This is a genomic window from Leptothoe sp. LEGE 181152 (assembly GCF_032906605.1).
Taxonomy (GTDB): Bacteria; Cyanobacteriota; Cyanobacteriia; order Phormidesmidales; family Phormidesmidaceae; genus Leptothoe; species Leptothoe turfae.
Genome location: NZ_JASATU010000004.1, coordinates 56,870 through 269,777 on the forward strand (window position 1 = coordinate 56,870; position 212,908 = coordinate 269,777).

General features: G+C 47.8%; 189 protein-coding genes, 3 tRNA genes, 2 pseudogenes and 1 other annotated feature (1 of these 195 only partly in view). Of the genes and pseudogenes, 115 read left to right on the plus strand and 79 right to left on the minus strand.

Features of this window, described 5'->3' with window-relative positions; all coding sequences use genetic code 11:
- From QGP82_RS02195 to cpcD/petH, 5 genes are all read right to left on the minus strand, one after another.
- Positions 1-245: the start of an FtsX-like permease family protein gene (locus QGP82_RS02195; RefSeq protein ID WP_499056887.1), read on the minus strand. 997 nt of this gene lie to the left of the window's left edge; 245 of the gene's 1,242 nt are visible here — the first part of the coding sequence; it begins with the start codon at positions 243-245; its stop codon lies off the left edge, out of view.
- A 244-nt stretch (positions 246-489) separates the two neighbouring features.
- Complete coding sequence (locus tag QGP82_RS02200) at positions 490-996, minus strand: GrpB family protein (RefSeq protein ID WP_499056888.1); 507 nt, start codon at positions 994-996, stop codon at positions 490-492.
- Between the two features lie 19 nt (positions 997-1,015).
- Entirely contained in the window at positions 1,016-2,017 is a 1,002-nt protein-coding gene (prmC, locus tag QGP82_RS02205) for a peptide chain release factor N(5)-glutamine methyltransferase (protein WP_499056889.1), read from the minus strand.
- A complete protein-coding gene (locus tag QGP82_RS02210) occupies positions 1,977-3,278 on the minus strand; it encodes a homoserine dehydrogenase (protein ID WP_163664768.1) in 1,302 nt (433 codons plus the stop codon). The genes prmC and QGP82_RS02210 overlap by 41 nt, the downstream gene beginning before the upstream one ends.
- Before the next feature lie 116 nt (positions 3,279-3,394).
- On the minus strand, positions 3,395-4,591 hold the full coding sequence (gene cpcD/petH / locus QGP82_RS02215; protein ID WP_163664766.1) for a bifunctional rod-capping linker CpcD/ferredoxin--NADP reductase PetH: 1,197 nt from the start codon (positions 4,589-4,591) through the stop codon (positions 3,395-3,397).
- A 560-nt stretch (positions 4,592-5,151) separates the two neighbouring features.
- Between cpcD/petH and psbD (QGP82_RS02220) the strand changes: the two genes are divergently transcribed.
- The 3 genes from psbD (QGP82_RS02220) to QGP82_RS02230 all read left to right on the plus strand — a co-directional run bounded on the left by psbD (QGP82_RS02220) (position 5,152) and on the right by QGP82_RS02230 (position 8,222).
- Positions 5,152-6,210, plus strand: a complete 1,059-nt coding sequence (gene psbD, locus QGP82_RS02220; protein WP_006518024.1) for a photosystem II D2 protein (photosystem q(a) protein) — start codon at positions 5,152-5,154, stop codon at positions 6,208-6,210.
- The gene (psbC, locus tag QGP82_RS02225) at positions 6,194-7,573 is read left to right on the plus strand and encodes a photosystem II reaction center protein CP43 (RefSeq protein WP_163670610.1); all 1,380 of its coding nucleotides are present in this window, start codon (positions 6,194-6,196) and stop codon (positions 7,571-7,573) included. The genes psbD (QGP82_RS02220) and psbC overlap by 17 nt, the downstream gene beginning before the upstream one ends.
- Positions 7,574-7,787: 214 nt before the next feature.
- Positions 7,788-8,222 carry a pentapeptide repeat-containing protein gene (locus tag QGP82_RS02230; RefSeq protein ID WP_225920346.1) on the plus strand — a complete coding sequence of 145 codons (435 nt, stop codon included), beginning with the start codon at positions 7,788-7,790 and terminating at the stop codon, positions 8,220-8,222.
- A gap of 84 nt (positions 8,223-8,306) precedes the next feature.
- Here QGP82_RS02230 and QGP82_RS02235 read toward each other — a convergent pair whose 3' ends face one another.
- On the minus strand, positions 8,307-8,963 hold the full coding sequence (locus tag QGP82_RS02235) for a riboflavin synthase (RefSeq protein ID WP_499056891.1): 657 nt from the start codon (positions 8,961-8,963) through the stop codon (positions 8,307-8,309).
- A 367-nt stretch (positions 8,964-9,330) separates the two neighbouring features.
- Between QGP82_RS02235 and QGP82_RS02240 the strand changes: the two genes are divergently transcribed.
- The 4 genes from QGP82_RS02240 to QGP82_RS02255 all read left to right on the plus strand — a co-directional run bounded on the left by QGP82_RS02240 (position 9,331) and on the right by QGP82_RS02255 (position 12,969).
- The gene (locus QGP82_RS02240) at positions 9,331-9,828 is read left to right on the plus strand and encodes a bifunctional nuclease family protein (protein WP_163670608.1); all 498 of its coding nucleotides are present in this window, start codon (positions 9,331-9,333) and stop codon (positions 9,826-9,828) included.
- Between the two features lie 36 nt (positions 9,829-9,864).
- On the plus strand, positions 9,865-10,968 hold the full coding sequence (locus QGP82_RS02245; RefSeq protein ID WP_499056892.1) for an aldo/keto reductase: 1,104 nt from the start codon (positions 9,865-9,867) through the stop codon (positions 10,966-10,968).
- Between the two features lie 216 nt (positions 10,969-11,184).
- Positions 11,185-12,438 (plus strand): ferrochelatase, encoded by a 1,254-nt coding sequence (locus QGP82_RS02250; protein WP_499056893.1) that lies wholly within the window; start codon positions 11,185-11,187, stop codon positions 12,436-12,438.
- Between the two features lie 90 nt (positions 12,439-12,528).
- Positions 12,529-12,969: an SRPBCC family protein gene (locus tag QGP82_RS02255; RefSeq protein ID WP_163660434.1), complete on the plus strand. Its 441-nt coding sequence runs from the start codon at positions 12,529-12,531 to the stop codon at positions 12,967-12,969.
- Here QGP82_RS02255 and nblD read toward each other — a convergent pair.
- A complete protein-coding gene (gene nblD, locus QGP82_RS02260) occupies positions 12,966-13,193 on the minus strand; it encodes an NblD family protein (RefSeq protein ID WP_163660435.1) in 228 nt (75 codons plus the stop codon). The two genes, QGP82_RS02255 and nblD, sit on opposite strands and share 4 nt — an antisense overlap.
- 464 nt (positions 13,194-13,657) lie before the next feature.
- Between nblD and QGP82_RS02265 the strand changes: the two genes are divergently transcribed.
- The 6 genes from QGP82_RS02265 (at position 13,658) to QGP82_RS02290 (ending at position 19,659) form a co-directional block, all read left to right on the plus strand.
- A complete protein-coding gene (locus QGP82_RS02265) occupies positions 13,658-15,079 on the plus strand; it encodes an HD domain-containing phosphohydrolase (RefSeq protein ID WP_163702267.1) in 1,422 nt (473 codons plus the stop codon).
- Positions 15,076-15,657: a pentapeptide repeat-containing protein gene (locus QGP82_RS02270; RefSeq protein WP_499056897.1), complete on the plus strand. Its 582-nt coding sequence runs from the start codon at positions 15,076-15,078 to the stop codon at positions 15,655-15,657. Before QGP82_RS02265 ends, QGP82_RS02270 begins: the two co-directional genes overlap by 4 nt.
- Positions 15,658-15,678: 21 nt before the next feature.
- A complete protein-coding gene (locus QGP82_RS02275) occupies positions 15,679-15,939 on the plus strand; it encodes a hypothetical protein (protein ID WP_163660441.1) in 261 nt (86 codons plus the stop codon).
- A 503-nt stretch (positions 15,940-16,442) separates the two neighbouring features.
- A complete protein-coding gene (locus tag QGP82_RS02280) occupies positions 16,443-17,396 on the plus strand; it encodes a PstS family phosphate ABC transporter substrate-binding protein (protein WP_163702262.1) in 954 nt (317 codons plus the stop codon).
- 165 nt (positions 17,397-17,561) lie between these two features.
- Entirely contained in the window at positions 17,562-18,509 is a 948-nt protein-coding gene (locus QGP82_RS02285) for a hypothetical protein (protein ID WP_499056899.1), read from the plus strand.
- A 139-nt stretch (positions 18,510-18,648) separates the two neighbouring features.
- Entirely contained in the window at positions 18,649-19,659 is a 1,011-nt protein-coding gene (locus QGP82_RS02290) for an energy transducer TonB (RefSeq protein ID WP_499056901.1), read from the plus strand.
- A gap of 80 nt (positions 19,660-19,739) precedes the next feature.
- Here the strand turns inward: QGP82_RS02290 and map are convergent, their stop codons facing one another.
- Entirely contained in the window at positions 19,740-20,573 is an 834-nt protein-coding gene (gene map, locus QGP82_RS02295) for a type I methionyl aminopeptidase (protein WP_499056902.1), read from the minus strand.
- A gap of 225 nt (positions 20,574-20,798) precedes the next feature.
- Between map and rplS the strand changes: the two genes are divergently transcribed.
- The 9 genes from rplS (at position 20,799) to QGP82_RS02340 (ending at position 26,826) form a co-directional block, all read left to right on the plus strand.
- The gene (gene rplS, locus QGP82_RS02300) at positions 20,799-21,179 is read left to right on the plus strand and encodes a 50S ribosomal protein L19 (protein ID WP_006518040.1); all 381 of its coding nucleotides are present in this window, start codon (positions 20,799-20,801) and stop codon (positions 21,177-21,179) included.
- 60 nt (positions 21,180-21,239) lie between these two features.
- Positions 21,240-21,312, plus strand: a tRNA-Trp gene (locus QGP82_RS02305).
- Positions 21,313-21,483: 171 nt separating this feature from the next.
- Positions 21,484-21,720, plus strand: a complete 237-nt coding sequence (gene secE / locus QGP82_RS02310; RefSeq protein WP_163660451.1) for a preprotein translocase subunit SecE — start codon at positions 21,484-21,486, stop codon at positions 21,718-21,720.
- The gene (gene nusG / locus QGP82_RS02315; protein ID WP_163660453.1) at positions 21,720-22,358 is read left to right on the plus strand and encodes a transcription termination/antitermination protein NusG; all 639 of its coding nucleotides are present in this window, start codon (positions 21,720-21,722) and stop codon (positions 22,356-22,358) included. Before secE ends, nusG begins: the two co-directional genes overlap by 1 nt.
- Before the next feature lie 3 nt (positions 22,359-22,361).
- Positions 22,362-22,787 (plus strand): 50S ribosomal protein L11, encoded by a 426-nt coding sequence (rplK, locus tag QGP82_RS02320; protein WP_006518043.1) that lies wholly within the window; start codon positions 22,362-22,364, stop codon positions 22,785-22,787.
- 86 nt (positions 22,788-22,873) lie between these two features.
- Entirely contained in the window at positions 22,874-23,593 is a 720-nt protein-coding gene (gene rplA / locus QGP82_RS02325; protein ID WP_163660455.1) for a 50S ribosomal protein L1, read from the plus strand.
- A gap of 65 nt (positions 23,594-23,658) precedes the next feature.
- Positions 23,659-23,789: a sequence feature (ribosomal protein L10 leader region), on the plus strand.
- A 65-nt stretch (positions 23,790-23,854) separates the two neighbouring features.
- Positions 23,855-24,394: a 50S ribosomal protein L10 gene (gene rplJ, locus QGP82_RS02330; RefSeq protein ID WP_163660457.1), complete on the plus strand. Its 540-nt coding sequence runs from the start codon at positions 23,855-23,857 to the stop codon at positions 24,392-24,394.
- A gap of 54 nt (positions 24,395-24,448) precedes the next feature.
- Positions 24,449-24,838 (plus strand): 50S ribosomal protein L7/L12, encoded by a 390-nt coding sequence (rplL, locus tag QGP82_RS02335; protein WP_163660459.1) that lies wholly within the window; start codon positions 24,449-24,451, stop codon positions 24,836-24,838.
- A gap of 557 nt (positions 24,839-25,395) precedes the next feature.
- Complete coding sequence (locus QGP82_RS02340) at positions 25,396-26,826, plus strand: ABC transporter substrate-binding protein (protein WP_163702256.1); 1,431 nt, start codon at positions 25,396-25,398, stop codon at positions 26,824-26,826.
- 32 nt (positions 26,827-26,858) lie between these two features.
- On the opposite strand, the gene QGP82_RS02345 is transcribed toward QGP82_RS02340, so the two are convergent.
- On the minus strand, positions 26,859-27,782 hold the full coding sequence (locus QGP82_RS02345) for a ChaN family lipoprotein (RefSeq protein ID WP_163660463.1): 924 nt from the start codon (positions 27,780-27,782) through the stop codon (positions 26,859-26,861).
- Positions 27,783-28,135: 353 nt separating this feature from the next.
- On the opposite strand from QGP82_RS02345, the gene QGP82_RS02350 reads away from it, so the two are divergent.
- Positions 28,136-29,122, plus strand: a complete 987-nt coding sequence (locus tag QGP82_RS02350) for an aldo/keto reductase (protein WP_163702253.1) — start codon at positions 28,136-28,138, stop codon at positions 29,120-29,122.
- A 756-nt stretch (positions 29,123-29,878) separates the two neighbouring features.
- A complete protein-coding gene (locus tag QGP82_RS02355; protein WP_499056905.1) occupies positions 29,879-30,073 on the plus strand; it encodes a hypothetical protein in 195 nt (64 codons plus the stop codon).
- Positions 30,074-30,083: 10 nt separating this feature from the next.
- Here QGP82_RS02355 and QGP82_RS02360 read toward each other — a convergent pair whose 3' ends face one another.
- Positions 30,084-30,941 (minus strand): inositol monophosphatase family protein, encoded by an 858-nt coding sequence (locus tag QGP82_RS02360; RefSeq protein ID WP_163702249.1) that lies wholly within the window; start codon positions 30,939-30,941, stop codon positions 30,084-30,086.
- 47 nt (positions 30,942-30,988) lie between these two features.
- On the minus strand, positions 30,989-31,669 hold the full coding sequence (locus QGP82_RS02365) for a HEAT repeat domain-containing protein (protein ID WP_499056906.1): 681 nt from the start codon (positions 31,667-31,669) through the stop codon (positions 30,989-30,991).
- An 87-nt stretch (positions 31,670-31,756) separates the two neighbouring features.
- Here QGP82_RS02365 and QGP82_RS02370 point away from each other — a divergent pair, with 87 nt between their 5' ends.
- Positions 31,757-32,449 carry a lysophospholipid acyltransferase family protein gene (locus QGP82_RS02370; RefSeq protein WP_163660474.1) on the plus strand — a complete coding sequence of 231 codons (693 nt, stop codon included), beginning with the start codon at positions 31,757-31,759 and terminating at the stop codon, positions 32,447-32,449.
- On the opposite strand, the gene ald is transcribed toward QGP82_RS02370, so the two are convergent.
- The gene (gene ald, locus QGP82_RS02375; protein ID WP_163660476.1) at positions 32,446-33,525 is read right to left on the minus strand and encodes an alanine dehydrogenase; all 1,080 of its coding nucleotides are present in this window, start codon (positions 33,523-33,525) and stop codon (positions 32,446-32,448) included. The genes QGP82_RS02370 and ald overlap by 4 nt on opposite strands.
- 200 nt (positions 33,526-33,725) lie before the next feature.
- Here ald and QGP82_RS02380 point away from each other — a divergent pair, with 200 nt between their 5' ends.
- Positions 33,726-33,896 (plus strand): CAB/ELIP/HLIP family chlorophyll-binding protein, encoded by a 171-nt coding sequence (locus QGP82_RS02380; RefSeq protein WP_250566268.1) that lies wholly within the window; start codon positions 33,726-33,728, stop codon positions 33,894-33,896.
- A gap of 342 nt (positions 33,897-34,238) precedes the next feature.
- Here QGP82_RS02380 and dnaK read toward each other — a convergent pair whose 3' ends face one another.
- Both dnaK and QGP82_RS02390 read right to left on the minus strand, forming a co-directional pair.
- A complete protein-coding gene (dnaK, locus tag QGP82_RS02385; protein WP_163660478.1) occupies positions 34,239-36,149 on the minus strand; it encodes a molecular chaperone DnaK in 1,911 nt (636 codons plus the stop codon).
- 250 nt (positions 36,150-36,399) lie between these two features.
- On the minus strand, positions 36,400-37,317 hold the full coding sequence (locus QGP82_RS02390) for an NAD-dependent epimerase/dehydratase family protein (protein ID WP_163660480.1): 918 nt from the start codon (positions 37,315-37,317) through the stop codon (positions 36,400-36,402).
- 519 nt (positions 37,318-37,836) lie between these two features.
- Here QGP82_RS02390 and QGP82_RS02395 point away from each other — a divergent pair.
- Positions 37,837-41,832, plus strand: a complete 3,996-nt coding sequence (locus tag QGP82_RS02395) for a magnesium chelatase subunit H (protein WP_163660482.1) — start codon at positions 37,837-37,839, stop codon at positions 41,830-41,832.
- Positions 41,833-42,360: 528 nt separating this feature from the next.
- On the opposite strand, the gene QGP82_RS02400 is transcribed toward QGP82_RS02395, so the two are convergent.
- Entirely contained in the window at positions 42,361-43,794 is a 1,434-nt protein-coding gene (locus QGP82_RS02400; protein WP_499056910.1) for a family 10 glycosylhydrolase, read from the minus strand.
- A 243-nt stretch (positions 43,795-44,037) separates the two neighbouring features.
- Positions 44,038-44,358, minus strand: coding sequence for a hypothetical protein (locus QGP82_RS02405; protein ID WP_163702243.1), 321 nt, complete (start codon positions 44,356-44,358; stop codon positions 44,038-44,040).
- A 331-nt stretch (positions 44,359-44,689) separates the two neighbouring features.
- Between QGP82_RS02405 and QGP82_RS02410 the strand changes: the two genes are divergently transcribed.
- The 7 genes from QGP82_RS02410 (at position 44,690) to mdh (ending at position 50,470) form a co-directional block, all read left to right on the plus strand.
- Positions 44,690-45,517 carry a photosystem II manganese-stabilizing polypeptide gene (locus tag QGP82_RS02410; RefSeq protein WP_163660488.1) on the plus strand — a complete coding sequence of 276 codons (828 nt, stop codon included), beginning with the start codon at positions 44,690-44,692 and terminating at the stop codon, positions 45,515-45,517.
- A 428-nt stretch (positions 45,518-45,945) separates the two neighbouring features.
- A complete protein-coding gene (locus QGP82_RS02415; protein ID WP_006518064.1) occupies positions 45,946-46,740 on the plus strand; it encodes an RNA polymerase sigma factor SigF in 795 nt (264 codons plus the stop codon).
- A 65-nt stretch (positions 46,741-46,805) separates the two neighbouring features.
- Positions 46,806-47,639 carry a hypothetical protein gene (locus QGP82_RS02420; RefSeq protein ID WP_163660490.1) on the plus strand — a complete coding sequence of 278 codons (834 nt, stop codon included), beginning with the start codon at positions 46,806-46,808 and terminating at the stop codon, positions 47,637-47,639.
- A 279-nt stretch (positions 47,640-47,918) separates the two neighbouring features.
- The gene (locus QGP82_RS02425; RefSeq protein ID WP_006518066.1) at positions 47,919-48,107 is read left to right on the plus strand and encodes a photosystem I reaction center subunit IV; all 189 of its coding nucleotides are present in this window, start codon (positions 47,919-47,921) and stop codon (positions 48,105-48,107) included.
- A 56-nt stretch (positions 48,108-48,163) separates the two neighbouring features.
- The gene (locus QGP82_RS02430; RefSeq protein WP_163660492.1) at positions 48,164-49,009 is read left to right on the plus strand and encodes a DNA-formamidopyrimidine glycosylase; all 846 of its coding nucleotides are present in this window, start codon (positions 48,164-48,166) and stop codon (positions 49,007-49,009) included.
- Between the two features lie 89 nt (positions 49,010-49,098).
- Positions 49,099-49,314, plus strand: coding sequence for an NAD(P)H-quinone oxidoreductase subunit O (locus tag QGP82_RS02435; RefSeq protein ID WP_006518068.1), 216 nt, complete (start codon positions 49,099-49,101; stop codon positions 49,312-49,314).
- 163 nt (positions 49,315-49,477) lie between these two features.
- Positions 49,478-50,470, plus strand: coding sequence for a malate dehydrogenase (gene mdh / locus QGP82_RS02440; RefSeq protein ID WP_499056914.1), 993 nt, complete (start codon positions 49,478-49,480; stop codon positions 50,468-50,470).
- Here the strand turns inward: mdh and lipA are convergent, their stop codons facing one another.
- Positions 50,471-51,379, minus strand: coding sequence for a lipoyl synthase (gene lipA / locus QGP82_RS02445; RefSeq protein WP_163660495.1), 909 nt, complete (start codon positions 51,377-51,379; stop codon positions 50,471-50,473).
- Between the two features lie 239 nt (positions 51,380-51,618).
- Here lipA and QGP82_RS02450 point away from each other — a divergent pair, with 239 nt between their 5' ends.
- A complete protein-coding gene (locus tag QGP82_RS02450) occupies positions 51,619-52,209 on the plus strand; it encodes a L,D-transpeptidase (RefSeq protein WP_163660497.1) in 591 nt (196 codons plus the stop codon).
- Positions 52,210-52,394: 185 nt separating this feature from the next.
- Positions 52,395-52,730, plus strand: coding sequence for a hypothetical protein (locus QGP82_RS02455; protein WP_163660499.1), 336 nt, complete (start codon positions 52,395-52,397; stop codon positions 52,728-52,730).
- A 14-nt stretch (positions 52,731-52,744) separates the two neighbouring features.
- On the opposite strand, the gene tsaB is transcribed toward QGP82_RS02455, so the two are convergent.
- The 3 genes from tsaB to QGP82_RS02470 form a co-directional block, all read right to left on the minus strand.
- A complete protein-coding gene (tsaB, locus tag QGP82_RS02460; protein WP_163660501.1) occupies positions 52,745-53,401 on the minus strand; it encodes a tRNA (adenosine(37)-N6)-threonylcarbamoyltransferase complex dimerization subunit type 1 TsaB in 657 nt (218 codons plus the stop codon).
- A gap of 75 nt (positions 53,402-53,476) precedes the next feature.
- The gene (locus tag QGP82_RS02465) at positions 53,477-54,187 is read right to left on the minus strand and encodes a hypothetical protein (RefSeq protein WP_163660503.1); all 711 of its coding nucleotides are present in this window, start codon (positions 54,185-54,187) and stop codon (positions 53,477-53,479) included.
- Between the two features lie 88 nt (positions 54,188-54,275).
- Complete coding sequence (locus QGP82_RS02470; protein WP_499056917.1) at positions 54,276-55,262, minus strand: endonuclease/exonuclease/phosphatase family protein; 987 nt, start codon at positions 55,260-55,262, stop codon at positions 54,276-54,278.
- Between the two features lie 276 nt (positions 55,263-55,538).
- Here QGP82_RS02470 and cax point away from each other — a divergent pair, with 276 nt between their 5' ends.
- Positions 55,539-56,633, plus strand: coding sequence for a calcium/proton exchanger (cax, locus tag QGP82_RS02475; RefSeq protein WP_163660507.1), 1,095 nt, complete (start codon positions 55,539-55,541; stop codon positions 56,631-56,633).
- A 65-nt stretch (positions 56,634-56,698) separates the two neighbouring features.
- Here the strand turns inward: cax and QGP82_RS02480 are convergent, their stop codons facing one another.
- The gene (locus QGP82_RS02480; RefSeq protein ID WP_163660509.1) at positions 56,699-57,520 is read right to left on the minus strand and encodes an alpha/beta fold hydrolase; all 822 of its coding nucleotides are present in this window, start codon (positions 57,518-57,520) and stop codon (positions 56,699-56,701) included.
- 108 nt (positions 57,521-57,628) lie between these two features.
- Here QGP82_RS02480 and QGP82_RS02485 point away from each other — a divergent pair, with 108 nt between their 5' ends.
- The 3 genes from QGP82_RS02485 (at position 57,629) to QGP82_RS02495 (ending at position 61,405) form a co-directional block, all read left to right on the plus strand.
- Positions 57,629-58,444 (plus strand): aminotransferase class IV, encoded by an 816-nt coding sequence (locus QGP82_RS02485; protein ID WP_499056919.1) that lies wholly within the window; start codon positions 57,629-57,631, stop codon positions 58,442-58,444.
- A 118-nt stretch (positions 58,445-58,562) separates the two neighbouring features.
- Complete coding sequence (gene ftsH3 / locus QGP82_RS02490; RefSeq protein ID WP_499056921.1) at positions 58,563-60,407, plus strand: ATP-dependent zinc metalloprotease FtsH3; 1,845 nt, start codon at positions 58,563-58,565, stop codon at positions 60,405-60,407.
- A gap of 254 nt (positions 60,408-60,661) precedes the next feature.
- On the plus strand, positions 60,662-61,405 hold the full coding sequence (locus QGP82_RS02495; RefSeq protein ID WP_499056922.1) for a bifunctional 4-hydroxy-2-oxoglutarate aldolase/2-dehydro-3-deoxy-phosphogluconate aldolase: 744 nt from the start codon (positions 60,662-60,664) through the stop codon (positions 61,403-61,405).
- Here QGP82_RS02495 and QGP82_RS02500 read toward each other — a convergent pair.
- Complete coding sequence (locus QGP82_RS02500) at positions 61,346-61,678, minus strand: DUF565 domain-containing protein (protein ID WP_163702229.1); 333 nt, start codon at positions 61,676-61,678, stop codon at positions 61,346-61,348. The two genes, QGP82_RS02495 and QGP82_RS02500, sit on opposite strands and share 60 nt — an antisense overlap.
- Positions 61,679-61,681: 3 nt before the next feature.
- Positions 61,682-63,994, minus strand: a complete 2,313-nt coding sequence (locus tag QGP82_RS02505; protein WP_499056923.1) for a pentapeptide repeat-containing protein — start codon at positions 63,992-63,994, stop codon at positions 61,682-61,684.
- Between the two features lie 274 nt (positions 63,995-64,268).
- On the opposite strand from QGP82_RS02505, the gene QGP82_RS02510 reads away from it, so the two are divergent.
- The gene (locus QGP82_RS02510; protein ID WP_006518083.1) at positions 64,269-64,667 is read left to right on the plus strand and encodes a hypothetical protein; all 399 of its coding nucleotides are present in this window, start codon (positions 64,269-64,271) and stop codon (positions 64,665-64,667) included.
- Between the two features lie 112 nt (positions 64,668-64,779).
- Here the strand turns inward: QGP82_RS02510 and QGP82_RS02515 are convergent, their stop codons facing one another.
- From QGP82_RS02515 to petB, 5 genes are all read right to left on the minus strand, one after another.
- The gene (locus tag QGP82_RS02515; protein ID WP_499056925.1) at positions 64,780-65,217 is read right to left on the minus strand and encodes a hypothetical protein; all 438 of its coding nucleotides are present in this window, start codon (positions 65,215-65,217) and stop codon (positions 64,780-64,782) included.
- Between the two features lie 63 nt (positions 65,218-65,280).
- Entirely contained in the window at positions 65,281-66,468 is a 1,188-nt protein-coding gene (locus QGP82_RS02520) for a glycosyltransferase family 4 protein (protein WP_163660522.1), read from the minus strand.
- Positions 66,469-66,590: 122 nt separating this feature from the next.
- Positions 66,591-67,010, minus strand: a complete 420-nt coding sequence (locus tag QGP82_RS02525; RefSeq protein WP_006518086.1) for an ATP-binding protein — start codon at positions 67,008-67,010, stop codon at positions 66,591-66,593.
- 187 nt (positions 67,011-67,197) lie between these two features.
- Positions 67,198-67,680 carry a cytochrome b6-f complex subunit IV gene (gene petD / locus QGP82_RS02530; RefSeq protein ID WP_163660524.1) on the minus strand — a complete coding sequence of 161 codons (483 nt, stop codon included), beginning with the start codon at positions 67,678-67,680 and terminating at the stop codon, positions 67,198-67,200.
- A gap of 161 nt (positions 67,681-67,841) precedes the next feature.
- Entirely contained in the window at positions 67,842-68,510 is a 669-nt protein-coding gene (gene petB / locus QGP82_RS02535; RefSeq protein ID WP_163660526.1) for a cytochrome b6, read from the minus strand.
- Between the two features lie 391 nt (positions 68,511-68,901).
- On the opposite strand from petB, the gene ctpA reads away from it, so the two are divergent.
- Together ctpA and QGP82_RS02545 are read left to right on the plus strand one after the other, a co-directional pair.
- On the plus strand, positions 68,902-70,149 hold the full coding sequence (ctpA, locus tag QGP82_RS02540) for a carboxyl-terminal processing protease CtpA (protein WP_490793027.1): 1,248 nt from the start codon (positions 68,902-68,904) through the stop codon (positions 70,147-70,149).
- A gap of 4 nt (positions 70,150-70,153) precedes the next feature.
- The gene (locus QGP82_RS02545) at positions 70,154-71,434 is read left to right on the plus strand and encodes an HD domain-containing protein (RefSeq protein WP_499056929.1); all 1,281 of its coding nucleotides are present in this window, start codon (positions 70,154-70,156) and stop codon (positions 71,432-71,434) included.
- Positions 71,435-71,541: 107 nt separating this feature from the next.
- Here QGP82_RS02545 and QGP82_RS02550 read toward each other — a convergent pair whose 3' ends face one another.
- Positions 71,542-72,294 (minus strand): MBL fold metallo-hydrolase, encoded by a 753-nt coding sequence (locus QGP82_RS02550; protein WP_499056930.1) that lies wholly within the window; start codon positions 72,292-72,294, stop codon positions 71,542-71,544.
- A gap of 164 nt (positions 72,295-72,458) precedes the next feature.
- Between QGP82_RS02550 and QGP82_RS02555 the strand changes: the two genes are divergently transcribed.
- Entirely contained in the window at positions 72,459-73,823 is a 1,365-nt protein-coding gene (locus QGP82_RS02555; protein WP_348917888.1) for a site-2 protease family protein, read from the plus strand.
- A gap of 203 nt (positions 73,824-74,026) precedes the next feature.
- Positions 74,027-74,506 carry a hypothetical protein gene (locus QGP82_RS02560; RefSeq protein ID WP_163660536.1) on the plus strand — a complete coding sequence of 160 codons (480 nt, stop codon included), beginning with the start codon at positions 74,027-74,029 and terminating at the stop codon, positions 74,504-74,506.
- Positions 74,507-74,644: 138 nt separating this feature from the next.
- On the opposite strand, the gene QGP82_RS02565 is transcribed toward QGP82_RS02560, so the two are convergent.
- Positions 74,645-75,583 carry a phosphodiester glycosidase family protein gene (locus tag QGP82_RS02565; protein ID WP_499056932.1) on the minus strand — a complete coding sequence of 313 codons (939 nt, stop codon included), beginning with the start codon at positions 75,581-75,583 and terminating at the stop codon, positions 74,645-74,647.
- The gene (locus QGP82_RS02570; RefSeq protein ID WP_163660538.1) at positions 75,570-76,562 is read right to left on the minus strand and encodes a glycosyltransferase; all 993 of its coding nucleotides are present in this window, start codon (positions 76,560-76,562) and stop codon (positions 75,570-75,572) included. The genes QGP82_RS02565 and QGP82_RS02570 overlap by 14 nt, the downstream gene beginning before the upstream one ends.
- Before the next feature lie 355 nt (positions 76,563-76,917).
- Here QGP82_RS02570 and QGP82_RS02575 point away from each other — a divergent pair, with 355 nt between their 5' ends.
- The 3 genes from QGP82_RS02575 (at position 76,918) to QGP82_RS02585 (ending at position 81,542) form a co-directional block, all read left to right on the plus strand.
- Complete coding sequence (locus QGP82_RS02575) at positions 76,918-77,916, plus strand: glycosyltransferase family 2 protein (protein WP_250564707.1); 999 nt, start codon at positions 76,918-76,920, stop codon at positions 77,914-77,916.
- A 153-nt stretch (positions 77,917-78,069) separates the two neighbouring features.
- The gene (locus tag QGP82_RS02580; protein ID WP_163660540.1) at positions 78,070-79,293 is read left to right on the plus strand and encodes a glycosyltransferase family 4 protein; all 1,224 of its coding nucleotides are present in this window, start codon (positions 78,070-78,072) and stop codon (positions 79,291-79,293) included.
- Positions 79,294-79,331: 38 nt separating this feature from the next.
- Positions 79,332-81,542, plus strand: coding sequence for a hypothetical protein (locus QGP82_RS02585; protein ID WP_499056935.1), 2,211 nt, complete (start codon positions 79,332-79,334; stop codon positions 81,540-81,542).
- Here QGP82_RS02585 and QGP82_RS02590 read toward each other — a convergent pair.
- The 4 genes from QGP82_RS02590 to ligA form a co-directional block, all read right to left on the minus strand.
- Positions 81,521-82,735: an EAL domain-containing protein gene (locus QGP82_RS02590; RefSeq protein ID WP_163660544.1), complete on the minus strand. Its 1,215-nt coding sequence runs from the start codon at positions 82,733-82,735 to the stop codon at positions 81,521-81,523. The two genes, QGP82_RS02585 and QGP82_RS02590, sit on opposite strands and share 22 nt — an antisense overlap.
- Before the next feature lie 152 nt (positions 82,736-82,887).
- A complete protein-coding gene (truB, locus tag QGP82_RS02595) occupies positions 82,888-83,787 on the minus strand; it encodes a tRNA pseudouridine(55) synthase TruB (RefSeq protein WP_163660546.1) in 900 nt (299 codons plus the stop codon).
- 48 nt (positions 83,788-83,835) lie between these two features.
- On the minus strand, positions 83,836-85,680 hold the full coding sequence (locus tag QGP82_RS02600) for an alpha/beta hydrolase (protein ID WP_499056939.1): 1,845 nt from the start codon (positions 85,678-85,680) through the stop codon (positions 83,836-83,838).
- 44 nt (positions 85,681-85,724) lie between these two features.
- Positions 85,725-87,776: an NAD-dependent DNA ligase LigA gene (gene ligA, locus QGP82_RS02605; RefSeq protein WP_163660549.1), complete on the minus strand. Its 2,052-nt coding sequence runs from the start codon at positions 87,774-87,776 to the stop codon at positions 85,725-85,727.
- 420 nt (positions 87,777-88,196) lie between these two features.
- Between ligA and QGP82_RS02610 the strand changes: the two genes are divergently transcribed.
- Positions 88,197-89,408, plus strand: coding sequence for an MFS transporter (locus QGP82_RS02610; protein ID WP_499056943.1), 1,212 nt, complete (start codon positions 88,197-88,199; stop codon positions 89,406-89,408).
- A gap of 95 nt (positions 89,409-89,503) precedes the next feature.
- Here the strand turns inward: QGP82_RS02610 and QGP82_RS02615 are convergent, their stop codons facing one another.
- Entirely contained in the window at positions 89,504-90,499 is a 996-nt protein-coding gene (locus QGP82_RS02615; RefSeq protein ID WP_163660553.1) for a hypothetical protein, read from the minus strand.
- 669 nt (positions 90,500-91,168) lie between these two features.
- Between QGP82_RS02615 and chlP the strand changes: the two genes are divergently transcribed.
- On the plus strand, positions 91,169-92,437 hold the full coding sequence (chlP, locus tag QGP82_RS02620) for a geranylgeranyl reductase (RefSeq protein WP_163660555.1): 1,269 nt from the start codon (positions 91,169-91,171) through the stop codon (positions 92,435-92,437).
- 392 nt (positions 92,438-92,829) lie between these two features.
- Here the strand turns inward: chlP and rpaA are convergent, their stop codons facing one another.
- From rpaA to QGP82_RS02645, 5 genes are all read right to left on the minus strand, one after another.
- A complete protein-coding gene (gene rpaA / locus QGP82_RS02625; RefSeq protein WP_006518109.1) occupies positions 92,830-93,564 on the minus strand; it encodes a two component system response regulator RpaA in 735 nt (244 codons plus the stop codon).
- Positions 93,565-93,884: 320 nt separating this feature from the next.
- A tRNA-Asn gene (locus tag QGP82_RS02630) sits at positions 93,885-93,956 on the minus strand.
- A 124-nt stretch (positions 93,957-94,080) separates the two neighbouring features.
- The gene (locus QGP82_RS02635; RefSeq protein ID WP_163660557.1) at positions 94,081-94,632 is read right to left on the minus strand and encodes an NYN domain-containing protein; all 552 of its coding nucleotides are present in this window, start codon (positions 94,630-94,632) and stop codon (positions 94,081-94,083) included.
- A 92-nt stretch (positions 94,633-94,724) separates the two neighbouring features.
- Positions 94,725-95,402 carry an energy-coupling factor ABC transporter ATP-binding protein gene (locus QGP82_RS02640; protein WP_163660559.1) on the minus strand — a complete coding sequence of 226 codons (678 nt, stop codon included), beginning with the start codon at positions 95,400-95,402 and terminating at the stop codon, positions 94,725-94,727.
- Positions 95,403-95,507: 105 nt separating this feature from the next.
- The gene (locus tag QGP82_RS02645) at positions 95,508-95,780 is read right to left on the minus strand and encodes a UPF0367 protein family (RefSeq protein ID WP_163660561.1); all 273 of its coding nucleotides are present in this window, start codon (positions 95,778-95,780) and stop codon (positions 95,508-95,510) included.
- A 335-nt stretch (positions 95,781-96,115) separates the two neighbouring features.
- Between QGP82_RS02645 and psbD (QGP82_RS02650) the strand changes: the two genes are divergently transcribed.
- The 3 genes from psbD (QGP82_RS02650) (at position 96,116) to QGP82_RS02660 (ending at position 99,597) form a co-directional block, all read left to right on the plus strand.
- Complete coding sequence (gene psbD, locus QGP82_RS02650) at positions 96,116-97,174, plus strand: photosystem II D2 protein (photosystem q(a) protein) (RefSeq protein ID WP_006518024.1); 1,059 nt, start codon at positions 96,116-96,118, stop codon at positions 97,172-97,174.
- Between the two features lie 437 nt (positions 97,175-97,611).
- Complete coding sequence (locus QGP82_RS02655; protein WP_499056947.1) at positions 97,612-97,893, plus strand: 4a-hydroxytetrahydrobiopterin dehydratase; 282 nt, start codon at positions 97,612-97,614, stop codon at positions 97,891-97,893.
- Between the two features lie 315 nt (positions 97,894-98,208).
- The gene (locus QGP82_RS02660) at positions 98,209-99,597 is read left to right on the plus strand and encodes an iron uptake porin (protein ID WP_499056950.1); all 1,389 of its coding nucleotides are present in this window, start codon (positions 98,209-98,211) and stop codon (positions 99,595-99,597) included.
- Between the two features lie 108 nt (positions 99,598-99,705).
- Here the strand turns inward: QGP82_RS02660 and QGP82_RS02665 are convergent, their stop codons facing one another.
- The 5 genes from QGP82_RS02665 to QGP82_RS02685 all read right to left on the minus strand — a co-directional run bounded on the left by QGP82_RS02665 (position 99,706) and on the right by QGP82_RS02685 (position 105,661).
- Positions 99,706-99,897: a hypothetical protein gene (locus tag QGP82_RS02665; RefSeq protein WP_163664752.1), complete on the minus strand. Its 192-nt coding sequence runs from the start codon at positions 99,895-99,897 to the stop codon at positions 99,706-99,708.
- A gap of 181 nt (positions 99,898-100,078) precedes the next feature.
- Positions 100,079-101,572: an amidophosphoribosyltransferase gene (gene purF / locus QGP82_RS02670; protein WP_163699313.1), complete on the minus strand. Its 1,494-nt coding sequence runs from the start codon at positions 101,570-101,572 to the stop codon at positions 100,079-100,081.
- A gap of 194 nt (positions 101,573-101,766) precedes the next feature.
- Positions 101,767-104,103 (minus strand): phosphoribosylformylglycinamidine synthase subunit PurL, encoded by a 2,337-nt coding sequence (purL, locus tag QGP82_RS02675; RefSeq protein WP_499056954.1) that lies wholly within the window; start codon positions 104,101-104,103, stop codon positions 101,767-101,769.
- Between the two features lie 311 nt (positions 104,104-104,414).
- Entirely contained in the window at positions 104,415-105,047 is a 633-nt protein-coding gene (locus QGP82_RS02680) for a DUF8166 family protein (protein ID WP_163664745.1), read from the minus strand.
- Positions 105,048-105,172: 125 nt separating this feature from the next.
- Positions 105,173-105,661 (minus strand): allophycocyanin subunit alpha-B, encoded by a 489-nt coding sequence (locus QGP82_RS02685; protein ID WP_163664743.1) that lies wholly within the window; start codon positions 105,659-105,661, stop codon positions 105,173-105,175.
- 268 nt (positions 105,662-105,929) lie between these two features.
- On the opposite strand from QGP82_RS02685, the gene rlmD reads away from it, so the two are divergent.
- The 3 genes from rlmD (at position 105,930) to QGP82_RS02700 (ending at position 110,374) form a co-directional block, all read left to right on the plus strand.
- Positions 105,930-107,318, plus strand: coding sequence for a 23S rRNA (uracil(1939)-C(5))-methyltransferase RlmD (gene rlmD / locus QGP82_RS02690; RefSeq protein ID WP_163699438.1), 1,389 nt, complete (start codon positions 105,930-105,932; stop codon positions 107,316-107,318).
- Positions 107,319-107,358: 40 nt separating this feature from the next.
- Positions 107,359-108,438 carry a UDP-3-O-(3-hydroxymyristoyl)glucosamine N-acyltransferase gene (gene lpxD, locus QGP82_RS02695; protein WP_163664738.1) on the plus strand — a complete coding sequence of 360 codons (1,080 nt, stop codon included), beginning with the start codon at positions 107,359-107,361 and terminating at the stop codon, positions 108,436-108,438.
- A 346-nt stretch (positions 108,439-108,784) separates the two neighbouring features.
- Complete coding sequence (locus QGP82_RS02700) at positions 108,785-110,374, plus strand: glycoside hydrolase family 57 protein (protein WP_163699442.1); 1,590 nt, start codon at positions 108,785-108,787, stop codon at positions 110,372-110,374.
- A 174-nt stretch (positions 110,375-110,548) separates the two neighbouring features.
- Here QGP82_RS02700 and QGP82_RS02705 read toward each other — a convergent pair whose 3' ends face one another.
- Both QGP82_RS02705 and QGP82_RS02710 read right to left on the minus strand, forming a co-directional pair.
- Positions 110,549-111,094, minus strand: coding sequence for a late competence development ComFB family protein (locus QGP82_RS02705; RefSeq protein ID WP_006518123.1), 546 nt, complete (start codon positions 111,092-111,094; stop codon positions 110,549-110,551).
- 581 nt (positions 111,095-111,675) lie between these two features.
- On the minus strand, positions 111,676-111,888 hold the full coding sequence (locus tag QGP82_RS02710; RefSeq protein WP_163664734.1) for an Hfq-related RNA-binding protein: 213 nt from the start codon (positions 111,886-111,888) through the stop codon (positions 111,676-111,678).
- Between the two features lie 128 nt (positions 111,889-112,016).
- Here QGP82_RS02710 and dapF point away from each other — a divergent pair, with 128 nt between their 5' ends.
- From dapF to QGP82_RS02735, 5 genes are all read left to right on the plus strand, one after another.
- Complete coding sequence (gene dapF / locus QGP82_RS02715) at positions 112,017-112,874, plus strand: diaminopimelate epimerase (RefSeq protein WP_499056960.1); 858 nt, start codon at positions 112,017-112,019, stop codon at positions 112,872-112,874.
- Complete coding sequence (gene surE, locus QGP82_RS02720; protein ID WP_163664730.1) at positions 112,874-113,569, plus strand: 5'/3'-nucleotidase SurE; 696 nt, start codon at positions 112,874-112,876, stop codon at positions 113,567-113,569. Before dapF ends, surE begins: the two co-directional genes overlap by 1 nt.
- Before the next feature lie 129 nt (positions 113,570-113,698).
- Positions 113,699-114,697, plus strand: coding sequence for a permease (locus tag QGP82_RS02725; RefSeq protein WP_163664728.1), 999 nt, complete (start codon positions 113,699-113,701; stop codon positions 114,695-114,697).
- Positions 114,687-115,478 carry a TIGR03943 family putative permease subunit gene (locus QGP82_RS02730; protein WP_163664726.1) on the plus strand — a complete coding sequence of 264 codons (792 nt, stop codon included), beginning with the start codon at positions 114,687-114,689 and terminating at the stop codon, positions 115,476-115,478. The genes QGP82_RS02725 and QGP82_RS02730 overlap by 11 nt, the downstream gene beginning before the upstream one ends.
- Positions 115,479-115,491: 13 nt before the next feature.
- Positions 115,492-116,967 carry a TolB-like translocation protein gene (locus QGP82_RS02735; RefSeq protein ID WP_163664724.1) on the plus strand — a complete coding sequence of 492 codons (1,476 nt, stop codon included), beginning with the start codon at positions 115,492-115,494 and terminating at the stop codon, positions 116,965-116,967.
- Between the two features lie 24 nt (positions 116,968-116,991).
- Here QGP82_RS02735 and QGP82_RS02740 read toward each other — a convergent pair whose 3' ends face one another.
- The 3 genes from QGP82_RS02740 to QGP82_RS02750 form a co-directional block, all read right to left on the minus strand.
- Positions 116,992-117,240 carry a helix-turn-helix domain-containing protein gene (locus QGP82_RS02740; RefSeq protein WP_006518130.1) on the minus strand — a complete coding sequence of 83 codons (249 nt, stop codon included), beginning with the start codon at positions 117,238-117,240 and terminating at the stop codon, positions 116,992-116,994.
- A gap of 508 nt (positions 117,241-117,748) precedes the next feature.
- Entirely contained in the window at positions 117,749-120,457 is a 2,709-nt protein-coding gene (locus QGP82_RS02745) for a CapA family protein (RefSeq protein WP_499056966.1), read from the minus strand.
- Between the two features lie 161 nt (positions 120,458-120,618).
- Positions 120,619-121,782 (minus strand): serine hydrolase, encoded by a 1,164-nt coding sequence (locus tag QGP82_RS02750; protein WP_499056968.1) that lies wholly within the window; start codon positions 121,780-121,782, stop codon positions 120,619-120,621.
- Between QGP82_RS02750 and QGP82_RS02755 the strand changes: the two genes are divergently transcribed.
- Positions 121,781-121,915: a hypothetical protein gene (locus QGP82_RS02755; protein ID WP_284681984.1), complete on the plus strand. Its 135-nt coding sequence runs from the start codon at positions 121,781-121,783 to the stop codon at positions 121,913-121,915. The genes QGP82_RS02750 and QGP82_RS02755 overlap by 2 nt on opposite strands.
- 72 nt (positions 121,916-121,987) lie before the next feature.
- Here the strand turns inward: QGP82_RS02755 and QGP82_RS02760 are convergent, their stop codons facing one another.
- The gene (locus tag QGP82_RS02760) at positions 121,988-122,758 is read right to left on the minus strand and encodes an RNA methyltransferase (RefSeq protein WP_499056971.1); all 771 of its coding nucleotides are present in this window, start codon (positions 122,756-122,758) and stop codon (positions 121,988-121,990) included.
- A 92-nt stretch (positions 122,759-122,850) separates the two neighbouring features.
- Between QGP82_RS02760 and QGP82_RS02765 the strand changes: the two genes are divergently transcribed.
- A complete protein-coding gene (locus tag QGP82_RS02765; protein ID WP_163664717.1) occupies positions 122,851-123,018 on the plus strand; it encodes a DUF2256 domain-containing protein in 168 nt (55 codons plus the stop codon).
- 16 nt (positions 123,019-123,034) lie between these two features.
- Here the strand turns inward: QGP82_RS02765 and QGP82_RS02770 are convergent, their stop codons facing one another.
- Both QGP82_RS02770 and QGP82_RS02775 read right to left on the minus strand, forming a co-directional pair.
- Positions 123,035-123,658, minus strand: a complete 624-nt coding sequence (locus QGP82_RS02770; protein WP_431732023.1) for a chorismate lyase — start codon at positions 123,656-123,658, stop codon at positions 123,035-123,037.
- Positions 123,659-123,852: 194 nt separating this feature from the next.
- A tRNA-Leu gene (locus QGP82_RS02775) sits at positions 123,853-123,934 on the minus strand.
- 201 nt (positions 123,935-124,135) lie between these two features.
- On the opposite strand from QGP82_RS02775, the gene accC reads away from it, so the two are divergent.
- The 3 genes from accC to argJ all read left to right on the plus strand — a co-directional run bounded on the left by accC (position 124,136) and on the right by argJ (position 127,496).
- Complete coding sequence (accC, locus tag QGP82_RS02780) at positions 124,136-125,479, plus strand: acetyl-CoA carboxylase biotin carboxylase subunit (RefSeq protein ID WP_163664716.1); 1,344 nt, start codon at positions 124,136-124,138, stop codon at positions 125,477-125,479.
- Positions 125,480-125,511: 32 nt separating this feature from the next.
- Positions 125,512-126,048: a hypothetical protein gene (locus QGP82_RS02785; protein WP_163664714.1), complete on the plus strand. Its 537-nt coding sequence runs from the start codon at positions 125,512-125,514 to the stop codon at positions 126,046-126,048.
- Positions 126,049-126,140: 92 nt separating this feature from the next.
- Positions 126,141-127,496, plus strand: a complete 1,356-nt coding sequence (gene argJ / locus QGP82_RS02790) for a bifunctional ornithine acetyltransferase/N-acetylglutamate synthase (protein ID WP_499056976.1) — start codon at positions 126,141-126,143, stop codon at positions 127,494-127,496.
- A 180-nt stretch (positions 127,497-127,676) separates the two neighbouring features.
- On the opposite strand, the gene QGP82_RS02795 is transcribed toward argJ, so the two are convergent.
- Positions 127,677-128,237, minus strand: a complete 561-nt coding sequence (locus QGP82_RS02795) for a tetratricopeptide repeat protein (RefSeq protein WP_499056978.1) — start codon at positions 128,235-128,237, stop codon at positions 127,677-127,679.
- Positions 128,238-128,527: 290 nt separating this feature from the next.
- Here QGP82_RS02795 and QGP82_RS02800 point away from each other — a divergent pair, with 290 nt between their 5' ends.
- The 3 genes from QGP82_RS02800 (at position 128,528) to QGP82_RS02810 (ending at position 131,535) form a co-directional block, all read left to right on the plus strand.
- On the plus strand, positions 128,528-128,968 hold the full coding sequence (locus QGP82_RS02800) for a nuclear transport factor 2 family protein (protein ID WP_163664709.1): 441 nt from the start codon (positions 128,528-128,530) through the stop codon (positions 128,966-128,968).
- 18 nt (positions 128,969-128,986) lie between these two features.
- Positions 128,987-129,742, plus strand: coding sequence for a hypothetical protein (locus QGP82_RS02805; protein WP_163664707.1), 756 nt, complete (start codon positions 128,987-128,989; stop codon positions 129,740-129,742).
- Between the two features lie 626 nt (positions 129,743-130,368).
- Positions 130,369-131,535 carry an aminotransferase class I/II-fold pyridoxal phosphate-dependent enzyme gene (locus QGP82_RS02810; protein ID WP_163671671.1) on the plus strand — a complete coding sequence of 389 codons (1,167 nt, stop codon included), beginning with the start codon at positions 130,369-130,371 and terminating at the stop codon, positions 131,533-131,535.
- A 732-nt stretch (positions 131,536-132,267) separates the two neighbouring features.
- Here the strand turns inward: QGP82_RS02810 and QGP82_RS02815 are convergent.
- The 3 genes and pseudogenes from QGP82_RS02815 to QGP82_RS02825 all read right to left on the minus strand — a co-directional run.
- Positions 132,268-132,561, minus strand: a pseudogene (locus QGP82_RS02815) (hypothetical protein); the annotation flags it as partial.
- Between the two features lie 14 nt (positions 132,562-132,575).
- On the minus strand, positions 132,576-133,442 hold the full coding sequence (locus QGP82_RS02820) for a universal stress protein (protein ID WP_499056980.1): 867 nt from the start codon (positions 133,440-133,442) through the stop codon (positions 132,576-132,578).
- A gap of 142 nt (positions 133,443-133,584) precedes the next feature.
- On the minus strand, positions 133,585-135,087 hold the full coding sequence (locus tag QGP82_RS02825; RefSeq protein WP_250564950.1) for a SulP family inorganic anion transporter: 1,503 nt from the start codon (positions 135,085-135,087) through the stop codon (positions 133,585-133,587).
- Between the two features lie 397 nt (positions 135,088-135,484).
- Here QGP82_RS02825 and QGP82_RS02830 point away from each other — a divergent pair, with 397 nt between their 5' ends.
- From QGP82_RS02830 to QGP82_RS02845, 4 genes and pseudogenes are all read left to right on the plus strand, one after another.
- The gene (locus tag QGP82_RS02830) at positions 135,485-136,303 is read left to right on the plus strand and encodes a TlyA family RNA methyltransferase (RefSeq protein ID WP_499056981.1); all 819 of its coding nucleotides are present in this window, start codon (positions 135,485-135,487) and stop codon (positions 136,301-136,303) included.
- Positions 136,304-136,414: 111 nt separating this feature from the next.
- Positions 136,415-136,638 (plus strand): annotated as a pseudogene (locus QGP82_RS02835) (Uma2 family endonuclease); the annotation flags it as partial.
- A gap of 189 nt (positions 136,639-136,827) precedes the next feature.
- Positions 136,828-138,264, plus strand: a complete 1,437-nt coding sequence (locus tag QGP82_RS02840) for a sensor histidine kinase (protein WP_499056983.1) — start codon at positions 136,828-136,830, stop codon at positions 138,262-138,264.
- Entirely contained in the window at positions 138,261-138,953 is a 693-nt protein-coding gene (locus QGP82_RS02845) for a response regulator transcription factor (protein WP_163697672.1), read from the plus strand. The genes QGP82_RS02840 and QGP82_RS02845 overlap by 4 nt, the downstream gene beginning before the upstream one ends.
- A gap of 96 nt (positions 138,954-139,049) precedes the next feature.
- Here QGP82_RS02845 and QGP82_RS02850 read toward each other — a convergent pair whose 3' ends face one another.
- The 5 genes from QGP82_RS02850 to pgl all read right to left on the minus strand — a co-directional run bounded on the left by QGP82_RS02850 (position 139,050) and on the right by pgl (position 144,035).
- The gene (locus QGP82_RS02850) at positions 139,050-140,858 is read right to left on the minus strand and encodes an ABC transporter ATP-binding protein (RefSeq protein WP_499056985.1); all 1,809 of its coding nucleotides are present in this window, start codon (positions 140,856-140,858) and stop codon (positions 139,050-139,052) included.
- A 185-nt stretch (positions 140,859-141,043) separates the two neighbouring features.
- Positions 141,044-141,745: a lecithin retinol acyltransferase family protein gene (locus QGP82_RS02855; RefSeq protein WP_163664695.1), complete on the minus strand. Its 702-nt coding sequence runs from the start codon at positions 141,743-141,745 to the stop codon at positions 141,044-141,046.
- A gap of 47 nt (positions 141,746-141,792) precedes the next feature.
- Positions 141,793-142,251, minus strand: a complete 459-nt coding sequence (locus tag QGP82_RS02860) for an FHA domain-containing protein (RefSeq protein WP_163664693.1) — start codon at positions 142,249-142,251, stop codon at positions 141,793-141,795.
- Positions 142,252-142,334: 83 nt separating this feature from the next.
- Complete coding sequence (locus QGP82_RS02865; RefSeq protein WP_163664691.1) at positions 142,335-143,090, minus strand: double zinc ribbon and FHA domain-containing protein; 756 nt, start codon at positions 143,088-143,090, stop codon at positions 142,335-142,337.
- Between the two features lie 183 nt (positions 143,091-143,273).
- On the minus strand, positions 143,274-144,035 hold the full coding sequence (gene pgl / locus QGP82_RS02870; RefSeq protein WP_250564948.1) for a 6-phosphogluconolactonase: 762 nt from the start codon (positions 144,033-144,035) through the stop codon (positions 143,274-143,276).
- A gap of 219 nt (positions 144,036-144,254) precedes the next feature.
- On the opposite strand from pgl, the gene QGP82_RS02875 reads away from it, so the two are divergent.
- From QGP82_RS02875 to QGP82_RS02890, 4 genes are all read left to right on the plus strand, one after another.
- Positions 144,255-144,989 carry a glycosyltransferase gene (locus QGP82_RS02875; protein WP_163664689.1) on the plus strand — a complete coding sequence of 245 codons (735 nt, stop codon included), beginning with the start codon at positions 144,255-144,257 and terminating at the stop codon, positions 144,987-144,989.
- Positions 144,990-145,003: 14 nt separating this feature from the next.
- The gene (recO, locus tag QGP82_RS02880; protein WP_163664687.1) at positions 145,004-145,873 is read left to right on the plus strand and encodes a DNA repair protein RecO; all 870 of its coding nucleotides are present in this window, start codon (positions 145,004-145,006) and stop codon (positions 145,871-145,873) included.
- Positions 145,863-147,359 carry an MFS transporter gene (locus QGP82_RS02885; protein WP_163671668.1) on the plus strand — a complete coding sequence of 499 codons (1,497 nt, stop codon included), beginning with the start codon at positions 145,863-145,865 and terminating at the stop codon, positions 147,357-147,359. Before recO ends, QGP82_RS02885 begins: the two co-directional genes overlap by 11 nt.
- Positions 147,360-147,686: 327 nt before the next feature.
- A complete protein-coding gene (locus QGP82_RS02890) occupies positions 147,687-148,847 on the plus strand; it encodes a glycosyltransferase family 4 protein (protein ID WP_163664685.1) in 1,161 nt (386 codons plus the stop codon).
- Positions 148,848-148,915: 68 nt separating this feature from the next.
- Here QGP82_RS02890 and QGP82_RS02895 read toward each other — a convergent pair whose 3' ends face one another.
- The 8 genes from QGP82_RS02895 to QGP82_RS02930 form a co-directional block, all read right to left on the minus strand.
- Complete coding sequence (locus tag QGP82_RS02895) at positions 148,916-149,512, minus strand: TIGR04282 family arsenosugar biosynthesis glycosyltransferase (RefSeq protein WP_250564947.1); 597 nt, start codon at positions 149,510-149,512, stop codon at positions 148,916-148,918.
- Positions 149,513-149,666: 154 nt separating this feature from the next.
- On the minus strand, positions 149,667-150,512 hold the full coding sequence (locus QGP82_RS02900; protein WP_499056989.1) for a DUF547 domain-containing protein: 846 nt from the start codon (positions 150,510-150,512) through the stop codon (positions 149,667-149,669).
- 78 nt (positions 150,513-150,590) lie between these two features.
- A complete protein-coding gene (locus QGP82_RS02905; protein ID WP_499056990.1) occupies positions 150,591-152,636 on the minus strand; it encodes a glycosyltransferase family 2 protein in 2,046 nt (681 codons plus the stop codon).
- Positions 152,637-152,978: 342 nt separating this feature from the next.
- Positions 152,979-153,281, minus strand: a complete 303-nt coding sequence (locus QGP82_RS02910) for a DUF2973 domain-containing protein (protein WP_163697679.1) — start codon at positions 153,279-153,281, stop codon at positions 152,979-152,981.
- Positions 153,282-153,298: 17 nt separating this feature from the next.
- Positions 153,299-153,646, minus strand: coding sequence for a DUF2605 domain-containing protein (locus QGP82_RS02915; protein ID WP_163664675.1), 348 nt, complete (start codon positions 153,644-153,646; stop codon positions 153,299-153,301).
- Positions 153,647-153,842: 196 nt separating this feature from the next.
- Entirely contained in the window at positions 153,843-154,112 is a 270-nt protein-coding gene (locus QGP82_RS02920; protein WP_006518167.1) for a TIGR02450 family Trp-rich protein, read from the minus strand.
- Between the two features lie 60 nt (positions 154,113-154,172).
- Positions 154,173-154,664, minus strand: coding sequence for a hypothetical protein (locus QGP82_RS02925; protein ID WP_499056992.1), 492 nt, complete (start codon positions 154,662-154,664; stop codon positions 154,173-154,175).
- Between the two features lie 760 nt (positions 154,665-155,424).
- Positions 155,425-155,646, minus strand: a complete 222-nt coding sequence (locus QGP82_RS02930; RefSeq protein WP_499056993.1) for a helix-turn-helix domain-containing protein — start codon at positions 155,644-155,646, stop codon at positions 155,425-155,427.
- 574 nt (positions 155,647-156,220) lie between these two features.
- Between QGP82_RS02930 and QGP82_RS02935 the strand changes: the two genes are divergently transcribed.
- Positions 156,221-157,120, plus strand: coding sequence for a tyrosine-type recombinase/integrase (locus QGP82_RS02935; RefSeq protein WP_499056994.1), 900 nt, complete (start codon positions 156,221-156,223; stop codon positions 157,118-157,120).
- Between the two features lie 37 nt (positions 157,121-157,157).
- On the plus strand, positions 157,158-157,547 hold the full coding sequence (locus QGP82_RS02940) for a hypothetical protein (protein WP_499056996.1): 390 nt from the start codon (positions 157,158-157,160) through the stop codon (positions 157,545-157,547).
- A 498-nt stretch (positions 157,548-158,045) separates the two neighbouring features.
- Here QGP82_RS02940 and QGP82_RS02945 read toward each other — a convergent pair whose 3' ends face one another.
- Positions 158,046-158,207: a hypothetical protein gene (locus tag QGP82_RS02945; protein ID WP_499056998.1), complete on the minus strand. Its 162-nt coding sequence runs from the start codon at positions 158,205-158,207 to the stop codon at positions 158,046-158,048.
- A gap of 73 nt (positions 158,208-158,280) precedes the next feature.
- Here QGP82_RS02945 and QGP82_RS02950 point away from each other — a divergent pair, with 73 nt between their 5' ends.
- From QGP82_RS02950 to QGP82_RS03030, 17 genes are all read left to right on the plus strand, one after another.
- On the plus strand, positions 158,281-159,957 hold the full coding sequence (locus QGP82_RS02950; protein ID WP_499057001.1) for a virulence-associated E family protein: 1,677 nt from the start codon (positions 158,281-158,283) through the stop codon (positions 159,955-159,957).
- 323 nt (positions 159,958-160,280) lie between these two features.
- Positions 160,281-161,441 carry a tyrosine-type recombinase/integrase gene (locus QGP82_RS02955; RefSeq protein WP_499057004.1) on the plus strand — a complete coding sequence of 387 codons (1,161 nt, stop codon included), beginning with the start codon at positions 160,281-160,283 and terminating at the stop codon, positions 161,439-161,441.
- 267 nt (positions 161,442-161,708) lie between these two features.
- Complete coding sequence (locus QGP82_RS02960) at positions 161,709-162,809, plus strand: ABC transporter ATP-binding protein (protein WP_499057007.1); 1,101 nt, start codon at positions 161,709-161,711, stop codon at positions 162,807-162,809.
- A gap of 1 nt (position 162,810) precedes the next feature.
- Positions 162,811-163,611, plus strand: coding sequence for an ABC transporter permease (locus QGP82_RS02965; RefSeq protein WP_036021651.1), 801 nt, complete (start codon positions 162,811-162,813; stop codon positions 163,609-163,611).
- 139 nt (positions 163,612-163,750) lie between these two features.
- On the plus strand, positions 163,751-165,622 hold the full coding sequence (locus tag QGP82_RS02970; protein ID WP_499057008.1) for a GldG family protein: 1,872 nt from the start codon (positions 163,751-163,753) through the stop codon (positions 165,620-165,622).
- A 12-nt stretch (positions 165,623-165,634) separates the two neighbouring features.
- Positions 165,635-166,276 (plus strand): DUF4340 domain-containing protein, encoded by a 642-nt coding sequence (locus tag QGP82_RS02975; protein ID WP_499057011.1) that lies wholly within the window; start codon positions 165,635-165,637, stop codon positions 166,274-166,276.
- 852 nt (positions 166,277-167,128) lie between these two features.
- Positions 167,129-169,354, plus strand: coding sequence for a GumC family protein (locus tag QGP82_RS02980; RefSeq protein WP_163660704.1), 2,226 nt, complete (start codon positions 167,129-167,131; stop codon positions 169,352-169,354).
- Positions 169,355-169,499: 145 nt separating this feature from the next.
- A complete protein-coding gene (locus QGP82_RS02985) occupies positions 169,500-170,528 on the plus strand; it encodes a polysaccharide biosynthesis/export family protein (RefSeq protein WP_250564715.1) in 1,029 nt (342 codons plus the stop codon).
- Positions 170,529-170,684: 156 nt separating this feature from the next.
- Entirely contained in the window at positions 170,685-171,950 is a 1,266-nt protein-coding gene (locus tag QGP82_RS02990; protein ID WP_163660700.1) for a lipopolysaccharide biosynthesis protein, read from the plus strand.
- 46 nt (positions 171,951-171,996) lie between these two features.
- Positions 171,997-172,932 carry a glycosyltransferase family 2 protein gene (locus QGP82_RS02995; RefSeq protein WP_499057014.1) on the plus strand — a complete coding sequence of 312 codons (936 nt, stop codon included), beginning with the start codon at positions 171,997-171,999 and terminating at the stop codon, positions 172,930-172,932.
- 85 nt (positions 172,933-173,017) lie between these two features.
- Positions 173,018-174,379: an O-antigen ligase family protein gene (locus tag QGP82_RS03000; protein ID WP_163660696.1), complete on the plus strand. Its 1,362-nt coding sequence runs from the start codon at positions 173,018-173,020 to the stop codon at positions 174,377-174,379.
- A 343-nt stretch (positions 174,380-174,722) separates the two neighbouring features.
- Positions 174,723-175,808 (plus strand): glycosyltransferase family 4 protein, encoded by a 1,086-nt coding sequence (locus QGP82_RS03005; protein ID WP_163660694.1) that lies wholly within the window; start codon positions 174,723-174,725, stop codon positions 175,806-175,808.
- A gap of 142 nt (positions 175,809-175,950) precedes the next feature.
- Complete coding sequence (locus tag QGP82_RS03010; protein ID WP_163660692.1) at positions 175,951-177,003, plus strand: glycosyltransferase family 2 protein; 1,053 nt, start codon at positions 175,951-175,953, stop codon at positions 177,001-177,003.
- A 154-nt stretch (positions 177,004-177,157) separates the two neighbouring features.
- On the plus strand, positions 177,158-178,144 hold the full coding sequence (locus QGP82_RS03015) for an NAD-dependent epimerase (RefSeq protein ID WP_163660690.1): 987 nt from the start codon (positions 177,158-177,160) through the stop codon (positions 178,142-178,144).
- A 142-nt stretch (positions 178,145-178,286) separates the two neighbouring features.
- A complete protein-coding gene (locus tag QGP82_RS03020) occupies positions 178,287-179,036 on the plus strand; it encodes a sulfotransferase family 2 domain-containing protein (RefSeq protein WP_163660688.1) in 750 nt (249 codons plus the stop codon).
- 80 nt (positions 179,037-179,116) lie between these two features.
- Positions 179,117-180,181 (plus strand): sulfotransferase domain-containing protein, encoded by a 1,065-nt coding sequence (locus QGP82_RS03025; protein ID WP_163660686.1) that lies wholly within the window; start codon positions 179,117-179,119, stop codon positions 180,179-180,181.
- Positions 180,182-180,697: 516 nt separating this feature from the next.
- On the plus strand, positions 180,698-182,131 hold the full coding sequence (locus tag QGP82_RS03030) for a tetratricopeptide repeat protein (protein WP_163660684.1): 1,434 nt from the start codon (positions 180,698-180,700) through the stop codon (positions 182,129-182,131).
- Here the strand turns inward: QGP82_RS03030 and QGP82_RS03035 are convergent, their stop codons facing one another.
- Positions 182,132-182,971 carry a PRC-barrel domain-containing protein gene (locus QGP82_RS03035; RefSeq protein WP_163697694.1) on the minus strand — a complete coding sequence of 280 codons (840 nt, stop codon included), beginning with the start codon at positions 182,969-182,971 and terminating at the stop codon, positions 182,132-182,134.
- A 206-nt stretch (positions 182,972-183,177) separates the two neighbouring features.
- Here QGP82_RS03035 and QGP82_RS03040 point away from each other — a divergent pair, with 206 nt between their 5' ends.
- Both QGP82_RS03040 and QGP82_RS03045 read left to right on the plus strand, forming a co-directional pair.
- The gene (locus tag QGP82_RS03040) at positions 183,178-184,557 is read left to right on the plus strand and encodes a slr1306 family protein (protein ID WP_163697696.1); all 1,380 of its coding nucleotides are present in this window, start codon (positions 183,178-183,180) and stop codon (positions 184,555-184,557) included.
- Between the two features lie 104 nt (positions 184,558-184,661).
- The gene (locus QGP82_RS03045) at positions 184,662-186,167 is read left to right on the plus strand and encodes a DUF697 domain-containing protein (RefSeq protein WP_499057018.1); all 1,506 of its coding nucleotides are present in this window, start codon (positions 184,662-184,664) and stop codon (positions 186,165-186,167) included.
- Positions 186,168-186,313: 146 nt separating this feature from the next.
- Here QGP82_RS03045 and QGP82_RS03050 read toward each other — a convergent pair whose 3' ends face one another.
- A complete protein-coding gene (locus QGP82_RS03050) occupies positions 186,314-186,706 on the minus strand; it encodes a 4a-hydroxytetrahydrobiopterin dehydratase (RefSeq protein WP_163660676.1) in 393 nt (130 codons plus the stop codon).
- Positions 186,707-186,850: 144 nt separating this feature from the next.
- Between QGP82_RS03050 and psbP the strand changes: the two genes are divergently transcribed.
- Together psbP and QGP82_RS03060 are read left to right on the plus strand one after the other, a co-directional pair.
- Positions 186,851-187,399, plus strand: coding sequence for a photosystem II reaction center PsbP (gene psbP, locus QGP82_RS03055; protein WP_499057020.1), 549 nt, complete (start codon positions 186,851-186,853; stop codon positions 187,397-187,399).
- Positions 187,400-187,402: 3 nt separating this feature from the next.
- The gene (locus QGP82_RS03060) at positions 187,403-187,993 is read left to right on the plus strand and encodes a Maf family protein (RefSeq protein WP_499057021.1); all 591 of its coding nucleotides are present in this window, start codon (positions 187,403-187,405) and stop codon (positions 187,991-187,993) included.
- 29 nt (positions 187,994-188,022) lie between these two features.
- Here QGP82_RS03060 and QGP82_RS03065 read toward each other — a convergent pair whose 3' ends face one another.
- The 4 genes from QGP82_RS03065 to QGP82_RS03080 all read right to left on the minus strand — a co-directional run bounded on the left by QGP82_RS03065 (position 188,023) and on the right by QGP82_RS03080 (position 195,104).
- On the minus strand, positions 188,023-190,386 hold the full coding sequence (locus tag QGP82_RS03065; RefSeq protein WP_499057023.1) for a heavy metal translocating P-type ATPase: 2,364 nt from the start codon (positions 190,384-190,386) through the stop codon (positions 188,023-188,025).
- 158 nt (positions 190,387-190,544) lie between these two features.
- A complete protein-coding gene (locus QGP82_RS03070; protein ID WP_163660670.1) occupies positions 190,545-191,672 on the minus strand; it encodes a CO2 hydration protein in 1,128 nt (375 codons plus the stop codon).
- An 8-nt stretch (positions 191,673-191,680) separates the two neighbouring features.
- Positions 191,681-193,258, minus strand: a complete 1,578-nt coding sequence (locus QGP82_RS03075; RefSeq protein ID WP_163702523.1) for an NADH-quinone oxidoreductase subunit M — start codon at positions 193,256-193,258, stop codon at positions 191,681-191,683.
- A 10-nt stretch (positions 193,259-193,268) separates the two neighbouring features.
- Positions 193,269-195,104: an NAD(P)H-quinone oxidoreductase subunit F gene (locus tag QGP82_RS03080; protein ID WP_163661709.1), complete on the minus strand. Its 1,836-nt coding sequence runs from the start codon at positions 195,102-195,104 to the stop codon at positions 193,269-193,271.
- A gap of 683 nt (positions 195,105-195,787) precedes the next feature.
- Between QGP82_RS03080 and QGP82_RS03085 the strand changes: the two genes are divergently transcribed.
- From QGP82_RS03085 to ccmO, 6 genes are all read left to right on the plus strand, one after another.
- The gene (locus QGP82_RS03085) at positions 195,788-196,096 is read left to right on the plus strand and encodes a carbon dioxide-concentrating mechanism protein CcmK (RefSeq protein WP_006518194.1); all 309 of its coding nucleotides are present in this window, start codon (positions 195,788-195,790) and stop codon (positions 196,094-196,096) included.
- Between the two features lie 56 nt (positions 196,097-196,152).
- On the plus strand, positions 196,153-196,491 hold the full coding sequence (locus tag QGP82_RS03090) for a carbon dioxide-concentrating mechanism protein CcmK (RefSeq protein ID WP_006518195.1): 339 nt from the start codon (positions 196,153-196,155) through the stop codon (positions 196,489-196,491).
- Between the two features lie 3 nt (positions 196,492-196,494).
- Positions 196,495-196,797, plus strand: a complete 303-nt coding sequence (gene ccmL / locus QGP82_RS03095) for a beta-carboxysome shell vertex protein CcmL (RefSeq protein WP_006518196.1) — start codon at positions 196,495-196,497, stop codon at positions 196,795-196,797.
- 26 nt (positions 196,798-196,823) lie between these two features.
- A complete protein-coding gene (locus tag QGP82_RS03100; protein ID WP_499057025.1) occupies positions 196,824-198,833 on the plus strand; it encodes a RuBisCO small subunit-like domain-containing protein in 2,010 nt (669 codons plus the stop codon).
- Positions 198,834-198,860: 27 nt separating this feature from the next.
- On the plus strand, positions 198,861-199,574 hold the full coding sequence (gene ccmN / locus QGP82_RS03105) for a beta-carboxysome scaffolding protein CcmN (protein ID WP_499057027.1): 714 nt from the start codon (positions 198,861-198,863) through the stop codon (positions 199,572-199,574).
- Between the two features lie 199 nt (positions 199,575-199,773).
- A complete protein-coding gene (gene ccmO / locus QGP82_RS03110) occupies positions 199,774-200,625 on the plus strand; it encodes a beta-carboxysome assembly protein CcmO (RefSeq protein ID WP_163660662.1) in 852 nt (283 codons plus the stop codon).
- A gap of 204 nt (positions 200,626-200,829) precedes the next feature.
- Here the strand turns inward: ccmO and QGP82_RS03115 are convergent, their stop codons facing one another.
- A complete protein-coding gene (locus QGP82_RS03115) occupies positions 200,830-201,288 on the minus strand; it encodes a DM13 domain-containing protein (protein WP_499057029.1) in 459 nt (152 codons plus the stop codon).
- Between the two features lie 321 nt (positions 201,289-201,609).
- Here QGP82_RS03115 and QGP82_RS03120 point away from each other — a divergent pair, with 321 nt between their 5' ends.
- The 9 genes from QGP82_RS03120 to QGP82_RS03160 all read left to right on the plus strand — a co-directional run bounded on the left by QGP82_RS03120 (position 201,610) and on the right by QGP82_RS03160 (position 212,283).
- Positions 201,610-202,350: a PspA/IM30 family protein gene (locus tag QGP82_RS03120; protein WP_499057030.1), complete on the plus strand. Its 741-nt coding sequence runs from the start codon at positions 201,610-201,612 to the stop codon at positions 202,348-202,350.
- A 247-nt stretch (positions 202,351-202,597) separates the two neighbouring features.
- Positions 202,598-204,139, plus strand: a complete 1,542-nt coding sequence (locus QGP82_RS03125; RefSeq protein WP_499057032.1) for an OmpA family protein — start codon at positions 202,598-202,600, stop codon at positions 204,137-204,139.
- Positions 204,140-204,198: 59 nt separating this feature from the next.
- Complete coding sequence (locus QGP82_RS03130) at positions 204,199-205,980, plus strand: hypothetical protein (RefSeq protein ID WP_499057034.1); 1,782 nt, start codon at positions 204,199-204,201, stop codon at positions 205,978-205,980.
- A gap of 233 nt (positions 205,981-206,213) precedes the next feature.
- A complete protein-coding gene (locus QGP82_RS03135; RefSeq protein ID WP_499057036.1) occupies positions 206,214-206,921 on the plus strand; it encodes a TIGR02466 family protein in 708 nt (235 codons plus the stop codon).
- A gap of 280 nt (positions 206,922-207,201) precedes the next feature.
- Positions 207,202-207,432, plus strand: a complete 231-nt coding sequence (locus tag QGP82_RS03140) for a hypothetical protein (protein ID WP_163660648.1) — start codon at positions 207,202-207,204, stop codon at positions 207,430-207,432.
- A 10-nt stretch (positions 207,433-207,442) separates the two neighbouring features.
- Positions 207,443-207,844: a type II toxin-antitoxin system VapC family toxin gene (locus QGP82_RS03145; RefSeq protein ID WP_499057037.1), complete on the plus strand. Its 402-nt coding sequence runs from the start codon at positions 207,443-207,445 to the stop codon at positions 207,842-207,844.
- A gap of 143 nt (positions 207,845-207,987) precedes the next feature.
- Positions 207,988-210,708, plus strand: a complete 2,721-nt coding sequence (locus tag QGP82_RS03150; RefSeq protein ID WP_499057039.1) for a COR domain-containing protein — start codon at positions 207,988-207,990, stop codon at positions 210,706-210,708.
- Complete coding sequence (locus QGP82_RS03155; RefSeq protein ID WP_499057041.1) at positions 210,701-210,970, plus strand: hypothetical protein; 270 nt, start codon at positions 210,701-210,703, stop codon at positions 210,968-210,970. The genes QGP82_RS03150 and QGP82_RS03155 overlap by 8 nt, the downstream gene beginning before the upstream one ends.
- 110 nt (positions 210,971-211,080) lie before the next feature.
- Entirely contained in the window at positions 211,081-212,283 is a 1,203-nt protein-coding gene (locus QGP82_RS03160; protein ID WP_163660640.1) for an HhoA/HhoB/HtrA family serine endopeptidase, read from the plus strand.
- Positions 212,284-212,908: the final 625 nt, after the last annotated feature.

A 212,908-nucleotide genomic window follows, 5' to 3' on the forward strand; every position in this document is an offset into this window, starting at 1 on the left:
ATTGATTGGGCCCGCTGAACCTGCACATAGGGAAACGGTTCAGTGAGCTCAAAGTTAACGATATTTTCTGACGCAACCCAAATATCGGCAGCCGAATTATCAATCAGCAGCGTTGTCGATCGAGTAAACCCCTTAAGGATACCAGTTTGGATTGTGACCAAACTGACGGCAAACATAATACCGGCTTGGGCCACCAGAAACCGTGGTAGGTCTTTGAGTAGATTTTTACGGGCTAACGAAACCATAGTCCACACAGGCCGTTGCTGATTTACAAGATGAATCGATCTGAAATAAGTGCTATTGATCAGGAACTTCCAGATCAAATCCTCCTCAGGATCAGCAACGCTCACGCTAGTAAAGCAGTCGCCCTCAGTGCAACCATTCTAGCGGGAAACCAATCAGCAAAGGCTTACACGGGATAGAAACCAAACTGTCCTACACCTCATCAAGCCATAGGTTCTGAGCAAGCGGTCGCATCAGACCCTATGATTATTTGGCCATCTCCAAAACTCGTTGAATAAAGGGCCATTTTGCTTGGGTATAGGCCTCGCGATCATAGTGATAACGTTCAGCTAACGCCTGTTTTAAGGCAGCGTAGTCGCTAGCGATCGCACGGTTAGAACGAAGCAAATCCCGAAACCGAATTCGCTCTTGCCACAGCTCACTTTCATAGGGAATTAAGTGGAGGTGGTGTGTCCGCACAGCATCGGATGGTTTACAGAACCAATGCATGACATCCGGTTTATAGGGAAAATATTGATAGCCGTTCCTGGTCAACACATCAATTGCTGGCCTTGAAACCTCCAGCGATTTCACCCCAAACATGATGTCAATCACTGGTTTTGCCAAAAGGCCTGACACGGCAGTGCTGCCCACATGCTCAACACTGCCCCAAAGCCAATGACCAATGACCTCTATCAAGAAGGCTTTTTCAGCTTTAAACTTGGCGGGCCATTCAAGATCATAGGCCGAAAGTTCTACTGGAGCTGATGCCATGATTTATGAGCATGTTGGATTACTTAAAAACTCTAGCTGGTTTCAACATTGCCGGGATCCAAGGACTAAATGTCGCTGAGATAAATCGCTCAATGCCAGCTAAATCTGGGTGAATCTGAATGTCCTTATAGATATCTGTAGCTGCCAGCATAGCGGCAATGGTTTGCGCCTGTCCCTGCATATGTTCTGTCAACCACAGACCACCGGGCTGCAAAAATTTTGGAGCTTTCGCTATGAGCAGACGAATATCCTCTAACCCATCATTTCCACCATCTAAGGCCCGATGGGGTTCATGGTTAGTGACTTCAGGCTCTAAATCCAGCACCATCTGACTTGGAATATAGGGCGGATTAGTAATCACACCAGACAACTTGCCACGCCAATCCCTTAACGGCTCAAGCCAGTTGCCTTGATGAAACTCAAGATTGTTAGCTCCATTGCGCTGGGCATTTTGACGAGCAACCTGCAAAGCCTCTGAACTAATATCAACAGCTAGTACCTGGGCATCGGGGAAGGCTTTGGCGATTGCGATCGCAATCGCCCCACTCCCTGTCCCCAAATCAGCCCAAACCATAGGCTCTGGAAGATTTTTGTTCTGCTTTACCCACGCCTGCATAATCTCCACCATCAGCTCCGTTTCAGGCCGAGGTATTAACACATCTGGTGTCACCGTCAGCATTAAATCCCGCCACGGCGTCTCACCCACCAGATATTGCACCGGTACTCGTTCGGTCAAACGGCGCTGCCACTGCTGAGTTAACCAATCCAGTGAATGCCGCAAAGGCACAACCCGATCTCGATACAGCCCTAAGCTTAGTTCCGACGGGCTCAGGCTGCTAACTCCCTGCAAAAACCAGTCCACCTCGTACAAAGGGACATTGTTTTTTTGGGCATCAGATCGAGCCTGCAATATCCACGTATACAGAACGTCCCCAGGAACAGCTTCAAACGCCTTATCTTCCATCGCACAGACGTTCTGTCTATCCCAAAACTCGCAAAACGCTGGCAATGGAATCCACATCCGCTGAATCTTTGAGAACAGCAATAGCCTTCTGGAACTCGCCTTCCCGCACTTCATGGGTGACGATCACGAGTTCTGCCAAACTGTCCTGCAAACCAATCTGCACGATGGATTCGAGACTCAGATGATGTCTACCAAAAATTTCGCCTAAATGGCCAATGACTCCAGGCCGATCCTTCACCATTAGCCGCAGGTAAAAGCGACTTTCCAATTCCTCCATCGGACTAATGGTCTTATAGTCGCTGTAGGCATGGCTTAACAGCGGATTCGGTAGTTTTTCTTCAGCCGGAGACTCCATGTGGAGAGTGGCGGCAATGGCCATCACATCCGACACGATGGCACTGGCGGTAGGACCTTCTCCTGCACCTGGCCCGTAGAGCATGACTTGGCCAATGGGGTCACCTTCAACGAGTACTGCATTGTTAACATCGTTGACACTGGCTAGGGGATGCTTGAGCGGTACTAGTGTAGGGTGAACACGGAGTTGGATAGTGTCAGCGTTGGGGTTTTGTTTTGCGATCGCAAGCAGCTTGATCACGAATCCTAAGGTTTTCGCATAATCCACATCCGATGCACTGACATTGCGAATACCTTCCGTAAAGACATCCTCGCGGCGGATTTTTCCTCCAAAGGCAATGGACGCCAAAATGGCAATCTTATCAGCTGCATCTAGACCATCTACATCAGCAGTCGGGTCAGCCTCTGCATAGCCCAGGGCCTGAGCATCCGCCAAAATCGGAGCAAAGTCCCCCCCCTCTGACTGCATGCGAGTCAATATATAGTTGGTGGTTCCATTAATAATGCCAGTGACCGCATCGATCCGGTTTACCCCAAGCGCCTGCTGCAACGGTTGAATAACAGGAATTCCGCCACCTACAGCCGCTTCATAGAGCACGTACACACCCGCTTTTTTGGCAGCTTCAGCAATCTCATTCCCATATCGAGAGATGATAGCTTTATTAGCCGTCACCACGTGCTTGCCATCCTCAATCGCCTCCAAAATCAGTGACCGAGCAGGCTCTAATCCCCCAATGACTTCCACCACAATATCGATATCGGGATCAGTCACTATTGCTTCGAGGTCAGTGGTTAAACACATCTCTGGTAAATTAACTGACCGAGGCTTATCCAAAGAACGTACACCCACCTTATGAATTTCTAAGGTTTGTAGCAACGGATGACGCTGGGCCGCGTCTAACAAAATTTTGGCCGTACCAGTGCCTACCGTACCCAGACCCAATAATCCAACCTTGAAAACCAATGTGCTATCCCGCTCGATTTACCACAAATTATTGTAAAAGCCAGGGAACCGTCAGACTCACCTGGCTTTTACATAATATTTATTTGGATGTTGCTACCCGACCAAGTCAGTAAGACTTAGTAAGTCTCAACATGCCAGCGATGGGCTTTCTTCATACCTTTACGGTAATCAGTCCAATCAGTACCGGTCTTAGCCGCTGCTGCTGTTAACGCCTCATCGATACCGCCTTCCATACCGCGCAAACCGCAGATGTAAACATGGGTCTTCTCCTCCTGAATCAGACTCCAAAGTTCATCAGCGTACTCGGCAATACGGTGCTGGATATACATACGACCACCTTCGGAGTTTTGCTGCTCACGACTAATGGCGTAGGTTAAACGGAAGTTGTCAGGATACTGGGCCTGCATCTCTTCCAGCTCTTCCTTATACAGAATATTAGGCGTCTTAGGCACACCAAAGAACAACCAGGCAAATCCATTAAACGTATAGTCAGGATTTGCTTCACGCTCTTTATCTTTAAACATGCGCCACAGATAGGCACGGAAAGGAGCAATACCTGTCCCTGTCCCCATCATGATCACCTTGGCATCAGGATCGTCAGGCAACAACATCTCTTTACCAACAGGGCCAGTAATCTTTACCTTTGTACCAGGCTCTAGATTACAGAGATAGGTAGAGCAAACACCGTTGATCGTTTCACCGCTCTCAGGATGATTATAGGTAAGCTGACGAACGCAAAGGGATACGGTCTTATCGTCTACATCATCCCCATGGCGAGTAGATGCGATGGAGTATAACCGCAGCTTATGGGGCTTACCATTCTCATCAGTACCCTCAGGAATGATACCGATACTTTGGCCTTCCACATAGGCCAAATCACCTTCAGACAGATCAAATTTAATATGCTGAACGAGGCCAATACCACCGTCTGCCACTAGGGCTTCGTTGGATAGGCATTCACCCAGGTAAGGCGTCTTGGGCTTGTAAATATTAATCGGTACATTAGCACCGGGTTTCTTAGCTTTAGCTTTGGTTTCGGCCATGGGTTTCTTTGCTGCAGGTGCTACTTGAGCCACAGGCACGGTTGGCATATCGCCATTTGCTGGACGAATGCTAACAATTTCACCCCCCATACGCATGATGCGCCGCGTTTCTTCGGCCATACGCTGATAAGGGACTGTAACGAAGGTGCTCCCGCTCTGACGCACGGGTGCTATGCTCCCGGCAATTGAGCCTAGGCCTTTGACCTCATATATAAACAGACGGTTACCAGAAATACTGACACTACCGCCGATGACGCTCGAATTATACATGCGCTGAACTTTTAGTATCTCCTAACCCTTCAGACAGTGGCTTAACCACCCATCTGAAACTAATCATCCATCTAGCGTATCATTCTGAGCGAAGTGTTCTGATACATAAGAGCAGTGACTGAGGAGCCCCCTATCGATACATAGGCAAAGTTAACCTTACGCTGTAGCTCACCCTGTACCCTACCGAAGATAATCGGATCGAAACTATAAAATACGATGCATTTATATGATGTCTTTGGCTTTCTGAGAAGCGCAAATGATGACTTTATCAGGTAAACGCCCCTAAACTTGACATAAAAATTTACAAAATATTCTCAGAAAATAGCTCAAGCTCCCTTGGTCTCGTCATTTTGAGATTCTGCCAAATCTGAGAAGTACGTGACAGATTGTAAAAAAACGAAAGTCTATTTATCATAAAGTACAGGCCAAGATCCTACCTGATGGCGATTACGGCCATCCTATGGGTGGGTGCTTGTGACATCCCCATGTCCTCAAAGGGTTGTTTATATATTCCCAACCCTTTATCTATAGGACTTGATGCCATACTAAGAGGATTTGAGATGACCATTGCAATGGGCCGTGCTGGAGCCGATCGAGGCGTCTTCGACGTCGTCGATGACTGGCTCAAGCGCGATAGATTTGTCTTTGTTGGTTGGTCCGGTTTGCTGCTGTTCCCCTGTGCCTTCTTGGCCATTGGCGGCTGGCTCACTGGTACCACCTTTGTTACGTCCTGGTACACCCATGGACTCGCATCTTCCTATTTGGAAGGTGCCAACTTCCTGACAGTTGCGGTTTCGTCTCCTGCGGACAGCATGGGCCACTCCCTGCTCTTGCTGTGGGGACCCGAAGCCCAAGGTGACTTCGTTCGCTGGTGTCAAATCGGCGGCCTCTGGGCCTTCGTTGCTCTCCATGGAGCCTTCGCTCTGATTGGCTTCATGCTCCGGCAGTTTGAAGTCGCTCGACTCGTCGGGCTACGTCCTTACAACGCGATTGCGTTCTCAGCTCCCATCGCTGTCTTCGTCTCCGTGTTCTTGATGTACCCCCTCGGCCAGTCCAGCTGGTTCTTTGCTCCCAGCTTCGGTGTGGCCGCTATCTTCCGCTTCTTGCTCTTCTTGCAAGGCTTCCACAACTGGACCCTCAACCCCTTCCACATGATGGGCGTTGCCGGCGTCCTCGGGGGCGCACTCCTCTGTGCCATCCACGGGGCCACCGTGGAAAACACCCTCTTTGAAGATGGCGAAGGCGCTAACACCTTCCGCGCCTTCGAACCCACTCAGGCGGAAGAAACCTACTCCATGGTGACGGCGAACCGCTTCTGGTCTCAGATTTTCGGCATCGCTTTCTCCAACAAGCGTTGGTTGCACTTCTTCATGCTATTCGTCCCCGTCACCGGTCTCTGGATGAGTGCCGTCGGCATCGTCGGTCTCGCCTTGAACCTCCGCGCCTACGACTTTGTCTCCCAGGAAACCCGCGCCGCGGAAGACCCTGAATTCGAAACGTTCTACACCAAGAACATCTTGCTTAACGAAGGTATTCGTGCGTGGATGGCTCCTCAGGACCAGCCCCACGAGAAGTTTGTATTCCCCGAAGAGGTACTGCCACGTGGTAACGCTCTCTAGTAATTACATTTCGGGTCGTGACCAGCAATCCACAGGTTTTGCCTGGTGGTCTGGTAACGCTCGTCTGATTGATCTTTCCGGTAAGCTCCTGGGTGCCCATGTTGCCCACGCTGGTCTTATCGTCCTTTGGGCCGGTGCGATGACTCTATTTGAGGTATCTCACTTTGTGCCCGAGAAGCCCCTTTATGAGCAGGGCTTCATCCTACTGCCTCACATGGCCACCCTTGGCTGGGGTGTAGGTCCTGGTGGTGAAATTGTTGATACATTTCCCTACTTTGTCATTGGTGTACTTCACCTGATTTCTTCTGCAGTTCTAGGTCTAGGCGGTGTTTATCACGCCGTTCGTGGTCCTGAGACGCTTGAGGAGTACTCCAACTTCTTCCAACAAGACTGGAAGGATAAGAATCAGATGACCAACATCATTGGTTATCACTTGATTCTTCTAGGCTGTGGTGCTCTGTTGCTCGTATTCAAAGCCACTCTGTTTGGCGGTGTCTACGACACGTGGGCTCCTGGTGGTGGTGACGTTCGTGTTATCACTAACCCCACCCTTGACCCTGCTGTTATCTGGGGCTACTTGGTTGGCGCTCCCTTCGGTGGTAACGGCTGGATTGTCGGCGTTAACAGCATGGAAGACATCATCGGTGGCCACATCTGGATTGGTCTAATCTGCATCTCCGGTGGTATCTGGCATATCTTAACCAAGCCTTTCGGCTGGGTACGTCGTGCCTTTATCTGGTCTGGTGAAGCTTACCTTTCCTATAGCTTGGGCGCATTGTCCATGATGGGCTTTATCGCTTCCTGCTATGTGTGGTTCAACAACACCGCTTACCCCAGTGAGTTCTACGGTCCTACTAATGCTGAGTCCTCTCAGGCGCAGGCAATGACCTTCTTGGTTCGTGACCAGCGTATGGGTGCCAACATTGGTTCTGCTCAAGGTCCTACTGGTCTTGGTAAGTACCTGATGCGCTCTCCTACTGGTGAGATCATCTTCGGTGGTGAGACTATGCGTTTCTGGGACTTTGATGGTCCTTGGCTATCTCCCCTTCGTGGTACTAATGGTCTTGACCTAGATAAGCTTAAGAATGATATTCAGCCTTGGCAGGTACGTCGTGCTGCTGAGTACATGACTCACGCACCTAACGCTTCCATCAACTCTGTAGGTGGCGTTATCACTGAGATTAACTCTGTTAACTTTGTGAATCCCCGTCAGTGGCTGTCTACGTCTCACTTCGTTCTGGGCTTTTTCTTCTTGGTTGGTCACCTATGGCATGCGGGCCGCGCTCGTGCTGCTGCTGGTGGTTTCGAGAAGGGTATTGACCGTGAAAACGAAGCAGTACTGGGCATGAACGATCTAGACTAGGCCTTAGTCTAAAAATCGTTTATAAAAAGCCTCTGCTCAAAGGCAGAGGCTTTTTATGTTTGGAGGGCTATCTGTAAAATGGCTAAGCCATAGTCACAGGTGCTTAAACGGCTTTAAAATGCATGGTTAGTAATGTTGCGATCGCTAAGTTATGAGGTACTTGAGCTCTGTTTGTTGGAAACGCTGGCTGCTGAGCTGTCTGTTGGTAGGTGTAATGTGTTTAAGCTGGCCCAATACAGCCCAAGCAAAAAACTATGATCGGCAGAGTCTGCGGCAGCAAAGTTTTGCTGGCCAAGATTTACGCGGTAATAACTACACCAGCACCGATATGGCAGAAGCAGACCTGAGCAATACAGACTTGCGCGGTGTGCGCCTATTTGACACCAACCTAACCAAAGCAAACCTAGAAAGTGCCGATATGAGTGGCGCTACTCTGGATGGAGCCCGGTTTATTAGAGCTAATCTTAAAAACGCAATTTTTGAGGGTGCTTACGCGTTTAGCACTGATTTTCGTAAAGCAAACATAGAAGGTGCAGACTTTACAGATGTCGATCTGGATGTCAAAACCAACGACATGCTCTGTGAAGTTGCTACAGGCGTCAATCCGGTTACTGGACGAGCAACCAAAGATACGCTTTATTGCCCTTAACTTAAGAGAACACCAGTTGCTTTCAGCGAGCTACAACTTATTAGCCAAAAACTCATATCAACCAACTCATATCAACCAGAGTTCTTACCCATAGCCATGTTCAGCTAAGAAATCGAGAGAAATGTCTGACTGGCCAACTGTGCTCGCTGGCTGGGTAAATCGCTCCACATATTTACCGAGGATATCGCCTTCTAAATTGACGGCATCATTAGGCTGTAGATATTGCAAATTCGTTGCATCGTAGGTAACTGGAATGACAGCCACCTTAAACCAATCACCCGATGCGCTACAGTCTGCAACCGTTAGGCTAATGCCGTTAACACCAATGCTGCCTTTGGGGACTATGTAGCGTGCCACTTGACTTCTGGGAACCGTAAAGCTGATTTCCCAAGCACTATCAGTTTTAATAATTTCACCAACATACCCCTGACCATCAACGTGACCAGTTACAAAATGGCCACCAATTTTGGACCCTACCCGTAGGGAAGATTCCAGATTGACAGGTCGCTCCGGGGGAATATGCCCCAAGGTTGATCGTTCTAACGTTTCAGGAGATGCGGTCACCACAAACCCTTTTGGCAAAATAGTCGCAACCGTCAGACAAACACCGTCTACGGCGATACTATCCCCCAGGGAAATATCCGCCATGATAGGGCTAGAAACATCAAGACCACTAATCTGTAAGCGATCATTGTCTAGGGTTTGAAGCTTTCCTAAAGCTTGAATTAGTCCGGTAAACACATTCTTATGATGATGTTAGTGACAGAGTGGGTGTACGAAGCACTATTAGCCAGTTGGCAAAGGTGAAATTATCGCGGCATTATAGCCTTATGGCATATGTGTAGACGTTACAGAATCGATTGCCTAGATAAAGATTTTTAGACTCTAAATAAAGATTTTTATTCATGGGCCAACAAGCTGAAAGGACTCTTTTAGCTTAGAAATGGAATATTACTTACCAACCCATTAGCCAAGACGTTCTCTAACAACACCTTTTAAGCCCCAACCGTCATATGTCCCAGACAGTTTGACACAGTTTAGATAATTTTCAAGTGTTACATTCTAGTTATTGGGTTAGATTCCTGCGGAGCCAAGAGGATTAATATCCATGATCGAAATGAAAGTTGCTGGCATTGCACTGGATGCGGTTTCGCGAAACCCTGTGATTTTGCTGCGTGACGCATCCGAACGACGAGCACTGCCTATTTTTATTTCTAATGAGCAGGCCCGCGCAATTATAGTCGCTTTGGAAAACGAAGAATCTGTGCGTCCTATGACCCATGATTTATTTGCCAATTTGCTAGATGACTGGGAACTGGCGCTAGATCGTGTGGTGATTCATTCATTAAAGGACAATACGTTCTATGCCACGATGACCCTCAAACAAGGGGAGGTCACCAAAGAGCTTGACTCTCGCCCTAGCGATGCTATTTCCATTGCCCTGCGGATGGGAGCGCCTATCTGGGTGATGGAAGAGGTGATTGCTGACGCTTCAATTCCAGTGGACCGTGAAGCTGATGAAGCTGAGAAGGAAGCATTCCGAGATTTTGTTTCAAACCTAAGCCCATCAGATTTTGCTCAGAAGGGGCGCTCGTCTAACCAATAGGTCTGATAATTATTGGGTTAAAGCCTATGCTGCCCCATGCACTATCGACGCTTTGGTAAAACCGAATTAAATCTATCTGTATTTTCCCTAGGCACTATGCGCTGTCTAGACAATGCAGAGTCTTTACACCAGGTTTTGGCGGCTGCAGTCGATCTGGGAATTAATCACATTGAAACTGCCCGGGGATATGGTCAAAGCGAATACTATATTGGTCAGGCCCTTAGCAGCTTGAATCGGTCTGAGCTCATCTTGACTACCAAATTGCTGCCAGGTAGCGAGGTGGAACGGCTCGTGGATGAGTCGCTAGAACGCTTGGCAACCGACTACGTTGACTGCCTGGCTGTACACGGGGTGAATACACTGGAGCATCTACAGCAGGTGGAGTCGATGTTACCAGGGTTAACCCAGGTAATGGCTGACGGTCGAGTACGTCATGTGGGGGCCTCTAGTCATGGCTCATTAGATGTGGTGATGGGTGCGATCGCACTTCCCATCATCAGCTTTATTAACCTGCACTACTACTTCTTTAATCAGCGCAACGCCGCCGCCATTGAGCTAGCCCATCAAAGAGACCTGGGTATTTTCATCATTTCCCCAGCCGACAAAGGTGGCCAGCTCTACACCCCATCAGACAAACTCAAGCAGTTGTGTCAGCCATTTGACCCACTGTTGCTCACCTATCGCTGGCTGCTAAGTGATCCGCGCGTCACCACTCTAAGCGTAGGCCCAGCTGTGCCCACCGAGCTTGACTGGCCCTTGCAAGTCGCTGACAACACAAAACCCCTCACCCATCAAGAATGCACTCGCTTAGAGCACCTGGCCCAAACCCAGGCAAATCTGGGTACTGAGCAATGCAAACAGTGTTATGAATGTTTGCCCTGCCCAGAAGCCATCAACATTCCGGAAGTACTCAGACTTAGAAATCTGGCCATCGCCTACGACATGACGAACTTTGGGAAATACCGCTACGGCATGTTTGAACGAGCGGGCCACTGGTTTCCGGGACGTAAAGGTAATCGCTGCACCGACTGCGGCGACTGCTTACCCCGTTGCCCAGAACAGTTAGATATCCCAACACTGCTACGGGATACCCACCAGCGACTCAAGGGGTCTGAACGTAGACGGCTATGGAGTGATTAACGGTGCGATTGAACCAGGCTAAAGCGAAGTGGTAAACGCGACCATCGCTGACAACCATGGCACACAACAACGTAAGACTTAACAGATAGCAATAGCTACGTATCAATTCATCTCAGGAGTCTTAAATTCTTACAATGGGTGCAGGGTCTGATATTCAGGTGCGTTACCGTAAGGTCGTCCAGTGGACGGCTAACTCACCTTCGAGGCTCACTTTTTATGGTTGCGATTCCACGCACACTTTTATCTACCCCAGACCAAAGCACCACTGACGATCGCGTAGCAGTATTGCTCATGGGATATGGCGAAGTAGAAAGTTACGAAGACTTTGCCAACTACAACGAACAAGCCCTCAACCTATTAACAGCAAAATTTGCCCCCGTCCCCACTTGGATTTATCCCCCACTCGCTAAGCTGTTAGCCTTGTTTGATCGCCACGAATGGGACCATCAGCACGATCACTTTATTTCACCCCACAATTCAATTTTTGAGCGTCAGCGTGAGAGCATTGAACATCACTTACAAGCCAAGTGGGGAAAGCGCGTTAGCGTCTTTAAAGCATTTAACTTTTGCGCTCCATATTTACCCCAACAGGTCTTGGCAGAAATTCAGTCCCAGGGATTTACCAAGCTTTTGATTTATCCCTTGCTAGTGGTGGATTCCATTTTTACCAGCGGCATTGCCGTAGAACAGGTTAACAAGGCCTTAGCACAGACTTTTACAGGTGAGGACAACCATTGGCTGAAAAATACCCGCTACATGCCGTCCTTTTACAACCAACCAGACTATATTGAGTTGCTCGCCCGTCAGGTAACGAACAAAATTCAGCAGCATCTGGCCGTTGCTCACCTACCGTCCCAAACCGGCATCGTGCTGATGAACCATGGCTGCCCCCACAAAGCTAAGGGATTTACCTCTGGCATTACAGAGAGCCAGCTGCTCTACGATGCAGTCAGGGAACGACTGATCTATAACTATCCGCTGATTTCCATCGGTTGGCTCAATCACGATACCCCCATGATTGAGTGGACCCAGCCCAATGTGACCCTAGCAGCCCAAAACCTGATGGATCTGGGTGCTACAGCAGTCGTCTTCATGCCCATTGGCTTTGTCACCGAAAACCATGAAACCCTATTGGATGTAGAGCACATTATCAGCCATCTACGTCGCAAGCGACCTGATGTCACCTATGTCCAAATGCCCTGTGTCAACGACAATGATGACTTTGCCGCTATGGCCGCTGGCTGGGTTGACGGGTTAATTACAGATCTGATAGGCGAGCAAGGCACCGTTGTCCATCCAAGTCAACGAGCCCTGCTTGCGGAGGATTTTTCAGGGCACCACCATGACAGTGCTCATAACGGGCATCATCATCACAATGGTCACCACCACGACGAACATCATCATAATGGTCACCATGGTGGTGACCAGGGCCACAGCCAAGAACACCATCACGCCCATCACCACCATTAGGGTTGCCTGTTCCCCATAAAAAATAAGTAAGAAAAAATAGGTCAGAATGATCGGTAGTGCTTATCCTCTACCGATCATTTTTTGCTTTATATGGGTGTTTTTGAGCAGTCAATTTTTATCCATGCCAACGCTACAACGGTTGAACGCTGTATTTGCGATCGCACCCTCATGCATCAATGGCTTAACCCCGCCCTCCGGTGTGAACCCATGGGTGAAACCTGGAGTACAGAGCTTAACAGCCAGACTCGATTTATCATTCAAGTGCCCCTTTTACAGCCCAGCTTAATCAGCACAGTGGTGGAGCGTCGTCCCGGCTTGGTGGTGTGGGCATTTACAGGGTTCTTCACAGGCAAAGACCGCTGGGAATGTGTACCAGAAGCATCAGGAACTCGCCTGCTCAATAGATTCGAATTTGAAATTCCTAACCCATTAGTGGCATTTGGGTTCAATCAATTTGCCGCTAACTGGACTAAGCAGGATATGGCAGCCCAGTTAAAGCGGCTTAAACAGGTAGCAGAGCGATTGGGTTAGCCGCCAAAATTAATATTGGGGGCTTCCATAAAGCCATCCTCCTGCAGAACTTCACCAATTAGCTCCTTATCTTGATTGATACATTCAGGCTTCTTAGCATACTGGCAGACCCTGGCATAGAGACGGGCACGGGTACCGGTGGAGCCATTGGAAAATTGCACAACGTCATCCACAACCTTCACGCCGCATACGGAACAAGTCTGTTCTTGGGTTATCGTAGTCATAGGCTTTCACTCGATTTTAGTAAGGTCCACTAATCGTAACTAGTTGAACCTTTATACAAGGTAAGTACTTTCACTTATTTCAGCCACCTATTTTGTATCGTTTCATCACAAAAACGATCAATATTGCCCCTTTAAAGCATTATCCAACAATCACCCCAGCCCGTTTTCAAACCAGCGCTTGGGTTAAAATTTTCATAACAAAAAAAGCAATTTTCTAAACGCGTGCAACGGCGCTTACCCCACATCACCACCCCCAGAGCACATCCTTTCCTGCATAACGGGTACAACTTGTATCAGACTTGCCACGCTTTTCATCAAAGTATGAAATCATGGGTAATAGATTTAGATACTTTTTGGATAAGCTCCATCTGATAGGAGTTCGGAGCTAATAGCGCTAGCTCTTTATTCTGGGAGCAGACGCTGACTTGATTCACTAGCTGACTTGATTCACTAAGAGTCTTTCTATGAACTCTGAGGCGACCCTTAATCAACTCAAAACCATTTTGCCTGAAGGGCAAATGCCATCCAGTTATGGGGTTTATTTCAAAAATACGCTGGTGGCCCTTTGTCATGCCCTAGAAGATCATATTCTGGAACATTCAGAAAATGATCAACCACTCGTGCTGGTGACTTTCCAACAGGGGAAATGGTATCTACAGGAAGCCGAGCGCTACAGAGATATTGCTCATTGCTCTCAGCAAGTTGCGATCGCAGCTGTCCCAGATAGTGGTTTTGGTGACCATGCCACCAGTCAACTCGACAATGTGGACATGGTGAACTTACAGAAGGATGACAGCCTGACCAAAGAATGGAACCTGATTATTTTGGCACCGGGGTATGCCTCCATGGTTCTATGTCATGAGCTGTCTGACGACGAGTACCGTAGCGACAGCATACCCACTACAGATGCTGAGCGTAAGTTCTACGGTCTGTGGACCTTTGACCGTGGCCCTGTAGAAGCAGCAGCCAAAATATTGATCGAGCGAATGCAGCCCTACTCGCCTGCCCTCGCTGATCAGCTGATGGACCACTACAACAGACTTAGCAATAATCCATCAGATACCTCCACGGACCTAAGTGGCGTGGTTGCACGCATTGTTAATTATCTACAGAGTAGTCAGCAACAGCTAGTCACCGTCAGTCGCCAAACCCGTGAACTATGGGAATTAGAGGGACAAGCCTCTAAACTTAATCGCAACTTGGCCGCCAATAAGCTCCAGGCTTTTTTGCGAATGGTTCAAAAAATTGACGAGCGGGATGTAGCTAACCCTACCGCATCACTTCAGGTTTCAGCCCTAGCCGAGACTCTAGGCCAGTTGCTCGACTTACCTACGTTGCAACTTCGCCGCTTACGGTTAGCTGGGTTACTATTCCGCATTGGCCTCGCCGAAGCCCCCAAGGAAATTTTTAAACAAACTGCGGCTCAGCTAGATAAAGCCAGTTTGGTGTTCTGGCGCGATCGCGCTGCTCTAGGCGGCCAGCTCCTGTCCTCCATGCCTGAATTGGCCCCCATCAGTCGCATTGTCACTCATCAATTGGAGTATTGGGATGGTAGCGGCACGCCCGATGGTTTAAAAGCTGAAGAAATTCCCATTGAGTCACGAATTTTGGGTCTAGTCTCATATTTTCAAGAGTTAACCGAGGCTAGAGGCGATAGGGCTGCCATGTCATTGGGAGATGCCTTAACGGCCTGCGAAAACCATAGCGATCGACGCTTTGATCCGAAGTTGGTCGAGTCGTTGAGCACCGTCGTCCGCTTAGCAGAAATCGGCATGTTACAGCTGCCGGAACGCCCAAGCCAACAACCCACCGTTTGGCTTGAGGACTTGAAACCCCCAGCCACTGAAAAGAAACACCCAGCAATATCTAAGGAGGTTACTTCATGACCCCATCAGAAATTGAGGCTATTCTGCAAGGACAGAAAAAAAAGCTGATGGGTGCAGATTTGGCAGGAATAGAGCTTAGCGGCGCAAAATTAGCCCAAGCCAATTTGCAAGGAGCTAACCTCAGCGGCACAATGCTCAAAGAATCAGACCTTCGTGCCAATTTACGTGGGGCTGACTTGATGGGTGCCAACCTGGTGGCAGCCGATCTGCGAAATGCCGACCTGCGTGGGGCCGTCTTACTGGAAGCAGAGACAACAAATGCCAGCTTTGCTGGTGCTTTTTTAGCGGGGGCCGTTTTGAGTAATCTCAACCTAACGGCAGTTGATCTACGAGGAGCTGACTTACGAGGCGCAAACTTAGCAAGCTGTATTTTACGCAATGCTGATTTAAGCAATGCAAATCTAGCTGGAGCAGATTTATCAAGCGCTGACTTGGAAGAAGCCAATCTTAGCGGTGCTGTTGCAAGAGGAGCTAATTTCACCCAAGCTAATCTGTTATGTGCCTGTGTGGACAATACCAATTTTGATGGTGCCACCTTATCTGGTGCATGTTTGAGCGGCACTCCTTTAGCCACTTAATATTTTTTAAAGAGATTTTCTATGAGCACCCAAACTAGAGGTAAAACTGTTTTTCTACTCACATCTATGGTGGGTTGGCTCCTTAGCGGGGGTGCTCTGATTTACCTCACTCCATTTTTAGCCAATCGGGTCTCACCCTCTGCCACCACAAATGTATGGATGGAGAATCTTATGCGTGGTGGCTATAACCCTACCCTGGCGTTACTAGGTGGAGGCAGCATTCTGCTCCTCACCGTCATCGGCAATGCTGTTTGGTACAAATATTTTGAAGGAAAAGTTTAGAGACTTTCAAGGGCATAGGTTTGCTTGTCATTAGAGTGACGCCCCTAAGTTAGATTCGGTCACATAGATTCGGTCACAATCGCCAACAGATATAACAGATACAGGACTTTACCACCCATCTAAGGCAACCAGAATTTTACAATCCGGACGTTCATTTGACCGAACATTTTTTAATGTGCTTGGAACATAGGCACTGATTCAAACATCAACAGAACTATCCAGCTTAGTTTATGAGTTTCTCTAATATTTCACCCAAAAGTAATGTTGGATACAGCTTTTTACTCTAGAATTAAGTTCAAATTCAATTGACAAAATATTCGTCAAACATTTCCTCAGAATTCCCTCTAAAAGATAGGCCATTTTCTCCACATTAAGCTTATTTTTAGTGTTTACCTTGTCTTAAACAAATGGAAATTGTGTCTTAATAAACCAATTAGCGAGCCTTAATTTTGTATAGCTACATTTTTTCGTGGCCTGAACAAATAGCCACGGAGTGTGTTGTTATGGTTAAGTTCGCTAAGTTTTTTGGCACTGTAGCTACAGTTGTTGCTGCTAGTGCTGTCACTGCGACATCTGCAGTTGCTCAGAATATTGCTATCGATGGTTCCAGTACTGTTTTTCCCATCACAGAAGCGATGGCTGAAGAGTACGCCCTCGCTGGTAATCCTGCATCTATCACTATTGGTGTTTCCGGTACTGGCGGTGGCTTCAAGAAATTCTGTGCTGGTGAGACTGCTATCTCTAACGCATCTCGGCCTATCAAAGATACAGAGAAAGAGCTTTGCGCTGCTAATGGCATTGAGTACATCGCGGTCCCCGTTGCCTATGATGCTCTGACAGTTGTTATCAACCCGGAAAATGATTGGGCAACTGAGATGACTGTTGCCCAGTTAAACACTATGTGGGACGCCCCTGCTGAAGGCACTATTACTCGTTGGAATCAGATTGATCCTTCCTGGCCTGATGAAGAAATTAGTCTATTCGGTCCTGGTACTGATTCTGGTACTTTTGACTACTTTACCGATGAAGTCAATGGTGATGGTGGTGTTAGCCGTGCTGACTACACTGCTAGTGAAGACGACAACATCCTGGTACGTGGTGTCGCTGGTGACAAATATGCCATTGGTTACTTCGGCTTGGCTTACTTCGCAGAGAATTCAGACATTCTGCAGTCAGTGAGCATCTTAAACGAAGAGCTTGGCGAGTATGTTGAGCCCACTGTAGAGAACGTTGAGGCGGATATCTACCAGCCCCTTGGTCGTCCTATTTTCATCTACGTCAATGCTGCGGCATTGACTGATGCTGATAGTGGTGTTGCTGACTTCGTACAGTTCTATATTGAGCAGGCCGACGCTGGTGAGCTCATCCTAGATGTAGGTTACGTCCCCTTACCCGACGCAGCAACTGACGCCACTCTCGAAGCTTACGACGCTGAAGCAAATACTATCTTCAACTAGTCTCAGTCATTAGTGAGTTTTTGATTCCTGCCATAGGGTGTATTCTCCCCTGTGGCAGGTCCTTTGCAACTTTCACACGCTCAGTGTGCATCAACCATTTTTGCCTTGGGGGAATGTTCGCTCCTCCAAGGTTTCCTGAGTGTTCGCTCCCTAATTTTCCAGAACATGGTTAGTGTTGCTCCCTCCGAATCTCGCAAGAATTTGGTCTCTATGGCCAAAAGTCTTGCCATGCAACCAATGTTATTTATTCGAGCGCTCCCCTATGTCACGATACAACTTTCAACCTACGGAGTCATTTTTCTGAAACGCCCAGTTGTGTGGATAGCATTGGGAGCACACGTTATTTTACTGGTGCTCCCAGCTGTTGATTTATCAGCACCCAAAATAGGAGACGTTGTAGAGACAGAACCTGAAGAGGAAGTCACCATCGAAGCTGTCAGCCTCAGTGATATCTTAGCTCCAGCAGAACCTGCACCACCTCCACCAGAAGAGCCTCAAGCACCGACTCCTGAAGCACCACCGGCCCCCGTTGTAGCTCCCCCCGTACTCACCGAGGTACCTGAGCAACTAGAAGAAATTATTGAAGAGGAAGAGTTTGAGGAAGAATTCGACGAGGAATTTGCAGAGTTTGAAGAAGAGGAGCCATCATTTGGGTTTGATCCTGCTCAACAATCGTCTCTCAATAGCAGTCTAAGTCAGTTTCTGGGGACTGACCCCAACAACGGAACCAACAATTTTGACATCACCAGTGAATGGTTAACCATTGATCCAACGGATCCAATCGACCTCAGATTCCGCAGTAAAGCTGTGGAAAATGTTGTTGAGCCCGCCGCATTCTTCACCACAGAAAGTATCGTAAACGGCACGTATTTACCCCTGCCTCAAGTATCCTTCAAGCAGATTGCTAGAAATATTGATCTTGTCAGCCGAGAAGGATTGGGACAGGCTCTCATCAGTGCAGGCATGAGCCAGGTCGAGGAAGGTCTATACGGTGGTCATCCTTTTTATGGTGTTTATTCAGCTGATGAACAACCCGTTAATTACATCTCTCTCATTGATTTGAAGGGAACAACCTTAGTGTTTGTCTGGCCTAACGATCCACGGCAGAGTTAGACGTTTAGGCTAGACTATTTTTCTAAACTGACTCTATGGGAGCAGTTGAATATTTGGAATAGTTCATTTCAGAAACCCCAGGCCTATTGCTTAACCTATATCTAGGTTGGCTTTCGTTTTAGTTATTCCCTGCATTGCCATGAATTTTTTGAAGTTGCTTTTTAATCCAATTTTTTTGCTGGCTGCGGGTCTACATGCAGGGCTGTTAATGATTCCAATAGCAGGTGGTTCATCTGATTCTGTAGTGCCTGCCCCCGATCCAGAAGGCGAAAGCATTACGGTTACCCGGATTCCCCCAAAGGCAGCTCAAACAGCAGCTACCAGACCCGCCCCTAGTCCTGCGGCTGGTGTAGCCACAGCCATACGTCAACCGGCATCAGCGGGGGGGCACACAACAGCCAGTCAGCAGCCAGCTCAAACCCGTCAAACGCGGAATGGTCAAACGGATGGAACCGGTTCTACAACTGGCCGTAGCAATTCCGATAACCGTCGTCGGGCCAGTACCAACAATGGAAATAATCGAAGAGGCAGCACCTCCCAAAACCAAACAGGCAACCGGAATACTGGCAATGAAATTGCGATTCTATCTCCCCCTAGCAATCCTCCCAACAGCGGGGGCAGTGATGACACAGCCGATAATACTCCCACAGTTCAAGAACCACCCACTCTAGTCGCACTTAAAGATGGTGCACAGGCAGAAGTACCGAATCTGTTACGAGACTTCCTGACACGTTTACGGCATAGCGTGCTGCGCACGACAGATCCTGAAACCGAAGAAACTAAGCAGAAATGGCTAGTTAACCTAACTGAAGAACAAGGCTTAAACGTATCCGAAGCTCAAGGTTTGGAAAAGGCTGTAGAAATTAGTTATCCGTTGATAGCTGATGAGGGTCGACGCTTTCTGAGCTGTCTGACCCCTATACCAGCAAAAGGATTAGTAGGTGTCGTTGTGGATGCCGATGGCGCGATCGCAACCGAGCCCGCTTTACTACGCAGCTCTGGCTATGGGTTTCTTAACGAAATTGCCTTAGAAAAGGCCAAAGACTACACTGATTTTCCCGAGGAATCCTCCCAGCAGGCCTACACCATCGATATCGAAGTGGACTATGACGAGGATGCTTGTGTGGACCTTGCCCAGTTGAAAAAATAGTTCTTAGTGCTTGGTTCTTAGTTAGCGAACTGAGAAATCATTAGGTTGAATGGCTTAGTGGACCATCAACTCAAAACCCGTTAGACCTTAGACCGGTCGGTCAGAATTTCTTGGCCGTCTTCGGTGATGAGCACTGTGTGTTCAAATTGGGCAGAAAGTTTGCGATCGCAGGTCACTACCGTCCATCGATCCCGCAGAGTGCGGGTCACCTTAGAGCCTTCATTCACAATTGGCTCAATTGCCAGGGCCATGCCCGGCTTGAGCGTGACATTGGGTAATTCTTTAGTCCGAAAATTAAATACGGATGGGGGCTCATGCAGGTTTCGGCCTACACCATGGCCGGTAAATTCTTCAACCACGGTATAGCCACTGGCATGAATGCTATCTTCAATTGCCCCAGCAATATCGAGCAGGGTTTTCCCTGGTAACGCCTGGGCAATGCCTGCATACAATGCAGACTCAGCTGCTTGCATCAGATCCTGGGCTTTGCCATTCACTTTGCCGACAGCAATCGTGATACAGGAGTCACCATGAAAACCTTCAAAGTAGGCTCCAGTATCTACTTTAAGTAAATCGCCAGACTTAATGACCTTGCGCTTACGAGGGATGCCATGGACAACTTCATCGTTGATACTGGCACAGATAGATCCTGGGAATCCGTGATACCCCTTAAAACTAGGCGTTGCACCCATTTCACAAATACGGTACTCTGCGAGGTCATCTAGATCTGCTGTGGTCATTCCAGGCTGCACCTGATCGGCAATTTCCCTCAGCACCGTTGCCACAATCCGTCCGGCCTGGCGCATCGTCTCCCTCTCAGGCGCAGACTTTAACTCAATCCCCTGATGCTTACGCGGACCTACCATAACTGGTGCAGCTAAGGCCCGCGACAGTAAATTACCTAAAACATTCATAGTGGGTGATTGAGGTTTGCAATGGGTTAAACGTGCGGCACTTGAGCATTATCTAGCTCACACCATATATAGTATGCAGGATTCTTACCCCATTCCCCATTCCCCATTGACCATTCCCCATTGACCAGACAGACAGCAGTCACCTTCTTAAGATTTCCTCCAAAAACCCTTGGTATTTGTGACCATGTTGGCCTACTATTAAAGACCGTGCGCTTTTCAGGGCTTATGAACGCTGAGGAGATTATCCGCTCAATAGAAGCGGAACATATCAAAGAAGACATCCCCAAAATCTATGTTGGGGATACAGTTCGGGTCGGTGTCCGAATTGTAGAAGGTGGTAAGGAACGTGTGCAGCCCTACGAAGGTACCGTCATTGCTATGCGCAATGGTGGCATCAACGAGACGATCACCGTACGTCGCATCTTTCAAGGTGTAGGTGTGGAGCGTGTTTTCTTACTTCATGCACCTCGTGTAGCCAATATTAAGGTTCTACGCAGAGGTAAAGCGCGTCGTGCTAAGTTGTACTACCTTCGCGATCGCGTTGGTAAGTCAACTCGCTTGAAGCAGCGCTTTGATCGTCCCATTGACAAATCAGGCAAAAAATAGTCTTAGGGCATCTAAAGCCCGCAGATTAAGCCTTACAATGGGGTAAGTTCAAAGAGTCGTGCGTCCTTAGTTCAGTTGGTAGAACGTCGGTCTCCAAAACCGAATGTCGGGGGTTCGAGTCCTCCAGGGCGCGCTGAGCGATTAGCATAAGTTCTGCCTAAAGCATTTAGATTTGTTGCTTAAAGGAAAGAGATTTTTTCTTTTTCTATCAAGCAGTGAGCTTTAGGTAGAATTTTTGCTTGGGTATCTCTGGATTGATTCATGATCAATCTGACTCGATGTAGCAAACAAGGAAGCTAATGACGTGGTCAAAAAGGACGCTAAGAAAGTAGTTGAAAAGCAGCCGAGCGACTCCTCTGACTCATTTGACGCGGCGTCTTTTGTAAAAGGCACTCGCGAAGAATTGAGCAAAGTGGTTTGGCCCTCCAGACAGCAGCTGATTAGTGAATCTGCAGCTGTCATCTTAATGGTGGGTGTGTCTGCCACACTTATTTACTTAGTGGATAAACTATTTGGTTGGGCTTCTAGACAGGTGTTCTAATGACTTACGCTTCTGACGATCCAAACTATACAGCTGACAGTAACGATTCTAGCGTTCCTGAGGAACCGAGAAAGTCACAGTCTCGCTGGTATGCGGTACAAGTAGCCTCCGGGTGCGAAAAGCGCGTTAAGCTCAACCTTGAGCAACGGGCCATTACCCTGGGCGTTAACCAGTACATTTTCCAGATTGAAATACCGCAGACTCCTGCGGTCAAACTGCGTAAAGACGGCAGTCGTCAGAATATTGAGGAAAAAGTTTTTCCTGGGTACGTCCTCATCCGCATGATTTTGGAGGATGACGTATGGCAGGTGGTTAAAAACACCCCCCATGTCATTAACTTTGTCGGTGCTGAGCAGCGCCGAGCCACTGGACGTGGGCGAGGGCATGTTAAACCCATGCCTCTAAGTAGAGCCGAAGTCGAACGTATCTTTAAGCAGACCCAAGAACAGGCACCTGTAGTCAAAGTTGATATGGCTGAGGGTGACAAGATCTTGGTATTGTCTGGTCCGTTTAAGGACTTCAGTGGTGAAGTCATTGAAGTCAGCCCTGAACGGAGCAAGCTTAAGGCATTGTTATCGATTTTCGGTCGCGATACCCCCGTTGAGCTGGAATTTAACCAAGTGCAAAAAGAGAGTTAATCAATGGCGAAGAAGGTAGTTGCCCTTATTAAGCTGGCAATCCCAGCTGGAAAAGCGAACCCTGCACCGCCAATTGGTCCCGCCTTGGGTCAGCACGGGGTCAACATTATGGCGTTCTGCAAAGAATATAACGCTAAGACCTCTGACAAAGCTGGACTAATTGTCCCGGTTGAAATTTCTGTATTTGAAGACAGAAGTTTTACGTTCATTCTCAAAACACCGCCAGCCTCCGTGCTAATCAAAAAGGCGGCCAAGATTGAGAAGGGTTCAGGTGAGCCCAACAAAACAAAAGTTGGCTCTATTACTCGCGCCCAATTGCAAGAAATTGCTGAAATGAAAATGCCTGACCTCAACGCTAATGACGTTGAAGCAGCCATGAACATCATTGAAGGCACAGCTCGCAATATGGGAGTTACTGTTTCTGACTAACGTCAGCATACAGATGCATTTTTTATCTATTTGACCAACGTTTGGGGAAGAAGTTTAACTTCGTTATGACCCCTAGGAGTAAAAACATGACAAAGAAGGTGTCGCGCCGCTTGAGAGAGCTGCAGGCAAAAATACAGGACAAATTTTATGAGCCCTTGGAAGCAATGCAGCTGCTGAAGGAAACAGCCACTGCAAAGTTCACCGAGACTGTTGAGGCTCACATTCGTTTGGGTATTGATCCCAAATATACCGATCAGCAATTACGTACTACTGTGGCCTTGCCTAAAGGCACTGGTCAGAACGTTCGCGTTGCTGTCATTGCCCGTGGCGAGAAGGTGGCTGAAGCAACCGATAACGGCGCAGACATGGCCGGGTCTGAGGAATTAATCGACGAGATCCAAAAGGGCATGATGGACTTTGACATCCTGATTGCCACCCCCGACATGATGCCCAAAGTAGCTAAGCTGGGTCGTATTTTAGGTCCCCGTGGTTTAATGCCATCGCCGAAGGGGGGATCTGTGACCTTTGACTTGGCCCAGGCAATTAATGACTTTAAGGCCGGTAAACTAGAGTTCCGTGCGGACAAATCTGGCATAGTCCACGTGATGTTTGGCAAGGCCGATTTTAGCGCTGAAGACTTACTGGTGAACCTAAAAGCTCTGCAAGAGACGATTGATCGTAATCGTCCTTCAGGTGCTAAGGGTCGTTACTGGCGAACAATGTCAGTAGCTGCTACGATGGGACCTGCCATTAAAATGGATATCAGTGCACTGCGTGACTTGCAACTAGAGGATGCAGCTGCATAGATTAAAAAATTACTGTTGAGAATCAGCAGTGACAAGCTTTGGAGGTATTGCTACTTAAAAACATCCAAAACTAAATAAGCATTCGAAGACAGCAGGTGCATTTTGCTTAATAACCTGCCGAGATGCAGAGAGTGGGTGTAAGTAGCACTTATCTTTGGGCCTCGGCAATTAGCTAAGGCCCTTTTGATTTCGAATTTTAGTTTAGGTTGAGCAGTAGCAATATTTCTACTGTATCCCCGCAATTAAGGAGGTGAGATCCGAATGGGGAGAACCCTAGAAAACAAAAAAGAGATTGTTGCCGAACTCAAGGATCTCTTGAGTGATACTCAATCTATTTTTGTTATTGACTACAAAGGTCTGACGGTAGGCGAGATCAGCGATCTACGTAACCGTATTCGTGAGAAGGGTGGCACTTGTAAAATTGCTAAAAACACCCTGATCCGCATCGCGGTTCAAGATGACGAAAATTGGCAGCCAGTGCAGGCGTTATTGAAAGACACCACTGCACTGTTGTTAACCAAAGAAGACATCGGTAGTGTCGTCAAGGAATATAAGAAATTCCAGAAGGACACTAAAAAGACTGAACTGCGTGGTGGCGTACTAGAAGGCAAAGCTCTGACAAGTGCAGAAGCAGAAGCCCTAGCCGATCTACCCAGCAAGGAAGAGCTTTACGCGAAGATTGCAGGTGCTATCAACGCTCTGGCAACCAAAGTTGCAGTGGGCGTCAAAGAAGTACCGTCGTCTATTGCACGTGGTCTTCAGGCCTATGTCGACAAAGAAAGTGGCGAAGGCGGCGAGTAAATCCCAGCTTTGTTCTAGTTTCTATCTGTTTTGTAATTAATCAAGGAGAAATCCATGTCCGCTGCAACTGACGAAATTTTGGAAAAGCTTAAGTCGCTCACTCTATTGGAAGCGTCTGAGCTTGTTAAGCAAATCGAAGAGACCTTTGATGTAAGTGCTGCTGCCCCTGCTGGTGGCATGATGATGATGGCTCCCGGCGCTGGTGGTGGCGGCGGTGAAGAAGCTGAAGAGAAGACTGAATTTGACGTTGTTCTCGAAGACTTCGGTGGCAACAAGATTGCTGTTCTTAAGGCTGTTCGTGCCCTCACTGGTCTGGGTCTTAAGGAAGCTAAGGCTATCGTTGAAGGTGCACCTAAAGCCATTAAAGAAGGTGTCTCCAAGGATGACGCTGAAGCTGCTAAGAAGCAGCTTGAGGAAGCTGGCGCTAAGGTATCCGTCAAGTAAAGGACCTATTCCCCCAAGATTTGTCCCTACAGCCTAGGTAGGTCTATCAAAGATAGATAGGCCTATCAAAGTGTATCGGGTAGGTACAAACTTTTTTCTTGGGTTTAGCTTTTCGGCCCATCTCTCAATCCGAAATCCTGACTGATAGCGCCCGATATTGCAGGGCATGGCTTCGACGGTGAGCTCAGCCGAACCGCACAAGGGATTGCTCCTACAGGGTTACCTATTTTAATCGGGTTTAATGAGTTCGGATTTGGTATAAAAGCCCTTGCTGCATAACTGTAGCAGGGGCTTTTATATGCTGGCTCTCACAAAATTCTGCCATGGTGACACCCATATCGGAACCGGGCACACTACTGTCTACTTATGGCTACTTATTACGTGATGTGAATGATTGAGAACCAAACTGCTATAAGAGCAGTCACTATAAAAACATGATAAAAACGTGTTGGCTCCAAAGACTTCAGCAAATCAGCAAACTCTGTGAAGAAAATTCGGGTCAATACGCTGCATTGATCTTTGCTAATCGATTAACCTAAAACGCTTTTGTTTGAGCCATGCGCACCATAAAAAATTACAAGTTTGAAATCTTATTATTCTTGACTACGTTTGGCATCTTAGGGGTCTTCTTCCTTAGCATTGCAGGTGTACTGACACCAAAATCATCCAGCGTCAGCACCAAGCCAACCGCGAAGACAGCTAGTGCCGACACACAATCAACATCAGTGGTTGCGAAAACCTCAATATCAGACAGACTCAGTGGGGGCACACAAAGCTTACTACCCAATGCCTCAGACTTAAAAATGCAAGGTATGGCAGCCTATGCAAAAGGAGATTACGCACAAGCGATCGCAAATTTAGAAGCGGCCCTCGACGAAAACCGTAACGATCCCGAGGCCTTTATCTATTTGAACAATGCTCGCATTGGCAACCAAACCGCTCATACACTGGCTGTGATTGCCCCCATTGGCAACACCAGTGAAATCGGCTTAGAAATTTTGCGGGGTGCTGGTCATGCGCAACAGGTAATGAATCAGGTGAGCGATGGCCAAGGCACCCCCATTAAGCTCCTGATTGCCAATGATGATAACGATCCCAGTATTGCTAAATCTGTAGCCGCTGAGTTGGTAAATCGGTCAGAAGTTTTAGGAGTTTTAGGACATTACAGCAGTGGCGTGACGTTGGCAGCAGCCCCCGTGTATGACCAGGGCAAACTGCCGATGGTCTCTGCCATTAGTACATCGGTGGAACTCTCCGGCTTTAGTCCTTATATTTTTCGGACAGTGCCCAGCGATAGTTTTGCAGCTGCAGCTCTTGCCCGCTACATGATCGATGACCTGAACGCCGAGAAAGCTATTCTTTACTACGATTCCAACAGTGCCTATAGTCTGTCATTAAAAAGTGAATTTGCCACCTCAGTCTTTAGTGACGGTGGTGAAGTGATGACAGAATACGATCTCGCCGATACAGCATTTAATGCAGAGCAACAAATTGCATTGGCCAAAGAGCAAGGGGCCGACGTGATTATGCTGGCATCTAGCACAGATACCTTGGAGCCTTCCCTGGCAGTTATGACTGCGATCAACCAGGAAATCCCTTTCATTGGTGGTGATGATCTATACCATCCTCAAGTATTAAAAGAGGGTGGTGTGGATGCAGAAGGGTTAGTCGTTGCAGTACCCTGGCATATCTTATCAGACCCAAATTCTGATTTTGTCACAGAGGCACGGCAAATTTGGGGTGGCGATGTTAGCTGGCGCAGTGCCATGGCCTATGATGCGATCGCATCCCTGGGAGCAGCCCTGTTAGAGAGTCCCAGTCGTGAGGGCCTCCGCAACACATTGCATCAGGGTGACTTCTACGCCGATGGCGCGACCGGAGAGGTGCATTTTTTACCTTCAGGCGATCGCAACCGAGCGGCTCAACTTGTGCAGATTCAAGTGGGCAATCGATCTGGCATTGGATTTGATTTTATTCCTATTGAATAGGGTGTTCTCCTTAGCCATAGGCCAGGAACACATTATTCTGTAGATTCAAATTCGGTCGATTCTGAAATCCAGAAAAAATCTGCTAGCTCAGGCGTTGTCGCTGGTGGGTTCAGGAGCACACTATAGGCCACCAGATCATCCCCCAGGCGTCGTTGCACCCGGCTAGGAATACCAAAACCAAAGACCACATGTCCTTCACCCGCTAACACAATCACTTGGGTATCGGGAGCAGTCGTAACGTAATCAGCGATGGTTTCAGCCATGGTTTCATCCCACAGCACCTGGGCAGCAAAGAAATTTTCAAAGCTGGGGCCGCTGTTGCCGTGACCGCCATGGTGACCAAATACTTGGGCGACCATCGCCTGATAGTTTTCATCACTGGTGTCAATGTCATCAATGGGAGGAATGTAGGTTAAATCGTCTCCCGTTAGGCTAGCTAAACCCTGCCTGGCAACCTTACGAGTAATTTCCCTGGGAGTATTCAGAGCAATCAACGGAATCTGATTGCTCTGAGCGTAGCGAATAATGGGGGCATAGAGCTCCCAGTCAAATCCCCAGCGGGTTTCGTATTCGCTTTGCTCTACCAGTTCTGCCTCAGTGATCTGACCAGCAATGTATTGATCTAACACTGACTGGAACGGACGCTGAAACATTTCCAGACCAATGGCAATATCACCATTGGCCCCATGCATCGCTTTGATGATTTCTAGCTGGGCCACGTGATCGGCTTTATCCGTATGGGTTTCACCCAGGTAAATCACGCTGGCATCGGTGAGCGCTGTCAGGATTTCTTGATGTGATTGCTCCCTGTCTGGCGCTGTTGGGGAGGTTTGTGCGATCGCATCCCCAGTTTCCATTGCCACTGATCTCACCGTTGAAAAAATATGATATTGTCCCAGACCTAGGCCGACCATCAACAACGCTGTTCCACCACCCAGTAGCCAGGAAAGTCGCACAGGCTAAACTCCATCAAAACGATTTATTAGACGTAGTCTAGCCCAGATTTTCTAAGGGCGGTTTTCGAGCAGCTTGATCTTGATATATAGGCAGTTCATACGTAGCAGTTCCCAGTTGAGATGAATACAGGCAGTGTGTAAGAGAGTTGAGTGGTGAATAGTGAACGAGGTGTATGCACGTCGGTGGGAATCGCGATAAAAAGTAGGAATAAAAAGTAGCACCCTAGAATTAAATCCATAGAAGCCCCAACGTGAGCGAGGTAAAAGAACACGCAAGGGATAATGAAAATCTCTTGCCAGGGTTGACTTCAAGCAGATAGGTTACTAATGTCGCATCCAAAGTCACTTAATTCATGACCGCCACTGCTGCCACCACAACAATTACGCTACCTGAAATGGGCTGTGGCACCTGGGCTTGGGGCAATCGCTTGTTCTGGGGCTATAACGAGAGTATGGATGCTGACCTGCAGCAGGTATTCAACTGTTGCGTAGAAAATGGCGTCACACTATTTGATACAGGTGATTCCTATGGCACGGGTAAACTCAATGGCCAAAGTGAAAAACTGTTGGGGAAATTTAGCCAGGTCTATGAAGGCCCAAATAAAGAGAACATTTGTTTAGCCACCAAGCTAGCCGCTTATCCGTGGCGATTAACCCGAGGCATGATGGCCAACGCCGGGCGAGCTTCCAAAGAACGTATGGGTCGTCTGGATATTGCCCAGATGCACTGGCCCACTGCCAACTACTTTCCCTGGCAAGAAGGTCCCCTTTTAGATGGTCTGGCAGATCTATATGAGCAAGGTTTAGTCAAAGGCGTAGGACTGTCAAACTACGGTCCCAAACGTCTGCGCTGGGTGCATAAACGTTTTTCAGAACGGGGCATTCCAATCACCTCCTTACAGGTACAGTATTCGCTGTTATCGACCTATCCAGTGACCGAGTTAGGGTTAAAGGAACTCTGTGATGAACTGGGCATCCAGATGATTGCCTACAGCCCGCTTGGTTTGGGACTACTGACGGGTAAATATGGGGAAAATACGCCTAAACCAAAAGGTTTTCGGGGTATTTTGTTTCGGCAATTACTGCCAGGCATTCAACCGTTGCTGGACTGTTTGCGAGAAGTGGCTACAGAGCGGGACAAGACTATGGCCCAAACGTCTCTTAATTGGTGTATCTGCAAAGGCACAACGCCAATTCCGGGGGCTAAAACGTTAGACCAAGCAAAGCAGAATATTGGTGCCATGGGATGGAGATTGAGCCCTAGCGAAGTGGATGAGCTCGATCGTGCTGCGGCTACCTCCGACAAGCAAATGGTGCAAAATATTTTTCAGACTCAGTGACTTTACCAGGCTGGCAGGTTTGGGTGGACGGGTAAGTGGGAGTGAGTATTAAGTCGCAAATTCGTCCCTCTCAGACAGATTCCGCATATTTCGCCACGAGATCGGCCATGTTCATAGGGAACCTTATAGTTACGTAAATCTAAGGGACTGGATATGCCCAACTAGCAAGTCATAGTCGGTTATGTGTAAAGTCTTAACTGCTTAGCGTGCCTCCAATCTAAGCCCAGAAGCTGGCTTTCTAGCTAAGCAAATTTAGGTTTTTAAGTCTATGGCCTGGCATTCGCCAGGCTCATTATGTCCCCAGTTAAATCGAGATTACGCTGGATAGTCGAATGGCTATCCTTTTTTTTGCCCTACAGCCATCCTTGGTCTTGAATGCATCCCATTGACTGGCACCTGAATGTATACGTAGCAATCCCTTCCTGGCTGTAGCCACATTAGGTAGTATCTTTGTCCTCATCACAATCTCTTTCTTCCGAGGTGAGGGACTTAGAGAGCAGATCCCCACTCTTTAATCTTCTCCGCCAACGCCCTTGGCTCCACATCATGTGCAGAAATTGGTTCTCCTAAAAGATTTCCATCGGGCGTATCACTTCATGCGGAGATATCAAGCTCTGCAATGTGCTTCTACCATACCCAAAGAAAACTTGATGGATTACGCAAAGCATCTGAGATTAAGTCGTTTATCTTGCATGTCTGGATGGTCTAAGAATTTTTCCATACGCTAACCTATGGATACCGAACGGCTACGGTCCCATGAATACTCTGCAAATCAAGCCTTCCACCACCCCCCTCGCCATTCAACTGCCAGGGATGACCCACCAGGGTTTTGTTGAGTTTTGTCTGGCTAATCGACCCGATCAAGCCGTCGTCACCATGGAGAACCCTGCAATTGTTAGCGGAGCCCCTGAGCTACCTGCCTTAACATTGACCATGAAGCAGATTTGGTAGAACAAATCGCTTACCCATAACTGGCTAATGCCTTCAATAGTTTTCCATGCACCTCCGGCGATGCCCCCACCACCACGCCAGGCCACTGATAGTCCTTACAAGCACTTAGTTCAGGTAAGGCATTGCCCTGATGATCGGTCACCACATAGCCCATCTCCTTTGCCATCCAGCTCAGTGCACCCCCATCAATAAACTTACCTGCCGCTAAAATCGCCCCGGTCAGGTCGCCCGTGAGTAAACCATTCGTATTAGGAATCGCCACCTCTCGGGAATAGTCAGTCTTAACGCAAATCGCCTCAAACTGTCCCTGTAAAGAATCCGCAAGGTGCGTCAGCGCCCAACTCAGCAAAACCTGATCCTTCGGTATGCCTATTTTTAATGGCTGACAGCTATCAAGGTCATCGGCTAGCGTGCCGTAAAATGTGCCCTGCCCCCGTAGACTGTAGTAAAACCGATCAAGCGCTGGACTCAAGGCTATAACCGCTTCAAAACCATCAGCATTGAGAACAGTCAGAATAATCTGATAATTCGGATGACCATCCATATAGAACCGAGTGCCGTCGATGGGATCAAGGGTGACTAAATAGTCATCCTGAGGGCCTAGCTTAATTGAACGGAAATACTTGGTGTTATAGGTTTTCTCAAACTCTTCACCATAGAAACGAATCTCTGGAAACAGTGATAACAAGGTCACCTCAATAAAGGTTTGAATGGAAAGATCTGCATCGGTTAGGGCCGTTGCAAAAAAGTTCTCCGAGTCAAACTTATCGGGATGAACTGCTATGCTGGCCTGGATTTTTCGAGCATAGCCTGCGGCTATTTTCAGGCTAGGCAATAGGGCCTCTAAAATTTCGCGTGGTGTGGGCATGGGGAATTTTGATGAATAATTTGTCGGGGCGTTTTTATGGGCGTTGCCTACAGACCACTACCCACCGAGGCATCTAATGCAGCCGCTACTACATAGTGATTTTCATCTTTTTGCAATTGCATTAATAGCCGCTTGGCTCGGGGATGATCGCACCCCGTCAGGGCAGTCGCCGACCGCCAACGATCGCGCCAAATTGGACTATTGGCTAACGCAGTCAATGCTTCTAACGCTTCAGCTTGCAGAGGCGACATCAACACCTGCCGCAGAGACAAAATCGCTGTTTCTTTAACGGTTTGAGTCGGATCATCTAATGCATTGAGCGAGACCTCAAGCAACACATCAAGATGGTTGCTTTCTTGCAAAATTGATAATACAGTCTGCCGCAAAAGCCAGTTGTCATTGGCCTCAAATAGCTGCGCTAAAAGCGGTATGGATATATCCCCAAATTCATAGAGGGAATTAGCCACCTCCGCCAGCACATTAGCATCCGTTTCTGTAGTCATTAACTCCTGCAAACTAGCCAATGCAGCGTCATCTGGAGCATGATTACCAAACCCCATTACTGCCAAACGTCTTAACAAAAAAGAGCTTTCTTTTGATAAACGCCGCAATATAGGCATAGCAATATCAGGAGATTTATTGGCTAGCGTATTTAACGCAATGATACGTATATTCAGCGCAGAAGACCGTAAATTATCCTCTAACTTGTTCAGTTCATCAGGGGTCATAGACGTTTTTGTTTTTGATGGGGGTTTCCCCCTGGAGGCGTTAGCCTATATGAAGTCAGGTTCACTCTTATTCTCAATGATGATGGTATGGATGTTCAAATAGCGGTCTACCATAGCCTGCGATGGTTGTTACGTCCTTTTTTATTGAGGGGAGTTGCGATCGCAACCCACGGCATCAACCATATTCCTCAGCGTGGCGCGGCCATCATTGTCTGCAACCATCGCTCTGATACCGACGGCCTACTCATTACCTTCGCCCTACCCCGCTACATTGCCTGGATGGTGGCCGATTACATGACAAACATCCCCGTTACCAGCCAGGTGCTCTCTCTAACCGGCATGGTCCCCGTCAAAACCGAAGGCTACCCAACACCGTCATCCATTAAGCAAGCGCTACATCGTTTACGACAGGGAAAACTACTCGGCATTTTTCCAGAAGGCGAAGACTATATCTTTGCCAATGACTTTGATGCCCCACTGGCTCAGCTACAATCAGGCTTCGCCCATCTGGCCTATGTAGCCCAGGTGCCGGTCATACCGACGATGATTGTACCCACAGCCGAGAAATTAGAACCGATTACCATCCCACCCGTTATACGCCCCCATCTAGAAAAGCACTACGACCTCACCCATGTTCAGTCCATCGTCCGTTATCGAGCCGCCGATATCAGAATTGGCAAAGCCATATCCCTTAACCCAGTAGCCCGCCTCGATAAACACGAACAAGTAGGCTGGCTACAAATGCAAACTCGCCAAGCCATGTTAAACCTGCAGAACTAAGACAAATCTGGAAACGTCGCCTTCACAGCTGGATGCACTAGCTGGTGATTTACCACATTCAGACCTTCCGCCAGAGCCGCATCTTTTTCCAACGCATCCAACCCCATATTGGCCAGAGTTAACACGTAAGGGAGAGTACTATTATTCAATGCTTCCGTTGCCGTACGGGGAACAGCACCTGGCATATTAGGCACACCGTAATGCAACACTTCCGACTCCACATACACCGGCTCACTATGGGATGTGGGTCGTACTGTTTCAATACAGCCCCCCTGATCAACTGCTACATCTACAATCACTGCCCCTTCAGGCATCTGCTCCACCAGCGTACGCGACACGAGTGTGGGCGATCGTCGGCCAGGCACCAAAACTGCACCAATCAGTAAATCAGCCTGGGAGACAGCCATTTCAATATTGGCGGAGTTGCTATAGAGCAACTGCACCCGCGAACCAAACAACTCTTCTAACTGATTGAGCCGATCTAGATTGATATCAATCAACGTCACTTGAGCCCCAAGACCCAAGGCCATTTTGGTGGCTTCAGTACCCACAACACCACCTCCCAGCACCACCACATGGCCTGGACGCACGCCTGGAATACCGCCTAGCAATACGCCACGCCCGCCCTGCTGCTTTTCTAAAAATCTGGCTCCAAACTGCACTGATAATCGCCCCGCAATAATGCTCATCGGGGTCAGTAATGGACGCTGATGATTTTTCTCGACGGTTTCATAGGCAATAGCTGTCGCACCACTGTGTATTAATGCTTCCGTCAGTTCGTGACTAGCAGCCAAATGTAAGTAGGTAAAGAGCAACTGTTCCTTTTGTAAATAGTCATATTCCTTGGGCAATGGTTCCTTTACCTTCACCACCATGGCCTGCTGCCAAGCCTCAGATGCTGTACCCAGGGTGGCTCCTGCCTGCTCGTAGTCAGTATTACTAAATCCCGCTCCTACTCCAGCATCAGCTTCGACGATAACTTGATGTTCATGTTCTGTGAGCACTCTGACACTGCCAGGACTCAAGCCGACTCGAAACTCCAGGTTTTTAACTTCTTTAGGCACTCCAATCTGCACAGGCACCTCCAAGCTGAAAGGGTTTGAATGCGCCCAATGCCAGAGTCATAGTCCTAGAATTGGCCGCTGATCTTAGCTTAGCTCTCCCACAAACAAGGTAGGGTCACCAATCAGACAGAACGATATTACCCAGGAAAATTCATTGACTAACTCTCCCTTTGATAGTGAGAATAAGTAGGTATGACGTAGCGCCTAACACCGTGACTGATATTAAGCCTTCCATGAGTCCTAAGCTGGAACGCCCCAAAAAAGGGTTTAACGAATATGCTGAGCAGCTCAATGGACGAGCTGCCATGGTGGGTTTCTTAATTTTGATTGCCATCGAGTATTTCACTGGCCAAAGCATCGTTTCGTTAATTGGCCTTAAATAACCCAATATCTTGGCTAAACCTCGGCATAGGCCGACACAATCTTAATGAGAGAAAAGCCACCAGCTAAGAACTAGCTAGTGGCTGCATTGAGGTGTGAGAAAAATAGACAAAACAGGCGTTAGAATCCACATTCAGCAAGGACAGTAACCTATTGGATTCGTTGTTAATTATTGGATGTGTCAATTTACTCACGGAGAGTGGGCTGAGAGTTCAGGTATCAATAGTTACAAAAAAAGGTGAATGGTAAAAACCATCCACCCCCTTGCTAGCCGGAGCAAGTTTGTCGGCTATGCCACGGCAGCTGTCCCAAGTCAGGTCAACTGCCGTGGTTCATCACAGGATTTACTTGTCACTTTCTTCTGAGAATTCAGCATCGATGACATCATCGTCACCACCACCGCTGGGAGCATCGCCGCCAGCAGCACCTGGGTCAGCTGCCGCAGCCGCTGCGTCAGCACCACCGTACATATTGCTGCTGAGTGCAAACAAGGCCTGCTGTAAGGACTCAGTGCCAGCCTTGATCTTAGCGGCATCATCAGATGCGATCGCATCCTTCAGGCCAGCAATCTCAGTTTCCACCTTGGACTTATCATCCTCAGAAATCTTATCGCCCAGTTCACCCATCTGCTTCTCAGCTTGGTAAACTAGAGAATCGGCCTGGTTCCTCACATCGATCTTCTCACGGCGCTCTTTATCAGCAGTGGAGTTTGCCTCTGCATCCCGCACCATCCGATCCACTTCGTCATCAGATAGGGTGGACGCACCAGTGATGCTAATGGACTGCTCCTTACCAGTGCCCTTATCCTTGGCAGTCACATTCAAGATACCGTTAGCGTCGATATCAAACGTCACCTCAATCTGAGGTACACCACGGGGAGCAGGAGGAATTCCGTCTAGACGGAACACACCCAGGTCCTTGTTATCATTGGCCATCTCACGCTCACCTTGGAGAACGTGGATTTCAACATTGGTCTGCCCATCTACCGCTGTGGAGAACACCTCAGACTTCTTGGTAGGAATTGTGGTGTTTCTGGGGATGAGTTTGGTCATAACGCCACCCAGAGTTTCCACACCCAAGGATAGGGGGGTAACATCCAGCAGCAGGATGTCCTTAACTTCACCAGCCAGTACACCCCCCTGAATCGCTGCACCAATCGAAACAACTTCGTCAGGGTTAACGCTCTGGTTAGGCTCTTTACCCAGAATCTTAGTAACCAGTTCCTGAACCGCAGGAATACGGGTGGAACCACCCACCAGTACGATTTCGTTGATGTCGCCCTTGGCTAGCTTGGCATCACGAATCGCGTTCTCTACGGGCACACCGCAGCGGTCAATCAGGTCAGAGGCTAGCTCCTCAAACTTCGCCCGAGTTAGGGTCAAGTCCAAATGCTTAGGGCCATCCTGAGTTGCAGTAATAAAGGGCAGGTTGATTTCTGCCTGGGTAACGCTGGAAAGCTCAATCTTGGCTTTCTCAGCCGCCTCAGTTAGACGCTGTAGAGCCTGCTTATCCTTACGCAGATCAATGCCCTCTTGAGACATAAACTGCTCAGCTAGGTGATCGACGATCTTTTTATCAAAGTCATCACCCCCTAGGTGGGTGTCACCAGAAGTAGACAGTACTTCGAAGACACCGTCACCTACTTCCAGAATGGACACGTCGAAGGTACCACCACCCAAGTCAAAGACAAGAATGGTTTCGTTGCTCTTCTTATCAAGACCGTAAGCCAGTGCAGCGGCTGTAGGCTCGTTAATAATTCGCAGTACCTCAAGACCCGCGATCCGCCCCGCGTCTTTGGTTGCCTGACGCTGGGAGTCGTTAAAGTAAGCCGGAACAGTAATTACCGCTTGGGTAACTTGGTCGCCAAGGTATTTACTAGCATCGTCCGCTAGTTTACGTAGTACCTGGGCAGAAATTTCTTCAGGTGCAAATTGCTTGTCAGCGTTAGTGCACTCAATCTTGACGTTGCCGTTTACGTTAAGAACGTTGTAGGGCACTTCTGAGGATTCGTTGCTAACCTCATCGTTGCGACGACCAATGAAACGCTTTACAGAGTAAAACGTATTCATGGGGTTCATAACGGCCTGGCGCTTAGCGATCTGACCCACCAAGCGATCGCCACTCTTGGCATAGGCCACCACAGAGGGCGTAGTACGAAAGCCTTCTGCGTTTGCGATGACAGTGGGCTTACCCCCTTCCATTACAGCAACCACAGAGTTTGTGGTTCCTAAGTCAATTCCAACTACTTTTCCCATATCAATTGCTCCGGCGAATCATATCTTCGGCATTGCTGATCCTCGGAAGGATTTAATTTGGGAAACCCTGACCGACAGAATTAACTTCGGATCGGCACATCCAGCTAATCAGCAATAGCACCGCTTTTAATGTGAACCTCAAAATTGGTTTCTTAAAAGCTCATTACTATAGTGCTAATCCAGAGCAATTCTCTGAAGGGGGGGTTACCGAACCTGGATTTCGGTTATGGGGCGGGTTGGCAGCCTAAAACTAGACAGATGTCAAAATCTGATCGTCTAATTCAAAGTCCACAGCCTGCTCTGACCGGCAGTAATCATTTTGATAGGAATCCTTAAGGCCATGGACCAGGCTATATTTTGGCGTCCAACCTAGATCGCTTTGAGCTTTACCAATGGACGTAAAGAAATGCTGAACTCTCATGGGAAATGCTTTGCGCTTACCAAAGTCAAACTGATTTGGCTCGTAGTGGCGAATATCTGGCACAGGTTTACCCATGGCCTCAGCACAGGCATGGGCAAGACCATCAAAGGTAACGTAGCGCTCACCTGAGATATTGTAGACCTGCCCAATCGCTTTGGGATTACCGAGCACAGAAACCATGGCTTGGGCTAAGTCTTCACAATGTCCTAGCTGAGTAATGGCTTTGCCATTGCCGGGAATGGGCAGTGGTCTGTCATGACTAATGCGGTCAAAGAACCATTTTTCTAGAGGATTATAGTTCTGAGGACCATAGATGTAGACAGGGCGAATAGCGGTAAAGGGGACTCCCTGCTCGATTAAATAGTCTTCGGTGTGGTGTTTACCTTTGTGCCGACTGTTAGGGTCCACAGGGTCGCCTTCGACATGGGGCATCTGCTCGCTTTTGAGATACACACCGGCTGAGCTGACATAGATAAACTGCTGTACTGTTCCACCAAATAACTCGACTAGGGGCTGGGTATCGCCAAGCTCACGACCATTGTTGTCGTAAATGGCATCAAAGGTTTTGCCAGCGAGGGCGGCTTTGAGATCTTCGGGGGATTTGCGATCGCACCTCACCACCTCCACACCATCAGGTGCAGGACGATTTCCGCGATTCAGCAACGTCACCCTATGACCTGCCGCCAATAGCAATCGGGTCAGATACACCCCAATAAATCGCGTCCCACCCATCACCAAAATCCGCATAGTCAACCCCAAAAAACAAACGGCGAACATCTCTTACACATCAAATCTTATGGAAGATTGCTGCAGTAAAAACGTGAGCCCAAGAAAACGAGATAAATCCAAAAGAATAGCCAAAACATACAAAATATGACTTTTGTCAATCATTATCTTTTTGCTTTATTTGAAGTATAAGAATTAGTAACACTCTCACTTTATGTAACGAATTCGTTACATAAAGTGAGAGTCAATATGTCATTTTGTATCGCATCTATGGCTGTATCCCTAGTCAGCAGGGATTTTCTGATACAAACACAATAGGTTTAAAAACCTATTCAGATGTTATGGAATGTTTCTCAATACAGTAATCAATGCACTTTTGTAAAGCGTGTTTCAAACGTTTTTGTGATTACTGGGTCAATTGCGATTTCCTAATCAGTCCAACCGGTAGCAATGCCCTAGGTTTTCCTGGGTTTCAAATGCTAGGCGGCAGTCATCACCCCCCATTGCAAGCGAGCACACACAGAGGAAGGAGTAAACTGCATGTTCACCAACGTCAAGCCCACTGTGAGACATATCTCACCCGAGAACCTTGGCGAACGGTCCTTGATGAAAGTGGTCTACGTCGTCTTAGAGCCACAGTATCAAAGCGCTCTGTCAGCAGCTGTTAAATCCATCAACGCTAATAATCCCCACATAGCAGTAGAAGTTAGCGGTTATCTAATTGAGGAACTTCGCGATAGTAACAATTACGAAGCATTTAAGAAGGATGTTTCTGAAGCCAACGTCTTTGTTGCTTCCCTAATCTTTATTGAGGAACTGGCCGAGAAAGTTGCCGCTGCTGTTAAGCCTCACCGTGACAATCTTGACGTGGCCGTGGTTTTCCCATCCATGCCCCAGGTGATGCGCCTCAACAAAATGGGCAGCTTCTCCATGGCTCAGTTGGGTCAGTCCAAGAGTGCCATTGGCGAATTCATGAAAAAGCGTCGACAAAAGCAGGGTGGCAGCTTTGAAGATGCCATGCTCAAGCTTTTGCGCACTCTGCCCAAGGTGCTCAAGTATCTCCCCGTAGACAAAGCTCAAGATGCCCGTAACTTCATGCTCAGCTTCCAGTACTGGCTGGGCGGTTCTCCTGAGAACCTGGAGAACTTCATGCTCATGTTGGCCGATCGCTACATGTTCGGCGATAAGCAAATCGAAGGTGCTCCTCAAAATATGGAGTACAACGAGCCTGTCACTTATCCCGATACCGGCATCTGGCACCCCCTTGCTCCTTGCATGTATGAAGATGTCAAGGAATACCTTAACTGGTATAGCTTCCGCCAGGATTTACCTGCGTCCCATAAACGGGACCAAGCTCCCTGCGTTGGTATTGTTCTACAGCGCACCCACCTAGTTACCGGTGATGAAGCACACTATGTATCCATGGTGCAGGAGCTGGAGTACCTAGGCGCTCGAGTGATCCCCGTCTTTGCTGGCGGACTGGACTTCTCTAAACCTGTGGAGCAGTTCTTCTACGAGCCTGTTACTCAAGAGCCCCTGGTTGATTCCGTTATTTCTCTAACTGGTTTTGCCCTGGTAGGTGGTCCTGCTCGTCAAGATCATCCCAAGGCGATTGAGTCACTCCAGAAGCTGAATCGCCCCTATATGGTGGCTCTTCCCCTAGTCTTTCAAACCACTGAAGAGTGGGAAGGTAGCGATCTAGGTCTACACCCCATTCAGGTAGCTCTACAGATGGCGATTCCTGAGTTAGATGGTGCCATTGATCCGATTGTGGTTTCTGGCCGTGATGGCATGACCGGTCGTGCTATTACTCTGCAAGATCGGGTAGAAATTATTTCCCAGCGTGCTCTGAAATGGGCCAACCTACGTCGTGTCAAACGTGCCAATAAAAAGCTAGCCATTACCGTCTTTAGTTTCCCCCCCGACAAGGGTAACGTCGGTACTGCTGCCTATCTAAACGTCTTTGGCTCCATCTATGAAGCCATGGTCGAAATGAAAGAGCAGGGCTACACCATCGAAGGCATGCCTGAGTCGGCAGAAGCTTTGATGCTGGAAGTTATCAATGATGCCCAGGCTCAATACAATAGCCCTGAACTCAATGTTGCTTACCGCATGTCAGTGGCTGAGTACGAAAAACTGACTCCTTACTCAGAGCGCTTAGAAGAGAACTGGGGACCACCGCCAGGCACCCTCAATACTGACGGCCAGAATCTGTTGGTATACGGTAAGACCTTCGGAAACTTGTTTATCGGTGTACAACCCACCTTTGGTTACGAAGGTGACCCCATGCGGTTGCTGTTCTCACGGTCCGCTAGCCCCCACCATGGCTTTGCCGCTTACTACACCTTTATCGAAAAGATTTGGAAGGCAGATGCAGTTCTGCATTTTGGTACCCATGGCTCCCTGGAGTTTATGCCTGGCAAGCAAATGGGTATGTCAGGGCAGTGCTACCCCGACAACCTCATCGGCAGTACTCCAAACCTCTACTACTACGCTGCCAACAATCCCTCTGAGGCCACCATTGCTAAGCGGCGTGGCTATGCAGAAACCATCAGCTACCTGACACCGCCTGCTGAGAATGCAGGTTTGTACAAGGGACTGAAGGAGCTAAGCGAGCTGATTGGTTCGTACCAGGGGCTTAAAGAAGGCGGTCGAGCGATTTCTATTGTCAATGCCATCATTGAGAAGGCACGCCAAGTCAATTTAGATCGCGATGTTGTCCTTCCTGATGTAGAAGACGCTAGCCAAATTAGTAAAGACGACCGCGACACCCTGGTGGGCAAGATTTACATCAAGCTGATGGAAATCGAATCTCGACTGCTACCTTGTGGTCTCCATGTCATCGGAAAGCCCCCTACAGCAGAGGAAGCCGTAGCCACCCTGGTAAATATTGCAGGTCTCGACCGTGAGGAGGAAGGGTTCAAGAGTCTTCAGCGCATCATTGCGGAGAGTCTTGAGCGAGATATCGATGAAATCTACAACAACAGCGATCTGGGCGTCTTAGATGATGTACAGCTACTGTACGAAATCAATGAAGCGACCCGTGCCGCTGTTGGTGCCATTGTTAATGAACAATTGGACGCTGAGGGTCGAGTATCCCTGAAGACCATGCTGAAGTTCTTTAACTTTGGCAAGCGCCAAGATCCTTGGGTGGAAGCGCTTCACAATCTTGGCTACAAAAATGTAGACGAGGAAGCTCTTAAGCCTTTGTTTGAGTATCTACAGTTCTGTCTGAAGCAGGTTGTTGCCGATAACGAGCTGTCTTCTTTACTCAGAGCATTAGATGGAGATTACATCCTACCTGGACCTGGTGGTGACCCCATTCGTAACCCAGATGTATTGCCTACCGGCAAAAACATCCACGCCCTGGACCCTCAGTCCATTCCTACCACCGCAGCTGTTCAGTCTGCCAAGGTGGTGGTTGATCGCCTCCTAGAGCGTCAGCGCCAGGACAATGGCGGTCAGTATCCTGAGACAATTGCTTCTGTTCTTTGGGGAACTGACAACATTAAGACCTACGGTGAGTCCCTAGCTCAGATGCTTTGGTTCGTTGGGGTTAAGCCAGTACCTGATGCCCTAGGCCGCGTGAATAAGCTGGAGATTGTTCCTCTAGAAGAGCTCGGTCGTCCCCGGATTGACGTGGTGATTAACTGTTCTGGCGTATTCCGCGACTTGTTCGTCAACCAGATGGCTCTGCTAGATCGGGCTGTGAAAATGGCTGCTGAAGCCGATGAGCCTCTGGAAATGAACTTCGTTCGCAAGCATGCTTTGAAGCAGGCTGAGGAAATGGGGCTATCAGTACGAGAAGCAGCGACTCGCATCTTCTCAAATGCTTCTGGTTCCTATGCTGCTAACGTTAACCTGGCGGTTGAGAACAGTAGCTGGGAGGAGGAGTCTGAGCTTCAGGAAATGTACCTCAAGCGTAAGTCCTTTGCTTTTAACTCAGACAATCCGGGTGTGATGGACCAGTCCCGTGATTTGTTTGAGGCGTCCCTAAAAACAGCTGATGTTACTTTCCAGAATCTAGATTCTTCGGAAATTTCTCTAACTGACGTTTCCCACTACTTTGATTCTGACCCCACTAAGGTGATTGGTCAGCTACGGGGTGACGGGACAAAGCCTGCTTCCTTTGTGGCAGATACGACTACAGCAAATGCTCAAGTCAGAACCCTTTCGGAAACTGTTCGTTTAGACTCTCGGACTAAACTGCTAAATCCGAAGTGGTACGAGGGCATGCTAGCCAACGGCTACGAAGGTGTGCGTGAGTTATCTAACCGCTTGGTGAACACCATGGGATGGTCAGCGACTGCTGATGCTGTGGATAACTGGGTTTATGAAGATGCCAACACCACATTTATCCAGGATGAGGAGATGTGTAAGCGACTCATGGATTTGAATCCCAACTCATTCCGTCGCATGGTAACAACACTGTTGGAAGTCAATGGTCGAGGCTATTGGGAAACTAGCGACAACAACATCGAACGTTTACAGGAGCTCTATGAAGAAGTAGAGAACCGTATTGAGGGTGTTGAGTAAACGATTAATGCATTTCTGAGCAAGGCATTATTATCAGCCCAACACAACCTTAATTATTAATTAATCTATAAAAAGCCCCTTTAGACTCTTTAGGTCTACGGGGGCTTTTTATAAAGGTGTTATACAAAATCCTGACTGATAACGCCCGGTACCGAGGGACATCCACAAGGGAGTACCCCTACAGGATTGTCCATTTTTAATCGGGCTTAATGAATTCGGATTGGGTAGTAGATTCTTTAGGAAAGGTCTAAATTCACATCTGTAAACAACTCTGTGATGTGACACTTTCATTTACGTAACATGACCAGTCGCAGAGCTGGGGAGACCCCCATAAGCTAAGTAGCCATGATGTGTGAGGGTAACTATCATGAGACAGCGTTTATGGCATGCTCTAGTTATCACGTTTGGCCTTTATTTACTTTTTGTTTGCCAATCTTTGGACGATATACCGTCCTTAAAGAGAACGAAACTTAACAATAACTTTCACGAAATGCTATCGCAGCTTCTTCTTTAAAGAAGGCATTTGAGCTACGGCAATTCACAAAACTTTCTGACTCGGTCAAATTCTGGGTCTTGCCAAGAATAGGCAAAATGGCTCACTGAATTAATATTTGGGGTTGCTTGCTGAAGCGCTGACATCTGAGCTTCTAAGGAGGGTCTGTTATTAATTGATTTACCCCATACGCCTGCCAATGCAGGACGCACATTATTAGCACTGTTCTGCCGTAGTACCATTTGCACCTCTTGCACAATGCAGCGGGTGTTACCGCAGATACTGTAGGCCATTGGATGCCAGCTCATGGATGTGGGAAAACGATTCCAGTGTTGCAAGCGGGAGTCATACCCTTGAGTGCCTACAGGCTGATTGGCTGTGGGGAAAAAGACCACACCTGTTGGAATATTTTGTTGTCTTACGGGTTGGCTAACTGTGGTGAGAAAGTCAATGACTCCCTGCACAGCATGGGCAACACTTAAACGCCACAGCTCTAACTGTAGAGCAGGGCGACGGACTGAAGCTGGCACATCGCTCGTGCTGTTGGCTTGTCGTCGGCTTTGCCACAGCGGTTCAGCTTCATTGGGAAATTGCCTATCAACTCGTTCTAAATCGCCCTCTGTTAAGTATCCTCGGGTGAGAAACTGTCGAATCAGTTCTCTACCTTTATTATTTACGGCTCTCTGAAGTAGGGAATTTTGGGCCGCAGTGCCATAAATCCAGAGATCACTAACTTGACCTGCAACAGAGTAACTGCCAAGGCCTCGGGGATATCGAATGTAGTCAAAAAGTACGCCATCTGGCCTGCGTTGCAATATTTCCTGCAACATGCGCAAATAGTCGTTCTGGGCTTGGTAGTTATAGGGGTCGATAAAGATTTCTTCTGGATTATTACTACCGCCGCGACTGGCAAATGCTGAGGTCGTTTCACCGTTACCATTACGGGCCAGTACCTGCTGACGATCTCGACGTTGGCCATAGGAATAACCAAAATTCATGGTGAACATCCAGGCATGTACTTTGAGACCTCGCTTACGACCTGCTGCGATCGCATCTGCTAACAAATCACGGTTTTCATAGCCGCGCTGTTGCACAACACTGGGCCAGGCAGTACGATTATCCCGCTTAGGAAGCAGCACCTGACCGTTGTAAAACACCTCGACATAGATCTCGGTATAGCCCAAATTAATGACTCGATCCATTAGAGCATCCAGCACTCCGGGTCTTAAATCACAGGGGTATAAACGAATCCAGGTCGCCTGCTGGCGAGGCCATTGACGCTGCCGACAGGTTTGCAACATATCTGAATGACGTTTGAGCAGATCGCGATACTGTGCGATCGCAACGGCATCTCCATTGGCCGCTTGTTGTCTCACAGCTTCCTTAGCATCAACCTCAGCTTGAGATAGCTGACAATATTGGTTGAGGTCACCAGCTTGCGCGAAGCCAGGCATCGGGCGATGCACCATAACTCCCCCCAGCAAGACCAACAAACCGCACCACAAACGTTGGCTCTTGCTCAAATGCCTAAGACATACCATAGCTATGAACAATTACGATGAACAACTAAAAAGAGCTACTGCAAAAATCTACTGAGTTGTGTCATCAGCTCCTTGAGCTGCTGCGAAATAGACATTCAACCATTAAAAACTGAGGGATTATATCACTCTTTGGTAAATGTTGATTTTATATATGTTTATGTTTCTCTGTAGTTAATCTTCAGATGCCTCTAATGTGGATTCATCCTCTAACGTTGCGAGTAATTGCGTGAGTTTTATTCGTTGAATATAGGGCCACCCACCATTGAGCTCAATATCTCGCAGTAGATGATACAAATGTTGTCGATTAGTTGGCAATGAGTCTTGAAAGAGCGTTTCACGGATATCACGATGCAGCTCTTCCAATTGTCTTAAAATCCCTAAGAGAGCCGCACAATCTTTTTCCCTCTTTTGAGCTGCTAATTTGACAGCTAGTCGAATTTCATCAATATCAGCAGCTTGCGCTTTAGAGTTATCAGAAGAGTACAATTCCATCTAGATACAATGCCTTTCGTTGATATCACCGAAACCGGAAGGTGCAGATAGTGTAGCCCAAATTCTTCCAGTCATCTGGTCCATCACCAGCCTTCCAATGTTAACCAATGCACCAGATTTAGCAATTTTCAGAACTCACCGGGGACTCGTCCGTGTAAAATACTTTCGGAAAGGTTAGTTGGCTATTCTGAGGGCGACTTCGGTAAGCCTTGATGAATGGTTTTCTATTTAAAAGGAAGACTTCAGGCATAGGCAACGTCATAAAACCTTAGTCGGTTCTATAACCACTGACAAATTTTCTTACATAAATCTTTTTTGTTTGAGGTTTACCATGAGGTATCGTGCCCTAATCGTTGCATTTCTAGCACTCTGCATGGGTGTACTAACAGCATGTAGCGATGCTCCTAGTGCTGACAGCAACACTCCCCTAACTTACGATCAGATCAGAAATACAGGTTTAGCCAACAGCTGTCCTCAAATTTCTAGCGTTCGTCGCGGGGAGATTGCTATTGACAGTGGCAAGTCTTATCAGATTGCGGGTCTATGCTTAGAGCCGACTAGTTATTTTGTGAAGGAAGAGCCTGCTAACAAGCGTCGGGAAGCTGAGTTTATTTCTGGTAAGTCTTTGACTCGTTACACCTCTAGTTTGGACCAGGTGCGTGGTTCTTTAGAACTTAATCCTGACGGCAGTCTGCTTTTCACTGAGATAGACGGCATAGATTTTCAGGCTGTGACTGTTCTACTTCCAGGTGGTGAGGAAGTGCCTTTTCTATTCACTATTAAGGGTCTAGTGGCACAATCACAGGCTGGACTAAACGCCATTACGTCATCCACTGACTTTATTGGTGACTACCGTGTCCCTTCCTACCGCACATCTAACTTCTTAGATCCAAAAGGTCGTGGTTTGACCACAGGTTACGACACAGCAGTAGCCTTGCCAGCTGGTGGTGATACAGAAGAACTGATCAAAGAGAATATGAAAGCCTTCAAAGTTGGGCAAGGCACCATGTCTCTACAAGTTGAGAAAGTTGATAGTGTGACTGGCGAAATTGCTGGTACGTTCGAATGTGAGCAACCTTCTGACACTGACATGGGAACTGCAGAGCCGTCAGACGTTCGCGTACAAGGCTTGTTCTATGGTCGTGTAGAAGCTACTTGACGCTTAATAGCTAAGAACCCAGTGGGGGTGGCTCTACTCCAGTAGGCATTTTCACTAAGGTAATTTTGAAGAGGGAAGGTAGTTCTCCGGAACTATCTTCTCTTTTTTGCTTTAAGGACAGACACAATACATGAAGGCCTCGTAAAGATTACGGCTTTGACGTTAAACATACGCATGTCCGTCACCCTAAATTTCCGTGTATACGTCCTTGTTTGAGCAGGCTGCCAGAAATTAGGCTGGCTTTGACAGTTTGAAGCTGTGATTTGAATCACTGTGATCTTGAACCTTGATCTTCACTATGAAGTCACCACATTGAACCCATGGTTTAAGTTCTAGTTTTTCAATTAAGTTTCTGTCTTTCGTAGCTCAATATTGCATCTATCCCAGTGGGCATAGAGTTGAGCATGTACATGTCAAAGGGGTTTCCCATGTCGTCCAAACTCAACAAAGCACTCAAAAGCGAGACTTTAGAGCTGCTGAATGATTATCAAAAGAATGATTCACCTGAGCTGCGTAACAAGTTGGTCAAAATGAATCTTGGTCTGGTGCGTCGCGAAGCCCACCATTGGCTTTACCACTCCAACGAAACCTTTGATGACCTGATGCAGGTCGGCAGCTTAGGACTAATTAGGGCCATTGAGCGTTTTGACATGTCTAAAGGCTATGCCTTCAGCTCTTTCGCTATTCCCTACATTCGTGGCGAAATTCAGCACTATTTACGAGATCGCAGCGCCATCGTTCGCATCCCAAGACGTTGGCAGTCATTACAACATCAATCAGCTCGAGTTATTCGACAACTCCAAGAAAAGCTAGACCGTAAGCCCACGGATCAGGAAATCGCCGATCACCTGAAAATCAGTGTTCAGGAATGGCAAGACGTTAAATTAGCCAGTCGGAATCGTTCACTGCTAAGTCTAGACGCCCCTATTCAAGATGAAGGCAGTGGCTCTGCTTCACTCAGTGATTTATTACCCGATCCAAAGTACCGCAGCTTTCAGCTGGCTCAAGAAGATCGTATTCGCCTCCAACAGGGACTGGCTCAGCTAGAGCGTAGAACTCAAGAAGTCTTAGAATTTGTATTTCTACACGACCTGACTCAAAAGGAAACAGCCGAACGCCTAGGTATTAGTGCTGTTACGGTTTCACGTCGAGTTAAAAGCGGACTTAAGCGACTGCGCGATTTAATGGCTCCCGCCGAAGGTGAGGAAAAAGATTTCGCCTAAGCTCTATGCATTCAGCATATCTTGCTTTATACTTTGCGAACACAAGTCCTTGGAGGATTGAAAAGATGCATCGTCTGCTCTTGGTATTGCTAATAACAACTGGGGCAATTTCCCTGAGCGGTTGTGGATTCTTTAATCGCAACAGCGATGATGTTGCTGAGGATCCAGCTACCCCAACGGAACAAACAACTCAACCAGTAGAAACGTCAGAAGGTGAGCTTCCTGATATTCCAGGGGGAGAGGATTCCGGTAATGTAGTTGCGGTCTCAGAAAATTCTCCCACCATCGTTGCTCGTGACCTGATTCAGTCTACTGATCCAAACGAACGAGCAATTGGAGTGGAACGCACTCGTAATGATCCCTTCGCAGAACTAACAATTCCCCTCATCCCTCCTGAGCCGATTTTGCCTGAAGACGATGGTACGACGGCGACTAATGCTGGGACTGAGACTGGTCGCACAGTTGCAGCAGGACCTGGAACAGTAGGGCCTGGCAGTAATAACCCTCAGCAGCGCCCAGACCTCGCGGAACAACGCCGAGTTGAATCAGGTCGTGCTGAGATAGCGGCATTGCCCGAAATTCCACAGCCAACGACAGCTAGAGCTGTTCGAGTATCAGGGGTTATCCAAATCGGAGGGTCTCCTTACGCCATTGTTAAAGCTCCTAATGAAATTGAGCGCTATGTCAGACAAGGCGAAAGAATTGCTGGAGGCAGTGTTGTTGTCAAACGCATTGATACAGGTTCAGCTGAACCCCGTGTAATCCTGGTGGAAAACGGCATCGAAGTAGAGCGTTTCGTGACATCAACTGAAGAAGCCCCTGTGGAAGAAGAACCTGCCGCAGAAACAGTGTCAACAATTGGTGCTTTGCCAACTCTACCGAGTCCTGCTGGCATCTAGTTCATTCCAAATCATTCAAGGCTACATCTAATTTTCTTATTTTTAAAACCCTCTAGCTGTAAAGGTTAGGGGTTTTTCTGTATCCGCTCTGATTTCGTTGTGTAGGGTGTAGTTTATTTTTTATTCGGCTTTTTCTAAAGAATTATTTCTAAAATCTTCGATATGCAACAATTCTTAAATGGCAAGACTGTGAGTTCGGTTCAGAGGAGTAGTACCCTGGTGAACAGGTAGCTTGCTGCTCGCATTCATTACTCGTCTTTGAACAAGAGAGGACTATTCATGGTTAAGCGTGGATCTAAAGTACGTATCCTGCGTAAGGAGTCTTATTGGTTTCAAGATATTGGTACGGTTGCTTCCGTTGATAAAAGTGGCATCAAGTATCCAGTTGTTGTTCGTTTTGACAAAATTAACTATGCCGGAGTTAATACCAACAACTTTGGCGAATTTGAGCTGAAGGAAGTTAAGTAGCTCAAGCAACTGTAGATGGCTTGGTAAAATTAGCAGAGTTATTTGTCTAGTTATCCTTGCCAGAACTTCCTGAGGTAGAAACTGTCCGACGAGGGCTCAGTCGAGTTACTCTATATCAACCTATTCGGGGTGGCGATGTGCTGTTAGACCGCAGCATTGCTCACCCCGTTTCTATTGAAGAGTTTCTACCATCTGTCCTGGGGGCTGAAATTACGGCATGGCAACGTCGCGGCAAGTATTTATTGGCAGTTTTAACTCGCCAGCAACAACCGGCTGGTTGGTTAGGATGTCATTTACGCATGACGGGCCAACTTCTATGGGTAGAACAATCAATGCCGGTGTCTTCCCACTGCCGTGTTCGCCTCTTTTTTGAGAATGAACGAGAACTGCGTTACGTTGACCAACGCACCTTTGGTCGTCTTTGGTGGATACCTCCCAACATACAGCCCGATCAAATCATGACAGGGTTACAACGGTTAGGCCCAGAACCTTTTGCCGATGAGTTTTCTGTAGGCTATATGCAAGCCTGGTTTGGACGTAGACAGAAACCTGTTAAAAATGCATTGCTTGACCAGGCCATGGTGGCAGGCATCGGTAATATCTATGCGGATGAGGCGTTGTTTTTAAGTGGCATTCGCCCCAAGGTGAGATGCGATCGCATTTCCCCCACTCGCCTCAAACGCTTACACACATCCATTCGTAAAGTTCTTATCGATAGTATTGAAGCTGGTGGCACCACCTTTAGTGACTTTCGCGATATCCACGGCATCAATGGCAACTACGGCGGTGTCGCCTGGGTATACGACCGCGAAAACGAACCCTGTCGTGTCTGCGCAACGCCCATCACACGCATCAAACTCGCAGGACGCTCTGCCCACTACTGCCCCACCTGCCAAAAATAGAATTCTATTTATTTTCTCCACCGCCTATTGCCCATTCCCCACTGCCCCCACAGGAGCGATAATATATTGACCAGTTATTTTTCTAAGTAATGGCGATTAAAAAGGGTACTTTTGTGCGTGTCGTGCGCGAGAAATTAGAGAACAGCGTAGAAGCCACTGCTAGCGATAATCGGTTTCCGCCCTATATTTTTGAAACCCAAGGTGAAATTTTAGAAATTCGCGATGACTACGCCCTGGTGAAATTTGGCCGAGTACCCACCCCCAATATTTGGCTCCAGGTAGAGCAGTTGGAAGCGTTTAAGTAAGACTGACAACGTATTAAGAATCCTGATGGGATACTCCCAAGTACAAGTAGCCCCGGACACAATGGAAGTGTGGTTCACATCCGTTGATTACGTGGACCGCATCGTTGGGTAGCTGGGCCATTGATTAGCTGAGGTGCCCTCAAGCTGTCTATTGGGAGTTCCTATGGTAGTCGCTATTCCATATCCTCGGAAAGCAGTTGTTAATAAAGCTGCGATCGCAATCCCCAAAATCACTGTCATTGGCGCAGGCAATGTAGGTGCCAGCCTTGCCCGGTGTTTACTGGCCCAAAACTTAGGCCATGTGGTTCTACTAGATATCGTCGAAGGTCGCCCCCAGGGATTAGCCCTCGACATGGCTGAGGCACGCCCCCTAGAAGGGTATAGCTATAGTATTACTGGAACCAACGACTACCCAGATACAGCCAACTCACAGGTAATTGTGATTACCGCTGGGCTCCCACGCAAGCCAGGCATGTCCAGGGATGATCTACTCAAGGTGAACGGCGGCATCATTCTAGACGTAATGTCACAGGCTCTGCCCCACTCTCCCGATGCCCATTTCATCTTGGTCACTAATCCCTTAGATGTAATGACCTATCTAGCCTGGCAAACCAGTGGGCTCCCTCCCCGTCAAGTCATAGGACAGGCCGGAGTACTAGATTCAGCAAGATTTCGCACCTTTATTGCGCAGGAATTAGAGGTTCCTCCTCAGGATGTATCAACCATGGTACTGGGAGGACATGGTGATCTGATGGTACCGCTAATTAGCTACACCACTGTCAGTGGCATCCCTCTCACTGAACTAATGCCACTGAACAAAGTTCAGCAACTGGTAGATCGCACCCGCCATGGTGGCGCAGAAATTGTGAATCACCTCAAAACCGGCGGAGCATTTTACGCACCTGCGGCCGCAACAGCAACAATGGTGGCTGCAATTCTGCAAAACCAGTCAGCCATACTACCCGTTTCAGCCTATCTTGAGGGGCAATACGGGCTCAAAGATATCTATTTGGGTGTACCCTGTCGTCTTGACCACAATGGGGCAGCTTCCATAATGGAACTCTCACTCACCAACGATGAGCAGGCTGCCCTACAAACCTCTGCAGCATCGGTGCAACAAACACTACAAAAGGCACTATCACTCTTGACTAGCTAATTAATTTTTTCTGATTGCGGCCTCAACAGTTTGCGGACGAGGGCGAGGATACTCAGCCATCAGCCGTCGCACCTCTGCCGCATGGTAAGAACTGCGTGTCAGAGGAGACGATACAACCTGCAAAAAGCCCATCGCTTCTCCAGCCTCTCGCCACTGATCAAACTGTTCGGGGGTAATGAAATCTTGCACACCAAGGTGCTTTTGAGTAGGCTGCAAATATTGACCAATGGTAAGGATATCGCAGTCTACAGCGCGTAAGCCAGCCATGACCTGGCGGACTTCCTCATCAGTTTCCCCCAGCCCCACCATGATTCCTGACTTGGTGTAGGCCCATGGAGCAATTTCACGGGTACGTTTGAGTAGTTCCAAGCTGCGCTGATAGTCACCTTGGGGACGCACACGCTTATAGAGTCTAGGAATTGTCTCCGTATTGTGATTCATCACCTCAGGAGCTGCCGACAAAATAGTTTCTAAAGCATCCCAATTACCGCACAAGTCAGGAATCAGCACCTCAATGGTGGTATTGGGCGAAAGCTTTCGAGTCTCTTCAATGCAGCGCACAAACTGACTAGCCCCCCCATCGAGTAGATCATCTCGGTTTACTGAAGTGATGACTACATGGTTCAGACCCATCCGCCGCACAGCCTCACCTAAACGCAGAGGCTCGGTTGGGTCTAACGCCTGGGGTTTTTTCTCAAAATCAATATCGCAATAGGGACAGGCTCGCGTGCAAGCTGGGCCCATGATTAAAAATGTGGCAGTTCCAGCATTGAAGCACTCACCAATATTGGGACAGGAAGCTTCTTCGCACACCGTGTTGAGAGCGAGATCCTGCAAAATACCTTTGACATTGCCGACCCTTTCCCATTGGGGGGCTTTAACTCTCAGCCAGTCTGGTTTAACCGTCACACTACCCTGCCTTTACGAATGGAGTTGCTACGTCAGATAATTTTTTGACAATACTACTGATTCTAACAACTCAGGGACAAAGCCATGGGGGCTGCACAAAAGTATGCTGAGAAGTATGAGCAGCCCATAAAACAGATATCGTAAAACAACCGTAATAGGGTGAAATAGGTAAGATATTCAGGAGTACGACGCTTCCAAGTGCATACCGTTTTCTATCCTACGTTTTCCAATCCTTTGTAATGCAAGGTCTTCATCCCTTAGCTCGCAGCTTTGCCTTACTATGCGTTGGTTCTGCCCTTGGACTAGCCTTACTGGAGTTGCAAGATCCTTTTGATTGGAAAGCCGCAAATGCTCGACCAAGCCAGGAGGGCAATAACCTCCTTACTCGCATCTCCATAACTAACGGTCGCCGCCCAAGCTTCGCACGGCGCTTTAAACAATCAGATATTGAAATTGTGGTGCAGCTAGATGCTCGTACAGTAAATGTGTACCAAAAAGGTGACGTCGTCAAAGAATATCTCATCGCCATTGGTCAAGAAGAGTGGGAAACCCCCGAGGGCAGCTTTAGCATCACTCAAAAACAGAAATACCCCACATGGCAACACCCAATCACGGGAGAGTTAATCAAAGCAGGGAAGAAAAATCCCTTGGGTTCTCGATGGATTGGCTTTTTATCAACCCAGGATGGCGAAATTGGTTTTCACGGCACCAATGAGGAACGCTTAATTGGGGAAGCCATTTCCCATGGTTGTATCCGTATGCTTAATGAAGATGTTGAAGACCTGTATACCTATGTTGATATAGGTACTACGGTTACAGTAAAGCGCTAAATAAAACCACTAAACTTCTGGCTCTAACGGTCCAAGATAAGGCAACAAAGACGACAGAACGCATCAAATCATTTAGCCTAATTTATAGAGAGTGAACATTTTTGAAGATTCTTCGCAATTTTTCAACCTAGAAGTTCACAGCCTCGTTCATCGCAGAACTCAGTGTTAATAATTTTCTTTATCCAATGATTCTTGATCCAGTCTGGATTTCTGGAGTTTTTTTATGGGCTTTGGCCCTCTATCTGATGTTTTCGCCCCTGGTCCTTCGTTTGGTTGAGGCTCTAGAACAACAGGCTATGGGCTGGTTAGCATCCGCTGACACAACATCCTCTACTGGGCCAGCAGAACTCTATGCATCAGTCATGAGTATTGTGCCGTTTGTCGTCACTGGCGGTCTTTGCAACTATTTACTAGATATCAGCATGGGTCGTAGCTGGACCGTAAGCGTTGGCATTATCACCTGCATAGGCAGCGGCGTATATGAGTTGGGTCGCCGCGACGGTCAAGCCAATCAAGACTAACCTCTCAAACAGCTTCAAACAGTTACTGGATGTTGACCGTAAAACGGAATGACCTGTCGCCAGTCCGATATCTTCTCCCTTTGCAGACGCTCATAGCCAAGCTGTAACAAGGACGAGGTTGTTTCGGCCAGGCCAACACCTGAATCTAGGACTATTTTTACCAGGGGTTGAGACCAGTGGGATTGCTTCAGGTTCCAATCACTTGCGCTCAGCACCGTATCTTCTAGCTTTAAGGTCAGACTTTCTCCAGTCCAGTGGTAAACCGCACCATACACAGCCCCTCGTTTAGCAGGCATCGTAATAGCCAGATCAGTAGCTGTTTTGTGAGTTTCCACTATGGACTCCGAGGGTGGTCCCGACGCGGTGACTCGATGGTGGGCAACAGCAGCCAAAGCAGAAATACCCAATAGGGGAATATCTAACTGCTGTGCCAACGTTCGGGCAGTTGCCACACCAATCCGGGTACCCGTAAAACCACCAGGTCCAATGCATACAGCAATAAACGTCAGCTCTTGCCAGCGCTGGGGGGGCAAAAACCCTTGAAGTAACGCATGAAGTTGGCTGGATAAGTCACGACCTAGCTGCCAAGTTTGCTGACGATGGATCGTTTCAAAATCACTGATGGCTAAACCCAGTTCAGGGGTAGAGGTATGAAGTGCCAGACCTAACATGTCTTTCGAAATTTTCTACAAATCGTCTTGAGGGAACCGTTGTCTCAGAAGTGGGCATCGGCAGCATGACGTATGCTAATCGCTTTCTCTAGGAACAATTTCTTTAGTAACTGCAAAATAAAAGCCTAATAAGAGTTCACGATTTTGCCACTTTTTGAAACTGACGGAACGGCGAAACATCAGATAGGCCACATAGCCAAACAATGGAGCAACGATTAGCAGCTCTAGAGAGCTTACACGAAATGTATTGATTAAACTCACAAACCCTAGAATCAAACATCCCAGAGAAAGATTACGGTACATGATGTGGGAAGCTGTGTGCATTTCTGCAGCCGTAACCGAAGGGCTATTGTTTTCACGCAGATAGGCTTTAAGTCGAGCATTGATCCAGCGCATCTTTTTAGGGAGGCCTATTTTTTGCTGTAGCTGAAGTACTAAGCGATCTTCAAAGTCTAGTGACGATGTATTCCCTAGCTCAGCCTGTTTCAGTTTTTTATCTCGCTCCCTTAGCTGACTATCCATATACAGATATTCCTGTTTAAACACATGGCATAGCAGCAGAAAATATCGCCAGCTCAATGTTTGTACAGTCCCACCGATGATGTAGCTCAAAAATAAGAAAGTGAATGAGATCGCCAATGTCCCACTGCTCTGAATCACCGGAGCCAAATCCGCCAAACTTTCCACTGGGTTATAAAGCAAAAATCCTGCCACAATAAATGGCGAGCCCCCAATAATTGCAGCAAATAGTTCAAAAGGCCCAAGGAAATACTTCAGTTGCTCCATAGGATGTGATGTGCGTCTGAATAGAAATGGTTTTAGCAGAGGCTCCTGTCTTTCTGAAGTAACTCAGGAGTTTCCATATCGTCTCAGATTATTTCAGCGTAAACGTCATCATCAATGGCAAGTGATCCGAAGCCGTTCCCACTTCTGGTATCACACGGGTTGCCGTCAGCTCAATCGACTCTGGGGTATAGAACAAATAATCCAGCTTATGTTCAGGTGGTTCAGATGGGAAGGTCGGTTGGTCAGGCCATTGCTCTCGAGGAAGCGCCGATGAAAATGCACCAGACTCTGCCAACACCTCAATCGACCGCTCCCCTTCCTCAGGTCGATTGACCGCACTGTTAAAGTCACCTACTAGCAACACAGGATACTCCTTGGCATAGGTTTCAGCCATTTGTCGTACGGTATGGGTTTGATTAAATCGGGTCGGGTTATCAAACGCTTCCAGGTGCACATTTATAACAATCAGAGCACGACCATTAATATCAACTTGGGTAACCTGAGCTAAGCGATCCAAATAGACAGCATTGTAGAAAAACGGACGACTGGCTACTTTTTCGAGTACGATTCGATTATTTTCCACAATCGGGTAGCGACTCAATACAGCCTGACCTGAGACGATTTTGCCGAAGTGGGCTGATATGGGCCAATAGGGAAAAGGTACATAGTTTTTATTCCAGTTAATGGCCAGACCGGCATTAGCCAACCCCAGGGCGTTAGCAAGGGCATCCAGCTGATTAACGTTGTAGGAGCGTTTAGAGGCGATATCAATTTCTTGGAAAGCGATGATGTCAGGATTTAGGGAGCGAAGTGTGGCGATCGCACTCTCTAAGTGCCCATCAAATAAACTCTTAGGCCGCTCCACCGCCTCTTGATTCGTCAAGCCCGACAAATAGCCAATGTTGTAAGACACCAGGGACAATGTGTTTTCTTCGGCAGCAGAAGCCTCAACGTCATAGGTGAGGATTTCTGTATATTTATCGCGAGGATAGCTACCAGAGGTGGCCCAACCATAGAACACGACCAAGACCAGTGCCAACGAACCCAAAATTGCCAGAATCAGCTTCCACACCATGGCACCCTCATTAGATTAGTACTCAACACCAGTACTCAATCTAATGCCGTAATGATGCAGGTCTTCAGATACCTGCACAACTCGTAAAGTTCATTCCAAGAATAGTTGGAATTATTCCCTCACTTGTCACTCCTTTGGGTAATCTGATGGTGCTGAAATATCTAGGATTAGAGCAACAGTTCAGTTCCTTTAGAGAAATGCCTAAATTTGAGCATTTCTCCAATTGAACGCGTCCCTCAATTCAATCCTCGACCTAAACGATGTGTTAAAGCCTCCATGTCAATCAAAAATTTAATTTTCTTCGGTCTACTTATATTTGTTCCTATTTCCGCATCTGCCCATTTCCTTGGCTGGGGTGAACTGGCAGTTTTTGTCACAGCGGCGATTGCCATCATTCCGTTAGCGGGCTGGATGGGCCAAGCTACTGAGGAAATCGCTGTGGTTGTGGGGCCTTCCCTGGGTGGTTTACTCAATGCCACCTTTGGGAATGCAACAGAGCTGATTATTGCCCTGATTGCGCTCAACGCCGGGTTAATTAACGTCGTTAAATCTAGTATTACCGGCTCAATTATCGGTAACCTGCTGCTGGTGATGGGACTATCGATGCTGCTGGGAGGCATCAAGTTTAAGGAACAGGACTTCCAGCCAGTAATTGCCCGCATGAACGCATCGTCGATGAATTTAGCGGTAATCGCAATTTTATTGCCGACAGCAGTGGACTTTACCTCACCCTCCATCACGGAGCCAACGCTACAGCGTCTCTCTGTTGCCGTAGCTATTGTGTTGATTCTGGTTTATGGCCTCACGCTGCTGTTTTCCATGAAAACCCACGCCTATCTCTATGATGTGGGCACAGCGGAAGAGGAAGGAGCAGAAGAAGAACATCACGCAACGCCTAACCTTCCACTTTGGATTGGGGTGCTGTTGGCCGCCACCTTGGTAGTCGCTATAGAGTCCGAGTGGTTGGTAGGATCCCTAGAGGTTGCGACTAAACAGCTAGGCTTGTCCGAACTCTTTACAGGCGTCATTTTGCTGCCCATCATTGGCAATGCGGCCGAGCATGCCACTGCTGTGACTGTCGCTTTGAAAAATAAGATGGATTTATCGCTATCGGTGGCCGTGGGGTCCAGTATGCAGATCGCTCTATTTGTAGCTCCAGTGCTGGTCATTGCTGGATGGCTTATGGGTCAGCCGATGGATCTGGACTTTAATAATTTCCAACTGATCGCCGTAGCTGTATCAATTTTGATTGCTAACTCTATTAGCAGTGATGGGAGTTCTAACTGGTTAGAGGGGACGTTGTTGCTGGCAACTTACACCATCATTGGTCTTGCGTTCTTTTTCCATCCCATGATTGAAGGAATTGGTTAAATGGCTATTCATCGTAGGCCCGTTGGGGACCATTCATCGTTGTAGAAACGTTCCATGGAACGTCTCTACAACGATGGGGTTAAAAATAATGCGATCAGATTAGAAATTTGATCACAATCCGTCCGAATCAAATCATGATCGGCCTCGGGTAATACCTCAAATTTGGCACCCGGCACTCCATGACCGTAGGTTTCACAATGCCATAGGGGGATCGTCGTATCCTGGGCACCAGCAATGACTAAGGTCGGCACAGCAATCTTATGAATGCCTTTTTCTACGGTATCAATGGCATCCTCCGGTCGTAGACGGTCAACGATAAAGGACTTAGCGACAGGCTGTTTGCCAAATTCGCGCCGAGCCATGGCTACCTGGTCATAGGTCTTTTGCTGCCCGAGAACTTTGGCAAGGGGTTTCAGACCAGTAAGCACCCAATCCACCACGGGTGTTTCCCACAAAATCGGACGCATATAATTGTAGCGACCGACAAAACTGTCATCGCGAATGCCAGCCGGAGCAATCAGAATAAGATACTCCAGCAAAAATGCATTAGTGTCGGCTTGCTCAATCGCCAAGGCAGAACTGGCCCACCCCCCATAGGAATGGCCAATGAGGGTGACATTGGTGAGCTTTAAGGCAGCAATAAACTCACTCACAAACGCCGTTTGATGCCAAATGGTGTACTTAAGCTTGGGTTTAGAAGAACGACCAAAGCCAAGTAGATCCAGCGCAATACAGCGATAGCGGTCAGCCAACCGCTCCATGAGCAAACGCCACAGGCTACTTTCGCCAAGAAAACCATGGAGAAATAGCAACACCGGATTATCCTGGACACCATACTCTATGTAAGCTGCTTCATATTGACCGAGCTGAACCGTTGATTTTTGCACCCGTTATCCCCTGTGGCTATCGTTTTCATCTTCTAAGATCGGAACACGCTTTGGAGCGAATTTCAGAGGATTCTAATTTGCTCCTGAGTTTTCTGAGAAGCCTAACAGATGACTTATTGGTTTGCAGGTCAGCTATATAAGGATGACCAGATAAAGATTATGGTTAGCGATCCGGCGTTGGCGTATGGAGCCAGCGTATTTACGACGATGCGGATTTATGAGAATAGCTTGACGCATCCGTTGACAGCATGGGATTGGCATTGCGATCGCATCGCCCAATCACTCCATTTCTTTACCTGGCCCCAACCAGACTGGCAACGCACCACTACAGGCTGTCAAGCATTGCTCACAGACTATCCAGTGCTAAGACTGACTGTTCTTGCCGATGGCCGTGAACTGATCACAGGTCGCCACCTCCCGCTCAATCTAGAACAGCAACAGCAAGAAGGAGTAACGGCCTGGATTGCCGCAGAGCCTAAATATCAGCGCAGTTTGCCAGGACACAAAACCAGCAATTATCTACCTTGCTGGTTGGCGATGCAAGCCGCCAAGGGCCATGGAGCTCGCGATGCCATTTTGATTGCACCCACTGGAGAATGGCTGGAAACCAGCACAGGTAACTTATGGGGATACAGCAATGGCAAATGGTACACGCCGCCCCTGAACTCCGGCCTACTGCCAGGCATTAGCCGAGCCCGACTGATTAAAGCTTTAAAGAATCAGGTCATTTCCCACATCCCTTGGACCGGAAAAAGAGTGAACCAGTTTGAATGTTTAGCCTACAGCAATTGTGTGGTAGAGCTTTTACCGATCCACACAGTTCTGTCTGGGAATATTAAACTAAACTATAGTTCTACCCACGAAGGTCTAACAGCCCTCAAACAAATGTTTTACAGGCCTTCGATGTGCGAGCACAACTGCTGAGCGGAGTAGGCTATGCAGAATCCTGAAATGCGTTAACATAAGTTAATAAATCTCAGATCAGCATAGGTGAGCTCGCTGAAATCGCTGACAATTAAAAACTTTAGGAGGCTTACTCCCTGTGAATAAGCGCTGGAGAAACGCAGGACTCTACGTGTTATTGGTAGTTGTCGTCATCGCACTAGCTACCGCATTTTTTGAACAACCTCGTATTGAAACCGATGCATGGCGTTACAGCCGTTTTATCAATCAAATTGAGAGCGGTGCCATTGAGAAAGTTTACATTAGCGCCGATCGAACCCAGGCTCGTTTCCCTGATCCAACAGGTGAAGAGCGTCGGATTGTGGTTAACTTACCCAGCGACCCTGGCCTTGTTGATATCCTCACTGAGAACTCTGTGGATATTGAAGTTCAGCGTCAAGCTGAGGAAAATCGGTTGCTGCAAGTACTCAGCACATTACTTATCCCCATCTTGCTGCTCGTAGTGCTGTTCTTTGTACTACGACGTGCTCAAAATGGCCCTGGTAGCCAAGCGATGAACTTTGGTAAATCAAAGGCTCGCGTACAGATGGAGCCTCAGACCCAAGTCACCTTTGGTGATGTGGCTGGCATCGACCAGGCCAAACTTGAACTTACTGAGGTGGTTGATTTCTTAAAGAATGCCGACCGCTTTACGGCGGTTGGTGCCAAGATTCCCAAGGGCGTATTGCTAGTGGGTCCTCCTGGTACCGGTAAGACACTGCTAGCTAAGGCCGTTGCTGGAGAAGCTGGTGTACCGTTCTTCTCTATCTCTGGTTCTGAGTTTGTAGAGATGTTTGTGGGCGTGGGTGCTTCCCGTGTTCGCGATCTGTTTGAGCAAGCTAAGACCAACGCTCCTTGCATCGTATTTATTGACGAGATTGACGCGGTTGGTCGTCAGCGTGGTGCTGGCCTCGGCGGTGGTAATGACGAGCGTGAGCAAACCCTAAACCAGCTACTCACCGAGATGGATGGTTTTGAGGGCAACACTGGCATCATCATCATTGCGGCTACTAACCGTCCTGACGTATTGGATGCGGCTCTATTACGTCCTGGTCGTTTTGACCGTCAGGTGGTGGTTGACCGTCCTGATTACTCCGGTCGTTTAGAAATCCTGAAGGTTCACTCCCGTGGGAAGACCTTTAGCAAGGACGTTGATCTAGAGAAGATTGCCCGTCGGACACCTGGGTTTACCGGTGCTGATCTGTCTAACTTGCTAAACGAAGCCGCTATTTTGGCAGCTCGCCGCAATCTGACCGAAATCTCCATGGATGAAGTTAACGATGCGATTGATCGCGTCTTGGCCGGTCCTGAGAAGAAAGATCGGGTAATGAGCGAGAAGCGCAAGTCCCTAGTTGCTTACCACGAAGCAGGTCATGCCCTGGTGGGTGCCCTGATGCCAGACTATGACCCCGTGCAAAAGATCAGCATTATTCCCCGTGGTCAAGCCGGTGGTTTGACTTGGTTTACTCCGAGTGAAGAGCGTCTAGAGTCCGGTCTATACTCCCGTTCTTATCTGAAAAACCAGATGGCTGTGGCCCTGGGTGGTCGTCTTGCTGAGGAAATTGTCTTCGGCGATGAAGAAGTTACGACCGGTGCTTCTAATGACCTACAGCAGGTAGCTCGCGTGGCTCGTCAGATGGTGACTCGCTTTGGTATGAGCGAAAAACTAGGTCCAGTTGCCCTAGGTCGCCAACAAGGTAATCCTTTCTTAGGGCGTGACATTGCCACTGAGCGCGATTTCTCTGAGGAAACAGCTGCTGTGATTGATGCGGAAGTTCGTAGTCTTGTAGACGTTGCCTACAGCCGCGCTAAGCAAGTCCTAGTTGAGAACCGCAAGGTTCTTGATCAGCTAGCTGACATGCTAGTAGACAAGGAAACAGTTGATTCTGACGAACTACAGAGACTGCTGATTGACAACAATGTCAGCATGGCAAGCATTGCCTAGAGGTCTAGTAGATTTTTAGTTAGCGTTTCTTAGTCTTACTCCTGAGGAGTTTGATATTTAAAAGCCGCAGGGGTAGCCTGCGGCTTTTTGTTGTGTTGGAGAGGATTTTATTTTTGTTACATGCCGTGTTGAATCGTTAGCAGTACTTAGAAAAGCGACAATTTCCGTATTGCAAATTGGTCTAAAAGCCTAAGAGGTACAAGCAGATATGATTGACGCTTGCAAAATAGGCTTAACACTAAGCCCCTCAGGTTATGACTGCATTACATTCAGCCCCGCCTCATGTGCAACCTCTTGTTGAATACCAGCAGCGTTGGCTGCAGACACTCCAAACCCATCGCGCCATTGCTGTTATTAGGGCTGAGACAGTTGAAAGCGGTCTAAATATGGCAATGGCTGCTGCTGAAGGAGGCATCCATCTACTCGAAGTTACTTGGAATAGCTATCAGCCTGTGGCGTTGCTCCAGGCCATTCAAAAGGCGTTACCCCACTGCACTGTAGGGGTGGGGACAATTTTGACAGAAGAGGATTTGCGGGTTGCGATCGCAACTGGCGCACAATTCTGCTTTAGCCCCCATACATCGATAGCCTTGCTTAGCCATGGCCGTATGGTGCATATCCCTACCGTGGCAGGAGCCATGACCCCAACTGAAATTTTAACGGCTTGGGAATTAGGGGCCACAAGCGTCAAAGTGTTTCCCATCAAAGCCTTGGGGGAAGCCACATATCTGGAATGTATACAAGGCCCCCTCGGACATATTCCATTGATTCCGTCTGGGGGCGTGACCCCAGAGAATGCCACTGACCTCTTATCAGCTGGTGCAACAGCAGTGGGAATTTCCAGTGGATTATTTAGGGCAAACCATGTGCGGCATCAAGACTGGAAAGCGATCCAACATCAAGCTACTCAACTCGTAGAAGCCATTGGCACACTGTCGCTAACTACCGAGTTTAAAGGCCTCAACAAAAAGACCATAAACCATGCCCAGCTTAAATGAATTAAGGAGTTCAGGGAGGATCGTCCGCTGGCCATTGGAGCGAGATCGATGATATAGCCAGCTAATGAATTCCACCATGGCTACCAAAATGGCAGAAATCAAAATATCAATCTCTGACGTTTGCCCCGCTGTCGCAGAAATAGCTGTCGCAAAAAAATTACCAAACAGCAGGCTAATGACAGCTAATGAAATGCGCCGCCAGGGATTAAACACCCATTGACTAAAGCGCTGACCCGCTTGATCTACTAATGTACTTAATCGCGTTCGTTGCATTGACTACTCAGCAGCATCCATCAGCTTCTGACAGGACGGATGAATTCCTCCTTGCACACAAATGTAGTTTAACTGGCGCACATCAATGTTACGCACACGGCTAAAGTTAACTCCCTGTAGAGAGTTAGCCGTATTTAACTGAGCATTAGGCGTAATAAAACTACCTGTCACTCTAGTGCCATCATCAAAGATAGCTCCCGCTAAATCAGCATCCGCCAAATTTACCCCCGTTAACCTGGCTTGTCTAAGATCGGCATCACGCAAATTAGCCTGGCGTAAATCAGCCCGTTCAAAATTTACACCATCTAGTTGGGCACCGTGAAAGTCAGCACCAACCAAATTAGCCTGCTCAAAATTAGCCCCAATTAAATTGGCACCCACCCAGTCTGATTGGGGCAATATTGCCTTGGTCCAACTGCTGTGGGCCGCTTCAAGACGATTAAGTCTTGCTCGACTTAAATCTGCACCATCCAACGTACCCTGGGTCATATCAGCACCCACTAAATTGCTTCCCTGCCATTGACTGTCAGGCGCATTCACATGCATCAGTTGGGCATTGGTTAATTGGGCACCTTCTAAATTGCCGTAAGCTAAATTGACATCCCTCAGATCAGCTCGCCTGAAATTGGCACTACTCAATTGAGCACCTTGCAAATTAGCATGTTCTAGCCGAGCACCACTCAGATTGATACCGCTTAAGTCGCTGATGATGTCATCGTAAGAATCAGCTTTACCATCAGGCCCTTCATCAAAGAAACTAGCTCTAGCTAAGTTTGCCTGGCTTAAATTTGCATTCTGCCAACTGGTACCTGCTGCTAACAGCCCAGGTTGAATCAGGCGAAACGAGCGCTCTGAATCATGATATTTTCCCAAGTTAACCCGGTCTAAACGAATACCGTCTAACTCATCGCTGTGCACAGTGAGTATTTTTGCAATCGCACCCTGCACCATATGACGCTGCTCCAATCGCAGCGACCGAGTCTCAGTGTCCAGCGACTGCTGAAGATCATTTTCCAGCACACGTCCCAGAGACAGCAAAGGAGGCAAACTCTCTAGACCTTGACTGATCAAGGCCTGCTGAACCGTCGCCAATGTTGTTGGCCGTGAGGTTTGACTCAATAGATCCGTTAAGTATTGAGCAGTACGGGGGTCATCTACCTGAGCCAACATTAAGATAGCCGCATCATAATCTGCACCCTCCGCTTGCGTTTTGTCCATCAGAGCCTGAGCTGTCTGTAAAAACGCGTCACTCTCAGCCTGAATCTGGGATGATTGCCCAACACGACCAACACTAAATCCAGCTAAACACGCCAGCACCATGCCACTTGACCATAGCCACCATGCCCTCTTACCTGATAACAATTGACTTGGCGGCAGCAGAACTAAGCTACCGCCACTCTGCTCAGAACGAGGGGGCAAAACAAGCGATGTTAAATCACCTGCATCCTCGGTCAGCCACCATTCATCATCATTCGCAGTCTCCCCATAAAGCTGAATCGCACTGTTGACCATGCCATTGCCTACAACGCCGTTATTTTCAATGCCATTGCTTTGCGAAGATGAAGTGTAATCACCCATGGGCAATGAATAGAGCAAGGATTCACCAGAAATCGGTAAATACCCAGCATGGGACTTTGTCACTCGGGTCTTAGCGACACGATCATGCCACGCCCGCTTATCAAGAGCTAAGGTTGTTCCACCTTCAGCCATGGCTAACAGAATAACGATGAATAGCATCCAGGGTGCCGCTGAAACCCCTGTTAACAGGGTGCCGCCAACAACAATCACCATCGGCAGCCCCCAACGCACCAGCTCACGTGTAACCACCTGTAGCAACGTGAGCGATCCACCCGTTATGGAAATCACCTGAATCCCCAACCATTGCTTAGGCCATGTGCGCCCAGTGAGACGTAGCTGCACCAACTGTCCCCCAGCCGTAATGACAGGGGCAATCAACGCAACAGTCCACAAAATATTTGTTAGCCGAGGTACCGTTCGATGCAATCGGTGTGGTGGTATTTGAGCAATCCAGGCCCATCCCTGCTGAGCATGTTTGACCAAAAGATTTAGCTCAACCCGCAAAGCGCCTGAGTCAGCAGCAGGCGGCATAAAAGATTCTTCAACACTGCCTTCGATAGGAAGCATGTTGCGATCCATCAGGACATAATGCCCTGCCCCCCAAGGCACTAAGGCACTCATGGCGACCAAGCTCACCTCTAGACTCCAAGCCACTAAGCGCCTGCCGACCAATGTCGCTGACCGCAGTTTTGGGACAAGCACAATTGAGTTCTGAGCCTTCATGGTTTGCTGAGTCATCTAGCAATCTGGATGTATCTAATACTTTGAGGTGAGCGTTCTAAGCCAATTACGCCAGACCTGGCAACTGTCACCATTGAATGAATCGTATGACTTATATAATACAAGCCATACAACAATTCCACTTTGTTAACTATTGGCAAACTGGCACATATGCAATAACGTTAGCTATATCTCACCACTAGTATTGAGATATACATTCCTTAGGAGTGTGATTCAGTTAAAGACCTAGTGTTCTCGTAAGGCTACCCCATAAGTTGCCGAGGTGCTATCGATGAAAAATATTGCCACAAAAAACATAGCTTCTTTGCTCATTGCTGCCACTGTGGTTGCTGCACCCACCGCTGCTGTTTATGGTCAATCAGCAACGGAAATCACCGGCACTAGCGGTGGTAACCAATCATCCACAGATTGCGGCTTTATTCCCGCTCAACCTGATCATTCTTTCAACATCACCGAGTCAGCTGCTTCAGTATCCATTGAAGTATCTGGTGACAATGATTACACATTGCTCATGGTGGGTCCCGACGACTCACGGGAGTGCATCCTAGCCCACGATTTTGATGGCGGTGCAATCAAATCTCGCGGACTATATAAGACCGGTAATTACCGTCTGTATGTCGGCGATCTCGATGGTAATGGTGCTCCGTTTACGATGACCGTTCAGCGATAACTTCCCATCGTCGCAAATGTTATATCTATGACCATGGCCCGCTGATAGATTTCCATCAGTGGGCCATTACATGTTTGGCTGGAGATCCTAGACATTTATTATTGCCTATTGATTATGGATCCGCAGGTGGCAAAATCTCTACATCCACAGTTTTGACGCTGTCTGTAGAGTCATTATCAGCATTGGCGACATCAACATTAATCACATCAACATCAATCGTACCCTCAGGGGTCATCCTGGAAAAAGCACCATTACTGACCTGTAGCTGTACACCGCAACTCGGACAGGAAAGTGGCATTTTGTTAAACCCAGTCAACGGTTGAGAACAGGATGGACATGCTCCTTCCACTAAATTACGTCGTAGCCAGAACTGAACACCCACCACCAAAACAATAGGTACCAGAATCAGCAGCAAGAGCAGAACGAGCAAAGACTTGAATAACCAGCCAACACCAACAGTTGTGATCAGTGCCAAACCAGCCGCAAACATTAACCAACATCCAATGCCAGAAAAGTTGAGCTGTAACTGTCTAAAACCGTTGGGAGCCATATTGCCGCCTCCTATGGTGCTGGGATCTATATTCTATAGTGTCTACCCCTTTGCATTGGCTGATTAGTTTGTCGGGATACTGCTACTTGATTGATTGAGGTCTTTGACGTTGGGCTTAGGATCACCCTCTAAAAGATGCTGTAGCTGCTGAATCAACGCCGTCTTGCTAAACTGTGCTAACGTTTGTTCCCGCAACCAAGGACCGTCGCAACGACGATCATCTCCTTGTAACGCTTCTATACAAGCAACTGCTACAGCATCAGGATCGCGATGGGGGACACGCCATCCTAAACGACCATCTTGCAGGGGATCAGCAGAACCGTCATCATCACCAGAAATAACTGGAATACCACAGGCCATGGCTTCTAGATAAACAATGCCAAACCCTTCTTGGGAGGGCATAACATAGACGTCTGCCAGGCGATAGTGCTCCACTAGCTCCTCATTAGGAACAAAGCCTGCAAAGACAACTCGATCCGCCACCCCTAAATCGTTTGCTAGCTGAGCTAACCGAGGCTGATCATCACCACGACCAATCACTAAATATTTCACATTCGGATAGACGTTTGCGATCGCAGGCAGTGCCCGTATCGTCACATCCACTCCCTTATAGGGATCACCTCGCCAAAGTCGAGCTACTGTCATTAACACTCGTGTATCGTCCAACCCATAACGCTGCTGTAGTTGCAAGGATGCGATCGCTGGTGTAAAACCTTGACCATCCACTGTACAAGGGAGTATCTCAATGCGCTCAGCTTCTAGGTTATTGGCCTTACAGGCCAAGTCTCGACTATACCGGCTGATTGTCCAAATATGATCGGCCGCTCGCAAAGCATTCCCTTCAGCTAGCCCAAGAGGAAACCAAACTTCTTTTCCATAGGTGAGCACTGTATAAGGCACCCTGGCTAACCAAGCCAACTGACGCGTCATCACTGCCAAGTTAATATGTCCACAAAATAGACGTCGTGGACGCTTAAGTAACAGATGCAGCCCTAAAGCCAACGTAAACCGAATCCGATCGAACATCGGATGCCCTGACTGAAAGCAATGAACTTTAAAGCGCGATGAAAATTCAGAGGGAATACTATTGCGACGATCACGCAACAAAAAAATATCCGCTGTCGCAGATGAATTAGAGGCTAAATACGCCGTTAAGATATCTTTGATATACGACTGAATTCCACCTTCACAACCAAATACTTCTATAAAAACGAATGTATCTTTTGCCCATATCCTGCGAGCTAATTGCATGTGCAAAGCTCCATTTTTATATATTACTTAGAACACCCATCACCTAATGATGAGACAACAAAATAGCTTCAGATGAGTGAATTCCTCAGCAAATTTAATGAGTTATTTAAAAGCTTTAAACCTTACGAAGGCGTTGAACATTTAACAATTCGGAGGCAATTACGCCCTAAATCATTACGCTCGTAGTTTACATCGGCCAATCGCCGCATCAAAAACCAACCATAGCCACCTACCGTGAGTGTCCCCGGTTTTCGTTCTGGCAATTTATCGGGGTCAAACGGTTGACCCATATCCCATACTTGGACTTCTAATTTTTCTTGCCAGAGAAATAAATCTATTTCAATAGGTGTATCCGCAGGTAAGCCCTTGTGTGCATGCCTAACGGCATTGGTAAAACCTTCCGCCAAGGCCAAATTTACTTGATCAAAAACAGCCTCAAGCCATGGCAGTTGTGACGCAGAACAAAAACGATCAAACCACTGCTGAACTTGAGTTAGGTCTTCTAGCTTACTTTGAACTATCAACTGATCTTGCTTTAACATGTCCGACTAACCGGCACGTTCGCACCAATAGTTTGCCCGAAATCAACTAAAAAATCGATAGATAAGCCTAGGAGAGTAGATGTCTTAGCTGTATCTTGACACATTAAAAAGCTTCTTGAAAATTCGCAAATACACAGCGAAAATTCAAGAAGCTAATGTTAATGACCTAAGACAGAGAAATCAACGCCTAGAACAAACCTAGAGTTAAAGACTTATCGATAGGTAGAGCTGCACCAATGCCTAACCAAAGAGTGGCTAGGGTACCAAACAAGAACACTGCTGTCGCAACCGGACGACGGAATGGATTCTGGAACTTATTAACGTTTTCAATGAAAGGAACAAGCATCAGACCAAGGGGAATCGCTGTTTGCAAAGCAATTCCTAGAAGCTTGTTAGGTACAATTCGTAGAATCTGGAATGCAGGATAGAGATACCACTCAGGAAGAATCTCAAGGGGTGTAGCGAAAGGATTAGCAGGCTCACCTACAAGAGCAGGATCTAAAACCGCTAAAGCTACGCAGCATGCAATGCTACCCAAGATTACTACGGGAAAAATGTATAGCAAATCATTGGGCCAAGCAGGTTCACCATAATAATTGTGACCCATACCCTGCTTCAGCTTCTCTCTAAGTTGAGGATCACTGAGGTCAGGCTTCTTAATCGTTGCCATAGCTCAAATCGTCTCCTAATTTACCTCTGAACAGAATGCGCAACTTGGTAGAAATAGCTTAACCCTGAATCAAGCTTGAGGCCACATTTGGCCAAGAACTCAAACATTTAGCCACAATCGGAGAGCAGCTAAGCGCTGACCAAGGTCAAGCTACTAATCCCTTACAAGGGACCAGAAATACCTTGCTTACGAATCATCAAAAAGTGAGTCAACATAAACACGGCCATCAGCCAAGGCAACACAAATGTGTGAAGGCTGTAGAAACGAGTCAGAGTTGACTGACCAACGCTCTCGCCACCGCGAATAAACTCAACCATCAAACCACCCACAACAGGAATCGCACTAGGTACACCAGATACGATCTTTACAGCCCAGTAACCAACCTGGTCCCAAGGCAAAGAATAACCTGTCACACCAAAGGAAACAGTGATAGTGGCCATGATGACACCAGTCACCCAAGTCAATTCACGGGGATTTTTGAAACCGCCAGTGAGGTAAACCCGAAAAACGTGGAGAATCATCATCAACACCATCATGCTGGCAGACCAGCGGTGGATGGAGCGAATCAACCAACCAAAACTAACATCAGTCATTAAGTACTGAACTGAATTAAACGCTTCTACTACAGTTGGCTTGTAGTAAAAGGTCATTGCGAAGCCAGTCGCAAACTGAATGATGAAGCAAACGAGGGTGATACCGCCAAGGCAATAGAAGATATTGACGTGAGGCGGTACATACTTACTGGAGATATCATCGGCGAGAGCCTGAATCTCAAGGCGCTCATTAAACCACTGGTAGGCCTTAGAGTCGGTGACTTGCTTAGTAAACATGAAGCGCGGATATAAAATTAGATCTATGCCGTTACTAAAAAATGTAACACAACCAACCTTTAGAAACCGCCTATCTTGAAACTTTCAAGCTATGTAGCGACCATCGACTAGCTGTTGTAACTGGCTCTAGACGAGGAAATGGGCAAAGATATTCTCTCGTTGCGACGGGCTCAAAAGCAAGTTGCATTTGCTTAGGGTTATTTACAAAACTTAACCATTTGCCAGCGAACATACAGATGTCCATGAATTCCTGTCATGGAAGATGGGAGGAACACAGTATTCTGAGGAAGCCGCTATGCTGCTAAAAGGGACGATTAATGCTGTCCTAGGAGCTTAACAATAGAATTTCCTTTTCAGTTAAGCAACGGTATTGTTTGAGCTGTGGTGAAGAATGAGAAAAACTGGGCTGCTGCATGTAGTTCTTTTAAGAGGCATCTGTGCGATCTGTATCGCAATAGTTCTGAGTTTCGGGGTTGCGCCTCTACCAGCACTTGCTTTTACAGAGCAACAGAAGCTGGTTATGGAAGTTTGGCGCATCGTCAATCGGGCCTATTTAGATGAGACCTTTAACCATCAGAATTGGTGGTTTACCCGTGAGAAAGCTCTGAAGCGTCCAATTAATAACTGGGAAGATGCCTACAAAGAAGCGCAGTCGATGCTCCAGAAATTAGATGACCCTTACACCCGCTTCTTACCCCCTGAGCAATATCAAAGCTTACAGACCAATACCTCTGGAGAGCTATTGGGTGTCGGTTTACAGATCGCCAAGGACGATGAAAACCAGAACTTGCGCGTGATTGCTCCCATCGTTGGCTCTCCTGCTGAACGGGCGGGGTTATCACCGAGGGATGAAATTATTGCTATCAATGGCATATCAACCCAATCATTTTCCCTTGATGAGGCAGCTGCACGCATGCGGGGACCAGCGGGAACTATTGTCACCTTAAAGATTGAACGTTCTGGCGTTACACCCTTCGAGGTGAACCTAACTCGTGAGCGCATTAATCTGAATCCCGTTTTCTCAGAATTACGTTTTGAACAAGGCAATCAAGTTGGCTATATTCGTTTGGGACAGTTTAACGGTAATGCCGTTGAAGATATCCGAGCCGCAATCACCCGCCTAGAGCAGCAACAGGCTAATGGCTACATTCTGGACTTACGGAATAATCCAGGTGGTCTATTGCAAGCAGGTATTGATATTGCCAGACTCTGGTTGGATGAGGGCACAATTGTTTATACCGTTAACCGCCAAGGGATATTGGAAAGCTTTGAAGCTGGGGCTGGAGCTATGACTCAAAAACCGCTGATCTTACTGGTCAATGGAGGCACCGCCAGTGCCAGTGAAATCTTAGCGGGAGCGCTTCAAGATAATCATCGAGCCCTGTTAGTAGGGGAAACTACATTTGGCAAAGGTCTGATTCAGTCTTTATTTGATTTGAGCCATGGGTCTGGGCTAGCTGTGACGGTGGCAAAATATGAGACCCCTGACCATCACGATATTAATAAGCTAGGGATTACCCCCGACCGCACAGTGACTAACGAGCCGATCACCCCAGATCAAGTTGCCACAACCAAGGATGTTCAATATAAAGCGGCTGTTGAAACGTTAATGGAATCGATCATGCCATCCTTAACCTAAGACCGTGCCGCTCAAAACCCGTACGTATCATGATCCGCTCCATGGCGCTATCACTCTCGATAGGGCTGACCCGGTAGAAGCATTATTGATTGAGCTGATCGATACGTCACCTTTTCAGCGGCTGCGACGCATCCGGCAACTTGGGCCTGCTAGCCTCACATTTCATGGTGCAGAAAGTTCACGGTTCACCCATTCGCTAGGGGTTATGGCCATTGCCCGCCGTGCATTTGACCGACTGGCAGCTATCTATCCAGAGTTGATGGTTCATCGCGCAGCAGTTTTGTGCGCAGCGTTGCTCCATGATGTCGGTCATGGTCCGTTTAGTCATACGACGGAGGAAGTGTTTGGCGGTCACCATGAGCATTGGACCCGACGCATTCTGAAACAGGCTCCAGAGGTGCGTAGGCGCTTGGATGAGTTCTCACCCAAGTTACGTTGCGACATTGATGCAATTTATCAGCACCAGCATCCCGTACCTTGTGTGTGGCAGTTAGTGTCGAGTCAGTTGGATTGCGATCGCATCGACTACCTGATGCGTGACAGCTATTTTACGGGAGCTTCCTATGGCCAGCTAGATCTTGACCGCATCATTTTAGCTCTAGACTACGATCCAGCCAGTCAGCAGCTAATTGTGGTTAAAAAGGGTCTAGGGGCAATCGAACACTACCTGGTGGTGCGCTACTTTATGTACGCCCATATCTATAATCACCCCAAAAATTTAGTCGCCACTTGGGTTTTAGAGCAGACAATTAGGCGGGCTAAAGCCCTCCTAACCACAAGCACCCTGGAAGCAGACAACACTATGACTGCCTGGTTAAGCTGTGACGTTGATGAGCTGCCCCTAGAGCAGTATTTAGCCCAAGACGACTATGTGTTGTCCTACCACCTACAGCGTTGGCAAACCCACAAGGACCCGATCCTGGCCGACCTCTGTCAACAATTTGTGAATCGTCGACTGCCCAAAGCGACGGAAATTAGCCAATACACCTATGCACAACAGGCAGAAATATTATCGATAGCACAGCATCAGGTCTACGGTACCGTACCAGACCCTAAAATCTATTTGAGTCTGCACCACATCAGTAATCGAGGCTATACCCTTTATCAGCGGGGGATTAAACTGAAAACCGCTGAAGGCTTGGTCGCTATTAGTCAGCTGTCGCCCCTGGTACAAACCCTAATTCAGCCTTGCCAACGCACCTGGTTACTGCATCCAGCAGATCTACCTGTGGATGACATTTTGGAGACGTTTAAACCGGTGATTGGGGGTAGTGGGGAGGAGTGATAGTTTTTAGTTCTGGGTTATTCGTTCACGGCCTGCATCTTGTTTTCCTTCATGGTGTTTACTGTGGTCTAACGACCATTCACTAAGGGATAGCAACCAAGAACTCACTAAAGTAGTACCTGACTCTTCGCCAATTCTTGCAAATCTAAACCAGCTAATTTGTTGTAGGCATCATCGATAAACTGCTTACCGCGAAGGAAACCAATATTAGCTCCTGGACAGATATAGCTCAGGGTTTGAGGGGTAAATTCATCTAGCAGTCGCTGCACATGCTTGAGCTGACGGGGCCAATGAAATGTTTTGGAAACCCGGAGCGGGGTAGCACCGCCCTGGCGCGTTGGTAGGACATGACGCCCGCTAAACAGAATGCCACCTTGGTCTGCATTGTAAAGACATGCGGATCCGGGAGAATGACCGGGAGTCCAAAGGAGTTTATGACGAGGTGTCAGCGTTAGCGCTTGATGAAATGTGCGAGTTTCTATCTGGGGAAGTAGGTAAGCCTCTTGCTCCTGTAGGACAACATCACAGCCAAATTGAGATTGCCAATCACGGACATGGCTACTGCCGCCACGGTGAGTAATGACCAACCACTGTAGCCCCCCTTGCTCAGCAATAAAGTTCAAGTTTGTATCTGTCAAAGCGGGACAGTCCACTAGAATGTTGCTTCTTGCGACAGAGTTGCTGTCTGGCGTCGGCGCATACGTGATCAAATAAGCTGTCCCCCCTAAGGTTTCACGGTTGGGTGGAAACGCGTAAACATTAGTATCCGCGCCAAATACCGACCGGGGTAGCTTTGTGATCGATCGAGCTGTTTCGCTAGTTGTAGGGCTGTTGTCCAAGTTTATTGTTGAAGTAGACACCAAAAGCTCCCAAAAAAGCCATCATCTCTCACCCTAGGGCCCTGCCTGGTATGGTAATTCAGAGTCCTGGTAAGGGGGCGGATTGTGGGTTTATGACATTTGTACTGTTATCGATATTACTGGGAATCTTGACCTACTTGGTCATTCGTCGAGGCGTAGCGACTATGACACGCTCCCCAGTTTGGCTATTGTGGCTGATTATTATGACACCCATTTTAGCTCTGACAGCCTGGGTTCTAAAGCATGGCAGATATGCCCCACCTAATATTTTCATACTAGGCCTATTTATTGTTTGCCCCCTGATATACATGTGGGTAGTCCTATTGGGTCGACGTCCATCGGCACAGCGCCCATCAACACTACCGCCTCATCGACCAGCACCAGCACCGCCAATGCTCATGGAACGAGAGGAAGAAGAGCGTTTGAGGTCATGTTTTCCGTGGTCTATTTATTTTTTACAGAAGATTGAACATCGCCAACAGATGATGATCTGCCATGGGCGACTGAAAGCGACACCAGCCGTTGCCCATAGCACTGTGCAGCAAAATGTGCGATCGCAATTTGGCCATCAGTTCTTGGTGGTTTTGCAGGAAGAACGTAATGGTGATCCTGTCTTCACCCTGGTCCCTAATCGAGAACCCGCCAATTCATCAAAAGACAGCGGCTGGCGGCTCTCGATTCTACTGTTTATTTTGACCCTGGGCACCACCACATTGGCAGGGTTGCTGCTAGTGGGCGATCTATCTATCCCAGAGCTGCTATCGCAGCCAGCGCTGTTGGTTAAAGGCCTGGGCTATAGCCTCGCGGTGATGATGATTTTGGCTGTGCGAGAACTGGCCCACTATGCCATGGCTCGCCGTCACCATATTCCGGCTTCCGCACCGTTTTTTATTCCAGTCCCCTATTTTCTCGGCACCATTGGCGCTTTTGTGCGGATCAAAGCACCCGCCCCCAACCGTCGCGCTCTATTTGACTTGGGCGTAGCAGGCCCGCTGGCTGGATTTCTGGTCAGCCTACCCATCGTGATTTGGGGATTAGCCCACTCACAGATGGTCGAGTTAACCGAGGAATCAGGTCTGTTTAACTTTCAGTCCTTAGACCCAAAGGGTTCAATCTTGCTGGTGCTGCTGAGTAAGTTAGCTTTGGGTAGTGATTTTCAGATAGATACGGCTCTTTATCTGCATTCGGTTGCGATCGCAGGCTGTTTAGGCTTGGTATTAACGGCTCTCAACTTAATGCCTGTAGGCCAGTTAGATGGTGGCCACATTGTCCATGCCATGTATGGTCGCTGGAGTGGAGCTGCCATTGGCAACATTACTCGAATCTTGGTAGCCGCCATGGCATTTATCCAACCCGCCTACTTACTGTGGGCACTGCTACTCATATTTATGTCTAGCCGAGACGAACCAGCGCTTGACGATGTCAGCGAACTCAATGGCGTGCGCGATGCCTTAGGTCTCATAGCCATGGTGATTTTAGTACTGATTGTGCTGCCAATGCCTCAGACCATCAGTGAGCACCTCCTGTAAAGCTGATGCCAGCATGCAAATGAAGCCGTTAAAAAAAATTAGCTAATCCTAGCTTGCAGGAGAACACCACAGATTGGGGGCTTTCAACGTAAAGAACACTTATCCATAAGTTCATGATGGATTTCCGTACATCACGGCACTACGGCTGTAAACGTAACAAGTGCAATCAAACGTAACAAGTGCAATCAATTGACCCAGCCCCGATGCCATCATCTTCCCCAGCACCTAAACCGACAGCAAATTTTTTCACATCAGCTTTGCTGCTATTTGGCGGTAGCTTTGGCGGTACTCACCTAACCGCTTTGGTCGCTCCTTATTCTCAATGGAGTGGCGTTGTCGGTTTTCTCATGTTCCCAATTGCCTTTATGACCGGTATGCAGATGTGGCCTTGGATAGATCGTCGCGTAGAACGTATTCGTTCAATCCCAAATCGAGTTAGAAAGATCAAACCGATTGCATCTCGCCGCTCCAAGGGGATCATCGGCCCATGGAGTTTTGTCATTACATCTATAGCGACGTCTATTTTGTCCGGTCTAATTCTCACCCCACCCGCCATGCAAATTGTGGTTGACCCAGGGTACAGAGTATTGATTACTGCGGGAGCAATATACGGAATCATCTGCTGGATACTGATTCAACTCGGCTACCTACAGCAGGCTAATGTGTACCCCAAGGATTCATAATACAAATCCTGGCAATCCCCGATATTGCAGGGCAATCAGGGATGGTAAGGCAATCCCCGATTGCCCCTACGGGATGGCTTATTTCTAATCGAGTTTACTGGATTCGGATTGGGTATAGGGTATAGGTTCTTAGTCCAGTTAATTCTGGTCAGACCGGGGCAACAGCAGTACAGATTTAACCGGTCGCTGGATAGTTTGACCGTTTTGATCGAGACGTCCGTAATAGGTTTGAGCCAAACCATCAGCCGTCATCCCTGGCCATGCCACATGTAACGATGATGAGCTTCCCCCATCTAGATTCAACGCTTTCTCAACCTTCCAGATGGCCATAATATCGGCTAGCTCCGCTAAGGTCATCCCGCCACCTGGTTCTATCTGTGCCACCATCACCCAAACGACAGTGCCGTCTTGCTGGATACCAACGGCACTACGGGCATTACGCTGCTGAGTACCGATGGCATCACGCATTAATCGACCATCAGCATAGTCCGTAAATCCTTCGGCTTGAGCAGTATCCGGGAAAAGCTGTGGCCCTGCGCCAAGGGAGCTGTGCAACACGCAGGCTTTAGGAAGCGAGGCATTGTGGAACGTAATGTCATAGCGAATATCACCACCACAGTCATAGCGGCGAAACTCAGAGCGGTTAAGAATTTGCTCCATATAAATCGCCAGATCAGGGTTATCTATTAACCGTCGATTATTGCGAGGATCTGCAGCTAGAGTGCTGTCTACGGTAATGAAGGACGTGGTCTGAGCATTCTGAGGGTCAAAAAAACCACCATTGATCACAGCCCATGCTTCGGTGTCAGCGGCGAACGTTTCCACCGTTTTCAACTGCTCACTCACAGCCACCTCCACCGGATAGTCAGGTGGAATAGTCACCACATGGAAACGGGCTATGGGCGCATTATCATCAGGCCAGTTTTGTATGATGAGTTCGGGTTGCAAAATTGCTAAACGCTCTGATATCTGAGGGGGTGCGATCGGTTCTTGCGGTGCCGCACACTGGGTCAGACTGCATAGCGACAGCACCATGGATAGCTTTAATCCTAACCCCTGTTTTTTATCCAGCTGCATTGCGAACACGCTCACTGTAATCATCAGGTCGCAGCTGTCGAAACCCTTGAAACGCTAGCTGACGCAGGCCTGCGGGAAGATAGGACAACACCTTACCCACCTTCGCCTTCATAGACAGGGGACCCTGGGCAGCCAGTTCTTGCATCAGCTGACGCCCACGTTGGGTTTCTCCTTTTTCGATCAGCCTCATGGCGAGAACTTGCTTAAGACCGTCGAGCTTAGACCGACGGATTATTTCTAATTTAGGACGGTCAGTAAAGCGATAACTTTCTAAACAAAAAAGCTTAGCGGAGAGAAAATGAATATCCTGTTTCAAACTGGTTTGCCCCCCATGAAAACGGTATTCCATCAGTCGCTCAGGGATAAAGTAGCCGATTTTACCGATGGTCGCTAGCCGCACCAATAAGTCAAAGTCCTCGCAACCATCAGCCTCAAAGCGCATAAAGTCCACTTCACTGAGGCAATCTCGACGAAAAAGCGTAGATCCTACCTGCAAACTTTGGTGAACAAAGGTTTCTGTGAGTATGTCATCGATGATGGCCTCTGTCAGCCGATCTTTACCCCATTTAGCAGAGTTAGCTGCTGTTGCGACTTCGTCTCGCTGATTGCGGGCATTGATCACCCAGTGATCGGTACAGACAAAATCCACACTGGGCTGGCTTTCCATCACCGCAACCGTGCGTTCTAAAAAGGTGGGGGTGAGGGCATCATCATCATCAAATTTAATGAAATAGTCTCCTTGGGCCGCTTCATAACCTGAACGCATGTTACGACTGCGTTTGATATTTTGTGGATGGCGAATATAACGAATACGCGGGTCATTCCACTGAGCCACCACCTCAGCCGTATTATCGGAGGAGGCATCATCACAGATGATAAGCTCAAAGTCGCAATAGGTTTGATTCAGGACGCTGGTGACAGCATAGGGCAAGATTTTGGCCCGGTTGTAGGTGGGGATACAAACACTAACTTTAGACACGACGGTATAGGTTTGATATAGGAGTTACAGATAGCGATTGCTGATGTAGGGGATGAACCGGTTTAGACCCCTTGCTATTTGACGGTAGCTCACAACTCAAGCCCTCTCGAGGATCAGCAAGGCCATAGATATATTGGCTAGTTTACTGACCCGTGAGCCCACTTAATGTCAGTAAGGATTACATAAAGATGCTCTACACCTTATGTATTGGTTTGTGTGAACTGCCAGAATTGGTTCAGTTTATGGGCTCAGTTTATAAATGAGCAGTCCCAAAGGAACGAGCAGTCTATGTTAATTCTCGACACATTGGTGGCAAAACTACCTGTAGATGTCGCTATAGATTAGTTGAGAACCAATGCCCCAAGCTTTTATGGTTGCCAACGAAATACCTGCCCAACCCAGTCCATTTTTGCCAACGGTTTCAGTGATTGTGCCCATTTACAATGGCGAAACCGATTTACCAGGTTTGATTGAGTGTCTACTAGGACAAACCTATCCGGCAGATCGGGTGGAATATTTGTTGGTGGATAATGGTAGTTGCGATCGCACCCCCGATATTCTCAAAGACGCCGTCACCCAGGCAGAATCCATCGAAATCTCCCTCAGGCATCTCAGTGAGACTGAAATCCAAAGTGCCTACGCCGCCCGCAACACCGGCATCCGTGCAGCAACCGGGGAGATTTTAGCCTTTACCGATGCCGACTGTTATCCTGCGGCCACCTGGCTCGAAAACTTAGTGCAGGGATTTAAAGACAGCGCTGTTGGTCTTTGTGTCGGAGAAATCACGGCTCTACCTGGCAATACCTGGCTCGAACGCTACGCCGAGCGCAAGAACATCATGTCGCAGCAGGACACCCTCAACCACTCGTTTTGTCCCTATGGTCAAACAGCCAATATTGCTGTGCGAGCCTGTGCATTTGAAAAAATCGGATTATTTCGCCCGTATATGACCACTGGGGGGGACGCCGATATTTGCTGGCGACTACAGCGAGATGGAGGTTGGCAACTGCACTATGCCAAAACTGCTGTAGTACAGCATCATCACCGTACCACCCTGAAAGAGCTGCGCAAACAATGGTATCGCTATGGACGCTCTAATCGATACCTGAACCAGATCCACGGCATTAAGCTCACTCGTCCATTAATGGCCCACGAGGTCCGTTACTCCTTAGCTCGTTGGGTCGCCAAGGAACTTCCTGTAGGTTTAGTGAAACTAATTACAGGTAAAGCCGATCTGATCGACTTAGCCATGACTCCCATTGGACTGTACTGCTTCCATGCTCGCACCCTAGGTCAGCGAGAGTCGAAACTGCCAGACAATGCTGAGGAAATTGCCTGGTTGAAAAGTGATTAGGTTCTTAGGTCCTGGTTATTAGTTCTTAGGTTTGAATTTTGAATGTTGGATCATTATTTGTCTTGATTTCCCTCAAGAAGGGACCGTCACGAGGACCTCATAACTTAATAACTTCAAAACTCAAAATTCCCCATTACTCAATCCCTAACCCCAATGCGTCTGCTCGTCCTTTCCCTTAACACCTTTCCCTATCCCCCCAGTCACGGTGCGGCTGAGGTTCGTACATTTAATTTACTCAGGCAAATTGGACCGCTACATGACATTACCCTAGTGGCCCATAAGACCCAGAATGCCACTGCAGAAAACATTCATACCTTGAAAACATGGGTCAAGGACATCAAACTATTTCCAGTGCCTGATAAAAAAGATCCTGGTCAGGATCGAAATCCGCTGAAGCAGGCTCTGCGTCTGGCTCAGTTTTTCATTACCGGCACACCGCCCAGCGTCACGTTTCGGTTTTCGCCAGAGGTTTACACTTGGGTGACGCAACAGGTGGAGGGCGGAGACTATGACGCCGTTGTTTGTGAGCATGGTGTCAATGAAATGTACGTGCACCCTAAGCTGCGTGAGCGGGTAAAGACGGTAGCGGATATCCATAGCTCTGTCTACGGCTGGGTGCTTGATCATTTGGAGGCAGGCGCATCGGAAAATACCCTACGCGATCGCTTGTATCTGCCCCTTTTGGCCCGTTATGAAAAACGGTACTGTGCAAAATTCACCCACCTGGTAGTCACCACACCGAACGATCGCAAACATATTCAAAGCTTGATACCAGACGCCAACATCAATATTGTTTCGACGGGTGTTGATCTAGAGACATCCCCCTATCGCTCCCATGACCCCGGTGGTCAATCTTTGATTTTTATCGGAGCAATGGATTCGTCTCACAATATCGACGCAGCCTGCTATTTTGCCCAGACAATTTTTCCCCTAGTGAGGCAGCGCTATCCTGAGGCCACGTTAAGTCTCGTGGGCACCCGGCCTGTCCCCGCCGTTAAAGAATTGGACAGTATCCCTGGTGTGACGGTCACGGGTCGGGTGCCGTCTATTACAGAATGTCTACAGCAGTCGACGGTCAGTGTAGTGCCGCTGCGGGCAGGCATCGGCATTAAAACCAAGACGCTGGAATCCATGGCCGTAGGGGTGCCGGTGGTGGGTAGCGATCGCGGTCTTGAGGGCATGGCAGTAGATGTTGAGGGGGTACCGCTACGAGCCCTGCGGGCCAACCAGCCAGAAGACTATGTAAAGGCCATCGGTCAATTATTTGAAGATGCTGCATTGCGTCAAACATTATCCGCGAATGCACGTCAGATGATTGAAGCTGAATTTAACTGGGAAAGCCTCGGGCAAAAATACGCACAAGTGCTATCCTCCTAGAGACTATTTGGTCTTGCTGCTCTGATGACAACATCCCTATGGGTCTGAGCAAATCAAATCCACCCACCGCTCAGGTAAAGCTTTTGGTGAGTCCAACGACGGGGCGTATTCCCTGGTCGTTGTTAAGCTGGCTGGCCTTAGGCAGCGGTGGATCTTTATTGGTGGCGATGATTTTATCAGGTGCCAAACTGATTGTTGACCCCTATAGTCCAAACTGGCTAAAGACGGCGTTCCCTGGGTTAGTCAATACCTTTGAGGCAGCTCCCCAGACAGCAGATGAGATTCAGGCGGAGATGCGGGCTCAAAACATTACCCATGGCCAACCCATTGCCTGGCCTAGAGCCGATCAGCCCAAAGCCTGGTTCTATCCAATCTTGAATAGCGACGACAAAACTATTCAAGAACTATGGGTGTATCGCGTTCAGAACGATCAGCTCCAACGGGTTGAACAGGTCAAGATTCGCCCCATGAAAGAATCGTTTATCACGACACCGCTGGTGGGTACAGCGTCTCAGGTAGCTAGCGTAGATAGTGACGCCTCTTTATCATCTGTGCAGCCCATGGCTGGCAAAGCAGCGAATGAGCCTTGGTTGTTATTGGAGGGACAGCGCCGTTACGGCAATACCGTCATGCGATACGGCCAGATTTTAAGCTATCAGTCCCACGCTCAACGCTTGCATCGATTGTTGAACTGGTCGAGTCCAGCGGGTCAACCACCCCAATGGAAAAACGGAGACACCGGAAAACAGCTAATTGTTGACCAAACCGTTGGCCTACGACCCAGTTTTTTGCTGTATCAGCTCGTTCCCAACGATCCACCCCGGCTACAGGAAGTCTCCCTCTATCGTTCAGTGTATGAGCAAGATTTGAGTACCTCTCTCTATGACAAAGCTCTAAAACTGGCGCAAGGATCTGTCTGGTCCCATAGTCTCCAGATGATGGAATCTGCCAAGGCAACCTTGGGACACGATTGGTCAGCCGAGGCTCAAGCACAGCTTGACTTAATTCAGCTGCACGCTACACGCACCAAAGCTCAAACAGACCAAACCTTATCAAGCCAGCAGCAGCATATTCTGGCTTATCTGATTGATGGCCAGTGGGATAAGGCTCTCAGCACGTTAGAAAACAACCCAGCCATTTATGGTCCTACGCTAAAACGATTAGAACGGGATTTTGATGCCCTCTGGCGTGGGGTCACCACACATCTACAAGTCCATCCCAAGGATGTGACAACGCAGATTTGGGGAGCGTTATTAGTAACGTCTCGCCAATCGCCAGAAGCCGGGGAAGAATGGCTACAGAAAAAGACACGTTCAAAAGCTACGCTGGAGCGCCTACAGGCGCTGGGAGGTCAAAAGTTTGCTGAAAATATTGCGCTGATCAACGGCTACTCAGACACCAACACATCCACAGCATCTTTGCCTGCGACCAATGAGCCAGGGCGCTACACCAGCTTGATTGGCCAAGCAACCGCTGTGGGTGCACCGGGGCATGGGTGGTTGCGATCGCAAACCCTGCCGACTCTGGCCCCTGGACAAAGCTGGTATCACATCAATGTGCAACTGCTTCAAGACAACACAGGTTGGGGACGCCCCCCCGTAGCCATCACAGCTACTAACATGTGGGCAGAATCCGTAGCCATTCGCAGACAGTTGCAATTATTTAGTGGCAATCGGCATGTTGCCGGAGTCACCGTTCATGGCGTCCAAACCACTGGATCAAGGCTTACCTTTTTAGCCAGTGGCCCCAAAATAAATGGTTCTACATTAGTAACTACGCCCAACAGTCTGCAATGGCTTACCACGCTACCGTGGCAAACAGCACCAACACCGCCTGTCGAAAGCCGTAACGCGACAAACGAGTCTTCAGTTGATGACGCAGAGTCGACACAGTTCCCCCAGACAGATTTCCATCAAACCGATACTCTAACTCTAATGGCAGAGGCCATCAGTCGTCAGTTAGGCCTGACATTTGAACAGACAGCGCAGCTTTATCCTCACCTGCAATATATCAGGATGGACTTAATGGGCGACCGAACCGCTGAGCATATCTTTACCATGGGTCCTGGCGTGCCCTCCGAGCTCGGACTCTTCCCAGGTAAAGTCATGATTTTGTCTGACAATGGCAAACTACTCTACAGTGATGTGGGTCAGCAACGCTCCTTGCTGGCCATCACAGGCAAAACCATCAACAAACCCGCAACACTCTTAGTAGAACAAGCAGGTCGCTACGATTTGATTGGATTTTGAACCCGTTCTTGCACCAGTAGCTGCTGTACCTCAGCAAAAGGCAAAGGTTTCCCAAAGAAATAGCCTTGACCAATATCACACCCAGACCGCTGCAGCACCTGAAGTTGTTCCTGGGTTTCAATCCCTTCCACAACCGTCTGCATACCTAAGCCATGGGCCATGGTGAGCATACTTTCCAATAACACCTGCGTCCGTGGATTGGTCAGAATTTCTTGAACAAAGGCCCGATCAATTTTGAAGCCATCCACTTCAAAACGAGTGAGATAGTTCAGGCTTGAGAAGCCAGTACCAAAATCATCCAAGGCAATATGGAACCCGGCTTGCCGACAGGTCTGGAGACTTTCAAGGGCAACGGGATCTTCCATAAATACCCGCTCTGTCACTTCAAGCTTGACCTGGGATGGATGCAGTCCATATTGCTCCACAATAAGTTGCAATGCCGCTAAAAAGTCGTCTTCAGCTAACTGTCGAGGGGCCACATTGATACTCATAAACAATTGTCTGTCTGGACAAGACTTTTGCAGCTGCACCAAATCACGACAGGACTGTTGCAACGTTTGCTGACCAATGGGAATAATCAAGGACGTTTCTTCGGCAATACTGGTGAATTCCCCAGGAGACACATGGCCCCGCGTAGGGCTAAACCAACGGATCAAAGCTTCAAAACCAAGGATCCGACGAGTTTGAATATCAACCAAGGGCTGATAGTGAGGTCGTAGCTGCTGATTCTCCAACGCCGCTCGTAATTCCGATTCCAGACGTATTTTGTCCAGAACCTCATCATTGTCCGATGGCGCTTGCTGTAGGCCTGTTGCCACTTTGGGATACCCAGATAACGTCACTTGAGGCGTGCTACGAATCCGGTGAAGCAGCGTGGTCACCAAGAGCTGGACAATGGGGTCTGCCCCTTGAATGCGTTCTGAAATTTGACGGCTCGAAATGGCAACACACACCGTCTCTTCAATCGCTTTGGCTGATGCAGAGCGTGGTGCCGTGTCCATGACGGCCATTTCCCCCAAGACATCACCACTCGTCAGAATACGTAAGGGAAACGCTTGACCATCAACACTGACTGCAACCTCTACCCTGCCTGACTCGATGATGTAAGCAGAATCTCCAGGATCACCCTCAGAAAAAATGACTTCCCCCACCTTGAAGTGCTTAAGCGCAGAAGAAGGATCCCAGTTAGACATGGACGTCTTACCCAGTGAACGACAAATTAGCTAGTAAAAATCACGGGGATGCACATTTAAAGGACACATCTAAGCTTTATTTGGTTTCCCTAATATCTACATGTTCTGTATGACGACTACAGATAATCACTGAAATTAAAACTGATGCGTCGTCAAGAAGGTTGCACAAACACCATTTTGGGAACTAAATGAGGCTGATCGTCTTTAATCCGGAAGACACCCACACCCAAAAATGGACAGGCTTCAGTAATGACACGTAAAGGCTTTTCCAACTCAATGGTCGGTTCCCTGGGCACACGCTGCCCTAAACACCACCGACGACCTAATTCAAGGGGGAGTGTTATTTCGGGCAAATGTCCCATGGCCACCGCCGGAGTGATTAATTGAAGTTGCTCTAGTTGCTCATTTAACTGTTCAAAGGAAATACTGGTATCTAAATTAAAGCCGCTACTTTGCGTACGTAATAACGAAGACAGGGTGCCGCCTACCCCGAGACACTGTCCTAAATCCCTGGCAATTGAACGAATGTAGGTGCCGGCTCCACAGGCAATGTCTAAGGTGATAGTTGGGCTTTCACCGGGTTGCCAGTTCACAACATTAATGGAGTGCACGACCACATGACGACAGGGCACATCGATGGTGGCGGCTTTGCCCTGTCGCGCTAAGTCGTACAGCCGCTGACCATTAACATGCACAGCACTGTACATTGGCGGAATTTGCTGAATTTCTCCTTGGAAATTAGCCAATTGCTCGGTGACAGCAGACAGGCTCAAATGGGCCGCTGACGTCTGAGTTAACACAGCTCCCTCTAAATCATCTGTATCAGTGGTGGTGCCCAACTGGACAACGGCTCGGTATGCTTTATCATCAGGCAGGTATTGCAGCAGCCGTGTTGCTCGGCCCACGGCAACGGGCAGCACCCCTATTGCTGCCGGGTCTAACGTGCCGGCATGGCCAATCTTTTTAGTCTGGAGCAGACGACGTAGCTTGGCGACACAGTCGTGGGATGTCCACCCAGTAGGTTTATGGAGATTAAGAAAGCCGTCGGGCATAGGCTGATGGCAGACAATGGGCAATTCACAGCAGCTATCCTATCAGGGCTACTGGGTAGACGGATTAGACAATACAGGCTGTGGTTCCTCTAAGATCACCTCGGTGACGGGGGGTGCTGTGGTTGCGGGGTCTGTCACGGGTGCATCCATCACGGGTACATCCGGAGGCAACGGCTCTCCCCCAGGTGATTCAATGGAGTCTGTTGCTGATCGGGGAGGCCCCCCTAATTGATCGGCCAAGGTGGGACCGGTGAGTTCTTGTACCAAGGTCAGTTGAATTGGCTCCTCATTGAGCTGAGCGATGCCGTCCGCCGTCAGTAAATCTGCATAGGTCATATCTCCACTCAGATGCTGAGTCAAAAAGGCCAGGCTTGATGCCTCTAAGTAATCTTGCGCTAGCTCTGGTTCAGGGCCAAGGATCTCGCTCGGTAAGTCAAAGGCTTCGCTGCCAGTTTCAGTCATGGCAATGGTAGAAAAATGGGTGCCCTGGCGCATGAGCATGAGATAACGCTCGGGCTGGGTAAGCCAGGTAAAGGGAACCAACTGTTCTTGCAAAGCAGGGGCAACGGTATCAGCTCCGCTGGCAAAAAGCATGGTGGGGGTGGTGACTTGCCCCATGCTTTCTTCACCAAAAAGGACGCTGGTGATGGGGTTGATTGCGATCGCAGCCCGCACCCGACCATCCTGCAATGACAACATGGTTTCACTGGGCTCAGCTAGCTGTCCTGCCTGGCACTGCAGCAATAGCGACACATTTAGCGACAGTGAACTGGGGGGACAGCTTTCCCGAAGTATTTCAAAATCAAGGGCAGCACCCGCTAACGCCAAGGCTGTATAGCCACCAAAAGACTGGCCCACTAGTCCCACTTCAGCAAAGTTGATCAAGCTACCAAATTGACTTGCCTCACGCTCTAAGTAATTAAGCAGGGCAGAAATTTGTCGTGGCCGTTCAATAAACTCTTCATTGGCCACAACATCTGCCGATTGGCCCACCAACAGCGCATTAATTTGCTCAGCATTACTGCCAGGATGTTCTACATTGACCACAACAAAGCCATGGGATGCTAAATGACGTCCCAGGTAGGCATAGGATGTACGATCATTCCCCAAACCGTGGGAAATAATCACCGTGGGACGATTGCGCTGGCGCTGACCTTGTAATGTGGGCAAATAGATATCCGCCGGAATCGGCGCATTGCCTGACAATCTTTGCCGTTCCACCTGATAGCGTCCAGGCTGTCGCGCCTGATTCGCCAAAGCCAGTAAACGCACCTGGTCTGCTTCTGAAAGATTACCGGTAGGAGCCCCCAAACGCTCTAGTAAAGCAATGGATGCATCGGTTTCATAAATCGCTCGATTAATCTCACGCAACAGCCCCAGTCCCCGATCTAACTCGATGCGCATTTCTGGGGATGGAAACCGACGAATCGCATTTAAGAGAGTGAGGCCTTCATCTTCATCGGAAACAGCAACTAAAATTGCTCCCCGTAAGGCACGTAGATCGCTGCGCCGGGCCTCTGTGCGAATAAAATCAGCAGCAATATTTAAGAGATACTCTCCCTGCTTCGTGTAGAAGAATCGATCGAGCAGCACCACATCTACATTGATGGTGGCAATGTCTTCTTCCACACGCCAGGTCAGGGCTTGTCTAACTTCGTCGATGTCATAGTCATCGGGTAAAAATCTTGCATAGTAGGCAAGATCGTCACTGAGCACACCGTCCTCAACCAACTGCTCCAAATCAGCCAGCTCAATGGAACGCTCAATCGGACCAAACGCAAATGTGATTCGGTCCGCCGCTTGACTAGGGATAGCCGCCACCAACACGGCTCCCATGCCCAGGGTTAGACGTTGTAGGCCCTTTATTGCAGCTGATAAGCACACTCGTTTCATGGATAACCTTGTATTCGCAGCCAGACAAAACCCCAAAAAACTAGTTATGAGGATGCCGTTTGTTGTAGCAACGTCAGCAAATCATCTTCACTCAAACGTTGAATACCCAGTTTTTCGGCCTTAGCAAGCTTTGATCCGGCATCTACACCGACCACAACATAGCTTGTTTTAGAACTTACGGATCCGGTCACTTTACCGCCACTTTCCTCAATTTTGGCCTTTGCTTCCTTACGGCTTAGAGTGGGCAAAGTGCCAGTCAGGACAAAAGTTTTTCCCATCATAGGCAGATCGGTAGGCTCGTCTGATGGTGGTGCCCCCTCTAGCTGTACCCCAATTTTTTTGTCTTTTAGTCGCGTGATCAGGCTCTTATTAGCCTCTGCCTGAAACCATTCATAAACTGAATAGGCAATTTCCGGACCAATGCCGTAAACCGACTCAATTTCTTCAGGAGGAGCCGTAGCCAATAGATCTACGGTGTAGAATTGCTTGGCTAGAAGTTGGGCGTTCACCGCGCCCACATGTCGAATCCCTAATCCAAACAGCACCCTAGCCCAGGGCTGGGATTTAGAGGCAGCGATCGCATCTACTAGATTCTGAGCGCTCTTTTGCCCCATACGTTCTAGGGACAAAAGTTCTTCCACCGTAAGCTCATACAAATCAGCAACGGAGCTAACAAGATTCTGCGCCAGAAGTTGCTGTATCCATTTTTCACCCAGACCAGCGATATCTAGGGCCTGGCGACTAGCCCAATGAATCAAGTCACCCCGAACAATTGCAGGACAAGACGGATTGATACAGCGAGTTACCGCCTCATTGACTGGCCGCACCAATGTTTCACCACATTCAGGACAGTGGGTGGGTAACTGACAAAGCTGTGCTCCTTCTGGTCTTAGGTCTGACAAAACCCGCACTACCTCAGGAATAATTTCACCGGCTTTGCGAACGATCACTGTGTCGCCCTTATGCAAATTAAGCTCGGCCAGACGATCGGCATTGTGCAATGTTGCGCGGGACACAGTCGTGCCCGCTAGCTGTACAGGGGCCAACTCAGCCACCGGCGTAACGGCACCAGTCCGCCCTATTTGCACCGTCATATCCTGCAAAATCGTGGGAACTTCCTCGGCAGGGTATTTAAGAGCAATGGCCCAGCGGGGAAACTTTTGGGTGAACCCTAATCGTTCCTGCAAGGGTAAGTCATTCAGTTTCACGACGACACCATCGGTCAGATAGGGCAGCTGGGTACGGGCCTCGTCCCACTGGTCATAAAACTGGGCAACGTCTGCGGCGGTGGGGCAAAGCTTACGGTTGGGGTTGACCTTAAATCCAAGGGTCTGGAGTGCCGCCAAGGAGTCTTCTTGGGTTTGGGGTAACGTCAGCCCACCTTCGCCCTCAGGCAGTAGTAACGTATAGGCAAAAAAGTCGAGACGCCGCTGAGCCACCACCCGAGAATCTAGCTGGCGCAGTGTCCCCGCTGCAGCATTGCGGGGATTTGCAAACAGGGCTTCTCCATTAGCCTGACGATCGGCGTTAATGCGATCAAAAACATCGTTGGGAATAAAGGCTTCCCCCCGAACTTCGACACGGGGGGGTGGGTTGTCAATTTGTAGCCGCAGGGGAATCGAACGAATGGTGCGAATATTTTGCGTGATGTCTTCCCCGCTGATGCCGTCGCCTCGGGTTACCCCCCGAGTCAGCAAACCCTTTTCATAGGTCAGGGCCAGAGCATTGCCATCAATCTTGAGTTCGGCAACCACAGCGGCTGAGTCTATGTCGGGGGTTTGCCGCTGCCAGCGACCTTCCCATTGCCGATATTCGTCAATATCGAAGGCATTCTCGAGGCTGTATAGCGGAATGTTGTGCTCAAGCGCCGTAAACTGGCTGGCTGGCCGTTCACCCACCCTCTGGGTCGGGCTATCGGGCGTAACCAATTCTGGATACTGGGTTTCTAAGTCTTGTAGTTCGCGGTAAAGGCGATCGTAAACTTCGTCAGGCAGGTCAGGTGCATCCAGAACGTAGTAGGCATAGCTTGCTTTTTGAAGTTGCGATCGCAACTCCTGAGCCCGCTGCCACCGATCCACTGGAACTGTTTCTGCCATATCTATTTAAAGTCCTGAATTAATTGAAAACCTACCCGCATAGGCCCACTGAATTCTACCCGAGGAAATCCCTAAAAACGAGATTATCGACCACTAGCTTACTGACAGCACTTTTCGCGCAAATTGTTTTAACCTAGCCACCCCAACAGCGCTCCCCGTTTGCATAACGCCCCCCACCGTCGCCGAAAGTGACGATGGCAGATGAGTTTGATGACAATGAATGTAACGATGGGAGGTAGCCAAATATGGTTAGTGCTGTTGATCAAGGACAACAACTGTGAAATTAGTGTGATGAAATAGGTGACCATTCAGGAATGAAAGCGTCTTGCTTTACATGTCTTTCTACATAGATAGCAGCTATGCAAGCAGTCTTGTGACCATCAGTTGTATAAATCAGAATTGCCCCCCTTTAAACCAGTAGTGACGCTTTTTCCTAACCTTGATATCCGCCTCTGGATTTTGGCTGCTGGTCGATTACTCTCTCAGCTGGGCATTGGGTTTACCCTGTTTTACGCACCGCTGTTTTTTGCTGACGATGTGGGCCTATCAGCCACCGCCATTGGCCTGGGGCTAGGCAGCCAGTCCCTATCAGGCATGATCGGCCGCTTTGCTGGGGGCTCCATGGCAGATTCTCCTCAATGGGGCAGACGACGCACCTTATTGATATCGGCAGCTATCTCGGCTGTGGCCGATGGCTGCTTTGTGATCACCCACGACTTTATCGGCTTTGTCATTGCCAATCTACTGATGGGGTTGGGGGTAGGACTATATTGGCCTGCCACCGAAGCTGTCGTAGCAGATTTGACCACTGAAAACAATCGAAACGAAGCGTTTGCCATTGTGCGCTTGGCAGATAGCCTGGGGTTAAGTGCGGGTGTGGTCATCGGTGGCGCTATGATTGCCGCTTTTCAGGCCTACCGCTTGTTGTTTGCCCTAGACGGCATCACCTTTATCGTGTTTTATGCCGTCATCGCAATTGCCATTGCCGAAACCCTGAACACAAAAACTACTGGGGGCAATTTTTGGCAGGGGTGGCAGGTAGCTATTTGCGATCGCACCCTCCAAATCTATGTCGTCGTCAATTGCCTATTCACCCTCTACCTCTCTCAATCCCAAAGCACCCTACCCCTCTATCTCAATCGCTTTACCGGCCTTGATAACCACGCAGCGGTCGGTGGTATTTTCACCTGGGCCATTGTGCTCACCGCCCTTTGCCAACTGCCCATGGTTCGTTGGCTCAAACGGTTTACTCAGCCCCATGCCCTGATGATTGCCTTAGGATTTTGGGGAGTCACCTTTTTCAGCACCTGGTTAGTCGGTCAGCAGCTAATTACACCATCAATCTTTGTCGTCATAGGTCTAACGGCGATGGCGCTTGGCACCGTAGCCTACACCCCAATTGCCTCAGCCCTGGTAGTGGGCATTGCCCCCAATGCCCTACGCGGGGTCTACTTATCAGTGAACTCCATGTGTTGGGCCGTTGGTTATTTAATTGGTCCCCCCTTAGGCGGCTGGGCCTTAGACCATGCCATGGCCCATCAATTTTGGCTGTGGTTAATGTTCAGTACCCTAGGCGGCATCATAATTTTGCGCACGCTGCAACTACAGATGCAGCCACAAAACTCTCACTAATCTTTATCTCACCAATCGTTAACCGCCCAGCCCTAGAAATTTCGGAACCAACCCTACTCCCCAAGCACTAAGACCTATTCCCCATCTAACGAACACTAAATCATGTCAGGAAACACCTCAGGCGAAAACATCTGCCATAGCGCCTGATGATAAGGCTCATAATGCTTCACCCGGGACTGTTCTACATACTGTTCAAACTCTTGACCCATCAAATGGAGCATGTGTCTCACCAGCTCCCAATTTACCTTGAGCGTCGGATAGAGCATGACACACAGTGGAAAAAGCTCCTGCTGGATCGCCGACAGACTTTGCTCTAAAACACAGGTCCATAGATAAATCTGAAACATCTCCGTGTCACGGACACTAGAAACACGCACAACGTCACTGTCTAAACGATCTGTGTAGCACTGATAGTTGGGATAAATCGTATTAACACGATCGACCACATTATTTGCGATTACAGTGCTATGGGGCAAAAGCGTCTGCACAACCTTTAAACGCTCATCATCATAGGCATACCTAGCGGCAGCAGCATAGGCACGCTGCAACGGCATATATAAGTGATCATCAATCACCTTAAAGTAAGCGGCCAGTATGCCTTGTTCAGACTCAGGAGCAGACTCTATCAGCATTTGACCACAGTGGTGAAACTGCATACTCACAAACCCAATCAACCTTGGGTCCCCAGACGTATAGCGCTTACGAATAACGCCTAAACCCGACGCAATCTTGACCGATAACTGCTGAGGAGGAATATGCTTGCCGTAAGCGGCTAACGCCTTGGCATAAACTCGATGCACATCACCAGCAACACTCCACGGGTCAATCAAATTGGCATTTATGCGATGACGTTTTACCTCATGGGCAAGGAAAGATTCAGTCAAATTCCATGCTTTTGCACTGGCGGAACGGAGTTCCGAGGTCAAGTGCTCAACAACTGCTGTACGAGACTGGGGATTCGACTCCTGTAGAGTCCCTTCATAGGTTTCAATAGCAATGACATATCGCTTAGCCCAAAGCTGAGCCAATTGGACTGGGCTAGCTTTAGCAAGTGGCTCATCGATCGCCTGCCTTTTATTGGGTTGACGCATTGTTTTTTGAAAAACCCTGTAGATTTTGGTTAGTAAATGTCAGCAATGGGCGAAATTCGACCACCTATTTGCCCCCTAATGGCCATCAAAGAAGCAAGACTTTCTAAAAAAAGAGCATCCCCATGAATCGCAATCATTGAATTCGATAAATCAGTATTGATATCTAGAATTCTTGTCGATTTTTATACTTATCTATAAATATAAGTAAGTTCTCATAATTTAGAAACGGTGTTTTCTACGCAAATTTGCGGAAGAACCTTGCAATTAAGAAATCTAAGGACTTTCACTAGACGAAATGAAGCGATTAAAAGTGAAATCTCTATTTGTCAAGGTTGGATTTTAGAACACAAACTCTCCCCCATTAATTGATGGCTGAACTGACTAATTGGATGAAGAGAAACGTGTAGAAAAAGATGATTTTTTCAATAGTGATTGCTAACAGGACAACTAGATTTTGTTGTCACCTGCAACACAACAATCTTGTGAGATCTGCACAACACGCTCAATCTGTATCTTTAAGAACACTTACCTCACTCGCAATCTATGGTTGCTATGGGCATGTCTCAAATCGTGTTTCATTTTTGTTACATCTACGAGAGTGAGCCAGTTCCGCTCAAATCTGCGTGATAGCATACACACCATAGCTTTTAATCGATTTGGAGAAAAACCTTGGCACTTCGGGTTGCGGTTGTTGGAGGCGGTCCAGCAGGTTCTTCTGCTGCTGAGACACTAGTAAAAGCAGGTATTGAAACCTATCTATTTGAGCGCAAGTTAGACAACGCAAAGCCCTGCGGTGGCGCGATTCCCCTTTGCATGGTGGATGAGTTTGACTTACCCCCTGAAATCATCGATCGTCGCGTACGTAAGATGAAGATGATTTCTCCTTCAAATATTGAAGTTAATATCGGTAGCACCCTCAAGGATGACGAGTATATTGGCATGTGCCGTCGTGAGGTGCTTGATGGGTTCCTGCGTGGGCGGGCTGAGAAGCTTGGCACCAAGGTGATAAATGGCACCGTGCACAAGTTGGAACTTCCTTCTAATGATACGGATCCTTACACTCTTCACTACGCTGATCATTCCAACGGCACACTCCAAGGGGATGCCAAGACTTTACAGGTAGATATGGTGATTGGTGCTGACGGTGCCAATTCCCGTGTTGCTCGTGCGATTGATGCCGGTGACTATAACTATGCGATCGCATTCCAAGAGCGCATTCGCATCCCTGACGACAAAATGGCTTACTACGAAGAGTTAGCAGAAATGTATGTCGGTGATGACGTTTCCCCTGACTTCTACGCGTGGGTTTTCCCTAAGTACGATCACGTGGCTGTCGGTACTGGTACCATGCGGGTTAATCAGGCCAAAATTAAGCAACTACAAAAGGGCATTCGTGAGCGTGCAGCTAAGCGGCTTGAAGGTGGCGAAATCCTGAAGGTAGAAGCTCATCCTATTCCTGAGCATCCCAGACCTCGCCGAGTTGTTGGTCGTGTTGCACTTGTGGGTGATGCTGCTGGCACCGTAACCAAGTCTTCTGGTGAGGGCATTTATTTTGCCGCTAAATCTGGTCGCATGTGTGCTGAGACTATTGTTGAACTATCCAACAGTGGTGAGCGAGCTCTAACTGAAGCTGAACTCAAGACTTACATCAAGCGTTGGGACAAGCAGTATGGCGTCACCTACCTGGTACTGGATATTCTGCAGCGCGTCTTCTACCGCTCCGATGCTACTCGCGAAGCATTTGTAGAGATGTGTGCTGACATTGATGTTCAGAAACTTACCTTTGACAGCTATCTGTACAAAACTGTTGTACCTGCTAATCCCATTACTCAAATGAAGATTACTGCCAAAACTATCGGCAGTCTAATTCGTGGTAATGCCTTAGCGCCCGCTGAGTACTCTCCAGTAGAAGCGATTACGCAAGCGATTACTAAGTAGCCACATAATCAACTCACAGCAGGCATATATCTGATCTGCTAGCTCTTCCAGAGAACTATTAATAGAGCCTACGGTAGAACTCATTTCTACCGTAGGCTCTATTTTTTCTAGAGAAACACAACATTCACGGCTTTACATTCGCCCTACAGTTAAGTTCCCGCAGACCTGCTATGCTTCGCTACGCGGAAAAGTTCTCATCTCAAAAACCAAGCACCAGGAACCAAGAACCAAACCCGACTACCCATCAAAAAAGGGAGGCCTTTTTAGGCCTCCCTTCAATGCTTTTTTAATGCTTTTTGACGGTGCTGTCGCTTTATTCCTCCAGATGCACAGCAGCAGATAAAACGTAAACACTAAAACATATTCTCCCAATGTTCACTGATGGATACACCCTAGCTTGCCGCGCGGTTCGCAAATGCCTGATCATCCTGAGGTAGCTCCAGACAATAGCCAGCACCATAAACAGTTTTAATAAACTTAGGATGGCGTGGGTCCGGCTCTAACTTAGTTCGCAGGTGGCGAATATGTACGCGGATGGTTTCAATATCATCGTTCGGGTCATATCCCCAAACTTCCTTCAAAATTTCACTAGGAGCAACTGTCTGTCCATGACGCTGCAAAAGACAGTGCAACAGTTCAAATTCTAAGTGTGTCAGCTTCACAGTGCGCTCAAACCAGATAGCTTCAAAACGCTCAGGCACCAACGTTAGTGGGCCATAGCTCAGAATTTCACTATGTTTAGCAGCCTGAGGGATACGGTCAGTACGCCGTAGCAGCGCTCTGACACGAGCCAACATTTCCTCTAATTCAAAAGGCTTTGTCAAGTAATCATCAGCACCAGCATTGAATCCGTCAACCTTATCTTGGGTTTGCCCCAAGGCCGTTAACATCAACACTGGAATATCTGCTGTTCGCTCATCACGGCGAACACGTTGGCAAACGGTAAGGCCGTCCACCTTAGGCAACATCAAATCAAGCATGATCAGATCTGGCAGGAGTTGCACAGCTAGCGCTTGGCCCCTCACACCATCCTCGGCCTGACTGACATCATATCCAGCCATTTCTAGATTAACTGCCACCAGTTCTGAAATAGCGGGATCATCATCGATGACAAGTATACGAGGCATCTTAAAGACAGAGAGTTTGTTATTCGGAATTCCTAGAAACCTCTTAGGTTTCCAATTCGCTCCCCATAGAAATAAATAAATTTATAGTGGGAGACAAATTTTATCCCAAATATATACTATCTCTACAATCAGTTAAGCGAATGATACCTTAAGGTTTAATTCACGTTACTCGCCCTTACACCATCAGCAATGGCGGGACAATGTTGACCAACTCCCACGGCAGCACCCCTCTACCAGCAAGCAGTAGAGGGGACTCCATAGAAATTCTCAAAACAGCACAGCCATCTTGAAAAAATCACACAAACTATACAGTTTATAAACTCCCCAGGTAGGATTCGAACCTACGACCAATCGATTAACAGTCGACCGCTCTACCACTGAGCTACTGAGGATCATTCAGCTTTAATAATATAGGCAATTGTGTAGCCGTTACGCAAGGGCATTTTTAATTTTTCCTAGAAAAACCTGCATGCCTCTAGAAAGACATCAGGTAAAACAGTCCTATTTAGGTTCTTTTCAGTCCATAAGCTTTGAGCGAAGCTTTGCCAATTTTGCCTGAGTCTCTGGATTAAGGGATTTTGAAAGAAAGCGCTGTTTAGAGTGTTTTTTCGGCTTTTGACGGTGTTTTACTTTTTGTACAGAAAGATCCACATCTGCATTTAATTGGGCAGCTGACATCCATTCAGCCCCGTAGCCTACTACGGTTAATTGCTGGGCACGATCAGACGTCGCCACAATCAAGCGTTTTTCAAATTTACGAATATCGTCACGAAATTTGGCACAGGATATTTCTATATAACTATCAGCCGTCTGGCCAAAACTGGTGTAATGAATGGCCAAATGCTGAGTAAACTTTTCGATGCGATGGGACTGACGCTGGCCATACGCATCAAAAACTAACAAGGTTTCAAACCCTCTATAGGCACTATAGTTGGCCAACGTTTCAGCAAGGCTTGTACGGGCCACCCCCAGCCCCTGAAAATCTCTCAGTTCTGTTAGCTCAGGCCACGCACCGATAACGTTATACCCGTCGACTAATAAAATTGCCTGGGAGGTAGAACCTTTCATCTGCGGTTGCCTGGATAACGTATAAGCTCAGTCTATGATTCCTCTAGCTTAACGTTCGCTATCTACGTAACAACAAGCCTGAAGGATTTTTCTCAGGTTAAATGAAGATTTTGCAAGGCTTGTTTCACCTGTTCGGGCGCACCTTGGGTGGCTACATGGCCTTGTTCTAGCAAAATTGCGCGATCGCAATAATCTAATTCCACCAGTCGGTGAGTTACCCAAAGTGCCGTAATCCCCTGCTGTTTCACTAGATCACGCACTTGGGCAACCAACTCAAGCTGACTATCTGGGTCGAGGAGGGCAGTGGGTTCATCAAATAGAAGAACTCGACAGTGTTGGGCTAGAGCCCCCGCGATCGCAACTCGCTGCTTTTGCCCACCACTCAATGCATAAATTGGACGCCGCTTGAGATGCAGCAAATTAACCATCATGAGTGCTTCATCTACTCGCTGACGCACCGCTTCGTAGGGCATATCCTCATCCACAAGGCCAAAGGCAACATCAGCTCCGACCGTGGGCATTACCAGCTGATGATCGGGGTTTTGAAAAACAAACCCCACTGGCTTTTGTAAATAGATTGAGCCTTGAGGTGAATCTAATAGACCCGCCAACAACCTTAATAATGTCGATTTTCCACTGCCATTAGTCCCGAGAAGCATACAGAACTCACCTCGCTTCACTTGCAGTGAGCATCCGGCAAGAACTGAAGCTCCTGATTCCCAACTGAAATGCAAATCGTCAATTGCGATCGCACAGGACTTGTCAATCATCAAAAATCAAAACATCTAATAGTGTTAGCTGCACCGCACCCAATAGCATCTGCCATTTACCCCTACTTGTCTCTACGCATCAAGACAAAACTCGCAGGAAAGGAATTATTCATTAGCCATTGAAAAGAATCCAGCTGATTTACCTGAAGAAGAAGTACCACCAGACTTTTCATAAACCTGTACCGCAGCCAGTTCACTCACTAAAACTGAAAGCTTTTTGCCCTCTTGCTTATCACAGGCCAACTCAAGAATGACCGGTTGGCCTGTCTTGAGAGCATTCAGAGCAATTGCATAAGCCTCATCTGCAGCCTCCTTAGTCTTCTTTTGGACTGACATCGGTAGGGCCGTATGCTTCATTGAAAGTTCAACTATATACATGAGCGAAAAATATCTTTACTGAGGAGTCCGGTCTCTAGTATGTCAAAAATGGCCGACAAGTACGGCACCGATAATTGAGCGCGCGCAGCAGATCGCCGAACCAAATCTTAAGAGAAAATACCACTTTCAAAAATGACAGTGGCCTTTCAGAAAGATACCTCTATAATGAGAAAAATAGTAAAGATAAGTAAATTTCTACTCATAAAGTCGACCGAATACCCAAGGCATTATTCCGCAGTGCGGATTTACATTTTTTATTTTCGTGCCCTCGTTCGCCTCAGTAGCAAAATACCTATCTTTACTGCTTTGGAAAAAATCACACTAGAGGGTTTGAGATGACCATTGCAATGGGCCGTGCTGGAGCCGATCGAGGCGTCTTCGACGTCGTCGATGACTGGCTCAAGCGCGATAGATTTGTCTTTGTTGGTTGGTCCGGTTTGCTGCTGTTCCCCTGTGCCTTCTTGGCCATTGGCGGCTGGCTCACTGGTACCACCTTTGTTACGTCCTGGTACACCCATGGACTCGCATCTTCCTATTTGGAAGGTGCCAACTTCCTGACAGTTGCGGTTTCGTCTCCTGCGGACAGCATGGGCCACTCCCTGCTCTTGCTGTGGGGACCCGAAGCCCAAGGTGACTTCGTTCGCTGGTGTCAAATCGGCGGCCTCTGGGCCTTCGTTGCTCTCCATGGAGCCTTCGCTCTGATTGGCTTCATGCTCCGGCAGTTTGAAGTCGCTCGACTCGTCGGGCTACGTCCTTACAACGCGATTGCGTTCTCAGCTCCCATCGCTGTCTTCGTCTCCGTGTTCTTGATGTACCCCCTCGGCCAGTCCAGCTGGTTCTTTGCTCCCAGCTTCGGTGTAGCCGCCATCTTCCGCTTCTTGCTCTTCTTGCAAGGCTTCCACAACTGGACCCTCAACCCCTTCCACATGATGGGCGTTGCCGGCGTCCTCGGGGGCGCACTCCTCTGTGCCATTCACGGGGCCACCGTGGAAAACACCCTCTTTGAAGATGGCGAAGGCGCTAACACCTTCCGCGCCTTCGAACCCACTCAGGCGGAAGAAACCTACTCCATGGTGACGGCGAACCGCTTCTGGTCTCAGATTTTCGGCATCGCTTTCTCCAACAAGCGTTGGTTGCACTTCTTCATGCTATTCGTCCCCGTCACCGGTCTCTGGATGAGTGCCGTCGGCATCGTCGGCCTAGCACTCAACCTCCGGGCCTACGACTTTGTCTCCCAGGAAACCCGCGCCGCGGAAGACCCTGAATTCGAAACGTTCTACACCAAGAACATCTTGCTTAACGAAGGTATTCGTGCGTGGATGGCTCCTCAGGACCAGCCCCACGAGAAGTTTGTATTCCCCGAAGAGGTACTGCCTCGCGGTAACGCTCTATAAGAGCTTGGAGTATTGAATAAAACAGGTCTCGACCTATCAGTCGGGGCCTTTTTTATTCGCTGCCTAGCGTTTATCCCTTTCCCCTAAGACCTGTGCTATATTTCAACAAGCACTAAGTGCTCCTGGTACTAAAACCATTTAGGGATAGGGAGGTGATGCCCATGAGTGAAAGTAGTTGTATATGCATGGGTCTTCAGGTTGACGTGAGCCGGCTGTGTGCCGGGGCTGTTCTCTAGAATTAGCTTCATCTTTGAAACTGATGCGCTAGGGTTCCTTCCGGCAGTCTGGTTTCAACCTAAGACCCCACTAGACCGCTCCTATCTTGAAGTTGCTTCGGCACTTCCCTGATAGGAGCGGATAGTTTTTTAAAGGCACTTAACTTATATGATTTGCACTTAATATTATTTTTAGTAAAGTGCCATCATCGTGCCCTATATATGCTCACACTCCTCAGCTCTACAGAAATCCAGACTCGCCTCACCACATTGCCCGACTGGACCCTTGAAGACACTTCAATCCAAATGATTTTGACCTTCAAGAACTTTATTGAAGCAATTGCCTATATCAATAAAGTAGTTGAACCAGCTGAGGCAGCTGGCCATCATCCTGACATTTCAATTTCCTATAATCGAGTGATCATTAGCCTCACCACTCACGATGCAGGGGGCCTGACTCAGCAAGATTTTAATTTGGCTCAAACGCTATCCCAACTGGCATAGATCAGACGCTATCCCAACTGGCATGGCCAGACACTCTCCCAACTGGCATAAGAAATCTTCCTCTGAAGAAAAATCTGGACTAGGGTGTCTAGAGTTAGCTATCAACCAACTTATCAGTTGGTAAAAAGGTAGTCTACGTAGCTAGCTCTTCCTAAAGAGATCTGCTAGCATTAGCCTTAGGTAATTACAGAGCATAAGCGAATTGTCTTAGGGTAAGGTTGCATAGGTTCTGTAATTCAGGCAAGATAAATCAATGTGGCTCAGCTATTTTGCTGAGCACTCATTTTCTTCCTAGGTGTGAGGAGAACTAAAATAATGTCTAATCTGTGGAAAGCCTTATTGGCTAGCCCATTTGTACTGGGTACTGCTCTTTCCAGTTCCGGTTTTGCTGCTGAGGCTGTCAGCGTTGACGCGTTAAGCAACTCCGATTCCATTCAACTAGCTCAAGTTACTAGCGTTTCCGAGCTTTCTGACGTTCTTCCTTCTGACTGGGCCTACACTGCACTGCAGCGCCTAGTAGAAGAGTATGGTTGCCTTGAGGGTTATCCCGACCGTTCTTACCGTGGTAACCGCGCAATGACTCGTTATGAGTTCGCTGCTGGTTTAAACGCTTGCTTGGACGTAATCGTTCAGCTAATTGACGGTGTTGATGAAACTGAGCTTGACACCATTCGTCGCCTACAGGAAGAGTTTGCTGCCGAGCTAGCTACTATCCGTGGTCGCGTTGATACTTTAGAAGCTGATGTAGCTGAGCTAGAAGCTAACCAATTCTCTACTACTACCAAATTGAAAGGTCAGTTGGACGCTCACTTGGTAGTACCTTTCGATGCTCCTAACGACGAAGACGAGACTACTTTTGAGTATCGTGCTCGTTTGAACTTTGACACTAGCTTCACTGGCGAAGACCGTTTACGTATTCGTTTCCAGGCTAGTGACCGTGGTGGTGAAGGTACTAGCTCCTTGGGTCAGGCTGCAGGCGGTCTAGCCAGCCAAAGTGGTCCTGACGATGATCAGGATGACATCAGCTTGGATGATGTTTACTACTCCTTCCCCATCGGCAGCCGTGTTTCTGCAATCATCTCCGCTAACAGCACTGTTTCTGATGATTTTGTAACCAGCACTATCGTTCCTTTCGATGGTCCTAGCGTTGCTGACTACGGTGGTCCTCAGTTCTATGACCAGCTTGGTGTAGGTGGCGAATCCCTTGGTGTTGGCTTCAACATTGCCTTCACTGACAACATCATTCTTGATGCTGGTTATGCAACTGGCCGCGGTCAGGATGCAGACAAGGGTGTCTTCGACGAGTATGAATACATTGTTCAGTTGAACTACTTAAGCGATGGCTTGATTGATGCTGCCATCGTCTACATGGATGGTGAAACTGGCGATGGTAACGGTGAAGAAGAAATTATCGCAGGTCTTCTAAATCTTGACTTTGGCGGGTTCGAAATCGGCGGTTACTTCGCTGACCAAGATGGTGATGAGAGCTGGCAGGCTGGTGTTGCCTTTGGTGATTTCCTAGGTACTGGTAATGCCGCTGGTGTCTACTACTCTGAAGACTTCGATGATAACGAAGTAGCTGAGGCTTACTACTCTGTTCAAGTCAACAAGTACTGGACTCTGACTCCTGCTGTAATTTACGGTGAGCTTGATGGTGATGATGACAGCCTTTACGGTGCCATCCGTTCTACCTTCAGCTTCTAAGTAAGTTTGATAACCTAGTTATCTAATGAAAAGGCTCCGCAGAAGCGGAGCCTTTTTGCTTTTTTACAATGCATAGATGTTCAAAACAGGTAGCTTCAAACATAGTAATTAACGTAATACTTTCATGTCCTTCGGCAGCAAAGCCAGAATCATATATCGTTCACCATCAACTTTGACCAGCCAGTGTCCTGTTTTAGAGCCATCCTCAAGAGTTTCTTGCTCCAAGACAGTACCTGTTTGACCAGCAGCATATTTGGGATATAAAATTCGCACTCTATCGCCCAGTTTAATCACGCGCACTTAGATAAAAGCTCTAGATATCTATACATATCAGCCCAGGCAATTACTTTATTAGGCTTCGACGCCATAAATACGACGACATAAAAGTATATATTTTGGACGAAAATAATATGGTAGAAATCACGATGTTTTTAGCCTTTGATTAATCGTAAATATAGGCTAAAAACATCGTTAAACAAGGTCAAGCTTTAACTGGGGTCTTCTCAAGCATAAGTTTAGAGCGCTTAAACATCTCAGGAATTTCTACCGGATAATCTCCCGTAAAGCAGGCAGAACAGAATGTTGTAGTATCCTGTTGAGTCGCTGCTAACATTCCTTGCCAGCTCAAATAAGCTAACGTGTCCACACCTATTTGGGCTTCAATGTCTTGTACAGATTTTGTGGCAGCGATTAACTGGTCTTGGCTATCTGTATCAATGCCATAAAAACAGGGATGGGTAACGGGTGGGGATGAAATCCTCATGTGGATTTCTGTAGCACCGGCATCTCGCAAAGCTTTGACAATTTTGCGGCTGGTAGTTCCCCTAACAATAGAATCATCTACCAATAAAATTCTTTTTCCTTCCAGCACATCTCGTAGGGGATTCAACTTAATACGGATTCCAGCTTCTCGCATCATTTGGGTTGGCTGAATAAACGTACGGCCAACGTATCGGTTTTTAATCAATCCTTCTGCATATGGAATACCGGAAGCTTCAGCAAATCCAATAGCTGCCGGAATACCAGAGTCAGGGACTGGCATAATCAAATCGACGTCTGCTGGTGACTCCTTGGCCAGAATATTACCTAAACGCTTGCGATAGCTGTATAAACTCTCACCGTGATACACGCTATCAGGCCGTGCAAAATAGACCATTTCAAAAATGCACAGGCGGCGTTCTGGCTGGGCCCATTGCAATGACTTAACACCGGTTTCACTAATCCAGAGCAGCTCACCAGGCTGCACATCACGAATGTAGTGGGCGTTTACAATGTCTAAGCCACAGGTTTCAGATGCAACCGCATACTGCCCAGGCCCATTTTGAGGATCATGATCGCCAAAGTAGCCGAAGACAAGGGGCCTAATGCCGTTCGGATCGCGGATTGCTAAAATCCCCTCAGGGGTAGCGATCGCAAGGCTAAAAGCTCCCTGACACCGTTCGCAGGCATCAATAGCCGCCTCAATCCATCCTTTGCCATCATTAACGGCATCTGCCATCAACAACGCAATGACCTCTGTGTCGGTAGTGGTGAGCAGAGTATGGTTGCGTTCAAGCAGTTCTTCGCGTAGCTTGCTAGCATTGACCACATTACCATTGTGGGCTAACGCCATCTCTCCAAGGCGAGTAGACACTATGGCAGGTTGAGCATTGGCAACTCGACTAGACCCAGTCGTGGAATAGCGGGTATGGCCAACGGCCCACTGTCCAGGCAAGCGCTGCAATACATCCTCATCAAATACCTGGGAAACAAGCCCCATGTCTTTGTGAACATTAATACTGCCATGGTCAAAGGTGGCAATACCAGCTGATTCTTGACCACGATGTTGCAATGCATACAAACCAAAGTAAGTCAGCGTTGCAACATCGTCTGTGGGTGAATAGACGGCAAATACGCCACAGGCTTCTTCTGGTTTGTCGGGATGAACATGCACGGTAGAAGGTTGGGAAACAATATTATTGGTTGGGAGAGGCATCTTGAGTCCGCTTAGCGTTAACGACAACAAAAAGAAGCGACTAATGAGTGATGGGCTCAAGACGCACACAGGTGAGAAAACCAGGTAGAGACTTGAGAGAATGACTTAATATTTTCTTAATTAACATGATCCTAACACCCGAAACCAATTGCAAGGGTGTCGGTCCATCAGATTAATCTATGTTGTTTATGTTGTTACACATCCAGGGCTCTTTCTATAGCGTAGCGCCAGCTATCGGCCATGGTGGCAACATCCAGATTAATCAAGGGTTGATCATCAGATGTTTGAATAACCAGGGGCGTATTAGCAGCGGTTACAGTACCAATGATTCCCCAGGCATGATCTAGTTGCTGCCTGAGATAAGCTTCCCAAGCAGCTTGGTGAATAGGAGCAACAGTAACCACAATGCGAGCCCCCCCCTCACCAAACAGCAAGGTGTCATAACGCTGCTCCAGGTTGGGTAAGGTGATCGTTGCTCCAAGGTTGCCGCCAATGGCGGATTCAGCGAGTGAGATCGCAAATCCACCTTCTGCACAATCATGGGCCGATGTCACCCAACCTTGGCGAATACCATGGCGACAGACTGCCTGAACCTTTAACTCCAGGTCAATATTCACCTTGGGTGGACGCCCTGCCACCTGACCATGGATTTGCTTGAGGTATTCCGAAGCTCCCAGAGTCATAGCCCCGTCACCGTCCTCACCCAATGGGGTTCCCAGTAAATAAATCTGGTCACCAGCCATTTGCCAGCTTTGACCACAAACCCTATCTAAATCATCAATCACACCGACCATGCCGACCACGGGGGTGGGATAAATAGGCTGAGGGTTACCCTCACTATCAACTGTTTCGTTGTAAAGCGACACATTACCACCAGTTACAGGTGTATCAAATTCACGACAGCCATCCGCTAGACCACGACAGGCCTCCGCCAACTGCCAGTAGCCCACCGGTTTTTCAGGGCTGCCAAAGTTCAGATTATCCGTCACAGCAATGGGTTCTGCTCCCACACAGCTCAGATTACGAGCAGCCTCAGCCACGGCCGCCAGACCGCCTTCATAAGGGTTGAGATATACATAACGAGGGTTGCAATCGGTAGTAGCAGCCACACCAGAATTACTGATAACCCCCTCATCCCCTTCTAAAGGTCGTAGTCGCACAATTGCTGCATCTGCCCCACCAGGCAACATCACCGTGTTGTTTTGCACCTGATGATCGTATTGGTGATACACCCACTGTTTCGAAGCAATTGTTGGTGTACCGAGTAGTGTCAGCATGACATCACTCCAAGCTCTACCATCGATACCCGCTGCTGAACAGTCGGGCAAACTACTCTCTTGCCAAGCCCAGGCCGTTTGTACATAGGCAGGCGGCTCCGCCAAAACTTCGCGTTCATACAGTGGTGTGTTATCTGCCAAGGCAGAGGCAGGCACGTCAGCAGCGACCTTACCCTGGAATAAAATCCTCACGATCGGCTCTTGAATCACTTCACCCGCCACTACCGCATGGAGCCCCCAGCGCTCAAAAATGTCGATCAGCTCCTGCTCACGACCTTTTTGCCCTACAAACAGCATGCGCTCTTGGGATTCTGACAACAAATATTCGTAGGGGACCATGCCAGTTTCTCGCACAGGCACTTTGTCCAGGTCGAGCTCAATGCCGACGCCACCATTGACAGCCATCTCAGATGTGGAACAGGTGATACCCGCAGCCCCCATATCCTGCGCAGCCACCACAGCCCCCGTTTTAAATGCTTCCAGACAGGCCTCCACTAAAGACTTTTCTAGAAACGGATCGCCCACTTGTACCGCCGGACGATCAGCTTCAGATTCATCCGTCAGCTCAGCACTGGCAAAGCTTGCCCCACCCATACCATCTCGTCCAGTGGTGGAGCCCACATACAGCACTGGGTTACCAATGCCTGAGGCACCGGATTTTACAATCTCCTTCGTTTCCATTAAGCCAATGGCCATGGCATTTACCAAAGGGTTACCCGCATAGGCCTGATCAAAATAGACTTCGCCGCCCACAGTGGGCACCCCAAAACAGTTGCCATAGTGAGAGATTCCTGAGACTACACCAGCAAAAATCCGTCGCGTATTGGGGTCATCCAACGCACCAAACCGCAGTGCGTTCAAAGCGGCAATTGGCCGGGCTCCCATGGTAAAAATATCTCGTAAAATTCCCCCTACACCCGTGGCAGCCCCTTGAAAAGGCTCTACAGCCGATGGATGGTTGTGGGATTCAATTTTGAACACCAACCGCTGTCCATGGCCCACATCCACAACACCAGCATTTTCTCCAGGCCCAACCAGAATGCGAGGCCCCTCAGTGGGAAACTGCTTTAATAAGGGTCGCGAATTCTTGTAACAGCAGTGCTCTGACCACATCACTCCGAACATGCCCAGCTCAGCCCTATTGGGATGACGTCCTAAACGTTGGACAATTTCATCATATTCGCCTGGTTTTAAGCCTTCAGCAGCAATTTCCTCAGCAGAACACGGAATTGAGGTGGATGCAGTTGTAGACATCAATAGGAATTAAGTGAGTGAACAAAGGGTGACAGTGTTTGATCTTAAACCCTATTTCTCCACTCTCCACGGCCTATTACCCATACCCTCAAAAAAAAACCGACAGAACTCCCGCGAGTTCTATCGGCTGGTTGTGTGTTCCCTGTAGATGACTCGGCTAGAGTTGAGTCATCCTTAGTATGCTGAATTTAGGGAGGGGTGATAGCGATCTCAATCATCATGAACCTGTGATTTTGATCACTTTTGATCACATTTTTCTTGATATGGATCACACATGTCTGTAAATGTTGACATCCAACGGCCTCAGAGACCTATCTCATCGCACCTAACGTATTTTTCCAGGTCAGCTCTTTGCAAAGTACCTGTAATGCTCGCTGATCGGCATCAGTAAAGAGGCCTGAGTTACTCACTTCAGTTAACACTTGTTGAGTTAGCTGAGTCGCAAAGGTGCCACCGCAGTTCAGTAAATGACCGTAGTATCTAAACTGTGGGCGTTTATCAACATTCAAGTGAAACTGATGACGACCTTTATCATCCATGCAATAGACAGGGGTGTTTACAGGCACTACATGACGTGGAATTCCATGCTGGCCATAGGTTAGTCTGCCCTGATTCACCAAACTACCCACAAGCACAACATTTAATAAGGTTTTGGTTTCTTGAATCAAGTCCGGAGTAAACATCGGGTCTGGAGCACCCGTCAGTTGAGGACCGCTGTTCAAAAAAGCCGGGTTAAACAGCTGCGAATTATAAATAATGCCCACAGCCCAATGCTGCTCATCGGTTTCTAGGGTGACAAACTGTCCAAAGCCGTAATCACTAACGGCAGGCGGCTCAATGACATCTCTATCCGTATTTAGCTGCACTACATAATCACAGTGGGAATTTGACTTAACCACCATGCCTAATTTGCAGCCTCGACGACGTTGCTTACCAGACACCATAGGGGCATTGATTGATCACAGCGCCCCTAGCATACCTAAAATAAAGCGGGAAATACGATCAAATGTACTCCCCGCTTCACATTATTCAATTAGGCAACTTACACCACCAGTGAAGGGTAAGCGGTTTAGCTCGACATTGCTTGGATGATGTAGTCAAAGTAAGGAGCCGCCCCAGCAGCTTCAGCCTCAGTCAGTAGACCTAAGGATGCATCTTTCAAGCATTCAATAGCGGCAACCATGCCAGGCACTGGTACATCAAGGGCATTGTACATCTCACGCACACCCACTAAACCAATGTTTTCAATGGGCTGTTTGTCACCAGCAATAATGCCATAGGTGATCAGGCGTAAATACCAACCATAGTCACGCAAACAAAGTGCCCGTTGCTTTTGACCGTAAGCATTACCACCTGGCGCAATAAAATCAGGACGTCGACGCCATAGGGCCTTACTGGCTTTATCTACAATCTTTTTTTCATTTTCAGCCAGCTTTTGCGCGATTACTAAGCGCTGAGGGCCAGTTTGCAAAAAATCTTGGATACCCCTGAGCTCGCCGCTGGTGGGATAGCGCAGCTCATCATCGGCGTTGAGAATTACTTGGCTAACGACAGACATAGCTTAGTGAATGCGGTGACTCGTAATAACTACAGTGTAACGACTCTGGGGCAAACAAGGAAAGAGATACTTGGCCCGGTTCAAAAGATTTTTATCCTCTGAATAATAACTGGTTGCGTGTTCTAGCCTGAGAGCTATGTTAAGAGAGTTTACAAACAATCCGGTAAACCATTCAAGCTGGTCACAATGTCACGAACTTTAGGGCTTGTCATAGAATTAAAACCCCGCCGGTAGCAAATATTTTTCGATCCCTGACGCGAGCAGCCTTATGACTTCACTAGTAGACAAGTCCCTGTGGCAACAGGGGCAGGTGATCGACTTGAAAATTGATGATCTGAGTAACAGCGGTGATGGTGTAGGTCGCTGGCAAGATCGAGTAGTTTTTGTCACAGATGCGGTTCCTGGAGATACTCTGCAAGTAAGGCTTACACGGTTAAAACCCGCCTATGGCTATGGGAAAAAACTGCAAATTCTTGAACCATCGCCAGATCGGATCCGCCCTGTCTGCATCGTGGCGGATAAATGTGGCGGCTGCCAGTGGCAAGCTGTGGCTTACTCAAAACAGCTGCAAGCAAAAGAGTCTCAAGTTCAGTCTGCTCTAGAACGTATTGGTGGCTTTGAGACGGTTCCTATAAGGCCAATTTTAGGGGCCCCAAACCCGTTAGCCTATCGAAATAAGGTCACCTATCCCTTAGCCCGAGGCCCTGGAGGCACGGTCAAAGCCGGATACTATCGTCGGGGCACCCATCAAATTGTAAATTTAAATCAGTGTCCAATCCAGCATGAGAGCCTGAATCCTTTGCTGGTGGATGCTAAAGAGGCGATCAAAGCACAAGGGTGGAGCCTTTATAACGAACAAAAACACCAAGGTCGACTTCGCAATTTAGCTCTTCGGGTTAGCCAAAATACGGGCCAAACGTTGCTGACGTTAGTCACCACAGGGTATCTACCAAATGTTCAAGGGCAGGCTGACCAGTGGCTCTCTGAGCATTCAAGTTTGGTGGGCGTATGTCTCAATATCAATCCGGAACGCACTAACAAGGTATTTGGGGAAGAGACCCGTTGCTTAGCGGGCCGACTCTATCTAGAGGAGATATTTTTAGGTCTACGATTGCGCATTCAGCCAACTACCTTTTTCCAGGTCAATACGGCTCAAGCCGAGACCTTGGTGAGTCTGGTTTTAGAGCACCTAAACCTGAAGGGTAATGAAACTGTCATTGATGCCTACTGCGGCATCGGCACGTTGTCTCTTCCCCTGGCCCAGCGTGCTGCTCACTGTGTGGGGATTGAATTTCATCCGGAATCAGTCGCACAAGCCCGTCAAAACGCGGCACTCAATGGGCTAAAGAATACGGAGTTTTTTGCTGGGGCCGTGGAAAAGCTGTTGCTAGAAATCAGTGCTCAGCAGTCTAGCCCTGTTGATGTTGTAGTGCTAGACCCCCCCCGAAAAGGCTGCGATCGCATCGTTCTAGAAACGCTAGTAGAGATCGGCCCTAACCGCATCGTTTATATGAGTTGCAACCCATCTACCCTGGCACGGGATTTAAAGATTTTATGCAGCAATGGCTATGGCCTAACCATGGTGCAGCCTGCGGACTTCTTTCCCCAAACCACCCATGTAGAATGCGTTACTTTTCTAGAAAAGGCAATTTTTTGATAGCCTGTCGCTGAGACGTCAGTGAGCAAACGAGGCAGCCATGAGATTTAGCGAGATAGTAGAGCAACTGGGCATTGCTGAGACATCAAGCCTAGCGTCTCAGCCAGAGCTTAACCCGAACATCGTTGGGGTCACCGCAGTTCAAGAATCACAGCCTGACACCATTAGCTACGTTGAAGGCAAAAAGTTTGCCCCCTACATCGAGCAGACAGCCAATGCGGCACTGATTTTGCCCGTCGATGAAGCCCTGCAAGCCCAGGCCATAGAGCGAGGCATTGCCTGGGTTAGTACTCACGAGCCCAGACTGGGCTTTGCTCGTGCGATCGCACTGTTTTACCAGCCTTTTCAGCTCTCCCCTGGCATCCATCCCACAGCGATCATTGCCCCCACAGCCAAGGTTGGCAATAACGTGGCCATTGGCCCCTATGTCGTCATCCATGCTGGAGCCACCATCGGTGACAACGCGTGCATTCACCCTCAGGTAGTCATCTATCCCGACGCTAGTATTGGCGAAGGCACAACACTCCATGCTAACTGTGTTATCCATGAACGTGCTCAGGTAGGAGCCCACTGTGTTATCCATACCGGAGCGGTGATTGGCTCCGAGGGATTTGGTTTTGTGCCAACAGCCCAGGGCTGGGAGAAAATGCACCAGTCCGGCATTGTCGTACTAGAAGACCATGTCGAAGTAGGCTGCAATACCACCATAGACCGTCCTGCTGTTGGAGAAACTCGCATTGGTCGCAATAGCAAGTTAGATAACCTGACACAGGTGGCCCACAATTGCCAGCTGGCCGATAACTGCATACTAGCGTCCCAGGTAGGCCTGGCTGGAGGGGTAGAGCTAGAGTCCTTAGTCGTGCTGGGAGGCCAGGTCGGCGTGGCCAACAACACCAAAATTGGCAAAGGTGCCCAGGCGGGCTCTAAGGCTGGCCTCCACAGCAATGTTTCCCCCGGCAGCATCATGATGGGCATTCCTGCCAGTCCTTATCGTACCTATCTAAAATCTTCAGCTATCTACAATCGCCTGCCCGAGATGCATCGCACCCTAAAGCGACTTCAACAGCAGGTAGCTCACCTAGAAGAACAGCTAGCTCAGGTAGAGCAAACGAACAAATAGCTGCTAGCATCAATAGTCAAGACCATTCTTTACAAAAAGACATAATCGCTACTGAAGTGATCTCGCACCCAGGATTACAGTAGGGCCAAATTGGCAGCTGACTTTCACTGCTTCATTTCATTTGCTCTACCATCCTCAGGAGATGCTTAAATTAGTGTAAAGGTTTCATTTGCGATCGCTGTATCGTCACGGTTGGTCCCCTATTCGGGTTTTTCTTGACGATGATCCGATACCTTAGCCTCATAACGTCTTTAGCCCGTTAATCCCTTAAGGCTCAACGTTTAAAGGCTCAGGCCAGCCTAGCAATTGTCCATACGATGCTCACTTTGTCAATAAAGGTTGCCCTATGTCTCTCGGATATCTTGCTCTGGTACTCCATGCCCACCTACCTTTCGTTCGGCACCCAGAAAGTGACTTTGTTCTAGAAGAAGAGTGGCTATTTGAGGCAATTACTGAAACTTATATCCCCTTACTGACCATGTTTGATGGTCTTAAGCGGGATGGCATTGACTTTAAAATGACCATGAGTATGACACCTCCCCTGGTGTCGATGCTCAAAGACCCCCTCCTTCAAGAGCGTTATGACGAGCATCTAACCAATCTTGAGGAACTGACCGAGCGAGAGATCGAACGCAATGAGCACAACGGTCACGTCAAATATTTGGCAGAGTACTATGCCAACGAATTTAACCACACACGACAGGTGTGGGAGGACAACAAAGGTGACCTGATATCCGCCTTCAAGCAGTATGTCGATAGCAATAACCTAGACATCATCACCTGCGGTGCCACCCACGGCTACCTGCCTCTGATGAAGATGTACCCCGAGGCAGTTTGGGCCCAGCTTAAAGTCGCCGTAGAAAGTCACGAAGAGAACTTTGGCCGTCCTCCATCAGGAATTTGGCTGCCTGAATGTGCCTACTACGAAGGCCTGGAACGCATGGTTGCTGATGTAGGCCTCAGGTACTTTCTAACTGACGGTCACGGTATTCTGTATGCTCGTCCCCGTCCTCGCTTTGGAGCCTATGCCCCCATCTATACAGAAACTGGCGTGGCTGCCTTTGGCCGAGACCACGAGTCCTCCCAACAGGTATGGTCCTCAAAGGTAGGTTATCCAGGGGCTTCAGAGTATCGCGAGTTTTACCGTGACCTGGGGTGGGATGCAGAATATGACTATATCAAGCCCTACGTTATGCCCAATGGGCAGCGTAAAAATGTCGGTATCAAGTACCACAAGATTACGGGTAAAAATTTAGGGCTATCTGACAAGGATTGGTACGACCCCTATTGGGCTCGTGAAAAGGCCGCAGAGCATGCGAGTAATTTCATGTACAACCGTGGCCAGCAGATTGCTCACCTCAACGGCATGATGCAGCGCAAGCCCATTGTGATTTCACCGTACGATGCTGAGCTATTTGGCCACTGGTGGTACGAAGGTCCCTGGTTTATTGATTACCTGTTCCGCAAAACCTGGTATGACCAAGACACCTACGAAATGACCCACCTGGCAGATTATCTACGGAGCAATCCTACCCAACAGGTCTGCCGTCCATCTCAGTCAAGCTGGGGTTATAAGGGCTTTCATGAGTATTGGCTCAACGAAACTAATGCTTGGATTTACCCGCACCTGCACAAGGCGGCGGAGCGCATGATTGATTTGGCCCGTCGTGAACCTGCTGATGAGTTGGAATGGCGTGCCCTTAATCAGGCAGCACGGGAATTACTCCTAGCACAATCATCTGACTGGGCTTTCATTATGCGTACAGGGACCATGGTTCCCTACGCCGTACGCCGTACCCGCTCCCACCTATTACGCTTTGACAAACTGCGGGAAGACATCATGGCAGGCAAAATCGATTCAGGTTGGCTAGAAAAAGTGGAAGAAATTGACAATATCTTTCCCAGTATCAACTACCGGGTATATCGCCCTTTGTAGGCAATTTGTGTCTAGGGCGCACAAGTGTCTAGGGCACACAGTGTTTTAGGGCGTACAGCAGTGCGCCCCTACGTGATGTAAAAAAAGCACCGTTGGCCTCAACGGTGCTTTTGCTTTGCGTATTTGTATCTCTCTTGTTGCTTTGAAGCTCAACCTGTAATCCCGCTGGAGGCCTTAAGCGGCTCGAACTGGCTCGAATTTATGGGCATAGTCTTTAAGCAGATCATTCATTTGACCTAGGAAACCATCGCTAGAGCGCTTAATCCCCTCACGTTCAGGGAAGAAATCAGGCCGATCGAGGCTGTTGGAAATCGCATCCTTAACCTGGTCAGAGATCATCTCAGATAGGGCTTCACGGGCTTTATTGCGCTGATATGCAGCCCCCTCTTCAGTCGTGGCATAGAGGGGGGGTAACCGATTAAGCGCATAGGCTGCAATATCACCTAGATCAAGACTACAGTCATTGTTCGCCTCGATTTCAGCAACACGAGCAATAGCCTCCGTTAAGACTAGCTCCTCCATAACGTTGATAAACTGCTTGCGAGGCACAGCGACCACCTCGCCCGTGAGTAGTGACCCCATAAGGCGATCAAGGGCCATGTACTCTTCGATGGAAAGCTCTGAAGCAGTATCACAAATGCGTCCTACTTCAGCTTCCATCGCAGGGGTTAAATAACCATCCTGCAAAGCTTGTTCAACAATTTTTTCAATACTGCTCATCCTGTCAAATGGCTCCGTTGCATATCTCTGTAAACAGTGTTAGATGTTGCTGAATGTCGCAATGCACATGAGCACTTTCCAACCATTTTCGAAGGGTATAAATACAGATAAAACACTGATATTCACAACTAATAAAATGGTTTCACATTGATTCCATTGCTTCGAAAAAGATTTTCTAGAAGCCATAGTTTATAGCCACAATGGAATATACAAATGCCTTAATCAGTTAAAACATTTGCTTTATCAGCAACTAGCAACCCTTGTTAGACTTCAAACCTGCGTCCAAGGATCGTATTGGCATTAGTGTGCCCGGAGGTGACTTAACAAACACATCAACTGCATAAAACTACGAGCAACCTATCAAAAAAAGTCGATAATATAACGCCTAAAAACTAACAGTAAAAAATATCTTTTTAAAATTGAAATTTACAATATCGGCATTTATATATAATTTCCTGAGCGCCTCGAGAAAGTTTTATCGGAAAGCATTCAAACGAAGATTCGAAGATGACAAAACATAGAAAATGAAGCCTCTGCGTTGAGAAGCTTCATTTCATTGTCTATGAAATTACAAGACTGACTTAACTCATGATCTTGATGTAGGCCACAGCCGTACGCATGACAAGCATGGGTTGACCATCAATGTTCAGACAAATTGCCTGGGCATCCTGCCACAGAACAATGCTACTAAACACATCACCGGTCAATAGCTTGATTTCAATGGTTTGCTGATCACGGATCAGTGTCTGTATTTGTCGAATGCTGGGTGAACCTGTATCAAATTCAGTAGCCATAGCAGTCGTGGATAAACATGGATGAAACAGTAATAACGTACCCGGTCTATACTACTTCCGGTAAGCTGTTGACGAATTATTGCAACTCTTTTCTAATTATTGCAACTCTTTTCTAACGTCTGCGTATCATGGGGCTCGCCTTTAGCAAATATCACGGACTCGGTAACGATTTTATTTTGGTAGACAATCGGCACCAGTCATCTCCAGTTTTGACGCCTAAACAAGCGATGGATTTATGCGATCGCAACATTGGCATCGGTGCCGATGGCGTCATTTTTGCCCTACCCGGTGAAAACGGTGCCGATTACACCATGCGCATCTTTAACTCCGACGGGTCAGAGCCGGAAATGTGTGGCAACGGCATTCGATGTATGGCCAAATATTTAGAGGCATTGGAAGCGGCAGCCGATCAACCGCCAACGACTCCCCACAGCTATCAAATTCACACCTTGGCAGGATTGATCGTGCCAACGCTACAAACCGATGGCCAAATCACGGTTGATATGGGAGAGCCCCGTCTATTGGCTGGGGAAATTCCTGCAATTCTGGCCAACGCCAGCGAAAAAATTATCGATCGGTCTTTGGTGGTAGCAGACACGACTTACCAGGTCACCTGCATCAGCATGGGCAACCCCCACTGCATTACCTTCGTGGAGGATACGACTACAGTTCCACTGGCTAAGATTGGCCCGCTGTTTGAACGTCATCAGGCGTTTCCTCAGCGTATCAATGCTGAATTTATTGAAGTGGTGCGCTCTGACTATCTCAAAATGCTGGTGTGGGAACGGGGAGCTGGCCCCACCATGGCCTGTGGTACTGGTGCTTGTGCGGCCCTGGTGGCGACGGTATTGAATGGCAAGTGCGATCGCACCGCCACCGTTGAACTACCAGGTGGCCCCCTAAAAATTGAATGGTCTGCCACTAATAACCACGTGTATATGACGGGTCCTGCCGTTTTGGTGTTTACCGGTGAAGCTGCACTGTAATGGCTCCTACAATTGTCTTAACCAATGATGATGGCATTGATGCACCTGGAATCCAGGCATTATACAAAGCTACGGAAAAACTCTCCTTTAGCCATACCAACATCGGTATTGTTGCCCCAGATCAACATCTCTCGGGCTGTAGCCACCAGATTAACCGTGGCGGATCTATTAATGTTGATCGGCGCACCCCCCAGAGATACGCCATCGGCGGCACCCCAGCTGACTGTACTCGCGTAGCCCATCATCTCTATCCCCAACTCGATTGGCTCTTAGCAGGCATTAATGATGGTGGAAATCTGGGGGCGGATACCTATGTGTCTGGCACCGTTGCTGCTGTGCGAGAAGCCACACTACTCAGAGTGCCGGCCATTGCGATTTCCCATTACAAGTCCAGAGGAATCTCTATTGATTGGGAGGTAGCGGCGCATCGTGCGGCCCGCGTGCTCACAATGTTAATGGAAAAACCGCTTGCCCCAGGGCAGTTTTGGAACGTCAATTTGCCATCGGTCAGCGACCCTGAACCCGAAATTGTTTTTTGCCCTGTGTGCACACAGCCATTACCGACTGAATCTAGCATTGAATTGGGACAATTTCGCTATACTGGCGCATACCAAGATCGACGGCGTGACCCTGATGCAGATGTTGATATCTGTTTTTCAGGGAATATCAGTGTCAGCAAAGTTTCTCTATGGTAAAAATATGGCCCCTTTGGTTGCTCTCTGTTCGAACAGGGTGGATGATGATTGCCCTATCACCGCCATGCTTTCTAGCAATTTCCTGTAGAATAGCTGGTCAGCAATAGGCATCTTCACGGTTGCACATCTATGGAACAACTGAGTAATGGACTAACGCTTTTCTTTAGCTTGCTGGTAGAGGCCATCCCTTTTTTGCTCATTGGTGTGGCATTTTCGAGCCTGCTATTGTTTTTCGTAGATGAGCGTACGCTGATTAAGCTACTGCCTAAAACCCCCCTGCTAGGAGCTATAGCAGGTAGTTTAATGGGGGTATTTTTCCCTGTATGCGAATGTGGCAATGTTCCTGTAGCCCGACGGCTGATTGTGCAAGGAGCTCCATCTTCAGTGGCAGTGGGTTTTTTACTAGCAGCACCCACCATTAATCCGGTCGTATTTTGGGCCACTTGGGTAGCGTTTCGCGATCAGCCCGAGATTGTTTTTCTGAGAGTACTTTTTACATTATTCATAGCAGTCATCATTGCTTGGATCTTCAGTCGTCAGATTGATATGCGCCCCATCCTACAATCGGCTGTAGCTAGACAAATGCCTAAAGCCCGTAGGGTCGCTGCTCCAAGTAATCCCTTGCTGCGGTCAGGCACATTTTTGCTACAAACCGACGGGTCTACCCTGCAGCTAGACGATCCAACGGCAATTCTGACCGAAAAACCAGAGGTACCCCTAGCCATCAAATTACAGCTTGTCATCGACAATATGGTGCAAGAGCTGAAGGAGCTGGGGGCAGTATTGATTCTTGGTAGTGCGATCGCAGCTTTTGTTCAGGTAGCCATTCCCAGGGATTGGATTTTGGCCCTGGGGCAAAACTTTATCACCTCTATTTTGGCGATGATGCTATTGGCAGCCGTAGTATCCATTTGCTCAACGGTGGATTCATTTTTTGCGCTATCGTTTGCATCCACCTTTACCACTGGCGCACAGCTAGCATTCCTTGTTTTTGGTCCCATGATTGACCTGAAAAACATTGGCCTATTAATGACGCTCTTTAAGCCAAGGGCCATCATTTACATTTTCATGCTGGCAGCTCAGCTGTGTTTTATTTTGACCTTATTTATGAACCTCTATGTCAGCTAAATCAGCCAGAAACTCAGGTAAGGCTAAACGGCAAAGACGGTCTTCCAAACCATTTCGTCAGAATTGGTTAGATGTGTTAGTGCTCGGCGCTTGGAGTCTGACCCTATTTCGGTACTGGATCACTGGAAAATTGTTTCTGCTGCTGCATCCAGACTATATGTGGCTAGCTAATAGCGCTGCCATTGTTCTGCTAGGCATGGCTCTGTTTAAGCTAATTCAAGGACGGCGTGCCAAAAAGGTACAAGCTCCCCCTAGCCACACCACGTTGCTGCCGCCTCAGCTCAGCAGTTTCATTTTATTAGGTGTGGCTGTTCTGGGATTTATCTATACCCCCCAGGCATTTGCCAGTGATACAGCCATTCAGCGGGGTGTGGCTGACACGTTGACGATGACGCGCTCACAACCTCAACGTTTTGTCCGCCAGGCTGCCTCTGAAGAACGTACAATCATCGACTGGATTCGCACACTTAATGTATACCCAGAACCGGATGCTTATACGGGGCAAGGGGTTAAGGTATCAGGTTTTGTGATTCACCCCGATGAATGGCCAGAAGGATATCTCATGATTTCCCGATTTGTTTTAACGTGCTGTGCAGCCGATGCTTACCCCGTCGGCCTGCCTGTGGAGCTAGCTGTTTCACGACAGGCCTATGCCCCTGATAGCTGGCTAGACATAGAAGGAAAAATGATCACCACCACCATCAACGGCAAGCGCCAGCTCACCATAAAACCGACCAAACTGGAAACCATCCCTGAACCCCGTAATCCCTACGAATATTAGCCAGTTTCACACCATGACTACCCACCATCGCCAACCCCTTGATCGACTGGCCCAGGCAATGATAGCGCTGCTGGCCTTGGTTATTGGGGGCATGGTTTTATTTGGCGGCCCCGCCGCCTCAAAAGTCCGGGATTTTACCTGGCAAAATCGGCAGATTGGAGCTGAAGATACCGCCTTTTTGCTAACCTTTAGCCGCCCAATGGATCACACTAGCGTGGAACAAAACCTGACCATTGAGCCCCCCTTACCAGGTCGCTTTAGTTGGGCTGGTCGGCGCATGGCGTACACTTTAAATTTTCCAGCCCCCTACGGCAACGAGTTTACAGTTAGCCTTCCCGAAGCTAGCGACCGCTTTAGTGGGCCAGAAGCCAAATTTATGCCCTTTGAGGCTAGTTTTAAGTCTCGCAAGCGAGCCTTCGCCTACATTGGTGTAGAAGGCGAAGATCAAGGCCGCCTGATGCTCTATAACCTGAGCACTCAGTCCCAAACAGCTTTGACTCCCAAAAATCTAACGGTTATGGACTATAAGCCCTACACCCAGGGCGATCGCATTTTGTTTGCAGCCATAGAACGGGGGCAAAACACTCAACAAGACCAGGCACTATACACCGTAACCACTGGTTTAGGGGACGACACAAACAATTCAAGTGGTCAAATTGAGACGTTACTTGATAGCAGCGAATATCAGAATTTAAAATTTGATCTCTCTCCCGACGGCAGTACCATTGTTGTACAGCGAGTGAGTCGCAACAATCCAGGTAATTTTGGCCCTTGGGTCGTTACCCAAGATCAGCCTCCCCGCCGTCTAGAGACTGAGCCTGGCGGAGATTTTATAATTGCACCTGACAGTCAGTCACTCCTCCTGCAACAGGGAGAAGGCACCGCTATCATTGCTTTGAACAATGCTCCAGACGAGCAAAGTGGCGAAACGTTAGACTTTTTACCCCAATATGGGCTGGTCATGGATGTGGCCAGCAATGGCTCTGCAGCAGCCATGGTGAGCTTTAACCAGGATGACCCGGACAAACGCTTCACTCAAACATTATTTTGGGTATCCAATCAGGGCGATGAAAAGCCCCTAATAAATGTGACAGGGTCGATCTTAGATGCGCAGTTCGACCCCACTAATGAACTTTTATTCTGTTTAACCAGTCAATTACTTGAGGGTGAAACCTACCAAGTACAGCCATCTATTGCGGCCATTAACTTGAGCACTGGCGATGTAGAAACACTCCAGACATTATCGCCTCAGCCATCGGTGCACATGAGCCTAGCCCCTGACGGTTTGGCTCTACTTTTCGACGAAACAACACCAAGTGCCACAGCTGACAACTCGGTGGTTCTAGATGACGGCATTGCGATCGCAACCTCAAAGATATGGTTGCTACCGCTTTATCAGACAAGCGACGACCGATTAAACAAGAGGCCTCAGCCAGTTGAACCACAGGCACTACCTTTTGCCGGCATCAATCCTGTCTGGATTCCCTAGCGCACTTAACGCGCCTACGGTTAACTAGCGATGATCAGCAGTCGCCTCAGCACCTCGTTCCAGATACATGCTGAGAAAAATGCTAGCAGCTGACGGCTCTAATGTTTCAAGAGCGACAATGATCTCTGGCACAGAGTCTGCCAGTGGATCGCTGACTTCATTCACCCATTGGTTGACCGTCGAACGGGCTACACCCATTGTCACGGCCAGACGATTTTGACTAATTCCGTACTGAGTAAGTACATGCTTTAATGCTTTTCCTGCCCTTCCCATAGCGGTTATAAATCTCACAAAGATTACAACATGATTGGCTGGCTCAATTTATATTGACCTGCCTATGTTCTTTCTTCCGAGCCCCTGCACAACATCAGTATAAAACGGCTCACGAATGTGCCTTTTGTCTCAAAAATCTGCGCGCTTACCCGTATTTCTAAGCTTTCTACAAGGATTAGGGTGAGAAAGTAAAAGTATACCCGAATCTTTTACGAAGTGGTAAACCCCTTGTATCAAAACCGAAGAAATACTGAGTTCACATGTACTATGTACATTTCTGAAACAGATCTTAAAACCCTTTTGGAGGAAGAGTTTCAAGAGTTTGCCCACGTTTTCTTTTACTAAGAGCAAATGCCTGTCTCGTTCTAACAAATGAGCACAGTGATGTATCGAACCATTATGTTTTGTATATCGTTAACATACAAAACATCAATAATTCTTCGTCAATGTAGCTCTAGCAACCAGAGAGTGCCTATAAGTATATTCAAACGTTACTGTTATCTAAAAATTACCCAAGAGGTCCTACCAAGGGCTCATCATGGGGAGAGATAGCACCCGATGTATCCCTTATGTCTTCAGTTTCATCATCAGGCTCTACAGACACCTCTGGAGCCCCTATAGGAAAGACATCATCAGGAGATGCAGTAGGAACGTCAACCTCAGATGGGTCAAAGTTATTTAAACGTTCCTGGATAGGATTAAATTCTTTGTGGGGAGATGATTTTTCACCCCAATTTTCCAACATGTCATAGCCCGGCAAAGGCTCATCATTGGGAGCCAGAATATCATCCCCTTCCTGCTGGGGTATTAACTCCATACCGGTGCCATTATCAATGACGTTAGGGTTAGTGCCTCGCTTCGGCGCAGCATTAGGATTAATGGGTGCAGGTGATTCCCATATCTCATAAGGCACGGCATTATCAAAAGCGGGCTCACTATCGGGCTGAGTGTTAAAGCTATCTAAAGGGCTATTGCCCTCTAAAAGACCTGATTCTTCTAGAGGGCCGTTCTCGTTCATAGTTTGGGCAGGTGCCAGACCATCACTCCAGCTCTCTGACTCTAGATTACGAGGTTCAAATGGATTGGGCTCAGCTACATTACGCTCAGATACCTCTGGTTCAACGGTAAATCCATCAGAGGTATTTGAAAAGGTCTCTGAATCCAAGATCTCTGACTCAAAACTTTCAAACCCAGGGGCAAAACCGTCAAAGGTATCAGGGGGAAAACTCTCTGGCTGTATGAACTCCCCTTCCAAAGGGTTTTGACTATCCGACAACGGCCCAGGCTCTAGCTCACCTAATGTTTTCAGGGGAGCCACAGGCTTTTCAGGTTTTAGCAAAGGCTCCGTTGGAGGAGTGGCCTCTAAAATGGCGGGAAACTGCAACGGCGATGGCAACGTATTAGATGCTTGACGAATCTGCTTGAGAATAGCTCTAGCCGTTTCCCCAGAGGCAGTCTTTGGTCGAGCCTCCCTAACACTGACAGGAAGGAACTCTACTTTCATTTGGTTTTCCCGCAGAGAAACCCGCAAAGCAGCCGTGTCATGATCGCTCAGGGGTTCCTCTTCAAAAATAAAATCCCCCAAAGCGTAGACAATAGGTCGAGATTTATAGAGTTCAGCCCCCTGCAACTGTTGAGCATGATAGCCAACTACTAAGTCAGCACCGGCATCAATTGCGGATCTAGACAAATTAACCTGCTGTGCATTGGGCTCTGCTGCTAAGTCTCCGTACCAGCGATAATTCACAACTATCCAATCCACAGCCTCACGCAGAGCAGCAATATCTGCCACAATGTTGTCTCGCTCCTGAATATTCAGGCCAGCTCGATTTAGGGTCGCCGCATCATCACTATCCGGAGCGTAATTTAAGTAGGCAATGCGCTGACCTTTGACCTCTAAAACTTCTGGACGACGGGCCTCCTGCTGATTACGACCGGCCCCCACTCGATAGATGCCAACACCGTCCAAAGTTTTTATGGTCTCTGTCAAACCATGGCTACCAAAATCCATTGTTTGGTCGCTAGTCAGCCCCACAATATCAATTCCCCCTTTGAGGAGGGCATCCGCCGCATCGGGACGAGAACGTTCAAAGTAATTTTCTTGCAGCGAGGTATCGGCGCTGGCCAGGGAATTCCCGAGACCTACCATAGCCACATCAGCTTCTCGAAAAGCCTCTAGTTCACCCAAGACTTCTTCCACAGCATCGGGAGTTTGTAATGGGACATCACCCACGGGCACTTCTCCACCAAAAACCAGTGTAACCGTAGGATTTTCAGGGCTACTGCTGGGCTCATGGGACATCACAGCAACGGGTTCTAGAGCAGCGGAGACTGCCGGTCCTCGCATCGCGGAACGATAGGCAATCTCCTGAGTTTCTACGTCACTAAGGGGACGCCATCCACCTTCCTTGAAGGTAGGTAGAGACGGCGACTGCTTCTGAGCCACTTGGCCACGTTGGGAGAAAACAGCCTCAGTCACACAGCCCAGGATAAAGGCAGCAGCAGCGGAGCCAGTAACGACAATCGCCCTCATGTATTTGAACTGATGCTCAATAACGTCTTTAGGTGTAAGACGGCGGCGATTCATGCGGCGCTGAGTTGAGGTTTGAGTACTGTCAATATCGGTGGAACGAATTTGTACTAACGGAAAGGGAGCCACACTACGGTTAGGTCGCCGTCGTCGTTCTTGTAAATTCGTTTCACGAGGAATGAGGTAAGACGGAACTGTCTTCAGTGTCTCGCCACCGTAAGTGGTAGCGGTTATGGTTTCTGCTTGAGCATCGGAGACCTCGGGCGTCACGACCTGCTCAGTCACCGCAGGTTCAGGTGCCAAGGGAGGTGTTGTGACAGGGGCTGCTGCCGTGTCTTGGCTGGGCTGTTGAACAGTTGCACGTTGTTTACGCTGACTTAATTTCACCCGCTGCTGCCACAGAGGCTGATCGGTACCCACCAAACGACCGATCAAAGCAACACCCCGAATAACCTTGGACTCTAACTGGCAAAGCCGATTACAGACAAATCGAATCAGTACATCCTTTTTGGGAGGACGCTCAAACTCTAGTAAAACTTGCAAATATCCTGAATACTGGTCGGTTTGAACCCGCGCATAAATAGACTGGGGCACCAACGGGTAGTTGAGCCACAAAGCTATGGACCGAAAATGCCCAGTAGCAGCTGATTGTCTTACCTGATTAATATCGACAGGGGTATTGACCATATTCCTCTAGCGCTCACAGGTATCAGAGTGTAGATGGACTACTAAATCCCCGAACTTGTGTGACAAAGTGTATCAAAGATGTCTACCTTGTCAACTGTATTCATACAGTTTTTGGCAAATACACGAAATTAATGAGATTTTGAACAAATTTTAAGTAGAGCTTAAATTTGTTCTTGGGGGTTAGGGACGTTTGCACCAGGGACCTCACCATTGGGTTGCAGATCTGGCTCAGTTTCGGTAGATGTACCTACAGGCAGTGGCACAGGCGCAGATTGGTTCATCGTCTGATACACTGCCTGCGAAATACGTCGGATCAATTCTTGAGCTCGACCATCATTTTCAGGGCGACGGATTAGGGCCGCGATCGCATACCGCTTGCCATTGGCAAGATCCATCAGAGCCACATCCCCGAGCACTTCACCAATATTGCCAGTTTTGTTATAGCTGATAGTGGTTTCACTCACGCCCGCAGGCAGTAGCTTCTTATTGTAGGTCCGCTGCAAAATATTCATCACCCGGTCGCGGGAGCGCAGGCTTAAAATATCCCCTTTATGAAGATGAGCAATCATTCGTACTAGATCTTGAGCACTGGTCGTGTTCGTGCCCTCTATATCTGGCAAGGGATTGCGCAGAATCGTCATCGTCAATCCCCAATCGGCAAACTGCTGATTGAGAACCTGGGGACCACCCAATAGATCGATCATCATATTGGTAGCGGTATTATCGCTATTGATGATCATTTGGGTGGCCACTTCCAATGCGGTATATCGGGTGCCTGGAGGCTGTCCTTGCATGTCACCAGACCCACCAGCAATTTGGTTAGACTGCATAGCTAATGCTTGATCAACGGTGATGCGTCCCTCATCTACCGCCTTAAAAAAGGCAATCAGAATCGGTAGCTTTATAGTACTAGCTGCTGGCGTTTCGGCATTACCGGCCACTTCTACATAGTTGCCTGTATCTAGATCAAAGACATAGATTGTCGGCGTTAATTCAGGAATCAGTTCCTGTAACTCCTCCAACTTGGTTTTTAGAGCTGTCAGTTCCCGGGTAACTACCAGCACGTCGTTGTCAGAAGCCGCTGTTACGGTAACTGCCGACTGAGTTTCAGCAGCGGTGCTCGTGGTTGACTGGTCATCAGCAGGTGTAAGTACTGACAGCACCGTACCCGCGATCGCAGCCACACCCAAACCAATAATCAGCAGTCTAATGCCGTAGACCAATGGTTTTGGCAACCTAGGTAATAAAGAAGCTTTAGGCTGAGGAGGCCAGGTAGACCGAGCGTTCCGACGAGTGCGGCGGACATGCCGTGACGGATCAACCATGTCACCGAACATGCCACCCGAGGCATTGGACCTGGCTCGTCTGGACGACCCTCGTGATCGGTCCGCTGGTCGCCCCAAGGAAGCCGACCGACGCTGCCGTCGCGGTCGACCAGTTCGACGTGATTTAGGATAAGGCTGCTGTGGATCCGTCATAGGTGAGAACACATGGCTAATCGTTACCCCAGCGTGAAAACTGATTGCATGGCTAGGGGGCGTTTGAATCAATTCCCTGATGTGTGGTAGCCCAGTCTATCTGCCGTAAGATACCGCGTAGCATAGCAACATCTTGAGTAGACAAAGCGGCACGATGGCCCAGTTGTCGAAACTTTCGCATACGACTAGGAGCTGTATGGGGATAAAGATAGCCGATTTTCAACAAAATCGACTCTAAATGGTGATAGTACCCATCAAGCTCGTCTAGGGTGGCAGCCACCACATTAGCTTGTTCACTCGCGATTGGCTCAGGTGGTGTTCGCTGAGGTCGCTGCCCTACCCGAGATAACTCATAACAACAAATAGCAACCGCTTGAGCTAAGTTTAAAGACTCGTAGGTCGGATGGGTATCAATTTTAATAAACCGTTGAGCCTGCAGCATTTCATCATTGTTCAGGCCTCGATCTTCAGGCCCAAAGATCAGTGCGGTGGCTCCCGTTTCCAGCAGCCAAGGCAGGGCAACTTCGGGGGATTCAAGGGGTGTTTGCAAATCTCGACGGCGGGCCGTGGTTGCGATCGCACGCTGACACCCCACCAGAGCATCCGGCAATGTAGCCACTGTCTTCGATGACTCAATCAAGTCATAGGCATGGACCGCCATTTGCCTGGCATCGTCACTAAAAGGATCGCATTGGGGGTTGACCAAAACGAGTTGGGATAATCCAAAATTTTTCATCACCCGCGCTATTGACCCAATATTAAGTGGGCCAGCCGGTTCGACTAAGACAATGCTGAGATTGGGAAAAGGGGTGTCAGGGGACATGCGATCGCAAAAGCGCTAAATAGGCAGGCACCATAAGAAATGCCCTTTAGACTAGGTTCTGAGCATACCGTGCACCTTAGAAAACTACCAAAATGCCTCGTCAGCGTCGCAAGTCTGATTTACCTGAAAAAATATGTGCCGTTTGCCAGCGTTCTTTCACCTGGCGCAAAAAATGGGCCGATTGCTGGGATGAAGTGAAATATTGCTCGGATCGATGCCGTAAACGGCGTAATCAAATTTCCCACCCCGAAAACCATTAACCTCAGCGTTTTATCCTTACCGATGGCTCGTTTCGGAACGCATGGGACCCAAATAACGCATAAGGTATGGCGAAAACACCTCGTAAATCAGGGTCAGCGGTTTACCATGGTGCCAAAACAAATAATGACGGCCCCAAAACGGACCTTTTTGACCAAAGGCAGCTTCTAACGGTGGGCTCCAACCATAATAAATTCCTTGAATATCTCGATAAAGTTCGGTGCGCAAATTAGCCAGACTGGCCCAAATTGGTAGCGAACGGTTCTTCAGGTATTCATCCACATGGCTAGCTTCCCACCAGGATGTGGCATAGGCTAGCCGCTGCCCCGATGCTGTTCGTAACCACACCTGTCGCCTGAGACGAGGACCCGGTACATAGCTAATGATATCGGGGGCTCCATCATTGGCCATGCCCACTAAAGACATTTCAATGACATCAACCTCTGTGGGCTCTCGGGTCAACAGTTGTAGATGCCGCGTAGGAGAACCATCACCCAGCATCAGAATCTGCCACGCTGGTGATAGCTGATCGTGGGGCAATCCTTTCTTAACAACCGCCTCATCCCCTTGCCAGAGCATATCCAGAGAATACCAGCCAGTCGTTTTCTGAGCCTTGGGTGACGGTCCGAGCGTTGAAGTCAAAACTGTTTACAAAAATTCATGACTGTTTTCATGATATACGCTTGGCCTGAGCTGTGCAGCGGGTGATGATGGCTGACTTAGACAGGGGCATCAAACGTACTCCAAACGCTTAGGGGTGCAGCTAAAACCACACCCCTAATACAAAAGAACTATACAGATCTAAAAACTAGACCAAATCTAGACCAAATAATTAATGCGGATGGCGAGAATCGAACTCGCATGGCATAAGCCACACGCCCCTCAAGCGTGCGTGTCTACCAATTCCACCACATCCGCAGAATACTGCTGAAGCAGCTTGCTGTTAAAAAAATGCATAACAGCATATAACAGTAAACCACAAACAGCCCCTTCAGTAACGAGATTTTCTCGACTCAATTTGCCCCATCTCTTCTGGGGAGAAATAGCCCACGTGGTACGATCAGCTTCCGTCATATGATGCACATAGATAAAAAGTTTCCTTAGGGTAGTGGCTGGCTGATGCGCTTTTCGAAAATCTTGATTGCGAACCGAGGTGAAATCGCGCTGCGAATTTTACGCACCTGTGAGGAAATGGGAATAGCTACAGTAGCTGTCCATTCCACTATTGATCGCCACGCTCTCCATGTACAGCTAGCCGATGAAGCTATCTGTATTGGCGAAGCACCCAGCAGTCGCAGCTATCTAAACGTTCCTAATATTATTGCTGCCGCCATGACAACGGGTGCCAGTGCTATCCACCCTGGCTATGGTTTCTTAGCAGAGAACGATCGCTTCGTTGATATTTGCGCTGACCATAAAATTGTATTTATTGGTCCCTCGGCAGCAGCAATGCGGGCGATGGGGGACAAATCCACCGCTAAGTCAACCATGCAACGGGTTAAGGTACCCACAGTTCCTGGCAGCAAAGGTCTATTAAACACCCCCGAAGACGCGATGACGTTAGCCGCAGACATCGGCTATCCCGTGATGGTCAAGGCCACGGCTGGTGGTGGCGGTCGCGGCATGCGCCTCGTGCGTCAAGCCGATGAGATGACGAAGTTATTTCTCTCTGCTCAAGGTGAAGCAGAGGCAGCCTTTGGTAACGGCGGCATCTATCTAGAAAAGTTTGTAGAAAATCCCCGCCACATCGAGTTTCAAATTTTGGCAGACAGCTACGGCAATGTGGTGCATCTGGGGGAGCGGGATTGCTCGATTCAGCGTCGCCACCAGAAATTACTCGAAGAAGCTCCTAGCCCTGCCCTCAGCCCAGATTTGCGGCAAAAAATGGGGAAAGCAGCGGTGAGGGCGGCTAAAGCCATCAATTATGTTGGGGCAGGCACCGTCGAGTTCTTGGTGGATAGCCAGGGAAATTTCTACTTTATGGAAATGAATACTCGTATTCAGGTAGAGCATCCTGTTACCGAAATGGTGACTGGCATCGACTTAATTGCTGAGCAAATTCGTGTTGCCCAGGGAGAACGCCTGTCATTTAAGCAAAATGACATCACCTTAAAGGGACATTCCATTGAATGTCGGATCAATGCGGAGGACCCTGATCATAATTTTCGCCCCAATCCCGGTCGCATTAGTGGCTACTTAGCCCCAGGTGGCCTCGGGGTACGAATGGATTCCCATGTATATACTGACTACGAGATTCCTCCTTACTATGATTCTCTCATTGGCAAATTAATTGTTTGGGGTCCCAATCGTACCACTGCCATTCAACGGATGAAACGGGCTTTGAGAGAATGTGCCATCACTGGCCTACCCACCACCATTGGTTTTCACCAGCAAGTATTGGAGCGTCCTGAATTTCTCAAAGGTGAGGTATACACCAACTTTGTTAACCAAATGATGGGCTAAGCTGGCTGTCCTCCGGAAAGAGAGAACCTTTTATGACTGATTATCCGGATCAGGTAAAAATCTTCCATCAAGCACTCTATCGCTTTCGAGGTGTCATGGAGGTGAATACGGGGTTAAAGCCCTTAAATAAGATTCCCCTGGAAGACTATGGGTTGCCAGGAAAAATGGGAGATTTACCCCATGCGCTGCTGCTCCGAACCCAAGGTGGTCTACCCAACGAAGCTTGGGCCAATACGGATGTTATTCTGTCTTATGACCGAGCTGGCTGGCTCACGTTAGAGTTTCTTGCCTGGTGGGTGAGAGAACAATCACGTAATGGTGAACAGATTCAAATGCGGCCCCAGGCTCTGTCACCATTGGTGGGTGAAGATATTCAGCTAGGGCAAACCCTCAAGTTTGTTATCGATCATTTTTGTTTGTTATCGAACAAAAATCCTGAAGATATGTTGGCATTGTTGGCTACCCATGGAAAGTCTCTTAATACTGCAATCAGCAACCACGTTGATATATTAGGAGATTTATTAGTAGAGGAACCCGTTGACCCAAACATCAGAGATCCAGAGCAATAGGTTCTAACTCTTTGATAGTGTTTCATCGCAGCTTAGGATAAGCTCAGATTGCGATCGCATTCATCAAAACAGCAGATACAGGGACAATAATCATGGGACAGGGTGAAACTCAGTGGCAGGTAGTGGCAGGTGGCGTGACTGCCCCAAAAGGATTTACTGCCGCCGGTATTAGTGCCGGCCTGAAGGCATCGGGTGCCCCTGATTTAGCCCTGATTGTTTCAGAGAATGATGCGATCGCAGCCGCAGTTTATACTCAATCCCACGTCAGAGCCGCCTGCGTAGATTACTGCCAACAACAATTAGACAGTCAGCCTTCAGCCCGCGCTATCTTCTGCAACTCAGGCCAGGCCAATGCCTGCACCGGTCAGCAAGGTTGGGAGGACGCCGTAACCATGGCCGAGGCAGCAGCCGAGGCTCTCAACACCAGCGCCGAGAAAGTACTGATCGCCTCAACAGGTGTCATTGGTCAACGCATCAAAATGGAGCCCCTGCTAGCCCATGTGCCAAAGTTAGTGGATCAACTTTCCGATCACGGAAACAATGCCGCTGCCCAAGCCATTGTGACCACAGATTTAGTCACTAAAACCTACACCTTAGAAACCAAAATCAATGGCCGTCCGGTGAGGGTCGGCGGCATTGCCAAGGGCTCAGGCATGATCCATCCCAATATGGCAACCATGCTGTCCTTTATAACCTGTGATGCAACAGTTGCTCCTGGTCTCTGGCAAACCCTGTTAGCGCGAGCAGTTGATCGGAGCTTTAACCAAATCACCGTCGATGGTGACACCAGTACCAACGATACCGTCATCGCCCTTGCCAATGGCCAATCCAAAACTCCAGCCATAACTGGTCCAGGGCCAGATGCCGATCGGCTAGAAGCAATGCTGACAGAGCTATGCACCCATTTAGCCAAAAGCATTGCTCGCGATGGTGAGGGGGCCACATGTTTAATCGAAGTTCAAGTATCGGGCACTACTAGTGATCAAGACGCTCGACAAATTGCCCGTACCGTTGCCGGCTCCTCTTTGGTCAAATCAGCAATCTTTGGTCGTGACCCAAATTGGGGAAGAATAGCAGGGGCCGCTGGTCGAGCTGGTGTAACGTTAGATCAAAATCAATTGAAGATTAAACTAGGGGATTTTGTTCTGTTGAAGCAAGGCCAACCACAGGCATTTGATCATCCTGCAGCCCATGCCTACCTCAAACAATGCTCAGACCTCAGTTCGCAAGCACTGAAACAGCAAGACTTACATAGTCTAGATCAGGGGAATGATATGATCAGCACCGATGGTTTTCAGACCATTAAACGTCAGGAAATTACGGCTGAAGCCCTCGCCCATCCTGTACGCATTGAAATTAATGTCGGCAACGGAGCAGGCACTGGCAGCGCTTGGGGCTGTGACCTTAGCTACGACTACGTCAAGATCAATGCAGAGTACACGACGTAACTTTTCCAAAAATTCTCTCGTCAATTCCTTGTAACCTGAGTCATCACTTTAAAGACTTGTTATGGAATTGTGATAGCCCCTGATGATGCTTTTCCTATCATACTTCCATAGTCTCCTAAGTATTTAAAGCATGAACTAGCGTCTCAAACAACACCTCTAGTTCATCAGCCTGTAAATCTCTTAAGAGTAGTGCCGCGTCTGTAGCACCATTTCGTCACGGGCACTAATAGCCCAGCTGTTATGGGGATTTAACTTCAGAGAATGATTAAAGTCCTGTAAGGCCTCATCATAGTGACCCATCAATTTAAATGTAGTACCACGGGAAATCAACCACTGCCAACGTTTAGACTGATCGAATTTGACCAAATAACTAAAATCACTTACGGCGTTACCATAGTGACCCAAATCACGAAAAATAATCGCTCGATTAGCATAGGCCCATAAATTTTTAGGATCTAGATCAATCAACCGATCTAAATCAACTAAAGCTGCTCGAGTTTGTCCCAAATGCACATACGTTAAAGCACGATGCTTAAGCGCTTGCGGGTGATTAGGACTAAGGGCAAGCGCCCTCTCAAAATAACCTAGAGCTTCTTGATGAACCTGCCGTCTAGCTAATGCTAAACCTGCATCCACAAGTTGTTCAGGCGTTTGAATAGTAGACATCGCCACATCAGTTGTTACCCTGGAACGGCGATGAGCGCGGCGTCTGTTGGAGTTTTGATTAAAAGGCGGGAACATTCGAGGACATGCTCATCATGATCGATTAAACCTATTCTGGCAAAAACACCTAACTTCTTATATAAAAAAGTAAGAATACCCAGAAGATTTCAGGATAGCTTCAAGAAGATTAAAGTTCTTCCTAAGTAGCTAAACCCTAAATACAATAGGGCTTTCAAATACGCACAGCAATTTTGACAACAATCACTAATAGTTGTGACAACAGTCACAGTAGTGTATCAGGAAGATTTTTTTGAGCGATTAAACTTTTCTTATACTCACAGTTATCCAACTAATGTGAACAGATCAAGATGAATCAAGCCGTCCATAGCATTCAGTCTATCTATGAAGCCATTAACCATCGAGATGTTTCTCAAGCAGTAGCCTTGATCGATGACCAATGCTGTTACGAAGACCTGAACTTTTCAGCCACGTTTATGGGCAAAGCAGCAGTCCAAGGGTTATTTACTGAGTCATGCCAGGCCGTACCAGCGGATTTACAGTTTGTGATCGATGATATGGCCGGAGACGATTTAGCAGTTGGGGTCACCTGGCATGTCGAATTGGACGGGATCGCCTTCCCCAATGGGCGCGGTGTCAGCTTCTATCGCTTTTCCCCAAATAGTGGCAAACTCATTTTTGCCCGTGACTGCGTCGAACCAGCTCTAAAACCTGGCAAAGCTGCGTTTGCTATTATCCGCTTGGTTACGCCTTTAGTGCGCTATTGGTTAGGACGTCAAAACGTTCATTGAGCCCTGACAAATTCGACTATGCCTTCTTCTTCATCCTCCCCTGAATCCACATTACCCACCTCGAAACAAGAATCAGTCAGTCTATGTAGACTATTGTGGGTAGCCACCATTGTGTATGTGGGTCTACTCCTGCTATCACCCCCCAACTGGTTACCCGGGGAACCCATCTGGGCTATTCAGCCAGATACTATCCAAGAAATTACTAACGAATCACTTAATTTCTTTTTTATTCTTCCACTTTTAAATCTTGCAGGTGTTAGTTACTTACAAGCGCCGATGGTCAATCCAGCTGCGCAAGGTTTTTTTAACCTGGCAGAAGCCTGGATCTTTATGTTTCTGCCTCTGATGATGATGGATGAGCGTAGTCAGCACCTACCAAAATTAATGGTCTGGGGACTGGCAATGTTTTTCACCAATGTGTTTTTAATGCCTTATATGGCTCTACGCCTCCAGCAGCCAGTACCTGAGACTACACTCGAACCAACCAAAGGCATCCTTGCTCGCTTTTTCGGAGCATTAGGCCTAACAGTGGGTAATCTGGCCATTATCTGGTTTTGCCTTAACCGACCTGAATTAGGTGGCGCATTAAGTCGCTTTAGTTATTTGGGAGAGCAAATTACCCATAACCGAGTCACTCTGGCCTTTGTCGTAGATATAGCACTGTTTTGGGTATTTCAGAGCTGGCTGATGGGGGCTGTTATGCCTGTGGGGGGGCGGCTAAGAGGATTACGATTTATTCCATTCTGGGGCTTAGCAATCTGGTTATTGGTGTGATTGCCCCCCATGTCCAGAAAGGGACATGCCTCCATGCCTGGATATTCAGTGATTTCGCTCACCACTGAATAACTATCGATATCACTGGGAGTTATCACCTACGTCACCGGCATAGGCTAGTAATATCACAGGTTTTGAGCCACGAAATCACATCAAGGATGCCTTATCTGGGAGATTATTAAATCAATCCAATAAACGGATTTAATCCAAAATTGGAGTTCCTGAAAAGCGACACACAGTAATTACTGGCAATCTGCTGTACACACTGTGCTCCTTGCATTGGGATCTTGCCTGGGCTAAGCCCTTGACAAATTCTCCTCACACTGTTTCCTTCACACAGATCAAGAACATTTGCTCTTCTAGTGATCCTAGGGGAGCTTTTTTTTAGACAAACACCTATCGTTTGGCGCACTTTATCGTTGGGTACCCATAGTTCACAACATCAGTTATTGCTGAAAGCTATCAATAGCAACCGCTGTGTGCGCAGCAAGTTCTTGAAGGTATTCAGCAGTTTGCTATAGGTCAGGATTCAAGCAAATCATAAAGATTTGCAATCTCCACTACAAATCGATCTAAGCTAATCAGAATAGGGTTTTGAAGCGAGGGTCAACAGCGTCCTAATGAGTATCAAGTTAGCTGCTAGAGTGCAGCAAGTCACACCTTCGATGACCTTGGCAATTTCTGCTAGGGCAAAAGCAATGAAGGCTGAAGGGCTGGATATTTGTAGCTTCAGCGCTGGTGAACCTGATTTTGATACTCCAGAGCATATACGTGAGGCAGCCAAACGTGCGCTAGACGAGGGAAAGACACGTTATGGTCCCGCAGCTGGTGAGCCTCGTCTGAGAAGTGCGATCGCAACTAAACTACGCAACGAAAACAAGTTAGCTTACAACGCCGAAAATATCATCGTTACCAACGGCGGCAAACATTCTTTGTACGCACTGATGATGATTACCATTGAGGCGGGAGATGAAGTCTTAATCCCAGCGCCCTACTGGGTAAGCTATCCAGAAATAGTCAAACTGGCTGGCGGCACACCTGTGATTATGCCTACCACAGCGGAAAGCGGCTATAAAATCACCCCAAAACAGCTGCAACAGGCCATCACCCCCAAAACCAAATTTCTTATTTTCAACTCCCCATCTAACCCAACGGGAATGGTTTATAGCCCTGAAGAGGTTCGAGCCTTAGCCGACGTGGTGGTGGCTAATGATATCTGGGTAGTGGCCGACGAAATCTACGAAAAGATTCTCTATGATGGGGCTCAACACCTTAGTATTGGCGCGGTTAGCGAGGCTATGTTTAAACGCACCATTGTCAGTAACGGGTTTGCTAAAGCCTATGCCATGACAGGTTGGCGGCTCGGGTATTTGGCCGGTCCTGTGGAACTGATCAAGGCGGCCAATACGCTGCAAAGCCAAAGCACATCAAATGTGTGCACGTTTGCTCAGTATGGTGCGATCTCAGCCCTAGAATCCTCCCAGGATTGTGTCGAAACCATGCGTCAGGCTTTTGCGAAACGACGTACCGCCATTGTTAATTTAGTCAATTCAATTCCTGGGCTCAACTGCGTTATTCCGAATGGTGCATTTTATCTGTTCATCAATATCAGCAAAACCAGTTTGACGTCCCTAGATTTTTGTAACCGACTGCTGGATGAAAAATATGTTGCAGCTGTTCCAGGGGTTGCTTTTGGTGCCGACAGTGGCATTCGAGTCTCCTATGCCACTGACATGGCCACCATTGAGCAGGGTATGGAAAGACTCAATGTTTTTGTACAACAACTCACCTAAGCGATATAAAGCCCATATCTAGCCCAATATTGGGCTAGATATGGGCTTTATAGAGTAGAGAATGAACCTGGCCATATCCTCTGATATTGCTGGCACAACAGCAACTGTAAAACTGATGCTATGCCAATATCAATGGGCTGAGCCATCAAGAGATGATGGTAGTGTATACCTATAACAACGATTGGAGAACTCGCTAAAATAGCCTGCGTGCATCCAATAGGAGTAAATGTGCTTGGCAGATAAATATAGCTTGGCGCATATAGTCCACAACATCAGTTATTGCTGAAACCTATAACTAGCAACAGCTAAACTAGCAACAGCTATGTACACAGCAAACGGCTGAATGCATTCAGCCGTTTGCTATACCAAGCAGAAACCCTTTAGCCCTTGAGACAACAAATTGTTGTCAATCTCAAGCTTGCTATGAATGTTCTACATGAATGCCTGGGGCTTTCCCGGAGAATTGTTGTTGTTTTGCGTCAAGGCTTCATACTCGAATCACTAGAATTGTTGAAGTATGGCACGATAGCCTTGAATATAGAAGATTTTTCAAGCCTCTGAAGATTGTCGAAGGCATATCGGTCAATCTTGGCAGTTTTGCATATCTAAAAGGATTTATTTTGGAAATTCCGGACAAGAAAGAGTTTGGTGGTAAATCCATTCTTTAAAGTGTTTTTTGGTTGGGATAACTATTTTGGGGTGGTGCCAGGGAGCGGGGAATTGCGCCAATGCCTAATTTGCATCTCGTTTGTCCCGAAGGCCGTCACCAATAAAATTAAGGCTCAAAACCGTCAGAAAAGTTGCTGCTCCTGGAAAAATTGCCATGTGGGGAGCACTGTGGTGCCATTCTGGGGTCCCAGGGCAGGCCACAGCATCACCAAACAGATAAATCACCAGCAGGGACAGGGGTAGCTGAGGAAGGGATAGAAATAGATCGGTAAAGCGCATCAGGATTGCACCGATCAGGCCACCGTAGAAACCTGCGATCTCACCAATCAATGGGCCAATACTTACCGCCATCGCCATCAATAAAACGAAACCTAACGGAATAAAAGCACCGGCACCTGAACACTTCTCAACAGTTGAACCGTGGTACTACCAATGACAAGATGGCGAATGCGGTTGTGGCCATAGGCACCCATTAATAACAGGCTAATTTTATTTTGTTCAATATAGCTACCAATTACTTTTTCAGGATCGCCACTAAGGAGTTGGGTCGTTGCCGTCAGCCCAGCCCGTTGCAACGCCTGTTGGGCATCCGCTAGCCCTTGTGATTTAGCAGCATCAGAGTCCGCCTTAGCCACCGTCAGCAGATGAATCTCAATATCCTTAAACCCTGCGGCGCTATCCACCAGGAAATTCAACACACGCTTACCCGTAGGGCTTCCGTCGTAGGCCAGCAGCAGTCGCTCAATTGGAGCAAAGGTTTGGGATGTGACCAGGCAGGGCTTAGTGCTGCTGCGCACAATGCGATCAAGATTGGCCCCCAAATGCCCTGACGCAAACTCCGCCGCCTCACCCCGCTTGCCCAGCACCACCATGTCAGCCTCGGCCTCAAAGTCATGGAAGCAGTCCACCAAAAAACCAGTTGGGTTGATCAGCTCCACCTCTTTAAGACCTTCAGTCTTCAGCACCTCGTCGGCGTTTTGCAAAATTAACCGCGCTCGCTGGTTATTAAGTTTGGCCCTTTCATGCTCCAGGTTAACCAAATCGTTTAGCAGTTGATCCGATGCCCCCAGACCGATACTGCCGGTAAAATTGCCTGTAGAAACGACCTTTTGACTACGAATATCGGTGACAAAGAGCACCTTCGTCTGAGCCTGAAACTTGCGAGCAAACCAGGCACCATATCGATAAATGCTGTCCGCAAAAGCAGACCCATCGGAGCACAGAAGAATCGTTTTCATGCGTTGTATTTTCTTGAAAGGATGAAGTCTGGGAAAGCGCAGCGATGCTAGTAGTTTATCAGGATGCAATTTTACGGTGGAGGGCCATCCTATAGGGACATTCCCTGGAACGCCCTACAGGATTTTTTGGATTCTCTAAAATCTACGTCCGCCCGCTGGTGACCAGTTCTTCATCAGTGGCGAGGCGGTTGAGCAGCGTGGCACTAGCTTTATTGAGGCCCTCCACAGTCACCTCCACACCTTTACGGCGAAACTTTTGCACGGTTTTATCCAGCACTTCCACAGCCCCTTGGTCCCACAGTTGGGCATCGCTAAGGTCAATGGTGACTTGTTCAACGGGTTCAGCAAAATTAAAGGATGCCGAAAACTCATCCCGAGACAGGAAGAAAATCTGTCCAGACACCTTGTAAGTACAGTGAGCCCCGTCTTCACTGAGCACCTTATCGACAAATACCAGCTTGGCAACTTTACGGGAGAAAAACACCGTACTCATGACAATGCCCGTCGCCACACCCAGGGCAAAGTTGCGGGTGACAATAATCATAACCATCGTGGTCAGCATGACGGCGACTTCACTGCGGGGAACACGGCGCATATTTGTAAACGAAGACCAGCGAAAGGTGCCGATGGAAACCATGATCATGACGGCCACCAGGGCAGCCATGGGCATCTGTCTCACCCAATCTTGTAAAAACAAAATGGCAATTAGCAAAAATACCCCAGCCGACAGGGTGGATAGACGGCCCCGGCCCCCGGACTGAACGTTGATCACTGACTGGCCAATCATGCCGCACCCAGCCATGCCACCAAAGAAGGCAGTGACCATATTGGCCACCCCCTGTCCTTTGGCTTCCTGATTTTTGTCGCTGGGGGTATCGGTGAAATCATCCACCAGCGAGGCGGTGAGAAAGGAGGCCAGCAATCCCACAATCGCCAGCGTCAGAGAGTAGGGCAGAATTATTTGCAGGGTTTCTAGGGTGAAGGGTACCTGGGGTAAAGCAAACCCAGGCGGTGCAGTGGGCAGTTCACCCATATCACCGACGGTGGGGACGTCTAAGCGGAGCGCGATCGCAGCAATGGTCATCACCGCCAGGGCGACTAGGGGTGAGGGCACCACCTTAGTAAAGCGGGGCAAAATATAGATGATCCCCAAGGACAATAGGGTAAGCACATAGACCATGGACGGCACATCAGTCAGCTGGGGCAGCTGGGCTAAAAAGAGCAGCACAGCCAGGGCATTGATGTAGCCAATCATCACCGCTCTGGGCACAAATTTCATTTGACGGCCCAGTTTGAGCACCCCAAATATCACCTGAAAAATGCCGGTCAAAAAGGTAGCTGCCAGCAGGTATTGCAGCCCATGATCTTTAACCAGGTCCACCATCAACAGAGCCATGGCCCCAGTAGCCGCCGAGATAGAGGCTGGCCGGCCACCCAGGAAAGCCGTAATCACCGCAATCAGAAACGAGGCATACAGACCCACCTTCGGGTCTACCCCAGCGATGATGGAAAAGGAAATCGCCTCAGGAATCAGCGCCAGACCCACCAAGGCACCTGCTAAAAGGTCATCCTTTGGGTTGAGCAACCACTCCCGTTTAAGGGCGCGCAAATTTAGGGACCGAACGTTGAGATTCCGAGTATTCAAGGGAGCTCCTTATGCCTGAAAAACCTTGGTGAGTAGGACACCACCCAGTCAATATCACCAGCCCGCAGCAGGCGAGACACGTAAAATGCTCAAACCCACGCAGCAGGTCAGAGTCTTTGTGAGAATTGCAGCAACCTGTTCAAAGACTAGAGCCAGTTGAAACGATATGGCAGGGGTCAGAAAACTACAACCTCATTTTTGGCACTCAGCTAGGACGACCAACGAAGAACACCACAGGTCATGAGTACATTTACTTAACATTTCTTTAGCTACTCCTATCTAAGGGCAATTTGGCAGCAGTGTCTAGGGGGCAACTAAAAAGAGCCGATGAAGACAGCTGTAAGCAAAATGGTAGGGTGGGCAATGCCTATCATTCTTGAACACCCATCGACCGGCAATGGCCAAACAACGCTTGGACGTATACCTAGTTGAGCAAGGACTGTGCGACTCACGCCAGCAGGCTCAGCGCTGTATTCGAGCAGGGGAGGTCAAGGTGAATGAGGCAGTGATTGATAAGCCGGGGACAACCATCAAGGATAATGCGGTGGTGGTGCTGAAGCAGAAGTCGCCCTATGTATCGCGGGGTGGTGAGAAGCTGGCGAAAGCGCTTAAGGAGTTTGGGGTGGAGGTGTGCGATCGCATTTGTCTGGACGGCGGCATCTCCACGGGCGGATTCACTGACTGCCTACTACAAAATGGAGCAAGACAGGTCTACGGCATCGACGTGGGTTATGGCCAGGTCGCCTGGAAAATTCGCCAGGATCCACGAGTTGTGCTGCGAGAGCGCACCAACCTACGTCATCTCACACCTGAAGAATTATACAAAGACAACACCCAACGTCCCGACCTGGGGGTAATAGACGTGTCCTTCATTTCTCTCACCAAAGTTCTTCCCGCGTTTTGGGATCTGATGACAGGGGCAAGAGAATCTGTTCTGTTAGTAAAACCTCAATTTGAAGTCGGAAGAGAGAAAATTGGGAAAAAGGGTGTGGTAAGAGAGCCCAAAGATCACGCAGAAGCTATCTGGCAGGTATACGTGGCTGCGCAACGACTGGGATGGAAAGCGCAAGGTCTCACTTGGTCACCTATTCGTGGGCCAGCAGGCAATACTGAGTACTTGTTATGGCTGGTGGCGGACGCTGAAGATATGGGATTAAGCGAGGATGCGGCCCTAAAGGTGACTCAGACTGCATGCAATTCGTTCACCATTGACTAGAGTTACAATAGGCCCATACAGAAATCTGCCAAAGTTACTATGGTTGCTTGATTTGAGCAGAATCTAAGCGTCGATAATTATCTGCGGCTGTATATTTCTAATATGAATACACGTGTAGAGGCGCGGAATCGCTTTTTTATCCGGATGTGATGGTTACCTGTGATCCACATGACCAGGAAACGGCCACATACCAATGATTTCCAAAACTGATCGTCGAGGTGTTGTCTAAATCAACAGAAGCATTTGACCGGGAAGACAAGTTTGCAACCTATCAAACTTTAGAGAGTTTGCAAGAATATGTATTGTTCAACCGTTACAACAACAGCTACGACACTTGCCATTTAGCATGAATGTTTTTTGAAACTTAGATGAAACTTTTTTCATTTAACACTAAATTACTTACAGTCAAAGGATTCGAGATTTAGGCCACTTCTCTTTTAAGATACGTCAGCTATCATAAGCGCGCCATTTAGATTAGGATCGGTGTTAAACAGTCTTAAGTAAGGCATAAGTAAGGCATTTTTATGGCCTGGCGCTGGCATAGACTTCTTTCTAGTGTGCGAACTCAGATTATTTTCTGGCTTGCAGCATTAATTTCTCTGTCAATTGTGATATCGATAGTCACCATTAGACAAATATTATCAGCACAGATGTTGGAGCGCATTCGTCGCTCACTCGATCAAGAAATTGAAGAAATTCAACGCCTTGTTGATGGCAGAGACCCATTGACCGGACAACCCTTCGGAGACGATGTAGCGGCTATTTTTGACGTATTTTTGGCACGTAACGTCCCTGAAAATGATGAATACCTGATCGCTTTTCTGAATGGAGAATTGTACAAATCTAGCCCCATTGCATTACCAGAAAATCTACAAGAGAATGATGCATTGCTCAACTCTATTGCACAGCTAGAGAGCCCCCATCACAATCGAAACCTCGATACATCAGGCAACATCATTTATTCGGCTCATCCCATTCAACCTCCCGGCAACAATCGAGGTGTCTTTATTGTTGCCTACTCTCGCAAGAACTTGCAATCAGAAATTGATCAGGCTGTTTTAGTCGCTACTTGGGTGATTGGTATCGTCTTTTTAATCGCCCTTGTTTTAGCTTGGGGTGTCATTGGACGAGTGGTTTCACCACTAAAACTGTTGACTGAGACAGCCCGTTCTATCCACGATTTAGACCATACTCCCAAACATTCCATCCCTGTAAAAGGTCCCGATGAAATTTCTGAGCTGACCATAACCTTCAACAAGATGCTGGATAGGCTTCATGCCTCATTTGCCAGCCAGCGAGAGTTCATTAATGATGCCAGTCACGAATTTCAGACACCCATCACTGTGATTCGGGGCCATCTTGAAGTACTAGGTCAGTCTCTAGGTCAACATGACGACACCCTAGATTTGTTAAAGGATGAGCTCAACCGCATGAGTCGTCTGGTCGACGATCTATTATTACTAGCCCGCGCCGAGCGGCCTGACTTTTTGAACCTGGAGCTCGTTGATGTTCATCGGCTGACTGAAGAATTGTTCGCTAAAGCTAAAGCCTTAGCAGCGCGCAATTGGCAGCTCACATCAAAAGCGTCGATTCGCATTGTGGGCGATCGCTATCGGATTATCCAGGCGGTCATGAATCTGCTGCAAAACGCAGCGGAGCATACCGATGAGATGGGCATGATTACCCTCAGCTCTAAACGAGTACCCACAGGGGTGTGTTTTACAGTCTGTGACACAGGCACAGGTATTTCACCTGAGCATCAAGAACGCGTCATGCAACGCTTTTCTCGTGTTGAAACCACTCGATCCAAGTCCAAAGGAGCTGGATTAGGGCTCTCGATTGTTAAAGCCATTGCCGAAGCCCACGGTGGACATGTAGCTCTCTCTAGCAAACTGGGGCAGGGCTGCCAATTCAACATCATTTTCCCCTTAGACCCTCCTTACGAAGCTAAAACACCATGACTCGAATCTTGATTGCTGAAGATGAGCCCCGTATTGCAGCCTTTCTGGCAAAAGCACTACAGGCCCATGGATTTGTTACTCTGGTTGCCGAAACAGGTCAACAAGCCATTGACCTGGCTTGTGACAACCCAACTGAACTATTAATTTTGGATTTGGGTTTACCCGAAAAACGGGGAATTCAAGTAATTGAGGAGCTAAGAGGACGGGGAGCACAGTTTCCCATCATTGTGCTTACCGTTATTCAAGATGTGCAGGATAAAGTGACTGCGCTCGAAGCTGGAGCCGATGATTATGTAACCAAACCGTTTTCACCCCAGGAGTTAATTGCTCGTATTCGAGTGCAGTTACGCAATCAGCGGTTACCCGCCCCTTCTGAAATGCTAATCTTACGTGTAGGTCACCTGACGTTGGATTTACGTCAGCGCACCGCTCGATACCACAACAAAGCTGTTGAGCTATCGACGCGTGAGTTTACTCTTCTGGAAATGTTGGCACAACAACCTGATCGAGTTTGGAGTCGCCAAGAATTACTCAATCAGGTCTGGGGATATGATTATGATCCCGGCTCTAACATTGTTGATGTTTACGTAGGTCACCTGCGCCGCAAGCTGGGCAAGGGTCTTATTAAAACGGTACGGGGGGCGGGCTACCGATTACAATCGGACGCTAGCCATCCAACACCGTTCTAGGGTCAGCCACTCAAACTATGGCCATTGTGAGACACTGAACGTACGCCAGCGAACCTGTCGCGCACGTTCACGGTTAATATCAGTCACTAGCTATTGTTATTCCAACAGCTCCCCCGTTTCCTGTAGCTGGTGCAAACGCTGATATAGACCGCCTTGGGTCAATAGCTCATCGTGACTGCCAACCTCACTAATGCTGCCCTGGTCTAGCACCACAATCTGGTCGGCCTCACGAACGGTGCTCAGCCGGTGGGCAATAATGATCAGCGTACGGGTCCCAAATAGCGATCGCATCGCCACCTGAATCGCCCGTTCCGACTCATAATCCAAACTAGACGTGGCCTCATCAAACACCAGCACATCAGGAGCCATAATCAACGCCCGCGCAATCCCAATGCGCTGACGCTGACCACCAGAAAGCCTGACACCGCGTTCACCCACAGTGGTCAGATAGCCATGGGGCATCTGCTGGATGAACGCATGGGCCTGGGCAATTTTGCAAGCGGCCTGCACCTGCTCCACAGTGGCGTCTGGATTACCATAGAGGAGATTTTCCATCAGGGTACCGTTGAAAACGTCGACCTCCTGGTGAACAATCGCCAGCCGCCGTCGATAGCCGGTAATGTCCAAACGACGCAGGTCTTGACCATCCATTAAAATGGCCCCATTGTTGGGCTCAAAATAACGGAAGAGTAGCTTTACCAACGTCGATTTACCTGAGCCTGATCGACCAACTAATGCCACCGTCTGACGGGGTTGAATCAACAGCTCAATATTGTTGAGCACAGGCTTATCAGGTACATAACCAAATGTGAGCTGATGAAAATGCACCTTGCCCGTAAACCGATAGTCAGGCACATCATCGGTCAGCTGACCTGCATCCATCCCCGGTGGCAGCGCAACAAACTCCTGAAACCGAGCCATAGCACCATACCGGCGGACAAACATTTCCGCCAGGTTACAGATAGGATCCACCTCGGCGTACGCCATACTGGACAGGGTAAGAATAGTCACAAAGTGCCCCAGGGAAATACTCCCCCGCATAGTGGCCCAAAGCGTTAGGGCGAGAACAGCAAAGGTACAAGTCTGCACAATAGTGCGCTGAAGGGCACTGAGCTTGACGTAACCCAAATGGATGCGGTAGTCGACCACCTTAAATTCTCGGTCCAAACGTTGCTGCTGACGTTTAAGCTCTCGACGTTCTGCTGCGAATGCCTTGACCGTTTTGATATTGGTGATAATCTCCGAGGTACGACTCTCGGTATTTTCTATGTATTTATCAATTTTCTCCTCTTGATAAGACAAGCCCACGAGCCGCGAGAAACTATAGCCAATAATCAATAAAAAGGAACACAGAACAACCAGAGCAATCGGCCAATCAATACAGGCAATCACCACAAAAATGCCTAACACCCGAAAAATCTTAGGAATAAACTGGCCAACAATTTCCGGGTAGGTCCATGTGTAATTAGCCAACCCCTTAGCCACTCGCGCAGCAATGCGGCCAGGGTTGTTTTCATCGTAAAATTCCAGTGGCAGCGTTAGAATTTTCTCTAGAGAGCGCTGTGACTTATCCCGTCGGGCACGCAAAGCCGTATCCCAATTAAACCAGGGGCCAATCCAGGGCTGAATTGGGGCACGACCAACGGAAAGTAGCCCCACCAACCCCAACAAAACCAGCAGAGAAAAGGTAGGGCTTATGGGTTGTTGCAACAACCGACCCATAATGGCAATAAAACGCTCTAACGGCCTATCAAGAGGCTGCTGAGAGAGAATATTGAGAATTTGGCCAATGGCATAGGGCACAAAGAGATCCAGAATTTCAAAGGCCCCCATAGCAGCGGCATTAAACGCTGTAATCAGCCAATATTGGCGGTAGTACTGAAGGATAGTGAATAGCTTACCCACGGGATGCCTCCTGATGTCATCCGCGAAATGACCTTGTATTACAAACAGACTACAATCGTACTTCGCGATTTAAGAATCGACAAGATGATCAAACGGTTGATCAAAATAGACCGGGCTAGAGGTCGTCACAGACCAGCCTCTAACCACGGTCTCTACTTGTATCTTAGTATTTCTACAGAAAACAGTTAGTACGGGGACGTAGCTTCCTCACTTAGGCGTTCTAGCGCCAGCATTTGGTCAGTTTGAATGGAAATTTGCAAATCAGAAAGAGATTGTAGCTGTTCTTGAATGGATTCAGCTTTTTTCTGGGCATCACGGCGTTTATAGAGGGCTGCGCGCGCTAGATCTTCACGCCCTCTGCCCAGGGCTGCCTCAGCCACTCGTTTCCACTGAGCGCTATCGGCTTGGGCTTGTTCGTAGTCGGGAAGGAGAGTATGAGTTGCGATCGCAATATTCCCCAAGGCCTTTTCAAACAAATCTAAAATCGCCTGCGGGCTTTCTTGCTGAGCGGCTTGTCGAGTTAGCCCACTGGGTACCTTCAGCTGATCCAATCGCAGACCAAATTCATTGAGCTGAGGGCTCACATTGTCGCCATGTTTACACCAATTGGCAAAATGCTCACAGTTATTAAAAAACAGATTGTAACGCTGCTCTCCAAGACGACTTTCAGCGCGACTAATCACCACATCTGGAATAAATGATACGGGCGGGTTGAGCGTAAACACCGGGTTACCCCGAGTAAACGCATCAATACTGGTACGTGTGACGGTCGCCGTACCCACCTTGCGATAGTGAATAATGGTTCCATCACCACAATGAATACCGTGATGCTGGTAAGGAATGCCCATCACATCCCGCATCACATAGACCTGATCACCTCTTTCCATAGGCAAGTTAGTTAAGAAAGACCGTCATTATCTACAGAATTTGAAGTTCAAGTTTTACCACCGGACGGCGATGTCCTATCACGAATGTCAGTTTTGACAACATCCAGATCAGTCCTCACAGGTTGATCCGATGCACCTTGACCAAATTGGTGATGTTTGCGGCGAGCCAATAACTCCTTAATAGAAGCAACCGAAGATTTTTCAGGCTGATCAATAGTGATTTGTAGATTGGGCCCAGATCGTGCCAACCTGACCACTAGACCATTTTCTGCCGTTACATTTTGAATGCGCTTGCCATCCAGATAGGTTCCATTAGTACCTATGCTCTGGATTGCCCAACCAGCAACCCCTCTATGTATCTCTAGATGATGTCGAGACACAACAGCACTGTAAAGAACAACATCATTATCAGTAGAACGGCCAATGCGAATGACGTCTTGCTCCTCAAAGGACCAGTTCTGTATGGGGGTTTTATTGAGCGGGTGAAGTAACGATAAGGTAATCACGTTAATACATCGAAGGGCAATGTAACACAAATGACAGGGCAAAAGCAGCAACTAAACTAGGAACTCGATACCTTTGCTAATTCTCATGCGAGTTGAAAAATAAAGCTCACCTTATCACCTTTTCCAAGGGCAATGCGATCGCCAGGGCGCAAACGATGACGATTGCCTACAGCAAGCGGTAGATTATTAATGTACGTACCATTGGAACTGCCAACATCCTCAATATAGTAGACATCGCCCTCAATACGGATATTGGCATGAACACGAGACACAATTTCCGATTCTGGAAAACCCGATACATCTAAATCTGGTGGGATGCGATCGTTGGGTTTACCCATGTGAATCAGATCTAAACCGAGCGGCAGCTCCAAAATCGTATCGGTTTGAATATGTAGCAACCTGGCAGTCTGGATCTGGATCTGTGTTTGGGGAGTTGTCACACTCGCCATTGGCTGTGTAGTTGGCGGTTCGCTAACAATGTCAACAGCTGTTGGAATAGTTTCTGGAACTGGATCCGCAGGCAGCGGCGGTGGTGGAGCCACAGATAAGGGATCTGGTGGTACCAGGGGATCAGGCTCAATCAAATCTGACGATGACCCAACCGGTAAGGGAGTCGGTGGGTCATCTGTGGAAACCGGTTCAGCCGGTGCTGAAGGCTCCGCCACTGGCACAGCCTGATTAGCTAGGCTATGACCGCATTGACCGCAAAAACTCGCATCTGCCTGAACCGTTGCTCCACAATTTGAGCATGTGAGCAATTCTGGGAGTGGCGTGTAACATGCTTCACACTGAGAAGCTCCTTCTGGGTTTTGGTAGTTACAATTTGGGCAAATAATCATAGCGGTCTGGTTTGCGCTCTAGCCATGTATAAACTACACGGTTTCGACGATTTTCTGATGATGCTTTGGTAGAAATATAGGCAATCTTTGCCTTTGCTCCGTATTCTTAGTTTAGATAAGCTTTCAGGAGACAGAGGGGCATTCCCCCTGGAGGTAATACACATCCAGGGCAGGACCAGCAGTTTAATGCAATGTGCGCTCTATCGATGCAGGTAATCCTGCGCTCGCATCTTGATCCAATAGCCATCTCAGCTCACCCGTTGGCGAAACCAACCGAGCAGGATAGGTAGCGCTATCGGCAGTGGGCGCAAACACCTGAGATAAGGCTGTTTGCTTGTTAGCACCAGCCACTAAAAACATCACATGGCGAGCCTGATTAATCACGGGCGCAGTCAATGTAATTCTGGGTTGATCGGCTTTTTGGCCCACGGTTACCCAGCGTTCAGTTTCATTCAAAGCCTCTGTATGGGGAAACAGCGAGGCTGTGTGACCATCGTCGCCCATGCCCAATAAGATGATGTCAAAGGCGGGAATTTCAGTAGTATCAAAACTTGTCGCTAACGCCTGCTGGTATTGGTCGGCACTACTGTTAGGGGAATCCGTCTCTGTCGGCACTGTAAAAATATTCTCAGCAGGAATCGCCACGTGGTTCAGCCAAGCTTCGTAGGTCATCTTGGCATTGCTATCGGCATGGGTGGCTGGCACATAACGCTCATCCCCCCAGTAAATATAGAGCTGTTCCCAGGGCAAATCGGTTTGGGCCAGGGCCTGGTACAAGGGCTTGGGTGTACTGCCCCCTGACAGAGCAATTGAGCAGCGGCCACGGGTTGCGATCGCATCACGAATCAGCTCTATCACCTGGTCAGTCGCTGCCGCCACAAGCGCAGCCTTATCAACGTATACATGAACCTGAGGCATGGCCAAAGAGGATGGAGCGACAGTCATAGGTCGTCAGAATTTAAAACTCATTTCCCTGAACGCTACCTCAGCTTATGGGGAGTCTTCGCTACTCTTAATAGACTTTGTATTATTCTGAGCAGTCGTACCACTAACCAAGATGTGCCCCTAAGAGTGACAACGCCCACCTTGGACTTGAGTAGGTCTAATACATCGCTCACTGAGGTCCTACCATCAGAGTTAACCATGCCGGGAGAGCCATAGGTAGTGAGTTTAATTTCTGTTGTTTTGCCTTGCCTCAATGAAATCAGACATGGCTATTTGCCACGCATTCTGGATAACCTCGCTCAGCAATCTGGGGAGAAGCAGCTAATCATCGTCATGAGCCCGAGCATAGACGGCACCTATGACGTGATTACCCAACATCCAGCAGCAGATCAATTTAAGCTGATTGATTCTGACGCCACCAATCGTGCCCAGCGGCTGACCGTTGGGATTGAAGCCAGCCAGGGAGACATTGTCCTGCTGCATCATCCGGCCACGTTGCTCCCACCCGATGCCCTCTCTCAAGTCAGAGGGCTCATGGCAAACACCATGCTCACCTGGGGAGGGTTCCGCCACAGCTTTGACTTCGACCATTGGCTGCTACGGTTTACCTCCTGGTACTCGACGACCCAACGGCCACGCTTTAGCCGGATTCTCTATCTAGATCACTGCATCTTTGCCCGAAGAGAGGCCCTTATGGCCATTGGCGGTGTGCCTGACATGGACATTTTTGAAGATACCGCCCTCAGCCATGCCCTGGGTAAGTTTGGTCCACCTTGTATCGCTCCAGGCACCATCGTTACCTCGGCCCGCCGGTTTAGAGAACGAGGAATCTATAAGCATGCTGCCTTAAATCAGCTTCTAAAGCTGATGTATCACGCCAAGCTAGATCCTAAAAAAATGAACTGGCTATACGAAGGGAACAGCCAAATTAACGTAAACTACGACGAAAAGTAAGTCGTGAGTGCTTAATGTCCCGCACCTATAAAGCCACTGGTATCAACCTTAAAGCTGCTCCGATGGGTGAGACCGATCGGTTGATCACTATTTTGACTAAAGAACATGGGCTGCTGCGTGCGATCGCACCTGGAGCCCGCAAGCATAAGTCTCGTCTAGGAGGTCGCAGTGGTCTTTTTGTGGTGAATGAGCTGATGTTGTCCAAAGGGAAATCTCTGGACAAAATGATTCAAGCTCAAACTCAGCAGTCATTTCCAGGGTTAAGTCAAGATCTGGTACGGCTAACAGCGGGACAGTATCTTGCAGAATTGGTGCTATGTGAAGCCAGCGAACAACCTCAAGCAGAGCTGTTTGCGCTACTGGTTGCCCATTTAGAACGGTTAGAGACTGCTCCATCAGGGGCTGTGCTGGCTTGTTTGGCCCACGGGACCTTTCACATTTTGGCCCTTGCCGGAATCGCCCCAGAATTACGTCACTGCTGCCTGAGTCGCACCCCCATCAAGCCCCAGCTGGGGAGCCAATGGCAGGTGGGGTTTAGCATTTCTGCAGGTGGGGTGATCACCCTAGAGCAACTAGAGCGACTAGAAAATAATGCTGGACCCATGGATTATGAAGCTGGGCGTCGCAAACGTATCTATGGTTCATTAACAACGACCATTGGAGCCCCAGAATTAGCACTTTTGCAACAATTAGGGCAAGCAGAACTTGTGTTCACCCAGGATAGTTCTTTACCATCTATAGAAGGAGTTGGTACAGCCCCCCATAGTTTGTGGCGTCGTGTTGAACGTCTGCTGAGAAACTATGCTCAGTTTCATTTTGATCGCCCCATTCGATCGGCTGCACTACTCGATAGCTGCTTTGCTTCACCTGTTTATGCTTCGTGAGTCAGACCCAAGTGCATCTAAGATTTCTGACGGTTCTGGCTACCAGCCAGGCCTGGATGAGGCTGGGTTGACCGAGAGATCACCGGCTTCAGAGCATGGGCATCCAGACACTCTAACGGCAGACAATCGATTACCAGCTGTATCAGCAGCAGTGGACAAAGATACTTCAAACACTGGTGCTACTGGACCACAAACTGGCTTTTGGCCAGTGCTACAGAACCGTAATTTTCTCACGCTTTGGGGTGGTCAAGTTTTTTCGCAACTGGCCGATAAGGTGTACCTGGTTCTAATGATTGCCATCATTGCCAGTCAGTATGAAGTACCGGGTCAAACCATCAGTGGTTGGGTATCGGCTGTGATGATCGCATTTACGATTCCAGCGGTCCTATTTGGCTCATTGGCCGGGGTCTATGTAGATCGCTGGCTGAAGCGGCCAGTCTTAGTGCTGACTAATTTGCTGCGAGGAACCTTAGTCATTTTGTTGCCCTTAGGACTATGGCTAAGCCATGACTGGGGCACGATAGCAGGTATCCCCATAAGCTTTTGCCTGCTGTTAGTGGTCACCTTTTTGGTGTCGACGCTCACCCAGTTTTTTGCCCCAGCAGAACAGTCTGCCATTCCGCTAATTGTGGACGAGCGCCATCTGCTATCGGCAAATTCCCTCTATACCACCACCATGATGGCATCGGTGATTATTGGATTTGCGGTGGGGGAGCCGCTGCTTGCGATCGCAGATAAACTCCTTGCCTCTTTTGATGGCAACAGCGGCATTGGCAAAGACATCTTAGTCGGGCTGAGCTACTGCCTGGCTGGCGTCATCCTGATGCTGATGCGTACCGGCGAATCTTCCGAGAATCTCACCAAAGACAGCCATGTCCTGACCGATATCAAAGAGGGTTTGCGCTACATCAAACAGCGCCCTCCCATTCGTAACGCCATTATTCAGCTGGTGCTACTATTCTCTGTATTTGCAGCACTGGCAGTGCTAGCGGTGCGTCTAGCTGAAGTTATCCCTGCGCTCAAATCGTCCCAATTTGGCGTGTTACTAGCCTCAGGCGGCGTCGGTATGGGCATAGGCGCAGCCCTGATTGGTCACGCGGGTCATCGCTTTGCGCGACGTCAGCTGAGTCTGGTGGGTCTATTGGGCATGGGAGCTGCCCTAGGGGGTCTTTCGATGACAATTCATAGCCTGTGGGGTAGCCTAGCGCTGATCGCCATACTGGGCATTTTTGCAGCCACGGTTGGTATCCCCATGCAAACCACAGTGCAAGAGCAAACCCCTGAAGATATGCGCGGTAAAGTTTTTGGACTACAAAACAACCTTGTCAACATTGCCTTGAGCTTACCCTTGGCCTTAGCAGGCGTCGCAGAAGCGTTTCTAGGGTTACGTTTAGTACTGTTGAGTCTCGCAGCCATCGTCATTCTAGGCGGTATCTTCACCCAAACTGTTTTCACTGTCCCAGCAGAAACCTCCTCCCCACCCTAGAACCAGGACAAAACTAGAGTCCTCAAGCTCCGATCAGGGCTATCAGCATGGTTAACTACTCCCCATCGTCCCTTCTCCAATCCCCATCGATTCCCAAATTCCAATCTCTCTGAGCAGTCATTACCAAGGAAATCCTAAAATCCTGATAAAGTCATATAAAGCATTCGTACGGTTGCTTAAGCAGCATTAAGTTACGTTACTTAAACAGTTGCTTGAGTAAACAAGGGTTCCTAGGGGCGTCTTGCCAAGCGGTTGAATTCGCAAAGCCGTTCATGTCTGCTTTTGAAAACGCCCTTTTATAAATGTCTGATTTATAGACCCGTTTAGATGCACATTGCATGGATTGGTAAAAAGTCTCCATTTTGTGGAAATGTCACCTATGGTCGAGAGATTACAAATGCTCTACTAGATCGTGGTTATCGAGTGACATTTCTCCACTTTGCTACCGATGCAGAGTCAGAAGGTGAGCACGTTGGCTATGAAGAGGTTTCATTACCCTTTATTTTCAAATCGCAGATCCTCATTATTCCCAGCTTTCGTTCAGCACGCAGGCTGGCTGAGGTACTGGCAGAACTCAAGCCAGATCTAGTGCATGCATCGTTATCTCTATCACCTTTGGATTTTAAGCTACCGGAAATTTGCCACGAGCAGGGAATTCCGCTGGTAGCTACATTTCATCCTGCCTTTGATCGCAAACGCCGCAACCTGACGTCAGGAACTCAGCATTTTACCTATCAGCTGTATGCTCCTCGGCTGGCCAACTATGACCAGGTGATCGTTTTTTCTCGCATGCAGCAAGAACTCTTAGTCAAACTTGGAGTACCTGCAGAACGGGTAGCCGTTATTCCAAACGGTGTGGATATCTATCGGTATGCTCCTGGCCATTCCCGCATCAAACAAGAATTTAGGGCGGACCAAATCTATGTTTATCAGGGCCGACTGGCTATTGAGAAAAATGTAGAGTCGCTGCTCAAGGGTTGGAAACTGGCCAACATGAGAGGCAAGAACAAACTTATCATTGTCGGCAGTGGTCCCCTAGAAATGGCCTTAAAGACGGCTTACGGAGCCGATACTTCAGTCATTTGGCTAGGTTTCGTTGCCGATGAGAATCGCCGCATCGAAATTTTGCAAGGTGCGGATGCATTTATTTTGCCGTCCTTAATTGAAGGGCTATCGTTATCGTTATTGGAGGCGATGGCCTGTGGTGCAGCCTGCATTGCTACTGATGCGGGGGCCGATGGCGAAGTGCTCGAAAACGGAGCAGGTATTGTGATTGATACTCAACGTGTAGCACAGCAGTTACAAACTATTTTGCCCTTACTGCGAAATCATCCTGAAATGCTTTCAATTTTGAGCAGCAAGGCTCGTCAGCGTGTTTTGGATCGCTATACCCTCAGCCAAAATATCACCCAGCTAGAAAATCTTTACGCTCGTATGGTGCCGAGCAAGGCCCGATATTACATCCCTAAACAGGTCAGCCGCATCTAATGAAATATCCATCGTAGGGACGTTCCAGGGAACGCCCCTACGAGGATTACCCTCCAATGGCACAACCCTTAAATATAAATGGGAATTTGATTGAGCAATTCCAAGTCTTCTGGGCGATCCACATCCCGCAGCTGCTCCAGGGTAACAACGGATAGGTTTAGATGATTTGCGATCGCAATCGTCCGCTCAAAGACCTCACCAGTGCCCCATGGAATATTCTCAAATAGTTGGAACTGGGGTCGATTTAACCCAATCAAGTAGTACCCCCCATCCGCCGCTGGCCCTAACACCACATCATGGGTTTTGAGCTGTTTAAACGCCTGCTCAAAATGGCGGGTACTCAGCTGAGGGCAGTCAGCCCCAATCGCAACCACAGCATCCCTGCCTGACCGAAAATTCTCTACAAATGCCTGGTGCAAGCGACTGCCTAAACCACCAGAAAACTGCGGCAGATAGGTAAACTGCCGCCCTAACCAGGCTTGCATCTGCGACAAACTACCGCCAGAAAAATGGATTTGCCGATCAATATCTGGACGCAGAGCAGCCATTTCATTGGCCATGGATGCCGTCATCCATCGCTGGAGTTCAGCCGCCTGCGCCGCACCTAAATAGGGAATCAGCCGGGTTTTAGTATTGCCAGCTTCGGGGTACCGTGTGAACAACATCAGACAAGCACTCGTATGCACGATGTCACCCCTCATTGTTTTGATGTTTGTTTAATGCCGTTGCTGATCTGCCATGGGCATCGATCAATAGCAGGCAGAATCTACCCAAACGCTACAGATAAAATCACATTGAGGATCAGCAACACCTGCTTTACTATGGCTGGTTGTTGAGAGTCCAATCGTAGTCGAAATAACTAACCTGATAATCACCAGCTTCCAAATAAGCCCGATCCTCATCACTAACGTACTGGCTAATAAAGTTCAGAACAGCTCGCTCTTCTTTGCTGCCGGTAAAGCCACTGTCTACACCATAGCTAGGGATCCAATCGCCGCCAAACCAACTGAAAATTTTAGACACCTTGACTTCGCCAGCTGCTTTATCGATTTTGAGGCCGTCAGGTCTTGCTAGCCATTGCTCTACTTGTTCATCCAGCTGAGCGTCAAGATTTTCGCCGGTAAAGGCTTCGTTACGCAACGGGGGGCAGCTAATGGCAGCACAGACAATGGCCGCATGGAGTCGAGGTTCATCAAAGTCAACCCTCAGAACATCATGCTCAATGTTGTTTAACGTCTTTTCTTTTTCATTGATCGGATGCTTACGCAGACGCCACACCCCTGTAATATCTTTAATACTAGGCTTTAGAGGAGTTTGGTCAACAATCGATTTTAGTGTTAGAGAGTTATAAGCATTTATCCAAAAAGCAATTTGTTCTTCCTCACTCCAGCTGCTCAAAGTGGCATCATCTATAGTGGCTAAACCATTGTTGAATGTATCCAACGCCTGTCGAGATTGTTGCAAATCAGCATAGTTGACCCAGCCAGAGTCGTCCACATAGGTACTCAGCACATCATCGTAAAGGGTGTAATCGACCCCCTGGGCAGACGCAATTTCTACCTGGGCTGAAGATGGGTCAGCGGTTGTAGTCACAGCACTCGTGGAGCAACCAACTAAACCAATGGAGCAAGTCAGAAAAAGGGCGGATAAATACTTACGTTTCATAACTATTCTTGAATGAGGAGTCAGCGAGCAGTCACTTGCAATCTCTCATTGCCAACTGAACAAATCCTGAGAAGTGCATTAAGTTCTGTTCAATTTTGGTGTCAGCGCCAGTTGCGGCCACGTTACCTTAGCACTACTCCAGGCAACTCCTAGAACAAACGGCCACCACAATATATGACGCTGAGCTTCTGGCAAAATCCAGCTATGGTCTCCTGCAGCTGACATATATAGCAAGGTGAAATACACGTAGGCAGAAAGACTGATGAGCCGAATGCCCAGATTGCGACTCAATACCAAAAAGGGCATCAGCCAGCTGAGATACCAGAAATGTACGATGGGCGAAATCACCATCAGGCCAATCAGGTACCACTCTGTAAACTTGTGAAATGTGGTCGCTCTCAGCAGCAGCCACACGATCACTAAGGCCAATGGAAAAGCATAGAGCCAGTTGGCCCAGCGCGAGGGTGCCCACAGTTGTTCCACAATGTAAGGAATAAGCTCTGCACAACGGCCCGTGACCACAAACGAAGAGCCAAATCTGACGAGGGGACAGGATGTGGGGCTACAGAAAGGAATAGCCGCCAGAATCACAGGCAGCAGGCCGGTAACACCACTTAGCAAGGCCATACCGATACGGCCTCGACGTAGAGCATGCCAGACTAGAAAAGCCAGTACGGGCAGTGAAATCCACTTAACAGCAATGCTAATGCCCACAAATAAAGCACTGCCCAAATAGGTGAAGGGTGGCAGGGAACTGGATTTTTCAGGTTGATGGCTGGGGCGGTCAAACCACAGCCAGGCCATCACCAACGGCAGGACAAACCAACTGTCATAGTGCCCACCACCGGCAAAGCTATAGAGCACCAGTGGATTCCAGGCATAGAGCAGTGTGGCTCGATAACCAAACCGCCGACTCAGCAACCAACACACTGCCAGATCTGCTGCTGCAAACGCCGCTTTAAACAGCGGTACCGATAGCCAAATACTGGCCAGGGTGCGAAACCCAAACTGGGTTACCGGTGGATAAATGGCTGAGGCATAGGGGTGATTGATTTGGTCCCACCATTGCGTACGTAGATGCTCCAGCACATCAGCCGTCGGCGCAAAGTCATAGGGACTAAATCCTTGGAGCTGAACGTAGCCCTCCCACAGATAACGCCAGATATCATTGCCGGGATACATAGCCAAGAGCAACAGCCGAGTAACAATGGCCACGCTCCAAAACCACACACCTGAAATACTACGCACCCCCCAGGCCAGAACAAAGCCTGCCGCCATAATGGCGCTACCAATCCAAAATTGGATCACCGAGGATGGCTCACTAAAGGCACCATGGGGCAATGTGTAAACGGTGCCAGCAACCAGCAACAGGGCACTCATCCACAGTAAACCAGGGGCATTAGCTTGGGCAGATTCTTGATCACTGCCTCGCCACAGATTCTGCCAATATAAACTCGCCAGCGTGGACAAAATAATGGTTCCGGCTTTGAAGCTACCGGACACAGTGCCTGAAATTTTGGACTGACCGCCCTGACGGGGCAGATAATTGACGGGTAGCTCACGGATACGTAGGTTACACTCTACTGCTCGGGCCTGCATCTCTACGGTCCAGCCAAAGTTGCGATCGCACATCCCAATCTGTTCTAGAGATGTCTTCCGCACCAATCGCAGCGGCCCCAAATCATGAAAACGATAGCCCCACCCCCAAGCAATGAGCGTACCGGATAACCCATTACCAAAGTTTTGTACTGGACTCAGTTGCTGACGCCCAGATTCCGTGCCCCGACGGTTCCCCAAAATCAGGTCATAGCTCTCTCGCTGAGCAAAGAACTCTGGCAGCTGGCTTACATCATCACTACCGTCAGCGTCACAAAACAAAATCCACTCGATACCTTCAGGGACTGACTGCAATCCTCGCCAGCAAGCTTGCCCATAACCTTTCAGGTGTTCCTGGACAACATCAGCCCCCGCCTGAGCAGCTACGTCCGCAGTGCCATCTTGACTACCATTATCCACCACACGAATGTGGGATAATCCTTGGTTACGCAAGGATTTAACTACATTGCCAATCGTGGTGGATTCATTCAGCGCTGGAATAATGACTAATGTATTCTCTAAATCCATAGGATGCCATGGGACAATATCAGCTCCAATTAAATAGGTTTTGGCTGAAATTCAGCTGAGCTAAGCCCAAGGAAATATTCAGATTTAAAGGTGAGCGGATCTTCGTACAGGTTTATAACTATGTTGAACGTGAAATGATGCCAATCCCATAGGGGCACTCCCTTATAGGCTTTGCCCTTCTAATACCGGGTGCTATCAGTCAAGATTTCGCATCAGAAACATAAGAAATACCCCTGAAAGTAACCCTGTTAGAGATACAAAAAGAGCTTAGAGCACAGTAAAGTCATTTACAAACTTCGCCATGCTCTAACTCTTTAAGAATGTCCATTGCCCTAAAGGAAACTAATCGTCCTTTGTCTCATCCAAAGGATTGCCACCACCAGATGAATCGTAAATCGCATCTAGTTGCTCACGGGCATCTTTGATGGATATGGAGCGCATGACTAGCAGAGGCTCATCCAACACATTGCCATCGCTGTCCAACAGCTCAGGATGAGGCACGCGACGTTGACTGGACTTTGATTCAGCCGTATTACCACTCACCCGTCGGGTTTCGATACCCAAGCTAATGAGATTGCGGGCCAAGTTGACAATTGCCAATACGGCCAGGATAGTAAAAGCGAAGATATAGAGTAAATGCAGCATAGGGAAAAGCGATTGCGCTAATTATCCTCTTTAGGTTTGCTGGGGGCCGCTTGGGCTTGCTGCTGTCGAAAGCGGATACCCACATTCCAACATTCATGAACTAACTGATGCCAAGACATCACAACAGCCATATCTACACCTGCCTGGTTGCCTATAGCCTGAGATAGTGACTGGGATGCACTCACCAGTTGTTGAGCTCGACGCACCCGATTGAGTAAATCCTGTTGCCCATGCTCGCCTAGGAAATCGATAGTCTCAGATTCCAATAAATTAATGGAACGACTAAACCAATGCTGAAAATCATCCAACAGTGGCTGTAAAATCGCCTTCATTAATTCAGGTTCGGGAGCGTTGGAGCTGTACATCAATCGCACTTAAGCTAAATAATTCCAAAAGGCCCATGTAACTATTTCAAGAAACACAAACTGTTACTAGCTTAAACAGAACCTTTAATGAATGCCACTCAACATATGTCCAAACAAGCAATGGACAAATGCAATGCACCTTCTGTAAAGATTATTACTCAATTAATATACTAGCGTTCTTTCTCCAGAAGAATGGTTAAGATATGCCATCGATTTTGTTTTGCCCGCCAGTTATTTGATCCAGAGTTTGCCATCCTGAGCTCCACAGCTGTCGATTCTTGAGCACGTTGGCATTAATCCAAAATCGAACCGCTGGATCACAAGATGCCACTAGCTCTGCAAAAACGAGCTTGCCCTCATTTTTACGATTTGTGACTTGAAAATGCCGCCAACCCATGGTGCGCTGCTGGGCCGTCCATTTTGACCCAAGGAGATGGGGAAATTTTTGTTTCTTAGGTTTAGCCATCTTTAGATAATGAGCACAGGTTGAATGTAAAGGAGGAAAGAAACCCAATTACGCACAACTTTACAGCTTTTGCTTCAGGCCACGAATATGGACAGCTCGGCTAGTGATATAAGCTGTTTTGCCATCCAATCGGATATAGATTTTTCCCGATAGTAACCCCCGTATATTGTTACGGGCATACATTACAAGGTCAGTCGGCAAGCTATCGTCTTCCACACGACTGTAGCCCAGCTCAGTCAAAGGTTGTTCAATCTGATTAAGAAATACTTTATGTCCCTTAATTGACTGTTTGAGGGTGATGGAGCGATTAAAGTACAGTCCCAGTCCACCGCCCACCAGCCCCATAACTAAACCCAGCTGATTCGGTACAACACTCATTGGGCTGAGGTTAAGTACCAGACTAGCTAAGACAATCGTAATCAGGGTGGTGGTGCCAAAGTAATAGAGAAAAGTCAGAGAATTCTCAGGGCCTAGGTTATTACTGGTCATGGTGGACTGCTGCATTCTTTCCGTATAGGGTAGAACGCGATGGCCATTTTTCAATGGTTTCATCGTTCTTTTTTATGCCTTGCACTCAATCTGCACTCAAATGCATAAAAATAGCTACCTACCCCGGTTGCACTCCAAAAACAGTACCGTCTGAAACTGGCAAAATCATTCACTCATAGATGAGGGGTCGCCAGCACCCCGGTTGCACTCCAAAAACGGTACCTTGGGCCACTGGGTCAGTCCTGGATCAGTCCTGGGTCAATTACTGGGTTGGGTCGCTGTGGGTCACTGGGTTGGGTCTGAGTTGGTGTCAACGAGTGTCAGCCGACAGGTGTCATGGTGTCAGCTGACAGGTGTCATGGTGACAGTGTCCTTGACGTCAATACCTGTCGGCTGACAGTGTCCTTGACGTCAAGGACAGTCAAAAACAGTCTTTGCTTTGTGGACTTGCTGTGGACTTGACGGTGGACTTGCTGTGGACTTGACGGTGGATTAGGGTCCACAGCATTGTGGACGTACACCACAATGAACGTTGCTTTGTGGACCGGTCCACAATAGATGTAGCAAGGGTTTTAGCTGTTTTGTGGACCTGTGGACATTGAGAAATAAAGCCGTTATCCCGCCCAATATAGGGGGCTAAATCTCAGTTAATCAAAAAGGCACCTGGGCTAGCGTCGAACTTCCCCCAGGTGCCTATGGGCCTCAGCACAAGAAAGGCAATTCAACAGATTCAACAGTTGAATTGCCTTTCTTGCATTGAATTGCTCAAACATTGTCAGTCGAAAAGCCTGGGCGATCACCCGCCAAGACGTTCGCCCAGCGTCTAATTAGCCTCTCGCTCTGGTGCAATCCATTCCAATACCTCGTTTGGCTGAATTTCGTAGGTGTCACAAATTTTAGTCAGAACCGTTGATGACGGTAACTGGTCTGGTCTCTTGTAAAGGTTGTAGGCGGTACTGACGGCAATACCAACGTCCTTCTGGAATCGATAGGTTGTAATCCCCCGCGCATCAAGGAATTGTTTAATCTTGTTTTTCACTGGCATTCATCTTTCAGCTCACCTGACTCTTCAGCTCTGGCAATCTCTGCAGCCAAAACCGACTCAACTAAGTTACTAAGACTCCTAAAACGCAATGCCGCTAGCCTTTCGAGTTTTTTCTTGGTGGCGTGGTCGCAGTACGCTACCAGCCTCGCCTTATCGGTAGCCACGCTTATTTTTGTGCTCACTTTGTACCTCACCAGGTTACTAGACATGCACTGACTCTACCCTAAGTGTGCACACTATGACCACACCGTGTTAACATCTCGGTTAGTTAAAAAGGCACCTGAGCCAGCTTCCAACTTGCCCCAGGTGCCTATGAGCCTCAGTCCAACAAGGAAATGAGACGTATGCACGTTAACACAAGACCAGCACGGCAACGGGGACATGGTTCACCCACGCCGCTAACAGGGCTTATGGCAAATTCGGTCATATCTGCCCGTACTTGCCACATTTGTCGTCCTTGGGTGATCAGGTATGAGAGCCTATGGCGGCAAATGTGGTCATATCTGCCCGTACTTGCCACATTTGCCACTGAGGGGAGATGTGCCACAGCCGGAACACTTGAGGGCGGAAAACGATGAATAGACAGGTAACCCCAAAACAGCTTTATGACACCTGGCTTGCTTACGCCGAGTTCAGACGTCCTGTTGTGAGTCCAAGCACCTACATACGGGACTATCTCAAGGTTGAAAAGCGCATATTGACCATGATGCGAACCAAACAGGATCTCAATGACTCGCACGATATGCGTGAATGGCTCTTGACTCAGTTCTCAGTAGAGACGGCCCGCAGAACGCTACAGCAATGGAATGCCGCGTTTAAGTGGGCCGTTGCCATGGATAAGTGCCCTCGCAATCCCTTCTGCGGTCTGGCGAAATATCTAAACCATCGCCGTCAACTGACCGAAGGGAACTACACAGCATTTACGAATGATGAACGGGCCAAGATTATCAAGGCCTTTGAGGAGAAAGACCCTTACTACTCCAATTGGGTATGGTTTTTGTTCTTCACTGGCTGTCGGCCTGAGGAAGCGAGTGCATTGCGCTGGGAGAACGTAGCCCACAACAACAGCTACATCCTGATCAAAGAGGCCAGGCCAATTGACACCGGCCTGATCCAACCCACCAAGACTTATCAGGCCACTAAGTTCCCATGTAACGCCAAGATGCAGGCGTTTTTAGCTCAGCTCCGAGAGACCAGTGACAGCCGTTGGGTGCTGCCGTCAATCAAGGGCAACCACTTTGACTACCGCAATTTCCAAACACGTCATTGGCGACCTTTGATTACTTCGCTAGTTTGCGATCGCAAAGTTGCTTTTCGCCTGGGTCAATATCACTGCCGACATACGTTTATCACCGAGATGCTTAAGGCTGGCGTGTCAGATATCGACGTCTCTTACCTCTGTAGAGTCAGCATCCCGACCATCCAGCGCTACTACATCAGTCAGTCAAGACAGATTCAGGTCCCCGAAATCTAACCACTACACCCAAAGCACTTTAGAGGGATAAATCACCATGACACAGCAGTTACAACAGCCATTGACATCACCTGACAAAGGGACCGCCATCATCAACGCCTATGATCGATGGTCACCGAAAGCCATCACCAATGGAGACTTTATACCTACGCCTAAGTTCCATATATTCGAACTATGCCTATCGATTATTAGGACTCCATGCGGAGAATGGCACGGCGAACTCGTCAGAGTGATGGGGCTTGAGTGGAACAGCTTGGAGTTTTCAACCTATGAATGGGTGTACCACATTGAAACCGTGGGAGACCCATCAGAAGACTGGTTAACTGGCAGGAAACGAGAACCTTCTTTGGCCGATAGTCTATTCAAGCTGACCCTAGATAAGCGCCGCTGGCCCTGCCGACATCAATCATCGACCAGACTGCCATAAACGCCGTTACATTTCGTAACTGTATTGTTTTTGGCCATAACTGGCAGAAGCGTAGGAGGTCTAACGATCTGGGGTGCGGTGATGTTGACAGGGCCAGCGTGAACACACCGTCCCGGATCACCTCTCAGTTAGTTCCCAAACATGCACCTGGAAATATCTAAAGTTTTTGCCCGCAAAGGCTAAACCTTTGTCGCTAATTTTTTCCAATGTTCAACATTGAGGTATTTGCCTTGATGCTGTGACCACTAAACAACACCTGCAACCATCCACCACTGAAAACCTATCTTTACAACATTCATCAGCAAACAGCACATACACCAAAAGTTGCACATACAACCAATTAAAACCATTGCCGTAAAAGGGTTGTAGGGAAAAAGACAGATGTACTAGGCTGATATCTGTCGGTGGAAACCGCACCGAGTAACAACAAGATACTGAGCAATGCAATACCCATTTATCAAAGCAAGCGACCTATGCAAACGCATGGGCGTCTCAAGGTCATACCTGCGTGACCGGCGCAAGGACGGTCAATGGCCACAAGGCACCTACTGGGTGTACCTGAACCCTGATCACCCAAGGTCTGGCATCCGTTACAACGTCCGGCTGTGTCTGTCCTGGTTCACCGACCGAGGCTCCCACCAACATGACAGAGCCGTCCATGACTATCTCAAGTCCACATTGCCAGAACCACCTGCGCCTGGCGCGGAACCATCAACATCAACGCAGAAAAACCATGCTTACAGATAGTAAAAACGGCCACTGCTCAGGGGACAGTGACCGTGAGAATTTGGGTCAAAAAAATGGCCAGCGATACTCTCCACCTATCTCAACTGGCAACCGGAATAGCTTCGACATCCGTGACCATGTAGACAAGCTTACCCCAGCAAAGGAGAAAGGCAGGTACATCTGCCCGGTGTGTGAGGATGACAATTTCACCATTAGAGAGAATGACGGTGCATTTCAATGCTGGTCTAATGGCTGTGACTCGCAGGCGATCATGGATGCGATCGCCCCCCTGAAGCATCGCCCTCAGTCGGCTAAGAGTATTCCCACAAAGCGGAAACCCAGGAAGAAAAGCCGCAAGCAAAAAGACCGCGATGTTGAGATTGCCGCCGCCGAGTTGGAATGCAAGGTGGATGAGCTCATTGACATGGTGGAGATGGGCTATGAGACCAAGGAAACAGCTGGAGCCAAGTTAGCAGAGTGGTGTAAACAGGAGAGCCGCGACAAATTTACGGCTACCCAACTGTTCAATGCGAGGGTGAAAGAGCGCATACCACCTACGGCATCAGAAGAAGCTCACAAGCTTCTCAAGGAGTACCGGCTGATAGAACAACACTTTGGTAAACGCCTACAGTACAACACTCTATTTAAGCGCGTAGAGCTGGATAGCAAACCGTTTGACCCGGCTGCTGCCAGGTTAGAGATGATTGTCACCCATGGCTTATCTCTCAAAGGGAGCCGTGAAGACATCGCAGACATCACCGTCAAGCTTTCTAAGGCCAATGAGTACAGTCCGGTCACTCGCTATCTAGAAAGCACGTTGGACCAGCATGGGGACAACACGAGCATCTTAGATAACCTGGCTGACCGTTACTTAGGGGCTGACATCCCTATCCACCAAACTCTCATCAAAAAGTTTCTCATTGCAGCTGTGGCCCGTGCCTATGAGCCAGGTTGCAAGCATGACTGTGCGCTCATCCTCCAGGGTCGTCAAGGATATCGAAAGTCAACTTTTTTTAGAACACTGGCATCAGAGGAATGGTTTGATGATTCATTGGGGGCCACATCTGACAAGGACGAACGGCTCAAACTGCATCAGCGCTGGATGATTGAGTGGGCCGAACTGGAGACCGTATTCAGACGGAAAGACGTCAGCCAGGTCAAAGCGTTCATGTCCTGTCCCACTGATTTGGTGAGGGCACCTTATGCCCGTTCGTCAGAAACCATGCGGCGATCATCGGTAATTGTCGGCTCCACTAACCAACAACAGTTTCTGGCTGACCCCACCGGTAATCGTCGTTTCTGGGTAATTCCAGTGACTAAGCCGATAAACGTCACTGAGCTGCAATGCGAGCGTGACCTCATATGGGCGGCTGCTACCACGCTATATCTTGCAGGCACACAGTGGTGGCTCAATGACGAGGAACAGTTAGCCGTAGACCAAGAAATCAGCCAATATGAAGCCCGAGATCCATGGTTTGAAGTAGTAACCGACTATGTGGACTGCATGGATGCAGTTTCAACAAACCAGATTCTCATCAACGCGCTGGACATTCCAATTGACAAATTGGATTCTGGCAAACAGCGGCGTGTTGCTTCTATCATGCGAGCGCTCGTATGGGAGCAAACCAAGCATCCAGTGTCACACTGCGGCAAAAGAGCAAGAGTATGGAAAAAAGACTTTTAGCCTTTTTTGGTATAACTATCTGTGCTATCTGTGCATAAGCATTATAACTTCCTAATATCAACACTTTCATCCAGCACAGATGACGCACAGATAGCCTATTTTATCTGTGCGTATCTGTGCTGAAATCGGCCTAATTGCACAGACATGCACAGACACACACAGACAAAAAACTACGTCTGTGTAGCCTGAAACCTTTTCACATCAAAGCTTTCAGATTCAACAACACAGACGGCACACATAGTTACCCCACATAGGGCCTTAAGGCTAAACGCAACTGTCACATCAACTGTCTACTGTCACATTCTCTCTCATCGCTCTTCACAATGGCTAAACGCAGAAAGACCCGCCACAAGAAAGGGGCTGTTGTGGTGTGGGCACGAAACAACATGCTCCGGCTTCGATGGCGTTATGACGGCAAACAGCGTCACCTCTCACTGGGGCTGCCCGATACTCCGATTAACCGCCAAATAGCTGAGCGGGTCAGCAGTGAAGTAGCCCGAGATATCGCCTATGGCGAATATGACCACACCTTAGACCGCTATCGCTTGCAGCATATCTCTGCTGATCAGGCCGTCAAGCAACCATCAACCTATGAACTGTTCGATGAGTTCATTGACTATAAGCGTGAGCAGGGCCTGAGTGAGCAGACCATTGCATCTCGCTATCGGTCGGTGCGATCGCATATCAAACGATTTGGACAAGACATCAAAACACCTGACGATGCAACGACCCTAGTAGAAAAGCTACGTGGCCAACAGTCACCAACTACGGCTAACAAAAACCTTGGCATTCTCAAACAGTTTGGTAGGTGGCTTGCGATCGCAAATCATTTAGATGCAGATCCGTTCGTTGACATCGAGCGCATCAAAGTCATCAAAACCAAGCCTCGTAGTCATGATGTATTCACTGTCCAAGAGGTACAGGCCTTGCTGTTAGCTTTCAAGACGGATGAACGTTGTAGCCAGTTTCATGACCTATGTGTAGTTCTATTCTCATTGGGCCTCAGACCTTCCGAGGCTATTGGGTTGAGGTGGCAACATATTGACCTGAAACGACGATGCATCACCATATGCGAGTCCTTAAGCCGCGCCGGTGACGGTCGAACAGCAGGTTACGCAAGAGTTCGGAAAGAGACTAAGACCGGCAGCGTCAGGGTCTTGCCTTTAAATGAAAGGCTAATCGCCATGTTTAGACAGCGTCATGGCAGTGAATCAGGAGCAGACGATCTGGTATTCACCACAATAAAGGGCCAGCCAATTAATGATCAGTACATTCGTGACTGTTGTTGGAAGCCCATGTGTAAGAAGGCAGGTATCCCTTATCGCCCTCCCTACACAGCTCGGCATACATTCATTAGTCACGGCCTGGAGTACAAAGAATGGACACTTCCCCAGGCTGCTGAGATGGCAGGCCACGCTAATACCAAAATGGTGGCATCTACCTATGCTCATATGGTTCAAAGACCAGAGCTACCTGACTATTGACCACTGCACTCAATCTGCACTCAAATGTATGTGCTAACGTGTCGTAGCGTGTCATACAGAGTAGAAGGGCTTTTATGTTAAGAGCGCCTGAAACTGTTGATGCGCGGGCTATAGCCACTGATGCTAAAGGGATGTAAGTTCTACCCCCGTTAGTCCGTATAGGGTTGCACAATTTTGCAGCAACCGTTATGAAATTCAGTGGCAGAATGGTCAAGCGAGATCAATCGCCTTTGATTTGATATTCGGCTTAGTTCTATTGGGTGAACCATGATTGAGGTAGAGCAGCTTAGCAAAGCCTACGGCTCGACCGTTGCGATTAGCGATGTGTCCTTCAAAGTAGAGCCTGGAGAAATCTTAGGTTTTTTAGGCCCTAATGGGGCCGGGAAAACCACAACCATGCGCATATTGGCAGGGTATTTACCAGCCACCAGTGGAACAGCCCGTATTGCTAACCACGAGGTGCACACTGATTCGATGGCGGTCAGGCAAAACATTGGCTATTTGCCTGAGACGCCACCGCTGTACCCAGATATGACCGTGGAGGCGTTTCTGTATTTTGTAGCTCGAATTAAAGGCGTGCCCCTTGAAGATCGGGACAAGCAGGTGGCCTCGGCAATGGAGAGATGCAATCTCAGCGAGAAGAAGAAGGTCTTAATTCGCAAACTTTCCAAAGGGTTTCGTCAGCGGGTGGGCATTGCCCAAGCCATCGTCCACGATCCACCGGTCATTATTTTGGATGAGCCCACCGTAGGTCTCGATCCCAAACAGATTATTGATGTCCGCAATCTGATTAAAAGTCTGGCAGGACAACATACCATCATTCTTTCAACGCACATCTTGCCTGAGGTGAGTATGACGTGCGATCGCATCACCATTATCAACAAAGGCCGCATCGTTGCCACGGACACCCCAGACAATCTCACGGCCCGTCTGGCAGGTCAGCTAGGCTATGCCATTGAAGTGGCTGGTGACCCAGAGCAGGCTCAAGCCGTCCTGAACAAACTGCACCAGGTGGACTCTGTAAAATCGCTGTCGGATGAAGGCTTAGCGGACAACCACCATCGATTTCAGGTGATGGCAGCCACTGACCAAGATCCGGGCAGTGCGATCGCATGGGCTATCGTCAACGCCAACCTCGGTCTCTATGAACTATCCCGCAATCGCGTCAGCTTAGAAGACGTGTTTATCGGCTTAACAACTGAAGAAGCCACCGAAGCCGTTCCTGAATCCGCCCCAGCACCGCCTACAGATAATGCAGCCGATTCCAGCCCTGACGCGCCACCCCCCTCATCCCCAGAAAATAGAACTGACATGCCATCCCCAGATAGCCCAACAGATAGCCCATCGGACCCAGACAGCGATGAATAGCATTATTACCGTCATTAGCAATATCCTTGCCATCTACCGCCGAGAGCTACAAAGCTACTTTGCTTCACCGTTGGCCTACGGCGTCGCCACTATTTTTTGGTTACTGGCTGGTTTTTTATTAGTCATCCTGGTATTTGGCCCCCAGGGCGTTGTGGCCCAGGCAGCTTTTGCCGATCAGGCTGGACTACAGACCACACCTATCGATCTGCCCTATGAATTTATACAGCTTTATTTGGGACTTTTGGGCTCCCTAGCCCTGTTTATTCTGCCTGCCCTGTCCATGGGGTTATACACAGAAGAACGCAAACAAGGCACCCTGGAGCTCTTAGCCACTTCTCCCATTACCAACTGGGCCGTTGCCCTTGGCAAACTGCTAGGTGTGGTGACCTTCTTTTTCACCATGGTGTTACCGCTGCTCGTACTCGAAGCGTTAATCGTTGGAGCCTCTGATCCCCCCTTTGATATGCGGTTGCTATTTTTGGGCCATGGCGGCCTCATTTTGCTAGCTGCGGGGGTGCTTTCGCTGGGGATGTTTATCTCCTCGCTGACTGAAAGCACGGTGCTCGCAGCCATTTTAACGTTTGCCTTGATATTGGTCTTATTTTTAATTGAAGGCGTTGCCAGTGGGATACCAGGTCCTCTAGGTGAGGCGATCAGTCATCTCTCCCTGCTCACACATTACAACGACTTTATCCAAGGGGTTTTTGACATTAGCGGTCTCATACTCTTTCTCTCCTACAGTGTTTTAGGCTTGTTTTTAACCGCTCAATCCATTGAAGCATTCAGGTTTCAGAGAAACTAAAAAAGTTTTGAGGTTTAAGTTATTGGTTTTGAATTAGTTGCCTTTGGCTCAGTTAAACCTTGTAAAAGGACTGAAATTCAAACCTTAAAGTTCAAAACTCTTTACCTTCATTCTGTTTTTCTCCTTTTGCCCCTCACTTATGAAAGCGCTATCTACCTCTCGTAAATATCTTCGCTGGCTGCTATGGCCCGGATTAGCCTTAACCACGGCAGGCCTGGTTGCTGGGTTTATAGATACCTGGAGCATTCTACCCATCGTTCTTCTGATTGTGGGTTTAGTGCTGACCCTGATCAGTTTGGTTTTGGGAGGTTTTGGCTACCGTAGCTTCTGGCAAAGCCGCTCTACCCAGGCTGGAACCAACGCATTGTTGGCCACAGTCTCAGTGTTAGTAATCTTGGGCATTATTAACTTCTTAGCGGTGCAGTACGGGCCTCGCATTGACTTCACCGAAGGCGGACTATTTACTCTCTCGCCGGAATCAACGGCAGTCGTAAAAAATCTAAACCAGCCCGTTAAGGTCGTGATTTTTGACTCGACGTTAAATCCTAACGATAAGCAGCTCTTAGACAGTTATCGCCAGTTTAATGATCAGCTCACCTACGAGCACATTAATCCAATCCAAGACCCGGCAGCGGCCCGTGATTTTAATCTTAGTGGTGAAGGGCGGGAGGTACACCTCGCTGTAGGCGATCAGAAAGTTTTTGTTCAACCCCTAGGAACACAAGGTTTAACAGAACAGGACTTAACCAATAAACTGGCCCAAATTAGTCGCGATCGCAATGCCATCGTGTACTTCCTTCAGGGTCATGAAGAATTTGTCATCGATGGCACAGCTACAGGCTATGCCCAGGCAGCCGCAGCCCTGGAGGCAGAAAATTTCACCGTTGAGACCCTGAACCTGGACCAAACAGCAACCGTACCTAGTGATGCAAATGCAGTCATCATTGCAGGCCCTCAGCAAGCCTTCTTTGAACCTGAGGTAGAAGCATTAGAAGCATATCTCAACTCAGGGGGGAGCATTCTACTCATGGTAGATCCCCAAATGGATCCAGAGCTAGACTCTCTATTAGAAGCTTGGGGGGTGTCCCTAGACGAACAACTCATTGTCGACACCTCCAACACTGGACAAATTGTTGGGCTAGGCCCAGCAGCCCCATTGGTAACCAACTATGGTGCTCATCCCATTACCGAAGCCTTTAACAATGGCCGCTCATTTTACCCCCTAGCTCGGCCAGTTCTGATCGAACCAGTAGCAGGGGTAGAAGCTACTCCCCTACTCCTCAGCAATGCCCAAAGCTATGCTGAACCTCTGTCAGAAACAGGAGAACTTAATGTTGACACCCAGGAAGCACCCGAGGGACCATTTAATATCGGTGTCGTCTTAACCCGAGAAGCCGACAAATCTAGTAATACGGTTTCGGAAGGGGTTTCAGAAGAGGTGTCGGAAGAGGTATCAGAAGACATCTCAGAAGAAGATGCAGAGGAGATCTCCGAAGCGAGCAATGAAGAGATTCCAGAAGAAGACACCGAAGAAATCCCTACCAGCCAAATAGATGAAGAACAACAAGAGACCTCATCAGAACCGGAGGTAGAGCCAGCAGCAGATATAGAAGAGGCAGCGGCGGGAGAAGTCGACAATACACCAACAAAAGAAACACAAGAAACAGAAGAAGAAGATACATCTGAACAACAGCCTGAAGATGAGCCAGCAGACAGTAGCGAGCCCTCTGACGATGCAGAGCAAGAATCTCGCCTTGTTGTTATTGGTAATGCCACCTTCGCCACTGATGGCTTGTTTGACCAGCAACTAAACGGCGATGTCTTTCTCAACAGTGTCACCTGGCTGAGTGACTTAGATGATGCCATATTGTCAATTCGCCCAAAGGAAATCACCAACCGTCGCATCACAATGACGATATCTCGGCAAATCGTGGTTATTTTTTTAGCAATGCTGGTATTCCCCCTAGGTGGACTAGTTGGTGCAAGCATTGCTTGGTTCCGTCGTCGCTAAGGAGTTATTAAAATGAAGCTACAGCGTAGTACAGGAATATTAATAGGGGTTGCGATCGCACTTGTCGCCACCGTCACCATCCTTGAAATCCCCAAAGGGCCTCAAGCCAATAATGGTAATACCTTATACAGCTTCACTGAGACTGACGTCAGTGAATTCACCGTAGAACGAGACGACAACACGCTGTCCTTCATCAAGACTGATGATGCATGGCAAATGACTGCCCCTGAAAAAGCTTTAGCCGATCCATCATCAGTCGCTTTTTTACTCAATATCATTACGAGCGACACCATTAAAGAAACTATTTCCACCACTCCCGATCAGCTAGCCACCTACGGCTTAGATACACCTACGGCTAAAATTCAACTCATAGTTGATGAAGAAAGCTATACCTTAACCGTCGGCGATGAAGACTTTAGCAGTACGTCACTATATGTGATGACAGCCAATGACATCGCAGAATCAAATCCAGTTGACGTTCACCTCATTCCTAAAGGCTTAGACAACGGTATCGAACGCCCAGTCAGCGACTGGCTTGCCAAAAATGATGATGCAGCCTCAGAGGCAACTACAGATGCTGAAACTACTGACGAGCCTGAAACATCAGATACATCCTCCACTACTGAGAACTCCGATGACGAGTCGGCACCGTAACTTTCAGTACCCCAGCTGTAAAAAATCAGCCTAGTGATAAATCACTTGAACTTTAAAAAAGCAGGAAAATCTAGTCAGGAACTATATCAGCATCTTTTGATTCATAACCTCTAGTCGGGTAGCATTGGTCTACATATACTTACGTATGTCTTAGACACGGGCTATTAGCGTACTGGGTCATCAGCCCAGAGTAACTTTGATCTCACCATCAAAATTGCAGTTTAATGTGGCAGTTTTTAAAACGTGTCAACTATCCACTGACATAGTTTAAGAATCGCCTAGCCTGACTTATATAGGGTGCTTACTAGTAGTGACTTCGCTTGTTGCAATTTGAGGAACATCACAATTTTCATACTCTAGATGCCAGTTAATTGTTGATTTCAGTCAGTTTACTGATTATTTAGCAAAAGTTCGTTAAACATTAGTGGAATGTTCTGATCTACAGCGTCCGACCGAGAAATACTGAGTCCTGGCTACGCTAATTTGCAGTGATCAAAATCGGTTTTGATACTGTGACCTGCTCCTAGGCTTTATCAGTTTTTTAGAAAATTGATGAGTGCCATGAAGTTCTGATGTCCCCACCGAATTCTCACGGTTAGTCACTGGTTCATTTGAAAAGATGGGCATAATTCTATTGAAGATATCTGGGAATAGTTGCTAGGTGTCTCTGGGGCCAATTTCGTATGGTTACAGCTAGTCAAGACCTCGATCTAGAACTTAGTCCTATCCTTTTTCTATCAATGGGATTGCTTGTTGAAATCTATATACCTTAAATTTCAGATTTAATCTCTGATATTGCTCAGTATTATTACCCTCTCCGTCCTACTTAGTTCCTTTCCCCAGTGAGGTTCAATGGCATCTCAAGATAACTCTGTTAAAGAGATAGAAATAGATTTACAGAAATATTGGCGAGTTCTAAAGCGTCGCTGGCTAATCGCTCTGACTGTTTTCGGTCTAACGACAACCGCAGCGGTTGGCGTTGGTATTACTCAAAAACCTGAGTATCAAGCCGAATCGAAACTTTTATTCGAGTTGTCAAACCAAGCGTCTGCTCTAGTTGGACTGGAGGGCGGTAACAGAGAACTCAGAGCACTTACTAATCTAGATAACCCCCTGGACACCCAAATTGAGGTTTTCCGTTCCATTCCCCTTGTCCAAAAAGTCATCGAAACATTAAAACTACAAGATGATGAGGGTGAGCTACTTCAGCCTGAAGACCTGCTAAAGAGCCTTACGGTCACTGGAGTTCCTGGAACAGATGTTCTAAAAGTTACATATACGTCTGAAGATCCAGAAATAGCAGCCACTGTTGTCAATACATTGGCAGATATCTACATTGAAAATGATATACAGACCAATCGTGCTGCGGCATTAGCAGCCCAAGAATTTATCACTGCACAACTGCCTGAATCTGAAGAAGCAGTTGAAGAGGCAGAGGCTTCACTACGACGCTTCAAAGAAGGCAACAATATCGTAGACCTTGAAGAAGAGTCCCGTAACCTGGTTGAGTCACTGTTTACACTGGACAACGCCTTAATTCAGCTAAAATCTCAGTTAGCTGATAGCTCAGCTCAGGCATCTCAACTACAGCAGAAGCTCAAACTTAGTTCTGATGAAGCATATGCTGTGGGGCTTGTCAGTGAATCACCTGGCATTCAGACCGTACTAGCACAACTACAAACTGTTCAGTCTGATTTAACGTTAGCCCGTACTCGTTACCGAGACGAACATCCTGAGATTATCACCCTACGCAATCAGGAGGCTGGGTTACAAGCACTACTTCAAGAGCGCCTTGATGTCACCCTTGGTGCCAATGAACTGAACTTGCCTTCAGATGATCTCCAATCGGGCCAGTTAGAACAAGATTTAATCGCCGAGTATTTACGCCTCGACGGAGCGACATCTGGTTTACAACAGCAAGTTGAAGAATTGACAACTGCTCGATTGGGTCAACAGAGTCGAGCTCGTGTTATTCCGGTTTTAGAGAAACAAGAGAGAGCATTAGATCGCCAACTTGCTGCAGCTCAGACCACCTATGAAACCTTGTTACAAAACCTCCAGCAAGCTCAGGTCTTAGAGAATCAAAATATTGGAAATGCTCGCATAGTTTCCCCAGCCTTAATACCTAACGAGCCCCTTGGACCCTCTCTGAAACTCTTTTTAATGACTGGCGGCTTTGCTGGTCTTCTTTTAGGGTTAATTACTGCCTTTATGGCCGATCTCCTGGACCAATCTGTGAAAACGGTTCAAGAAGGTCAAGAGTTGTACGAATATCCCCTCTTGGGTATCATCCCCGCCTGGAAGCGAGGCAATGCTAAGGGTTCGGATATTCCTAGCATATTAGTCAAGAATTCCGAATACAGCTCTATTCTTGATGCTTATCAAGCTCTACAAGCCAACCTTAAATTCTCCTGTGTTGATACCCACGTTAAGACAGTCACAGTTACAAGTGCAGTGGGTGGTGAAGGTAAATCAGAAGTTGCTGCCAACTTGGCCTTGACACTAGCTCATTTGGGCCACACTGTCTTGCTTGTTGATGCCGATCTACGTAAGCCAACACAACATCATATTTGGGATTTGCCCAATGTACAAGGTTTAAGTAATTTTGCTTCAGGGCAAGTTCCCCTTAAGGATGTCATTGTCTCTCAGGAGCCAAACTTACACATCTTGACAGCCGGAGTTATTCCGTTTAATCCTCTGGCAGTTTTGGAATCTCAGCTGATTACGTCCCTACTACAGGCAAGTGAAAAAGCATATGACTACATTATTATTGACAGCCCACCAATTTTAGGGCTAGTTGACGCGATCACCATCGGTCGGGCAACAGATGGCGTGCTGCTCGTCATGCGCCCTGGCATGGCCAATGCCGAAAACATTCGTGCAACGAAGACAATGTTGGCACAGTCAAAACAAAATGTGCTTGGTCTAGTTGCTAATGGCATTAACGTGAAAGGCAACACCGATCGTTATTTCTACAACAATCAGGACTATACACCTATTGAAAGGCAGGCCAATTTTGTCAATGTGCCGAATAGTCAAAGCGTTAGCGATCCTGCCAACGTAAACGGTCGACTCTAATTATTGGGCTAGGCCAGCCTACTTTCCTTTTATACAAAAGAGACAACACCGTCCTCAAACGCTCTTTAGACTTATGTTTCAACTGACTTATTATCGGCTAACTGCAGTAGCTCCCTTAGTCTTGGGGATAATTTGCTACGCCTCCATGCCAACTATCGCACAAACTACACAGTCTCTTGTATCACTTGAGACTACCTCCAATGAGTCAACTCGTGCGAACCTCAATGAGCTTGCTGTTAATACTGGCTCATTGAGATCTACAGCAGCATCCTCTTACTTATTAGGTCCTGGCGATCGCATCGAAGTCAGTGTTTATGGGTTTCCAGAGTATACAGGTCCACTCTCTGTATTACCGGATGGAACTATTGCCCTACCCATCGTAGGTAAGGTTGCTGCAGCTGGGAAAACCACCGATCAGTTAACTCAAGAGTTGAGAATTATCCTCGACCGAATTCTAGTAGATCCTGCCGTTTCGGTCTCCTTAAATTCACTTCGTCCCGTTGTGGTTAATGTATCAGGCGAGGTCTACCGTCCTGGCCCTATTCAACTGCAAGATACAACCAACATTAATCAAGATACTCAATTAGCTTACGCGCCACCTTCAGTGAGTGAAGCGTTAGTAGAAGCAGGTGGGGTGAGACGCACGGCAGACATCCGTAATGTCGTGGTTATACGCGAGCTTCCCAATGGTGAAACAGTCAATACAGAGATTAATTTGTGGGATGCCCTCTGGTCCGCCAGCTTACCAGAAGACATGTTGCTTAGAGATGGAGACTTAGTTTTTGTTCCCAGCTTACCAGAAGGCGAAACCATTGATAATCATTTATTGGCAAGATCCAGTCTAGCACCAGACACCGTAAGGGTTCGAGTTGTTGGAGAGGTCACGAGTCCCGGAGAGGTTGCAGTACCGCCTAATAGCTCATTGTCTAGTGCTGTTGCGATCGCAGGCGGCCCAACCGATGATGCAAGGCTCAAAGAAGTTGCCTTTATTCGAATGGACGACAACACTGGTGAAGTTGTCCAAGAAGTCGTCGATCTGCGTAACCTTATCGACACCTACCAGATTCAAGATGGGGACGTCATTGTTGTACCTAAGACAACCAGCGGTTCAGTTTTAGATTTAGCAGCGCGCCTAGTTAATCCTCTCAATTTCTTATTTAGAATATTTGACTAATGCTTGGGCAAGGAGATAGCTAGATCTATTTGAGAATTTATACTCGTTTATATCTTTTCTAAAATGCCACGCCATACTCTGCTCTCATATATTATCGCTGAGAGCAATGTCATCAACTACTATAGTTAGCCTTATAAATATTCTTGCACCATCATAATGCAACAAAAACTAAAGCGCTTGTTCTCTGACAAGCTCGTCAAAAATATGGGCTGGCTAACAGCGAGCCAAATATTCAGACGCGTAATTCGCATCGCCATAGTAGTTGTTTTAGGTCGTGTATTTACCCCTGAAGAATATGGCTTGATGGCGATCATTTTTGCCGTCACTGAGTTTTCTACCGTCTTCGTACAAAAGGGTGGAGTTGCACCTAAGATCATTCAGGCCACGCAAGAAGAGCTTGACTCAATAGTAGAAACAGCATATTGGAGCAATTGGATTCTATGTATTGGGATCTTTTTATTCCAATGTCTACTAGCATTTCCTATTGCCACTTTTTATGGAAATGAAAAATTATTATTCCCTATTATCGTCACCGCTGGCAATTATCTTCTCAATCCCTTTTATGCGATTCAAGATGCCTTGATTCGTCGAGAAAACAGGCTCAAGATCGGTGCGATCGCAACAGCTATCAATGCCGTTTTCAGTCAGTCTTTGGTCGTTATTCTTGCACTATTGGGCATGGGTATTTGGAGCATTGTATTTGCCCTAATGCTTTCTCAATTTTCCTATTTAATTGTCTATAACAGGAATCACTCCTGGCGACCAAGTGGGAAAATAAGTTTGAAAGGATGGCGAGAAATTTTTAATTTCTCCAAATATACATTGGGCATTGAAATGCTCAATTACTTGAGATCAAATATTGACTATCTACTCATTGGTCGATTCTTTAGCGTTGAACAACTTGGCTTATACTTCTTCGCTTTCAATGCAGGACTAGGGCTTAGTCTGACAGCTATTAACATGCTTTCTAATTCTGTATTCCCTTATCTGTGTGCAGCACGGGATAACCTATCTGCGTTGAAGCAAAGCTATATCCGAAGTCTCAAAATTTGCGCAGCAATTATATTTCCCCTAGTTCTATTACAAAGCAGCCTGGCTCCGATCTATGTCCCTATTGTTTTCAGCAAGCAGTGGATTCCAGCAATTCCAATTCTTATTATGATTTGCCTGTCAGCTATCCCTAGACCTTTTGCTCTAGTTTCAGAGCAGTTGCTCTTGTCAGTAGACCGTGGAAGTGATGGTCTCAAGTGGAACATTTTCTTCACGATTATATTTACCATTTCTGTCATTGTAGGTGCCCAGTTCAATATATTCGTAGTAGCTGGAGTAGTCTTAGGAGTACATCTATTACTCTTACCGATATTCACCTTCTTAGTTGCTAAGTCTGTATTCTCTGGCCGAGAAAAACTTTCGCTTTCCTAAACAGACGCAATGCTAGATTCCAGCATGTTTTTTCTAGTATATGATTATGGAAATTAAGCCATCTATTTCTGTCGTTATACCAGCTTATAATGCGGCCAGATTTCTACCAGAAGTCATCCAATCTGTACTAGATCAGACCTATCAAGATTGGGAATTGCTAGTCATTGATGATGGCTCAACAGATAATACCGCCACATTAGTTAATAAGTATTGTCAGTTAGATTCACGCATTCGTCTTATTACCACAGAGAATGGTGGTGTTTCCGCAGCCCGTAATTTAGGCGTTGAACTGGCAACTACAGAACTTATAGCATTCTTGGATTCAGATGACCTCTGGCTACCAGATAAGTTATCAGTTCATGTTGACTACATGAATACTCACCCTGAGATAGGTGTCAGTTTTGCAAGGGTGGAACTGATAGATCCTGATGGAAAAAGCACCGGTAAATTAACGGCAAATATATCTAAAGATCTCCAGCCATACACTTTTTTCTATACAAACCCAACCGTCACAACATCAAATGTTGTTATACGAAAATGTATCTTTCAATCCTTAGGAGGATTTGATAAATCAATAAAGTATTCTGAAGATATTGACTTACTTTTTAGAATTGCGTTTCAAAGTCATTGGACGATTGAGGGAATTGATAAAGTATTAATTCAATATCGTCTTCATTCGTCTGGTTTGTCTTCAGATATCATGAAAATGAAAGAAGGTTGGATACAGTTAATGGACAAAGCACGAAAAGAAGCTCCAAACCTAGTAGATGAGCATTATCGTGCTGCCGAAGCAGCTCATTTTCAATACTGGGCGAAGCAGACACTTCGGCTAGAAATTTCACCGTTTGTAGGGATATCCTTAATTAATCAAGCACTTATTTCTAGCTGGCGAAACATTTACCAAAAGCCCAAGCTTATTGTACTGACTATACTCATTTATCTCAGACTGATGACATTCAACCTAGTAAAAGTCAAGATTTAATTTTAAAAGATTACCTAAAAGACGATCAAAATATTTACTTTACATAAAGAACGTGATCACTTAAAAGAATAATGCCTAGGGGAATATGACGCTAAAAATTCCGAGAACATTAGAACACATATTCATGTGTTTTACCCTGTGGTTTCTACTGGGTAATCCTATTAACTTGATTACCAATGGAGCCGGAGGGGGGCAACTTGTAGATGTCAGTCAAGCTAACAGCAATTTCTTACTTCCGGCTATTAGCATGTTGCTATATCTTATAGCCAGCATAGGCGTACTACTGCGCTGGAAGTTGATATTAGCTCGATTACGTTCTAATCCTCAATTTTTGCTGATCGTTATTCTCCTAATCATCGCTTATATTTCAGCAGGATGGTCATTTTATCCAAATATCACTTCACGTCGCACCATATTATTGCTAGGCTCAACCGCTGTTGCCATATATTTTTCACTGAGCTTCAGCTTGAAGCAACAACTTAGATTTCTGATCATAGCCTTATGTATTAACACTATTATTTGCGTTCTTTTTGGCGTGCTGCTTCCAAAATATGGAGTGATGCACTTACCGCCCCATACAGGAGCATGGCGAGGAGTATACAGCCATAAAAATAAGTTTGGTGCTCGCATGGCATTAACTACAGTTTTTTTACTCGCTACTCGCTACTCAAATTTATTTCAGGGGAGGTCCAAGCTAGCTATTAATTGCATAATGATTTTGTCGGCTTCTCTGGTCGTAGCCTCTAAATCAACAACTGCTTTATTTGCCACCGTAGTGTTGGCTCTACTCTTCTTCGCTTGTAACGCTCTAAAGCTCAACTACAAATCGATGGTGATTGCCCTTAGCTTCATCATATTCGTTGTCGCCTTTGGGTTTATTTATCTTCAAACCAATGCAGACACGTTACTTTCTGCATTTGGCAAAGGTACTGATTTATCAGGACGAAACGAAATTTGGCCCGCTTTATGGGAGATGATCTCTCGAAAGCCGTTTTTAGGGTATGGATACCAAGGTTTTTGGGGGCCAGACGGTGGACCAGCTGATCTTGTCAGACAATTAACTGGTTGGCCTGTCCCTAATGCCCATAATGGCTTTCTTGAGGTTTTTCTATCACTAGGCTGGATAGGAGCTCTCCTCTTCCTTACAAACTTCGCAATTACCCTGATCAGATCTTTCCAGTTAATCCGACTGACCAAAACAACTGAAGCTATCTTCCCAGTTCTTTTCCTGGGCTTTTTTATCATCAGTAACATGACAGAGAGCAATCTCTTTAAACAAGATTCCTGGACACTATATATATGGGCATCATTGGTGTCTATACAAATCATGTCAACTTATGCAGAGAGAAAAGCATCTCAGGTTCGCACCACAGGGATTGACTCTGGCTATGGAAAAGTTGCACCTTATAAAAGCCCCCATACAGAATCTGCTCTGTCAAAGAGATAGAAATCTGACATTAATTTGCACAGACTGTTACTAAAAGGAGATGTAGAATAATACCAATGTAAAATACTCATCTTAGAGAGAAGATCATCTAAAGTTTACCTATTTAAACTTTTAGAAAGCACCTAAATCAGTAAGAATACTTATAGAGAACGCAATGCTTTCTCCTAACAAGAGCTTAGCATTACTGATTAGCTAAAGCTTTTTAATTTAACTGTAAACATAAAGAATACTTATTTTGCTTTGTAAAGACTCGAATAGTTAAATCCATTACCTACGGATTTTAGCTTTTACCTGTGCAATTGAAACTAGAGTTCACTATGTTTAGTATGTCTGAGGTCGCCGTATGAAATGGACCGTCATTGCGCCTTACTTTACCCAAGAATACATTGACAATAATCGATGGCTAGTCGGGCATATTCCTGAAGGGAAATATGACTTTGAGCTTATCCCTAGGCCACAACCCATTACTAAATGGCATGAGAGAAAAGTAAAATACACAACGTCTTCCCAGTGGTTTCGCCACTGGGAACATGGTGCCCTCGCCTTAAATAGCGATTCCGACGGAATTATCACTTCATACCCGCAGTTGCCAACAGTAATTGGCCTACAAAAGCTCCTAAAATGGTCTAAAAAACCAGTTGTCGCTTGGACCTTCAATGTTGGAAACTACGAAGTTGGGCCCCTGCGTCAATGGTTATCAGGCATCGGATTAAAACAAATTGACCGCTTCATAGTTCACAGTTATCGGGAAATCGACATCTACAGCAAGTGTTTTAACTTACCGAAAAGTCGATTTTCTTTTGTACCTTACGCAGCTCCAGACATTGAAATTCAGTACGAAGAAGATAACAACTCTCCATTTATTGCTGCACTGGGGTCTGCGCATCGCGATTTCCCTTGCTTCTTTGAGGTGGTTGAAGAGCTTGACATACCTACTGTTGTTGCATCCAGCAAAGTAGCTTTAGCTAATCTTTCCATCCCTAAACAGGTCAAAACACCTTTTGGTATCACCAGAGCGGACTGTTGGAAACTGGCACAAGAAGGTCGGATTAGCGTAATACCTCTAAAAGTCAAAGATAACGTTACAGCGGCTGGGCATGTAACAGTGATAGAAGCGATGTTGATGGCCCGTGCAGTAATTGTGTCTGATGCCTATGGCATGAGTGATTATGTTAAGCATGGAGAAACAGGTTGGTTAATCAAACCCGGTTGTAAACAGAGTATGAAGGAAGCGATTCAAACGCTATGGAACGATCCGGCATTACGAAATCGCTTGGGCCAAAATGCAAGAGCATACGCTAGAAAGAATTTTTCTCATGAGAATGCGGCGCTCTCTTTAGAGAAAATTTTGGATGAGGTTAGTGGTCGTACTAGCAAGGTAACTGAAGCTTATGCTAAGCCTCCTGAAGTTCTGGATGCTTGTAAGTAAATATAATCGTCTACTGCTATCTACAGCATTGGCAATAGTTTACTGATATGAGCTAAATTTTGGATTGACTTGCAAGCCTAGGATAGCCCCAACGCAACTTGGCAATTTCAATATCCATCCTTGTCATCTAAAGAGTGAAAACATGAAAAAGGTTTCTATAGTTATACCTCTGTATAATACTGAGAAGTATGTCCGACTGGCACTCGAATCAGCATTAGCTCAGACGTATCAGAATTTGGAGATCATAGTTGTTGATGATGGGTCTACCGATGAAGGTGTAACTATATGTCAACAATTTACTGATGACAGAATCAGAATTATTCAGCAGGAAAATAGAGGCCTTTCAGGTGCTCGTAATACAGGTATTCGCCATGCGGAAGGAGAATATGTAGCTTTTCTTGATGCAGATGATCTTTGGATTCCAGAAAAGGTCGAACGCCATGTTGAACACTTTGAAAAACGACCTGAGATTGGCATAAGTTTTAGCTACTCTACATTTATAGATGAGAATGGCACACCGTTAGGCATTTATCAGATATCCAAGGTTAGCCAAATTACTCCACTTGATATCTTATGTCGCACACCCATCGGTAATGGATCTGCAGCGGTTTTCCGCAAGGAAGTCTTTGAGAATATCAAGTTCCCAGTGCAAGTTGATGGCATTATAGAAGAGCACTACTTTGATGAAGCATTTAGAGAATCTCAAGATGTAGAGTGCTGGATGAGAGTCGCCATTAAAACCAAATGGATTATGGAAGGGCTTGCAGAGCCCTTAACTTTATATCGGGTAAATTCGAAGGGTATTTCAGCCAATTTAACCAAAAAGATGAAGGCCTGGGAGCGTTTACTCAATAAAGTTAGAAGCTATGCTCCCGAGGAAATGGAGCAATGGGAAAAACCTGCCATGGCATACCATTGTCGCCATCTGGCTAGAAGGGCTGTAACGCTGAAAGATGGAGGACAGGCCATGAAACTCTTCAGCCGAGCAATCGCTACATATGCACCAATCTTGATTGAAGAACCATTCCGAACATTTCTCACCGGAGCTGCAGCTAGTGCGTTGTGGATTCTACCCATTAACGTATATCAGAGGTTATTTGAAGTAGCTGCCAACCTGACTGGTTCAAGTCAAAGACGCCGTATGACCAGATACTCAACCGTGTATCAGTCATCGTCTCAGAAGGTAGCCTCCTAGCCCTCAAAACAGTTCTCGTGTATTAAGACACATGAATCATAAGAGAAGTACGCTAGGATGGTTACAATCCCTTACTTTACGGGAAATCGATGCAACAGCAATTCAAGATTCTTGTGTTGCATTGTATGTCTAAATACTTATTTTTATAGTTAGCATGAATGTTTTAGTAACGGGCGTAGCTGGTTTCATTGGTTATTTTATAGCTAATAAACTTTTAAAGGCTGGGCACAGTGTTTATGGCATCGATAATCTTAATGACTACTACGATACTTCCTTAAAAAAAGATCGATTGGAGCAACTTCTACCCCATGCTTCATTTACATTTAATCAGCTTGATCTAGCCGATCGTCGTGGGATGGAAGATCTGTTTCAACAACAGTCTTTTGATCGAGTTATTCACTTGGCAGCACAGGCTGGGGTTAGATATTCTCTAAAAAATCCTCATGCTTACGCAGATAGCAATCTAATTGGATTTGTCAACATTTTGGAAGGTTGTCGCCATAGCAAAGTGGCACATTTAGTGTATGCATCATCCAGTTCAGTCTATGGTGCTAACCGAACAACTCCATTTTCTGTGACTGATAATGTGGACCATCCAGTGTCCCTTTATGCAGCAACCAAAAAAGCCAATGAGCTAATGGCTCATTCGTACAGTCATTTGTATGATTTACCCACGACAGGGCTCCGTTTCTTTACGGTATATGGGCCTTGGGGTCGACCTGATATGGCCTATTTTAAGTTTGTTGATGCGATCGCAAACAATCGCCCTATTCAGGTTTATAACCACGGTAAAATGCAGCGAGACTTCACATATATTGACGATGTAGTAGAAGGTATTGTGCGAGTCATGGACCATCTACCTAGCCCTCTCGCTGACGAAGAATTTAACACTGCCGCTCCCTACAAAGTCTATAACATTGGCAACCATAACCCTGTCAGCTTGATGCACTTCATTGAAGTCATTGAGAAGGTGCTTGGGCAAGTTGCCGTCAAAGAAATGATGCCCATGCAGCCAGGGGACGTCACTACAACCTATGCCGATGTAGCTGAACTTACGGCAGATGTGGGCTTTGCTCCCAACACCCCCTTAGAAGAGGGTATCAAGAACTTCGTCACTTGGTATAAAGACTACTATCAATAGCCATATTCTAGTACCCGATGGCAGAAATTTGGCAGCTATTGCATCCACCCATCGACTCATCCACATTTGATAGTGGGCAAACTTACGCCACAGAGTATTAGGGCCACACTAGCCATACTATTTAAGTTGAAATTGCGTAACAATGGCATTTATTTCTAATAGCAAGAAGTTTGTATTTATTCACCTACATAAATGTGGAGGCACGAGTGTTGAACGTGCTTTAGCTGCTGATATGCAGTGGAATGACATTATTTTAGGCAGTACTGACTATGGTGAACTAATACAGCGATCCTACGAAAAACAGTTTGGCATATATAAGCATTCATCTGCAGCTACTATTAAAAATGTGATAGGCGATGAATTATGGGATCAATATTTTACGTTTTCAATCGTAAGACATCCGATTGATCGCATGGTTTCATATTATGCATATCTTAAAACACACTATTTGGGGAAGTATCGGGGCTCGGCCATTAAATTGATGTACTACGCCGACCAGATCCATACCTTACCAAAGCCATTAACCCGTATACCCAAGCTATATGATGCGTTTAGGTGGCCCGGAGTTACAGATTGTATAAAAACCAATAATATATCTGACTTTATTCACTCAGAAGGGTCTTGGCAATCTTATGGCACCATGCCTCAGTTTGATCAACTTACAGATTCAAGTCGTGAGAATGTAATCGTTGATTATGTTGGTCGCTTAGAAGACATATCTGAAGATTGGCAATTTATTTGTGATAAAGTCGGACTTTCTACATCATTACCCCATTCGAACAAATCAAAACGTAAGTATAAGGAATGGCGAAAGTATTTTAGTCTAGATGACATTAATTTCTTGGCAGAAAAATATCAAAAAGATATGGAGATTTTTGAATATTCTATCTAGGTATTAATGTATCTTACATCTCAACTCTAAAGTATATTATTAGCGGCATTGCTTATCCTTGAGATAATTTTAGTTGTGAGATGCGGTCAGATAGCAATGGCCCTAGACCAATTCATCCCCTAAATCAGCAATCGCTTCTTAGCCAATTCATCAGGCCTTATCAGAAATATTTTCTTGTAAAGAAGCTAACCAAGAAACTCTATTCTCTGATTCTCGAAAACGCACTGCCAGTTTTAATTCAAAAAGCTTCCCCTGTAGATAAGTTATTTGTAATTATGGTTAGAGCATTTCTGAGGAAAAATGTCCCAGAGCCTATTAAGGAACCTGTCAAAAAAGTATTAAAGGACTATGGTCAGGCTACGAGTAAATGGAGAGCACTGCCAGATTGGTTAATTATAGGAGCACAAAAGGGAGGAACCTCATCTCTTTTCTTTTATCTCCAGCAACATCCTGAGATTGGCTTTGCCCCAGAAATCACAAAAGAAGTTCACTATTTCGATTGGCATCACCAACATTACTTAGATTGGTATCGGGCTCATTTCCCACTAAAAATCTCCTATAAGCTCTCTAATATACGTTCGACAGGCGAAGCTACACCTGAGTATCTTTTTCACCCTTTAGCCCCCAATAGGATATCGAAGTCCCTGCCAGATGCAAAATTTCTCATTATTTTGAGAAATCCAATTAATCGGGCCTACTCCCATTGGAAAATGAGTATTCGCCATGGTCATGAAACGCTAAATTTCCTTGATGCTATCGAGGCTGAGGAAGATAGACTGGGGCAAGAGAGAGAACATCTTAAAACCCAAGGAGATGAATACTCTTGGCATAGCCCATTAGCTTGGTTCTCATATTTAAGTCGAGGTAGATATACAGAACAGATAGAGCATTGGTTAAAGTTTTTTTCTAGGGAAAAACTTCTGATTCTTCGCAGTGAAGATATGTTTTCCAATCCCCATGAGGTGTTATCAAAAACAACCCATTTTCTAGAACTGAAGGAATTTAAAAGGATTGACTTAGAGCCAATGAATACTGGAGGTTATCAAAAGAAGATGCCACCTGAAACATATAAAAAACTAGCCGCTTATTTTGCCCCTCACAACCAGAATCTTCTTAAATATGTTGATTGGGATCCTAAATGGTAAATAGCATGATCTAACAACAACACAAGTAAAATAATCCGGAAATTTGCACACGCATTTTTTCTTCAACCGCTCGCGATTTAATGATGGCAAGCGGTTCTTTGCTATCTCAAACCAGAGCTAGCCCTGATCACGACTGCTAATAGCAGAAGCTCATAAACTATTAAGTCGATTTTCTTATATTTATAATCGAGGCTTGTATTACCAATTGCTACAGAGTTGGCTTGATGGCAACGATGCTAATCAGCAGTGGATACATTTATGCTTCTATAACCCCAAACAATGGAGCCAGTCTTAGTCATCTTAAGATCAAGAGACAGCAATGGAATACGGTGAATCTGAAAATTCTCTTGAGTATGTAGATATTTTCCAGATGCACTACGGTTAAACCCTAATATAGAAATAGAGGAAGATACAAAACTTACTCTGTGAGTTTGCTATTTGTTGTTTGGGTGTGTCTAAGTTTGCTGTATCAAATTGTGATTGACATATCCAAATATTTGGTGAGTGTGGGGCGGCATGACTGCAAAAGACTTATTGAATCAAGGAGTTGACTTGGCAAGGCGACAAGACTGTTTGGGCGCGATCACAATTTTTAATACTGTGATTGAGTCTCTGCCCAACTATGCTAAGGCCTATTTCAACCGGGGATGTGCCCATTATGCTATGGGTGACTATGCCGTAGCCATCGAAGACTTTAGTTGGGCAATCCATCTGGCACCTGACTACGCGTCAGCTTATCTCAATCGGGGCAATGCCCAGCGCAAACTGGGACATACAGACGCCGCGTTAGAAGACTTTGAGCATGGGATTCAGCTAACACCTCTATCTACACGAGGATATTGCAATCGCGGTTTGCTCAGGCTGGATGTGGGCAATTATGCAGGCGCTGTGCGGGATTTTGATTATGCCCTCAGGCTACAGCCTCATTTCCCCCGTGGGTATCTATGGCGGGGAGTGGCCTGGCTACGCTGCGGTGACTTTAAACGGGCTATTAATGATTTGAATCGAGCTCTAGCCCTAAATCCACACTGTGCGAAAACCTACAACCAACGTGGTTTAGCCTACTTTTACCAGGTTGATTATAGGCAGGCTCTAGCCGATTTTAATCAAGCCGTTGACCTCGATAAAGACTTGGCTGATGCCTATAACAATCGAGCAACCCTGCGTACAGAAATGGGGGATTATGCAGGCGCAATGGCAGACTATTGTGAAGCTCTACACCTCAACCCTGCCTTACCTGAAGCCTATCCTCAAACATTAAAGCAGTTACACAATGCGCTCCACGATAGTCCGGCTCCAGGGAAGTTATCGCTATTGAACAATCGTGGCAACACCCGCGCTACCCTGGGTGACAGTGGTGGAGCATTAAATGACTATGCCGAGGCACTGCGTCTTGACCCTAACCATGCCTATGTTTATAACAATCGGGGATTAGTCAGGCTTTATCTCCACAATTATGAGATGGCCGCTACCGATTTTAGTGAGGCCATTAAACTTAACCCCCAATTTGCAGAGGCGTTTAGTAATCGAGGCGGAATTCGACAACACCTTGGAAACTTGGAAGGTGCACTCCAGGATATCAATCAGGCGCTTGACCTGAATCCATCTTTAGCCAATGCCTATGTCCATCGAGGCAGGATCCATGTGGACCTCAAAAACTACATGAAAGCCATGGCAGATTTTAATAAAGCTCTGGCTCTCCAGCCTGACGCTGCCCATACGCTGAATGAACGAAGCGTACTGCGGTTTCGTCTTAATGATACGGAAGGTGCACTAGCTGATGTCAACCGAGCCTTAGAGCTACAGCCTCAGTTTTCAGATGCCTACATTAACCGGAGCTTGATCCGATTTGATCGAGGGGATCGCTCCGGCGCATTTAGTGACCTTGACTCAGTTATGAGTCTTCATCATCAGCGAACGCCCAGACCAGATGACCGCGCCATTGCTTAATTAATCATCGTCTTCCCACACTTCAAATGTGTCTAGATCGATAGCAGGACGATCTGCTTGAGTATTCGAATCACTGAGTTTATCGAGGGCGTTCTCAACCGTGTTTTCCAGCGCTCTGTTCAAAGGGGCAATTCGTTTTTTAGCTTTGGAGACCTGCTGATTAAACTGCGATCGCAACCCCTGAGTTCTATCTTGCAGTTGTTGACCCGTGGAGCGTAATTGTTCATTTACATCGTCAGATAACCAACGCTCCTGGGCATAGTCTGACCATCCCTGGGCTCGCTGTTGCACTTGGTCTGCCAGGGATTGAGCCGTCGTTTGAGCCGTTGTTTGCCACCCCTGTTCAGCCATGGGCACAGTTTCATCAGCCAAGTACTCAGCCTGCTCTGCCGCCTGAGCCGACACCATTATTCGCTTACGACCAGCACTGATAATCGCTTCAGGTGCTAACCCATATAGCCCCGACTGCCCTGGTTGGGCAAATAGATACTGCAATACCTCACCACTACGCTCAAACCGATAGTCCACAATCTGGCCAATACAGTTACCCATATCCGTCCAAACCTCCAGACCGACCATGGCTTGAGCCGCCGATTGAGCCATGTCAGCCCCACGGCCATGAATCACAATACTATCGGCACCGATATTGACAATCTGTTCCCAGCTATAGGTTGGACGCTGGCGCTGCCACACGGGTCCTTGACACACCAGAGCAACCACCTTGCCCTGGTTCAAATCCACGAGTAAGCTATCCACAATTCCTAGCTCGTCCGTAGTGTCATAATCCAATATTAAGCGGCCAAGCAACGACCCCTGTCTTAGGCAAGCCCCATCAGCCATGGCAGTAACTCTATAAAACGCCTGTACTTGAGTTATAGCACTCTAGCCGAATAGAAAAACAACGCAGGGTCAAGCATGGTGGTAGAACCCACACCGCTGATTGGCTGTTCTTTAAGGCTTATGTTAATTCTGTGGGGTTTTCCACCTGGTGAACCCCCACTCTCTTTATAAAATGTAGTAGAAGCAACGGATGGGTATAGGGACTTATGGATATCGCAATCAAGCGTCCTATTCTGATTGGTGGTTTAGGTCTCAGCGCCAGTTTATGGTTATTGGATGTCGTGCATCACATGCCCATGGACGGGTCATTAGTACTGGGTGCGATCGCACTTGGTTCAGGAGTATGGTGGTTCAGCCAGCAACGTCAGCGTAGTGTGGTTCCAGCTATTCCCAAACAGGTCACCGTTCAGCGGGATGCTATCGACCAGGCACTAGACCGCACCGATCAACTCATTGAGCTACTGTTAACTGAAAATAGCCAAGCCGCTGCCCAAGCAGAACTCTATCGCACCGACTATGATCTGCTGCTGGATAGTCTAGAGCGTATTGATTTAAAGGTTGCGATTACTGGCAATAAAGCCACAGGCAAGACCACTCTACTCACCTGTCTACAGACCGCTGAAACAGCAGCATTAACCTTTACTGAACCGTCCGATGACATCAGCGATGCTGATCTAGTGCTTTTGGTGATTGCAGGCGATATGACTGCTTCAGAGCTAAATCGCCTAGAAACGCTGGTTTCTGGAGGGTATCAAGTGCTAGTGGTGCTGAATAAGCAAGACCAGTATACCCCCATGGATCAGGCAGTGGTGCTGGATCGGATTAAGGGGCGGGTGGCAGAACGCAATGTGGAAGCGGTTGCGATCGCAGCTAATCCCAATCCAATCAAAGTTCGCCGCCATGCCGAGTCAGGTGAAATTCTTGAATTTTTTGAGCAGTCTGCTGCCGATCTAGAGGCCCTTACCCAAAAACTCGATAGCTTTGCCGCTGAACCATCCTCTTTAGTGATGGCCACCACCCTGCGTCAGACAAAAGCACTGCAACAGCGTATTACCGCATCCCTAAACGAGTATCGTCGCCAAAAAGCAATGCCCGTCATTGAGAAAATGCAGTGGATTGCAGCCGGTACGGCCTTTGCCAACCCAATAGTCACCGTGGACCTGCTGGCGACAGCTGCCATCAATGGCCAGCTCGTGTTAGACATCGGCACTATCTATGGTCAAAAATTCTCCATGGATCAGGCTAAGGCCGCTGCAGGTACCATCGCTGAATTAACCGTCAAGTTGGGGCTGGTCGAACTAGCCTCTCAAGCCCTTGGAACAGTCCTCAAAAGTCATGTAACTACCTACCTGGCTGGTGGAGCAGTGCAGGGTATCAGTGCCGCGTATCTCACCCGTCTAGCTGGCCTGACTCTGATTGACTACTTCGAAGAACAAAGCTTGTTAGACACTACCGAGCTTAACTTTGAAGGACTGGGTAGCCGTCTACAAACATTATTCCAGCAAGCTCGCCAGAGTTTAGCCCTTAAGGATTTTGTGACCCAGGCCCTACCTCACCTACCAAAAGCAAGCACAGTCGCTAGCTAGAAAGTTTGAACAAGACGGGTAGTGGGCAATGGGATAAAGCTAAAAATCCTGTTGCCCAAATATCACTTTTCGCCTGAGCAATCAGCTCTAAGCACACCTAAACCATGACCGATCCCGCCTTGATTCAGGAAACATTTACTAATGTCAGCACTGCGTCCCAGAGGATTGCAGAGACTACAGTCCAGCCCCTTGTCGAGAGGGCCCGCGACAGTTTGCGACAAACAATTGATCGCTATATTCCACAGCTAGAGCTAACTCGCTCCGATGCCGACGAACTCAAACGTCAGGCTGCCGTTAAGGCCGGTATTGATCAGCTGACAACCCTATTAAACAAGCTAGATAGCACCCTACTTCGGGTCGCCGTATTTGGTCTAGTCAGTCGCGGTAAGTCAGCTGTACTCAATGCTTTGATCGGCGAAAAAATCCTTGAAACAGGGCCTCTAAATGGTGTTACCCAATGGCCTCGGTCTCTCTATTGGACACCGTCCGCATCTGAGGGAGAAACAACTCTCAAAATCGAACTTATTGATACGCCTGGCCTAGATGAAATAGAAGGAGCTGAACGGGGACAAGTCGCGCAAGATGTAGCCCAACAAGCTGATTTAATCTTATTTGTAGTGGCAGGTGATATTACACGCACTGAGTACACAGCTCTACAAACGCTGCACGAAACCCGTAAACCATTGCTGTTAGTCTTTAATAAAACGGATCTCTATCCAGACATAGACCGTCAGGCTGTTTACGACAATCTCCAGCACCTTAAATGTCAACTAGCGTCTGATGAAGACACTAGAGAAGAGACCAATGACACAACAACCATTAAATCATCGGACGTTCCCATCGTAGACGACGTTATCCTGGTGGCTGCAGACCCTGCCCCTCTGAAGGTGCGTGTAGAGTGGCCAGATGGTCATGTCACTGAAGAATGGGAAACCTCTGCACCAGAAATTGAGCCTCTCACAACAGCGCTGATCGATCTTCTTCAAGCGGAAGGTCCGACATTAGTCGCCCTCAATACTTTGCATCAAGCAAATCAAGTCAACACCAACTTAGCCAAAGCAACCGCAGAGTTAAACCAGACTGCAGCCGATAACATCATCTTGCAATTTGCAAAATACAAGTCTGCTGCGGTGGCTTTGAACCCTGTCGCCGTGCTGGATCTCCTAGGCGGTGTGGCCTCTGACCTGGTTATGATCCGTAACTTGGCCAAACTTTACGGCTTTCCCATGACTAGTTTTGAAGCTAGCAAACTATGGCAAGCAATTGTCCGCAGTTCTGGCACACTACTTTTAAGTGAGCTAGGCAGCGGATTGCTCCTAGGTCTTGGCAAAAGTGGAGCTGCCCTATGGAGCATGATCGATGGCTCTGCTGGATTAACCGCCTATGCTGGCGCAATGGGAGCCCAAGCTGCTGCTGCTGGCTATGGCACTTACGCTGTCGGCCAGGCTGCCCGTATTTATTTAGAACAAGGTTGTTCTTGGGGACCTCAAGGCATTAAGACCCTGATGCACACTATTGTAGAAAATGCCAATACAGATTCTGTCCTTGAGCGGCTGCAACAAGAAGTCCGACTATCAATAGAAGAAGACATTAAGCAACGGGCTCAATAGTCACATTTTAAGTTTAATGTCTAGCTTTCTAACAAAGTCTGTATCAATCACATGACAAGGGATAAGAATGCCTCCTATTAAAGGCTAGACCAAAGTAGATAAACGAGCAAAACCATGGCTTCTCAAGGGCACAATCACGATAATGATTAAAGTTGAGAGATTTGTCGGGCAAGCTGAAAGTCCAAGTCTGTTAAACCCTGAGCATCATGGGTCGTTAGCTCCAGTGAAACTCGGTTGTAGCTGATACTAATATCAGGATGGTGATTAAGTTGTTCAGCAGGCTCAACTAAATTGTTGACAAACGTGATTGCCGCAACAAAATCTTCAAATGTTCGAGTATAGAATAATGTGTTGCCATCTGTTGTCCAGTTTGGTAAATTTCCTATGCGGAGTTTGACCTCCAATGGACTTAGACGGGTCAGGTTATTTTTAGTGCTCACAACAGAATGCTCACTGCCCTCAACTAGCTTGGGAAAGATCGCAAGTATCTCTTGGGCACCAACATTCGCAATTATCAAAGCATTAAGAATACAATTCATTGAACTCAACCGCATTAGCATTGGTATAGTGATTGACTCAACAGCAGGGGACGATGCTCCCCCTGCAAAGGGTACAAAGACCTTCCACAAAATGCGACAATGGAAATTGTCAATTCTTTTTACATTAATTAACTGGTATTCCCAATGCTAAAGCGACTAGCTGCTCTGATGATTGTGTTTGCCACGATGTTTGGCCTCCAGGCCTGTAGCGGTTCGGCTCCTGTGAGTTTGCTGAACTACGTTAATAGCTATCAGGGCTATCAGTTCAGCTATCCAACTGGCTGGGTAGAAGTTAAGGTATCCGGTGGACCAGATGTTGTATTTCACGACATCATTAACGTAACTGAGAACGTTAGCGTCGTTGTGAGCCCAGTGGCAGAGGGCAAAACCCTGGAAGAATTGGGTGGCCCCACTGAAGTTGGCTACAAGTTATCTAAAAGCATCACAGAGATGGCTGGTGATAGTCGCAATGTGGAACTTATTAATGCTCAAAATATAGAGATTGACGAGGGTAAAATCTATTACATTCTGGAGTATTTAGCGACCACATCCGAAGGGCAACGCCATAATCTAGCTAGTGCCATCGTACGTCGTGGTCAGCTATTTACATTTAATGCATCTGTTCCCGAAGCTCGCTGGAAGCGCCTTAAGAATTCAATCACTCAGTCGGTAGCGTCATTCTCGGTTTACTAGACAATGTCTGCTCCTCAGTTTGTCCTAGCGTCAGCCTCCTCAGCACGACGTCAGCTTCTTTTAAATGCCGGGGTTCAGCCTTTTGTATCCCCCAGCAAGTTTGATGAGGATCAAATTACCCTAAGTGAGCCAGGTGCATTGGTAAAGGCGCTATCCTTGGGCAAGGCAGAAGCTGTCGCGCCTTTGTTTCCAAATGCAGTGGTGTTAGGATGCGATTCAGTCCTAGCATTTGATGGGGTCATTTACGGTAAGCCTGAAACACCAGAAGATGCTGTCAAACGCTGGTGGAAGATGCGCGGTAAAGTGGGCGAGTTATTTACTGGCCACACACTAATATCTCCGCAGGCAGCGAAAACGTTAACTCGATGTCAGGTGACTCGGGTTTATTTTGCCTGGGTTAGCGATCGCGAAATTGAGGACTATGTGGCCACAGGCGAACCGATGCACTGCGCTGGTGCTTTTACCATCGATGGCAAAGGTGGCTTTTTTGTGGAAAAGCTAGAGGGTTGCCATACCAATGTGATTGGCCTCAGTATGCCGATGCTGCGGGACATGCTGGGATCCTTAGGGTATCGGGTGACGGATTTTTGGTAAGGCCAAAAAATTGCGGTTTGAGTTCGATATTAAACACTCTCCCTTAACTGCCAGCGCAACAGCAGAGAATTAAGCACTACGCTAATCGAACTAAACGCCATGAAACCACCTGCATAGCCAGGACTCAAGGCAATTTCAAAGTTCGGCAACAAAACGCCCGCCGCCAGGGGAATACAAATCAGGTTATAGCCAAAGGCCCAGGCTAAGTTCTGACGAATTTTATTAAAGGTGCTGCGACTGAGTTCCAGGGCAGCTGACACATCGTTTAGGTCATCACGCATCAGCACAACATCAGCGGTTTCCATAGCAATGTCAGTGCCTGAGTGCATGGCGATACCGACGTCAGCCTGGGCCAGGGCAGGCGCATCATTGATGCCATCACCCACAAAGCCAACACAGTGCCCCGCTTGCTGTAGCTTTTCAATGGCATTGACTTTGTCGGCTGGTGTCATACTGCCTTCTGACACAGCAATCCCTACATCCATGGCTAATCGATGGGCAACGGCTGGTCGATCACCACTCAGGAGCTGGAGCTGAAGGTTTTTGCGGTGGAGTTGTTCAATCACTGATTTGGCTTCCTCACGGGAGCGATCAGCCGCGGCCAGTAGGCCCACCAATTGATGATCAACAGCGATATAAACCAAAGTTTTACCCTCAACACTCAAGGTATTGGCAACATCACTAGCCATATCAGTGGCGATATTAGCTTGAGCTAACCAGGCGGCATTGCCGAGGTGGAGCGTTTGATTGCCTAACTGTGCAACAACTCCACGTCCTGGAGTTGTTGCGCTATCTGTCACGTTAGTTAAAGGAAGCTGTCGCTGAGCAGCCTCGTTGAGAATGGCTTCGGCTAAAGGATGGCGGGTTCCTTGCTCAACACTAGCTGCTAGACGAATCACATCATCCTCAGTCAAGCTGGCGTCATAGCTAATGCAGTCAGTCACCCAGGGCTGCCCTGTTGTCAGGGTGCCGGTCTTGTCAAAAATGATGGTATCTAAATGATGGGCCGTTTCTAGAACATCACCACCACGCACCAATAACCCCCTCTGGGCTCCAATGCCAGACCCCACTAGAATCGCCATGGGAGTAGCCAATCCTAATGCACAGGGACAGGCGATCACGACAACGGCAATGGCTAATTTCAGACTTACCAACAGCCTTGAAGTTTCTATCACAAGGTGACTGTGATGGACATGGTGCGGATTGAGAGCCGCTTGGATCGCATCAGGCCAGATGGTAAATCCAACGCCGTACCAAAAGCAAAATGTCAGTAGAGCGAGGATTAAAATCCCATAGGTGAAGTAACCGGATAAGGTATCTGCTAAGCCCTGTATGGGGGCTTTACGCGTTTGAGCAGATTCAACCAGACTGACCATCTGGGCCAGGGTACTATCTGAGCCAGTGCGGCTGACTCTAATAGAAATCGCACTCGACTGGTTTAAGGTACCGCCGATTACGGGATCACCAATCTGCTTCATGACAGGCAATGCTTCTCCAGTGACCATTGCCTCATTAATGGTGGTTTGCCCCGCCTCAATCTCCCCATCTACTGGGATTTTATCGCCAGGCAAAACTTGGATGATGTCATCGACCTGCACTTGATTAATGGGAATCTCGACATTGTCGCCTGGTGAATCACCTATCACCAGGCGAGCGCCCTGGGGTTGCAGTGCAATCAAACTACGAAGAGCCTCAGTGGCTCGAAAGCGAGCACGTTCTTCTAACGTACGCCCTAACAAAATAAAGCTGAGCAACATGACGGGCTCATCAAAAAAGCACTCCCAGCCTAATTTTGGAAAGACTAAGGCCACAACGCTAGCGGTATAGGCACTCAGAGCACCAATACTCACTAGAGTATTCATGTTAGGACGGGCACGACGTGCTCCCTGCCAGCCATCTTGTAGAATTGCTCGTGCAGGCCCCACTAAGGTGAGGGTGGCTAATGCAAAGTGAAAGCTCAGGCTGCTGAGAAGAGGTCCTGAAAAACTACTATCTGGATCGCCCACATGTTCTATGTGGCCAAGGATTGAAAGGACTAAGAGAGTAAGTGCGATCGCAACCCGCCATACCTGTCCTTGCTGCTCGGCCTCTTGCTGCTCGGCCCAATTGCCAGGGTCTTCGCCTTGCCGTACCTGGCTGGGGAAACCAGCATCTGTGAGTACAGTTGCCAGCCGTTCAGGTTTAACAATCTCTGCCTGATATTGGATGGCTGCTGCCTTGGTGACCAAATTCACGGTCGCTGTCGCCACACCGTCACATTGACGCAGGTGGGTTTCCACTGCCCGCACACACCCAGCACACATCATGCCGTCTACATTTAGGACAGTAACCGCTGGGGGCAGTAGTTCAGACGCCGATGTTGCAAGAGAAGGCGGTGAAACCGTTGAAGACATAACTAGATAGAAAGCAGACCATTTGAGCCTAACGTCGATCACCGAGATTTGGCGTAGGACTCATAAACTCTCAAGAAAAATTTTCAACCACCGCAATCATGTAGGGATATCCCATGGCACACCCCTACATGATTTCTCTAATGAGCTTGACCTAAATTCTATGGAGTCTGAACCTGTTCTAATTGGGAGGGAACCAGACGATCCAGCCAGTTCAGTAGAAACTCCCGATTGGCAGCAATATCTTCAGGTGCCGTTGCATCAGCTCCTTTGGGTAATAGCCCAATCAAAGCTGCATTGGTCACACAGAACATAGAACGCTGAAAACTAGCGCAAATTTTGACCCGCACGTCTCCCAAACCGCGTTCGGTCTTGAGGTAATGCTCTTCCAAATAGTCCGGCAGATGACGGAACATATCTTGCATCAATAATGTGGGAGGAATACCGCTACCCCCAACGGGTACCGGATCAGCATACAGTGCACCATAGGCAAAGCGGCTCTTATCCGGAGAAATTTGCTGAGCTTGGGCGTTATAGGACACCGTCCCCAAGAAAGGCAGTCCCCGGAAGAAAATAGATTCTACATAGGGAATGGCCGTGTCAGGCAAGAAAGTTAGACCAGCAGAGGCAGGCAAAATATCATAGGTTTTGCCACCAATTTCAACACTGTAGGTAATGGGTCGGCCCGCATCAGCCACCAGGCCATCCTTGATATAGTCGACGATCTGGGGAATATGCTTAATTTCTCCCCGACGATAACGAGCTGCTAACGACGTGAAAATATCGCTCATCACTCGCCAGAATTGTCCCAACCCACTGTAGTAGGAAAGCTGACGAATTTGTTCAATCAGAAACTCAGGAAATACTTTATGGAAAAGCTGTAGCACCGGGTTGTATTTGATTTTGGCTGCGATCGCAGTCTGACAATTTTCCCGAAACTCATCCGTATCCAAATAGGCATCTAACCCGCCACCACCGTGCCACATCATGGCTCTCATGATGTATTCGGCATACTCATAGTTAATGCGATCATGGCAAAAATGTCGCCACATTCTTGCAGGGTTAATCTCTCCATCAAAGTATTTGAACACTGGAAATAGGTTCAAAAACTGATGATCGGCAATGTGAATCAGGTTAATGGAATAGTAATCCAACACAATGCCATAACTATCGAGGGCACCCATCACATGAACTACATTATCCGGAGTATCCGGCAACAAGGTACCACCTGACAGCAGGCGGTCAGCATAGTGGGCAAATGGATGAATATCTTTCAATTGAGAAGGCATAGTTTGGATCATAAGGCACAGTCCTCATCCGAACAGCTAGCTAAATCTGTAGAAGGATTTTCAAGCGGCATTGTCGCCAGATGAGCCGACGACAGCTCTAACTTAATTGGCATCGCCTCATACATGGACGTTGTTGTCGGCTCAATCCAACGAGTCATCCAGCTGGGGCTCAAACCAAACATAAACAACAAACCCACTAAAACCAAAGCAGGCATTCGGTCTTGCCAAGTGACCACAGGTAAAACAGGATCTTGTTCTAAAGCTTGGTTTTTAGTTGTCGCTAAACGCCCAAAGAACGCACGATTTACCAACAGCAAAAAATACACTGCCGTGAGACCAGACCCCAGTAAACATAAAAGAGTTTGAGGGGCAAAACTCGCAAAGCTGCCACGATAGACAATAAATTCAGAGATAAAGCCCACCATACCAGGGATACCAGCACTAGCCATCACTGCCAGCACCATAACGCTACCAATTATGGGCAAACCTCGTTCTGGATTTAACAGACCTCGCAGTACAGTCAAATCACGCGTTCCCGTTTTCTTGTAAACCACGCCAACTGCTAAAAAAAGCAATGCTGAAATAAAGCCATGGCTCACCATCTGAAAAACAGTACCGACAAAGCTGAGAGGATTAGACGCCGAAGCCGCTAACAACACATAGCCCATATGACCTACTGAACTATAGGCCACCATTTTCTTCATATCAGTTTGGGCAATAGCTGCCAGTGAGCCATAGAGAACACTCACAACAGCCCACCAGGCAAGGTAGGGAGCTAGATCCACCCAAACCTCGGAAAAGGTAACCACACCAAATCGAAAAAGACCGTAGGTACCTAACTTAAGCAACACACCAGCCAACAGCACAGAGATGGGTGTGGACGCCTGCACGTGGGCATCGGGTAACCACGTGTGAAGTGGAAAGAGAGGAATTTTAATACCAAAACCAATGAGCAGCGCCGCTAACAAAACTGCCTGTTGAATCCAGGGCAACCCATGGCCCATGGTCGCACTGTAATCAAAGCTAGAAGACCCACTGAGCCAAACTAGACCCAGAAATGAAGCCAAAATCAAAATTCCAGAGATAGCCGTATAAATCAGAAATTTTGTAGCAGCATAGCCCCGTTGAGGTCCTCCCCAAATCGCAATCAAGAGATAGAGGGGAATCAGCTCTAGCTCATAAAAGATAAAGAAGAGCAAGAGATTTTGAGCAACAAACGCACCGGCTACGGCAAAGGTAATCATCAGCAAAAGGCAATAGTAAAGCCTGGGCCGTCGAGTGTCATCGTCGCTGGCATAGACCGAAACTAGCGACAGAAGACTATTAATAATCACTAGCGGCAACGATAAGCCATCCAGACCTAACTCATATCCCAGCCCCAACGTCTCGAGCCAAGGAAGCGACTCTTGAAACTGTAGTCCGGTAATTGTCAAATCAAACTGCGTTAGCAGATACAAGCTGACCGCAAGATTAACTAACAAGCAGCCAACGCTGACATTTTTAGCTAACTTGCTGGTTAACTTACCTGGCCAGCAGCCAACAAGAATGGCTCCCAGTAATGGAATCAATAACAGTGCACTTAGCATCAGTTTCCCCTCACCACATCGCCCATGTCATCAACAATCCCAACAGACTCACCCCCAACACGATGGTGAAAATATAACCCTGGGATTGGCCAGATATGCTGTATTTCAGACCCTCTCCACTCATCAAGGAAACCATGCCTACCAAATTAACGGCTCCATCGACCACATAGCGATCAAACCAGCTAACAACTCGGGAGAACTGACTCACTAGAAACACTACAGTGACTCGATACAGTTGTTCGGTGTAAAAATCGTTAGCCAGAAGGTCTTGCATCAGCCGCATCGGTAGCTGAGTAGAACGAGCTAAAGAACGACTTAATTGCACCGTGCAACCAAGGGCTAAACCCATGAGTCCAGATACAATCAACGAGCCGAAGACTAAAGGATGCCAATACTGCAAAGGTGGCAGCAATGACATTCGCATCAAAGCCAAGGGCAACAAAATAATAAAAATACTTAGACCGATCATGGGAGTCCCCATCAACCAGTTAACCGATGGAGAACGACGGGTTTTAGGCGTGATGTCCCCTAAGAACACCAGTCGAAATATTCGCACCAGATTAAAGACTGTTAGGGCGTTAACCAACAAGAAGACAGCGGCTAAGACAGGATGCTCGCGACGCAAAAAGTCGACACCAAGCTGTAGCGCCCAAAAACCACCAAGCGGTAACACACCAACCATGCCAGCACTACCGACAACAAACGCAATCGTGGTGGCTGGCATCCGAGACCACACTCCGCCTAGCTCTGTAATGTTCTGGCAGCTGGTGTTATTAATAATTGCCCCCGTGCTCATAAACAGCAAGGCTTTTGCCACAGCATGGGTAAATAACAAACCAATGGCAACACCAGGCCACTCAGCCCCCACGGCGATGAAAACCAAACCAATATAAGCACTGGTGGAGTAAGAAAGGGCACGCTTGAGATCGACTTGTGCGATCGCAACTAGCGAAGCTCCAATGGCCGTTGTCGTGCCAATCACGATCAAAGCCGTCAGCGCCACAGGCGACAAAATCACAATGGGCTGTAGCTTAATCAGTACATAGGCTCCGCAGGTTACCACCACCGAATTTCGAAGAATTGATGCCGGACTGGGTCCCTCCATCGCCTCATCCAACCAAAGATGAAGCGGAAACTGGGCACATTTTCCTGTAGGCCCCGCAATCAAGGCTAAGCCCAGCAATGTCGCCGCCAACGGAGTCAAATCCGCAACCTTAACCCATTCGTACAGCTCATTGTAATGGAGATCCCCAGCCCAACTAGCCAGCCCCAGAACTGCCATCAACAACAGAATGTCTCCGACCCGCTTGGTGAGGAATGCATCTCTAGCTGCCTTGACCACCAGAGGCTGAGCATACCAAAAACCTACGATCAGATACGTAGATAGCGTCAGCATCTCCAGCAGGAAATAGGCCAAGAAGAAAGAACCGCTGAGTAAAACACCATTGACAGCCCCTTCGAAAAATCCCAAGAGAGAAAAGAAACGAGCTAGGGCCCAATCCTTTTCCATATATCCCAAACCATAGATTTGAGCCAACAACGCCAACCCCGTCGACAGCTCCATCGCCCCCAGGTTGAGCACCGACAGATCTAGATCAAAACTCAGCGAGAGATCAGCAACCTGCAACCACGGAAAATGCAGCTCAACTGAGCCCACATTCCAAATGCCCATAAAAATACAAGTGCCATGGGCAAATGCGAGGGCGGTCATAAACATATTGATGTAAACCGCTGGCCTGGGCCCCGTCCGCTGCACTAGGCCCATAGACCAAGGCAACGCCAAAATCACCCCCAAAAACCCATAAATCGGGATCAGCCAACCTAATTCAATCAGAGACTGCATCATTGCCATCAAAGAGCCCACCGGCAAACCATAAAACACCCTAAGCATCGAGCCAATCTACCAACACTCTCAGCGTCAGCTCCTCGGACTTTAACAACCCAAGAATTTTCGACACAGCTTTGCCCGGAATCATCCTCACTTACTAATGTGTGGATAGTCACAATACCAGGCATGTGAAAGACTCAAAAATTGGATTCAATTGCAACCCTTAGCCCAGATAAAAATCTATGACTAGTTTTAAGATTACTTATATTTCTTAATGGTACCTGATGAGTTACCCCAATAAGAGCCTTTCTGGATTCATGAATAATCTTCAATGATTGGCTAAGAACCATTGAAATATGTCAGCGTTAATTTATCCAAGAAACCCTACAGCCGATACCATAAGCACAAATACCCAGCACGCTGCATCACTTATATTTCAACAGGAAGCAACTATTTAGTTACGTTCCGTAGCAAATGGTTATCAGTTTTTATAATGCTTAACATTAGAAACAATCATTGAGACTTATATTGTCAAACTGCTAGCCCCCTCGTATTCTGAATTGTAGTCATGGAGTTATTGCAGACTAACGGTTTGCAAGGTACATCTCGCTGTGTGAAGTAATTCGAAAAGAATTCTTAATTTCATCTGGCCGAGATATAAATGCTTGAACTAAAGCTGTTTTTCTAGGAGATTTACGACAATGCCGATTGCCGTAGGAATGATTGAGACTCGCGGTTTTCCCGCTGTTGTAGAAGCTGCTGACGCGATGGTTAAGGCCGCGCGTGTAACCCTAGTTGGCTACGAAAAAATTGGTAGCGGTCGCGTGACCGTTATCGTTCGTGGCGACGTATCTGAGGTTCAGGCGTCAGTTGCTGCCGGTATCGAGTCTGCTAAGCGTGTAAATGGTGGTGAGGTTCTATCAACTCACATCATCGCTCGCCCCCACGAGAACCTGGAGTTTGTACTGCCCATTCGCTACACCGAAGCAGTCGAACAGTTTAGAACCTAGGCTTCTTGATTTCGATTACCCAAGTCCAGATAGATAGCATACCAAGGTAAAAATCGATGGCAATCGCAGTAGGAATGGTTGAGACCCTGGGTTTCCCAGCGGTAGTTGAGGCAGCCGACGCCATGGTGAAGGCAGCCCGTGTAACCCTAGTTGGCTACGAAAAAATTGGTAGTGGTCGTGTGACTGTTATCGTTCGAGGCGATGTTTCTGAAGTCCAGGCTTCTGTTGCTGCTGGCGTTGAGAACGTCAAGCGGGTTAATGGTGGCCAGACTTTGTCAACTCACATTATTGCCCGTCCTCACGAGAACCTAGAGTTCGTACTACCTATCCGCTATACCGAAGCTGTTGAGCAGTTTCGCGAGAGCGTAAGTGGTATTCGCCCCTATGGTAGATAAGGCATGCGCCTAGGGAAGGTTCGCGGCACAGTTGTTAGTACTTGCAAAGAGCCGAGCTTAACGGGCGTAAAGTTTTTACTAATTCAGTTTATTAGTGAAGACGGTGCGTTACTTCCTGACTACGAAGTTGCAGCCGATGTTGTGGGTGCCGGGCCTGGAGAATGGGTCTTGGTTACCCGCGGCAGTGCTGCTCGCCAACATGTTGGCTACAACGAGAGGCCTGTGGATGCAGCTGTCGTTGCCATTGTTGACACCGTTAGTTTGGATTCTGGCTCGCTTTACAACAAACGTGAGGATTTTAGTTAATATTTTTTCTGGGAGGATATGGGCCAATGGTTAAGTCAGCCATGGCAGCATCCCCAGCCCAATATCAATCATCGGTTAAGCCGGTCATTGAACCTACTGCTTTCGTTCATTCTTTTTCTCAGGTCGTAGGTGGTGTTTATATTGGGGCCGAAGTGTCGATTGCCCCTGGCACCTCAATCCGGGCAGATGAGGGGTTGCCCTTTTACATCAGTAGTCACTGTGATATTCAAGACGGTGTTGTTATTCACGGTCTTAGTAAGGGTTGCGTACTAGGAGATAATGGCGATTCATATGCTGTTTGGCTATCGCCAAATGTCACACTCACTCATAAAGCGTTGATCCATGGTCCTGCCTATTTAGGTGAAGCCAGCTTTGTTGGTTTTAGATCAACAATTTTTAACGCTCGATTGGGTGATGGTGTCATTGTCATGATGCACGCCCTTGTTCAGGATGTTGAGGTGCCCCCAGGACGATGCGTTCCATCTGGTTCGGTAATTACAACCCAGGCTCAGGCAGATGCATTGCCCCGGGTGACTGAGGCGGATTTGGCACTCGTTCGAGACATTGTTGAGCCCCACATTGGTGAGCGTGCCCAAGAGCAAACAGCTCAATCAGGTAGCGCTTCAAAAGCGTTTAGGTATCCCGATGGTGCAGCAAATGCTGTTTCCATTCACTCTGCACGCCATTCGGCGAGTAGCTCACACACCCCATACACCATCGATAACGTTGGTATAGATACTATGCAAGCACTAGCACCCGAAATTGTTCAACAGGTTCGTCAGTTTTTAGCGCAGGGCTACAAAGTTGGCTCAGAGTATGCCGACAAGCGCCGCTACCGCAGTGGTGTTTGGCAGAGCTGCCCAATCGTGCAATCTAGCCGTGAAGGTGAAATTCTTTCATCTCTAGAGCGCTGCATGGCTGAGCATCAGGGCAGCTATGTGCGTATCTTTGGTATCGACCCGGTCGGGAAGCGCCGTGTGGGCATGATCACTGTGCAACGTCCTGACGGCCAGCCCGTCGCTGCTAATAAGCGTTCTATGGGGACTGCCCCTACTGCTACCCCAGCCAGTAACGGTGCGCCTGTGGGTGGAGATATTGCTAGTCAAGTGAGCGCCTGGCTGCGTCAGGGCTACAAGATTGGTACTGAGCATGCCGATCGACGCCGTTACCGCAGTGGTGTTTGGCAGACTTGCAGTCCTATCCAAACTACTCATGCATCTGAAGCCATTACGGCTTTAGAAGCTTGTATGACCGAACATGCTGGTGAGTATGTACGCATGTTTGGCATTGACCCCATTGCTAAGTGTCGAGTATCTCCTGTTACGATTCAACGAGGCGATGGCAAGCCTGTCGCCCTCAGCACCGGTAGCAATGGCGCTGCAACCCCTACAGCGAGCCAGAATGGTGCATCTGTCCCGGTCACTAGCGGTGATTTAGTCCCCCAAATCCGCTCCATTTTGGCTCAGGGACAAAAAATTGGGATTGAGTTTGCTGATAAGCGCCGCTATCGCAGTGGTATCTGGCAAACGGCACCTGCTGTTTCTGCATCTAGCGAATCGGCGGCGGTAGCTGCCGTGCAGCAGGTGTTGGCAGCCCATACCAATGACTATGTGCGCATCTTTGCCATTGATCCACGAGTCAAGCAGCGTGGTCGCGCCGTTACTATTCAAAAGCCTGGACAGACACCGGTGACTTCCAACGCTACTAGCGCTCAACCCACGTCCTATGGCAGCAGCCGATCAGCGGCTAGCGCCAATGGCAACGGTAGCAGTGCTTCTGTCAGTGCGGATCTAGCCCAGCAAGTAACTCAGCTAGTCAATCAGGGCTATCGCGTTAGCACGGAATATGCCGATAAGCGTCGCTACAGCAGCGGTGCATGGCAAACCGGTGCTCCCATCAATGGGAATCGTCCATCGGAAGTAATTTCTGCTCTGAAAGCTCAGTTGGCTGAACACTCGGGTCACTATGTGCGCCTGGTAGGTGTTGATCCCCGTGCCAAGTGTCGCGTTCTAGAAACCACCATTCAGCGTCCGTAGTTACACTTCGTATCTGAGTCCGTCGCGATGGAACCCTCGCCTCTGCATTTTGTGAGTCATACCCATTACTATCGCGGCGGCGACGTTGTTATTGATGCATCGGCAGCAATCGCACCAGGTGTAGTCTTCAGAGCTGCATCTAATGCGGCGATTCGCATTGGCCCTGGTGTTTGTGTTGGTGCTGGTGTGGTGATCCAGGCAAAGCAGGGTTGTGTATATGTTGAGGCTGGGGCAAGTTTGGGGACAGGGGTGTTGATTGTCGGCCACGGTTATGTGGGTAAAGGCGCTTGTGTGGGACCGTCTAGCACACTAATTAATCCTGAGATCGCACCCAACACCATTATTCCTTCTTGCTCTTTAGTAGAAGCGCAGGCATCTCAGGCATCTCAACCAACAACTGCGGCTCCTGACAATGGTGAGTCTACCCCTTCTAGCTTTCAGCCACCTAACTTTCAGGCTGAAAACAACCCTGTACCCTCGATGCCAATGCCGCCGAGGACTACGTCAACGGTTCAGCCTCAATCTGTGTCACCTAAGGCTGTCAATGTGCCTAATGTCGAGCCCCCAGTCGCCCCATCAAATGCATCTAGCGGGAACAATACATCAACCATGGCGGCTGCTGCCCCTAACGCTCATGTCTATGGCCGTGATCATCTAAATAGCTTACTATCAGCGCTTTTTCCCCATAGACAACCGCTCGATAATGGCGATTCTAGTGGTCAATCTGAAAAAGGCTCTTAAAATAGAGGATAATAAATAGCTGTTTTCTATACAAGTCAGACAAAATATTTCTCTCACAAAAGTTTTTAAGATCCCATCAAAAGATTAGTAAGTGACATCGTTTTTAGCAGACCCTATTTAAACTTTCACCTTAGAGTGTTGATATAACCTCAACTACCACAAGCACCCAAGGGCTCTCCAACGCTACTTGAGACTCACAATGCCAGTAGACTTTTCCGCTCTCGCTAGTTCCAATGATAAAGCTATGTCGTTACTGCGGCGGGTAAAGGACTCAGCTTTAGGTGTGGTTTCAACAACGAGTTTTCCAGCCATCATCGGTGTTGCTGATGCCATGATCAAGTCGTCTGATGTGTATTTAGTGGGCTACGAAAAGACGGGTGGTGGCCAGTGTAGCGCTATTGTGAGGGGTGGGGTAGCAGATGTGCGCATGGCGGTGCATGCGGGTGTGGAAACGGCTAAGCGATTTGGACAATTGGTATCGTCATCGCTGATTCCTAGACCAATGGCGGATATGGAGAAGGTGCTACCCATTTTGCCCCGCCTGAGTGAGTTGGACGGTGTCGGTGAAACCCAGATGAGTAGTGGTGCCATTGGGTTATTAGAAACCCGTGGTTTTCCAGCCATGGTAGGGGCAGCCGATGCCATGACGAAATCGGCTGAAATTGAGCTAATTTCTCACGAAACCATTGGTGAAGGTCTGTGTACAATTTTGATTCGTGGGTCTCTGTCTAATGTAGCTATCGCCGTCGAAGCGGGCATGCATGAGGCTGAGCGCATTGGTGAGCTGAGTGCCGTCATGGTGATTCCGCGACCGTTGAATGATTTGGAGCGTAGCCTACCGAAGGTTAAGCAAGCGAAGAAACCTCAGAAGGTCAAGCTACCGCTGAAACTAGAAGAGCGTCAGAAGGAATTGATGCCTGCTCAAGCACCTGCTGTAGAAGTGCAAAAGCAAAAGCAGTTAGATTTACCAGAGCCGGAATTGGTGCAAGCGCAGCCACCTACGATAGATGTACAAATCCAAAAGCCATTAGATTTACCAGAGTTTGAATAGTCTGGCGAATGAGTCCAATTATGACTCACACGATATCAATCAATTGGTTTCGACTCCGCTCAACCAGCTAATTTAGAGAAATGAGGGCGGAGCGGAGTCGTTCGCAAAGCGTCTCCCACGGAGATAGTCCGGATTGATGGATAGTTTTGTCTATTCACTTATTAGTGCAGACCTATGCCAAAAATTTTCATATCGGATTAAGCCTTAAATATCAGCGTAGCCAAAGGTAACGTTGAATTCTGCGCACCAGATGGCAACTGAACCGTATTCAGCAAGATTAATATCAGCGGGTAGAACATAGCCTTGGGAGCCTTCAAAACTCTTGAGATCACCAATGACCACGTAATCAGCTTCATCTATGCTCACAGGAACAGAATCGCCTTTGTAGAGCACTACTTGTACGTCAGGACCACGGGCTGTGTCAAACGCACCATCAAATTCGAGAATACGCTGGCCATCTTTTTCAACAATACGGGCCGTGCCAGTGGTGTCTTTGGCCTGGTCAACGGTGACAAATTGCCCCGAAGTTAGCAACGTTTTAGCCGCTCGCGTAATGCTAGGTTGAGCAGCAAAGGCATCAGCGATATTGATAGTTTGCGCAACAGGAGCGATGACGGCAGCGAGCATCAAAGCAGATAGACCTGTGGAAAGTAGATTTTTCATGGTTTACGTTCTCCTAGTGATTAAAAGCGCGATGCGCTGTGCTTCGATTACTACTATCCAGGGCATGCCTGAGTCTGAGTTGATGGGTTTCTAAGGGTTAGGTAAGGGTTTTCTGAGCCCACCTGAGCTAAGTGTGTGATCGAGATCGCCAGGAACCGTGAGGAATTATATGTGAATTGTCTGAAGTAATTCCTATAGCGCGGATCCCATTGATTAGGATAGGAGCATGCTCTAATTGGCCCATGCTCAGATGGGATAACTTGATTGAATCATTGACTTAGGGCAACCGCTGTATCTGTACTATTTCCGCTGTAACGACACATGAAAAAGGCCGTTTATTGGTTGATGGGGGAGCGTGGAGGTAAGGCAACCCTGGCTGTATGGAACTGGCTATGGGGAATTTCTGAAGAAGCTCCAGGGCCAGACAGTCATGCGGATTTGGATGATGACGCGATCGCAACCGCCGAAGCTGCCATCAAACAAATGCAACAGTCAGTCAGCCAACTTGCTACAGCCACCAACCAACAATACGCCACGTTCCAACGGGAAAAAAAAATTTACTTATATAAAGTGGGCGCACTCAAGCGGGCTGAAGAATCAGCACTGAATGCCGAAAAAGAAGGACGGCATGATGACGCCGAGGCCGCTATCGCTTCAGCTATTCATCTGGAGCAGCTTTTACCTAAAGTTGAAGCCCAGGTTGAACAAGCCGAAACATTAGTCAACACATCCCTAGCCAAATTACGCCAGGAGCGAGCGCGGCTAGAACGCTACAAGAGCGATCTACAAGCCCTGAAAAATTTAACTGAGGTGAATGAAGCACTCGCGGCAATTGCAGAAACCCATAACGAACAAGATATGGCTTCTGCCCGTGCTCAGTTTGAGGCCGCCAAAAATTCCGTCCACACCCGTTACTTAGAAAAACGTGCCTTTGTAGAACTGTCGGTCAACCCAACAGAGCAAGCGATGGCAGACATTGATCCAGTTGCTCAACAGAAAGAAATTCAGAGACGTCTGCAGCAGCTCAAACAACGTCAACAAACACCTAGAGAAAACACCTAGGAAACAAAAGTACCAGATTCCAATCTTGGAAGGGAGAGACGTTGCCTTCCACGTCTCTCCGTCATCACTTTCATATTTTGTGAAGAACGAGCTGCTCAATTGAAAAATCAGAAATCATAACCGGCGTTATGGTCACCCTAACGTTAGGGTTAAATAACATAAGACCATACAGGAATTTAAGTACCATGCTGACCAAAAGTGACATGGGTTGTAGGTACTTTAGGAGAAATTACTGGAGGTAGTCTTAGTGTCAAATCGTGCAGGTGGACCCCCACCAATTGTCTATATTTTGGGTATTATTGCGATTTCTTTAGGCTTTTGGAGTCTAAAAGACACGCTATTTTCATTTGCAAACAAACCTTTGTCAGTGATCAGTAGTGACCCAGACGAACTGCTCATTCTAGGAGACACCTTCAGTGGCTACAGCACGTTTCGATCTCCGGAGTTTAATGAAGAGCTGGAAAAATCAGGTATATCTATACGCTTCGAAAATGAATTTGACCAGGGTGAACGAGCAACTCGTCTAGAAAAAGACAGTGCCGATCTCATTGTCACCACCTTGGATCAATACCTGAAGCATCAGCCAGAAGGAAAGATTGTTGGTCTGATTGATCGGACTGTGGGTGCCGATGCAGTCGTGCTAAATACACCAAAGTATTCACAATTAAAATCCCTCAATGATCTCAGTCAGCTAATCGCCCAGGGTCAGCCTCTGAGTTTGGCTTACGCAGCGGATACCCCTAGCGAGTTTTTGGCGCAAGTGCTCGACATTCGGTTTGACGGATTTAATCTGTCGGACTTCAATCAGCTGAAAGTGGCAGAAGCCTCTGAAGCCTGGCAAGAACTCCAAGATCCCAATCAAAATATTGCTGTTGCTGTCCTCTGGGAACCCTTTGTGAGCCAGGCCCGTGAGCAAGGTCACACAATTGTGCTCTCCAGTGAAGATGCGCCCAATGCCATTTTGGATGTGATTGTGGCTTCGGATGATCTCATCCAGGAAGACGAAGAAAAGCTCACAGATTTTCTATCTACCTACTATCGATGGATGGATCAGTCAGCCCGAGATAACAGTCAATTAAAAACTCTGATTCAAACCGATGGTAATTTATCAGCATCCCAGGCTGATTTAGTGATTGACGGTATTGATTTCTTTACCTCAGTGGAAGCTGGACGCTGGATGGAGGATGGCATTCTGTCAAAGCGGATTGAGGCAACAGCCGCCATTCTGGTGCTATCGGGTCAGCTGCCCCAGGTCCCTTTAGCGAATGAACTCTATAGCGATCGCTTTATTGCTGAGGCCGTAGCCAATACCCAGTCGTTGATCGAACTGGTCAAAGCTGACGATCCGGAATTAGCCACATTCCTCACTGGGGAAACCAATACCCAGCAGCCCCAGGCGCAGCAGTTGACACCTGAGACCATTCAAAGCTCTCAACCCATTGGTGATTTGGAAGTGAGGGGTGAGGTCAAGTTTGGAGTAGGGTCGGCTGCGATCGCAACCGAAGGCCAGCAAACCCTAGCCCAACTAGCCGTTGAAATCAACGAATTTAATACCGAAACGGTTGCCATTCGAGTCATTGGCCACACATCACAAACCGGCAGTGCCACACTCAACCAGCGCCTCAGCCAGCAGCGAGCCGAAGCTGTCGTGCAGTATTTAAAGAATCAAGCCGTAAATCACAATATTTTGGCCGAAGGGAAAGGCTTTAGCGAGCCGCTGTCAGGAGTCCCAGCCAACGACTCACGTAACCAGCGCACAGAAATTCGGTTAGTCCGTATTAATCAATAGCAATTTTGATTCTTTAAAAAATCAGGAGTCGGTAGTCAGCACCGTCTACCGTTAAACCCATGCACCTCGAACCACTGGTCGAAACCCATCAAGCATTATTAACAGAAGCACTAGAGATTGCCCGCTGTTTACGAAAAAGTGGAGATTTCTCCAACGACACCTTTCACCAACGACAACAACAGCGACTCAAGAGTTTACATAACGAATTAGCCATCCTGCGTCGGCATACCGTTCAGCACCAGGTACAAGCCATTGAGACTATTCCCACAGCTGTACGGCAGTCATTTGTCCGAGCAGCTTTGTTGAGCAAACGCTATTGCCAACTCGCTGGGCACCAATGGCAAGGGACATTATCTTCCCCCACGTTGAGCAAGCAAACTCCAGATAAGATTCCTCCTGCTCTAGAATCAGAGGCAGCTACCCTTGGCCTATGCCAACACTTTCAATTATCTGAACAAGAGCAACAAGAACTAAAAGACACATTAAAGCAGATCGATCAGCGCATTAAAGACCAAGCTGCCACTATTCAAACCGTATTACACAGTGTGGGTCTCGCCAGCATCAATGGTGCAGCCTCGATTCAGCTCAGTCGTATCCAAGCTACAGTGCTTTTCAAGCATCTCTTTGGCATTACACTGCCAGCCAACATTGTTGACATCATCTACACACCTCTGCAGATTTACTTTTGTCTGCCCACCGATCAGGCTGAAGTCTGGGCTGAAATCCCTACAGCAGAGCAACAACGTCTTTCTGAGCTATTTGAGAGAATGCAAAGCTTCAGCTTTGATCAATTTCGGCGCTTTCCCACGTTTGGCCCCTGTCAGCCTCAAAACATAGATATTGCCTGGGCTATTCCCATTGCCCAACAACTAGGAGAATCTATAGACCACGTTATCGAAGCGTTATCCAGCTCGGTCAGTGTTCTACCCACCGCAAAAGCCGAAGCCTTTCTTATCCATGACATTTGGGGCCATTACTGGCAGCTAATGATGACCCAGTTTGAAGCAGACTATGCCAGTTTGGCCCATTGTGATGAACCTTTACGAGCCGGAGAAACAGCCTATACAGACAGTGGCCCAGTCACTTGCCGAGAGCTATTCTCCCCAGTGGCAGATGAAGTCACCTTAAATGAGAACAAGGCCCATGCCTTTTTCCATGGTGAGGTACGCCAACGATTAGGTCTGGTATTCACCCATTTGATTGGGGAAATGATGGCGGATGTAGCTGAGTTTAAATTTATCTGGTGCAATCCCCATGCAAGCGATGAACTGCCTAGCTCATCGGCATTTAAGACAACTCCCGTCAAATTAGATCTGAGCCTAATCGATCTCGATTTCTTATTCATCAGAGTGATCAACCCTTTGATGAAAATCAACATTTCTGCACTGGAAACATCCTCCTTAGAACAGGATATTCTCTCTAACTGGAAACATCAGGGCATCAAATCTTTTTCTTTAGAGTTACGCACCCATCTAAAACAAAAACTAAGTCGTCTCCATGAGATCTTTTTAGACAACTATCGTCAGCACTATTTATCCTCTCTCAAATCAAGCGAAGGGATCTTTTGCCAGGCTGCCACAAACCTGGTCTACCTACAAAATACAATCAACCATCTATGTGTCGATGCCTGTCGCGATGTCACCACATCCCTAGCCGATGAGTCTGCTGAGCAACCGCTCTATCACGATCTGTTAATGATTTTTATTGGCTGCCATTGTTCCGGCGACGGCTATAGTCATTTCTGGCAGATGGATGCGGTATTGGCTCAGCATTTTCTGCCTTGCTGGCATTTATTGCAGGAGTGGATTGCAGGAGATGGGCAAGTAGTGAGTGATGAGTAAAGGGAGTAATAGTAAAGGGGGTAAAGAGTAGGTGTAACTGTCCCACATCTCCCGCTAGCTGAGCGAAGTCGAAGCTAAAACCCAGCCGATACATCCTTTTGACTCCACTCAAGGAACGCCTACAGAACTGATAAAGAGGCACTCTTCACCCTTCACTCTTCATCAAACCTCCGGTCAAAGCTGAAGTCTGATAAGCTACTCAATCCGGATACCTTTACCCTCGAAGCTAAAAAATGCCCGTTGATACCTGGTTTCCCCTCGCTGTTTACTATGAAGATCTACCAGACGCCACAGCCCATAAAAAGCAGCTGATGGATGCAGCATTACAGTTGGAAAAAGATGGCTACGAACGGCAGGCATTTCCTGAGATGGCCTGGACGGGGGACCTGCATGGAGCAGAACAAATCCATACTGACCCTCGGTTTATTTGGATTGTGGGTCAGGTAGAAGTGCATGTGCAGAGATATCTGAAAGCGCTGGGTGTGGATCTAAATCAAATTGATCTCTATATTCAGCGGGCCTGGCCTGTGGTTTCTCGCCAGCAACAAGAAGTGGGTTCCCATTGTCATAATACATCCCACATTAGTGCTGTGTATTATGTATCGGTGCCGAATTCAGGTAGTGATGAGGCGGGCAGCCTGGTGTTTTTTGATGATATGCGGCCCAATGAGGTGAGCCCTGGGTTAGGTAGTGAGAACACAAACATCATTGTGGATTGGAATGATTTAAACCAGGATCAGGCGATGTATGTGCCTGTGGAGGGGCGGTTGATTTTGTTTCCTTCAAAGCAGCGTCATGGGGTGACGATGAATCATACGGAGGGAGAGCGGATTTCGTTGTCGTTTGATATTGTGCTAGCGGCAAAACCGGGAAGTGCAGCTGGATCATATGAGTTTTTATTGCCGCCGCCGGGGCAATGGAAGAGATTTGGCAAGAAGTAGCGTTCCTATGGGTAAACGGTCCCTGAGCGGAGTCGAAGGGGATGTTGGCTTCGACTCCGCTCAGCCAACGGTATCTGCACGAGCCCTGTTCGATCGTTTCAGCTATTATCCGATATCAACCCAATCGATTAATTATCCAGAGAACCTTTAATGGCAGCGACTACAGATTTACAATCACATGTGCGGTGGCTTCGGTGATTTTCAGCATTCACAGTTAGTGAATGCTACGTCTACAATGGATGTAGGCCAATGGCGACAGTCAGAATGGAGGGAACCCTACATGAAAACGATTCGTTTGAGATCCCATGTTAATGAATCCGGTTTGTTACAGGTTCAACTACCAGATCATCATAATGAAGAGGTTGAGATTCTGATTGTTTATCAACCGGTTCAGGTCACGCAAAAGCGTCAGTGGTCGCAAAAGTTTCTGGATCTGTTTGGTGCGTGGCAAGGAGAGCCTTTAGTGAGGGCACCACAAGGTAATCAGCCAGAGCGTGAGCCTCTGCTTTGAAGCGATAGAAATGATGCTCTACCTTTTGGATACCAACACCTGTATTGCGTATCTTAATCGCAGCAGTCAATTAGTTTATGAAAATTTGTTTGCGCAATCTCCTGATGATGTATGCATCTGTGATGTGGTTAAGTTTGAACTATATTACGGTGCTTACAGGAGTAAGCGTAAAACTAATAACCTGGCAAACTTAAGAATACTATTTGCTGAGTTTGCAAGTTTACCCTTTGATGGCAAGGCAGCTGCAATCTGTGGTGCTGTTCGTGCTGACTTACAGGATAAAGGAACTCCTATAGGGGCCTATGATTTGCAAATTGCTGCAACTGCATTAGCAAACGAATTGACTTTAGTGACTCACAATACCAGAGAGTTTGTAAGGGTACCAAATCTTAAACTTGTTGATTGGCAGTAGTTTGTCAGGTATGTAACACGCGCTGTTTGATCGTTTCAGTTGGTAGAGCTACATCACACACCGCCCATTAAAAATATTAGGGATACCTGGCAGCCTGGGGCTACGCCGAGTATCTTGGTAACGATACCGACCAAATGCCGTTTATGTCGTCAAAACCGCGCAGTTTTCTTGCCAGCCCTGAAGGCTTACAAAAGCTAGAAGCTGCTAAAGCTGAACTGAACCTGAGCTTTGCAATGGCTGCAAAGCTAGCTGGCGTGAGTGCAGATACGGTGAGTCGGTTATTTCACCCGGAGCGGAGCAAACAGGTAAGTGAGGCAAGCCTGACAGCCATTGCTCAGATATTGGCAGTAATACCAGAAGACATAGTTACTGCTGAAAAAATGTCACAGAAAGACGGATTAGCTGAGGCCAAAAGACGCATTCAAGAGGCTATTAAAAGTAAAGCGACAGAACTGAGCCTATCAGATTTAGAACTCACCTCAGTCCCTAAAGAACTATATCAGCTAAATCAGCTCATACAGCTTGACCTGTCCCAAAATCAACTCACCTCAGTCCCCCAAGAACTCGGGCAGCTCAACAACCTCACATACCTTTCCCTCTCCCAAAATCAACTCACCTCGATTCCCAAAGAACTCGGGCAGTTGAACAACCTCACAAACCTTGACCTCTTCCGAAATCAACTTACTTCAATTCCGAAAGAACTTAGCCAGCTCAACAACCTGGAATTCCTCAACCTTGGAAAAAATCAACTTATCTCCATCCCCAAAAGGCTATATAAGCTTAATAACCTAATACAGGTTGTCCTCGATGATAATCAACTTACTTCAATTCCAAGAGAACTTGGCCAGCTCAATAACCTTACAGACCTCTACCTCTTCGGCAATCAGCTCACTTCAATTCCAAAAGAACTTGGCCAGCTCAATAGCCTTACAGAACTTCATCTCGATGAAAATCAACTTACTTCAATTCCAAAAGAACTTAGCCAGCTCAATAACCTCACACTGCTTAGCCTCTCTGAAAATCAACTTACTTCAATTCCGAAAGAACTAGATCAGCTAACCAATCTAACAAAACTTTTTCTGCATGAAAATGAGCAATTAGGAATTTCTGCAGAAATTCTTGGATCAACTTGGCAAGAGGTTAATTCTGGGGCCACACCTAGCAAACCAGCGGACATTCTCAACTATTACTTCCGCATACAGACCGATCGCCAACCTCTCAACGAAGCAAAACTGATTCTTGTAGGCTTTGGCGCTGTGGGTAAAACCTCGCTAGTCAACCGTCTAATTCACAACACATTTGATTCAAACTCCCAAAAAACGGAGGGCATTAACATTACCCAATGGCCACTACAACTAAACCAAAGCGAAGATATCATCCTCCATGTCTGGGACTTTGGTGGCCAAGAGATCATGCACTCCACCCACCAATTCTTTCTGACCGAACGTAGCCTTTATTTACTGGTACTCAACGGTCGTCAAGGTCATGAAGATGCCGATGCCGAATACTGGCTAGAACTCATCGAAAGTTTCGGAGGTGACTCACCTGTTCTTGTTGTGCTCAATAAAGTTGCAGAACACCCCTTTGATGTCAATCGCCGCGCCCTACAGCAAAAGTTTCCTAACGTTCGAGAGTTTATTCAAACCGACTGCGACACCGAAATTGGCATTGATACCCTACAAGCAGCTATCGAAAGAGAAACAGACCGACTAGAACATCTGCGAGCCCCATTCCCTGGCAGTTGGTTTGAGATCAAAAAACGCCTGTCAGATATGGCTGCAAACTACATCTCTTTCGAAAAGTACCGAGAAATTTGTCAAACAGATGGAGAACCTGATCCGAGTGCTCAGAATTCGCTAGCAGTCCATCTCCATAGCCTCGGTATTGCCCTTAACTACAGAAAAGATAGCCGTCTCCGTGACACCCATGTCCTCAATCCCCACTGGGTTACCAACGGTATTTATAAACTCCTTAATGACCATGAACTTACCGAAGCCAACGGTGAGCTAGAGATTGATTATCTCAATAGACTATTAGATCCCAAAGACTATCCATTAGAACGCCACGACTTCCTTTTAGGTCTAATGCGTAAGTTTGAGCTATGCTTTCCCTTCCAGGAGGATGACAAGCGCTATCTCATCCCAGACCTGCTGGACAAACAACAACCCGAAGCAGCCTCAGAGTTTGAACTGCCTGACTGTCTGAATTTTCGCTACGAGTACCCGATTTTGCCAGAGGGCTTGCTCCCCCGCTTTATCGTCCGCACCCATGTACTAAGCGACCATCAACTCCGCTGGCGCACAGGCGTTATCCTCAACTTCGAAGGTAATCAAGCCTTAGTTAAAGCAGACCCCCAAGCCAAATCCGTCAGCATCAGCGTCAACGGTCCCCTATCCAGTCGTCGTCGCCTACTAGCCATTATCCGGTCTGACTTTGACCGCATCCACAGCAACTTTAAGTTCACCCCCAAAGAACTGGTACCTGTCCCTGGCTATCCCAACATTACCGTTAGTTACAAAGACCTGCTGATACGAGAAAGTAAGGGTAGACAATCTTTTGAGGAAGTAGTTGGTGACGAACTCATTGACCTCAATGTTCAAGACTTACTCAACGGCGTAGATATCGAAGGCAGCCGCCAGAGACTTTCAGACATAGAACGTCGCAACCAAGCTCTAAAACTGTTCTACAGTTATTCCCACAAAGACGAAACCCTACGCAATCAACTGGACACTCATCTAAAAATCCTCCAACGTCAAAAGCTCATTCAACCCTGGCATGATCGCTGCATTGTTGCCGGTACAGACTGGGCCAAAGAAATTGACGACAATCTAAAAAGAGCAGACATTATTCTATTTATTGATTAGCGCTGATTTTATCGCCTCAGACTACTGCTACGAAATTGAACTCAAGCAAGCCATGGAACATCACCAGGCTGGCAAAGCCAGGGTGATTCCTATTATTCTGCGCCCTGCCGACTGGAAAAATACACCCTTTAGCGACCTCCAGGCATTCCCTACCAATGCAAAACCCATTACCTCATGGTCTGATCGCGATGAAGCCTGGCTTAATGTGGAAACAGCCATTAGAGATGCAGTTGAAGATATTAAGGCTCAGCGGTATCGATGAGGTATTGGCTTCGGCTTCGTTCAGCCAACACGATATTGACAACCCGATGTCACAAGAATGTCACATCGACTATTTAAGCTGTGGACAACTGAATCAAACGTGTCCCAACCATGTCCCATTCGCATCCTCATACACCTAACCCGTCCCGCTCCTGGCAAGTCCTCAGCAGTCTCGTGATGGGAGCTGGCATAGCAACTGCCGGTAGCTTCTTGGCCTGGTCACCAGAGTCACCGCTGCGGCAAGAAAATCAAGTTGCCGTTGCCCAGACAGCTCCTGCAACGCCAGCCATTGCCCCAACGGCAAACCCTAACTTTATTACCGATGTTGTCACTGACGTCGGCCCTGCCGTCGTGCGTATCGATGCATCACGCACCGTCAGTCAAAGGATTCCAGATGTTTTTAATGATCCTACATTTCGTCAATTCTTTGGGGGACGTTTGCCTCAGGGAAGTCAAGAACGCACCGAACGCGGTCTGGGATCAGGCTTTATCATCAGCGATGACGGCAAAATTATTACCAATGCCCATGTGGTCGATGGCGCTGATACAGTGACCGTCACCTTGAAAGATGGTCGCATTTTGGATGGTCGAGTGCTGGGTAGTGACCCTGTAACTGACATTGCAGTGATTAAGGTCGATGAACGCAATCTGCCTACTGTCCCCCTGGGTAACTCAGACCAGCTGCAACCAGGGGAATGGTCCATTGCCATCGGCAACCCCCTGGGCCTGGATAACACGGTCACAGTGGGCATTGTCAGCGCTGTCGGTCGTTCTAGCAATCAGGTGGGTGTACCGGATAAACGGGTGGAGTTTATCCAGACCGACACAGCGATTAATCCAGGAAATTCTGGTGGTCCTTTGCTAAACCAACAAGGCGAAGTCATCGGTGTGAATACAGCTATCATCAACGGTGCCCAGGGATTAGGGTTTGCCATCCCCATCAACATGGTGGAACGGATTGCGACGGAACTCGCTGACACTGGCGAGGTCCAGCATCCATTTTTGGGTATTCAGATGATTACCCTGAGTCCAGATGTGAAAGAGGATATTAATGCTAATCCCAATAGTGGTCTAACCGTAGAAGAAGACACCGGTATCTTGATTGCTCGGGTACTGTCAGATTCCCCCGCAGCCAGCAGTGGTTTAAGGGCTGGAGATGTGATTACGGCGATTGACGGGCAGGCTGTAGACGAATCGGCAGAGGTACAACGGATCGTCAGCAATGGCAAGGTAGGTCAGCAACTCACCCTTGAAGTGAAAAGGAATGGCGCAGTTAGAACAATTAATGTCAAGCCCGAGAACCTACCTCAATAAGATAAATGCAGGATGAGAAGGCTCTATCGGATGCTGTGTAACGAGAGAGAATCTGCTGCCAGGAGGTACCAGCACTAAGTTTTACTGTAGGGGTAGTATGGCAAACGGCTGCATGTATGCATGCAGCCGTTTGTTGCGTACATAGCTGTTGCCATTTAAGCTTTCAGCAACAACTGATGTTTTGAATTATGTGCGCCAAGCTATATTTTATTTTTGGCAGTTGCGATCTCTCTTATCTACCAGGGTACTGAGCTACCAACCTACGCCTCTAATCTTACCCAGTAAGCTCTCAACCACTTGCAATTGCATGCTCCCCTAGCTGGACCAGCATGCACATCACTACGTAAACTGACTGGGGTAGCACAAGATAATAACCCCAGAATTAACGCTTCATAATGTCAGGGGATCAGTACGCCACATCAAAGTTTTTTGTATCTGTAACTTGCAATACGTTTTAACACGTTGTACAACTTTAGATGTTAAGCAAAACGCACTAATTACCTAAGTTTTGCCCAAATTAATGGCGACTTGCTCTGAGGAGAGAAGGGTTTCCAGCCCCCGTATCCAAGGTCTGACCAGAGAATCCGCTGCATTGATTAGAATTTCAATTAAGTACCCCTGTGAG

Coding starts and splice junctions, on each gene's coding strand:
- QGP82_RS02200 (WP_499056888.1), bottom strand. CDS start 996: ATGGCATCAGCTCCAGTAGAACTTTCGGCCTATGATCTTGAATGGCCC.
- prmC (WP_499056889.1), bottom strand. CDS start 2,017: ATGTGGATTCCATTGCCAGCGTTTTGCGAGTTTTGGGATAGACAGAAC.
- cpcD/petH (WP_163664766.1), bottom strand. CDS start 4,591: ATGTATAATTCGAGCGTCATCGGCGGTAGTGTCAGTATTTCTGGTAAC.
- psbD (WP_006518024.1), top strand. CDS start 5,152: ATGACCATTGCAATGGGCCGTGCTGGAGCCGATCGAGGCGTCTTCGAC.
- QGP82_RS02230 (WP_225920346.1), top strand. CDS start 7,788: ATGTGTTTAAGCTGGCCCAATACAGCCCAAGCAAAAAACTATGATCGG.
- QGP82_RS02240 (WP_163670608.1), top strand. CDS start 9,331: ATGATCGAAATGAAAGTTGCTGGCATTGCACTGGATGCGGTTTCGCGA.
- QGP82_RS02245 (WP_499056892.1), top strand. CDS start 9,865: ATGCACTATCGACGCTTTGGTAAAACCGAATTAAATCTATCTGTATTT.
- QGP82_RS02250 (WP_499056893.1), top strand. CDS start 11,185: ATGGTTGCGATTCCACGCACACTTTTATCTACCCCAGACCAAAGCACC.
- QGP82_RS02255 (WP_163660434.1), top strand. CDS start 12,529: ATGGGTGTTTTTGAGCAGTCAATTTTTATCCATGCCAACGCTACAACG.
- nblD (WP_163660435.1), bottom strand. CDS start 13,193: ATGACTACGATAACCCAAGAACAGACTTGTTCCGTATGCGGCGTGAAG.
- QGP82_RS02265 (WP_163702267.1), top strand. CDS start 13,658: ATGAACTCTGAGGCGACCCTTAATCAACTCAAAACCATTTTGCCTGAA.
- QGP82_RS02270 (WP_499056897.1), top strand. CDS start 15,076: ATGACCCCATCAGAAATTGAGGCTATTCTGCAAGGACAGAAAAAAAAG.
- QGP82_RS02275 (WP_163660441.1), top strand. CDS start 15,679: ATGAGCACCCAAACTAGAGGTAAAACTGTTTTTCTACTCACATCTATG.
- QGP82_RS02280 (WP_163702262.1), top strand. CDS start 16,443: ATGGTTAAGTTCGCTAAGTTTTTTGGCACTGTAGCTACAGTTGTTGCT.
- QGP82_RS02285 (WP_499056899.1), top strand. CDS start 17,562: ATGGTTAGTGTTGCTCCCTCCGAATCTCGCAAGAATTTGGTCTCTATG.
- QGP82_RS02290 (WP_499056901.1), top strand. CDS start 18,649: ATGAATTTTTTGAAGTTGCTTTTTAATCCAATTTTTTTGCTGGCTGCG.
- map (WP_499056902.1), bottom strand. CDS start 20,573: ATGAATGTTTTAGGTAATTTACTGTCGCGGGCCTTAGCTGCACCAGTT.
- rplS (WP_006518040.1), top strand. CDS start 20,799: ATGAACGCTGAGGAGATTATCCGCTCAATAGAAGCGGAACATATCAAA.
- nusG (WP_163660453.1), top strand. CDS start 21,720: ATGACTTACGCTTCTGACGATCCAAACTATACAGCTGACAGTAACGAT.
- rplK (WP_006518043.1), top strand. CDS start 22,362: ATGGCGAAGAAGGTAGTTGCCCTTATTAAGCTGGCAATCCCAGCTGGA.
- rplA (WP_163660455.1), top strand. CDS start 22,874: ATGACAAAGAAGGTGTCGCGCCGCTTGAGAGAGCTGCAGGCAAAAATA.
- rplJ (WP_163660457.1), top strand. CDS start 23,855: ATGGGGAGAACCCTAGAAAACAAAAAAGAGATTGTTGCCGAACTCAAG.
- rplL (WP_163660459.1), top strand. CDS start 24,449: ATGTCCGCTGCAACTGACGAAATTTTGGAAAAGCTTAAGTCGCTCACT.
- QGP82_RS02340 (WP_163702256.1), top strand. CDS start 25,396: ATGCGCACCATAAAAAATTACAAGTTTGAAATCTTATTATTCTTGACT.
- QGP82_RS02350 (WP_163702253.1), top strand. CDS start 28,136: ATGACCGCCACTGCTGCCACCACAACAATTACGCTACCTGAAATGGGC.
- QGP82_RS02355 (WP_499056905.1), top strand. CDS start 29,879: ATGAATACTCTGCAAATCAAGCCTTCCACCACCCCCCTCGCCATTCAA.
- QGP82_RS02360 (WP_163702249.1), bottom strand. CDS start 30,941: ATGCCCACACCACGCGAAATTTTAGAGGCCCTATTGCCTAGCCTGAAA.
- QGP82_RS02365 (WP_499056906.1), bottom strand. CDS start 31,669: ATGACCCCTGATGAACTGAACAAGTTAGAGGATAATTTACGGTCTTCT.
- QGP82_RS02370 (WP_163660474.1), top strand. CDS start 31,757: ATGGATGTTCAAATAGCGGTCTACCATAGCCTGCGATGGTTGTTACGT.
- dnaK (WP_163660478.1), bottom strand. CDS start 36,149: ATGGGAAAAGTAGTTGGAATTGACTTAGGAACCACAAACTCTGTGGTT.
- QGP82_RS02390 (WP_163660480.1), bottom strand. CDS start 37,317: ATGCGGATTTTGGTGATGGGTGGGACGCGATTTATTGGGGTGTATCTG.
- QGP82_RS02395 (WP_163660482.1), top strand. CDS start 37,837: ATGTTCACCAACGTCAAGCCCACTGTGAGACATATCTCACCCGAGAAC.
- QGP82_RS02400 (WP_499056910.1), bottom strand. CDS start 43,794: ATGGTGCATCGCCCGATGCCTGGCTTCGCGCAAGCTGGTGACCTCAAC.
- QGP82_RS02405 (WP_163702243.1), bottom strand. CDS start 44,358: ATGGAATTGTACTCTTCTGATAACTCTAAAGCGCAAGCTGCTGATATT.
- QGP82_RS02410 (WP_163660488.1), top strand. CDS start 44,690: ATGAGGTATCGTGCCCTAATCGTTGCATTTCTAGCACTCTGCATGGGT.
- QGP82_RS02415 (WP_006518064.1), top strand. CDS start 45,946: ATGTCGTCCAAACTCAACAAAGCACTCAAAAGCGAGACTTTAGAGCTG.
- QGP82_RS02420 (WP_163660490.1), top strand. CDS start 46,806: ATGCATCGTCTGCTCTTGGTATTGCTAATAACAACTGGGGCAATTTCC.
- QGP82_RS02425 (WP_006518066.1), top strand. CDS start 47,919: ATGGTTAAGCGTGGATCTAAAGTACGTATCCTGCGTAAGGAGTCTTAT.
- QGP82_RS02435 (WP_006518068.1), top strand. CDS start 49,099: ATGGCGATTAAAAAGGGTACTTTTGTGCGTGTCGTGCGCGAGAAATTA.
- mdh (WP_499056914.1), top strand. CDS start 49,478: ATGGTAGTCGCTATTCCATATCCTCGGAAAGCAGTTGTTAATAAAGCT.
- QGP82_RS02450 (WP_163660497.1), top strand. CDS start 51,619: ATGCAAGGTCTTCATCCCTTAGCTCGCAGCTTTGCCTTACTATGCGTT.
- QGP82_RS02455 (WP_163660499.1), top strand. CDS start 52,395: ATGATTCTTGATCCAGTCTGGATTTCTGGAGTTTTTTTATGGGCTTTG.
- tsaB (WP_163660501.1), bottom strand. CDS start 53,401: ATGTTAGGTCTGGCACTTCATACCTCTACCCCTGAACTGGGTTTAGCC.
- QGP82_RS02465 (WP_163660503.1), bottom strand. CDS start 54,187: ATGGAGCAACTGAAGTATTTCCTTGGGCCTTTTGAACTATTTGCTGCA.
- QGP82_RS02470 (WP_499056917.1), bottom strand. CDS start 55,262: ATGGTGTGGAAGCTGATTCTGGCAATTTTGGGTTCGTTGGCACTGGTC.
- cax (WP_163660507.1), top strand. CDS start 55,539: ATGTCAATCAAAAATTTAATTTTCTTCGGTCTACTTATATTTGTTCCT.
- QGP82_RS02485 (WP_499056919.1), top strand. CDS start 57,629: ATGACTTATTGGTTTGCAGGTCAGCTATATAAGGATGACCAGATAAAG.
- QGP82_RS02495 (WP_499056922.1), top strand. CDS start 60,662: ATGACTGCATTACATTCAGCCCCGCCTCATGTGCAACCTCTTGTTGAA.
- QGP82_RS02500 (WP_163702229.1), bottom strand. CDS start 61,678: ATGCAACGAACGCGATTAAGTACATTAGTAGATCAAGCGGGTCAGCGC.
- QGP82_RS02505 (WP_499056923.1), bottom strand. CDS start 63,994: ATGACTCAGCAAACCATGAAGGCTCAGAACTCAATTGTGCTTGTCCCA.
- QGP82_RS02510 (WP_006518083.1), top strand. CDS start 64,269: ATGAAAAATATTGCCACAAAAAACATAGCTTCTTTGCTCATTGCTGCC.
- QGP82_RS02515 (WP_499056925.1), bottom strand. CDS start 65,217: ATGGCTCCCAACGGTTTTAGACAGTTACAGCTCAACTTTTCTGGCATT.
- QGP82_RS02520 (WP_163660522.1), bottom strand. CDS start 66,468: ATGCAATTAGCTCGCAGGATATGGGCAAAAGATACATTCGTTTTTATA.
- QGP82_RS02525 (WP_006518086.1), bottom strand. CDS start 67,010: ATGTTAAAGCAAGATCAGTTGATAGTTCAAAGTAAGCTAGAAGACCTA.
- petD (WP_163660524.1), bottom strand. CDS start 67,680: ATGGCAACGATTAAGAAGCCTGACCTCAGTGATCCTCAACTTAGAGAG.
- petB (WP_163660526.1), bottom strand. CDS start 68,510: ATGTTTACTAAGCAAGTCACCGACTCTAAGGCCTACCAGTGGTTTAAT.
- ctpA (WP_490793027.1), top strand. CDS start 68,902: ATGAGAAAAACTGGGCTGCTGCATGTAGTTCTTTTAAGAGGCATCTGT.
- QGP82_RS02555 (WP_348917888.1), top strand. CDS start 72,459: ATGACACGCTCCCCAGTTTGGCTATTGTGGCTGATTATTATGACACCC.
- QGP82_RS02560 (WP_163660536.1), top strand. CDS start 74,027: ATGCCATCATCTTCCCCAGCACCTAAACCGACAGCAAATTTTTTCACA.
- QGP82_RS02565 (WP_499056932.1), bottom strand. CDS start 75,583: ATGCAGCTGGATAAAAAACAGGGGTTAGGATTAAAGCTATCCATGGTG.
- QGP82_RS02575 (WP_250564707.1), top strand. CDS start 76,918: ATGCCCCAAGCTTTTATGGTTGCCAACGAAATACCTGCCCAACCCAGT.
- QGP82_RS02580 (WP_163660540.1), top strand. CDS start 78,070: ATGCGTCTGCTCGTCCTTTCCCTTAACACCTTTCCCTATCCCCCCAGT.
- QGP82_RS02585 (WP_499056935.1), top strand. CDS start 79,332: ATGGGTCTGAGCAAATCAAATCCACCCACCGCTCAGGTAAAGCTTTTG.
- QGP82_RS02590 (WP_163660544.1), bottom strand. CDS start 82,735: ATGTCTAACTGGGATCCTTCTTCTGCGCTTAAGCACTTCAAGGTGGGG.
- truB (WP_163660546.1), bottom strand. CDS start 83,787: ATGCCCGACGGCTTTCTTAATCTCCATAAACCTACTGGGTGGACATCC.
- QGP82_RS02600 (WP_499056939.1), bottom strand. CDS start 85,680: ATGAAACGAGTGTGCTTATCAGCTGCAATAAAGGGCCTACAACGTCTA.
- ligA (WP_163660549.1), bottom strand. CDS start 87,776: ATGGCAGAAACAGTTCCAGTGGATCGGTGGCAGCGGGCTCAGGAGTTG.
- QGP82_RS02615 (WP_163660553.1), bottom strand. CDS start 90,499: ATGCGTCAACCCAATAAAAGGCAGGCGATCGATGAGCCACTTGCTAAA.
- rpaA (WP_006518109.1), bottom strand. CDS start 93,564: ATGCCTCGTATACTTGTCATCGATGATGATCCCGCTATTTCAGAACTG.
- QGP82_RS02635 (WP_163660557.1), bottom strand. CDS start 94,632: ATGAAAGGTTCTACCTCCCAGGCAATTTTATTAGTCGACGGGTATAAC.
- QGP82_RS02640 (WP_163660559.1), bottom strand. CDS start 95,402: ATGATTGACAAGTCCTGTGCGATCGCAATTGACGATTTGCATTTCAGT.
- QGP82_RS02645 (WP_163660561.1), bottom strand. CDS start 95,780: ATGTATATAGTTGAACTTTCAATGAAGCATACGGCCCTACCGATGTCA.
- psbD (WP_006518024.1), top strand. CDS start 96,116: ATGACCATTGCAATGGGCCGTGCTGGAGCCGATCGAGGCGTCTTCGAC.
- QGP82_RS02655 (WP_499056947.1), top strand. CDS start 97,612: ATGCTCACACTCCTCAGCTCTACAGAAATCCAGACTCGCCTCACCACA.
- QGP82_RS02660 (WP_499056950.1), top strand. CDS start 98,209: ATGTCTAATCTGTGGAAAGCCTTATTGGCTAGCCCATTTGTACTGGGT.
- purF (WP_163699313.1), bottom strand. CDS start 101,572: ATGCCTCTCCCAACCAATAATATTGTTTCCCAACCTTCTACCGTGCAT.
- purL (WP_499056954.1), bottom strand. CDS start 104,103: ATGTCTACAACTGCATCCACCTCAATTCCGTGTTCTGCTGAGGAAATT.
- QGP82_RS02680 (WP_163664745.1), bottom strand. CDS start 105,047: ATGGTGTCTGGTAAGCAACGTCGTCGAGGCTGCAAATTAGGCATGGTG.
- QGP82_RS02685 (WP_163664743.1), bottom strand. CDS start 105,661: ATGTCTGTCGTTAGCCAAGTAATTCTCAACGCCGATGATGAGCTGCGC.
- rlmD (WP_163699438.1), top strand. CDS start 105,930: ATGACTTCACTAGTAGACAAGTCCCTGTGGCAACAGGGGCAGGTGATC.
- lpxD (WP_163664738.1), top strand. CDS start 107,359: ATGAGATTTAGCGAGATAGTAGAGCAACTGGGCATTGCTGAGACATCA.
- QGP82_RS02700 (WP_163699442.1), top strand. CDS start 108,785: ATGTCTCTCGGATATCTTGCTCTGGTACTCCATGCCCACCTACCTTTC.
- QGP82_RS02705 (WP_006518123.1), bottom strand. CDS start 111,094: ATGAGCAGTATTGAAAAAATTGTTGAACAAGCTTTGCAGGATGGTTAT.
- QGP82_RS02710 (WP_163664734.1), bottom strand. CDS start 111,888: ATGGCTACTGAATTTGATACAGGTTCACCCAGCATTCGACAAATACAG.
- dapF (WP_499056960.1), top strand. CDS start 112,017: ATGGGGCTCGCCTTTAGCAAATATCACGGACTCGGTAACGATTTTATT.
- surE (WP_163664730.1), top strand. CDS start 112,874: ATGGCTCCTACAATTGTCTTAACCAATGATGATGGCATTGATGCACCT.
- QGP82_RS02725 (WP_163664728.1), top strand. CDS start 113,699: ATGGAACAACTGAGTAATGGACTAACGCTTTTCTTTAGCTTGCTGGTA.
- QGP82_RS02730 (WP_163664726.1), top strand. CDS start 114,687: ATGTCAGCTAAATCAGCCAGAAACTCAGGTAAGGCTAAACGGCAAAGA.
- QGP82_RS02735 (WP_163664724.1), top strand. CDS start 115,492: ATGACTACCCACCATCGCCAACCCCTTGATCGACTGGCCCAGGCAATG.
- QGP82_RS02740 (WP_006518130.1), bottom strand. CDS start 117,240: ATGGGAAGGGCAGGAAAAGCATTAAAGCATGTACTTACTCAGTACGGA.
- QGP82_RS02745 (WP_499056966.1), bottom strand. CDS start 120,457: ATGGTCAATACCCCTGTCGATATTAATCAGGTAAGACAATCAGCTGCT.
- QGP82_RS02755 (WP_284681984.1), top strand. CDS start 121,781: ATGTCACCGAACATGCCACCCGAGGCATTGGACCTGGCTCGTCTGGAC.
- QGP82_RS02750 (WP_499056968.1), bottom strand. CDS start 121,782: ATGGTTGATCCGTCACGGCATGTCCGCCGCACTCGTCGGAACGCTCGG.
- QGP82_RS02760 (WP_499056971.1), bottom strand. CDS start 122,758: ATGTCCCCTGACACCCCTTTTCCCAATCTCAGCATTGTCTTAGTCGAA.
- QGP82_RS02765 (WP_163664717.1), top strand. CDS start 122,851: ATGCCTCGTCAGCGTCGCAAGTCTGATTTACCTGAAAAAATATGTGCC.
- accC (WP_163664716.1), top strand. CDS start 124,136: ATGCGCTTTTCGAAAATCTTGATTGCGAACCGAGGTGAAATCGCGCTG.
- QGP82_RS02785 (WP_163664714.1), top strand. CDS start 125,512: ATGACTGATTATCCGGATCAGGTAAAAATCTTCCATCAAGCACTCTAT.
- argJ (WP_499056976.1), top strand. CDS start 126,141: ATGGGACAGGGTGAAACTCAGTGGCAGGTAGTGGCAGGTGGCGTGACT.
- QGP82_RS02795 (WP_499056978.1), bottom strand. CDS start 128,237: ATGTTCCCGCCTTTTAATCAAAACTCCAACAGACGCCGCGCTCATCGC.
- QGP82_RS02800 (WP_163664709.1), top strand. CDS start 128,528: ATGAATCAAGCCGTCCATAGCATTCAGTCTATCTATGAAGCCATTAAC.
- QGP82_RS02805 (WP_163664707.1), top strand. CDS start 128,987: ATGCCTTCTTCTTCATCCTCCCCTGAATCCACATTACCCACCTCGAAA.
- QGP82_RS02820 (WP_499056980.1), bottom strand. CDS start 133,442: ATGAAAACGATTCTTCTGTGCTCCGATGGGTCTGCTTTTGCGGACAGC.
- QGP82_RS02830 (WP_499056981.1), top strand. CDS start 135,485: ATGGCCAAACAACGCTTGGACGTATACCTAGTTGAGCAAGGACTGTGC.
- QGP82_RS02840 (WP_499056983.1), top strand. CDS start 136,828: ATGGCCTGGCGCTGGCATAGACTTCTTTCTAGTGTGCGAACTCAGATT.
- QGP82_RS02845 (WP_163697672.1), top strand. CDS start 138,261: ATGACTCGAATCTTGATTGCTGAAGATGAGCCCCGTATTGCAGCCTTT.
- QGP82_RS02855 (WP_163664695.1), bottom strand. CDS start 141,745: ATGGAAAGAGGTGATCAGGTCTATGTGATGCGGGATGTGATGGGCATT.
- QGP82_RS02865 (WP_163664691.1), bottom strand. CDS start 143,090: ATGATTATTTGCCCAAATTGTAACTACCAAAACCCAGAAGGAGCTTCT.
- pgl (WP_250564948.1), bottom strand. CDS start 144,035: ATGACTGTCGCTCCATCCTCTTTGGCCATGCCTCAGGTTCATGTATAC.
- recO (WP_163664687.1), top strand. CDS start 145,004: ATGTCCCGCACCTATAAAGCCACTGGTATCAACCTTAAAGCTGCTCCG.
- QGP82_RS02885 (WP_163671668.1), top strand. CDS start 145,863: ATGCTTCGTGAGTCAGACCCAAGTGCATCTAAGATTTCTGACGGTTCT.
- QGP82_RS02890 (WP_163664685.1), top strand. CDS start 147,687: ATGCACATTGCATGGATTGGTAAAAAGTCTCCATTTTGTGGAAATGTC.
- QGP82_RS02895 (WP_250564947.1), bottom strand. CDS start 149,512: ATGTTGTTCACACGGTACCCCGAAGCTGGCAATACTAAAACCCGGCTG.
- QGP82_RS02900 (WP_499056989.1), bottom strand. CDS start 150,512: ATGAAACGTAAGTATTTATCCGCCCTTTTTCTGACTTGCTCCATTGGT.
- QGP82_RS02905 (WP_499056990.1), bottom strand. CDS start 152,636: ATGGATTTAGAGAATACATTAGTCATTATTCCAGCGCTGAATGAATCC.
- QGP82_RS02910 (WP_163697679.1), bottom strand. CDS start 153,281: ATGCTGCATTTACTCTATATCTTCGCTTTTACTATCCTGGCCGTATTG.
- QGP82_RS02915 (WP_163664675.1), bottom strand. CDS start 153,646: ATGTACAGCTCCAACGCTCCCGAACCTGAATTAATGAAGGCGATTTTA.
- QGP82_RS02920 (WP_006518167.1), bottom strand. CDS start 154,112: ATGGCTAAACCTAAGAAACAAAAATTTCCCCATCTCCTTGGGTCAAAA.
- QGP82_RS02925 (WP_499056992.1), bottom strand. CDS start 154,664: ATGAAACCATTGAAAAATGGCCATCGCGTTCTACCCTATACGGAAAGA.
- QGP82_RS02930 (WP_499056993.1), bottom strand. CDS start 155,646: ATGCCAGTGAAAAACAAGATTAAACAATTCCTTGATGCGCGGGGGATT.
- QGP82_RS02935 (WP_499056994.1), top strand. CDS start 156,221: ATGAATAGACAGGTAACCCCAAAACAGCTTTATGACACCTGGCTTGCT.
- QGP82_RS02940 (WP_499056996.1), top strand. CDS start 157,158: ATGACACAGCAGTTACAACAGCCATTGACATCACCTGACAAAGGGACC.
- QGP82_RS02945 (WP_499056998.1), bottom strand. CDS start 158,207: ATGGACGGCTCTGTCATGTTGGTGGGAGCCTCGGTCGGTGAACCAGGA.
- QGP82_RS02950 (WP_499057001.1), top strand. CDS start 158,281: ATGCTTACAGATAGTAAAAACGGCCACTGCTCAGGGGACAGTGACCGT.
- QGP82_RS02955 (WP_499057004.1), top strand. CDS start 160,281: ATGGCTAAACGCAGAAAGACCCGCCACAAGAAAGGGGCTGTTGTGGTG.
- QGP82_RS02960 (WP_499057007.1), top strand. CDS start 161,709: ATGATTGAGGTAGAGCAGCTTAGCAAAGCCTACGGCTCGACCGTTGCG.
- QGP82_RS02970 (WP_499057008.1), top strand. CDS start 163,751: ATGAAAGCGCTATCTACCTCTCGTAAATATCTTCGCTGGCTGCTATGG.
- QGP82_RS02975 (WP_499057011.1), top strand. CDS start 165,635: ATGAAGCTACAGCGTAGTACAGGAATATTAATAGGGGTTGCGATCGCA.
- QGP82_RS02980 (WP_163660704.1), top strand. CDS start 167,129: ATGGCATCTCAAGATAACTCTGTTAAAGAGATAGAAATAGATTTACAG.
- QGP82_RS02985 (WP_250564715.1), top strand. CDS start 169,500: ATGCCAACTATCGCACAAACTACACAGTCTCTTGTATCACTTGAGACT.
- QGP82_RS02990 (WP_163660700.1), top strand. CDS start 170,685: ATGCAACAAAAACTAAAGCGCTTGTTCTCTGACAAGCTCGTCAAAAAT.
- QGP82_RS02995 (WP_499057014.1), top strand. CDS start 171,997: ATGGAAATTAAGCCATCTATTTCTGTCGTTATACCAGCTTATAATGCG.
- QGP82_RS03000 (WP_163660696.1), top strand. CDS start 173,018: ATGACGCTAAAAATTCCGAGAACATTAGAACACATATTCATGTGTTTT.
- QGP82_RS03005 (WP_163660694.1), top strand. CDS start 174,723: ATGAAATGGACCGTCATTGCGCCTTACTTTACCCAAGAATACATTGAC.
- QGP82_RS03010 (WP_163660692.1), top strand. CDS start 175,951: ATGAAAAAGGTTTCTATAGTTATACCTCTGTATAATACTGAGAAGTAT.
- QGP82_RS03015 (WP_163660690.1), top strand. CDS start 177,158: ATGAATGTTTTAGTAACGGGCGTAGCTGGTTTCATTGGTTATTTTATA.
- QGP82_RS03020 (WP_163660688.1), top strand. CDS start 178,287: ATGGCATTTATTTCTAATAGCAAGAAGTTTGTATTTATTCACCTACAT.
- QGP82_RS03025 (WP_163660686.1), top strand. CDS start 179,117: ATGCGGTCAGATAGCAATGGCCCTAGACCAATTCATCCCCTAAATCAG.
- QGP82_RS03030 (WP_163660684.1), top strand. CDS start 180,698: ATGACTGCAAAAGACTTATTGAATCAAGGAGTTGACTTGGCAAGGCGA.
- QGP82_RS03035 (WP_163697694.1), bottom strand. CDS start 182,971: ATGGCTGATGGGGCTTGCCTAAGACAGGGGTCGTTGCTTGGCCGCTTA.
- QGP82_RS03040 (WP_163697696.1), top strand. CDS start 183,178: ATGGATATCGCAATCAAGCGTCCTATTCTGATTGGTGGTTTAGGTCTC.
- QGP82_RS03045 (WP_499057018.1), top strand. CDS start 184,662: ATGACCGATCCCGCCTTGATTCAGGAAACATTTACTAATGTCAGCACT.
- QGP82_RS03050 (WP_163660676.1), bottom strand. CDS start 186,706: ATGAATTGTATTCTTAATGCTTTGATAATTGCGAATGTTGGTGCCCAA.
- psbP (WP_499057020.1), top strand. CDS start 186,851: ATGCTAAAGCGACTAGCTGCTCTGATGATTGTGTTTGCCACGATGTTT.
- QGP82_RS03060 (WP_499057021.1), top strand. CDS start 187,403: ATGTCTGCTCCTCAGTTTGTCCTAGCGTCAGCCTCCTCAGCACGACGT.
- QGP82_RS03065 (WP_499057023.1), bottom strand. CDS start 190,386: ATGTCTTCAACGGTTTCACCGCCTTCTCTTGCAACATCGGCGTCTGAA.
- QGP82_RS03070 (WP_163660670.1), bottom strand. CDS start 191,672: ATGCCTTCTCAATTGAAAGATATTCATCCATTTGCCCACTATGCTGAC.
- QGP82_RS03075 (WP_163702523.1), bottom strand. CDS start 193,258: ATGCTAAGTGCACTGTTATTGATTCCATTACTGGGAGCCATTCTTGTT.
- QGP82_RS03080 (WP_163661709.1), bottom strand. CDS start 195,104: ATGATGCAGTCTCTGATTGAATTAGGTTGGCTGATCCCGATTTATGGG.
- QGP82_RS03085 (WP_006518194.1), top strand. CDS start 195,788: ATGCCGATTGCCGTAGGAATGATTGAGACTCGCGGTTTTCCCGCTGTT.
- QGP82_RS03090 (WP_006518195.1), top strand. CDS start 196,153: ATGGCAATCGCAGTAGGAATGGTTGAGACCCTGGGTTTCCCAGCGGTA.
- ccmL (WP_006518196.1), top strand. CDS start 196,495: ATGCGCCTAGGGAAGGTTCGCGGCACAGTTGTTAGTACTTGCAAAGAG.
- QGP82_RS03100 (WP_499057025.1), top strand. CDS start 196,824: ATGGTTAAGTCAGCCATGGCAGCATCCCCAGCCCAATATCAATCATCG.
- ccmN (WP_499057027.1), top strand. CDS start 198,861: ATGGAACCCTCGCCTCTGCATTTTGTGAGTCATACCCATTACTATCGC.
- ccmO (WP_163660662.1), top strand. CDS start 199,774: ATGCCAGTAGACTTTTCCGCTCTCGCTAGTTCCAATGATAAAGCTATG.
- QGP82_RS03115 (WP_499057029.1), bottom strand. CDS start 201,288: ATGAAAAATCTACTTTCCACAGGTCTATCTGCTTTGATGCTCGCTGCC.
- QGP82_RS03120 (WP_499057030.1), top strand. CDS start 201,610: ATGAAAAAGGCCGTTTATTGGTTGATGGGGGAGCGTGGAGGTAAGGCA.
- QGP82_RS03130 (WP_499057034.1), top strand. CDS start 204,199: ATGCACCTCGAACCACTGGTCGAAACCCATCAAGCATTATTAACAGAA.
- QGP82_RS03135 (WP_499057036.1), top strand. CDS start 206,214: ATGCCCGTTGATACCTGGTTTCCCCTCGCTGTTTACTATGAAGATCTA.
- QGP82_RS03140 (WP_163660648.1), top strand. CDS start 207,202: ATGAAAACGATTCGTTTGAGATCCCATGTTAATGAATCCGGTTTGTTA.
- QGP82_RS03145 (WP_499057037.1), top strand. CDS start 207,443: ATGATGCTCTACCTTTTGGATACCAACACCTGTATTGCGTATCTTAAT.
- QGP82_RS03150 (WP_499057039.1), top strand. CDS start 207,988: ATGTCGTCAAAACCGCGCAGTTTTCTTGCCAGCCCTGAAGGCTTACAA.
- QGP82_RS03160 (WP_163660640.1), top strand. CDS start 211,081: ATGTCCCATTCGCATCCTCATACACCTAACCCGTCCCGCTCCTGGCAA.